The following is a 230686-nucleotide window of genomic DNA, read 5'->3' on the forward strand; positions in this document are numbered from 1 at the left end:
GCCTGCTCGCCGCCTCGCGCGACTCGCCGCCCGGTGCGGCGCCGAGACACGTCCGAGGTATCGGCCGCCCGCCAGGGCACGGTGACGACAGAACCGCCCAGGGCGCGAGGACGGCGGCGCGCCACCTGGCGCAGCGCGCGGCGCGCCACGCGCCGGGCCCGGCGTGGCATGCCGAGCCCGAGCTCGCCCGCCACGACCTCGGCTCGCACGAGGACGTGACGCCGCAGGAGAGCATCCGGGGCGAAAGCCCGCCGTGGAGGCTCTCCGTGCGCGCGGCAGATGCGCGCGAGCGCACCATCGGCCGTCTGGAGCGCATGCGCCCGCGCGCAAAGGAGTACGCAAAGGACTAACGAGACCTTCAATGCAGCACGGCTGCGCGTGCGTAGCGCGCGCGTGCATCGATTGCGCGACGCATCCTCCTCTCCGCTGGCCTGACCTCTGCAGACACCGGCGACCCAGGTGGCACAGGGTAGGCGTCGGGGGGGAGCGGCCATGACAATGCGCATCGGGGCGATGGCGGTGGGCTCAGCGGTTCTCGCGCTGGGCTGTATGGACCTGGATCAGCAAGAGCCGCCACGCGAAGGCGTGGCCGCGCTGCAGATACAGAGCGGCGCGCGGCCGGAGACGGCGCGCTTCATCGAGGGTGGATCGATTCCGTACGTGCTCGGCTTCTCGCCCGAGACCGGGCAGATCCTCGGCGGCTCGCACGCGCTCCTCATCCCGCTGACCGGGACGCGGGAGGCCATCGACGGCGCGAATCTGCCCACGAGCCTTCATCCGGAGCTCAGGGGGTCGTACGTGGCGCTGAACTCGAGCCTGCTGCAAGGGCAGTCCTCGGGCCCCTTCGCCTCGCAGTGGTGGCCGCAAAACAGAAACGGCATCGCGGACCGGTGGAACTCCGCTGTCAAGGACTACGGCGATCTGACGTCCGATCCAGACAATCTCTCGCCGACCGAGAAGTACGATCTCCTGTTCTACGCGGGACAGGGCCGGTCGCTCGATGCGCCCGCGGGCCCAATCACCTTGGGGGTGGGCCGGGCTGACGGGCTGCGCGCTCCCCGGGCGACGCGCGTCGCGGGGCCGACGACGTACTGGGAGCTGAAGAACCACGGCCTGTATCAAGGGGTGACCCCGGAGTACTGGTGGGGACACTGCAACGGCTGGGCGGCCTACGTCGTCGCCGAGGACGGCGGACCGCCCCAGCGCGACATCCGCGTGAAGCTCTCGGGCGGCAAGGTGACCACGTGCGCTTCGGTGGAGACGGGGTGCATCCTGTTCCGCACCGCCGATATCGAGGCGCTCATGACCGAGCTGTACCACAGCGACTCGGCCACGGTGTCCGGGCGGCGCTGCGAGGCGCGGGAGGACCTCGTCCAGCGCGATCAGTACGGGAGGCCCGTCGATCCGGCGTGCCGCGACCTGAACCCGGCGACGATGCACATCGCCATGACCGGCCTCCTCGGGCTGGGCGCAAGCTCCATCAGCTCGACGTCGAGCGCTCGGGCGCGGCGCGCGTTCGTCGTCGACTACACCTGGCACCGCGAGGTGTGGAGCTACCCGGTCACGTCGTTCAGCATCGACACGATGGCGGAGGTGAGCGCGCAGGAGGCAGCGCGGCTCGTCTGTAACGGCGGGTTCCAGGGGGCGGATTGCTACAATTACCGGTTCAACCCGTACGCGAGGCGCTTCGTCCGGGTCAGCGGGCGCTACGGGATGGTCTCGGACGAGGTGAGCGCCGAGCAGCTCCTCCAGCCCCCCGCGCAGCGCAACATCCCGGTCATGAACGTGGAGCTCCACTACGTGCTCGAGCTCGACGATCGGCTGACGGTGATCGGCGGCGAGTGGATCAGGAACCCCTCCCTCGTCAACGGCATCAACGGCAAGCAGTTGCACCCCGACTACCTCTGGCTCCCGGTGAGGGCGCAGGGCCCAGGGGAAGACGCCGACGATCTTGGCGGCTCCACGGACAACCCGTACATCGCGTACTCGCGCGCGAAGGCGCTGCTGAATCTGTCGCGCGCTGCCGTGACGGGGAGCAGGCCGTCGGAGAACTCGGAGTGATCGGAGCGACCGCGCGCCGACGGCCTCGGTGACGAGGCGCCGGCCATCGCTTTGCCGGCGCCGCGCGGCCGCGGGCCGGTCTACGATGGCGCCGCCATGGTGCACCTGGACGAGACGTTCGCCGCGGCGCTCCGCCGCGCGGACGTGCGGTGGCTCGCGGAGCACGTCGACGAGGCGCGCTGCAGCAAGGAGATGCTCCGCCAGCTCGTCGAGCACGAGGACGAGCGCGTGCGGTACCTCGGGCTCACGCGGATGGCCCAGGCCGCCCGGCGCGAGGGCAGCGCAGGGCGGCGAGAGCTCGCGGCGCTGCTCCCGCGCACGCTGGAGAGGACGCCGGAGATCGCGCTGCTCCTCGCCGGGCTCTACCGCGAGCTCTGGCCCTCCCTCCCGGATCAGCGCCTCCCGTCGTGGCGCGAGGCCTCGCTCCCCGCCGCCGTCCGCGTCGCGTGGCTCCGGACCGAGATCCTCACGCGGCCGGAGGCCGTCCGCGGCGAGCCCGCCGGCGAGCTCCTCTACCAGGCGCTCCACGCGCTCGATCCGGCCGAGATCCCCGCGCCCGAGGCGCTCCTCCCCGAGCTCGCGGCGCGCCGCGATCCGGTCCTCGCGGCCGCGGCGCTCGACCTCACCCGGCGCTGCCTGCACGCGGCGCTGCTCGCGCCCGAGCAGGCGCGCGCGGTGCTCGCCGCGCTGCTCGACGCGGCGGCGCCCGCGATCGTCGCAGGCGCGCTGCGCGAGCTCGCCGCGCCCTGGGCCGTCCTCGCCGGCGCGCCGCTGCCCGGCGCGCGCCTGGAGCAGTTCCTCGGCGGCGCCCCCGAGGTGGCCGCCGCCGCGCTGGAGACGGCGGCGCGCCACGGCGAGGGCGCCGCGCTCCGCGCGTTCGTCTCCCGCGAGGACGCGCCGCCGCGGCTCCGGCAGCGGGCGCTCACGCTCCTCGGAGAGCACGCGACCCGCGAGGACGTCGGCGCCATCCTGAGCGTCGCGGCGGGCGATCCGCTGCTGCTCGGCCCGAGCGCGATCGCCTGCCTGCGCGCGCTGCACCGGCGCGGGCACTTCCCCGCCCCGGAGCACGCGGCGGCCCTGCTCGATCTCGCCCTCGCCGATCCCACGATCACCGCGGAGGACGTCGCGGCGATCGCCTTCACCTGCAGGCGCGCGCTCCTGTCGGCGCTCACCGCGGCGCCGGGCGGCGACGCGAGCTGGCCGCGCCGCGCCGAGATCATCGTCGCCATGGCGCGGCAGGGCGCGGCGGATCTCCCGCTCGGCGACGCGCTCGCCGAGAAGCTCCGCGACGCGCGCTCGCCCGCCCCCCTCCTGCGCGCGCTGGGCGCCCTGCGCCACGCGGCCGCGGAGGACGACGTGCTCGCCGCCCTGCCGCGCGCGCCCGCCGCGGCCCTGGAGGCGCTCGCCGCGATCGGCGGCCCACGCACGGCGGACGCGCTCCGGGCCGCGCTGGGCCTCGACGGCGCAGGCGCGGCCATGGCGCCGCACCTCCGAGGCGAGCGCCACCGCGCCGCGGCGCTGCTCTGGCACCTGACGGAGGATCCGGCGGACCGGCGCGCGCTCGTCGCCCGCCTGAACCCCCGGGACCTGCCGGCCGAGATCGCCGCCGACCTCGCCGGGGCCGACGCGGCGGAGCTCGCGGTGCTCCAGCGCGCGGTGAAGCGGTGCACGCCAGCGGACGCGCTCAGGGCGCTCGCGCGCGCGGGCGACGCGAGCGCCCTGCCGGCGATCGCCGATCTGCTGCTCCGGATCGCGGCGGACCACGCCGCGGCGTGGGCCCCCGGCGGGCCAGCCGAGCCGCCCGATCGCGACCTCGACCGGGGCCCCGCGCGGCCCGCGGAGCCGGCGATCCCGGACGATGTCGCGGAGTCGATCCGCGGCCTCGGGCGACGGCTCCACCAGCGCCGGAAGATCCGGCCTGCCTGCCTCCTCGACGCCGGGAGCGAGAGCGCTGCCGGCGACGCGCTGCTCGCGAGCCTCGCCCTCGACCTCCTCGACCGACCCGGCGTGTCCGCGGGCGAGCGCGCGCTCCTCGTCGACCTGCTGCGCTCGGCGCGCGGTCAGGCCGCGCGCTCGCGCGTCCCGCGCTTGCTCCGGCACCGCGATCCCCGCGTGCGCAAGCGCGTCATCGCGCTGCTCGCCGAGGACGGCGCCGAGGCGCTCTCGGCCAGCCTGACGCTCCTCACGGGCGCGGGCGACGTGCAGACGGCGAGGCAGGCGCTGCGCGCGCTCGGGGGCATGGGGGCGCGGTGGGCCTGCCCCGCCATCGCCGCGTGCCTCGATCACCCGAACATGAGCATCAAGAAGACGGCGGCCGAGGCCCTGGCGCGGGCGGGCGGGCCCGAGGCCGTGCCGAAGCTCGTCTTCTGGCTCGGCCGCCACGACAACCCGGGGCTGCGGGCTGCGCTCGAGGCCGCGCTGCGGGTGATCGTCGGGCCGGCCAGCGAGGCGACGATCCTCGCCGCCGCAGGGGCCGCGGAGGACGAGCGCGCCCGCGACCGGCTGCTCGACGCCCTGAGCGGCAAGCTGTCGGCTCGGGCGATCCGGAGCGGGCTCCGCCAGGGATCGGCGGCGGCGGCTCGGCTGCTCGAGCGGGTGCTCGATGGCGAGATCGCCCTCGCCTCCGGGACCGCCGACGAGCTCGCCGCGGAGATCGAGGCGCACGGCCTCCCCGCCCGCGATCGAGGGCGGCCGGGCGCCCCGCCTCCCCCAGGCGCCGCGGACGCGCTCGCTGCCGCGCTCGCCCGCGACGGCTGGGACGACGCGACGGCGCGGCGCCTGCTCGAGCGGCAGACGGCGCTGACGCAACGGTGGCTCGCCGCCCTGCGGAAGCTCGCGCCGGAGTGGCTCCGCCTGGCAGCGGACGAGCCGGCGCTGCGCGACGCGGCGCTCCGGCTGATCGTCCGCGCATCGACCGCCCCCTGGTCGCCCGCCGAGGCGCGCCTGTACGCCCGGCACGCCGCGGTGCTGCTCGACGGGCTCGCCGAGGCGGCGGCCGATCTGCGCGACGGCCTGCTGCCGCTGCTCGAGGAGGCGGCGCCCGAGCTCGCGCGCGCCGAGGCGCTCGGCGTCGCGGCGCGCGTGCGGGGGCTCGCGCCGGCGCCGGGGGCGCGCCGATCGCCGCTCGCGCTGCTGCGGCGGTGCGGGGCGATCCTCGGGCGCGCCGACGTCGATCAGGCGCTCGCGATGGCGCGCGCCGCCGCCGATCCGTGGACGGCCGAGCCGGCGATCCTGCGCGAGGCGTTCGGGGCGACGGCCGAGGCGGGCGATGGCGAGGATCCCGGGGGCGCGGCCGCCTGGCGGACGGCGCTCCGGGCCGCGGCGCTGGAGCCGGCGGCGCTCGCGGCGCTCCGGGAGCGGCCGCGCGGCGGCCTCGGCTCGCGCGCGCAGCTCGCCGCGCTGATCGAGGTGTTCCCGACCGCGGCCGAGCCGGCGCGACCGGCGCTGCTCGACTGGATGGAGTCGCTCCAGCCGATCGGCGCGCCGCCCTGGACCCTCGCCGAGCAGGCGGCCGCGCCGAGCGGCGATGCGCGGGTGCCCCGGCCGTCCGATCTCGACCAGCCGCGCTCGGCCGCGCTCCGCGAGCGCCTGCTGTCGATGCTGGCCGCGCCCGCGCCCGAGCTCCGGAGCAAGGCCGCCGTCGCGCTCCTCTCGTGGCCGGAGCCCGACGCCCGCGCCGCCGCGCTGGAGGCCTACCTGCGCGGCGACATGGACGGCGTGGACCGCCCGGGGCTGCCCTCCCTGGCGCCCTCGCTGCTCGATCTCTCCGAGGAAGAGCTCCGGGGCGACCCGGCCGACGAGGCACGCCGGGAGCGCGCGGCGCGCCTCGCGGACCTGCTGACGCCGCCGGAGGCGGAGCGCCTGTTCCCGCAGCTGCTCTCGTGGTGGGAGTCGGGCGCGCCGGCGACGCGCGCGGCGGCGGCCCAGGCGATCCGCCGCGTCGCGCCCGACGCGCGGGCGGCTCACCTGGTCGATCGCCTCCGGCAGGGGGCGTGGGGCTACCTCGATCTGGTCGCGGGCGAGCGGCTGCTCCGGACGCCGGAGCTCGAGGCCGTTGTGGAGCGCCTCCGCGCCGAGGGGCGCGCCGATCTGGCCGGGCGGCTCTCGCTCGACGACGGCCCGCTCCGGCCGCCCGGTGGGGGACGCGCGGCCGAGGACACGCGGGCGCTGGAGGCGCTGCGCGCGCGCCCGGAGCCACAGGCGCCCGAGGCGAGCGGCCGAGGTCCGGCGCGGCAGGAGCTCGTGCGGCTCGCGCGCGCAGGGGACGCGGAGCAGGCGCGCCGGGCGCTCTCGGCGCTGACCGGGGCGCCCGACGGGGAGCTCGCGGCGCTGCTCGTGGAGCTGCTCGGCGATCGGCGCCCCCGGGTGCGGCTCCACGCGCACCGGCTCCTCCGCGACGCGGTCGATCGCGCCGCCTACCTGCGCGCGACGTGCGCGCTCCTCTCGGATCCGCTGCCGGACGTGGTCCGCTCGGCGATCCGGATCCTCTGCTTTGCGCCGTGGCCGCCGGCGATCCCCGCGATCGTGGGCCTGCTCCTGCACCCGCACGCCGTCGTCCGCCGCGCGGCCGCGGAGGGGCTCGGGCACGTGGGCGCGCCGGCGATCCCGGCGCTCAAGGACGCGCTGGGCCGCGCTCGGCCGGACAGGCGCGAGGTCTATGCAGAGGTGATGAGGCGGATCGAGGGGCGGTGATCGCGCGGGGCGCCGCTCCTCAGTTGACGCGCGGCCCCGGCGCATCCCCGGGCGCCGCTCGCGGCCCGAGCTCCCCTGCCCCGGGCGCTTCCGGCGGCGACAGCACGCCGCGGTCGGGCTCGCCAAGGACGCACGCCTCCTTCCCCTCGACGACCCTGCAGCGGTAGTCGGCCGGGCATTTCCCCCCGCACGGCTGCCGCACACACATCCCCGTGGCTGCGTCGCACGCCGTCCCGGTTGGACACGCCGCGTAGCACGTGTCGTACAACGCGCGGTTTGCGACGGTCGACCCGGCCGCACCGGCGAGGGCGGCCGCGGCGTCCACATAGCCGGTGCCGGTAACCCCGGTGCCGGCGTTCTCGTCCCGGTCACCATCGGCACCAGGTGATGTCCGCACCGCCCTCGCGCCGAGCAGGAACTCCGGGGGTCCCTTCCGCGAGGTGAAGCACCCTGCCAGGAATCCAACCGAGCAGCAGGAGATCAGAAGGACGGTAATTCGCATAGAAGCGAGATCCTCCATACACACCGAAACGATTCCACGACAACGCAGGAGCACACTCCGGTACCATCGACGCGATGCAGGGGAGGGAAACGAGGTGAGTGAACCTGTGCACCTAGCGCCGTGGCCCACACCGCTCCGCTGGGAGGTACCGCCCAGGAGCTGGAGCGCCGGGAAAGCGTCGAGCCTGACCGTCACAGCAGGCGGCGAGACCGACCTGTTCCTCGATCCGGAGCGCATCCGGGGCGCGCTGAACGCGCCGCGCTTGCTCGGGACGCCGCACGGGGACTTCCTCGCCAGCGCGCGGGTGACGGTGGGCTTCTCGGCGGTGCGCGACGCCGGCGTGCTGCTCCTCTGGGCGCACGAGCGCTCGTGGGCGAAGCTCTGCTTCGAGCTCTCGGCGGAGGGCGCCCCGACGGTCGTCTCCGTGGTGACCCGCGGCCTGTCGGACGACCGCCGATCCTTCGAGGTCGACGCGGATCACGTCTGGCTGCGCGTCTCGCGGCTCGGGCGGGTGTGCACGTTCCACGCCTCCACCGACGGGACGACATGGCACCTCGTCCGCAGCTTCTCGCTGGGCAGCACGGCAGAGCTCGCCGTCGGCTTCTCGGCCCAGTCGCCCGCAGGCGACGGCTGCACCGCGGTCTTCGACGACATCCGCTTCGCGCCGCGCCGCCTCGGCGACCTCCGGAGCGGAGACGCCGTGTACGGCGACGCGCTGGCGCGCGCCGGTCAGATGCCGCCGCTCACCGGGCTCGCCTTGCCGCTCCCGCACGTGCTGTGAAGCGCGGGCCGCGCGATGGCGCGCGGCCTCGTCCTGCGCGCTCTCCCGCGACGCCCGTGAGCGCGCAGGATCCGGCGTGAGTCCCTGGCCAGGATCTCCACATCCTGGTCGCTCGACTTCGTGTCCCTGGCGGCGTTCTCCATGTCCTGTCGCCAGGCTCCGTGTCCCTGGCGATCGTATCGATCTCCGATGTCGGCCGTTTCCCTGTCCCTCGTGACGTTCTCCGTTTCCCTTTCGCGCGATTTTGCCCCGGGAGCGGAGATGTCTAGATATCTGAAGTGACACCAGTGACGCTGTAGCGCCGGGTGACAGACGCCCCGAGCATAGCTCTTGCTCGTTAATCCGACGAGGCTCGCGAACGGTGACCACCGGGGCTCCACCCGTAACGAGTCTCCGTCGTAGAAAGAGAGGAAGTATGAGCAATCGTCGCAATCTCCAGAACTGGCTCGGCATGGCGCTGGTGACAGGGCTCGTCTGCGTCTCCGGCGCTGCGTGCGTGGGATCCATGGATCCGTCGATCGACAGCGAAGAAGCCGGCGAGACCGAGCAAGCGATCGTGAACGGCTTCGTGGCAGGGACCAGGCTCGATTGCACGATGTCGGGCCCCACCCCGACGGGGAGGCGGTGGGCATATCTGATCGTCGGCAATGACCAGTCCACCTGTTACCGGACTCCCAACATCCATCGCCCGGACCTGGCGCCGGAGACCGCCATCCACTGCCACTCTCTCGGCAGGAGCATCGGATGTGATTACATCCAGGACCTCTAGGTCCCATCCCATCAGGCGGCCGCGCGCGGCGGGGCGGCTCGGCTGAGCATGACCATCGCCGCGGTCCTCGTCTGCGCCCGCGCGCCGGGCGCCCTCCTCGGGCGGGCGTTCCACTGATCTCCCGGGCTGTTTCCCTCACTCGCCGGACCCGGTAGGCTCGGGGCCGATGCTTGAAGAGAACACCCCTCAGGGGCCGCCGGCCGGCGAGAGCGCGCGCCGGGTCGGCGCGCTGTTCCAGCCCTTCTCGCAGGGTTATGCAGACGACCCCGCGCGCGCGTTCTATCAGGCGGCCCACCGGGAGGCGCCGGTCGCTTACAGCGAGGCGTTCTCCGCCTACCTCGTCACGGGCCACGCCGAGCTCACGCAGGTGCTCCGCGAGCCGGTCGCGTTCTCGTCCGCGCACATCCTCGACCTGCCGCCGGATCTGCCGCCGGAGGTGATCGCCGAGCTCAAGCAGGGCGTCTACGAGATGCCGCCGGCGCTCTTCAACAACGACCCTCCCGGGCACACGCGCGCGCGGGCGCTGTTCTCCAAGGGGTTCACGCCGGCGAGGGTCGCCTCCCTCGAGCCGGCCATCGCCCGGGCCGCGGACGCGCTGGTGAGCGCCATGGACCCCGGCAGCGGCCCAGTCGATCTGATGCAGGCGCTCGCCTTCCCGCTCCCCTTGCAGATGAGCGCCGCCCTCGTCGGGATACCGCTCGAGGACGCGCCCCTGCTCAGGGCCTGCCAGGATGAGCGGTTCACGCTCTACGATCCGACGGCCGACACGGCGCGCAAGGTGGAGGCGGCGCGGCGGTTCGTCTCCTACGAGCGCTACCTGACCGCCCTCATCGAGCGGCGCCGCGCCGAGCCCGCCGACGACCTCATCACCGCCCTGCTCGGCGCCCGCGTCGACGGCGAGGCGCCGCTGTCGGTCGACGAGATGATCTCGCATATCATCGTCCTGTTCTTCGCCGGCTACGAGACCGTCGCGAGCCTGATCGGCTCGCTCGTGCTCCGCCTGCTCGAGGCGCCCGCGCTCTGGGACGCCATCGGCGGCGACGCGGCGCTGCTCCAGGCGGCGATCGAGGAGACGCTGCGGATCGACGCGCCGGTGCAGATGGAGCCGCGGCGCGCGACGGCGCCCGCGGTCGTCGGCGGCGTTGAGATCCCCGCGGGCGCCACGGCGTTCGCCTTCTTCGGGGCCGCCAACCACGACCCCACGGTCTTCCCGAGCCCGGAGCGGTTCGACGTGACCCGCCCCGTCGCCACCCCGCGGGGGCGGCACCTCGGCTTCGGCTGGGGGGTCCACACGTGCATCGGCGCTCCCCTCGCGCGCATCGAGGTGAGGTGCGCCGTGCAGGCGCTGCGCGCGGCGTTCCCCGGGCTGCGCCTCGCCGCCGCGGCGCGGCCGAGCTACGCGCCCAGCCTGTTCTTCCGCAAGCCCACGGCCGTGCCGGTGACGCTCGGCGTGGCGTGACCGCGTCCCGGGGATCAGGAAACATCCTGCTCCCGTGCCGAGGGACGGCACATCGCAGGAGGCAAAGCACCATGGGCAGAGATCTTCGCGCGCGCATCATGCACATCGTGGGAGCCGGCATGTTCACCGGCCTGTCGTTGGCTGTCGGCTGTCTCGATGGCGCCGTGGAGGGCGCGGAGACAGGTACGGGCGCGGGCGGTCAGGGCGGCGCCGGCGGTCAGGGCGGCGCCGGCGGTCAGGGCGGCGCCGGCGGTCAGGGCGGCGCCGGTGCGCAGAGCAGCACGGCGGGTCAGGGCGGCGCCGGCGGTCAGAGCAGCGTCCAGACGAGGTGCTTCTCGCCGGAAGAGATCCAGCAAAACGCCGGCGACGGGGGCGGCGGGGCCGGCGGCGCGGGAGGGAGCGCCGAGGCCTGCCCGAGCGACTACCATCCGAACCCCGTGTCCTGCGTGAGCTACGAGAATGGCCGGCTGGAGGACGGCCAGTGCTGCTACGACGTCGACGACCCGGGCATCGGCGCCTGCGGCCGCCCGTTCCTCGTGGACGGCGAGCCGCGCCTGGCCGGCGTCGAGGCGCGCGCCGACTGGGTGCTCGATCCCGCGGCGGACGACGTGACAGCGCTCGATCCCGCGACGCGCGCCGCCCTCGCGGAGGCGTGGCTCGCCGACGCGCGCCTGGAGCACGCCTCGATCGCGTCCTTCGCGCGCTTCACGCTCGATCTGCTCGCCCTCGGCGCGCCGCCCGCCCTGATCGACGCCGCGCACCGCGCCCTGTCGGACGAGCTGCAGCACGCCAGGGCGTGCTTCACGCTCGCGAGCCGCTACGCCGGCCGGCCGCTCGGCCCGGGGCCGATGGCCATGGACGGCGCGCTCGGCGCGCCCACACTCGCCGGCGCCGCGGCCAGCGCGGTGCGCGAGGGCTGCGTGGGCGAGACGCTCGCCGCGCTCCTGGCCAGCGCGCAGCGGGACCGCGCGCGCGACCCCGAGGCGCGCCGTTGCCTCGACAGGATCGCGGCCGACGAGGCCGCTCACGCCGAGCTCGCGTGGGCGTTCGTGCGCTGGGCCGTGGCGCGCGGCGGCGAGCCGGTGCGCGCGGCGGTGGCGCGCGCGTTCGACGAGGCGCTCGCCGTGCGAGGCGCGCACCTCGGCGAGCGCGCCGGGATCGACGCCGCCGCATGGCGCGACCACGGCCGGCTCACCGAGGCGGAGCGGGCGCGCTGCCACCTGGACACCGTGCGCGACGTGATCGCGCCGTGCGCAGAGGCGCTGTTGTCCGCGCCCCTCTGCGCTCCCTCGCCCGACGCCAGCCCCGGCGCCGCGGCGTCGCCCTCGTGAGAGGATCCAAGAAAGCATCCCTGCCCCTGGCCCGGTCCGCGTCCGTCGAGATCAGGCGATATCAGTCGGGATCCGTGGACATCAGTCGACGTCGGGCGACGTCAGTCGACGTTGAGCCGCGCCGCCATGGCGCGCTCATGGCCCAGCAGTTTCAAGCAGTTGTCGACAGATGGCGGCAGCAAAAAAACATCGCTGAGCGTGTCGATCTCGGGCCCGCCCGTTCGTCGTGACGGTAGAACCAGGGCGCATCCGGTCAGTACTGTCCGGACGACCTGCTTCGAACGAGCTCGACCCAGGAGAGGAGATACGACATGCGATCCATGATCACCACGGAACCGGCGACCAACGACGCGAAGGCAGCGCAAGAGCGGCCGGATCAGGCGCCGCCGCGCTCCGATCGCCGGACGAGGAGCGCGGTCGTGAGGCACGTCTCGATGGCAGCGTGCCTGTTCGTCGCCGCGTGTGGTGGCGCGGAGGACTCCAGCGATCCGGAGCCGACCGCGTGGAAGGACATGAACTTCGAGGAGCGCGTCACGTACATGAACAGCGACGTCCTGCCGCGGATGAAGGAGGTGTTCGTGGCGTACGACCCGGCGTTCGAGACCATGGACTGCGCGACGTGCCACGGCGCCGACGGGCCCACGCGCGCCTACGCCATGCCGAGCCCGGCGATCGCCGTGTTACCCGACACCGAGGAGGGGTTCCTCGAGTACGTGCAAGACCCGGAGCACCCCGAGCGCGCGGAGTGGAGCACCTTCATGTTCGAGAAGGTCGTGCCCGAGATGGCCAGCCTGCTCCAGCGCGTCCAGTACGACCCCACGACCGGCAATGGCGACTTCTCGTGCAACAACTGCCACACGCTGGGGTCGGTCGAGCCGTGAGGCCGCCCGAGGGGGGGACGAGCGGCGCTGATCTCGGCCCCCTCGCGCCCGTCGGCGCACCTCCGCTCTCCGGTCCGCGTCCTTGGAGATTGGTGCCTTCGCCTTGATTTCGTCCCATCCGGCGCCCTGATCCGTCAGGTTCGATCGGATCATCCTGCCCGGCCAGAGCACCCCGCTGCTGCCGAGCCGACAGCCACGGCAGCGCCGCGGGGCCCGCACGCTCGACGGCGAAAGCTCGATCGCCGGGCGCCCGGCCCGGTATATCTCGATCCAGAGGAGGTCTCCCATGTCCGATCCGACCGAGATCGCAGAGTGCAACGCGCAGTTCCTGGCCGCCTGGATCCACTTCAACCGCTGCCTCCCCGGTCACCGGATCGAGCACGCGGACGGCGTCTCCGTCATCCTCTCGGGCACGGGCATGGCCCTGCTCAACATCGCCACGCTCTCCTCGCCGGCCGGCAACCTCACGGATCTGGAGCGCCGCGCGCGCATCGGCGCCGAGCTCGCCCGGACCGGCGGCGTTCCCTGGTTCTTCGCGCTGTCCGACAGCTGGGCGCCCGGCGGTGACGCGGAAGCGGCCGCCGAGCTCCTGGCCTCGCTCGGCTTCCAACCTGCGGTGTCGATCATGGGCATGGTGGCCGACGCGCTCCCCACCCCGCGGCGGGAGATCGCCGGCCTGGAGCTCAGGCGCGTGAGCGACGCCGAGACGCGCGCGGCCGTCGCCGATCTCAACTCCATCGCCTACGGCCTCCCGCTCCCCACCGGGCGCGCCGCCCTGGCCCACGAGGCGCTGTGGGACGAACGGGCGTTCGGGCGGGTCGGCTACGTGGGCGATCAGCCGGTGTGCTGCGCGGCGACGTTCATGGTGGCGGGGATCCGGTACGTGGGCTTCGTGGCCACCGCGGCCGAACACCGGCGCAAAGGCTACGCCGAGGCGGTGATGCGCTGCTGTCTCGACGACGCGCTGAGCGCCACCGGCGCCCAGAAGACCGTCCTCCACGCGACGGACCTGGGGCGGCCCGTGTACGACGCGATGGGCTACCACGCGGTCACGCGCTTCGCCTTCTACACGCCGCCGCCGGACTACCTGCCGCCCCAGGCCTGATCCCGCGCGCCCCGCCTACCACCCGCACGTCTTGCCGCGGTTCTGCTGGTCGAGCCAGTCCTTGAGCGGCCCGAAGTAGTCGAGCATCGGCGCCGCATCCATCCGCCGCGATCCCGTCACCACCTCGAGCGCCTCCGGCCACGGACGGCTCCGCCCCATCTCCAGCATCCGCCGGAGGCGCTCGCCGGCCTTGTCGCTGCCGTAGATCGTGCAGCGGTGGAGCGGCCCCTTGTACCCCGCTGCGTCGCAGAGCGCGCGGTGGAACTGGAACTGGAGGATATGGGCGAAGAAGTACCGGATATACGGGACGCTCGCCGCCACATGGTACTTCGCGCCAGGATCGAAGTCCGACTCGGAGCGAGGCACCGGCGGCACGACACCCTGGTACCTCCTCCGGATCTCCCAATAGGCCTTGTTGTATCCCGCCGGCTGGATGTCCCCCGAGAACACCCCCCAGCGCCACCGGTCGACCGAGACGGCGAACGGCAGGAAGGCGATCTTGCCGAGGGCCTCGCGGAGGAGGAGCGAGAGATCGCTGGAGGCGGGGGGCAGCTGGTCCACGAGCCCGATCCGCTGGAGGTACTCCGGACTGACGGAGAGCCCGATCGTGTCGCCGATGGCCTCGTGAAACGCGGGGTTGGGGCTGTCGCGGTACAGGAGCGGCAGGTGGTTGTACGCCCGCTGGTAGAAGCTGTGGCCGAGCTCGTGGTGGATGGTCTGGAAGTCGCCGGCCGTGATCTCGATGCACATCTTGATGCGCAGATCCTCCTCGTCGTCGATGTTCCACGCGCTCGCGTGGCAGACGACGTCGCGATCCGCCGGCTTGACGAAGAGCGACCGCTCCCAGAAGGTCGCCGGGAGCGGCTCGAACCCGAGCGAGACGAAGAAGCGCTCGCCCGTCTTCACCATCTCGATCGGCGTGTACCCCTTCGCCTGCAGCGCGGCGTCGAGATCGTAGATCGGCGCGGCGCCCTCGGGCTTCACGAGATCGTAGATGTTGCCCCACTCCTGCGCCCACATGTTGCCGAGCAGATCCGCCCGGATCGGGCCCTTGCCGGGCACGACGTCCTCGCCGTACTTCGCGGCGAGCCGGCCCCGCGCGTAGCAGTGGAGCGCGTCGTAGAGCGGCTTGACCTGCCCCCAGAGGCGATCGACCTCCCGCGACAGCACGCCGGGCCGCATCTCGAATTTCGAGCGCCACGCGTCGCCTGTGTCCTTGAACCGGAGCTCGCGGGCGCCCTCGTTCGCCAGCTGGACGAGCCGCGTGAAGTCGCCGCGCATGGGGGCAGAGACCGTGTGCCAGCCGACCCACGCCCGCTTCAGCTCCTCGGGGTCGCGGCTCTTCGCGAGGGTCCTGCTCAGGTCCTCGAGATTGAGGCACTCGCCGCTCGCGGGGCAGTACTTGCCCGCTCCGTACATGGCCTCCAGCCTCGACGCGATGGTCGCGACCTCCTTCGTCTTCGCGGGATCGGCGGGTGCGTAGAGCGTGAGGGACGTTCGCAGGAGCTCGAGCCGGCGGCGGACGTCATAGGGCAGATCGAGCTCGAGGAAGCGGGCGGCCCGCTTCGCGTAATCGGCCTGCACCCCGAGCAGCTTCGCGCTCGCCGCGGCCGCGAGGATCTCGGTGTCGACGGTGATGTACGTCGCCGCCACCCACGCCGCGCGGTTGTTGTAAGTGCTGAGCTCGTGCAGCTCCGCCTCGGCCGCATCGATGAACCGCGCGGCCTCCTCCGCCGCCGGGTCGGTGACGGGCTGCGGCGGCGTGGGCGGGGCGGGATCGGAGCAGGCCGCCGTGAGCGCGAGCAGGCTGCAGGGCAACGCGACGACGAACATCGGAATGCGCACCATTTCTCGCCGCTCCTCGATCGCGGACAGCTCCGGCGTGAGACCGTCCCTCCACCCCGGACGCGCAGAGGGCGCGGGGTGCGCTTCGGCGCCGCGATCCTGGTTGGGCTCCTAAGGCCGCTCGCCGGCTCCAGCAATCCTCTCGGGCGCTCGGCGGCGAGCGCCAAGAGGCGGCAAAGTCCGCTCGATCCAGGTCCTCGCGCCAGCCTGGAGGTGGCCCCTCGTCGCGAGATCGCTCAAGATCCGCCCGGAGATGGGCAACCGCCCACGAAAGGGAGGAAGCGAGCATGGCCGTCCAGCTCAATCACACCATCATCCCGGCGCGGGACAAGACGACGTCCGCTACCTTTTTGACCGAGATCCTGGGCCTCGCGGCGCCTGTGCCGTTCGGGCACTTCTTGACGGTGCGGCTCGACAACGACATCACGCTCGACTTCATCGACACCCCCGGCGAGATCCGCTCCCAGCACCTCGCCTTCCTGGTCAGCGAGGCCGAGTTCGACGAGATCTTCGGTCGAATCCGCGAACGCCAGATCCCGTACTGGGCCGATCCCAGAGCGCAGCACCCCGGGGAGATCAACCACCATGACGGCGGGCGTGGCGTGTACTTCCCCGATCCCGACGGGCACTTCCTCGAGATCCTCACCCGCCCTTACGGCAGCGGCGGCGGATGAGGGCAAGGCGACGAGCCGCGCCTTCTGGGACGGCGGCACACCCCGGTCTTCGTGGGGATCCCCCGGGTCGCGCGACGCCTGGCCGCGGGCTGCCGGCGCGCGAGGTCGCGCGCCGGGCGCGTGGTATCGCCGTCGCCATTTCCTCCCGCGCGTTTCCTGTCTAGCGTTGCGTCGATGCTTCGCACGTCCACCTTCCTCGTCACCCTCGCCATCGCCGGCTGCGGCGGCGCCCCGAAGCCGCCGCCGCAGCCCCCACGACCCGCGCCGATCGCGGCCGAGCCCGAGCCGGAGCCCGAGCCGCCGCTCGACGACGCGCCGATGCTCGACGTGGTCGCCGCACAGCCGACCGAGATCCTGCTGGACGGCAAGCCCATCGGGACGACGCCGATCTCGGGGCGCAAGGTGGCGCCCGGGTCGCATGAGGTGACGTTCGTGGACCCGGAGCGCGGCAACCGGACCATGATGGTGACGCTCGAGCCCGGCGACGCGAAGACGGTGCAGTCGGACCCGCCACCCTCCCTGGTGGAGGCGAGCGGCGGCGCGGCGGGCGACAAGCAGGGCGAGAAAAAGTAGCGTCAGGCATCCCGCGAGGAGCCGAGGCGTGCAAAGCTGCGCCGGCTTGACAAGGAGGTCTCCGTGACGAGGTTATTCGAGCCCTTTCGCTTGAAGGACGTGACGCTGCGCAACCGCGTGGTCGTCTCTCCCATGTGCCAGTACTCCTCCAGGAACGGGTACGCCACCGACTGGCACCTTGTTCATCTGGGTTCGATGGCGAGGGGCGGAGTCGGCCTGGCGATCGCCGAGGCGACGGCGGTGTCCCCGGAAGGCCGCATCAGCCCCGGAGACGCCGGTCTGTGGGAGGACGGGCAGATCGAGCCTCTCCAGCGGATCGTCGCGTTCATCAAGGAGCAGGGCGCTGTCGCGGGGATCCAGCTCGCGCACGCGGGGAGGAAGGCGAGCGCCAACCGGCCCTGGGAGGGCGACGATCACCTCACGCAGGACGAGGGCGCCTGGGAGACGCTGGCGCCCTCGGCGAAGGCGTTCGGAGCGAACCTCCCCAAGGTGCCGCGGGAGATGTCGAAGGCCGACATCGAGCGCGTGAAGGGCGATTTCGTCGCCGCCGCGCGGCGGGCACGCGAGGCGGGCTATCAGTGGCTCGAGCTGCACTTCGCGCACGGCTATCTGGCGCACAGCTTCTACTCGCCGCTCGCCAATGCGCGCACCGACGAGTACGGGGGGTCGTTCGACAACCGGATCCGCTTCCTGGTCGAGACGTTCGACGCGGTGCGAAGCGTCTGGCCGGAGCGCTTGCCGCTGACGGTCCGCCTCTCGATCACGGACTGGGTGGACGGCGGCGTCACGGTCGAGGAGTCGATCGAGCTGACGAGGCGGCTCAAGGCCTCCGGCCTCGATCTTCTCGACGCGAGCCACGGGTTCGCCGTGCCCGACCTCTCGAAGATCCCCTGGGGCCCTGGCTTCTTGCTCCCGCACGCCGGGCGCATCCGGAAGGAAGCGGAGCTGCCGGTCGCCGCGGGGTGGTTCATCAATGAGCCCGAGCAGGCCGAAGCAGCCTTGAAGGAGGGCCAGGCGGACCTCATCGTGCTGGCGCACGCCCTCCTGGACGACCCGCACTGGGCCTATCACGCCGCCAAGAAGCTGGGCGTGGAGCAGCCGAGCCGCGTCCTCCCGCCGCCCTACGGGCACTGGCTCAAGCGCTGAACAGGGGACGCTGGCCGTCCCCTCGTCGCGAGGTGCTCTGGGTCGACGCGGAGGAAGGCGAGCCGATGAGCTGAGCTTCACGGGGATCCCAGGACCTGCGCCCGCACGCGCTGCCCGCGGCGGCACCGCGATCGCCGGCGCGCCGCGCCGATGTGGCGGCGGTGCGCCAGCCGTCCCCTCGCCTGTCGCCAGCCGACGGTCGCCGCGCTAAGGTGCGTGCCATGGGCGATGCCGCCGCCGGCCGACGCACGAGCGCCGCCGAGTACCTGGCGTGGGAGCGCGAGCAGCCCGCGAAGCACGAGTACCACCTCGGTGAGGTCTTCGCGATGGCCGGCGGCAGCCCGCGGCACAACTTCCTGTCGACCGCCGCGGGCGCAGAGCTCCGCGCGGCCGTGCGCGGCAGGGGGTGCCACGTGCTCTCGTCCGATCAACGGATCTCGGCCAAACAGGGAGCGCGCTACGTTTACGCGGATGCCGTCGTCGTGTGCGGCGGCGTACAGACCGAGCCAGGCGCCGGCGACGTCCTCTCGAACCCAACTGCCATCGTGGAGGTGCTCTCGCGCAGCACCGAAGCCTTCGATCGGGGCGAGAAGTGGGAGGGGTACCAGCGCCTCCCCTGCCTGACGGACTACCTGCTCGTCTCACCGTGGCACGTGCGTATCGAGCACTATCGACGCGAGGGGGACGGCTCCTGGCGGTATCGCGTGCTCGAGCGAGGCGATGCGATCCTCCTGGCGAACGGCGCCGAGATCTCGGTCGACGCCATCTACGACGGTGCCTTCGAGCTAGAAGCCGACTGACCTTCGCAGAGTTTCACCGCGGGCGGCCGGATGTGGCAGCATGGGGCCGGAGGAGACCCTACCTTGCGCCTCGGGATCGATTTCGGAACCACACGGACCGTGGTCGCGTGCTGCGATCGCGGGAACTACCCTGTCGTCAGCTTCCAGGACGCGGCGGGGGACACCGTGGATTTCTACCCCTCCGTGGCCGCCGAGCGGCGGGGGGAGCTCCGGTTCGGCTTCGACGCCCTCGCGGTCGCCTCGGACCCCGAATGGACCGTGCTCCGGTCGTTCAAGCGCGTGCTCTCCGGCCCGCACGCGTCGCCCGACGTCGAGGTCGAGATCGGCGGGACGAAGCTCCGGGTGCTCGATCTCTTGACCCTGTTCCTGCGGTCGCTCCGCGACGCCGTGCTGAACCGGTCGAACCGGCCCAAGAAAGACGACGACGGGCGCCTCATCTCGGTCGTGGCGACCCCGGCCAACGCGCACGGGTCGCAGCGCTTCGTGACGCTCGACGCGTTCCGCCGCGCCGGCTTCGAGGTCATCGCGCTCCTGAACGAGCCGTCGGCCGCCGGCTTCGAGTACACCCACCGCCACCGCAGCACCATCACGTCGAAGCGCGAGCACATCGTCGTCTACGACCTCGGCGGCGGGACGTTCGACGCGTCGCTCGTCCACATGACCGGGCGCAGCCACGACGCGGTGACGACAGCGGGCCTGAACCACCTCGGCGGCGACGACTTCGACGCCGCGCTGGCCTCGATGGCGCTCGACGCCGGCAAGATCGAGCGCGAGGGCCTGCCGGCGCGCGCGCTCGCGGCGCTCGCGGACCAGTGCCGCGAGGCCAAGGAGCGGCTCAACCCGAACTCCCGGCGCATCGTGATCGACCTGGAGGCCTGCCTGGGCGACCTCTCGCCCGCCCGCGAGGTGACGATCGCGACCTCCGACTACTACGACCGGTGCGTGCCCCTCGTGGAGTCGACCATCGCGGCGATGCAGCCGGTGATCGCGCGCCTCGACGCCGGCGCGGGCGAGGCGCTCGCGGACATCGCGGGGATCTACGTGGTCGGCGGCGCGAGCTCGCTGCCCATCGTCGCGCGGACGCTGCGCGAGCGCTTCGGGCGCCGCGTCCATCGCTCCCCCTACCCCTCGGCGGCGATCGCGATCGGCCTGGCCATCGCCGTCGACGAGGACGCGGGCTTCGAGCTCTCCGACCGGCTCTCGCGCCATTTCGGGGTGTTCCGGGAGGGCAGCGGCGGGGACGAGGTGGTCTTCGACCCGATCTTCGACCGGGAGGCGCGCATCCCGTCGAGCCACGAGGCGCCGGTGGTCTCGCGGCGCGTGTACCGGGCGGCGCACAACGTCGGCCGCTACCGGTTCGTCGAGTGCGCGGCGCTCGACCGGCTCGGCGTGCCCCACGGCGACATCACGGCGTTCAACGAGGTCGTGTTCCCCTTCGACCGGCGGCTCCGCGACCGCGCCGCCGAGCTCGGCGGGGTGACCGTCGAGCGCATGGGCAACGAGGGGCCGCTGATCGAGGAGCAGTACGCGATCACCTCGCACGGGATCGTCGAGGTGACGATCACGGACGTGGAGGCAGGGTACCGGCGCGTCTACCAGGTCGGGGCGTGAGGGCATACGCGATGCCCGAATCGAGCGTGGACCGCACCAGGAGCCCGCCCAGATCCGCCCCGAGCTCGACGAGCGTCCGCGCGATGGCGGGCTGGATCCCGGTCAGGAGCACCTGCGCGCCCAGCAGGTTCACCGCGCGCGCCGTCCGCACAAGCGCGCTCGCGACCTGGGCGTCGATGGTCGGCACGCCCGTAACGTCGAGGATCACCATCGAGGCCTGGTGGGCGACGATGCCTGCCAGCAGGATCTCGAGCACCTGCTGAGCCCGCGGCGCATCGATGTTGCCGATGAGCGGCATCACCACCACGCCGCGCGCGATCGGCAGCAGCGGCGTGGAGAGGGCGCGCAGCCTGGCCTCCTGCAGGTGGATGATCTCGTCCTGAAGCCGCTGAGCCTCGGCCTCGGCCGCACGGCTTTCGGTGACCTCCACGGAGATGCCGCACACCGCATGCAGCCTGCCTCGTGAATCCAGCAGCGGGAACCTGTTCGTCACGAAGGAATGGACGCGGCCCTCGAGCAGGAGCTGCTCCTCTTTGACGAGCGGCGCCTCCGTCGCGATGACCTGCCGCTCCGACTGCGCAAAAGCCTCGGCGAGCTCCGAGGGCATGACGTCGCGATCGGCGCGCCCGAGCACCGCGTCGCGGGAGAGGCCCATGAGCCGCTCGAAGTGCCTGTTGACGAGCGCATAGCGGCCGTTCAGATCCTTGACGTACACGGCGCTGGGCGCGTGCTCCACGAGTGCGGTGACGAATGCCGTGCTGTCCTGGTACGCCTGTTGGGCGCGCATCCTGTCGGTCACGTCGAGGTTGATCCCGATCACGTAGCGCGCGTCGCCCACGTCGGCCGCCGACATCCTGGTCTCGGTCCAGACGGTGCGGTCCTCGGTGCGCTCGAGGCCGGCGTCGGCCGTGTTGTACGCGGTCGGCGCCATGATCACGCCTCCGCCGCTCCGGATCACCTGATCGAAGTGGGCAGTGTATCCGCCCGCCATGGCGACAGGGTCCTCGTACATATTATGCTTGCCGACCATGGCATCCTTCGACGGCACGGCCAGTATCTCGCGGTTCCGCCGGTTGATGTCCACAAGTACGCCGTCGGCGCCGTAGAGGGCCGACGGGACCGGCAGGTGCTCGAAGACGCCCTGATACAGCGCCGCCTGCGCCTCCGCGGCCTGGGCGCGCTGCTCCAGCGCCTTGACCTCGCAGCGGAGCCGCTCCAGCTCCGCCTGCAGTCCATCGATGTCCATGCCCCGCGGGATCATCGGATCTGCCCTTTCAGCTCGCCAGTGGCCATCGCGCTCAGGTCGTGTACATTCACTATTACACGCCGGACACTTACATATTCCGTCCAGCATTGCCAAGCCGATTTGCTGGGCTCGGCTTTCAGCGATTGGGCGCGTTGTGGCGCACACACCTGCGCGGGACCTGCGCTCTGGGTCGCGTCAGGCCGCGTTGGGTCGCGTTCATGAGCGGGGAAGCGGAGGGCGCGCTACGGGGCGAGCCGGCGCAGCACCTCGAGCACGATCGGCAGGCTCGCCAGCGCCCCGAGCGTCGTCACGACCGCCGTGGCCGCCGCGAACTGACCGTCGCAGCCGTACCGCGCGGCGACGATCACGGACACCATGGAGGTCGGCATGGCGGACTGAAGCACCGCCACCTCGGAAGAGGGCCGCTTCAGGCCGAGCGCGACAGCGGCGCCGAGCGCTATCGCGGGCGACAGGAGCAGCTTCACGGCGGCGATCGCCGCGAGCGGCCGCACGCGGCCGCGGAGCGAGGCGAGGTCGAGGCTGAGGCCCAGCGCGAGGAACACGAGCGTCGGGGTCGCGCTCCCCAGCGCGCCGAGCGCGTGCTCCAGCCACACCGGCAGCGGGATCGGCGCCGCGTGGAGCGTGAGGCCGACGGCGATCGACAGCACGTTGGGGTGCAGGAGCACCGCGAGCAGGCCCCGCCCGTCCCCGCCGCCGCCCCCGCCCATGCGCGCGGCGAGCGCGACGCCGAAGGTCCACAGGAGGAGCGCCGTGACGATGCTGTCGACGAGGATCGCCGTCCCCGCCGCGCCGCCCGCGTCGCCGTAGAGGGCCAGCACGATGGGCACGCCGAGGAAGCCGGTGTTGGAGAAGCTGCCGACGAGGCCGGCGGCGCCCTGCGCGGCGCGCGGGAGCCCGAGCGCCCGCGCCACCGCGACCCCCGCGAGCGCGCACGCGAAGAGCGCGACGGCCGACGCGGCGACCGCGCCCCACGCGCCGTGGCCGATGCCCGAGCGGCGGAGCACGCTGACGATCAGCGCGGGCGTTGTGACGTCGATGACCAGCCGGTGCAGCACGGCGGCGTCCGCCTGGCCGGCCCGGCCCAGCGCCCGCAGCAGCACGCCGACCCCGAGCACCGCGAAGAGGGCCAAGAGCTGCGAGATCAGGTCGCCCGACGGCACGGCCGGCTTTTAGCTCGGCGGCGGGCGGCGTCCAGCGCTCTCGCCGATCATGCGGTGGGCGGCGGAACGGGAGCTCGAGAGATCGCGCCGGGAGCGCCGAGGAATGTTGCTTCCCGGCGTTCCCGGCGGTCTCTCGCTTCTTCAGGTGGTCAGGGCACGAGGTCCTGCACGGCCTGCACCACCGCCTGGGCGTTCATGCCCAGCCGGTCCATCACGATGTCGCCGGGGGCGCTCGTGCCGAAGCGGTCGATCCCGAGGGCGATCCCCTTGGTGCCGACCCACCGGTGCCAGCCGAAGGTGACGCCCGCCTCGATGGACACGCGCCGCGTGCACGCTGCGGGCAGCACGGCCTCGCGGTAGGCGTGATCCTGGCGCGCGAACCGCTCCACACAGGGCATCGAGACGACGCGGACGCCGGGCCCGATCCGCTTCGCGGCCTCGACCGCGTGCTGCACCTCGCTGCCCGTCGCGATCAGGATGGTCTCGAGCGCCGCCGCCTCCTTGACAAGGACATAGGCGCCGCGCCGGACGCCCTCGCGCTTGGCGGCGGCGTCCCCCGGGAGCAGCGGGACGGCCTGGCGCGTGAGCGCGAGGACCGTCGGGCCGTCGTTGCGCTCCAGCGCGGAGATCCAGGCGCCGGCCGTCTCCTCGGCGTCCGCCGGCCGGATGACGTCCAGATCGACGATGACGCGCAGCCCGGCGACGGTCTCGACGGGCTGGTGCGTCGGCCCGTCCTCGCCCACGCCCACCGAGTCGTGCGTGAAGATGTAGACGACCGGCAGGTGCGACAGCGCGGCCAGGCGGATGCTCGGCCGCAGGTAGTCCGCGAACACGAGGAACGTCGCGCCGCTCGGGCGCAGGCCGCCGTGGTACGCGATGCCGTTCATGATCGCGCCCATGCCGTGCTCGCGGATGCCGGCGCGGATGTTCCGGCCGGCGGGGTGCTCCGGATCGAAGTCGGTGCTCGACGCGATGTAGTTGAACGTCGAGCCGTAGAGGTCGGCGCTCGACCCGATGAGCGCGGGCACCGCCTCGGCGACGGCCTGCAGCACGGTCTCGCCGGCCTTGCGCGTGGCGACCTTGGTGCCGGCGGCGAAGGCGGGGACGCGCGCGTCGATGTCCGCCGGGAGCTTCTTCGCGAGGCCGTCGTCGAGCTGGCGGGCGAGCTCCGGGTTCTTCGCGCGCCAGGCCTGGAAGGTCGCCTCCCACGCCCCGCGCACCTTGGCGAGCTCTTCCTTGCGCGTCGCGAAGAACTGCTTCACCTCCTCGCTGACGTAGAAGTGCTCCGCGGGCAGCCCCAGGTTCTTGCGGGCCTGATCGACGAACTTGGCGCCGCCCTCGCCGTGCGCCTTCTGCGTGCCGGCGACCTCCGGGATCCCCTTGCCGATGAGGGTGTGGGCGACGACGAACTTCGGCTTTCCGCTCTTCGACGCCCGCGCCTGGCCGAGCACCCGGTGGACGGCCTCCAGATCGTTGCCCTGCTCGATGTGGAGCACCTCGAAGCCATAGGCCTCGAAGCGCTTGGCCGTGTCCTCGCTCTGCGTCTTGATGGCCATCGCGTCGAGGGTGACGTCGTTGGCGTCGTAGATGAGGATCAGGTTGTCGAGCTTGAAGTGCCCCGCGAAGGAGGCCGCCTCGGCGGCCACGCCCTCCTGGAGGCAGCCGTCGCCGGCGAGGCAGTAGACATTGAGATCGAAGATCGTGTGCTCCGGCGTGTTGTAACGCGCGGCGAGCATCTTGGCGGCCACCGCGTGCCCGACCGCGTTGCCCACGCCCTGGCCGAGCGGGCCCGTCGTCGCCTCGACGCCCTCGGTGTAATGGTACTCCGGGTGGCCGGGCGTCTTCGACTCCCACTGCCGGAAGCGGCGGACGTCGTCGAGGGACACCGGATAGCCCGAGAGGTGCAGCCAGGCGTAGAGGAACATGCTGCCGTGACCGGCGGACAGGACGAAGCGATCGCGGTTCAACCAGTGCGGTTCACTCGGATCGTGGCGGAGGATGTCGCCGTAGAGCGCTGCACCGATCTCGGCGGCCCCTAGCGGTAGGCCGAGGTGACCGGATGAGCAGGCGTGGACGGCGTCCATGGCGAGGCCGCGGGCGATCGAGGCCGCGGCGGCGAGCTTGGCGAAATCAGGCATGGCGCGCACTCTAACCTACTTCGTCGCGAAGCGCGCCCCTTCGCGAGGCCCCCTCACCCGCCGCCCGGCGCCTGGACCGCTCCGAGCGCGCCTCGGTGCCCGCTTGACTGTCCAGGGTTCGTGGGATGCGCCGGGGCCGGGGGACGGGCGCCGGGCCGACATGCCGCCGTTCGCCGCCGCCCTGAGGTACTGGCGGACGCGATGGCACCAAGGCGGCCTCCGCCCCCACGCCGGGTTCACCTTCACCACAAAGCTCGTTCCGGCGGGGATTGGCCCACCGCCGAGATCCGGATTTCCCAGGCTGCGGCCCACGACCACGGCATTGTCCTCTGGGGTCGACGGCGACATCCTTTGCCTCTCCGCCATCCTCCGAGTCGTCCGGTTCGGATGGCCGGTAGAGGAGCCCTCGCCAGAGCACGGTGCCAGCGCTGCTGCGGGAGGTTCATCGCGGCAAGAGAGAAACCGCCAAGTGGCCTTCCGGCGGAAGGACGCCCTGGGTACCCGGAAGTTGAAGGACAAGGATGAGAAGGAGCGCCTTCACCAGCCATGCCGCCTGCGCCGTGAACCCGGGCGTGTCCCCCTCCTCGTTCTCCGTCCCAATCCCTGCCTGCTGATACCTCCAGCGGTGTCCACGGAAGCGGCGGAGGTTCAACGGCCGCTCGGCGCACGGCCGTGCCGGCCTGGGCTTCGCCGGAGAGCCGACATGGCCCGCCTGGATCGAGGTGGGGCCCCCCTCCTCTTCCGCCCACAAAACACGTGCTAATTCCGACCGTCCCGTGGTACGAGACGAGGGAGTCCGGGGGGATCCTTCGCTGTGGCAGGGCCACACAGCTCACAGTGCATGCGTCCGCTCGCTCGCCGTCCCGTTGGACATGCCGACCGGGGGCGGAAGGCTGGTTGGGGTGTACTGAGACCTGCAGAAACCTATGCAAGAGAAAGAAACTCCGCCCTCTGGGCTCATCCTCATCGTGGACGACAGCGCAGACAACCTGAACGTCCTGTCGAGCGCGCTCATGTCGGATGGTTTGGAGGTCGCCGTCGCGTGCGACGGTGAGGAGGCGATCGAGCTGGCCAGCCGGGCCCAGCCCGATCTCATCTTGCTCGACGCGTTGATGCCCGGTCTCAGCGGGTTCGAGGCGTGCCGGCGAATCAAGGCCGATCCGGCGACGCAGAGCATCCCCGTCATCTTCATGACGGCGCTCGCTGAAGCGAAGTTCCGGATCCAGGGCTTTCGCCTGGGGGCCGTCGACTACGTAACCAAGCCGTTCGAGAAGACCGAGCTCCTGGCGCGGGTGCACACCCAGATCTCGCTCCGGCGCGCAACGCGGGCTCTCGAGGAGCGGAATGCGAGGCTCTCGCAGGAGATCCGGGAGCGCGCCAGGGCCGAGGAGGCGCTGGCGGAGGCCGTGCAGATGCTGCGTGACGCGAACACGCAGCTCTCGCAGCAACTCGCGCAGAGCGAGCGCGCCGAGGCGGCCAGAGCGGCGCTGCAGGAGCAGGTCATCGCGGCCCAGCGGGAGCGGCTCCTCGAGCTCTCCGCTCCGCTGATTCCGATCATCGATGGCATCCTCGTGATGCCCCTCGTCGGCACGGTGGACGTCGAGCGCGCCAGGCAAGCGGTCGAGACAGCGCTGCGCGGGGCGAGCGAGCGCGGGGCGGACCACCTCATCATTGACATCACCGGCGTCAAAGCGGTAGACGCGACTGTCGCGCGCATGCTCGTGCAAGCGGCGATGGGGCTCTCGCTGCTCGGCACGCGGACGGTCGTGACCGGAATCCGCGCCGAGGTGGCGCACACGTTCGTGGGGCTCGACCTGCACCGCGATCGCCTCGTGACGAAGGCCACCCTGCAGTCGGGCGTCGAGCATGCGCTGCGCACGCGCGGTCGTGGCCAGCCCAGGCGCGAGCTCTGAGCGCGAGAGAATTCCGTTGTTGCCCGGCGTCTCCGCCGGACCCGAAGAGGAGCTGAACCGGGATGGATCTGAGAGACTACGCAGTGGGGGAGGTCATGCACGAAGGGGCCGAGACCCGCGTGTGCCGCGCGGTCCATCGTCCCTCGGGCGATAGGGTGGTGCTCAAGTTTCCCGTGGCGGCCGCGCCGAGCTCCCGCGTGATGGGGCGCATCGTGCATGAGCACCACATCCTGAAACAGCTCGGGGAGGTATCAGGGATAGCGCGGGCGCGGGAGATCTTGCAGCGGGGCGGCACGGTCGCGCTGGTGCTCGAAGACCCGGGCTTCCGGTCGCTGGATGGCGTGCTGGCCGAGCGCGGGCGCCTGCCGGTGGAGGCGGGGCTCCGGCTGGGAGCGCTCCTCGCCCGGGTCCTCGAGGCCGTGCACGCGGCAGGCGTGACACACAAGGACATCAAACCCCAGAACGTGCTGGTCGACGCGGCGTATACGCAGGTCAAGCTGCTCGACTTCGGCATCGCCTCGTCGCTGCCGCTGGAGGCGACCACGGCGAGCATCCCTGAAGGGCTCGAGGGGACGCTGGCGTACATGTCGCCCGAGCAGACGGGCCGCACGGCGCGAGCGCTCGATCCCCGCACCGACCTCTACTCGCTCGGAGTGACGCTCTTCGAGGCGCTCTCGGGGCGGCTGCCGTTCACCGAGCGCGACCCGCTCTCGCTCGTGCACGCTCACCTGGCCAAGGAGCCGCCGAGCCTCGACGAGGTCGCCCCCGAGGTGCCTCCGGGCGTCGCGGCGATCGCGTCAAGGCTCCTCGCGAAGAACCCTGACCGGCGGTATCAGACGGCCAAGGGGGCAGCCGAGGACCTGGAGCGAGCCCTTCGCATGTGGCTCGAGCGCGGCGCGGTGGAGCGCTTCCCCCTCGGGGACAAGGATTTCTCGCAGAGGCTGCGGCTGCCGGACGTCCTCGTCGGGCGGGAGCACGAGCGCGATCTCCTGGGCGCAGCCTTCGCCCGCGCCGCCGAGGGCGCCGCGGAGCTCGTGCTCATCGGCGGCCCGTCCGGCATCGGCAAGACAGCGCTCGTGCGCACGGTGTACCAGGATATCGCGCAAGCGGGGCGCGGGCTCTTGATCTCGGGCAAGCACGACCCGATGGCGCGGTCGATGCCGTACGCGGCCATGGCGCAGGCGTTCGGGGCGCTGATGCAGCAGTGGCTGGCGAGCCCGAAGCCGGTGCTCGCGGCGTGGCAGGAGCGAATCAAGGCCGAGGTGGGAGAAAACGCCCGGCTCATCGCGGACGTGGTCCCCGAGCTTGAGCTGGTGATGGGCAAGCTCGCGCCGGTGCCGCCGGTGCAGGGCGATCTGGTGCTCGCCCGCCAGAAGCTGACGTGGCTGAATTTCGTGCGGGCGGTGGCGACGCCAAACGCGCCGCTCGCGATGTTCCTCGACGACATGCAGTGGGCCGACAGCGCCACGCTGGAGATCCTGAGGACGCTGCTGACCGACGCAGAGCGACGAGAGCTCCTCGTGATCGCCGCGTACCGCGACAACGAGACGCCGTCCGAGCACCCGCTCTGGAAGCTCGTGGAGGCGGTGGAGAAGAGCGGCGCGACGGTGTCGACAATGACGGTGAGCCCCCTGTCGGAAGAGCAGGTGCAGGCGTGGGCGGCGCGGACGCTGAGCAGCGAGGCGGCGCGGGTGGCGCCGCTGTCACGGGTGCTGTGGCAAAAGACGCGAGGCAACCCCTTCTTTGTCGAGCAGCTGCTGCTCTCCCTGCACCGCCAGGGCAAGGTGGTCAGGGATCTGGAGAGCGGCGCCTGGCGCTGGGACCAGAAGGAGCTGGAGCAGGCCCAGGTCACGGACAACGTCGTGGCCCTCTTGACGGGCAAGTTGCTCGAGATGCCCGAAGCGACACAGCAGCTCCTGGGGCTCGCGGCCTGCGCGGGGCACGCTTTCCACCTCCACGACCTGGAGCGGCTCAGCGGGTGGGAGCGCGCCCGGGTGACCGGCGCGCTGTGGCCCGCCCTGCGGGAGGAGCTGGTGGTGCCGGCCGATGGAGCCTACCGGACCGCGCAGGCGCTGGGGCAGGTCGGAGAAGGAGCGCTCGACGCGGAATACCGCTTCTTGCACGACCGCGTGCAGCAGGCGAGCTACGAGCGGGTCGCGCCGGAGCAGCGGGCGCTGGCACACATGGAGATCGGCCGGCGGCTCTGGGCGCTGCATCGGACGGAGGGCGGCACACCGCAGCAGCTCCTGGAGCTGGTGCGGCACCTGAACCTGGGCTCTTCGCGGGCGAGCTCGGTAGAGGAACGCGTGGCGCTGGCGCGGCTCAACCTCGAGGCCGCGCGCGCCGCGAAGGCGGCGAGCTCGCATCGGCTCCTGGCGAGCCTCGCGGAGACCGGGCAGACCTTGCTGGGCGACGGCGCGTGGCAGACCGAGCCCGAGCTGACCGCGCAGCTCGCGCTGGAGCGGCTCGAGGCGGCCTTTCTGCTGCGGGAGTTCGATGACGTCGAGACGCGGTCCGTAGGGCTGCTCGCGACGCCTCTTCCGGCGCCGATGAGGCTTTCGGTACAGGAGCTCCGCGTCCGCGCCTGCCAGGTGGCAGGTGAGTTCACGCGAGGGGTAGAGCAGGGGCTCACGGCGCTCGCGGAGCAGGGTATCGTTCTTCCCGACACGGACGAGGCGCGCCTCACCGCCTTGCTCGAGGAGTCCGTCGAGCTGGATCGATGGTTCGAGGGCGACCCGGACGCGTTCGATCGGATGCCCTCCGATCCGTCGGTGGAGCAGGTGCTCATCGACGCGCTGATGATGCAGCTGATGGTGTGTGCTGGGATCGGCGGTCAGCCGATGCTGTCCACGCTCGCGATGGTTCGCGGCGTCCAGAGGGTGCGACAGCGGGGCATGATCACGCCTATTTCTCCTTTCAACATCGTTTGCTTCGCGAACGCGTGGTCGATCACCACCGGGATGTACCGCCGATCCGCATCCTGGGTCTGGCCTGGCGTGCGCGCGGCGGAGCGTGTCGCGTCCCCGTTGCTGCCAGAGTGTCTGTGTTACCAGGCGATGTACATGGGCTACACCCTCCCCGCGGATGAAATGGGGCCCGTCCTCGAAAGGAGCGTCACAACGGGCCTGAAGCTCGGCTCGTTCCAGGGCACGAGCTGGGGGCTGGTGGACGACTTGAGCTTCTACCGCGCATGGCGTGGTCAGCCGGTCGGACAGATCGAGGCGCACCGGACGGCTCATTGGGCCCTGATGCAGCGCGCAGGAGATGCTCTCGGGAAACACTATTACGAGATGTTCGCGTCATGGTGTGGCCTGCTGATGTCCAGCGGTAACGCGGCGTTGCTCCTCTCCGATGAGCCGCTTTCGCGAGGGTCGCGCTCCCTCCTGGCCGAGGGAGACGGGATGACGGCCGCGCATGCTCGCGTCCTCGAGGCGCACCTGTTCCTCGTTGCCGGCGCGTTCACGCGCGCGCTCTCGCGCGCCCGGGAGGCCGCTCAATTCCGGCAGATCCTCTTCGGCTTTCCCCCTGTGACAGACATCCCGCTCTGGCTCGCGCTTGCAGCGGCGAAGTGCTGGAACGAGACCACGGATCCGGAAGAGCAGGCGAGGCTCCGCGAGCATATCGAGCACGGCCTCGAGCGGTTGAGGTACTTCGCCGAGGGGTGCGCGGACAACTTCCTCCACAAGCTGCGCCTCATCGAGGCCGAGCACGCCCGCGTGCAGGGCAAGACCGACGAGGCCATGGCCAGGTACGACGAGGCCATCGAGCTGGCTCGCCGGCAGCGTTTTTTCCACATCGAAGCCCTCGCTGCCCAGCTCTGCGCCGAGTTCCACGTCGAGGCGGGCAGGAGCCGTATCGCAGCGCTGTACCTGCGCGAGGCCAGGGACGCCTATGTTCGCTGGGACGCGCACGCCGTGGTGGCCCACCTGGAGGCGAGGTGGCCCGCCCTGCTCCGGGCGCCTGCCCAGCCCGCGGCGGCCGATCGCCGCCGCACGACGGGCGTCGCCACGCTGACCACCACGGGCGCCGAGAACGGCGCGCAGCTCGACGTGAACACCGCGGTGCGCGCGGCGCAGGCGCTGTCGAGCGAGCTCGACCCGGAGCGGGTCGTCGGCCGGCTGATGGAGCTCGTGCTGGAGAGCGCCGGCGCGCAGCGCGGCGTCCTGCTGCTGGGCGAAGGCGAGGAGCTCTCGGTCGTGGCGCGGCTCTCGGTGGAGGGAGGCCGCATCGAGACGGGCCTGTCCGAGCCGCTCTCGCAGAGCAGCGAGGTGGCCAGGACGGTGGCGCACTACGTGGCGCGCACGAACGAGCCGGTCGTTGTCGACGACGCCAGGGCCGACGGGCGCTTCGCGGCCGATCCGTACCTGGCCTCGCGCTCCGTGCTCTCGCTCCTGGCGCTTCCCCTGTCGCATCGAGGGCGCCTCGTGGGCGTGCTCTACCTCGAGCACCGGGAGGCGCCTGGGGCGTTCCCCGAGCGGCGGGTGGAGCTCCTGTCGGTGGTCGCCGCGCAGGCCGCCATCGCCGTGGAGAACGCCCTCCTCTACCGGGACCTGGAGGCCAAGATCAAGGAGCGCACCATCGAGCTCCGCATCGCCAAGGAAGCGGCGGAGCGCGCCAGCCAGGCCAAGAGCGACTTTCTCTCCAGCATGAGCCACGAGCTGCGAACGCCGCTCAACGGGATCATGGGGTATTGCCAGATCCTGGAGCGAACGCCCGATATCCCGCAGGCGTGGCGGGATGGCCTGCACGTCATCCAGAGGTCGAGCGAGCATCTGCTCTCGCTCATCAACGACCTCTTGCATCTGGCCAAGATCGAGGCGGGCAAGGTGGACTCCGTGCTGACGGAGTTCCGGTTGCCTGCGCTCGTGCGGACGGTGGTCGATCTGTGCCGGGTGCGCGCCGAAGCGAAGGGGATAGCGTTCTCCCATGATCTGCGCGGCCCCGCGCTTCAGTCCGTCCGTGCCGACGAGAAGCGGCTGATGCAGGTGCTCTTGAACCTCCTCGGCAATGCCATCAAGTTCACCGAGCGCGGGGGCGTCTCCCTTGGTGTCGAGGTGCTGGAGGAGACAGTCGCTGCAGGGCGGATGGTGCGCTTCCGCATCGAGGACACGGGTCCTGGGATCGCCCCCGAGCACCTGTCGCGCATCTTCGAGCCGTTCGAGCAGGTGGGGGAGCAGAGCGCGAAGAGCGAGGGCACAGGGCTCGGCCTCGCCATCACGAAGAAGCTCGTGCAGCAGCTGGGTGGGGCGGTCGAGGTGCAGAGCGAGGTCGGTGAGGGCAGCGTCTTCACCGTGACGCTTCCGCTCGCCGAGGCGCAACAGACGATGAGCCCCGGCGAGGACAGGGGGTGGAGCACGATCATCGGTTATCAGGGGGAGCGCCGCACGATACTCATCGTGGACGACAACCCCGACAACCGCGCCGTTGTGCGCGGGCTCCTCGGCCCGCTGGGCTTCGAGCTGTGCGAGGCGGACGGCGGTGAGGCGGCGCTGCGCATGGCGGCGCAGCGCGCGCCGGCGCTCATCCTGATGGACGTGTACATGAAGGACGTGGACGGCTACGAGACCGCGCGCCGTCTCAGGCTCGTGCCAGAGCTCCGGCAGGTGGCGATCGTGGTCTCGTCGGCGAGCGTCTCCGAGGCCGAGCAGCAGAAGTGCGCCCTCGCCGGCTGCGATGACTTCCTGCCCAAGCCCGTCGTGGCGAGCGCGCTCCTGGACAAGATATCGCGGTTGCTGGGCATCGCGTGGCTCAGGCGCGAAGAGGCGCCTGCTCGGGACGCGCCGGCGAAGGAGCTCCCCGACGGCGGACACCTCGCGCCGCCTCCGGCAGAAGAGCTGGAGATGTTGTCGGCGCTCGCGAAGAAGGGGCTCATCCACAGGATCCTGGAAGAGGCGGAGCGCATAAGGCAGCACGACGCGCGGTTCAGGCCCTGGATCGATCAGCTCACGACGCTCGCCCGCGGCTATCAGACCCGGAAGCTGCGGGACTTCGTCGGTGCGTACGGCCCAGGCGGCGCGCACGGCGGCAATGGCCGCGCGGATCCGCAGGAACCGACGTAGAACGCGCAATGGTGCTCGGCGCGCTCGCGTGCGTCAGGGGGCCATGACCGCGACGAAGCCGTCCCGGCCCGCGGCGGTGAGCGGGCCGGCGCCGAAGTCGGCTGTGCCCGTGAAGTCGCCGACGAGCGCGATGCGGTCGGCGCGGTAGGTCGTCAAGCCTCGTATCGTGGCGGGTGTGCCCGTGAACGTGCGGCGCCAGAGCTCCGCGCCGGAGGCATCGAGCTTGACGAGTGACTGCTCTCCCAGGACGAGGATGTTGCCGGCGGAGTCCGTGACCACGGCGTCGCTCGGAGCCTCTCGGTGCCAGAGATAGTCGCCGAGCGGGCTCAACTTCACCACGAAGTGCGTTCCGGCGGCAACTGGCCCACCGCCGAGATCCAGATTTCCCAGGCTGCGGCCCACGACCACGACGACGCCCGAGCGTGAGGAGCTCCAGCGGCTGGAGATGGGGATGGAGCGTGGGAGCCGAAAAAAGCGGAGGCCTCCTCGCGAAGGAAAGCAAGTGAGGCCAGCTGACATGCGACCTCAGACCCAGGCGGAAAGCGCCCATCTCATGCGTACTCATGCGTACGTAGATGGAATGGATGACCTGTGTGGCTCAGCCTACCCTCTCCACCGCACCCTGCCCCCCTCTCCGCTTCCGCCTACAAAAGGTATGTTAAGGCTGAACAGCCCGTGGTACGAACGGAAAAAAAGAAGCCGGAATGTTTCCTGTGATGGGGCCGCCGGCTCACAGTGTACGCATTTGCTCGCTTGCCGTCCGTTGGGGCGCCCCGACCGGGCGCACGAGGCTCGCTCGATCGTGCTGAGCCGGCAGAGACCCATGCAAGACCAAGAAGCTCCGCTCTCTGGCCTCGTCCTCATCGTGGACGACAGCGCGGACAACCTGGCCGTGCTGTCGCACGCGCTCATGTCGGATGGCCTCGAGGTCGCGGTCGCACGCGACGGTGAGGAGGCGATCGAGCTGGTCAGCCGGGCCCAGCCGGACCTCGTCTTGCTCGACGCGCTGATGCCCGGCCTCAGCGGGTTCGAGACGTGCCGGCGGCTCAAGGCCGATCCGGCGACGCAGAGCATCCCCGTCATCTTCATGACAGCGCTCGCTGAAGCGAAGTTCCGGCTCCAGGGCTTTCGCCTGGGGGCCGTCGACTACGTGACAAAGCCGTTCGAGAAGACCGAGCTCCTGGCGCGGGTACACACCCAGATCTCGCTCCGGCGCGCAACGCGGGCTCTCGAGGAGCGGAATACGAGGCTCTCGGAGGAGATCCGGGAGCGCGCCAAGGCGGAGGAGGCGCTGGCGGAGGCCGTGCAGATGCTGCGTGACGCGAACACGCAGCTCTCGCAGCAACTCGCGCAGAGCGAGCGCGCCGAGGCGGCCAGAGCGGCGCTGCAGGAGCAGGTCATCGCGGCCCAGCGGGAGCGGCTCCTCGAGCTCTCCGCTCCGCTGATTCCGATCATCGATGGCGTCCTCGTGATGCCCCTCATCGGCACGGTGGACGTCGAGCGCGCCGGACAGGCGGTCGAGACAGCGCTGCGCGGAGCGAGCGAGCGCAGGGCGGACCATCTCATCATCGACATCACCGGCGTGAAAGAAGTAGACGAGACGGTTGCGCGCATGCTCGTGCAAGCCGCGATGGGGCTCTCGCTGCTCGGCACGCGGACGGTCGTCACGGGCATCCGCGCAGAGGTAGCGCAAACGCTCGTGGCGCTCGACCTGCACCTCGATCAGCTCGTGACGAAGGCCACCCTCCAGTCGGGCGTGGAGCACGCGCTGCGGACACGCGACCGCCGCCAGCACAGGCCCGAGCGCTGAAGTACCGCAGAATTCCGTTGTTGCCCGGCGTCTCCGCCGGACCCGAGGAGGAGCTGAACCGGGATGGATCCGAGAGACTACGTTGTGGGGGAGGTCATGCACGAAGGGGTCGAGACCCGCGTGTGCCGCGCGGTCCATCGTCCCTCCGGCGACAGGGTGGTGCTCAAGCTCCCCGTGGCGGCCGCGCCGAGCTCGCGCGTGACGGGGCGCATCCTGCATGAGCATCACATCCTGACACAGCTGAGAGAGGTGTCGGGGGTGGCACGGGCGCGGGAGCTCCTGCCGCTGGGCGGCACGGCCGCGCTGGTGATCGAGGACCCGGGCTTCCGGTCGCTGGATCTTGAGCTCGCCGAGCGCGGGCGCCTGCCGGTGGAAACAGGGCTGAGGCTGGGAGCGCTCCTCGCTCGAGCCCTCGAGGCCGTTCACGCGGCCGGCATAACACACAAGGATATCAAACCACAGAACGTGCTGGTCGACGCGGCGTATACGCAGGTCAAGCTGCTCGACTTCGGCATCGCCTCGTCGCTGCCGCTGGAGGCGACGGCGGCGAGCATCCCCGAAGGGCTCGAGGGGACACTGGCGTACATGTCGCCCGAGCAGACGGGCCGCACGGCGCGAGCGCTCGATCCCCGCACCGACCTCTACTCGCTCGGAGTGACGCTCTTCGAGGCGCTCTCTGGGCGGCTGCCGTTCACCGAGCGCGACCCGCTCTCGCTCGTGCACGCTCACCTGGCCAAGGAGCCACCGAGCCTCGACGAGGTCGCCCCCGAGGTGCCTCCGGGCCTCGCGGCGATCGTGTCCAGGCTCCTCGCGAAGAACCCTGACCGGCGGTACCAGACGGCCAAGGGGGCAGCGGAAGACCTGGAGCGAGCGCTGCGCATGTGGCGCGAGCGCGGCGCGGTGAAGCGCTTCGCGCTCGGGGACAAGGATTTCTCGCAGAGGCTGCGGCTGCCGGACGTCCTCGTCGGGCGGGAGCACGAGCGCGATCTCCTGGGCGCAGCCTTCGCCCGCGCCGCCGAGGGCGCCGCGGAGCTCGTGCTCATCGGCGGCCCGTCCGGCATCGGCAAGACAGCGCTCGTGCGCACCGTCTACCGGGACATCGCGCGTGCGGGGCGCGGGCTCCTGATCTCGGGCAAGCACGACCAGCTCGCGCGGTCGACGCCCTACGCGGCCATGGCGCAGGCGTTCGGGGCGCTGATGCAGCAGTGGCTGGCGAGCCCGAAGCCGGTGCTCACGGCGTGGCAGGAGCGAATCAGGGCCGACGTGGGGGACAACGCCCGGCTCATCGCCGACGTGGTGCCGGAGCTCGACCTGATCATGGGCAAGCTCGCGCCGGTGCCGCCGGTGCACGGCGAGCAGGTGCTCGCCCGCCAGAGGCTGACCTGGCTGAACTTCGTGCGGGCGGTCACGACGCCGAACGCGCCGCTCGTGATGTTCCTCGACGACATGCAGTGGGCCGACAGCGCCACGCTGGAGATCCTGAGGACGCTGCTGACCGACGCAGAGCGACGAGAGCTCCTCGTGATCGCCGCGTACCGCGACAACGAGACGCCCCCCGAGCACCCGCTGTGGAGGCTCGTGACGTCGGTCGAGGAGAGCGGGGCGAGGGTGTCGAGGATGTCTGTGCACCCGCTGTCGGCGGAGCACGTGCAGGCATGGGCGGCGCGGGCGCTGAACAGCGAGGCGGCGCGGGTGGAGCCGCTCTCGCGTATCCTGTGGCAAAAGACGCGAGGAAACCCGTTCTTCATGGAGCAGCTGCTGCTGTCGCTGCACCGGCAGAGCAAGGTGGCGCGGGACCAGGAGAGCGGCGCGTGGCGCTGGGGCCAGAAGGAGATCGAGCAGGCGCAGGTGACCGACAACGTCGTCGCCCTCCTGACGGACAAGCTGCTCGAGATGCCCGAAGCGACACAGCAGCTCCTGGGGCTCGCGGCGTGCGCGGGGCACGCTTTCCACCTCCACGACCTGGAGCGGCTCAGCGGATGGGAGCGCGCCCGGGTGACCGGCGCGCTGTGGCCCGCCCTGCGGGAGGAGCTTGTGGTGCCGGCCGATGGAGCCTACCGGACCGCGCAGGCGCTGGGAGAGGCCGGAGCCGGAATCGGAATCGGAACCGGAACCGGAACCGGAACCGGAGAAGAAGCGCTCGACGCTGAATACCGCTTCTTGCACGACCGCGTGCAGCAGGCGAGCTACGAGCGGGCCCCGCCGGCGCAGCGCGTCCTGGCGCACCTGGAGATCGGCCGGCGGCTGTGGGCGCGGCACCGGACGCAGGGGGGCACACCGCAAGAGCTCCTGGAGCTGGTGCGGCACCTCAACCTGGGCTCGGCGCGGATGGACTCCGCAGGTGAGCGCGAGGCGCTGGCGCGGCTGAACCTCGAGGCCGCGCGCGCCGCGAAGGCGGCGAGCTCGTACCGGCTCCTCCTGAGCCTCGCCGAGACAGCGCAGGACTTGCTGGGCGATGACGCCTGGCGCAAGGACGCGCCGCTGTGCGCGGAGCTCGCGCTCGAGCAGATCGAGGGGGCCTTTCTGCTGCGGGAGTTCGACGACGTCGAGGCGCGGTGCGCGCGGCTGCTCGCCAGGCCGCTGCCGGCGCTCACCAGGCTCTCGGCGCAGGAGCTCCGCGTCCGCAGCGCCCAGGCGGCGGGCCAGTTCGCGCGAGGGGTCGAGCTCGGGCTCGCCGCGCTCACGGAGCAGGACATCGCATTTCCGGGCGCGGACGAGGCGCGCCGCGCCGCGCTCGTCGAGGAGTCCGCCGAGCTGGATCGATGGTTCGAGCGCGACCCGGACGCGTTCGATCGGATGCCGCTCGATCCGTCCCCGGAGCAGGTGCTCATCGATGCGCTGACGATGCACCTCATGGTGTGTGCGGCGATCGGCGGTCAGCCGATGCTGTCCGGGCTCGTGATCGCCCGGGCCGTGCTGAGGGTGCGAGAGCGGCGCGCGCTCACGCCGGTCTCTCCCTTCATCATCGTTTGCTTCGCGAACGTGTGGTCGCTCAGCACGGGCATGTATCGTCGCGCTGCGAGCTGGGTCGGCCCCGGAGTGCGCGCGGCCGAGCGCGTCGCGTCGCCCTTTCTGGCAGAGTGTCTGTCCTTCCAGGGGCAGTACACGGCCTACTCCCGCCCCGCGGATGAAATGGCGCCCATCTTCGAGCGAACCTGCGCGACCGGCCTGAAGGTCGGCTCGTTCCAGGGGACGAGCTGGGGGCTGGAAGGCGACCTGTTCTATTATCGAGTTTGGCGTGGCCAGCCGCTCGGGCAGCTCGAGGCGCACCGGGCGGCGCGCTGGGGGTTGATGCAGCGCGCGGGGACCGCGCTCGGGACGCACTATTTCGAGGCGATCGCGTCGTGGTGCGACCTCTTGACGACCGCCGACGGCGCAGGGAGGCTCCTGTCGGGCGAGCCGCTCTCGCGAGGATCGCGCTCCCTCCTGGCGGACGGAGACGGGATGGCAGCCGAGCTGGCTCGCATCCTCGAGGCGCACCTGTTCCTCGTCGCCGGCGCGTACCCGATGGCCCTCTCGCGGGCACGGGAGGCCGAGCAGTTCCGCGTGTCCATCTTCGGCTTTCCCCCGGTCACGGACATACCGCTCTGGCTCGCGCTCGCGGCCGCGAGGTGCTGGCCGAAGGCCGCGGACGCGGCGGAGCGGGCCGAGCTCCGCGAGGAGATCGAGCAAGGCCTCGCGCGGCTGAGGTACTTCGCCGAGGGGAGCGCGGACAACTTCCTCCACAAGCTGCGCCTGATCGAGGCCGAGCACGCCCGCGTGCAGGGCAAGACCGACGAGGCCATGGCCAGGTACGACGAGGCCATCGAGCTCGCGCGCGAGCAGCGATCCTTTCACATCGAAGCCCTGGCGGCTCAGCTCTGCGCCGAGTTTCACCTCGAGGCGGGCAGGCGCCGTATCGCGGCGCTGTACCTGCGCGAGGCCAGGGACGCTTATGTTCGCTGGGAAGCGCACGCCGTGGTGGCCCACCTGGAGGCGAGATGGCCCGCCCTGCTCCGGGCGCCTGCCCAGCCCGCGGCGGCCGATCGCCGCCGCACGACGGGCGTCGCCACGCTGACCACCACGGGGGTCACCGGCGGCGCGCAGCTCGACGTGAACACCGCGGTGCGCGCGGCGCGGGCGCTGTCGAGCGAGCTCGACCCGGAGCGGGTCGTCGGCCGGCTGATGGAGCTCGTGCTGGAGAGCGCCGGCGCGCAGCGCGGCGTCCTGCTGCTGGGCGAAGGCGAGGAGCTCTCGGTCGTGGCGCGGCTCTCGGTGGAGGGAGGCCGCATCGAGACGGGCCTGTCCGAGCCGCTCTCGCAGAGCAGCGAGGTGGCGAGGACGGTGGCGCACTACGTGGCGCGCACGAACGAGCCGGTCGTTGTCGACGACGCCAGGTCGGACGCGCGCTTCGCGGCCGATCCGTACCTGGCCGCGCAACCGGTGCTCTCGCTCCTGGCGCTTCCCCTGTCGCATCGAGGGCGCCTCGTGGGCGTGCTCTACCTCGAGCATCGCGAGGTGCCTGCGGCGTTCCCCGAGCAGCGGGTCGAGCTCCTGTCGGTGGTCGCCGCGCAGGCCGCCATCGCCGTGGAGAACGCCCTCCTCTACCGGGACCTGGAGGCCAGGATCAAGGAACGCACCGTCGAGCTCCGCATCGCCAAGGAAGCAGCGGAGCGCGCCAGCCAGGCCAAGAGCGACTTTCTCTCCAGCATGAGCCACGAGCTGCGAACGCCGCTCAACGGGATCATGGGGTATTGCCAGATCCTGGAGCGAACGCCCGACGTCCCGCCGGCGTGGCGGGAGGGCCTGCGGGTCATCCAGAAGTCGAGCCAGCACCTGCTCTCGCTCATCAATGACCTCTTGCACCTGGCCAAGATCGAGGCGGGCAAGATGGACTCCGTCCTGACGGAGTTCCGGTTGCCTGCGCTCGTGCGGACGGTGGTCGACCTGTGCCGGGTGCGCGCCGAAGCGAAGGGGATAGCGTTCTCGCACGAGCTGCGCGGCCCTGCGCTTCAGGCCGTCTGTGCCGACGAGAAGCGGCTGATGCAGGTGCTCTTGAACCTCCTCGGCAATGCCATCAAGTTCACCGAGCGGGGAAGCGTCTCCCTCCGTGTCGAGGTGCCGGAGGAGACAGTCCCTGCAGGGCGGATGGTGCGGTTCCGGGTCGAGGATACGGGTCCCGGGATCGCCCCCGAGCACCTGTCGCGCATCTTCGAGCCCTTCGAGCAGGTGGGGGAGCAGAGCGCGAAGAGCGAGGGCACAGGGCTCGGCCTCGCCATCACGAAGAAGCTCGTGCAACAGCTGGGTGGTGCGATCGAGGTGCAAAGCGAGGTCGGCGAGGGCAGTGTCTTCACCGTGACGCTCGCGCTCGCCGAGGCGCAGCTCGCGACGAGCCCAGGCGAAGCCAGGGGGTGGGACACGATCGTGGGCTATCCCGGGGAGCGGCGCACGATACTCATCGTGGACGACAACCCCGACAACCGCGCGGTGGTGCGCGGGCTCCTCGGCCCGCTCGGCTTCGAGCTGTGCGAGGCGGACGGCGGTGAGGCGGCGCTGCGCATGGCCGCGCAGCGCGCGCCGGCGCTCATCCTGCTGGACGTGTACATGAAGGACATGGACGGCTACGAGACCGCGCGTCGCCTCAGGCTCGTGCCAGAGCTCCGGCAGGTGCCGATCGTGGTCTCGTCGGCGAGCGTCTCCGAGGCCGAGCGGCAGCGGTGCGCCAGCGCCGGCTGCGATGACTTCTTGCCCAAGCCGATCGTGGCGAGCGCGCTCCTGGACAAGATATCGCGGTTGCTGGGCATCGAGTGGCTTCGCCGCGATGAAGCCCCCGCTCGCGATGCGCCGGGGAAGCAGCCCGAAGGCGACGGCCACCTCGCGCCGCCTCCGGCCGAAGAGCTGGCGCTCCTGTCGGCGCTCGCGAAGAAGGGGCTCGTCCACAAGATCGTGGAGGAGGCGGAGCGGATGGCGCAGCACGATCCGCGGCTCAGACCTTGGATCGAGCAGCTCACGACGCTGGCACGCAGCTACCAGACTCGGAGGCTGCGGGACTTCGTCGGCGCGTACGGCCCAGGCGGCGCGGGCGGCGCCCACGACCGCGCGGATCCGCAGGAATCGACGTAGCGAGCGGCCCTGGTCGGGGGGGACGATGCCAGGATGGCGGGAGAGAGCCGCCGGGTCGCGGTCGTTACCCCGACCTGGCGCGGGTCGCCCGTTCGAGCAGCCGCTCCACCGTCGCGGTCTGCAGGTCGCGCGTCTGGGCCGTGAGCGAATAGAGCATCGCCTCGCGGAAGAGGCGCTGCGCGGCGTTGTCGAGGAGGTTGGCGCTGCCGCCGGTCGCAGCGACCGCCGCGTGCGCGGCCCTGACGCCCAGATCGATGCACCAGGCGCGAACGCGGACCGCGTGCTCGGCATGGCCCTCCACCTCTGGCCGGTCCGCCCATGCATCGACCTCGGCGCGGGCGGCCTCCCTCTCGTCCTCGAACGCCCGCGCGGCGTCCGCCAGGCGCGCGCTGCCGCGGCGCTCCGCCAGGTCCGCGAGCAGGGCCGCGGCGGCGCCGGCCGCGCCCAGGGAGAGCGCCGACGGCGTGAGCGCGCCCGCGACGTCGCGGGCGGCCTGCTGCTCGCGCGTCAGGGTGACGATCACCTGCTCGGGGCCGACGCGCAGATCGCGCAGCGCCAGCGACACCGTGGCGGAGGCGTTCATCGCGCTCAGGCGGAGCGGCGCCGATGCCTCGATGGCGTCCCCCGCCTGCAGCGGTGTCAGGACATACATCAAGCGTCCATCGGGGAGCGCGCCGGCGATGACCGCATCGTCGGCGATCCCATGGCCGGTCAACCAGGGCACGGTGCCGTCGAAGCGGAACCGGTCGCCGTCGGGCTCGACCCTGACCATCGGCGGGCCCGGGCGGCGGACGTGCGAGAAGCCCACGGTGCAAAAGCGCTCTCCGGAGGCGAAACGAGGCAGGGCGCGCTCCTTGAGCGCCTCGTTGTCGCCGCGCGCGATGAGCGGGCACGCGGCGGCGTGCTGCATGTAGACGAACGCCGTCACCCCGCAGGCGCCGGCGAGGATCTCCAGGACCTCGCGCGCGACCCGCGGCGGGGCGCCGTGGCCGCCGTGGCATGCAGGCGTCGCGATCCCGAGGAGACCCGCGTCCGCGAGGGCGAGGATGTGCTCTCGGGGAACCGTCGCGGCCTGATCCGTGGCGTTCGCCGAAGGGGCGAGCACGAGCGTCGCGAGCCGGCGGGCGCGCTCGATCAGCGCGGCGGAGCCGTCCGCGGCGGGCGGCGTGGGCGATCCGGAGGACATGCGAAGGAGTGTAGGCCGCGGCGGCGACGCGACCCAGCGACCCGACCCAGCACGGCGCCAGCGGCAGTCGGCGGAGCGGCTCAGCCCAGCCGCGGCGGCGCTACCGGCTCGCTGCCGGTCGACGGACCGCGATCGAGGTGGCGCCGCCCGGCGCACTCGTCCGAGGCGAGCTGTTCCTCGATCCGCGGCCGAGCGTCACCGGGCTCGGCTCTACCGAGGCGTCATTGCCCGAAACGGTCGTTCGCCTGGGCGAGGTCGTTCACGCCATCGCTCCCCTGCCGGAGCGACCGCGCGGAGGAGAAGTTGCGCGGATCGCTGTCGAAGAACGTGCCGCCGCTGGTGAGCGCGAAGACCATGCCTTCGTGGCCGACATCGGCTGTCAGGCTCTTTCCGGGCGCGGAGACCGCGAGATCCGCCCTTCCATCGTTGTTGTAGTCACCCGCGCGGAGCACCTCGCCGAAGTGATCGCCGTTCCCGTAGAACTCGTCGCATATCGGAGCGAAGAGGAAGGCCCCCAGGGAGCTCTCCTGAGTCCAGTGCCTGCGGGAGAGGATGGATAGCCCGCCGGAGATGCCGTAGAGGATATACGCCGCGCCATTCCCCGAGTACCCTGCTCCCGACTCGTACGGCGCGCCGATCACCAGATCGTCCCCGTGCTGCCCGTCGAGGTTGCCGGTGGCGAGCGCGCTACCGAACCCGATCAGCTCGTTCCCGGGGTTCCCCAGGAAGGACGGGAAGAAGCGCTGGCTGCCGAGGGTCGACAGCCCGTCGCTCGTGCCATAGACCACGCTCACGGATCCCTGGGGGGCGTCATATCCGCCGAGCACCGGCACGAAGTCCTCGGGCGCGCCGACGGCGAGATCCGCGAACCCGTCGGCGTCGAAGTCTCCGGCGGCGAGCGCGGCGCCGAACTCGTCGCCTTCGTTCGACGGCCCCGGCAGCTCGTGGTCCTGTCGGAGGATGTAGAGGTCCCTCGCCGCGAAGCCGGACGCTGTGCCGTAGACGAACGTGACGAGGCCTCGCGAGTACCAGTCGCTCCCGATCGCGAGGTCGTCGTAACCATCGCCGTCGAAATCGGCGGCGGCGAGCGTCGAGCCTGCGAGGAAGAGGGAGGGACAGATGCTCCCCTGGGGCGCAAGGCAGCGCCGGAGGGTGCCCGCCTTCCCGTACCCCAGCCCTTTGGGCGTGGCCGAGCCATAGATGATGTTGACGCCACCGGTGGGGTAATCTTCCCCGGGCGCGCCGACGGCGAGATCGTCGATGCCATCGCCGTTGAAGTCCCCCGACGCGAGCGTGGCGCCGAACCTGTCTGCCTCCTCCGCGGTCCCGGCCACGCCGGTGGAGTCCTGGGTGATGAGCTGCGCTTTCGCGTTGCCATCCATGCCGCCCGGCCGGAGCCCTGCCGCGAGGAAGCCTTGGGCCGGGAGACCGTAGATGATCGCCACCGCTCCTGCCGCCTGCAGTCCGTCGACATCGCGGGACGGGACGCCGATGGCCAGGTCGGTCCACCCGTCGGCGTTGAAGTCGCCCCAGGCGACCGCCTTGCCGAAGTTGTCCCCCGCCTCCGGCGCGACGCCCGCGATCCCGAACGAGCCGGCAGCGAACGACTGATCCGTGCGTCCGGTGCCCCCGGCGCCGGTCGCGGAGACCCCCTGGCTCGATCCATAGATCACGTGGACCACGCCTGCGTCCTGCGCGGCGCTCACGTCTTCGGCGTGAGCCGACACGACGAGATCGGCATACCCATCATGGTTGAAGTCGGGCTCTGCCGCCTGCGCCGCCGCGCTCGACCAGAGCACGCCGGCCGTCACGAGGAGCGCCGCGGCGCCGCGCCGAGGCAGCGCATCCGGAGCCATGGGACGACGGAGGCTCGGCGTCGCAGGCGCAGGCGAAAGAGGCGAAGGGACGAGGGGAAAGGCGCGCTCGGTCATCGTGAGGTCTCCAGGTAGATCGCGGCGTGTGTCGCGCGCTGGCCGCGCGCCTCCACGTGCGAGCAGCGGCCAAGCAAGCGCCGCGCCGCTGGGTCCCGCGGGCCTCCAGGTGGGGAGACTGCGCGGCCGGCGCCTCGGCCCCCTGCCCTCGCGGCCACGGAGAGTCGCCCTGGATCAGCAGGGGTCCGAGGGCGCGAGCAATCTGCGGCGTGCGGCGAGGGTATCAAACGAAGGTATGGCTCTCGGGCGGCGGCGCGCGCCTCCATCCGCTGGAGGCTGCAGCCTCCTTCCAAGGGCGCCGATGCAGCCTGCAGTCACCGGTTCCCGGCCGTCCAACGATGCTCCTGGACGCGATGGCCGCCGAGACGGTGCACTCGCTTATCGAGAACCACATGCTGCCGGGGGGGGGCGCGTCTGGCCTCGAGTAGCCACGGCTCGGCTTACCGCTAGTATACCGCGTTGGCCGCAACCTGCTCGACTTGAGACGGCGAGGGTGTCGGTGGGACACCGGTCGCCTTGGCAGCTTCCTGCGCTTGCCGTTTGGCGGCCGTCTGCCGATACTCCTTAGCCTCGGGAATGCTAATAAACTAGATCTCACCATGAAATTTTCGAACGATGAGCGTGAGCTCCTCAAGATCGATCTTAAAGAACTCCTTTCGCTCGTTCACAAGATTGACCCGTCGATGGTGGAACTCGCGATGAAGCGCGCTCTCCAAGGCAGGAGCATCATCCGACCTAATCATCGCGTGAACGTCAAACTCGAAGGGAACGGAGGCGTCCCCAAGCTCCTTGATTCGATCCATCGGCTGCAACCGTCGCGTCATACCAATCTTATAGACATGTTCACCGAAGGATCCAATATTGGAAATAATGTAAACATTGCCACTGCGCGTCATTTGAGCCTGTGAGATTGCTCGCTCTTTACTCACCTTCGCCTCCGCGAGCCGCTTCTGAAGCTCTTCGATCTGGCTCAGGAGCTTCTGCTGCTTCGCACCGGCTGCCCTCTGGACCTCCTCTTCCGCCTTTCTGAGCGCTTCGGCGTACCGCTGCTCTTCCCTCTCGGCCTCCTGCTTCGCCTTCTCCATCTCACGGATCGCGATCTCTTCCTCTCGCATCTGCTCCTTGATGCGTCGCTGCTCCTCTTTCTCAGCCTGCACCTTCTCCTCGTACTCGTGCGACAGGTAGAGCTCTTGAAGCTTGAGGTCGAGGTACGCTTTGGTGATCTCACATTGCTGCACACTCGCGAGACTGTTGATCGCCTCCCATGCCTTGGCGATACGCGCCTCCATCACGTTGACGTTCTTGTAGTTGACCTTGGCCACAGCGGCGTCGCATTCACCGTTAAATGCACGCAGCATCAACTTGAGAGTCTGATTGTTTTGCTTACGCCCCTCTGCAACGCTGCCGTTGACGGTCCACTCCGTCCGTGCCACCGCGGCCTTCTTGCTCTTCAGCATATCCTTCTGAAGGTCACGGATCTCCTCCAGCCGAGCCTGGTAGCGCTCCGAGGTCGAGAAGGTGTAGCGAGGCCTGTAGAACCCGAAGGACTGAAGATCGGCGGCTTCATCGAGCGCGGCGAGTTCGGCACGCCGCCGGCCAATCTCCGCCTGAAGGCCGGCGAGCTCGATTTCTCCTTGCTGCCGCTGAACATGCAGGCCGTGGACGGCCTGGTTCAATTCGGTTCGGGTGTTGGTAATCTCCGCCTGCGCCTGCGCACGCTCCGCCGCCATCTGCGCCAGCACGCGCTGCCGTTCCGCATCAGCGTCGACGACTGGACGGAACCGATCCAGCAGTGCGGAGTGTGTTGCTGACAAGGAGCGGAGTCGAAGAACGACCAGAACCAGGCCGACGACCGCGGCAACGAGGAGAAGTCCCAGCAGCGCTTCCATGTTGACGACACCTCCGAAGATATGGCTCGTGGAAGCCCCACATGCGGCTCTCCATGCCCCACCGCAGAGTGTAGCGACCCAACCCCGCGAGTAGAAGCGCCTCTCGAGGCTCGTTGGCCGGCATTCTCAGGCAAGGGATGCGTAGGCGCGCAGCGCACCCACAATCGTGTGGTTCTCGCCCCTGGCGGGACACGTTCACATACCTTGTCCGAGAAAGACAGACAATAGAGCGGGATATGGTACACGCTGGAGTGGTTTCTCGTCTGATGGAGCGCCGGAATCGTCGCTCCGTGAACGCGGGCGGCAGCGGCATGGTGCGTGGTGCGCCGCGTTCGCTCTCGCTGTCGGCGCTGCGGCGTGCGGCAGCGACGACGCCGATGGATCGAGCCCGGGTGACGCGGGCGGCGGGGGCACCACGAGCAGCGGAGGTGCCAGGAACAGCGGTGGTACCACGAGCAGCAGCAGCGGAGGCGCGGGTACATCCAGCGGCGGCAACAGTACGAGCGGTCAGGGCAGCGGCTCGGTCTCGGCGAGGAGCGGTGGCAGCGGTGGATCCGGTGGCAGCGCGAGCGTCAACGAGCCATCGAGCTGCGCGCCCGGCGGACCAGGGCTCTCGACGTGCGGCCCGGACGGTATCGAGAGCTGCTGCACCACCCTTCTGGTCACGGGCGGCACGTTCTACCGAACGTACAGCAACAACGGCAGCGGAGCGACCAACACGAGAGATCCCGCGACGGTGAGCTCATTTCGCCTGGATAAATACGAGATGACCGTGGGCCGCTTCCGACAGTATGTCAATTACCTGGTCGCCGGCGGCTCTCCGCCCGCTGCGGGCAGCGGCAAACACATGCATTTGAACGACGGCCAGGGCGTGGCCGATAGCGCGAAGCGCGGAAGCTTCGAGTCCGGGTGGAACTCTAGCACTACTGCGGAAAGTTGCCCCGGATCGGCAGAAAAACCGCCATGGCGCCAAGGTCGCCAAGGGCGAAGAAGGAGTGCCGTCCCGGCATTTTTCCCTCTCATGTCCCTGGTTTCTTGGCGCCCTTGGCGCCATGGCGGTTCGCTTCCCCCTCCGACTTCCCGCAGTAGTGCTAGCTGGAACAGGTACATTCCGACGGGCCAGGGCGCGGCAGCCACGTGGACCAAGAACCTGACCCCCACCGTGTACGGCACCTGGACGGCGAACGCCGGCGACAACGAGATGCTGCCGCTCACGTTCATGAACTGGTACGAGGCCCACGCCTTCTGCATCTGGGACGGCGGCTTTCTACCGACCGAGGCCGAATGGAAATACGCAACCGCCGGTGGAGACGAGCAGCGCATGTATCCCTGGGGCTCGATGGATCCCGGATCTGGCAACCAGTACGCGATCTACGATTGCTACTATCCGAGCGGCAGGCGGGGCACTTGTACGGGCGTCGTGAACGTGCCGGACGTCGGGAGCACGCCGCGCGGCGTCGGGCGCTATGGACAGTGGGATCTCTCGGGCAGCGTGTGGGAGTGGAACCTCGACGTCTACGCGAACTACGTGAGCCCCTGCGAGGACTGCGCAAACCTCACCGGCGCCACGAACCGGGTGCTGCCTGGAGGCGGCTTCCACACGGGGCTGATGCCGTATCTCCTGTCGTCGAATCGCTCGGCGGTCTCCTACGATCCGGCGAACTATCGCGGCGACTACGGCGTCGGCGTGCGCTGCGCGCGCACGCCGTAGCGCCGAGCCGTCGCCGAGGGCGGCCCTCGCGCGACCGGACGCGAGCGAGCTGAGCTCGAGCGCGCGGTGCCACCGCGCGCCGGCGTGCGGCAGCGACGGACGCTGCGCTGGCCGGGCAGGACGAACACGAGGCACCCTGGCGGGGACGCCACAGAAGGGCGGATTTCGAAATGATCACCACCCAGGATCGTCAAGCTGTCGAGCGGCTACGCGGACGCGTCGAGGTGCGCCGCGAACCTTGCTGCGAGGTGGATCCTCCGGCAGGCTTCCGACATGACGTCCCTCGCCTTCGCGATGCCGGCGGAGATCGTCGACCCGAGCGTCGTCGCTCCGCCGGGCGATCTGTACAGCAACGAGCCCCCGATGGAGACCTACCAGCACCTCGTCCAGATGATCGTGCTGCTCGAGAGCCTGGAGCTCTTCTGGAAGGACCGGGCCGACTTCTTCGCCGCGGGGAACCTGACCATCTACTTCAGCCCCAGGCAGCTCAAGGCCGAGCACTTCCGGGGCCCGGATTTCTTCGTCGTGCTCGGCACCGAGCGGAGGCCACGCAAGAGCTGGGTCGTCTGGGAAGAGGACGGCCGGTATCCGAACGTGATCGTGGAGGTGCTCTCGGAGAGCACCGAGGGCACCGATCGCGGCCTCAAGAAGCAGATTTACCAGGACGTCTTCCGGACGCCGGACTACTTCTGGTTCCATCCAGACACGCTCGAGTTCTCGGGCTTCCACCTCGTCGATGGGCAGTACGAGCCGCTCTCCCCCGATGCTTCCGGACGCCTCTGGAGCGCTCAGCTCGAGCTCTTCCTTGGCGTCGAGGAGGGACAGCTCCGCTTCTTCACCCCCGAGGGAGAGCTCGTGCCGGCTGGCAAGGAGCTCGCGAAACGGGCCGAGTCCGCCGAGCAGCGCGCCGAGTCCGCAGAGCAGCGCGCCGAGTCCGCCGAGCAGCAGGCAATGCGGCTGGCAGCGAGGCTCCGGGAGCTCGGCGTCGATCCCGACACCCTGAAGTAGCGTTCGGCGCCCGCGCTCCTCTCGCTCCTCCTGTGCAGAACACGATGAAGCTCTATTTCAGCCCTGGCGCCTGCTCGCTCTCGCCGCACATCGCGCTGCGCGAGGCCGGCCTCCAGTTCGAGCTCGAGCAGGTCCACCTCGGCACGAAGAAGACCCGGTCGGGCGCCGACTTCACCTTGATCAACCCCAAGGGCTACGTGCCCGCGCTCGAGATCGAGGGCGGCGAGGTGCTCACCGAGGGGCCGGTGATCGTCCAGTACATCGCCGATCGGAGGCCCGAGTCCGGGCTCGCGCCCCCGGCCGGCACCCTGGACCGCTACCGGCTGCAGGAGTGGCTGAGCTTCATCAGCACCGAGCTGCACAAGCAGTTCTCGCCGCTCTTCAGGCCGCGGGCGCCGGACGAGCAGAAGAGCGCGGCGAGGGCGCTGCTCGGCCGGCGCTTCGCCTACGTGGCGCACCGCCTCGAGGGCGCGACGTACCTCCTCGGCGAGCGGTTCACGGTGGCGGACGCGTACCTCTATACCGTGACGACGTGGACGAGGTTCGCGGGCGTCGATCTCGGCGGATGGCCCGTCCTCGGCCGCTACAGGGAGCGCGTCGGCGCCCGCCCTGCGGTGCAGGCCGCCATCGAGGCCGAGCGGAGGCGGTAGGCCTGCTTCGAGTCCCCGGGGGGACGCGCCTTGACACCACGATCACGCGCGGCTTTGCATGACGGCATGCTGCGGGCGATCGCCGACGAGGTGTGGGCGTACGAGAGGGACTTCCGGCTGCCGTTCGGCGATCTTCCGGCGCGCACGACGGTCGTGAGGCGGGCCGACGGCGGGCTCGTCATCCACTCGCCGCTGGCGTTCGATGACGACACCGCCCGGGAGATCGACGCGCTCGGCGAGGTGCGCGCCCTCGTCGCCCCGAGCTGCCTCCACCACGTCTTCTTGAGGGCCGCGACCGAGCGCTGGCCGCGCGCGAGCGTGCTCGGGACGCCCGGGCTCGAGAAGAAGCTCTCCGGCCTCCGCTTCACCCCCCTGCCCCGATCCGGCGTGGCGCCGGAGATCGGCGACGATCTCGGCGTACGCCTCGTCGAAGGCGTGCCGTACATCGCGGAGCACGTCTTCCTGCACGCGCGGTCGCGGACGCTCATCGTGACGGATCTCCTCTTCAACGTGCATGAGGCCCGCAGCTTCGCCATGAAGGTCTTCCTCTGGGTGGGCGGCGTGTGGAGGAAGACCGCCCAGGACCACGTGTGGCGCGTGCTCATGAGGGACCGCGCCGCGGCGGCGCGCAGCGTCGCCGACGTCCTCGCGTGGGAGTTCGAGCGCGTCGTCGTCGCCCACGGCGACGTCATCGAGGGCGAGGCGAAGGACCGGACGCGCCGCGCGCTCGCGTGGATCGGCGCCGGGGCTGACCGGCTCCTGCCGGCGAGATGAGGGCTCTCAGGCGGCCGCCTGCGCGCGGCGCAGCCCGATGACCTGCGCCTCCGCGAAGAGCGCGACGGCGAGCGCCTGCGCCGCGACGAACGCGTAGCCGATCGCCGTCGGCTCGAACCAGCCGAGCGCGAGGAGGAGCGCGCTGTCGACGACCCAGAGCGCGTTCGCGACGACGACGGCGACGACGGCCCCCCGCGCCGGGCGCTCGCGCGTGCCCGTGCATGGCGATGAGCAGCGCCGGGAGCGCTACCGGTGCATCGCGATGTCGTTGCGGGGAAAGGGCTTGATGCGTCGGGTCTGCCGCCCGGTGGACGGGATGGTCTTGGTCCGCCCGGGGGATCGTGCGGGGCGCACGGAGGGCTTCTTCTTCGTTGTCGACCGCGAGGCCTCGCTGGCGGGCGCGCTCTCGGGCTGCGCCGCAGCGGCCTGGACCGGCTCCTGGAGCTCCGGCGCGAGCAGCGGCCGGGGTGCGTCCACGACGCTGGCGAGGAGCGTCGACTCGGTCGAGCTCGCCAGCCCGGCGCGGGGGGCAACGGCGGCCAGCGCGGCGCTGTCGGCGGCGGGCGCGGCGAGCCGGACGCCGAAGAACAGGCTGGCGCCGGCCAGCACGGCGCCGATCGCGGCGGCCGCCGCGAGCCGCGCGGATGGCCTCTTGCGCTTCTTTCGGCTCGACCCCGCGCCCAGGACCGCCGTCGTGCCATCTCCGCCCTCGTCCTCGCAGAGATCCGCCTCCACGACCGGTATCGACGGGGACGTCATGACAGGGTTGCGCCGGGTGACCACGCCGTCCTGCGAGCTCACGGGCGGCGCCTCGACAACGCTCTCCACAGCCGCGTCCCCGGCCGCCGGAGCCGGCGTCTCGGTGCCCCACTTGCGCGACGACAGCGCGCGCTCCAGCGCCTCTGCCATCTCCTTCGCCGACCCGAAGCGCGCGCTCGGATCCTGCTGCAGGGCCCTCGCCACCCACTCGTCGACGGCGGCCGGCACGTCGATCCGGTGCGCGCTGGGGGGCGTGAACCGCCCCCTGTGCACGGCGAGCGTGAGCGCCGCGAGCGTCTCTCCGGAGAACGGGGTCCGCCCCGTCATGGCATGGTAGGCGACGACGCCGAGCGACCAGAGATCCGCACGGAAATCGAGATCCCTCGGGCTGACGAGCTGCTCCGGGCTCATGTACAGCGGCGTCCCGACCACGTTCCCCGTCGAGGTGACCCGCAGGTCCCGGACCCGCTTGGCGATACCGAAGTCAAGCACCTTGACGAAGGTCTCCCCGTCCACCTGGGTCAGGAACAGGTTGTCCGGCTTGATGTCGCGGTGGACGATGCCGAGGCGGTGCGCCTGCCCGAGCGCCTTGGCCGCCTGCGTCACGATACGCGCCACCTCGCCGAGCGGCAGCCGGCCCTGGCGGCTGATACGGGTCCTCAGGTCGTCGCCGCGGAGGAGCTCCATCGCGATGTACGGCATGCCCTCGGCCGTCAATCCGTGATCGAGGACCTGCGCGACGTGCGGGCTCGTGATCTGCGCCGCTGCGACCGCCTCTCGCCGGAACCGCTCGACGTAGCCCGGGTCATCCGCGTACTCGGGCGACATGAACTTCACGGCCACCTGAGCCTTCAGCGGAAGCCTATCCGCAACCCAGATGCTCCCCATCCCGCCGCGCCGGAGGATGCGCACGAGCCTCAGCGAAGGCGTCACCATCTGTCCGGTGTGCAGGGGCATACCTCTGCTACTCCTTCTCGCACAGGCCGGAGCCGGTGGTTCCGTCAGCTCCAGCCGACAACTCGCCCGAATGGCGTAAATAGATCACTACGACGCCTTCATTGCCTCTGCAAGAGAAACAAAGTGCTCTCCGCCACGTCAGTCGAACCTGAGTCGCGCCTGAGTCCCGCCTGGGCGCGTGTCGCGCACCCGCGCACATTGAAGCCAACCCGTCTCTTACATCTCTTACATCCCCCAGGAGCGCAGGGGCCACGGAGCACTCCCGTGCGATACGGCCGCATGGACGGACACCCGCCGTGCGCCGGTGTCGGCGCATGAGCGCATGCCGAGCGCCAGGTTCCTCCGCCCGGTCGAAAGCACCCGTCCTCGCGCGCGGTGACGCTGAACAACGGAGTTGAAGGTAGGCCACCTGATGAACAGGTGGGGAGCCCGGGAACAAGCGTGCCTGTCGTGCGGCCATGGCTCGTGATCCACTGCGGCTTCATCCATGAGCTCACCTCGCCACGCCAGATGAGCCCCCGGGGAGAGAGGCTCAACACCTCTTGACTTCGAAAAAAGTCTTTCATTTTACCTCCACAACCACCGTCCGGACAGCACGGAGGGTGGCGCTCGTGTCTCCATCCAGCGCGGGAATCACGAGGACGGGGCAAGACCCATTGGGGTGCCGGCGTCGTCCGACGTCGGAGGGCGGGCCTGTCCGGAGCTCCGCCCGCGCGCTGCGCTCGCGCTTCCCCGGATCACGCGCCGCGACAGACGGGTTGTCTTCTGGAGGAGGATTGAAGCCTCTCGTCTTGTGGATGCCGGCTCACTGAAAGAGTTCACCCAGCCGAGGACGGCCTGGACACCCGCGGAGCTGGCGCGTACGCCGGCGGAGGAAATCCACCCGCGCCGAGGCTGAAGCTGAGGCGTAGGGGTGCGATAAAAAATGAAGCGCGGGTGTCATCGATGGTTGCGTCTACGCGCGCAGGCGTAGAATCGCCGGAACCATGAGCCGATCCCCCTCCGACAAGGACGCGCACAAGAAGGCAACGGTCAGCCCCGTGCCGTCGCGAGGGACCCCGCCGGAGACGATCCCGTCGCGCGCCAGCGCCAGCAGCAGCGCCCTGCCGTCAGCGCCGCCTCCGACACGCAACAGCGCCGGCAGCGGCAGCGCCCTGCCGCCGGCGCCCGCATCGAACCGCGGGGGCAGCACCCTCCCGCCTCCTCAGCAGCACGCGCCGCCGCCGGCGCGCGGCAGCCACTTCCCGGCCGACGCGCGCGTTCGGCGAGATCGGCCGAGCGTCCCGCTCTCTCCTCACGGCGTCTATGCGTCGCAGGAGGCGCGCGGCTGGCGAGAGCGGCCGACCGCCGCGGCCGCGGCCGCGGCGCGCAGCGGCTACACCTTGCAGGATCCGTTCGACCGGTGGGACCCGCCCGAGGGCGCCCCCGCGGCGCCCGCGACCCAGCCGCCCGAGCCGCCGAGCTCGCGTGTCCCGGAGGGGTCGCGCCACGACGACGCCGGCCGTGGCCACGCGCCGGCGTCGTCGCCGGCCAGGCGCACGGCGACCGGCGGGCTGCCCGCGCATCAGCCCGCGCCGCCGGCCAGGTCGACCGTGGGGCGCGAGCCGCAGCGGCTCCACGAGCCGCACGGCGGAGGCCACGACCCGTACACGCCCATCAACCAGATCCTCGGCTACACGCGCCTGCTCGTGGCGTCGCTGCAGGGCAAGGTCGCGCCGCAGCACATCGAGGACATCCGCAACATCGAGCTCGCGTCGCGCAAGCTGCTCACCATCGTGCAGGCGATGGAGAACGGCGACGAGGACGCGCCGTCGAGCGTGAAGGTCAGCATCCCCTCCCCGCACGAGGAGCCCGCGGTCCACGCCGAGATCGAGGGCAGCGGGCGCGGCACCATCCTCGTGGTCGACGACAGCCGAGGCAACCGCGACGTCCTCTGCCGGGTGCTGCAGAACAACGGCTACCGCACCGCCTCCGCCGAGGACGGACCTCGCGCGCTCGGGCTCGCCGCGCGCGAGCGCTTCGACGCCGTGCTGCTCGACGTGAACATGCCCGGGATCAGCGGCCTCGGCGTGCTCTCCGCGCTGCGCCAGAGCCGGTCGCAGGCCGAGCTCCCCGTGATCATGGTGACGACGCGCGGCGCGAGCGAGGACGTCGTCGAGTCGCTCAAGCTCGGCGCCAACGACCACGTGACGAAGCCGATCGACTTCGACATCCTGCTCGGGCGGCTCGACACGCAGCTCACGCTGAAGCGCTCGCGCGAGCAGCTCTCGCAGCTCGCGGCGGAGCTGTCGGTCAAGAGCGAGTTCATCCGCAAGACGTTCGGCCGCTACCTGAGCGACGACGTGGTGAACCGGCTGCTCTCCTCGCCCGAGGCCCAGCTCCTCGGCGGCGAGGAGCGCGAGGTGACCATCATGATGACGGACCTCCGCAGCTTCACGACGATGACCGAGAACATGCCGCCCGACGTCGTCATGCGGCTCCTGAACGGCTACCTCGGCGAGATGGCGCGCATCATCGTCGCGCGCGGCGGCACGATCATCGAGTTCATCGGCGACGCGATCCTCGCGCTCTTCGGCGCCCCGTTCCCGGCGGGCGACGACACCCGCCGCGCGGTCGCCTGCGCGCTGGAGATGCAGATCGCGATGGACGCGGTGAACGAGAAGAACAGCGCCGAGGGCCTGCCGACGCTGCAGATGGGCATCGCGCTCAACACCGGCCCGGTCGTCGTCGGCAACATCGGCTCCGAGGCGCGCACGAAATACGGCGTTGTCGGCGCCCAGGTGAACCTGACGTCCCGCATCGAGTCGTGCACGGTGGGCCGCCAGATCCTCATCGCGGACACCACGCGCCGCGCCGCCGGCGCGGGGCTCCTGCTCGGCCAGAGCCACGCGCTGGCCGTCAAGGGGTTCTCGAACCGCGTGCTTGTCCACGAGGTGCTGGGCCTCGACAACCCCGAGCGGCTCTACCTGCCCGAGCGGCGGGTCGAGATCCTCTCGCTCTCGTCGCCGCTGCCGGTCGTGTGCGCGCGCCTCGCGGGAAAGCGGGTGGAGGGCGAGCCGCAGTCCGCCTTCATCCTCGGGCTCTCGCCCTTCGGCGCCGTGCTGCGGATCCATCCCCGGCCCGCGCCCTTCACGAACCTCCAGATCCACCCGTCCGGCGCGCTCGCCGAGCAGCTCGGCGGGGAGCTGCATGCGAAGGTGATCGAGCTCGACGCGCGCGCCGACGACGTCGTGCGCATCCACTTCACGTCGTCGCCGCCGGGGCTCGCGGCGTTCGTCCAGAAGCTGCACCGCGCCGAGGCGTAGCGGCTCGCGGCACAGGCAGGCTCGCGTCTGGGTGGTTGGGACGCCGCCGAGCCGCCCGGCCCCCGGAGAGGGTGTCCGTCGCGTGGGACATGGGACGAACTCGAGCCCTCCCCTGGTCCCGGGGAGCGGACGGCGGGCCAACTCACGGTCTCATGGAAAAGAGCGAGAAGGTGATCTCCGGGGCGCGCTGCGGGAGCCTGATCGTCAACAGGCATTTCGTTCACCTCGAACCCGTGCTCCCGGAGGAGCCGTATCGGCCGGGCGAACGGCTCTCCTCGGCTCCGAGGACATCGACCTGCGTGTAGCCCACGGCGACGCGCTCCTGGGAGAGCACCTTTGCTTCGAACAGGCGCCTCGCCTACGCTCCGCCCTCGCAGCGCAACACGGCCCCTTCACGCGGCCCCACACACCGAGGTAATAGACGCACATGCGTTCCCTGACCGTCGCGGGCCCTGCGGGCGCGCTCCACATCGTCGATCATCCGGCCACGGGCGCTCCTGCCGCCGCGGGCGCGGGTCCCTCGAGCGAGGCGCCGCCGGTCGTGCTCGTGCACGGCATGGTCGGTCACGCCGGCTTCTGGGAGGCGCCGCTCGCGCACGTCGCCGGCCGGCGGCGCGCGGTGGCCATCGATCTCCGGGGGCACGGCGCGTCGGAGCCCCCGCCCGACGCGGACTACGCTCCCTCCGCGTGCGCGGCCGACGTGCTCGCGGTCCTCGACGCCCTGGCGCTCCCCCGCGTGGCGCTCGTCGGCCACAGCTACGGCGCGCTCGTGGCGCTCGCCGTCGCGGCCGACCATCCGGAGCGGGTCGCGCGCCTCCTGCTCGCAGACCCGCCCCGGGATTTCACGCAGATCCCGGCGGAGGTCCAGGCCCAGCACTTCCCGCCCTACCTCGCCGCCCTCGCGGCGGACGGCTGGCGTGACACCGCCGTTGCCACCTTCAGCGAGGCGCTCGCGGGCAGCACGCCCGCGACCCGGGAGACGGTGCTGGCGCGCGTCGCCGCCACGCCGCACGACCGGATGCTCGGCATGTCCCGGCATTTGCTGGAGTTCGAGGCGGTGAACGCGCTGGACCGCTACCTCACCGCCCCGGGCGCCCGCGCCCACGCCATCCTCGCCCCCTCGAACGCATGGCCGCAGAGCCTGCACACGCTGAGGCCCGCGCTCACGGCGGTCGTGCTGCCGGAGACCAGCCACTGGCTGATGCTCGACGCGCCGGCGGCGTTCGCCGCCGAGCTCGAGGCATGGCTCGACGCCGCCTGAGCCCGGAATACCGCGCTCCCGCTCTCCGGCTCAGCCCCGCCCTGGCTTCCCCGCGGCGAGCTCGCCGAACCGCTCCAGGTAACCGCCGAACCGGTCCAGCACCTCCCGCTCGGTGAGCCCGAACTCGTCGAGGGCGTAGCGATGGACCCCGCAGCGGTGCTGCGGGTGCTCGCGCATCCACCCCTCGATCCGCGCGGCGGCAGCGCCGTCGAACCCGAGGCCGAAGCGCTCGTGGATGCGCCGCACCAGCCCGGCGGGATCCGCGGTCAGCTCCTCGTAGCTCGCGTCGAAGAACCGCGCCGGATCGAGCCGCGCGCGGGCCTCGAGGAAGCGGTCCATCATGGCGCCGAGCAGCTCGAGGGCCCCCAGGCCGACCGCGCGCGGATCGACCCGCCGCTGGTGCATCGCGCGCGCGGCCGCGACGAGGCTGCAGAACGACGGCACGACCCGGAGCGGATCCCGGTGCGTCATCACGATGCACGCGTCCGGATACACCTGCAGGAGCGCGGCGATCGACGGCAGGTGGAAGGGAGACTTGAGCACCCAGCGCCCCTCGGGGCGCCCCCATTGCAAGACCTGCAGCTGGCGGCGGTGATGCTGGTAGTCCGGGACGAGGTCCTGCGCGAGCGCCCACCTCCGGTACGACGGCGTCTCGGCGCGGACACAGGGGAGAAGGGTGTTCTGCATCAGGAACACGCACTCTTCCGGGCCGTCCGCGGAGAGCTCGTGGATGGTGGCAAAGATCGGACAGACGGCGTGCGCGAAGCGGACGCGGCGCCTCGCCGCCGCGCGCCGGGGGTCGCGTGCCTCGTGCTCGGGACGGACCGGCGGCGACGGCGCCTGGAGCCGCCAGAAGCGCGGCGCGTGCGCGTCCGGGTGCAGGATCATCAGGTTGTGCAGCAGCGTCGTGCCGGTCCGCGGATAACCGACGATGAAGACCGGGCGCGGCGTGCGCTGCTCGGCGATGCGCGGCTCGCTCCGCACGTCCTCCCGCAGCAGCAGGCGATTCGCGATCTGCCGCTCGATCTCGTCGCCGAAGCCGAGCCTCCCGAGAAGGGCCAGATCGGCCTCGTCCTCGAGCGAGGCGGAGAGGACCCGCAGCCCCTCCCAGAACCAGCCCTCGCCGGGATCGGTCAGGCCCGTATGCCGCCGGGCGCGCTCGAACAGGACATCGACGTCCAGGGGAGCGAGCGCGCGCAGGGCCGAGCGCCCCATCCGCGCCCCCACCGCGTTGAGCGCGCGGAACGGCATCGACACGCGGTACGGAGGAGGGGTCGATCCGGTGGGTCCGTGCATGCGCCGCCCTCAGGGTAGGCGCGCGCGGCACGGAGGGATAGCGCCGAACGGGCGGGCGTACGCGGGCCACGCGGCGGCTGCGCCACGAGCGCATCCGATCCTTTTCGGCCGGGCGCTCCGGGCCCACACTGCCGCCATGCACGACGACAGCGCCCCCCGGCACTCCGCGCTCACCGAGAAAACGCTGGCTCACTACGACGATCACGCCCTTTCGTTCTGGGAGGGCACGCGCGATCACGACGTCTCGCAGAACCGCGCCGCGCTGCTCGCGGCCCTGGAGGGGGCGGGCCCGTTCACGATCCTCGATCTCGGCTGTGGCCCCGGGCGCGACCTCGCGGCGTTCCGGGCCGCGGGGCACACCCCGGTCGGCCTCGACGGCTCCGCGCGGTTCGTCGAGATGGCGCGGCGGCACGCGGGCTGCGAGGTGCTCCACCAGGACTTCCTGCACCTCGACCTCGAGGCCGGGCGCTTCGACGGGATATTCGCCAACGCGTCGCTGTTCCACGTGCCGAGCAAGGAGCTGCCGCGCGTGCTCCGCGAGCTCCACGCCGCGCTCCGCCCGCGCGGCGTCCTCTTCAGCTCGAACCCGCGCGGCGACGATCGGGAGGGGTGGTCGGGCGATCGGTACGGCTGTACCTGGTCGCTAGAGCGGTGGCGGGAGCACGTGACCGCCGCCGGGTTCGAGGAGATCGAGCACTACTATCGACCGGCGGGCCGGCCGCGCGAGGAGCAGCCGTGGCTGGCGACGGTGTGGCGCAAGCGCTGAACCGTCGGCGAGAGCAGCTCACAATCCATCGCCCCGAAGCGGGCGGAGACGCGCGGGGTGCCCGCGGTCAGTGCGCCCTGATCACCTGCGGGCGCGCGGGCGTGCGGGCGGCGGGGGCGCGGGAGGCGGGCCCGCGGATGACCGCCGGGCCCAGCGCGACGATCACGAGGGCCAGCGCGACGACGAGGGCGAGGCCGCCGCGCAGGGTGAGGCGATCGGAGACAAGGCCGATGGCCGGAGGCCCGACGAGAAAGCCGCCGTACGACAGGGTGGCGAGCGTCGCCAGCGCCTTGCCGGGCGCGACGCCGGGGGCGCTCGCCCCGGCGCGGAAGACCAGCGGCACCACGACGGACAGTCCGGCGCCCACGCACCCGAACCCCAGCAGCATGGCGATGGGGGCGTTGGCGACCAGCGCCGCGCCAAGCCCGGCTGCGACCACGACCCCGGCCGCGCGCACGACCCGATCGGCGCCGAACCGCTGCGTCAGCCCGTCCCCCGAGAACCGCCCGACGAGCATCGCCAGCGAGAACGCAGCGTAGCCGGTCGCCGCGAAGGCCGCGGTGGTGTGGAGCTCGTCGCGGAGGTAGACGGCCGACCAGTTGGCCATCGCGCCCTCACCCACGGACGAGCAGAACGCGACGAGGCCGAGCAGGAGGAGCCCTGTCGAGCGTGCGGTCCCGGGGACGGCCGCGGTCGCGGGCTCGAGGCGCGCGTCGGCCGAGAGCGCCCTGCCCTCGCGCGCGACGGCCGCGGCGAGGACGGCGGCGACGGCGGCGAGGTGCGCCGCGGGCGGCAGCGCCCGGTCGGCAGCGAGCGCGCCAAGGGCCGCCCCGATCAGCCCGCCGAGGCTGAACATGCCGTGGACGGAGGCGAGGATGGGCCGACCGGAGCGCCGCTCGACCTCGACGGCCTGCGCGTTCATCGCGACATCCATGAGGCCGTTGCACACGCCGAGCAGCAGCAGGGCCGCGACGAGCGCCGCGAAGGAAGGGGCGAGCGCGGGCAGGGGCAGCGCCGCGCACAGGAGCAGGGCCGAGACCCGGGTGATGCGCCGGCTCCCGAAGCGGGCCACGAGCGGCCCGGCGGCGCGGAAGGCGAGCAGCGCGCCGCAGGCGAGGCCGAGCAGGGCGAGGCCGAGCAGGCCGTCGCGCAGCCCGAGCCGCTCGCGGACCGCAGGGACACGCGCGGCCCAGGACGCGAAGGCGATGCCGTTCGCCACGAACATGACCGAGACGGCGCGGCGGGCGCGCGCGACGTCGTCGACGACCGAGAGGGAGGCGCCCATCACGGCACCCCCCGCGCAGGACCAGGCGAGCCGCTGGCGCACAGCCGCGGCCCGGGGAAGGCCGTCCGGAGGACGGCGTTGAAAGTTGGAGGCTCCCCGGAAGGTTCGTGCATTTTCGTGAACATCAGGGAAAGATCATGGGGCCGGATTGGTCCGGAGCAAGCAACTTCGTGCATAAACAGGAACAACCGTGCAAAACAACGCAGACACCTCCGGCCTGATGGTGGCCGAGCGGCGCCAGCATATTCTCGCGGTACTGGAACGTGACGGGAAGGTGGTGGCGGCGGAGCTGAGCCGTGCCTTCGGGGTCTCGGAGGACACGATCCGGCGCGATCTGCGCGAGATGGCGAACGAGGGGCTCTTGCAGCGGGTTCACGGCGGCGGCCTGCCCGTCTCGCGGGTGAACCCGAGCTTCCCTGCGCGCGAGCGGGAGCGGCCGAAGGCCAAGGAAGAGCTCGCGCGGGCCGCGGCGACGTTGATCAAGCGGGGTCAGGTCGTGTTCATCGACAGCGGGACGACCAACGTGGCCGTGGCGCGCCACCTCCCGCGCGATCTCGAGGCGACGGTCGTGACCAACAGCCCTCCTGTCGCCATCGCGCTCTCGGAGCACCCGCGGGTGGAGGTGGTCCTGCTGGGCGGGCGCGTGCGCAAGGATCCGCTGGCCGCCGCCGACGGGGTGACCATCGCGGGGGTGCGCCAGATCCGGGCGGACCTCTGCTACCTCGGGGTGTGCACGCTCGATCCCACGTTCGGCGTCACCACGCTGGATCTGGACGAGTCGTACGTGAAGCGGGCGATGGTGGAGGCGTCGGCCGAGGTCGTCGCGCTGGTGACCGCGGACAAGCTCGGCACGGTGTCGCCGTACGTGGTCGCGCCGCTGAGCGAGCTCACGTGGCTCTTCACCGAGCGCGGCGTGTCGAAGGAGGCGCTCGCGCCCTACCGGGCCGCGGGCGTCACCATCACGCAGGATCTCGAGGTGGAGCCGGCCTGAACCAGCCGGTCAGAGAGCCTGCCACGACGTCCAGGAGGCGCAGGCTCGCGCTGGCCATGCCGATCTCGAGGTGCCTGGACGCCCTCGCCTATTTCACGACGACCTTCGCCGTCGTGAACTTGACTGTCCCGCTGTTGTTCTGGGACTCGACCAGCAGCTTGACCTCGTGCAGGTTCCCCAGGGGAAGGCCGAGCGCTTCCCATTTGGTGAAGTGTTCGGAAATGGAGATGGTGCCGCACGTGCGAGCCGTCCGCCGGATGCTGAAATATTGATCGAACGTCTCGCTATTCCCCGTGATGGCCGGCTTGTTCACGCGGGTCTTCTTCCACACGTCATAGGTCTCGCCATCGGCGGTGAGCGTGCCGACCTCGTCCCGCGGCGTCCCGTCGGAAGAAAACCCTGCCGGCTTCACGCTGCCCCAATCGTCGAGGATGTAGAACTCGCGCAGCGGGTTGACCGTCCAGCCGTAGATGCCGATGTACGTCAAGCCGCCGTTCTCCTCCGTCTTGGTATGCGCGAACTCCGCCGAGAAGGTGCCGATCTGGGCGTGCTTCCGGGTCTGGTTATAGTCGAGCCCGACGCGCGCAAGGAAATCCTCGACGTTGTTCCATTTCGCGCTGAACGCGGCGTCGACGCCGTGCACGGTCATGCAGCCCGTCCCGCTTCCCTCCGCCCAGAGCTCATAACCGTAACCATTGCCCGCATTGCCTCGGCTGTTCGAGCAATACTCCTTGCCTCCGGTCAGGGGTGTCGCCGGCGGGCAGGTGGGCGCGCCGCTGCCCGTGGACCCGCCTTCGCCGGTGGACCCGCCGCCGTCGCCGGGGGAGCCACCTCCACCCGTCGCTCCGCCAGCACCAGGGAGCCCGCTGCTGCTGCTGCTGCTGCTGCTGGTCGCGCCGCCGCTCCCCGTGACGCCTCCCGTAGAGGAAGCAGCGTCCGCGCCTCCGGTGCCCGGTTGACCACCGCCTCCGCTCCCGACGGTGGATCCTGCGATCGATCCGCCGCTCCCGTCGTCGTCCTTCCCCTCCCCGGAGCCGGAACAGCCCGTGAAAGCCACGGCAGCGAGGCAAGCGGCAAGAGTACCCAGCGACCAACGGGACGGAGCGAGAAGCTTCATGGCTGGAGCATGCCAGGGGTTGCACAGGGTGATCAAGAGAGGCGAACCGCTGAAAGCGCAGCTCGTCGTCGGATCGCCGCATCGGGCAGAAGTTTCCAGACCCGCGCGAACATCGCGTTCCATGCGCTGCGCGACGCGGGAGGGCTGAAGGTCGACGGCGTGCCCTCCACGAAGCAGCCATCGTGGCGCGGTGACATGCCGCAGCCGAGGTGGGCCTGTGTCCGAAGAGAGAGATCTCCCCTCTAGGGCACCGTGTCTCGACGGGAAACCGACGAGGAGCGGAAGTTGGCTATCTTCGCGTCGACCTCGGCGGACGACAGGATCGCGTCCTCGGCGAAATAGACCCAGTCGACATCCTCATGGTATGTCCGCGAGCTGCCCTTTGCCGCATCGAGCTCATCGTACCAGAGGTTGAAGAAGATGAATTGGTCCACCTCTGGAGCGTACATGGAACCGTGCGTCGCGCGATGCACCCCATCGATGTAATAGCTGATGGACGTGCTGGTGACCTGGAGAACGAGCGTGTGAAAACCGTTGAAGTTCGCGGAGACCGAGCTCGAGATATTCACGTCCGACGTCTCCCACGAAGTCAGCCACATCGTGCTCGTGTTGCCCTGGCCCCAGCCGCCGTTGGGCATGTACTCGAAATCCTGCTCCGAGTAGTCCGGGTCGCCGTCGGCCCATTCGGTCAAGGTGAAGAAGGTCTCGACGGGCTTGTCGGCGTAAAAACGCGTGCCGGACAGCGGGGTGTCGTTGAATTTGACCCTTGCAGCGTAGGTGCCGAAGCGGAACTTCTGGGCGTTGGTGATCACCTCGGCCTGCGAGGTGGTCGCTCCGGTGCCGCTCGTGCTCGCCTTGAGGCGCATCAGCTTGTTCGTGGAGCTCTGCGGGTCAGCGACCAGTGAAACGTTGGATTCCAGCCACGCCGCGTCGCTCACCCCCGGCGCCCCCGACCAGCTCCGCAGCGACCACCAGCTCGTGAAGCTGGCGTCGCTGGTCCCGTTGTAGCTGAAATCGTCGAAGAACTCGGCCGTGACCGCGCTGCCGGCCCGGGTCGTCGCGCTCGCCTGATTGGAGGCGGCAGACGCGCCGCCCCCATTCAGGGCCGTGACCTTGTAATAGTAGGTGGTCGACGCAGCCAGGCCGGTGCTGTCATAGCTGGTAGAGGTCACGCCGCTGGCGATCTGGTTTCCCGTGCCAGGCGTGAAACCCGACGTTGTCGATCGGTAGACGGCATAGCTCGTCGCACCGCGACTCGCCGCCCAGCTCAGGGAGATCGCGCTCGCGCTCGACGCCGTGGCCGTCAGGGAGATCGGCGCCGGAGGCGGCGACACGCTGCCGCTCGGCGGCGTACCGCTGCGCAGGCCGCCCGTGGGCGCGGAGCCGGCGTCGTGCACGGTGATACGGCTGAAGTTGGAGAAGGTCGTCTGGGTTCCGTACGAGTAATCGTCGGTCTCGACGACGTTCGTGTCGAACTCGATCCCGAGGTCGATCGGCTGGGTCGTCGCCCCCGCAGCCAGGCTCCCGGCGGCGCTGGTGAAGCCGATCTGCACGTAACGATCGGCGCCCGTAGAGGCCACCGTCCCCGTCGTCAGCGTGATTCGGCTGCAGCCCGGGCCCCACCACCAGCACGCCGGGGTCACCGTCCTCGCGCCGTTCTTCGTGAACCAGTAGCGCAGGACGATGCTGCTCAGCGGTATCGGGGCAGCGGTGTTGTTGCGGATCTTTATCCCGGCCTCGATGATGGTGTCGTTCGGCGCGGCGGCGTCATAGTTGCTGTACTGAACGGTGAAGTCGGTCGTCCCGGCGGAGCTGCCGCCCGGGTGACCGCAGGTCGAGAGCGCGACGAAGATGCCCAAGCACGCAAGGCGGAGGGCACGGGCCCGCAAGAAATCGGCCATCCCTTCGAGGAGCGTCACACGTGTGCGCCGGCCAGTCCGTCTCGTCTGCTCGACAGCATGTAGATATCTCGAGTTCATGATTGTCAATCGTGCTCCCTTCACGCCCGCATCGCGCGACATCGCCGAGCCGCGCGGTCTGGGTGTTTCAAAGTGCTTACCGGCCGATCCGCCGTCGCCCGGTCTGGGCGAGACAGCCGCCTTCAAGCACGGCACGTGCCAGCGCTGATCAGCGCTGAATCGGGCTTCGAAGCGATGGTTCAACGGATCATTACCGGGAGTGCGTACGAGGGCGATCCCGGCGATCCCTTTGGGTGCCATCGGCCTCGCGTGACGTCGGCGCGGAGGCCTGCTGAGATGGCAGCATGCCTCCGCTGAGCGACGACGATGCCGCCTCCACCGAACTCCTGCCCGGGCCGGTGCGCCCCGCCGCGGCCGGGGCCGAGAGCTTCGCCCTCTCCGTCATGGCGGGCCCGGACGAGGGCCGCCGGTTCACGGTGGCGCCGGGGCTGCCCTCGCGCGTGCTCGCCGGCACGAGCCCCGCCTGCGACATCTCCCTCACCGATCGGCTCGTTTCGCGCCGCCACGCCGCCTTCGAGCTCGCCGGCGCCCGGCTCCGCGTCACCGACCTCGGATCGACGAACGGCACCTTCGTCCAGGGGATCCGCGTCGGCGACGCGTACCTCCAGGGCAGCGAGCTCGTCCGGATCGGCGAGACCGTGCTCCGCGTCGAGGCGCTCGGCGTCATGCAGGCGGCCGAGCTGTCGCCCGCCGTGCAGTTCGGCAGGCTCCTCGGCGCCAGCGAGGAGATGCGGCGGCTCTATCCGCTATGCGAGCGCATCGCGGCGTCGAGCGTCCCCGTCGTCATCGAGGGCGAGACAGGGACCGGCAAGGAGGTGCTCGCGGAGGCGCTCCACGAGCAGGGGCCGCGGGCGGCCGGGCCGTTCGTGGTCTTCGACTGCACCGCGGTGCCGCCGACGCTCGTGGAGTCGGCGCTCTTCGGGCACGAGCGCGGCGCCTTCACCGGCGCGAACGAGACACGCCGCGGCGTCTTCGAGGAGGCGCACGGCGGCACCCTGCTGCTCGACGAGATCGGCGATCTCGACCTCAGCCTGCAGGCCAAGCTGCTGCGCGCGATCCAGCGATCGGAGGTGCAGCGCGTCGGCTCGAACCGCTGGATCCGCGTGGACATCCGGGTGCTCGCGGCGACGCGGCGCGATCTCGAGCGGGAGATCCAGGCGGGTCGGTTCCGGGACGATCTGTTTTTCCGGCTCGCGGTGGCCCGGATCGAGCTGCCGCCGCTGCGCAAGCGGCGGGGCGACGTCACGGTGCTCGCGCACCACTTCTTCCGGCAGCTCGCGGGGCGCGGCGCGCTCTTCCCGCAGGGGTTCGGCGAGCGGCTGGAAGACTACGACTGGCCGGGCAACGTGCGCGAGCTCTACAACGCCGTGGCGCGGCGCGTGGCGCTCGGAGAGGCCGCGCCGATCGAGATCACCCGGGCCGGACTGGCCTCCCCGGACGCGCCGGCCCCGGCCTCCACACCTGCAGGCGCGCGCGGAGGCACGGAGCCCGGGACATCCGGCGACGTCATCGAGGAGATCCTCGCGCTGAACCTGCCCCTCCCGCGCGCGCGGGAGCGGGTCGTCGAGCACTTCGAGCGGCGCTACGTTGAGCGCGTCCTCGCGCAGCACGGGGGCAACGTCAGCAACGCGGCGGCCGCGTCGGGCATCGCGCGGCGGTACTTCCAGATCCTGCGCGCCCGGCGCTCCACCTGACGCCCGCGGGGCCGGCGCGCGGGTCGATAGGCGCGCGACAGGCCCCGGGCTAGCTCCAGGCGGCCCGAGAGCGCCGGATCGCCGGGGGTGATCCAGGAGTTCCCACGCTCGCGATCGAGGCGATCGCGGTGCGATCTCCCCGATCGCCCACGCGCGCCCCCGGCTTGCCGGGCGCGATCGCCGCGCTTCGGCTCCAGGAAGAGGTCAGCGACGGGCTGCCCCGACGCCGCGCGCCCATCGTCGGGGCCATGATCACGACTGGTACATCGCTTGCTCTTCCCTGAAGCAGCAGCGCAGTTGCATCGGGCCACGACGACCCGGCCGCGCTCGGTACCACGATGTCCCCATCAACGGGTGGTGATCGAGGTCGAGCCCAGCGGCGAGTCACGGCCCAGCGGCGCCGGATCGCAGCATGGCAATGCTGCGTTCGGCGAGACCACCATCGGCGATCGTTCATCTCTCGTCGAAGAAAGGCCACCATGTCTCTCCATCTTTCCAAGATTGCTCCCAAGCTTTCACTTCTCCTCGTCGCCTTCACCGCGAGCGGGCTCGGATGCCTTGCTTCCAGCTCGCCGGAGGAGCTCGAGGTGGATCAGAACGAATCCGCCGCGTGCGCAGACTTTCCGGAGTGGCAGAAGGATCAGCCGTATGTCGCGGGGGACATCGTGAATTACGAGGGGTCGGCCTACATTGCCAAGTACGACAATCCCGGCTTCATCCCGACCGTCAGCACGTACTTCTGGGAGCCGTACTCCGGCTGCAGCGACAGCTCCGAGCCCGCCGAGGGGTCCAGCTCCGAGCCCACCGAGGGCTCCAGCTCCGAGCCCACCGAGGGGTCCAGCTCCGAGCCCACCGAGGGCTCGTGCAGCTATCCGCAATGGCAAAAGGATCAGCCGTATGCCGCGGGGGACATCGTGAATTACGAGGGGTCAGCCTACATCGCCAAGTACGACAATCCCGGCTACATCCCGACCGTCAGCACGTACTTCTGGGAGCCGTACTCCTGCGGCGGCAGCCCCGGCGACGACGGCAGACCCCGCGCGGGCTTTGGGCTCCCCGAAAAGGTCGTCGCTGGCTACTACCCCAACTGGACGGAAGCGCCCGTCCGCATCCGGGACATCAACAGCAATTACAACGTGATCTATCTCTTTGCCGCGAGGCCCTTCGGAGGATCGCCCGGCACCACGGGCGCCGTCTACTGGGAGCCGCCGGGTGATGGCAAGGGAGCAGCGACGAACCTGAAGGCCGACATCGAGTACGCACGGACGACCCAGGATCGCAGGATCATCCTCTCCGTCGGCGGCGAAAACAATGGCATGAGCTTCCCGACGCGCGCGAAGTCGGAGAAGTTCGTCGACAGCGTGATCGGGATCTACGACAACCTGGGTGGGTTCGACGGCCTCGACTGGAACACCTTCGAGGCCAATCAGGCCCCCGACACCTCCGAGATGATCTGGATCAGCCAGGAGCTGAAGCGGCGCATCCCCGGCTTCGTCATCACCGCGCCTCCGGCCCCTTGGAACAGCCGCGACAAGACGTTTTGCAAGGAGATGGTGGACGCCGGCGCCATGGACTACGCGGCCCCGCAGTACTACGATGGCCCCGACCTCGCCGAGCAGTCTTACATCGTGAACAGCGTGAACGAGTGGGTCTCGCTGCTAGGTCCGACGCACGTCGTCGTGGGGTTCGGGCTCGCGGACCGGCAATACTACATGTCGATCGACGAGGCGATCCCCACGTGGAATCAAGTCGAGAGCAACCACCCGGGGCTCCGCGGCGTGTTCGACTGGGAGATCCACGTCGACGAGAGCAAGGGGTGGCAGTTCGCCAACGGCGTGGGACCTCTCGTCACGGACTGAAGCGGGATCGCGTGGAGCGCGCAGCGATTCCGCCCGCCGATCGCGGACAGCGCGCGCTCCCCTCGATTGAAGGAGATCTGCGCCTATCGGTAGAAGGCGACGTCGTCGATCCAGATGTCGAACGCCTGCTCCTTGTCGAAGAAGAACTCGATGGCCCAGAGCCGCTCCAGGGCGGGCGCCAGCAGCTGTTTACCGTAGGGCTCCTGCTTGAGGCACTCCACCGGAATCTTGAAGTGCTTCCAGTCGCTCTCCAGAAAGACGGGCTTGTGGAAGTGATTGTTGCATTCCCCCTCGTCTTCGTTGCAGATGCCCCCCAGGTGATAGGTCTGCTGATCGATGAACATCACCTTCATTTTCCTGGTGGAGCCCTCCTCGGCGCGGGCCCAGAACGTGAGCCCACGGTACTCGGACGCGTCGTAGTAGGCCTCGTCGTCCAGATGGAAGCCGACGCCGGCTCCCCAGAGGAGGAAGCCGTCATCGGCGCTCGTGTGCACGGCCCTGGTGCTGGCGCCGCGCGGAGGGTCGAGGGTGCTCACGAGGTCCGCCGGGTCCGCAGGATCCTGCGTTCCTTCCGGTGACTCGTCGTTGTCCTCGAACCAGAACCCTGCCCAAGGGTTCGACCCGTTCCCTCCGGAGATCCGGGTGTCTCCGTCTTCCATGTCGTCGATCATCGACAGGGCGAGGCTCTCCCCGGGCAGCACCGCGAGGATCTCGCATGGATCTCCCTCGCCGCCGCCGCCGCTCCCGGCCGCTGAGCCCGCTGCGCCACCGCCTCCGGAGCTCTGGTCCTCGGGCTCGTAGACCTTGTCGAAGCCGAAGAGCTGCGCACATCCGAGCCCGAGCAGCGCCATGGCACATCCGCCGGCGCACCGAACGAAAGCCAGCATCGTCTTCATTTTCATGTGAAATTTCGAGAGGTTTTGGTCGCGGAGGATATCAGGGTGGCCGCCGAAATGGAATGATGCCCTCATCGAGTCATACGGCTGTAACCGATCAGTCAGCGAGCGACCACCGGCCATTCCGCCGCGCGATGGCGCAGACCGACGGAGCGTGTCCTAGATCTTTACTGGAACACTGAAAAAAGCGCTTCGATCCCTCAGTTCCTGAGTGCAGGCGTCGCGTACGCTGGTGTATAAGTGCGCCTGCTGGTGGAACCCATGTCGCTGAGTCTGGACGACGGGATGCTGTTTGCTGGCAGGTACCGCGTGGTGCGCGGAATCGCCAGCGGCGCGATGGGCGCGGTCTACGAGGTTCTGCACATCGAGACGGAGCGCCGGCGGGCGCTCAAAGTGATGCACTCGCACCTCGCCGGCAACCCCGACTTCCAGGCCCGGTTCAAGCTGGAGGCGCGCGTCGCCGCGCGCATCGAGAGCGACCACATCGTCGAGGTGTTCGACGCCGGGATCGACGCCGAGACCGGCAAGCCGTTCCTCGTGATGGAGCTGCTCCGCGGCACGCTGCTCGACGAGCGCGTCCGCCGCGCCGGGCGCCTACCGCCGGAAGAGGCCGTCGCCTTCCTGCGCCAGACCGCCATCGCCCTCGACAAGACACACGCCGCCGGGGTCGTCCACCGCGACCTCAAGCCTGCCAACCTCTTCCTGGCCGAGACCGACGACGGGGCGCCCCGGATCAAGGTGCTCGACTTCGGCATTGCCAAGCTCGTCGTCGAGACGGCGGCGGACTCGGCGGCGACCGCGGTCCTCGGCACGCCGCTCTACATGGCGCCCGAGCAATTCAGCGGCGAGTCGGTCTCGCGGGCCGCGGACATCTTCGCCCTCGGCATGATCGCGTACACGCTCCTCGTCGGCAAGGCGTACTGGCTGAACGACAGGCGGAAGTACGACAGCGCGCTCGCTTTCGCGACCCTCGCCGTGAACGGCCCGCAGGAGCCCGCGTCCGCGCGCGCGGACGCCGAGGGGGTGAAGCTGCCTCCGGGCTTCGACGCGTGGTTCGCCAAGGTGACGGCCCGCGCCCCCGAGGCGCGCTTCGCCACCGCTTCGGCCGCGGTCGAGGCGCTCGCCGAGGTCTTCGACCTGCCCGCCGCGCCGGTGCGATCATCGCGCCTGCTCCCCGCGGAGACCCCGAGTGGACATGAACCCCTGAGCTCCCGCTCCTTGTCGCTGCCGAGCGACGTCCAGCTCCCGACCGCGACCGTGGTGACCGCGCTGCCCCCCACGAAGCCATGGAGCCGAGCCGCGATCACCGCCGCGGTGCTCGTCCTCCTCGGCGGCGGCGCCTTCGCCTTCGCCTCGCTGAGCCGCGGCGCGCTCCCCGCCGACAGGAGCGCGGAGCCCGCGCAGACCGCGGGGGACGCGCGCTCGCCCGCCTCCGCGCCCCCGGAAGTCCGTCCGACGCCGCCTCTCCCCGACGCCTCGGCGACAGCCACGGCGCCGGACGTCGCGACGCCGGCTCCCGAGGCCTCCGTGCCGCTGGGAAAGGGCAGCCGCGCGCTCGCCACCGCGACGGGGGCGGCGCGCGCGTCGCCGCCGCCGGCGCTCGGCTCACGGCGCAGGCTCGCGCCAGCCGCGTCGGCCGCGGAGCCGAGCCCTGAGCTGCTGTACAAGCCGGACTGAGCACGATGGCAGGGCGGACACTCCTTTGCCAGGAGCGAGCGGGAACGATGGTATCTGGCGGCTCACGCATGCGCTTCTCTTGGTTCCGGTCCACCTGCCTTGGCGTGCTGGGCGTCGCCGTCGCGGCGCCGGCCAGCGCGCAGGCGCTCGCCGTCGCGGAGTCCCACTTCGACCGCGGGCGCGCCGACATGCTGGCTGGCCGGTACGAGACCGGCTGCCCTGCCCTCGCCGAAAGCCAGCGTCTCGATCCGCGCCCGGGGCGGCTGTTCACGCTCGCCGAGTGCGAGGCCAAATGGGGGCGTATCGCGACCGCGGTCGCTCGCTACAACGACTATCTCGCGATGGTTGATCGCATGAGTGAGGCCGAGCGGGACAAGCAGGCGGCGAGACGCAAGATCGCGCTCGGGCAGCGCAGCGCGCTCGCGCCGCTCGTGCCGCAGCTCACGCTGTCGCTGCCGCCGGGCGCGCCGGCGGGGACGCGCGTGCAGTGCGACGGCATGGCGCTGGAGCAACCCTCGCTCGGCGTCGCGCTCCCCGTCGATCCCGGAGAGCACGTCGCGACGACGCAGACGCCGGGAGGGGCCGTGACCGAGACGCGATTCACGATCGACCGGTCGGAGTCGAAGGCGATCGTGCTCGAGGTGAAGTCCCCGGCGGCCGCCAAGCCGCCGCCCGCCAAGCCGCCGGCGCCGGTGCCCGCGCCGGATCAGGGGCCCAGCGGCCTGCGGGTGGTCACCTATGTGGCGGGCGGGCTCGGCGTGGCCGGGCTGATCGTCGGATCGGTGACCGGGTGGATGGCGCTCGACGCGAGCGGCGTCGCGGCCGACAACTGCAGGGACGTGAGCCCCGACCGGGCGCGATGCAAGCCCGACGGGCTCGACGCTGGCAACCGCGCGAAGCAGCTCGGGCTGGTGAGCACGGTCGGCTTCGGCGCCGGCGTGGCGCTCACCGGCGCGTCGGCGCTGCTCTTCCTGCTGGAGCCATCCCCGCGCCGCCAGCCGGCGCCCGAGGTGAGCTGGGAGCTGACGGCGGGCCAGGCCGGAGGGGGCGTCGTGGTGCGTGGCCGCTGGTGACGCGGCTCGCGCGCGCCGCCGCCGGCCCGTGAGCCAGCGCAACGGTTCGGCCCCGGGGAGCCGTCCTGCCAGGGATATGTCTCGCGAGCGAAGAGAGATTTGACGCAAAGACGCCAAGAACGCAAAGGCGCAAACCTGCACAAATTTGTTCTTTCTTGCGCCTTTGCGCCTTTGCGCCTTTGCGTTGAATTCTCTCTCTGGATCCCCGGCCGGACTCCGCGTGGGTGGAACTGGCGCGACGCTCTCACCAAGGTGAGCTCACGACGCTCCAGGGCACTACCCCGCACGGACAAGCACGAGGGAGTCGGACAGGATCCAGAGCCCGAGGCCGATCAACACGAACGGCAGCGCCGCACGGCCGAAACGCCGGATGCGCGTGCCCAGGACCGGGTGGTTGACAACGCGGTGCCCGAGCGCGCAGAAGGCGCCTGTCATGACCGCGAACACGGCCGCATGAAGCGGGATGTGCGCAGGAGAGCTGGAGAACAGCGGGATATAAACGCCGAGGTTGTCCCCGCCGTTCGCGACGGTCACGCTCGCCACGGCGATCACCTTGAAGCGCGACGCGCTGCCATGGGGCTCACGCGCGCTCTCCGCTGCGCCTGCTTCGTCCGCTCCGCTCGCCACGCCTGCTTCCCTGGCCCTGGAGCCCCGCCAGAGCGCCCAGAGGCCTCTCAGGCCGAGCGCCAGGGGAGCCAGGCCGAGCAGGCCGATCCATCCGTCCGGCACGCGGACCGCGAGCAGCGCACACGCGACGCTCGCGATCACGAGCGCCGCCATGCCGAGGAACTGGCCGGCCACCACCTGAGCTGGGGTAAAGCCTGGATCCGCGAAGAAGGCCGAGAGAAGGAGGAGGTCATCGATGTTCGTGGACACGAACACGACAACGCTCACCCCGAGAATCGGAAGGATCTGCTCCATGGCGCGCCCGCGGACGTACCACCCCCCGCGGCTCGCGTCTGCTCGGGGGGGCGCCGGCGCCGCGGGCACCGCTCCGAGCCGGCCGACGCCGGAGCTCACCCGGGGCTGCCGGGGTAGACCGTAATCACCGGAGCGGCGGCGCGTCTGCGCAGGCGACAGGAGACGAGCCACGAGCTCGTGTAAGGAGAAGCCATGGCGACGATTCCCCAGCCCGTGCAGCCGACCAGCGCGAAGGCCACGCCCGCCGCGCAGGGCGCCCGGACGGAGCTTCCGGTGCAGGGCATGACCTGCGCGGCGTGCGTGCGCCGCGTCGAGAAGGCGCTGCGCGCCGCGCCCGGCGTCCAGGATGCGGCCGTGAACCTGGTGACCCGGCGCGCGACGATCACCTACGACGCGCAGGCGACAACGCCTGCCGCGCTCGCCAGCGCCATCGTGGAGGCGGGGTACGAGGTGCCCGAGGTCCCCCCGGGGGCCAGCGTCCCTGAAGCCGCGCCGATCACCGGCGTTCCCGCAGCCCCGCAGGCCGACGGCGTCCCCGCAAGCCCGACGAGCGCCGGCGCCCGCGCGGACGCCACGGCGCCGGAGCGCCCGGCAGCGACGGCGGACGCACCACCGCAGCGCCCGCAGCCGAGCGCGGCCGAGCGCGCCGCCGCCATGGACGCGGCCGAACAGAAGGAGCAGCGGGCGCTCCGGCGCGACGTCGCGATCGCCGCGCTGCTCACCGCGCCGCTGCTCGCCGTGGCCATGTCCCACGGCGCGATCCCGGCGCTCGAAGGCGCTCCCGCGCGCTGGCTCTCGCTCGCGCTCGCGACGATCGTGGTGTTCGGGCCGGGGCGCCGGTTCTTTCGCCTCGCCTGGAGCGCGCTCCGGCACCGCGCCGCGGACATGAACACCCTCGTGAGCCTGGGGACCGGCGCCGCCTGGCTCTACTCGACCGCCGCGGTCGTGGTCCCCGGCCTGTTCCCGCACGCCGAGCACGGCCACGCGCCGCCCGTCTACTTCGAGGCCGCGGCCGCGATCGTCACCTTCGTGCTGCTCGGCAAGCTCCTCGAGACGCGCGCGCGGAAGCGGCTGGCCGACGCGGTGCGCGGGCTCGTGGCGCTCCAGCCGAAGACAGCGCGGCGCGTCCGCGGCGACGCCGAGGACGAGGTGCCCGCCTCGTCGCTCGCCCCGGGCGACCTCGTGCGGGTGCGGCCCGGCGAGCGCATCGCGACCGACGGCGAGGTGGTCGACGGCGCGTCCGCGGTCGACGAGGCGATGCTCACCGGCGAGAGCATGCCCGTCGACAAGACGGCGGGCTCGGCCGTGCTCGGCGGGACGCTCAACCAGAGCGGCGCCCTCGTCTTCCGCGTCACGAAGACCGGCGCCGACACGGCGCTCGCGCGCATCGTCGAGGCCGTCGAGCAGGCGCAGGGGTCGCGCGCGCCGATCGCGCGCCTCGCCGACGTGGTGAGCGGTGTCTTCGTGCCCGTCGTCCTCGGCGTCGCGTCGCTCGCCTTCGCCGCGTGGCTCGCGATCGACCCGACCGCCGCGGGGCTCGCCACGGCGGTCGAGCGGTTCGTCGCCGTGCTCGTGATCGCCTGCCCGTGCGCGCTCGGGCTGGCCACGCCGGCCGCCGTGGCCGTCGGGACAGGGCGCGGCGCGGAGCTCGGCGTCCTCGTCAAGGGCGGCGCGGCGCTCGAGGCGGCGAGCCGCGTCGACACGGTGCTGCTCGACAAGACCGGGACCCTGACCTCGGGTCGGCCCGAGCTCACGGACGTCGTGGACCTCGCGGGCCACGGCGAGGCGGCGCTCCTCGGCCTCGTGGCGGCCGCCGAGCGCGAGAGCGAGCACCCGGTGGCGCGGGCGATCGTCGAGGGCGCCCGCGGCCGCGGGGTCGGCATGGCGCCGGCCTCGGCGTTCCGCGCGGAGATCGGCCACGGCATCGAGGCGCGCGTCTCGGGGCGCCTCGTGCGCATCGGGACCGCGGCGTGGCTCCAGCGGGCGGGCACCGACACGGCCGCGCTGGAGGCCGAGGCCGATCGCCTGGCCGCGCTGGGCCGCACGCCGTCGTTCGTGGCCGTCGACGGGCAGCTCGCGGGCCTCGTGGCGGTCGCCGATCGGCCCACCGAGGAGGCGCGCCGCGCCGTCGCGGCCATGGCCGAGCTCGGCGTCGACGTGGCGATGGTGACCGGCGATCGGGCGGGCGCCGCGCGCGCCGTCGCCGATGAGCTCGGCATCCGCGCCGTGTTCGCGGAGGTGAGACCCGAGGACAAGGCGAGGATCGTCCGCGAGCAGCGGGCCGCCGGCCGCAGGGTGGCCATGGTCGGCGACGGCATCAACGACGCGCCCGCGCTCGCCGGCGCAGATGTGGGGATCGCCCTGGGCAGCGGCACGGACATCGCCGTCGCGTCCGCGGACGTGGCGCTGATCCGCGGCGGGATCGCGGGCCTGCCCGTGGCGCTCGGGCTCGCCCGCGCCACGCTGCGGACGATCCGGCAAAACCTGTTCTGGGCGTTCATCTACAACGTGATCGGCGTTCCGATCGCGGCGGGCCTCCTCTACCCGTTCACCGGATGGCTCCTGTCGCCCGTCCTCGCGAGCGCAGCGATGTCGCTGTCGAGCGTGTCGGTGCTCGCCAACTCCCTCCGGCTACGCGCGTTCGGCCGGCCGTAGACCGGCACGCGCGGGCCCGCTGGCGGACACAGCAGGAGCGGCGCGTTCCTGTCACCTTTGCGGCCCAGCGCGGTGAAGCAAAAAGCCGACGAGCAGCGCGCTCGTCGCGCTGTTATCCCGAGCAGCCGGCTCGTCGCGCCGGCGAAGCGCTCGGCCCGCGCGCCAGGGGTCGCTCCGCTTCACGCCCGCTCGCAGGGCGGCTACCCGGTGAGTGAATGATCGGAGCCACGGATGCACCGAAGCGTTCAAATTACGGAGGATCCATGAGAGCTTATCGCCATCATATTGGCACAGCCATTGCTTTGCCCTGTCCCTCTCGGCCCACGCCGCCGATGCCGCGGTCACCGTCGGGCTCATCGAGCCGACCAATGCGATCATCGCGGGCAGCACGATCCCGGTGCACGTAACGGCGTCGTCCCCCGAGGACATCTACTATGTCGAGGCGGAGCTCGAAGGGCTCACCATCGAGCTCACGCCGACGGAAGGCGGTCATTTCCAGGGAGCGTTCGACCTCGGCGAGCTCGCGGGCGAGCTCGCCTATGGGCCTCACGTCGTGACGGTCCACGCGTACAACACGTTTGGCGAGGTGGCGAGCGCGCAGGGCACGGTGCACCGGCACGCGCCTCTGACGCTCGGATGGAACGCGCTCGCGCACGACACCCTCACAGACGGCTGGCGCTTCGCCGCGAAGTGCATCCCGACGCCGCCGTACGCGTGCCAGAGCCTCCGGGCGACGTTCCGCAGCGCCGAAGGACAGGTCACCCTTTCGGCGGGCAACCCACAGCCCGTGCCGGGGCACCTCTACCTCAAGGAAGAGCAGGCCTGGTATGGCTACCAGATCCCCTCGGGCAGAGCGTACACGCTCACCATCGAGGCCAGCGACGGCGTGGGCCCCACCGTCACGAAGACCATCGGCCCCATCTACGTCGAGCGGAGCCCGAGGCTCACCGCCGTCCAGCGCGCGCCAGGCACCATCCTCGATTTCGACGCCGCGCGGATCCTCTTCCGGGACCCGTACCAGCGCCTCGGGATCTTCGACCGCGCCACGCAGCAGGTGACGTGGGTCGCGACCATCCCGCAAGGGGATCTGCCGATCAGCGAGGTCTACGGGGCGCTCACGCCGTCCGGGTCCGTGCACCAGTCGACGACGGGCCACATCCTCGCCTGGGTCAACGGCGCCCGGCGCACCGTCACCAGCGGGGCGCGCCTCGACGCGGTGAACGGCGACAACATCGTGTGGACGACGAACGGCGACGACTGGGCCGTCGCTACCTCGCTATCGGCGGGGACGAACAGGACCCTCTGGCGCGTCGACGGGAGCAGGTCGCCGTTCCAGGCCGACATCACGCCTTCCGGCGGCGTCTATTTCGGCACCTACGAGGACGCTGCCATCGTCGGGCCGAGCAGGGTGCGCCTCGGCGATCATGCGGGCAACCTGCAGCGGCCGATCACCGACGGGACGAACGTCGCCGGCCGGTGGTGGGACGGCATGACGAGCTCGAGCTACCTGTACACGGCGGAGGGAGAGGAGGTGTTCCTTGGCGACTCGATCACAGGCACCTCGGCCGGGCTGCTGGTTCACGCGGGCCACGCCGCCTTCCTGAGGAGCGACGGCGCCGTCAACCAGGTCTGGCTGCGGACCCCCGACGGCGAGCAGCATCAGATCAGCGATTTCACGACGTCGAGCCAGTTCGATCAGGTGAAGCTCCGGGTCGGCCACGACGGCATCAGCGACACGGGCGAGGTCCTCTTCCTGAACGGCGGCAAGCGCTATCTCGGCCGGGCGGGGGGCGCGCCCGAGAGCATTGGCACGACGCTCGGACACGGTCGCTGGCTCGACGGGAGCTGGTATGTGACCATCGGCAACACGATCTTCCAGGTCTCGAGCACGCAGGGCGCCGTCGCGCAGCTCGCCGCGCCGGGCAACGCGGAGTTCGCGCCGGAAGAGGGCCTGGGCGGCGAGCGCGAGGTGCTGTCCACCTCCTTCGCCGTGGACGAGGTGCTCGATGAGCCGGTGTGGGCTCGGGATCTGCACGAGCCCGACGCGCTGCCGGCGTCGGCCGACGCGGCCACGGACGGCGGCTTCGCGCCGGCCGCGGCCGGGTGCAGCACCTCTGGCCCGGCGGGCTCCGCGGGCAGCGCCGCCGCGCTCGCGGCGGCGGCCGCGGGCCTCGTGCTCGGGCGGCGGCGGCGCGCGCGGTCGTAGCGGCGCCGCGCGCCTCCCTCCCGGCCCGGTCGGCCTCGATCGGGCCCGGATGCCGCGCTCATCGGCGCCGGCCTCGTCGCGGCCCCGGCAGGAGGCTGCTCCGCCCGTCATCCACCCATCACTCGGCGACGACGATCTGCCATCGCTGCTCCTCGCCGCTGCCGCCCGCCCGCTGCTCGATCGCGGCGGCGTCCGCGGTGGAGCCCTGGTAGACCCCGATCAGCTTGCCGCTCTTCTTGTTCCTGATCTGGAAATCACCGCCGCCCAGATCGATGAACAGCCACGCCTGGTTGTCGCCGTCGTGGTTCTCCCATTGCACCAGCGCGACCCCGTCGCTCGTCGACTCGTCAGGGACATCGAGCACCTTGCCGCTCTTGACGTTGGTCAGCCGGAAGTAGCCCGCTCCATTGTAGTTGAAGCTCCACTTCTGGCTGTCTCCGCCCCTGTCCGCGTTCTGGACGACGTCCGCCCCGTCCTCGCCCGACGCGCCGACGACATCCATCACCTTGCCGCTCTTCTTGTTGACGAGCTTGAAATTGTTCGTCGTTCCGGCGACGGCGCCGGCCGACGTGTCGATGGTCAGCGTGTTGTTCCAGCGCATGCTCATGCTGGTGTCCGACGGGAAGGAGACCGGCTGCCAGACGTACGTCGAGTTGTTGACCGGTCCGCTCCAGGCCCCTGCCCACCGGTCTCCCATGTACAGGTAGGCCGTCCCGGAGCTGCCCTGGACCGGGAGCACGTAGGTCGACTGGGAGTGGTAGGTCGTGCCGTCACCGACGTTGGTCATCGCCGACCAGCCCCTGTCGAGAGCGCGGGACGTCGCGTATTTCGCCTGGTTGGGCGACCAGCCCGTGGCGCCGGAGGTCAGCAGGAAATAGGTGCCGTTCCGCTTGAACAGCGCCGGCGCCTCCCGGTGCCCGCCGGGGAAGAGCGTGGCGGAGAGGCGGGCGATGGACAGGTAGTCGGGGGCCAGCTCGTAGAGGTTGAGATCGTAGTTCTCGTTCGTGGCGGAGATGAAATAGGCCTTGGCGTCGTCGTCGACGAAGAGCCCGCAGTCGCGGGACATGTACCCCGGCTTGCCGTGATCGGTCACCCCGCTGCCGGCGAGCGGCCGGAAGCTGCCGTGATACGTGTAGTCGCCGTCCACGGTGCTCGAGCTCGCGACCGCGGCGCGGGCCTCGCCGTAGTTCACCCCGTTCTCCCAGTGCATCCACATCACGAATCTGTCCGTGGACGCGTTGTAGACGACCTTCGGACGCTCGATGTTGGCCGGATCGAGGTCCTTGTCCGAGTCCATCGTCAAGACATGGTTCCTGAACTCCCAGCGCCGCAGATCCGTCGAGCGGTAGCAGGAGACGGCATAGAACGTCCCGTCCGGGTTCCGGTTCTCCCCGAACCAGTAGTAATGGTCGCCCACCCGGATCACCCCTCCCCCGTGCGCCTGGATGGGTTTACCCGAGGTGTCGGCCCACTGGATCCCGTTGACCAGGGGGCCGACCGCCGGCGGCAGCTCCGGTCCCCCACCCTCGCCAGGCGCCCCGCCGCCGCCGGACGACGAACCGACAGACGCGCCGGAGGTGCCGGGCGCCCCGCCCGCCGAAGCGCTGGAGGTGCCGGGCGCTCCGCCGCCGCTGGAGGACGCGCCGATCGACGCGCCGGGCGCCCCGCCGCCGCCGGAGGACGCGCCGACCGACGCGCCGACCCCGGAAGCGCCGCCGCCCTCCGATGAGCCCTGAGGGGGCGCTTCGGAGCCGGAAGCGCAGGAGGCGACGCCGAGCCCCACGACCAGCAGGCCCATCACCGGAGACAAGGAACCGAGACGCATGACGCCCTCCAGAAAGAGCGAGATCTCGGTGCCTTCAACCGGACGAGTCAAGTCCTTCTAGCGCGCAGCGACCTGGGTGATTTGATCCGCTCCCGTGCGATCGGCCAGCCTGCGCCCCGGGGAGATCTCGGCAGCGCGCTCGTGGCCCGATCAGGCCCGCGCCGCGGGAGTCGCCGCCGCTCCGCGCGGGGCGGCGATCTTGTACCTGTCGCGGGCCCAGGCGGCGATGTCGGCGACCTGCCGCGCGACGGGGGTCGCCGACCAGCCGAAGGTCTCGCGGAAGCGCGTATCGTCGATGACATAGGGCACGTCCCACTGGTACGCCATCTCGACCGCCTCCCGCAGGAAGGGCGAGAACAGGCCCAGCGCGCGCAGCAGGATGCGCGGGACCCGCGCCACCTCGACCGTGACGCCAAGGGCGCGCCCGAGGCGCTGCGCGAGCGCCCGCGTGCTCTCGGCCGGCGCCGTCGGCAGGTGCCAGACATGGCCCATCGCCTCCTCCCGCTCGCCCAGCGTCACGAGGCCCCGCGCCACGTCCTCCACGTAGGTATACGAGTGAGGCATCTCGGGATCACCCATGCACTCAACGGCTTTTCCGGCGAGCGCGCGCGAATAGAAACGGTCGCCCCAGGCAGACAGCGGCACGTCGGCGCCGAAGAAGTCGCTGGCGCGCCCGATGGCCACGCGCGCGTCGCCGCGGCGCTGCGCCGAGAGGCGCATCTCCTCGAGCTCGACGCGCAGCGCGCCCTTCCTGCTGCAAGGACGGCGCGGCGAGTCCTCCCGCATGGCCCCGTCGGGCACGCCGTACATGTACAGGCAGTCGAGGGCCACGAGCTTCGCGCCCGCCTTGCTCGCGCCGTGCACCGCGCCGCGCGCGATGGGCAAGAGCTGCGTGGGCCAGAGGTGGTAGGGCGGGTTCATGCAATCGTAGACCACGCTGGCGCCGCGCGTGGCCTCCTCGGCAAAGGCGAGATCGGTGATGTCGCCGCACACCGACGTGAGCCCCGGCCGCTCCGGAGCGCGGCGGGTGCGCTGCACCAGGCGCACACGATGGCCCTGCGCCAGCAAGAGAGCCGCGACCCGCGGGCCGATCTGGCCGGCGCCGAGCACGACGTGGAGGCGAGACGAGGAGTTCGGGACGAGCGGTGCGTTGTTCATGGGGGCCAAGATGGCCCTTGCAAGCACGCAAGACAACGCCAATAAATGCAACATATCGCGGCAAAAATGCAAGACCTGCGCGGGACCCCGGGCTTCGAGGAGCCCATGTCCGCCGGGCCGGGCTCGGCTAGCTCCGCGCGTCGAAAATCCTTACGGATCACGACGGTTCGCCCCCGCAAATTCGTCCTTGGGCGACGACGTACTAGCCTTGCCAGGGTGGATCCGTCCGACCCCGTGGCCCGGTACCTGCCAACCCTCGGGCGTGCCCGCGCCGAGGGGCTCGCGCTGCCGCCCGGCGCGCCGGCCGAGGAGCGCCGCGTGGCAGCGCTGGTGGTGCTCGCGTCGATCGTGCGCCGTGAAGGCTGGACCGAGGTCGTCGACCTCAGCGTGGAGGACGCGCTGCAGATCGCGCCGGGAGAGCCGCCGCTCCCCGAGGCCTTCGAGGCGCGTGCCCACCGGCGCCTGGTCGAGCATCTCGGCCTCCGGCCCTGCACCGCGTGCGCCGGCGCCAGCGCGAGTCCCGTCGTCTGCGCGTCCTGCATGGGCGACGGTCATGTGCGGCGGGCGCGCATCCGCCACGTGCAGGACCGCCCGATCGAGGTGCGCGAGCTCTACGCGCCACGCGAGATGTCCTTCGTGCCGGCGCTGTTCTCGTTCGAGAGCGGCCTGAAGCGCGCGCTGGGCGCCGCGGATCCCCCCGAGCCGCTGCGCTGCCTCGACCTCCGCCCCCGGGCGGTGCGCACCGCCTACCGAGGCGGCGGCGACCGGGCGGTCGAGCCGGATTTTCATGGCCACCATTTTGCCGGCACGATCGAGAGCGCGGTGGCCACCCTCGGCGCGTTCGCCGCGGGCGGCCGGATCGTGGCGCAGGCGGTGCGCGCTTACGCGTGGCCGCTGCTCTGGCTGCGCTACGACCCCGGCGAGCCCGCGCGCGAGGTGGTCGTCTTCCCCGATCTCACCGGCGCGCTCCAGGCCTTCTCGGGCGCCATCCCGGGCGAGCTCGGCGGCCCGCCGCTGCCGCGGCAGCACGCGCGGGGGTAGGCGAAGCTCTCGTCGACGTCCGCTCGCTCCGGCGCATCGTACAAGAACCGCGGAGCTACGCGCACCACCTCGGGTGGCGCGCCGCGAGGCCGGGCGGCACGGACCGCGACCCCACGTTCCGGTTCCGCGCCGTGACGGCCGGATAATGACCACCGCGTGACGCTCCCCGCGCCCGCGCTCTCCCGTGCGCGGGACGAAGGCTAGAAGTCCGGCCATCCATCCATTGATGGCCGGACTTCTGGTGGGCGGGACTCAGGTGAGCCCGGGGAGCGCGCCGGTGCTGTACTGGGGGTCGCCGAAGGTCCTGTCGTCGGTGCCCATCGCGTTCGCGATCGTGACGAGAAGATCGTTGTGCTGGCGGGCAGAGCCGCCGTTCGCCAGGTAGTCCACGAAGCGGCCGGTCTTGAAGACCCCGCCCGCGCTGCCGGCGAGCAAGAACGGGATGTTCGTGAGCGCGTGCTGCCTCGACTCGCCGATCTCGGTGACCCACAGGACGACGGTGTTGTCGAGGAGCGTGCGATCCCCCTCCGCGTACGAGTCGAGCTTCCCGAGCAGGTAGGCGAGCTGCTCCGCGAACCACGTGTGGATCTTCATGTACTTCTCGTCACCCGCCGCGTTCCACTCGTGGGAGATGGCATGGTGATTCTGCGTGAGACCGAGGAACGGGTAGAGGTGCTCGCTCTCGGCGTACGACCACTGGATCGTGGCGACCCGGGTGAGGTCGCACGCGAGCGCCGCGGCCATCATGTCCATCTGGAGCTTGCCGATGGCGGGCATGTTGTCGTCCTTCGAGAGGTCGATGCGGTCGCCCAGCGCCGGGGCCTGGCAGCTCGTGCTCGGGGTGCCGCCGCCGCCGGTCGAGGAGCCGCCGCCGGCCAGGCGCGCCTCGATGTCCCGGATCGACTGCAGGTGCGAGTCGAGCTTGAGGCGATCTTCCTTGCCGATGCGAGGCCGCACGTCGGCGATGTCCTCGCGGAGGAGATCGAACACGGTCCGCCGCTGCGCGCGGAGCCGATCGAGCGCGGTAGAGCCGCCCGGGTCCTGGCCCTGGCCAGGCACCGAGGCCCCGAAGAGCTGCTGGAACGTGTCGTAAGGGTCCTCGCGGGGGGGGATGGGCTGGTCCGGCCCGGCGTAGCTGAGCCGGCCGCGCACCTCCGCGTCACGGACCTGGACGCCGAGCTCCAGGGTCTTGAACAGCGTCTGGGGCTGCAGCTTGTTCGCGATGTGCTGATCGAGCGAGATCCCCGACGACCAGCCGGCGTTGGTGGACATGAAGCTCTTGAAGTTGCCCTTGAGCAGCGCCCGCCCCGTCAGCAGCCCCCCGATGCCCCGAGCGTGCTCGGAGCCGACGTTGGAGTTGACAACGACGTTCATGTTGACCCCGCGCATCGGGATAATCTTCGACTTGAACGGCGAGAGCGGCTGGAGCAGCGGGCTCAGCGTGAAGTTGTTCTCCGTGCCCGTGGGCATCCATTTCGACTCCATGGTGCCGTTCGGCGTATAGAACACCACGAAGCGCTTGGGCGCCGTGGCCTCTTGCCCGCGGGCCAGCTCGGAGTTCAGCAGCGGGATCGTCGCCGTCGCCGCCAGCGCGCCCTGGAGCATCCGCCGTCGAGAGATCATTCGCGGTGTCATGTCACTCCTCCTCTGCGATCGCGCTGCGGTACAGGAACGCGTCGGTCTGCGTCGTCGCCACGATGAGCTCCACGAGGTCGCCCTCCGAGCCGTGGAACCCTGCGCGCAGCCCGTCGAGCGAGCATTCGTCGTCGACGTTCTCGAAGCGGCCCGCCGTGTAGCGGAACCATTGCGTCGCGAGGCACTCGCGGACCTGCGCGCTCCCGGCGAGCTTCTCCGCCAGCTGGCGAACGCCGACGAACGAGCCGTCCATGTCATCGGACAGGACCATCTCGCCGGAGACGTCGATGACCTGCCCGCCCTCCTGGGTGCGGTACGCACCCACGGCGTCGAAGTTCTCGAACGCGAAGCCGATCGGATCCATCAGCTGATGGCAGCCGGCGCACCTGGCATTGGAGGCGTGCTGGTTGAACCGCTCACGCGCTGTGACGCCCTCCTCGCCGGTGGGCGGCGTGAGGTCGACATCGTCAGGAGGAGGCGGCGGATCCTGGCACATGAACTTCGAGCGGATGGCCTTGCCGCGCAGCACCGGAGAGGTCTGATCGGGGTGCGCGTGGACGGCCAGGAACGCGGGCTGCGTGAGCACCCCCGCGCGCTGGTCCGGCGGGAGCTCCACGAGCTGGGGTGTGGTCGAGCCGGGCGGGACCGTCACGCCGTAGAGCTCGGCGACGGACTCGGTGGCAAAGCCGACGGGCAGCGTGAGCAGGCTCGAGAGCTTGTGGTCCCCGGACCAGAGCACGTGCTCGACGAACGCGGGAGTCTCCGCGCGGATCCCCGCGACGAGCTCGTCGTCGTACCCGGGGAACTGGCTCTCCTCCTTGACGATGGTCTCGAGCTTCCCGAGGTTGAGCCATTGCTTGTAGAACTCCGTGATGGCCCGGCGCGCCCGCGGGTGCTCCAGCATCTGGCGGGTTCGCTCGGCGAGCTGCTCGCGGGTATCGAGCAGGCCGGCCTCGGCGGCGTCGAGCAGCTCGTCGTCGGGGCCGGACGCCCAGACGAGGTACGACAGGCGCGACGCCATCTCGTACGGGTCGAGGCGCACCCGCGACGAGGAGGCATCGAGATCGTGACGCAGCTCCAGACGGAACAGGAACTTCGGTGATTGCAGCGCGGCCCGGATGACGACCTCGATGCCCTCACGGAACGACCCGTCGGTGCGCCCCGCGGCGTAGGCGCGCATCAGCCGGTCGACGTCCGACGTCTCGAGCGGTCGACGGTACGCGCGACGGCCGAAGTCCTGGACGAATTGCCGCGCGCACGCCTCTTCCTGGGCGACTTGCCCCTCGACCGCGGCCGGATCACACGGCACGAGCTTCGATAGATCGCCCCCGACGGCCTCGGTCGCGAGCGCCTCGGCAGCCAGGAGGTACTTCTCCGCGTGAAGCGCAGACACGGTCAGCACCGTCGCGTTGTTGTTGAAGCCGCCGGCGATCTCATCCGGGGGGAATTGATCGGCAGGGGTGAGGGACGTTCCGAGGAGATCTCGGACCGTGTTGTTGTATTCGAATCGCGTCAAACGCCGCTGGGGCGCGAGGATCCGCTCGGCGCCGCACACCGGGGGATCGCCTCCTTGTCCGGACGTCGAGCCGTCCTCCCCGGAGCTGGAGCCGGTGTCCGCCGCTCCGATCTGCCCGTTACCGCACCCGGCCGCGGCCGTCAGCGCGAGCGTCGCTACGAGCGCGTGACCGGCTCGCCAGCGACGATATCCTAAGTCAGCCATACCGTGACCTCCTACCGTCGGTCACAACCTACGGTGAAGCTTCGCCAGACGTCAAGCGCTGCTCCCATCAATCCACAGCGCCAGACGCCCACGTTCAATGGCCGGACAGCGGTCAACAACGGACCATCCGCCGGCGAAGTCTGATGCTGCCCGAAGACTCCACTCCCGTCATATTATGGTTCGACTGGCCGTCACTTGACGCGGCACGCGCCGCGTCAGCCCAGCAGAACCGGGCAAACTACGACCTGGGCAGCGAGGCGAGAGCGCGAGTCTGTCGCACCTCTCCAGGCCACCCACGCCGCGCACACGAACAGTCATCGGAAGAATTCCCGCTCCGGCCCGTATTGATCACGAATCGCCGAAAGCTCTCCAATTTTGACCAGCGACGTCACGCGCGCCTCGCGCCGATGTCGCCGAACGGCTCGCGCTCGAACGGGGCGGAGAGGCCGGCGTCGATCAGCACGTCGCCGCGCGCGCGATGGCGGACGAGGTGCGCGTAGATCGGCAGCGGTTCGTGCTCGCGGGCGCGATCGAACGCGACGTGGTCGCTGCGGAGCAACATCGAGCGCGCTCCGCCGACCTCGCCCGTCTCCACCTGCTCGAGACGCGGAGCGTGACCCAGGCGGCGCGGCGCCTCGGCACGACGCAGCCCAGCATGAGCCGCTCGCTCGCGCGGCTCCGGGAGGTCTTCGGCGATCCCTTGTTCGTGTCCACCGGCCGGGCCCTCGAGCCGACGCCCATGGGAGGTCGACCTGGCGCTCGTCCCGCGGGTGGACATCGACGGGCTGGAGCAGTTCGTGTTCCGCCCCATCGTCGACGACGAACACGTGATCGTGGCGCGGCGTGGGCACCCGCTCGCGCGCGGGCGCGCGACGCTCGAGCGGTACCTCGGGTGCGGCCACGTCGTCGTGGGCACCTCGCTGCCGGGGCTCTCGCCTGTGCAGCGGGCGATCGCGCGGCTCGAACGATCGCGGGACGTGCAGGCGCGCGTGCCGTCGCTGCTGCTCGCGCTCTCGCTGGCAGCGGAGACCGATCTCGTCGCTACCCTGCCCGCGCGCATCGTCCGCGCCTCGGGGCTCCCGCTCACGACGCGACCCGTCCCCTTCGAGGTCGAGCCTTTCACGCTCCACATCGTGTTTCATCCACGCTGGACGACCGACCCGCGCCATCGCAGCATCCGGGAGAGCCTGATCTCCAGCTCCACCGCGAGAGGCCGCCCCAGGGCGTCCACATGAGCCTCCAACGTTCGTGTGGATCGCGTTGCGGGCCCGATTCGACCGGAGCACGCGATCGCGCCGCTCAGGCGCTCCACGGCCTCCGTGCAGGCTCGACTCCGCACCTGCTATGCTGGCGCATGGGTCAACGCGTGGTCGCGGTGTTCGGCTGGCTCCTCGCCCTCCTCATCGTTCCGTCCGGCTGCCATCCCCCGCCAACACAGGCTCCTGCCGCGCTGCCCGCGCGCGCGACTCCGACCCATCACGCGACGCCGACCGCGCGCGATCCGTCGGCCGTGATTGACCCGGACGATGATGCCGGTATCGCCGCGGCGCTCGCCGGCGACGGGCTCGATGGATGGATGCACGGCGCGGCGGCTGCGTCCGGTCTCTTCGTATTCACCTACCGGCTCCCGCACGATTTCTTCCGTTACGCTGACTTTCCGATGATCCCGGGCTCGCCGGAGGTCGCGCGGGAGCTCGCCGGGCTAAAGCGGCATGACCGGCTGCGCGTGTTCGGCAGCCTCGAGAAAAAGGGCCCTCAGCGCCATGTCCGCGTGCGCCGCATCGAGGTGCTCACGCGGTTTTCCTCGGGCGTGGACGCGCCACCGTATGCACACGACACGACCACGCACGCGGCGCTCGTCGGGGGGCGCGAGCTCGTGGGTCGTGTGCATGGCGTGGACGCCGAGGGCAAGATCCTCGTTGTCGAGCTCGCGGACAAGGTGGTGCCGGTCTTCGTGACCCGCCCGGAGCACGTCCGGGACCTGTGGCGCAATGACAAGATCCGGCTGCACTACGTGATCGCCGAGCACCCCGATCGCCCGATCCACCTGCGGCTCGATCCGGCCGTCTCGAGGCCCATCGAGGTGCTGGAGCGCGTGCAGGCAGGTCATGGCCAGCCGATCGAGCTGGAGGGCGATCTCGTGCTCTTCCCGAGGAGCCCGCAGATAAAATTCGACATCTGGGCGCTGCGCGTCGTCGACGGGGATCGGGTGGAGCGCGAGTATACGCTCGTCAATTTCAGCGATCCGGAGCTCTTCAAGGCGATCCGCGAGAAGCTCGCGCGGGGCTGGGCGGCGCACCCCGGCGCGCCGGTGGACGCACGCAACAAGCTCATCAAACCAGGCCTGCGCGTGCGCGCGAGGGGCGTGCTCAACGTGATCTCGCCGGCGCAGGCCAACCCGCAGATCTTGTTGTCGTCGGAGGGGGCGGTCGAGGTGCTCGGAGCCCCGGGACGGGGATCGCCGCCTCCCGTCGACCCATGAGGCGTCCCCGGGTCCCGCCGGTCCGTCCTGTGCATCAACCTGTACATTGGCCAGGCCCGCCCGCCTGAAAGGCTCCATCACGGCGGTAGAAGGCAATCGCGCCTCCATTTTCTGCTTGCCCACGGTTTCCTCAGACTACACTATCTGCCGGGGGTGGGGTACCCGCACGCGCCGCCCCTGGAGCGTCATCCTTCCGTATCTCGAGCGAGCGCCCCCTCCGGCTCGGGCCGCTCGCGGCGTTCGTCCGTCAGAGCCCAGGACGCTCCACGCGACCGCTTCGCTGCCCCGTGTCCCGACAGCCATGCTCTCGATCGGAGGTGCGCCCGTGAAACCAGCGTTCGTCCTACCGCTCGTCATCGTATCGTCGTGCCTCGCCTCCGCCGCTGCCGCCGCCGAGCAGGCGTGCGGGTACTCCAGCGCCGGCTGGAACGCGCCGAATGGCGCGGCGGTGTTCAGCGCCGGCTCGGGGCCGATCGGAGACGTCCTTAACGCCGTCGGCGAGTTCCGGACGCACTCGATGCTGTCACACGGACCCGGACGGTGGGTGACGCATGCCACCATGAAGCAGCCACGCGAGAACTCCTGGCCCGAGGTGTGCAGCACGCCCATCGTATCGAGCGATCTGATCGATGGTTATCCCGGGCTCGCGCAGGTCAACCAGGGTGGGATCTACCGCTTCCTCTACGGGAGCGGCGGGAGCGGCCCGGCCGCGCTGACCTACCAGGTCGGCGACCCCAAGCGGGCCGCGTCGATCGGCGAAACCATCTGGTGGGAGGTGCCCTACTACGCCGAGCGCTCGAGCATCGACGAAGGGGTCGAGATCGCTCGGCTGAGCGTTCGCGGCGACCGGGTGCACTACTCGTTCTTCCAGTACCGCAACACCGAGGGCACGCCCACCGGCGGGGCGGCGTGGAACAACGGTATGGTTTGCTCGTCATTCCTGGCCTACGCGCACCATCTCGACGGCCAGGGCGCCATCCCGCCGTACACGTACAGCCACGCCAAGCTCGCCAGCGCGGCCAACGCCCTTCACGGCGGGGTGACGGACAGCTGCGAGAACAGCCTGGGGTTCTGGGGCTCGATCGGCACATCGATCGTCTGCCTCTCGGACGTCTGCGAGAAGGCCGCCAATCAGGTCGCGAACTGCATGGCCTCGCACGCATGCGACACCGGCAGCGGCAGCGTGTGGAGAGGAGTCCGAGACGACCCGAAGACCGTCGCCGTGTCCATCAGCCCCGACCGCATCGGCGGCTGGAGCGGGCACCCCTGGGGGACGCAGGCCGGCGCGACCGTCTGGTCCGCCGATACGAACCACAACGTCCAGTGGAACTCCGGAGGCAACGTCTACGGGTGCTGGTACTGACGGACGTTCGAGCACAGTGACGTGAGGAGCTCCGGCCATGACGATCAGGATCGGCGAGCATCGGTCAAAGGCGCAATGGGTCGGCGTGGTGGTGCTCGCCGCCGCGCTGTGGATCCTTGTCTGGTCGGTCCGCCCTGCCAAGGCGCCCGAGCCCGTGCAGGCAGCGCCGAAGGCGAGCGCGCCGGAGGCCCCGCCGCGCGCCGGACGCGCGCCGAGCGCCGCCGCGGCGAGCGCCGCCGCGGCGAGGGCGCCCGCGGAGGACCCGGCGCCCCTCATCGACGAGATCGAGGTCGAGAAGCCGGAAGTGTGCGCCGGCGAGGAGAACCTCATCACCGTGCGATCGCATACCACGAACGGGACAGATGAATACCTCCACGGCGTCGTTGGAACGCGCGCAGGATCGCGGGTGCCGCTCCGCATCTGGCCCGAGATGGACGGGTCGTACGAGATGCCCACCATCTCCGTGTTCGGGCGGAACAACGTGGTGACTCAGATCGAGGTCCCGAGATACAAGGTCAACGCCTGCAAGCCGGAGCGGATCGTCGTCATCACCCACAGGCTCCTGCCGAGCACCCCGGGTGAATTCGAGCTCACGGCGCAGATCGTCGACGTCGGGCTCAAGGACAACCCCGACGCGAGGCCGTTCGAGCCCGCGAGTTATACCTGGGTGTTCGACGACGGCGGCTCGGAGAAGACGAAGGCGCCGTTCGTGACCCACAGCTACGAGCGCCGCCCGCAAACCGCGCTCGTCTCCGAGTTTCTGATCCGGGTGGAGGTCCAGGGCGAAGCGGGCGAGAAGCTCACCGGCCGCGCCCTGCTCCAGATCCCGAACATGATGTTTCAGGACCTCGCGGAGCGGGGGGTCGTGACCATCGCGGCGACGCCGACGCCCCGCTTTCCCCGGCAGGACGCCGACGGCGTGGTCCGGCAGACCTTCCGCCTCTGGCATCACCGCGACGCGCCGGTCCGGATCGGTACGGTCACGGCGGTGCGGCACTTCGCGGGGGCGTCGAGCGCCTCACCCCTCGACAAGGCCTCGCTCGGCCTTGTCGAGATCCCACCCGGGCAAGGGGTCGATGTGGAGGTGAGGCTCGACACGGCGCGTGAACCGGATGTCTTCACCGTCACGTACATGCTCGAGGGGGAGACGGCGGAGGGACACGCGGCGCGCGGGACGTTCTCGCTGATGAAGCCGCCGCCCGCGCCGACCAAGGAGTCGAGCACACCGGTCACGGAGCCCGTCCTCCTCGCCAAGATCAAGCGGGCGCGAGAGCTCCTCGCGCAGGAGTTCGTCACCGACGAGGACATCTGGCGGCTGGAGCGAGAGGGGAAGATGGCGGATCTCGACGTCTCGCCGCCGCGGACGCCAGCGCCTTAGCCCGATCAGCGTGCCTCGGCCCGCCGCGCGCCGTCGGCCGCGGCGGCGTCGGCGCGGTTCATCCGCTGGATGCAGAGCTTGAGGCCGGCGCGGAGGTTGCCCATCGTGATGATCCCCGACAGGTCGACCCCCAGCGCGATCATCGTCTGCGCCACGTTCGAGCGGATCCCCGTGATCACGCCCTCCGCGCCGAGGAGCCGTATCGCGCGGACCATGTCGATGAGGTAGCTCGCCGTCTTCGTGTCGACGGCGTCGACCCCGGTCAGATCGAGTATCGCGAAGCGCGCCCCCTTGGTCGAGATCGCGTCGAGGAGGCTGTCCATCACCTCGGAGGTCCTCACGCTGTCGACGACGCCGACCATCGGGAGCGTCAGCACGCGATCCCAGACCTCGATGATGGGCGTCGACAGCGCGCGAATCACCTGCTGCTGGGCCTGGATCATGTCGAGCCTCGCCTGGAGCTCGGCCTCCTTGCGCTTCACGTCCGTGATGTCGAACGTCACGGACACCGCGCCGTTCTGCGCGCCGCTCTCGTCGAAGATGGGGAGCAGCCAGGATCGCCAGGCGACGCCGTGGGCCTCGGCCTGATTGTCCACCACCTCTCCCGCCAGCACGCGCCGCATCCCGTCCGCGGCCGCCTGGTTGGACCCGTAGAGGTCGAAGACGTTCTTGCCGATGAGCGCCCCAGGCTTCACGCCCGAGTTCTCGAGCCCCTTGCCGTCATGATGGGTGAAGACCCCATCGCGATCATACTTGCACGCGGCGATCGGGACGTGATCGAGGATGGCGCGCAGGATGATCGAGTCGTCCCGCGACGCTTCCGCCAGGCGGCCCCGGTCGGTCACGTCCTGCCCGATGAAGAGCCTGCGCACCACCTGGCCGTCGGCGCCGCGCATCGGCTCGTGCACCCACGCACACGCGACGACGCGCCCGTCCTTCCGCCGGTGCTCGGCGGAGAGCGGCGCGCCGCCCTGCCCATCGCAGAGGCGTCGCCAGAGGTCGTCGTCGGCGCTGCGGAGCGCCGTGTCCGCGAGGCGGCAGCCAATCACCTCTTCCCCGGTATAACCCAGCAGCCGCTCCGCCCCGGCGCTCCACGCGGCGATCTCGAGAGACCCGACGTCGCCGGTGCACTCCACGGCGATGAACGGTCCGTTGAGGACCGCGTTCATGTAACTCGTCGCGGTCTCGAGCTCGTCCGGGCCGGCCACCTGGTCCATGCACCGCACTCTACCGGGCACGTCCTCGGCATGTCGAGAAAAACGGCCGCGCCCGGCGGTCAGCTCCCTCGCCTCATCGTGGCCTCGATGAGCCCGTGCGGCTCGTCGACCGGGACGAATATCTCGTTGTCGTTGGTGTGCCCGAAGGGTGCGAGATCGACGAGCAGGCAGTGCTTGTTGGGGAGCGAGAGGCTCACCTCGTCGATGGCAGGACAGGCGGCGAGCACCGCCTCCCCCAGGTCATGAATGGTGTGCTGCACCGAGAGGCTGTGTCGCTCTGCGAACGTCTCGAGCAGGGCGCGGCGGGCGCGCTCCCACGTCGCCGTCGGCGCCGGGTCGCGGCCGGCCGTGCGCCAGCGGGCCACCATGAGCGTCGAGAGGATGCGGTCCCCTGTCTCCTTGAGCGTCGTGTACTCGTCGCGCGGGAAACCCGAGAACGCCGAGCCGGTGGTCTTGAGGACGAGGAGATCCGCGACGCCGGACGTGATCTCGACACCGCCGGGAGCCGCGGAGATCTCCGCGGTCCGCCGCTCCCCTGCCGCGCGGAGGAAGGCGTGAGGGTGCGGCGCGCCGCCCGCGTCGATGCGAGACCAGACGTTCTCCGCGATAGCGACCCTCGCCCGCAGGGTGTGCGGCTTGCCGAGGAAGTGTTCGGCGAGCAGGACGCCGAAATCCTCGATCGGCTCGACCGGGTGGCCCTTGGCGAGCGCGTACACGGTGTTCTTCATCGTGTCCGTGGGCAGCACCTTGCTGTTGTCACCCTTCGTGTACGCGTCGTCGAACTCGCCCTCCAGCTGGACATCGACCTGGACGTCGGTCAGCTCGTGCCGCGCGCCCGCGCGGCGGACCTTCACGAGCCGCACCCTCGATTTGCCGTAGGCGTTCCGCACCAAGGAGATTGACATCGTTCTTCAGCTCCCGCGCCGGGCGACGACGCTCTTTTGATGACGCGGGAGAGACGGTAGCTTGAAGCGCGACGCCGGCTCAAGCCTGGCGGGTCCCCCGCCCTCGCCCCGCGGCGCCCGACGACGCTCCGGCGGCGGCCGCGCGGCCGGGCACCGCAGCGTCGCCGGGCGGGCCCGTGTGATATCGCGCGTGCGGCGACGAAGGCGCGTCACCAGATACGCGGGCATGGTGACCGCAGAGCGTGACAGGGCGGCCGACGAGCTCGTCGCTCGCCGTGAATCGTTGAGGGACGCCGCGCTCGCCCGCCTCGAGGCAGCGTCCGTCGCGCCGCGCGCCTTCGGAGCGCGCGGCGAGCGCGAGGCGCTCTCGCGCTGCCACGTGGACCTCGCGGCGCACATCGACGCCCTCGCGGCGGCGCTCCGCGCGGAGGGCGCCCAGCAGCTCTGCGAGTACTGCGCGTTCACGGCGGTGTTCCTCGAGGCGCTCGGGGTGCCCCGGCGCGCGCTCGGCGTCGCGCTCGACGCGCTGAGCGAGAGCATCGGCGAGCAGCTCGATCCGGCGCTCTCTTCGGTGGCGCAGGAGGCGCTGGCCGCGGGCCGGGAGCGCCTCTGCGCCTCGCCCCTCGTGACGCCGGCCGCGCTGGCGGCCATCCCCGAGCCCCCGTGCGCCCCCGGCGAGGCCGGCTCGGCGGCGGAGGCCATCGAGCGCTCGGCGGCGCGCATCGCGCCGATGAGCGTCGCGCTCAGCTTCATGCGGCGCCCGGCGGACGCGCTCGCCGCCGGCGCGAAGCGCGCCCTCTGCCTCGACGACGCCAGGCGCCACGTCGCGCAGCTCGCCGCGGCGGTCGACAACGGGTCGCCGGAGCTCTTCAGCGCCTATGCGGAGTGGGCACAGACGCTGCTGGTACAGCACCGCCTCGACCCCGCCGAGCTCGTGGGCTACCTCCGCGCGCTCGGCGACGTCCTCGCGCTCACGCTGCCGGAGCGCCTCGCCGAGGCGCCGCGGCGGTACCTGGCGGCGGCGCTCGAGCGGCTCACCTCGATGCACGCCGGGAATCCCAGCTTCGTCCGCCCGGAGGCGCCGCTCGGCGCCGTCGCGTGCAGCTACCTCGACGCGCTGCTCGAGCGGGACCGGAGGCGAGCGACGCGGGCCATCTGGGAGGCGCTCGACGCTGGCGCGCCGATCAAGGACATCTATGCTCACGTGCTGCTGCCGTGCCAGTACGAGCTGGGCCGGCGCTGGCAGCTCCGTGAGCTCAGCATCGCCGGGGAGCACTACGGCACGGCGGTCACGCAGATGATCCTGGGCCAGCTCTATCCGCTCGTCGCCAGCGCCGATCGCGCCGGCCGCCGCCTCGTGGCCACCGCCGTCGACGGGAACCTCCACGAGATCGGCGCGCGCTTCGTGGCCGATTTCTTCGAAATGGCCGGGTGGGACACCTTTTATCTCGGGGCCAGCACGCCCGCCGAGCACGTGATCCAGGAGGTCGTCCAGCGGAAGGCCGACGTCCTCGCGGTCTCGGCCGCGCTCAGCGATCAGCTCGCGAGCGTCCGCCAGGTGATCACCGCGGCGCGCGGCGACGACCGGTGCAGGGGCGTCATCGTCCTGGTCGGCGGACGGCCGTTTTGCCTCGTCGATGACCTCTGGAGGCAGGTCGGGGCCGACGGCTCGGCGCCGAGCGCAGAGCGAGCCGTCCGCACGGCGGAGCAGCTCCTCGCGGCGCGGAGCGCATGACCCCGCTCCGCGCCTTCAGACGCCGGCCACGCGGGGTGCGTTTCGCATAGCGAGCTCCGCGCCGGCCTGCCAAAGACAGATGGCCTCCGCCGCGAGCGAGGGAGAGGCTTTGATTCGGATGATTCCGATGATTCCGATGGAACCGCGCAGCACGCAAAGCGCAGGAGAAAACGGAGGAGCGCCGCTGGTGGCCCCGCCGCCGGGACACGAGCTCGACGGTCCGGTCGCGGAGCTCGCCGCCGCTTTCCTCATGGCCTCGACCGCGCTCGCGATCGGCGTGTTCGCGCCGGACGGCGCGCCGAGGCTCACCAACCACGGCATGCGCCGGCTGCTCGGGGGGACGGGCGAGCCGGGTCGCGCCGAGGCTCGCCTCGTCAGCCCGAGCTTCGCGCAGCTCGCCGCGGCCGGGCACGGCGCCGGGGAGCCGATCTACCGCGGCATGCTGCACTTCGGGGATCTCCAGTCCGTCGCGCACAGCCTCCGGGGAGAGGTCTGGCGGCTCGGCCACGATCTGCTGCTCCTCGCCGAGTTCGACGTGATCGAGCTCGAGCGCGTCGTCGCCGAGGTGTCCGCGCTCAACTCGCGGATCACGAGCCTCCAGCGGCGGCTCGTGTCCGAGCAGAAGGAGCTCGAGCGATCGCTCGAGCAGCTGCGCGCCACGCAATCGATGCTCGTCCACTCCGAGAAGATGAACGCGCTCGGCAAGCTCGCCGCCGGCGTGGCCCACGAGATCAACAACCCGCTCGCCTTCGTCCGCAGCAACGTGCACACCCTGGCAGAGTCGCTCGATCGGCTGTTCGCCGCTTACGAGGCGCTCGAGCGGGCCGCCGTCAGCGCAGGCTCGGACGACGCGAAGGGCCTCGCCGAGGCGCTCCGCGCCGAGGTCGAGCCCGACTTTCTGCGCGAGGATACGGGGGATCTCGTGAAAGGCACGCTGGGCGGCCTCGCGCGCGTGCAGAAGATCGTCGAGGACCTCAGGACCTTCACGCGGATCGACCGGGCGGAGGAGGAGCGCTGCGACCTGAAAGAGTGCCTGGAGAGCACCCTCGCGATCGCGGGCCCGACGCTGAAGGACGGCGGCGTCCACGTGACGGTCGAGTGGGCCGAGCTGCCGATGCTGCGCTGCAAGCCGGCGGAGCTCAGCCAGGTGTTCCTGAACCTCCTCATCAACGCGGCCCAGGCGGTCGAGTGCCGGGGCCGGGGGAACGGTCGCATCGTGATCCGCGAGCGCGATGAAGCGCGCCGGGTCGCCCTGGAGTTCGAGGACAACGGCGCCGGGATGACCCCTGATGTCCTCGGCCGGATCTTCGATCCGTTCTTCACGACCAAGCCTGTCGGGCAGGGCACGGGGCTGGGCCTCACCATCTCGCACAAGATCATCGTGGATCAGCACGGCGGCACGATCACCGTCCGATCGACCCCCGGGGTGGGCAGCACCTTCACGATCACGCTGCCGAAGGAGCCCGACCTATGACGCGCGCCTCCGGCGAGCGGCGCGCGCTGCTCCTCGTCGACGACGAGCCCGAGACGCTGAAGGCGCTCCGCCGCGAGCTCCGGCGCGACTACGATGTCCTCATCGCGGAGAGCGCCGAGCAGGGCCACGCGATCTTGCGCGGGCGGCCCATCCCTGTCGTCCTCAGCGACCAGCGGATGCCGGGCACGACGGGCACGGAGTTCTACGCCAGAGTCAAGGCTGAGTTCCCGGAGACCGTCCGCCTCCTCATGACCGCCTACGCGGACACGAGCGCCGCCATCCAGGCCATCAACGAGGGCGGCGTGTACCGGTTCATCTCCAAGCCATGGGATCCGCCGGAGCTCGCCGGCGTCGTGAGCGACGCGTTCGCGCAGCACGAGCGCATCAGCCGCTGCCAGCGGCTCCTCTCGAGCCTCAAGACGAGCGCCGACGCCCTCCACCTCGAGAACCAGCAGCTCGCCGAGGTGGCCCAGAGGACCCATGAGCTCATGGGCATCGCCGCGCACGATCTGCGCAATCCGATCGCGGCGATCCAGTGGTTCTCGAAGATGCAGCTGGCCGGCGTCGGCGTGGGGCCCGAGGACACGCAGCGCTACGCCGTGAAGATCCAGGACAACGCCGAGTTCGCGCTGCAGCTGCTCGAGGACCTGCTCGACATCACGACGCTGGAGCACGAAAGCGGCGGGCTTCGCCTGCAGGAGGCCGACCTGCGAGGCATCCTCATGGCGGCGGTCTCCCTGAACGAGCACGGCGCCGGCCGGAAGGGGATCGCGGTGGACGTCGACGTGCCCGCGGATCTCCCGCTCGTCTGCTGCGACGTCGCGCGGATCGAGCAGGTCCTGAGCAACCTGCTCAGCAACGCGTTCAAGTTCTCTCATCCGGGCACGACGGTGACGGTGCGCGCGCGGAGGCTCGGTCAGGCGATCGAGGTGATGATCGAGGATCAGGGCCTGGGAATTCGCCCGGACGAGATAAGCGGCCTGTTCCGCAAGTTCCGGAGGACGAGCACCCGGTCGACCGGCGGCGAGAAGAGCACGGGGCTCGGCCTGTCGATCTGCAAGAACCTCGTCGAGCGCCACGGCGGCGCGATCCGCGTGGAGAGCGAGCTCGGCCGGGGAACGCGGGTGTTCTTCACGGTCCCGACGAAGGCCGGGCGCGCCTGCAAGCCCGAGCGCCCCACGGCGTAGGCTCGCCCGCGCGCCGCGCTTCGCTGACCGCTCACCAGCTCACGGTGTCGTTGAGCGTGAGCGTCCCGCCGGACGCGGGCGTGCTCATCGTGCGGTTGCCTCCGCCCGGGAGGTTCTCCCAGGTCACGGTGCCGTCGGCGTTCTTGCGATAGTACTTGTACTGGAGCGCGCTGCTGGCCGGCAGGTTCACGCGGTTCGTCCACACGGGGTAACCGCGCGGATCGACAGGGACGCCGAGATCGGTGTTCCAGCTGCCGAGCGCCGCGGTGTTGCCAGTGACGTACATGTGCTGTCCGACCACGGTGGTCGCGGTGACGTTGACCGTGACGCCTGCCTCGCCGGAGCCGGGCGGCACCCCACACGCGTTGTAGCGGCCGCAGACCACCGAGGGGACATCGACGACCCTGCCCGCCCGGATCGACGCCACCAGGCTGATGTACTCTCCCATCGCCCAGTTCAAGGGGCTCATCGACCGCGTCGGGGTGCCCGCCGCGACGTTCGCCGGCTTCTGGACGGACCAGCCGGTGACGTCCGTCGTCTCGCTCCATACCTGCTCCGGGATGAAGCCCTGCGGCGTCGAGATCGCCTTCACCGCGGTCAGGTAGGGGTTGCCGTCGGCGCCCACACCCGTGCTGGCGATCGTGAACATGCCGCGCTCGGCCGTGAAGATGGGCCACAGCCGGCCCCGGCCGCCGTTGCCGTCGAAGTTGCCGCCGTCGTTCTTCTCGCCGTATCCATCGTAGTTGTAGCGGAACCACGCGTCGCCCTTGCCGGCGATGGTCCGCTTCAGGATGGCGTCGTACTCGGGCAGCGTCGCTACGATCGAGGGATCGTCGGCCCGCTTCACCCCCATCCGCACGAGCTCGAGGAACCCGCCATCGACGATGTACCGCTGATCGTGCGTGCCGCCGCCGTTGCCGATCGTGAAGCTGACCGCCGTGTCCGGCCCGGACACCGGGTTGTACACCTGCGGCCCGCTGCCCGTGTTGCCCCGCGCAGAGGGGTTGATGCGGATGTAATACCGGCCGTCGCCGTGATACCCCGTTGTCGTGAACGTCCAGCGGTCGACGCTCTGCTGCCAGTAGTCCGCCGCGGCCATGTAGCGCGCCGCGCTGGTGGTGTCCCCGTTCGCGCGGGCGATCGTCGCGGCGCAGACGAGGCCCGCGATCTCCGCCGCGATGGTCGACGGCGAGTACCCGGCGTTCTCCTCCCACCGCTCCTGCTGGGTCCATGGGCCGGTGTTGACGATGAAGTCGGCGGTCCTCTTGATCTTCTTCCACAGCGGGTTGTAGACGGAAGGTCCGAGCCGCCACGCGAGGACGATCGGCATCGCCTGCTCATCCATCTGCGTGCCTTGCCAGTACTGCCAGCCGCTGACCCAGGCGTTCTGCGGGAAGCGGCCGACGCGGCTGTAGCCCTGCGGGCAGCCCGGCGCGTCGTACTCGGCGGCGCCGCAGTCGCTCGACTGCTGCAGGGTATTGAACAGGTAGTTGACGACCGAGGTCCCGGTCGCGGTGTCGCCGGCCGTCACCAGCGCGCTGGCGAACTTGAACAGATCGCGCGCCCAGACCAGGTGGTAGCCGCCGTTGTTGCCGTCGCCGTTGGTCTCGCCCCAGGGCGTGCCCATCCCCGCGATCATGGCGCCGTTCGACTTGTCCTGGATCGCCTTGAGCGACATCGCCGCGAGGTAATACTGGTCGTCGGCGGTGGCGCTCTGGCTGCTGAGCCCGGCCGCGTAGGTCTTCCACCCGTTGTCGTAGGTGGTTTGCAGCGTGCTCAGGTTGCTGCCGAGCGTCGCGTTCGCGGTGGAGGCCGCCTCGGTCTCGGTCGCGCCGAAGCCGAGCACGACGTCGAACGAGACGCTGGTGACGGCGCTGGTCCCGAGGTCGATCCAGCCCATCTGCGCCACGTTGCCCCCGCTCGCCAGGTCGTTTCGCCAGGTCATGGTCCTGTCGACGTTCCCGCCGAGGAGGTCGGTCCAGCCGTCCGACTCTCCGACGAAGCCGCTCGACACCATCGGCGCGCCGCTCACCACCTTCCATGGGCGCGACGCGGCGAGCGCCGAGGCGCGGCTGTTCTCCGAGGCGACGAGCAGCGTGCGCCCCCCTGCATCCACGGTCCTCGACGTGTCGCCGGCCCCGGAGTTGTCCATCGCCGGGTTGTGGAGCAGGTAGAGGTTGAACTGGGTGACGTTCCTGCCGCCCAGGGCGTCGAACTGGACGCGCTGGATCAACGCGTTGCGCCCCGGATCGGTGAAGACGGTCCTGGTGATCCGCCAGTTGTGGGCGCTGTTCGTTGTCGTCGCCTGCCAGCGCATGGACCGCTTGTCCGGCTGGGTCACGGTGAAGCTCTGCTGCTTCTCCTCGTCGACGAAGGTCTTCGCCGTGTCCCCCACAAGGAACTGCAGATCGACGGTGTTCACCGTGTCGAGCACCGGATAGAACACCTCGGACACGATGCCGCGATGACCGGTGAAGTAGACCCTCGAGGCCGCGGTCGTCGATGTGCCGAGGAAGGACTTCTCCGCAGGTCCCCACACAGAGGGTACCCCGACCCCCTTGGCAGCAATGCCGGCGCCGAGCGCCTTCAGGGCCTCTACCTTCCGCGGTGCCCTGCCGGCGGTGTTGAACGGGAACGGGACGGCGGACTCCCCGGCCATCGGCTCCTCTGCATCCGTGTCGAGCGCGCAGCCCGCGAGCCCGAGTGTCAGGCAAACAATTGCAATGTCACAAGAAATGCGCTTCAGCATCACGCCATTCCCCTTCGCTCGGGTGGCCGTCGCGTGAAGACCGCTCCACGGCTACCGTAAGCCAGCGACTTGATTGATGTTTTTACGTCGAACTGGCGGATCGCGGCCCGTGCCCCCTGCGCTCACTTCGCTCCGGCTCCGCGTGGGACGCCAGCAATGCTGTAGCGTAGCACGCGATCTTCACGCGCTCGCGCGCACCTGCGCGCCGCCATGCCGAGCTCCTGGCAAGGACAGCGACGCTGCGCTCTATGCGCCGTGCCGGCCGCCGTGCCGGCGCGGATCCACCAGCACCGAGACCATCGAGCGATAGAGCGATCGACGCAGACAGCGCAGCTCCCGTCGCGGGCTCGACGGAGCGCGGCGTCGACCTCGCCGCCGCGAGCTCATCAGCTCACGCGCCAACCACCTTGCGCCTCGCCGCCGCGTAGCGCCTGACCACCTCGTCCGCGATGACGCCGATCAGGATGACGGCGCCGATGACCGCGAACTCGATCTGGGTCGGGACGCCCAGCATGTTGATGGCGTTGCGCAGCACCTGCATGAGGGCGGTGCCCAGGATGACGCCCAGCACCGCGCCCTCGCCGCCGCGCAAGCTGAAGCCGCCCAGCACGGCCGCGGCGATCGCGTACAGCTCGTAGAAATTGCCGAAATCGACAGGCTGCGCCGAGTTGACCTCCAGCGCGAACAGCATGCCCCCGAAGCAGGCGAGCACCGAGCAGAGGACATACGCGAGGATCGTCATCCTGTCGGTATCGACCCCGCTGTAGCGGGCCGCCTGCTCGTTGCGGCCCAGCGCCATCAGATAGCGACCATAGACGGTGCGGTTCAGGAAGATCGACGCCGCCACCGCGATCGCGAGGAACAAGAGGAACGGCATCGGGATGTCGATCCACGTGATCAGCCCGAGCCGCGTCTTCACGCCGGTGAACGGGTGCACCGCGTAGGGGCTGAAGCGCCCCTCGGAGATCCACGAGAGGAACGGCACGGGGACCGACAGCGGGCTGCCGACCGACAGGTAGCGCAGCGACTCGAACCCGACGCCGAACCCCTGCGTCTGATCGCCGGAGATCCCGCGCGCGGTGCCCCGGTAGAGCAGGAGCCCGCAGAGCGTCACGACGAACGGCTGGAGCCGGAGCTTCGTGATGAGCAGCCCGTGCGCGAGCCCGATGCAGAGGGAGATGCCGAGCAGCACGGGCACCGCCAGCGAGGGCGGCCAGTGCTGCACCGAGAGGAGCCACGGCAGCATGCAGCCGGCGAGCGCCACGACCGACCCGATCGACAGGTCGATACCGCCCGTGATGATCACGAAGCCCGCCCCGATGCTGAGGATGCCGAACAGCGCCGTCCTCCGGATCAGGTTCTCGAGGTTCTCCGCGAGGAGGAACCTCCCGTTCAGGAGCGCGGTGCCGAGCGACACAGCGAGGAGGAGCCAGAAGACGCCGACCACCTTCCGCCGCGTGCCGTGCACGAGCGGCGCGGCCGGCGCGGCGCCGCGCGCCCGGAGGTCATGTGTCGTCGTCACAGACATGCTCTCTGGCCTCGATGGGTCCTATCATGCCGCGTCACGCCGCGGCGTCGCTGCCGGTCGCGAGCTGCATGATCGCCTCCTCGCTCAGCTCGGCGCGGCCGAGCTCGCCGGCGATGCGCCCCTCGTGCATCACCAGCGCACGGTCGGACATGCCTATCACCTCTTCCATGTCGCTGGAGACGAACAGGGTGGCCATGCCGCTCGCTGCCAATCGCTCCATCAGCTGGTATATCTCGTGCTTGGCGCCGACGTCAATGCCGCGGGTCGGCTCGTCCAGGAGCAGCACGCGCGGCGACATCGAGAGCCATTTTGCGATGACGACCTTCTGCTGGTTGCCGCCGGACAGGTGCTGCACCGGCTGCACGTCGGTCGGCGTCCGCACGCCGAGCTCCCGGATCATCCGCGCCGACATCCGGCGCTCGCCCGCGCGGTCGAGGACGCCGTAGCGCTGCGCCGTGCCGAGGCTCGGCAGGCTCACGTTCGCCCGGATCGCCATCTCCAGGATGATGCCCTGTTGCTGGCGGTCCTCCGGGACCAGGCCTATCCCGGCGGCGATCGCTTCTCGCGGGGCGCGCGGCGTGATCGCCCGCCCGGCCACGCGGACGGCGCCTCCGGCCGCCGGCGTGACGCCGAACAGCGTCCGGAGCAGCGACGTGCGCCCCGCGCCGAGGAGCCCGGCCACGCCGACGATCTCCCCGCCGCGCACCGTGAAGGAGAGCGCTCGCTCGGGGTGCCTCGACGTCCGGAGGCCGGAGACCTCGAGCACCGGCTCGCCGGGCGGGTTCGGGACGTGCGGATAGAACTGGGAGAGATCGCGGCCCACCATCAATCGCACGATGCGCTCGTGGCTCAGTTCCACCCCGCGCGCGAGCTCGCCCGCGTTCTCGCCGTCGCGCAGCACGAGCACGCGATCGCAGAGCGCCCTCACCTCGCCGAGGCGGTGAGAGATGTACACGACGCTGATCCCGCCGGCGCGGAGCTCCCTCACCACCTGGAAGAGCGCCTCCGCCTCGTGCGGGCACAGGCACGACGTGGGCTCATCCATGATGAGCACCCGCGCGTTCGCGGAGAGCGCCTTCGCGATCTCGACGAGGTGCCGCTGCCCGAGCGACAGGCCGCCGACGAGCGCGCGCGGCGAGCACGCGAGGCCGACGCGCGCCATGATCGCCCGCGCCTCCCGCTCCATCCTGCCCTCGTCGATGAAGCCGCCCCGCCGCGGCTCCCGGCCGAGATAGATGTTGGCCGCGACATCGAGGTTGTCCGCCAGGTTGAGCTCCTGGTGGATGAGCGCGATCCCGCGGGAGAGCGCCTCCCTGACGGAGCCGAACGCGACAGGCCGCCCGTCGAAGAGCAGCTCGCCGGCGTCGGGCGCCTCGACCCCGGCGAGGATCTTCATGAGGGTGCTCTTGCCGGCGCCGTTCTCGCCGACGATGCCGAGCACCTCGCCCCGGCCGAGCGCGAGGTGCACGCCGCTGAGCGCGAGCACGCCGGGGAAGCGCTTGGTCAGGCCGCGCGCCTCGAGCAGCGGCGTCGCGTCCGGTTCAGGCGAGGAGGCTGTCATTCGCGTCAGCGCGTCGAGCGTCGCCGGGCTCGGCTCGGGCGCGCGCGCCGCGCGGGCGCCGCGCTGCCCGGCGCCGGCTTCACTGCTGTTTGCCCGCCTTCTGCTTCAGATCGGCCCAGAACTCGTCCAGGTTGCTCTTGCGGATCTGCCGGGCCGGCAGGGAGATGAACTTGTCCTGCGGCACGACGGAGTTATCCCCCCGCACGAGCGCCGCGAGCACGCGTACCGACTCCTTGCCGTACATGTACGGATTCTGCACCACCGTGCCGACCACCTCGCCGTCCTGGATCGCGCGCAGCGTCGCGTCCTGCTCGTCGAAGCCGACGACATGGATCGAGCTCATCTTCCCCGCCTGCTTCACCGCCTCGAGCAGGGCCGGCGTGTGGTACGCGTTCAGGCCGATCAGGCCCACGAGGTCCGGGTGCGCCGACATCATGTCCTCGGCGTTGCTCTTCGCCTTGGCGGCGTCGATCTGGTCGGTCAGGGTCGCGACGATGGTGTATTTCGCCCCCTTCAGCTCCTGGTTGAGCGGGTCGTTCCCGGCGCTGTTGTCCTGGCGATCGAGCAGCTCGTCGAGCACGCCTTGACGGCGCTTGCGGGCGTTGTCGCCCTCGAGCCGCCCGACCAGGATGGCCACCTTGCCGCCGCCGGGGATCGCCTCCTTCACGAGCTGCCCCGCCATCCGGCCAGCGACGTAGTTGTCGATGCCGATGTACACGATGCGATCGCTCTTCGGAGCGTCCGAGTCCTGCGTGATGAGCTTCGTCTTCGCGGCCGCCTTGTTGAGCAGCGGGACCTGGTTCTCCGCGTCGATCGGGCTGATCGCGATGCCGTCGACGCCGCGGATCAGCAGGTCCTCGACCCGGTGCAGCTGGTCGTTCACGTCGCTCGGCATCACGACGCTCACCTCGACGTTGTGCTCCTTCGCGCCGTCGATGACGCCCTTCTCGGCGATGGTCCAGAACGGGGCGACGCCGTTGGTGATGTAGGCGAGCTTCGGCTTGCCCCCCGCCGCCGGCGCGCCGCCGTTGTCGCAGCCCAGGGCCGTGAGCCCCGCCGCCATGCAGACCCCGACCACGAACCGACCGATGCTCTTCAACATGCGCTCTCCCCTCCACCCGTCCACCCGACAAGAGCCGACTCGCGCGACGGGCCCATACGCCTCGTTCCGCCGCGCGGGCCACGATAAAGCAGGACCCCCCGGTCAACTGGCCGACTCATGATGCGCGATCCGCTCCGGACGTGTCTACACGATTCGACGCGCAGATCGCCGCGCGCCGCTCGCCCCCCTAGGGCCGCGTGCCCGGCGCGCTCATGCCGCCCGATCGGCCGACGGCGTAGGCGATCCCGCTCTGCAGCGTCCCGCGGATCACGATGCGGGACATGTCGATGTCGAGCCGGAGGAGCGCCTGCGCGACCTCGCCGCGGATGCCCGTCAGCACCGCCTGGACCCCGAGCAGCCGGAGGGCGTTCGCCGCCTTGAGCAGGGCGTTCGCCACGCGCTGATCGACCCCCTTGATCCCCGTGACATCGATGATGACGGTGCGGGTGCCGCTCCTCGTCGCGCCGTCGAGCAGGGTCTCGAGCACGTCGTGCGCGCGCTCCTCGTCCAGCGTGCCGATGAGCGGCATGACCATGACGTCGTTCGTGATGGGCACGAGCGGGGTCGACAGCTCGGAGATCTTCGCCCGCTGGAACCGGATCACCTCCTCTTGCAGCTCGGCCCGGGCCGCCTCGGCGCGCTCGCGCTCGCCGAGCTCGTGCAGCAGGCGCAGGTTGGCGTCCCGGAGCTCGGCGCTCTGCGCGGAGAGGCGCACGTTGGCCAGAGACAGCTCCTCCGTCCGCTCCTTCACCTCCTGCTCCAGCCGCTCGTTGGCCTCACGGAGCTCGGCGCTTACGGCCGTGAGGTCCGAGTAGAGCAGCGCGTTCTCGACCGCCACCGCCGCCTGCGAGGACAGGAGCCGCAAGAGCTCGATGCGATCGGCGGTGAACGCGTGCTCCGCGAGGTGGTTCTCCAGGTACAATACCCCGCTCAGCCGGCCCTGGTGCAGGAGCGGCAAGCCCAGGATCGATTTCGGCCGGCGCGCGATCACGTGCGGATCGCCGGCGAGGCGCGGGTCGTCGTCCGCGCGCCCGATCACGAGCGCCTCGCGCGAGCGCGCCACGTAATGCACGACCGAGCGGGCCAGATCGAGGCGCGCCTCCAGGGGCATCGAGAGACCCAGGCTCACCGTATCGGGGCCGACAGCGATCATCGCCTCGACCGTCAGCACCTCGCCGCGCGAGAGGATGAGGAACCCCCGGCTCGCCCCGGCGCTCTTGATCACGCTGCGCAGGACCTGCTCGATCACCTTGTCGAGCACGATCGCGCTCGAGATGGCCTGGGCGGTGCTGAGGACCGTGGCGAGATCGAAGCTCTCCCCCGCGACGAGGCCCTGGAGCGCGGTGCCGGTCGGCGAGAGCGGCAGAGGCTCGCCCAGGGCCGTGGGGTCGGCAGGCGCGAGCTCCTCGCGCAGCGCCCTGGCCTTCTCGGTCGCTCCCCAGCGCTCGTACAGGTAAACCGCCCTGCGCAGGTGGATGTGCGCGAACTCGACCCTGCCCTGGGCGAGCCAGAACCTGCCGTAAAGCTCGTTGCCGAGCGCCTGGTTGTTGATGTAGTCGGCCTGCCGCGCGGCCTCGATGCCCCGCTCGTAGAGGTCCATCGCCTCGGCCCTCCGCCCCTCGACGCGGGCCTGCTCGGCGAGCAGGAGCAGGTATTTGTGAAGCACGTTGTCCGGCCCGGCGTCGGCCCAGCGCTTCATCCGCCCGAGCAGCCGCAAGAGGTGCGCCTCGTGCTCCCGCCGCGCCGCGCCCTCGGCGCTCTCCCACGCGGCGATCCGCATGAGGCCCGCGTAGAACGTCGCCTCGGGCACCTTGGCGTGCGTCGGCAAGGCGCCCTCGATCACGGCGAGCTTCGGCATCAGATCGGCGAAGCTCGCCCTGTCGCCGAACAGGTAGGCATTCCGGATCTTGGCGTAAAGCAGCCACCCCATGTGGTAGGGCGAGCCGCCGTGCTTCGCCGCGTAGGACGCCTCGTCGAACCCGTCGTCGTCGAAGCTGAGCCGCCCCCTCGTCAGCCCTTGCAGGCACCGGAGCGGCTGGATCACGCCCGCGAGGAGGATATCGATGATGTCATGGCTGCGGGCGCGCCGCAGGAACGCGAGGTGCGTCTCGGTGAGCTGCGAGAGCTCCGTGAGGTTCATCCCGTAGGTGAGCCGGTCCGAGCCGCTCTGGCTGATCATGTACCCCATGGCCGTCCAGTCGCCGGCCTGGAGCCCCAGGTCGTAGACCCGGTCGTAATAGGGATCTGCCTTCCGCAGGGGCTGCGTCCAGCTGTGCACGTCCGCGGAGAAGATGTGGTAGGTCTTGGCCCGGAGCACGAGGTTGTCGAGCTGGTCTGCGAGCTCGACGGCCATCTTGCCGAACCGGTACGCCGTCTCGTACTCGCCGAGCAGCGGGCCGACGACCATGCCGTACGCGACGTATCCGAACGCGGACATGTCGCTGTTCCCGTGCTGCAGTGAGAGCGTCACCATCTTGACGATGGCGAGGTTCGCGAGCGTCTGGTCGCTCGAGTTGTAGGCCCCGAAGAACAGGTTCACGAGCAGCTCCAGCGTCACGGGGTGCTCGGGGCTCGTCGTCCTCGGGGCGCGGGCGAGCTCCTCGATGCTGCGCGCGCCGAGGAGGACGGGCACCGCCCGGAGCTCCTGCTCCAGAAGCGCGGCGACCTCCTCCCGGGCCTCGGGGATCGGGCAGCCGAGGAGCCGGAGGCCGGCCTTCTGGACGAGGGTCGCCTCGTGATTGCGCCACTGGAGCAGGTACTGGTTCGCCTGGACGAGGAGGACAGCGACCTTGTCCATGGCCGTCCGGGCGCGGGCGAGCGCCGCGGCACAGAGCCGCTCGGCCTCCTCGAAGGCGCCGCACAGCGACTCGACCTCGGCGCGCTCCCTGTGGAGCGCGAGCGCGAGCTCGTAGTGGTCGTCGAAGCCGCCGCGCGGCAGAAACCCGAGCCCCGCTCGGAAATAGCCGGCCGCCGCCTCGTAGGCGGTGGCGGCCTTGGCCCGCCTGCCGGCGGCGAGGTTCAGCTCGGCGGCCGTGGCCTGCTCCGCGGCCGAGGTCACGATGGGCGCCGCGATGTTGATGTGGTTGACGATGTCGAAGAGCGCCTCGTCCCGCGCGGCGCCCTCGCAGCTGGCGAGCATGAGCCGCGCGATCCTGAGGTGGACCTCGCGCTTGCGATCCTCGCTGATGAGCGAGTACGCCGCGTGCTGGACGCGATCGTGCAGGAAGCGGTAGGTGACGCGCCAGTCGACGCCGGTCTGCGCCTCGTCGTCGGTCGCGTCGGTCGCGTGCGCGAGGCGGTAGTCGGCGTCCACGGGCGCGATCAGGCCCTCTTGCAGGATCTTCCACAGCGCGGCCACGGTCTCGTGCGCCGGCCGCTCGCTGATGACCGCGAGGGTGCGCAGGTCGAACTCGTGCCCGATGCAGGCCGCGAGGCGGAGGACGCGGACGAGCTCGGGCTCGAGCTCCTCGATCTTGCGCGCCATGAAGTCGACGACGTTGTCGGTGACCGTGCGCCGCCGGATGCCGTCGAGATCCCACGTCCAGGCGCCCTTCTCGAAGCGGAGCAGGCCCTCCGCGTGGAGCGAGCCCAGGAACTGCCGCACGAAGAACGGGTTGCTCTGGGTCCGGTCGAACACGACGCGGGCGAGCGGCTCGACGTCGGCGCGGGCCGCGGAGAGCGTGTCCGAGAGCAGCGCGATCACGTCGGCGAGGGCGAGCGGCCTCAGCGTGAGCTCGCGGAGCGGCGCGCCCGCCTTCTCGATCTCGTCGAGCGCGACGCGGAGCGGGTGGGCCGCGTACACCTCGTTGTCGCGGAAGGCGCCGAGGAGGAGCAGGTGGCCGCGCTCTGGATCCGCGGCCAGGACCTGGAGCAGCTTGAGCGAGGCCGGGTCGGCCCACTGCAGGTCGTCCAGGAAGAGGACGAGGGGGTGCTCGGCGGTCGCGAAGACGCGGACGAACGCCTTGAAGATCGCGTGAAAGCGGCCCTGCGCCTCCGCCGGCGGCAGCTGCTGGACGGGGGGCTGCTGGCCGATGATCCACTCGAGCTCCGGGATGAGGTCGACGAGGAGCTGGCCGGTGCTCCCGACCGCGCGGGAGAGCGCCGCGCTCCAGCGCGCGAGCTGCTCCGGTCGCTCGGTGAGGATGTGCCGGAGGAGCTCCCGGAAGGCGCGCGCGAGCGATGCGTACGGCGCCCCGCGGTTCAGCTGCTCGAACTTGCCCGCGGTGAAGTAGCCGCCTCGCTGGGCGATGGCCCTGTGCATCTCGTTCACCAGGGCCGACTTGCCCATGCCCGAGTACCCCGACACGAGCAGGAGCTCGCCCTCCCCGCCGGCGGCGCGCTCGAAGGCGGCGAGCAGCGCGCGCTCCTCCTCGGCGCGGCCGTAGAGCTTCTGCGGGATGCGCAGCGTGTCGGGGATGTCGCGCAGGCCGAGCGCGAAGGGCGCGACGGCGCCGGAGCTCGAGAGCTGGCGGAGGCACGCGTCGAGGTCGGCGAAGAGCCCGAAGGCGCTCTGGTACCGGTCCTCCGCGTTCTTCTCGAGGAGCTTCATCACGATCCGGGACACCGCGTCGGGCACGCCCGGGACTTGCTCGGGCGGCGGCACCGGCGTCCGCGCGATGTGACCATGGATGAGATCGAGCGGGTCGCTGCCGGTGAACGGCAGGACGCCGGTGAGCATCTGATAGAGGGTCACGCCGAACGAGTAGAGGTCGGTGCGGCGGTCGATCACGCGGTTCATCCGGCCGGTCTGCTCCGGCGACATGTACGCGAGCGTCCCCTCGAGCGCCTCGGGGCTGATCGCCTGCTGCGTCTCCTGCGGGAGGAGCGTCGCGATGCCGAAGCCGACGAAATGGACCTCCAGCGTGTCCGGGTCGACGAGCAGGTTGTGCGGCTTGATGTCCTTGTGGATCACCTTGCGGCGGTGGAACTCGTCGAGGACCCGGGCCGCCGAGCGGGCGATCGTCAACGCCGCCTTGAGCTCCAGCGGGCCGGCGCGCAGGAGGTCGTGCAGCGTCGTCCTGCTCGGCCGCTCGAGCACGAGCGCGAGGCCGTTCCTGTGCTTCTCGAGACCATACGCCTTGACGACACCCTCGACGTCGAGCGCGCAGAGCACGTTGTACTCGTGCCGGAGCGCCGCGAGCTCACGCGCGCTCGGGAACTCGCTCTTCAGGACCTTGAAGACAGCAGGCTTGCGCTCTTCACCCCAGGTTCCTTCGAACACCTCGATGCTCGAGTCGACGTAGATCGGCTGGCTCACGGAACAGGTCGCGGAGAGCATCTCACCTCGCCGGGGCGCAGCGCTGGCCCGCCGCCGCTGCTGCTCGCGTCGAGCAGACAGGACGGACGGTGTTCTCGCACAAGCGCACCATGGGCGGATTATGTCTAGATCGCTGCCCCCGAGTCACCACCGAAATAGGAACATCGATTCGTTCAGGGTGATATTTTTCAGTATTTGTGCGCTAGACATCCAACTTGGACGGAGTCTGGCGTTCACGCCCGTCACCGAGCGCGGCAGTGCGGCGCGCTAGCGCGGCGCTTCATGCGATGTGGGCTGGCTCTCGGAGGGCTGGAGGGGGTCGATCACGCGGCGCGCCGGGAGGGCGCGTCACAGGCGCAGGTCATTGCGGCACCTCGACGGTGGGACAACCGAACTCGACACGGACGCTCTCCGCGCCCATGGACTTCACCTGCGCACACGTGGCGCCCTTGATCACGATGGTGGGCGGGGTCGTCGAATCGTCGTAGTCCCAGCCGTCGTCGCCCGGCTTCGGAAGCACCTCATCGTCGATGAAGACGTTCACCTTCGCGCGGTCCGGCGGCTCGGTCTGCAGCGAGAGCTCGCAGGTCCTCACGAGATCCCTCGTGATGCGGGTCAGCGTATCGCCGAGGCTCGCCGCGTCCACCACCTCGAAATAACGGGGCGAGGTCTCCGACGTGGCCGTGTCGCCCTCGACGGCGAGCTGGTCCAGCACATTGGCGTAGGCCGTCGCGCCGGGGATGCCGACGATGAAGGTCTTGATACCGGCCGCGCGCAGGTCCTTCACCCGCTGCACCGTGCGCACGTCGTCCAGGCACACGTCCGTCAAGCCGGCGACGCAGCAGTTCGGCACGCCCGAAGGGCAGTCCCCATCCATGTTCGTCGTGCAGGTCGCGGCCTCGCAGGTCATGGCCGGATCCTGGTTGCAGTTGGGACCGCCGTCGGTCGCCAGGAGGACGTACTTGTCGCCTTCGAGGGCGCCGCCGGCTCCCACGGTCAGGTACCCGAGGGCGCGCGCGAGGGCGTCCGCGGTCGGCGTCGCGCCGCCGGGGTCCGTGCCTTCCAGGAGGGTCTTGATCGCGGGGACGGAGGTCGCGCCCGGCGCCACGGCCACGCTCAGGTCCTCCCCCGCCGGCATGCCGCAGTGCTCGTCGGAGGGAAAGAGCTGGAGCCCGACGGACATCCTGTCCTGGATCACGTCGAGCGCGGTGCCGAGGGCGCCCTTCATCATCGTCCAGCGGTCGCTCCCTTCCCAGTCCTTGGTCATGCTGTCGGAGCGATCGAGCACGATCACGAGGTGAACCTGCCGCGGCTGAGCTTCGACCTGCTGGCCGCCGCAGTCGCCGCCGCCCTCCCCCCCGCCCGAGCTGGCGCTCGGCCCGGTCGCGATGAGACCGCCTCCGAGGGAGGGATCCCCGCCCGTTCCACCGAAGTCCGTTCCACCGGCGCCGCCGTCTCCGGAGCCCCCGCTGCCCGCGCCGGTCCCGCCGTCCGACACCGAACATCCCGACGCGAGCGCCCAGCCCAGGCACCCGAGCGATGCCAGGACCAAGGAGCGGGCGTAGATCCCGCGGTTCTTGCCGATCATAGCCATTCTCCTCGACACGAGTGAATCACGAGTGAATCACGAGTGAATCACGAGTACATCGACACGGGTCAACGCGCCCGCACGCGGCGTCAGCCCGGAGGAATGCGGCAGATGCCGTTGTAACACTGCACGGTTCCGGCGTTGCAGCAGTCGGACGTCGCGCCGCAGAGCTGCCCGTACTCGGCGCATCGCGGCGGGGTGCCGCCCGCCCCGTCCGAGCCACCGCCGCCGCCTGCTCCGCCTGCGCCGCCCGTTCCGCCGGTCGCGCTCGAGCTCCCGGTCGCGCTCGAGCTCCCGGTCGCGCCTGACGGGGAGTCTGTCGTGCACGTGCCCGACAGGGAGCCCGGCTCGTACTCGCACGTCGTTCCGACGCAGCAGTCGCCGTTGTTCGTGCAGGGTCCGCCCGCCGTGACACACTGGGGCGTCGTCCCTCCTGGCGTGTCGTAACACTGGAGCTTCCCCGTTTCGCTGTTCCGCACGCAGGGAGCGCCGTCGCAGCAGTCGTCAGCGGAGGCGCAGTCCTCGCCTGCCTGGCGGCAGGCCGTGAGCGCATTGCACCGGGGCACGCCGAGGGCGTCGAGGCGGCAGTTGCTGGCGTTCCCCAGGTAGTTGCAGCAGTTGTTGGGAGCGCTGGTGGACGTATCCGAGCAATAGCTGTCCTTGAAGTGACAGACGCCGCCCTGGGGCGTGCAGCCCATCGGGTTGCGGCAGCGGCCGATCTCCCCGTCCGGATCCCCCGATTTGTCGCAGACGACGTTGCCCGCGCCCGGCAGAGCGGCCGTGGGATCGCCGCCGCAGCAGTCCTCGTTGCGCCGGCACAGGGCGCCGTTCACGCGGCAGCCGCTCGGCGGCTGGCAGACGGCGATCCCGGTGGGGCCGTACGGCGCGCAGACGCGGCTGCAGCAGAAGCCGCAGCTGTCGCAGACCGCGCCGTCGATGCCGCCGCTGTTGCAGCGGCTCGACGTCGACGGCTCCGCGCCGCAGTAGCCCGCGGGATCGGATGCGTTCCGCTTCACACACACGCCGGTACAGCAGTCGCTGTCGCCCTTGCAGACGTCGTTGCGCTGAACACAGAACGAGGAATAGAGGACGCAGCGGTTGTCTCGCCCGCAGAGCTGGGAGCAACACTGGCTGTCCTCGGTGCACGGGTTGCCGCCCGTCTGGCACGCGGTGGCGCCGTTGACGTCGCTGCACGTCCCGCCGACGCACATGCCGCTGCAGCACGCGGCGCCGCCTGCCGTGCAGCCGGATCCGTCGGGGAGGCAGGCGGTCGCGCTGCACCTGCCCGAAGCGCAGTTGAGAGTACAGCACTCCGAGGATTCCTCGCAAGCGGCACCTGTCCCGAGGCAGACGCTGAGCGGCGAGGCGCAGGTGCTCGTCGCGCTTTCGCAGATGCCGGAACAGCAATCTCCGGAGCGCGCGCACGTGGCCCCGAAGGGCTCGCAGCTCGGCACCTCGACCCCCGTGTCAGGGCCGCCCGCGCCGCCGACGCCGTCGGCGCCGCCACCGCCCGTACCGCTGGCGAGCGCGCCGCCCGCGCCGCCGGTGCCTGCGCCACCAACGCCTGTGCCCGCGCCCGCCCCGCCTTCTCCGGAGCTGGCCGTCGCGCCGGCGCCGCCCGTTCCCGTCATCCCGCCGCCGCCAGCGTTGGCCCCTCCGGAGCCACCGGCGGAGGAGCTGCCCCCGGCCGCGCCGCTGGAGGGCCCTGACGTGGTGGCGACGCCACCTTCGCCTCCCGAGCCGGTGCCCTCGGACGAGCCGCAGGCAGAAGAGAGCCATACGATGCCGACAGCCGCGAAGATTCGAGATACGCGCATGCACTTTCCTCGCTTGATCGCTTGCCGCAACCGACGCAGTCGGAGAAAGGATACATTCGCGCAACTCCAGCTAGTCCGTATGGCTTTTGTTTCAGGGCATGCCCCTCTCCCTCCATTTTTGTCGGAGGTGGTGAGCCTCGTGAGCGCTGCGCGCACAGGTGCGCGCAGCGTAAAGCTCGCGCTCGCCTGGCCGCGATGAGCTCTGCCCCGAACGGTCAGCAAGACCGCAATCCGCGCTTTGGTGAGGTTCGTCGCAAAGAGCCTTCGGCCGAGGAAGCGACGTTGTGCAGTCCTCGCGAGGAGAGGACATGCAGGCTGTTTGCAGAGGCACGTTCATGGGGGCAGCCCGGCGACGGCCGTCCGCTCGCTTCTCCCCCGCTCTACGCTGATGTCCTCGTCCCCTTCCAGAGCGCGCTCCAGAACCGCCCCGTCTTCACGGCGCCTTCCGGAACGGACGCTCGGGCGCTCTCCTCGGCGGGCATCTCCTTGTGGGCCTGGCCCTCGAGGAAGGTGATGAGCCGCTCTCGGAGAGGATAGTACATCGGGTCCTCCAGCACCTCCTGACGGTCCCGCGGGTGCGGGAACGGGACCTCCAGGATCTCGCCGACCCGCGCCCCCGGACCGTTCGTCATCATCGCGATGCGGTCCGACAGGAACAGGGCCTCGTCGACGTCGTGCGTGACCATCAGCGCCGTCTTCTGGTCCTCTGCCCACAGGTTCATGAGCACCTCCTGGAGCTCGAACCGGGTGAGCGAGTCGAGCATGCCGAAGGGCTCGTCCAGGAGGAGCATCTTGGGCGACAGGGCGAAGGCGCGCGCCAGCCCGACCCGCTGCTGCATCCCCGACGAAAGCTCGCGCGGCTTCTTGTGCATGGACTCCTCGAGCCCCACGAGCCCGAGGTAGTGCGTCGCGATCTCGATGCAGTCGCTCCTGCTCTTCTGCCGGTGGACCTGCTCGACCCCGAGCAGGACGTTCTCGAGCGCCGTCATCCAGTGCAGGAGGCAGGGCGACTGGAACACGACCCCGCGGTCCGGGCCCGGACCCTGGATCTGCCTGCCCGCTAGCACGATAGCCCCGCTCGTGATCTCGGAGAGGCCCGCGACCATCGACAGCACGGTGGACTTGCCGCACCCGGAGTGGCCGATGAGGGACAGGAACTCTCCCTTCCTCAGGTTCAGATCGAAGTTCCTGACGACGACCGAGGGGCCCTTCGGCGTGGGAAAGGTCTTCGTGACGTTCCAGATCTCGAGGTACTTCTTCATGCGACCGCCTCCGCGCTCCGCGCTGCATCGGGCGCGCTCTCGCCCGCCTTGGGCCCGGCGCCCGGGCCGAGCAGGTAGCTGATCACCGCGCCGCGGATCTCCTTGAACCGCGGATCGTGGTTGAGGGCCTTGCGATCCCGAGGGCGCTCGAGATCGACGGTGATCCCTGGCCCCAGCGTGGCCCGGGGGCCCTTGCTGAGCGGGAGGATCCTGTCGGCGAGGAGGATGCCCTCGTCGACGTCGTTCGTGATGAGGAGCACGGTCTTCCGGGTGGCGCGCCAGATCCGCGCGATCTCGTCCTGGAGCGTCGCGCGCGTGAGCGCGTCCAGCGCGCCGAACGGCTCGTCCATCAAGAGGACCTCCGGATCCATGGCGAGCGCCCGCGCCACCGAGACCCGCTGGCGCATGCCGCCGGAGAGCTGCGCCGGCTTCTTCTCGCGGGCCTCGGTGAGCTTCACCATGGCGATGTAGCGCTCGGTGTGCTCCCGCTTCTTGTCTGCGGACCAGGAGCCGAAGATCTGGTCCACGGCCAGGTAGACGTTCTCGTAGACCGTGAGCCAGGGCAGGAGAGAATAGTTCTGGAAGATGACGCCCCGGTCGGGGCCCGGCCCCTCGACGACCTTCCCGTTCAGCTTCACCTCCCCGGTGTCCGGCCTGAGGAGCCCGGCGATGAGCGACATGAGCGTCGTCTTGCCGGCGCCCGAATAACCGACCACGGCGACGAACTCCCCCTTCTCGATCTCCAGGTGGATGTCCCTGAGCACCTCGGTGCGGGTGGCCCCGCCGCCATAACTCTTCCCGACGTTGCAGAGCTCGACGAGCGGCATGGACGTCACGCTCCCGCCAGCTTGAGCCGACGCTCGACGAGGCTCATCAGGGCGTCGAGGAGGAAGCCGACGACGCCGATGGTGATGATGCACAGGATGATGTGCTCGTAGATGAGGCTGTTGTACTCCTGCCAGAGGAAGCCGCCGACCCCGGGCGAGCCTGTCAGCATCTCCACGGCGACGATGACAAGCCAGGCGATGCCCAGGCTGAGCCGGAAGCCCGTGAACATGTAGGGGAGCGCCGCGGGGAGCTGCACCTTGAACAGCGTCTTCGTGCGCGACAGCCGGAGCACCCGGGCGACGTTCATGTAGTCCTGCGGGATCGATCGCACCCCGAGCGCGGTGTTCAGGACCGTCGGCCACATCGAGCACATCGCGATGGTGAAGACGCCCGCAGGGTCGGGCTTCTGGAAGAGCACGAGGCCGAGCGGGAGCCACGCGAGCGGCGAGACCGGGCGGAGGATCTGGATGATGGGATCGAAGCTCGACCTGAACAGCCTCGACGCGCCCAGGAAGAAGCCGATAGGTGTCCCGAGGAGGATCGCCAGCGTGTAGCCCTTGGCGACCCGCTGGAGCGAGTACCAGGTGAAGCGGAGGATGCCCTGGTCGAGCTCTCCCCGCTTCTCGAACGGCTCGAAGATGTAAGGCCTGCTCACCTCCCATGTCTTGAGCGGAGAGGGCAGCGCCTGGGTCCACAGGCTGCTCGCGGCGGCCCACAGCCCGATCACGCACGCCACCCCGAAGAGGGGCAGGATCATGTGGTCGACTCGAATCCTCGGAGAGATCGCCTTCGCCTCGCTCATGCAGCACTCCTCTTCCGCATCCGATTCCGCGTCCGATTCCGATTCCGATTCCGATTCGGCCGCCGCGCCTCCCGCCGGCGCGGCGGTGTGGGTTCATCCCTTCAGGGCGTGGACCGGGAACGACGTCGCGTACTTCTCCGGGTCCTTCGGATCGAACGTCACGCCGTCGAACAGCGTCTCGGGCGCGTCGCTCCGGCCGCCGTGCGCGACCCCGAGCTCCTTCATCGCCTCCTCGTAGAGATCGGGGCGCATGACCTGCTTGACGACGCCCTCGTAGTCCGGCTTCCCCTCCACCATGCCCCACCGGCGGAACTGGCTGAGCCACCAGAGCGCGTACTTGGGCTGCGGGTAGTTGCAGCCCCGCTCGCTGAAGATCATGTAGTCCTTGTCCTCTTTCTTGCGCCCGTCGCCGTAGTCGTAGTGCCCCTGCAGCCGGCCGAGGATGAGCTCCGGCGGGCAGTTGATGTACGTGGGCCTCGACACGATGTCCGCCTGCTCGGAGCGGTTGTCGAGCTTGTCCAGCCAGACGCTCGCCTCGTGGAGCGCCTTGATCACCGCCTTCACCGTCTTCGGGTTCTTGTCGGCGAACTCCGCGGTGAACGCGCACACCTTCTCGGGGTGGTCCCTCCAGAGCTCCTGCGTTGTGACGGCCGTGTAGCCGATCTGGTCGGCGATCGCCCTGGCGCCCCACGGCTCGCCGACGCAGAAGCCGTCCATCTTGCCCACCTTCATGTTGGCGACCATCTGGGCGGGCGGGATGGTCACGAGCGCGACGTCCTTGTCCGGGTGGACGCCGCCCGCGCCCAGGTAATAACGGGTCCACATCGCGTGCGTTCCAGGCGGGAACGTCATCGCGAAGGTCATGGGCGTTCCCTTCTCCTTCGCCTCCTCGATGAACGGCTTGAGGGCCTTGGGATCTCCGGCCACCTTGCCCCGGAGGTCGCTCTTCATCGTGATCGCCTGGCCGTTGCGGTTGAGCAGCCACGGGATGACCATGGGCATCTTCGGCGATCCGAGGAGCCCCATCGTCGAGGCGAGGGGCATGCCGAAGAGCATGTGCGTCGCCTGGAGATCCCCGTTCGTGAGCGAGTCGCGGATGGCGGCCCAGCTCGCGCCCTTCACGATGGTCGCGTTGATGCCGTACTTCTTGAAGAACCCCTTCTCGTGGGCGATCACGAGAGGAGAGCAGTCGGTCAGCGCGATGATGCCGAAGCGCAGATCGGACACCTCGGGCTTGGCGGCGTCCGGGATGAGGGGCGCGGCGTTCGCCTCGGGCTTCGCCGACGCTTCGGACCGCGATTCGCACGCGGGGAGGAGCGCGGCTCCCCCGAGCGCAAGCGCTCCGCCGAGGAAACGCCGGCGGCCCGGGGGCGCGGCGCTCGGGGCCTCACGAGAAGATTCTCGTCTCTTCATTCCAAAGATCCTTTGCCTGGATGGCCTCAGCCAACCACGGGCCCATGATTTGCCAAGGACGATGCATGGGCGCGTGTTTCTATGAAGTTTCTGTAGGATATTTTCTTCATTCACTTCGCGTTGTTGCGTTCGTCACGTTGGTTGAGTTGGTTGCGTTCGTCACGTCGCCTTGGTCTTCGTCTTCAGTTTCAATGCCTGCGGGGCAGCGGCGCGCCCGTGCGCGTGGTCGGGGGGCGTCGCGAACGGACCGGTTGCTTGCCAGGCCCGGGGTGAGGCTGTAGCGTCCGCGCGGCGCAGGAGGAGCGCCACGCCGCTCCGGCGGGTGCGACGCGGCAGGCAGCAGGTAGAGGGAGCGAGGATGACGAGCGGGTCCGCGACGTGGGTGGGAGCGGCGGCATGCCTTCTGGCGTGCGGGTGTACGGCCCTCGCCGGGCTCGATAGGCCCTACCACCTGGAGGCGGGCGGGGGCGCCGGAGGTGGAGGTGGGGGTGGCGGGGGCGCCGGCGGGCAAGACTGCGCCGAGGAGGCGAGCGCAGGGTGCGTCTATGACCGGTGCAGCACAGTCCCCGAGAGCGCCCCGAGCGGCGCCTACGCGCTCGATCCCGACGGGCCCGGCCCACAGGAGCAGATCGAGGTCTACTGCGGTGAGCCGGTGGACGGCGATCGCTGGGCGCTCGTCTTCAACAGCATCGGGTCAGCGGAGGGCGCGACGCTCCCGTTCTGGAAGATCCTGTACGACGATCGGCTCACCGCCAAGGGGACGCCGTCGCTCGACGACAACCATTACCAGCCGTCGCTGTACATCACGGGCCGTGAATTCCGCGACGAGATCGAGGACATCGCAGGGACCGTCGCCGAGGTGATGCGCGCGACCGCCGAGGGCATCGACACCGAGGACATGCACCTCCTCACGCCGATCCGGGTCGGCGGCGATGAGCACCTCTTTTCGTGGCAATTCGCCACCGGGTGGTCGTCGCCGGATTTCGACGCAGACACCAAGGACGACGGCAATTGCGCGGGCGCCTATGCGGGCGTCACGCAGCACTACGGGAGCTGCTTCGTCTACAACCTCGGCGCGGACGACGATGATCCGATCGAGGACGAGGGCTGGGGCCCGCACGTCAGCACTCCGGACGCGACGTCGTACGGGCTCTCCGACGACGGGAGCGGTTATACGCGCGTGCAGCGGATCTCCCGCTGGACGCGCTGGTGATCGCGCCGCGCCGGTTCAGCGCGCCGACGGCGCTCGGGAGCGACATCCGCGTTGAGCACGATTCATGACGCGGCTTCGCCCTTGACGTTCAATCATGGATTCGGCGACCTTTGCGTGACCTACGCTACAGGAGCCTTCATGCGCCATCGCTTTCCCATCATCGCGACGTTGACCGCTGTTTCCCTCCTGCTCGGCGGGAGCGCCCGCGCCGACGACGGAGAGGACGAGGTCACGCTCAAGAACGGCGGCACGATCCGGGGCACCGTCGTCTCCTCCGAGCCCGGAGAGAGCGTGAAGATCATCGAGCTGGGCGCGAAGGAGGTGCGCGTCGTCCCGTGGGCCCAGGTGTCGGACGTGGAGCGCGGGAAGTTCGCGCCGAAGAGCGCGCCGCAGCCCGGGCCTGCGGGGCCGGGCTATGGCGCCGCACCACCTCCGAAGCCGATCCCGGCCCCCGAGCCGGCGCTCGGCGCGCCCGGCGTGGTGAGGCTGCATGTCGAGAGCCCGCAGCCCGTGCGGGTGGTCACGGAAGGCGCCACGACCTACGGCGCTGTTCGAGGCTACGGTTTTGCCATCCAGGAGATCAAGCACGTCTGCGCCTCACCGTGCGACAAGGTGATCGACGGCACCGATGGGCGCCGGTTCTCGCTCGCGTCGGAGGAGGTGCCGCCGCCGGATCCGTTCACGTTCGCGCAGATGACGGGCGACGTCACCCTTCACGTGGACCCCGGCAGCTACGGGCGCCGCACCGCCGCATCCTGGCTGAACATTCTGGGCCTTACCGCCGCGGTCACGGGCGGCACCCTGTGGTTTGTGAGCAGCATCGGCACGGACGTCGACTCGGACTCCTCGAACGACGACGGGGGCGGGGCTCTCAAGACCGTGGGCATCGTCTCGCTCATCGGCGGCGGCGCAGCGCTCGCCGGCGGCATCGTGCTGTGGGCGACGTCGGGCACGTCGGTCACGCTCGAGCAGCGCGGTGAGAAGCCGGCTGGCAAGGCGGCGCAGGTCAAGCCGCGCTACTGGCTGGGCGAGTTCTGATGCGCCGGCGCGGACTCCACGGGCTCCTCGCGCTCTGGCTCGGCGCGGGCTGCAACGGCGCGGCGCCCGCCGGCCCGCCGCGCAGCCCCGGAGAGCCCGCGGCGTCGGCGCCCCGGAGGACGTTCACGCTCGGCGATCGCGCCATCGAGGAGGTCGTGCGCGCGGTGAGCGCCGCGCGGCAGCTGTCGCCGACGAGGCCGGTCGCCGTCGAGCGGCTCGACAAGGCGCGCTTCGTGGAGCGCCTGCTGGGCAACCGAGACGAGGAGCCTTCCTCGGAGGGGTCGCTCAGCTCGGAGGCCGCGTTCCTGCTCGGCTTCAACTTCCTGCCGCAGCCCGGGCAGCGCGGCGGGCTCTCCACCGTCGACGAGGTGCTGAAGGAGCAGGTCGTCGGTTTCTACAGCCGCACGGCCGACAAGGTCTTCATCCCCGACGTGGCCCTCGCGTCCGAGGACGACCTGCTCGAGCAGCGCGCCGTCCTCGCGCACGAGGTGCAGCACGCGCTCCAGGCGCAGCATTTCCCCGACATGCCCGAGGCGAAGAGCTCGGACGAGGCCATCGCGCAGCTCGCGCTCGTCGAGGGCGACGCCATGGTGGCCATGGGGGCCTGGCTCGGCGCCGAGGCCGGCGCGCCGGTGGGGCGCACGCTGCGGCGGATCGTCGAGGTGACGAGGCGCATCCCGCTCGCGAGCGTCACGCGCGGCGAGGCGAGCACCAAGCTCGACAAGGCGCTCGATCTGACGAAGAAGCGCCTCGAGTTCCCCTACCGCGACGGGATGCTGCTGGTCACCGACGTGTACCGCGCCGGCGGCTTCCCGCTCGTCGACAGGATGTACACGCGCCTCCCGCGCAGCACCGAGCAGGTGCTGCACCCCGAGAAGTACCTGGCAGGCGAGCCCCCGCGGCCGTTCGCCGATCCCCGGCCGCCGCCGGGCTACGCGCTGTCTGCCGCCGACACGCTCGGCGAGCTCGACACGCGCATCCTCCTCGAGCGCTGCGTCGCCGCGGAGGTCGCCGAGCGCGCGGCCGCCGGCTGGGCGGGCGATCGCTTCGGCGTGTTCGCCGGGCCGGATCGGCGCCTCGCGACGGCGTGGATCAGCGCGTGGGACACCGAGAAGGACGCGGAGGAGCTCGAGGCGACGCTCGGCCAGAGCGCGGCCTGCTGGCACGAGAACGCGCTCGGGGTCGAGCGAGGCGACTACACGATCGGCGCCAACATCGCCGTCCGCCGTCAGGGCAAGCTCGTCGCGTTCGTGCGCGGCCTCCCCGAGGGCGTCGGAGCTGCGCTCGCGTCGCACCTCTTCACGCTCGCCGGGCCGGAGCCGAAGCCGACGCCGCTCACCGATCGCCCGATCCCGCCGCGCGTCCGCCTCCCCGAGCCGACCCCAGGCCGACTCGAAGGCGACGTGTACCGCAACGGCTGGCTCGACGTCGTCGGCCGCGTGCCGCAGGGCATGCTCGGCCACGTGGGCGGCGGCGTCGAGCTCGTGGTCGAGCGGCCCGACGCGCTCGTGCGCGGCGGCATGTCGGTGTCCACGCGCATCACCAGCGACGCCGAGAACGAGAAGACCTTCGGCGAAGTGCAGGCGTCGTTCGTCCGCGATGTCGCCGAGCTCTCGATGCGGGTCGAGGCGCTCGGCGGCGGCCCGGTGACGACGGCGCTCGGCGCGGGCGTCGAGCGGGCGTGGCGGGTCGCCGGCACGTCGATGGAGCTCCGGCTCGTGCTCGTCCCGATCTGCGCCGGTACGGGGTCGATCGTGTTCGTTCAGGCGTATGGCGATCCCTACGCGCGCAGCGTGCTCGACGGATGGATGGACAGCTTCCGCTGGACCAACGGGCGCAACCTCACCGCGTGCGATTTTCTCGATCCGAAGTAGCCGCCGCGTGACCGCGTCCTCCGGGGGACGGCGGCGGGCTCGACGACCTCACGCTGCCCGACGCCCGCCTGCCGCTCAGCCCCCCGCCCTCCCCGATCCGGGTGATGTTCGAGCGCCACGGTGGCAGACTTCGACGACGCATGAGCGACCGTCCGACCATCATCGAAGTGCCGCCTCGCTTTCGCGTGATCACCGATCCGCGGGACGCGGTTGTCGACGAGCGCACCATCGTCCTCGGCCCGAGCCGCGCGTTCGGCGACGGCCGGCACGAGAGCACGCGGATGTGCCTCCAGGCGCTCGCGTCGTTCGCGCCACGCAGCGGCTTCCGCCTCTTCGACGTGGGGAGCGGGACGGGGATCCTCTCGATCGGCGCCGCGAAGCTGGGCGGCGAGGCGATCGGGGTCGACATCGACGCCGCCGCGAACGCGATCGCGGCGGACAACGCACGGCGGAGCGCGGTGGAAGCGCGCGTGAGCTTCTCGGCGACGTGGCCGGACGGGACGTTCGACATCGTCGTGGCCAACATCCTCCGCGACGTCCTCACGGCGCTCGCCCCTCGGATCGTGGCTCGCCTGGCTCCCCGCGGGACGTTGATCCTCTCGGGGCTCGTGTCCACCGACGTTCCGGAGATCGTGGCGCGCTACGCGCAGCTCCTCGCCGAGCGTCGGCCGGAGATCTTCGAGCGGGGCGCGTGGCGCACGCTCGTGTGGCGCGGCCGTTGACCCGGGGCGCGAGGGCGCGCGAACATCCGGCGATCCCTTGCCGCCCCTCCCTGCGACACGCCGCCTCGCCGCGCTCCTCGCGCTCGCCGCGAGCGCCTGCTCCCGCGGCCCCACCCCCGGCACGGACGCGGGGCCTGGCCCAGCCAGCAGCGCGAGCGCCTCGGCCAGCGGCGCGGGCGCTCCGGCCGCTCCCCTGCCCCCGTCCGCGTCCGCGCCGCTGCCCGCGCCGGCCCGCGAGGGCGGCGCCCTGTCCCGCGCCGCGCGCGAGGACGCGCTCTATGTGGCCGACGAGGACCACGGCGTCGTGCGCGTCGTGCCGCTGCCGCTCGACCCTGCGCGGCCCGGCGCAGGGGTCCCCGCGCCGGGCAGGCCCGCGCAGGTGCTCGCGCTCGGCGGGCGCGGCGAGCACGAAGCGCGCGTCCTCGCCACCGTCCGCGATCCGGGGCTGCTGCTGATCTTCCGGCCGGATCCTGCGGCCGGCCTCGTCGAGGTGGGCCGCGTGCCGCTGCCCGCCGACGCGTGGGGCATCGCGGTCACGCCCGACGAGAAGACCGCGATCGTGACCTCGGCGTGGACCCACAAGGTCTCGGCCGTCGACCTCGAGGCCAGGCAGACGCGGTGGACCGTCGACGTGGCGCGCGAGCCGCGGGGCGTGGCGGTGCTGCCCGACGGCAGCGCCGCGTACGTGAGCCACCTCGTCGGCGCCGATCTCACGAGGATCGACGATCTCGGCGGGGCGCCGAAGGTCCGGCGCGTCGCCCTGCCCGCCTCGCCGCTGCGCGCGCCGTCGGGCGAGCGGCTCGCCGCGTCGCTGGGGTATGCGCTCTCGCTCTCCGAGGACGGGCGGCGCCTGTTCGCGGCGCGGCACGCGCTCGGCGCCATGGGCCACGCCGCGTGGTTCGGCGCCGCGACGGTGGACGTGCTGATCACCGGCCGGGACGAGCCGCTCGCCCCGCCGCACCACGGCAACCTGCCGGTGCTCCGGTCGGCGTTCGCGGAGCAGGTGATCACCCCGGAGAGCGTGATCACCCTGCCCGGCGCGGGCGTCACGCCCGTCACCCAGCCGCGCGCCATGGCGTACCGCAAGCGCGCGCGCACGCTGCTCGTCGCGGGCGAGGGCGACGATCTCGTGCTCGAGGTGGACGCGACCGCGGTGGATCCGACGCTCGCGATCGCAAGGAGCTACCCGGTCGGCGGCCGCTACGATCCGCACATCCGCGTGGCCGGCACGTGCGGCGCGCCGACCGGCCTCGCGCTCTCCGCGGACGAGGCGACGGCGTGGGTCTTCTGCCGCTCGACCGGCGACGTGGCGGCGATCCGGCTGCACGACGCGGCGGCGGGCTCGACCGTCGCGCCCGTGGGATCGGCCGGCCCCGCGCCGGCGTCAGCCGCCGCGGGCGTGGCGGAAGGGCCGTCGGCGCTCGTCCACCTCGCCGATGATCCGCTCGGCCCGGAGGTCGCGAAGGGCCGCCGGCTCTTCTACAACGCGCTCGACGCCACGGTGAGCGGCAACCTCGGCTGCGCGGGATGCCACCCCGACGGGCGCGACGACGGGTACGTCTGGCGCGAGGCCAGCTTCAGCACGGCCGACGGCGAGCACGCGAACTTCGTCGGGCGGCCGGAGAACATCCCCGAGGTCGCCAAGAAGCGAGGGGTTCCGCGGCGCACCCCGATGCTCGCCGGCAACGTGGGCGCGGCCGGGCCGTACGGCTGGCACGGCGAGAGCGAGGACCTCGTCGGCAGGCTGCAGACGGGCATGGGGCTGCACCGCTGGGGCGGGCTGCCGATCGACCACACGCCGACCAGCCTCGCGGCGCGGGCGACCTATCTCGCGATGTTCCTCCGCCGGGGCCTGGTCACGCCGCCAAGCGCCGAAAGGGCGCCGGACGAGCGCGTGAAGCGCGGCCGGGAGATCTTCCACAGCGACGAGGCGAAGTGCTCCCGCTGCCACGTCCCCACGAGCGATTACACCGATCGCACGGCGTACCCGATGCCGAAGCGACCGCCGCCGCCGGGCTACGACGAGGATCCGCGCCCCGAGTACAAGACGCCATCGCTGCGCTTCGTCGGAGGCCGGCCGCCCTACCTTCACGACGGGCGCGCCGGCACGCTGGCGGAGCTCATCGAGCAGAACGCCGACTGGATGGGCAAGACAAGCCACCTGTCGCCCGAGGACAGGGCGGCGCTCGTGGCGTTCCTGGGGACGTTATGAGGCCGCGCTCCGTGCTGCTCGCCTTGATGGGCGCCGGCGTGGCCTCCGTCCTGGCCGCGGCGTCCGGGGCGCCCGGCGCGCAGCCAGGCGGCGCGCCCAGGGCCGCGGCCAGCGCCGCGGCCAGCGCCGCGGCCGACGCCAGCACCGCGAAGGCCGCGGCGAGCGCCACGACCGACGCCGGTGCGCCCGAGGCCGCGGCGAGCGCCACGACCGACGCCGGTGCGCCCGAGGCCGCGGCGAGCGCCGCGACCGATGCCGGCGACGAGCTGCCCCTCGACGCCGCGCCCTTCCCGCCCGAGCCGTCCAGGCAGCCCACGGCCGCCGAGTGGAAGGCGGCGCCCCGCGTCCGCCTCTCCCGCGCCGGCCCCGCGGCCGCGGGCTGCCGCGCGTACAGGGCGAGGGAGTGGCTGCGCATCCGCTGCCCGGAGCTCACCGTCTCGGCCATCTCGCTGCTCGGCGGAAAGACCGAGGGCGTGGCCTTCTGGATCGATCCGCCCCGCGGCGGCAGCGAGCTCCCGCGCGGGGGCGAGGTGATGTTCCCGATCCGCCGCGGCGATCGGCGGGTGATCCAGATCCTGACGTTCGGCCCGGGCTACGACGGGCCGTTCACCTTGTTGCCGGCGATCGTCATCCAGGAGCAATGGCTGGAAGACGAGCCGGCGCCGACCGTGACCGCCTCCTGAGACACCATGCGATCCCACACCACGCTCCGCGCCATCTCCTCGCTGTTCCTCCTTGCCGCTGCGAGCGGCGTCCTCGTCGTCGCGTGCGGCGCCGCCCCCGCGGCTCCCGGCGGCCCGCCCGCCGATCAGGCGTCCGCCGCGCAGCCCACGGCCACGAGCCCCGCCCCGACGGGCGCGGCGCTCGCCCCGGCGTCACCCCAGCCCGAGCCGACGGCGACCTCGGCGCAGGCGAACGCCGGGCAGCCCGGCGCCGAGCGGACCGCCGCGCCCGCCGAGGCGGCGAAGCCATCGGACGGCTGCCCCGACGGCATGGCCCGGGTCCCGGGCGGCAGCTTCGTGATGGGCCCGCTCAAGGTGAAGGCCACGGTGGGTGACCTCTGCGTCGACAGGACCGAGGTCACCGCGGAGGCCTTCGCGGCGTGTGTCAAGGATGGCAAGTGCACGGATACACTGGCCAATTGCGCCAAGGAGGCGTCGACCTACGGCGTGGCCGGCAAGGAGAAGCAGCCGATGGTCTGCGTCGACTTCTCGCAGGCCCAGGCCTACTGCGCGGCGCAGGGCAAGCGGTTGCCGCGCGACGACGAGTGGGAGTGGGCGGCCCGCGGCGGCGAGGAAGCGCGGCCGTATCCGTGGGGCGAGGAGGCGCCGAAGGACCAGCTCTGCTGGTCCGGCGGCGGCACCGTCCGCAAGACCGCGTGCGACGTGGGGAGCTTCCCCGCCGGCGCGAGCCCGCAGGGCATCCAGGACCTGGCGGGCAACGTCTTCGAGTGGACAACCAACGCCAACGACGGCAAGGGCAAGATGCGCATCGCCCGCGGCGGCAGCTGGCGCGACGGCATCGCGCCGCTCGTCAGGACCGCGCGGCCGGGCGGCTTCGAGGCGACCTACCGCTGCGGGTTCCTCGGCATCCGCTGCGTCGTCGAGCCGGCGGCCCAGGCGACCAAGTAAGCTGCGCCGCTCCGGCCGAGCGCCAGACGGGGATCGGCCGGGAATGCCATCCCTGACACCGGACCCGTCACTCAGCGGTTGCAGAGGTTGGAGAGCTCGCGCCCTGCTTCGCCATTTCCTGGCACGGCGCGGCGGCGGCGTCACAGGCGTCCATCGCGTCTTCGGCGTCGACGGTGATGACGTGATGGTCCGCTGCGCTGCACTCGCACTGCCACCCCAACGCCGGATCTTCCTGCTTGCAGCTGATGTTCAACGGCGCGTGCAACACGACATCCAGCCCTCCCAGGCTGGAGGGCTGCTGGCAATCGAGCTCGGCATAGCAGACGCCGCCGCTCGCATTCCGGTGAACCTGGCTGCAGGTGGCATCGTGAAAGACCGTCTCGGGATGAAGTGACTTGCATGGCTCTGCGAGGTCGGTACAGATCTCCGAGCCGGACGCATTGCTGGGAATGTCGAAATACACATCGCTCCAGTTGTCCCAGCACCTGCATCCCCAGGCCCCGTCTCCGGTGTCCCTGCCGCAGTTGATGATGTAGCCGGCCGCCGCGGTTTGTGTGACACCGTCCCCGAGGTCTGCCGAGTAAATGCAGGACGTATTGACGACGCAGGAATCCTCGGCTCGCCCCTGGTCGCTCGGCGTACAGCTCGGAGATTCGGTGAAGGGCGACGCGTCGTCTCGGGAGGCACATACGGCGAGGGCTTGCTCGCAGCCCGCTTCCAGGTCGTTCTCCGCGAGGTGGTACGATGTATAACGGGCCTCGGCCGAAGATGTGCAGTTCATCCCACCAGCGCTGCTGGCGGTGCAGAAAGATTGCTGTTCGTCGTATGCAAAAGCGCTGATCGCTCCCACCATCAGCGGAACCTCACACCTGCGGTCGGTCTGGCAAACGCCGTCGAAGACCTGCGTGCTCGGCGCGGCGCACAGGGGCTCGCCGTAGACGATGTTCCCCACCTTGCACGCCTCGAGGATCGGGCCACATACCCCGGCAGACAAGCTCGGAAGCGAGAAGCCAAGCCCGCCAAAGCTGTCTTGACAAAAACAGCTGGCAACCCCGCCGATCATCCCGCAGTTCGCCGTGATCGTGTTACCGGTGCACACCTGGCGCGCCGAACAAAAATCGTCCCCCTCCTGCACCGTGGCGGGTGAACACGTCCCCGGATCGTGCACACCTGGCGACCGGTCGGGTTGCAACGGCGCTATCGGAGCATCCGTCTCTATCGGACCATCCTCCATCGGACCACCCGCCTGCCCCTCCGTATCGATCGGGGGCGGGTCAGCCTCATCGCTCGACTCGCTCGTATCTGTCTCACCCTTCTGTGGAGGGGTGGGAGTCGTCTCTTCCTCTGGAGCCGCGTCTTCGCCGGACTCGTCATACCCGCCCACGAGGTCGGCCCCTTCGGTCGCAGGATGCCCACGTTCGATGAAACAGCCGGTGCAAAGACTGAGCGCGAGGACCCCAAGGCAGCGAAGAGGCAGGCGCATGGTGGGATCCAGAGAATACAAGAGCGATCGGAGAGTCAAGCTCGTCGTAGCGGCCGTCTACCGTACAGCCACGCTACACACGTTGGTTAACGTAGAACCTCCTTCCACGATCGACCTGCCTTCTGAAAAAGTGGCGCCGTATCAAAATATTATCCATGAATCGACGATGAGGCAGCCATCAGCTCAGGGCTTGAGCGCTCTCTTTGCGCGGCTGGTCGGGCGTCGTTCCGCTTGTGGTTGAGCGCCTCGTCGCATCCGCAGGCGCGAGCTGTGGCTCGATCGACGATCCGCATTCAAATGCCTCAAAATCTGCTGCCAGCGCGCCCCACGCGAGCAGGTGATGGTCAAATTTGAACATGAAGGCGGTAAGGCGGGAAGAAAACATGAATAATCTTCCCGCCTTACCGCCTTCATGTGGACTCTCTCTGGCCAAAGTTGACCACTACCCGCGAGCGCAGCTGGCAGCTCGATGCGCTGACGGTTTGACGCAGCGCGCGGCCGTCACCCGCGATCGTCGGCCGCCATGGAGCGCAGGACGCGCTCGGAGGCTTCGGCGTGCTCGAGCAGCAGCGCCGCAAAACCGCGCTGAAGCTCGATCTTGCGGCGCATCCACGCCTGGAACGCGCCGCGGTCGAAGCGCGCGAGGTCGTGGGGGGCGGCGGGCAAATCGTCCGCGGCCCGCATCGTCTCCGCGGCGCGGCCCGCCGCCTCGCCGATCTCGCGGTAGCCGGCGGCCACCCGGCGCATCGCGTCGTGTTCGAGGCGGGCCTCGGGCGTTGCGCTGCCCACCCAGCGCGCGTGGGCTTCCAGGTTGTCGGCCACGTGCAGGAACAGCTCAGCCAGCCGCTCGGGAACCACCGCGTTGTTCGCCAGATCGCGTCCACAGGGCTCGTCCATCGGTACCTCCTGTCCATTCGCCCCAACGCGCGAGGCGTCGGGTCGTGACCGCGGTCGTGACCGCAGGCCGCAGTCGAGGAGCGGGCGGTCGGGCGTGTGGTATCCATGGCGGCCGCAGTGTCGTCGTCCCCCGCGCCCGCCACGATGGCGGGTTGCCCGACCCGGAGCCCTGCCGATGACCGACGTCCACCACGCCGAGGCCACCGCCTTCTTCGACGATTTCGTCGCCGCGTTCGCGCACTTCGACGGGCCGCTGATCGCCCGCCGCTACCACGTGCCGTACCTCGCGATGCACGCCGCCGGCCTGCACGACCTGCTGACGAGCGCGGAGGCCGTCGGGGCCTACTTCCAGCGCATCGTCGACCAGTACCGCGGCGACGGCTGCACGGCCTGCCGCCACCGCGGGCTCCAGGTGGTCACGATGGGGGGCGAGGCGCTGCTCGCCACCGTGTCGTGGGACCTGCTGGACGCGTCAGGCGGCGTGCTGTCGACCTGGCGCGAGAGCTACAACCTGCTGCGCACGCCGCAGGGGCTGCGCATCTTCGCGTCGACGGACCACTGATTCAGAGGAGCTCCGCCGTCGCCTGGCGGGGGTGGCATCCATCTGAAATTCAGACTCCTCGTGGCGGCCGTGCGCTCACGGCGCGGAAGCGCAAGAAGGGGACCGCCTGAGCGCGAGCGGCCAACGAAGCCGAGCGCGCGACGGTCCTCGAGAGGATCGCCGGCGCCGGACCTCTGCCGATCAGATGTTGCACTCCACGAAGCCCTGCGTGTTCGTGGAGACGTTCATCTCCCACCTGGACTGGGTGGCGTCGTACTGGACGACCACGCCGGTGGAGACGCCGCCGCGGAGAATGCCGCCGATCCCCTTGAGCCAGCACGTCTTGCCCGTCACCGCGGGGCCGAGGTTCACCGACCCTGCCTGGATGCCGTGGTAAGCCTCGCCGAGGTAGTCCGTCACCTGTACGCAGCTCGCGTAGCCGGCGACCTTCCCCTGCCCGTGGAGGTACCAAGAGTTGCCGTCTTTCTCCACGCCGATGTAGTCCGACGCGTCGGCGAAGTTGTCGCCGCCCTCGTAGTTGATGACCTGCGTCAGGAAGCAGCGTCGGTTGTTGCTGGTGGACGCGAGGTACACCCTGGGGTTGGTCGTTGTGTAGCTGTTGTTGGAGTAACCGACTTGCGTGATCATGGTGCCGGGGTTGGCGAGCCCGCCGTAGGCACGAACCGACACACCCGAGTCGGCGTGCGCGAACACGCGCGCCGTGCCGAGCCAGCTGTACATCGCGACGTTGCCGCCGTCCCGGAGGTTTCCGGTCACGCCCATGAGGTAGGCCGCGTTCCCGCTCCAGGTGCCGAGGTTCTGGAAGGCGTTGCCCGACGTCGCGGTGGCGCTGCTGTACCCGAACGCGGAAAACGCCTGCTCGGCGGTGCCGATCGCCTCGTCCTCGCCCCCGGCGACGTCGCCGTTGCCCTGATCCGGGCTCTCGACCTCGACGTTGCACCCCAGGAGGGCGACGACCGAAGCGACCGACAGCACCCGAAAACAAGCGCGAACTAGTTGCATGTGCATAGGATGTTCCCCTTCTCGAACGCAGCGGGCCGAGGCGGCGCGCTGCGACGGCAATGCTACGTGGACAACTGTGGTACCAGGCTGGACCATGTTCGAATTTCTGAAACCGGCGCGCTTGGTCGACATCGTGGGCACGGAGCTCATCGTGGGCGTCGGGATCCACGCCTTGCGCGCGCGCGGTCCCGTGCGGGTGGTCGTCGACCGCGCCGGAGGTATGGCCACCCGAGGTCGTGCATCGCAGTCTGCTCCCCGAGCAGCACACCGCGGTGCACGTCGCGCCCGAGCTCTATGGCGTCTTGCGCGATCGAGAGAAAGGAGACCTGCGCTTCAGCTTTCCTCGCGAGAAATACGATGAAGCCCTCCGGATCTGGCGCAGCGTCGCCATCGCCGTCGCGGACACCGAGATGCGGCGGTCGACGAGCCCGTCGCTGCGCGACCTGACAGGCCCGCAGCTCTCCGCATCCTCGCTCTTGTTGCTACCGTGGCTCGGCCTCGAGCTCACGCGACGCGCCCGCGGAAATCCCATCGTGCAACTCTTCAACGATCAGCTGTGCTGTATCGACGACGAGGATCCGGACTGGCGCGATGCTCTGGCAGCGGAGGGCACGCGCCTTTCAAGCAGCCCCGACGGTCTTGTTCAGAGCCCGCCCTTGACCTTTCGCGACGGCGCGTGGGTGGCCGCCGAGTGATTGCTTTGGGCGCCCCGGCAGGACCTCGCCCCCGCGCGCTGCGCACGGCGTGACGTGTCGTGCGCCGATGGGTGACCGGCTGTCAACTCGGCGAGGGGTAGGCGCGCGTCGCGGTGGGTGCGCGGCGGCGCGCTCAGAACATGGCGCGGGGGTTCGGCGCGTCGGCCGGGATGTCCTGCAGCACGTCCCAGTGCTCGCAGAAGCGCCCGTCGGCGACGCGGAAGATGTCGACCACCGCGACTCCGCGCGGCCGCCTCGGGTTCACGAGCTTGTAGTGCACCACGGCGTACTCGGCGTCGGCGATCATGCGCTGGATCTCGACCTGCGCGCCGTGAAGCGGCGTCTCGCCGTCGCGGAAATAGGCGATGAAGGCCTCGCAGCCGTTCATCCCGGGCGCGGCGCGCGCGCCGGGGTTGTGGTCGACGAAGTCGGCGGTCAACAGCGCGCGGACGGCGTCCCAGTGCTTGCCGACCACGGCGTCGTAGAGATCGAGCAGCATCCGCTTGTTTCGTTCGGGGTTCATACGGAGGGGGCGTGCCTTTCTGCACCGGGGAGCATGGTCGCTCGCCGATGCGTGCTCACCCTCGCAGCGGGGCGCGCGGCGGGCTTGAATCTGCGCGCCAATCGTCGGCCGCAGCGCGCGCGCACCGCGCCGTGGGCGCGTGCTAGCGCGTGCGCGCGACCGCGCGGTACGCGCTCGGCGGCATGCCCGACGCGGCGCGGAACTCGCGCGCCAGGTGGGCCGCGTCGCTGAACCCGTACGCGTGCGCGATCTCGGTGAGCGGCCGAAGCGAGCCGGCGATCGCGACGGTGACGTCGCGCATGCGCACGCGGCGCGCGAGCGCCGAGGCAGTGGTGCCGTGTGCCGCGAGCCGGCGTTGCAGCGTGCGGACCGACTGGCGCGTGGCGTGCGCGAGTCCCTGCGGCGTCCACGGCGCGTGCAGCTCGCGCGCGATCGCCGCGAGGGTGGCGGCGCCCGGGTCGTCCGCGGCGCTCGGCGGGTGCAACGTCTGGCGCGCGGACGGCGCCGGCGCGGTCCGGCGGGACCACGCGAGGCGGAGCGCGACCGGCGGCTCGGCAAGCGACGCGGGCCCGAGCCAGTGGGCGTCGCAGGCGAGCTCGCGCCACGGTCCGCGCGCGGCGCGCCCCGCGACGACGAGCTCGCCGTGGCCCATCCGGCGCAGCAACGCGGCGAGCACCCCGGTGATCATCACGGTCTGGCTCGCGGGGGCGAGCGCGCCGGCGTACGGCTGCGCCGCGAGCTGCAGCGCGCCGGCGCCGTCGAGCGCGAACCGCGTCTGGTGGCGCACGCCCCAAGCGCGCTCGAGCGATGCGCGAGCTGCGCCACGCTCGCGGCGCTCTCGAGCAGGTAGAGCGTCGGCGAGAAGGTCAGCGCGTCGAGCCCGTCGCCCAGCGCGAAGACGGCGCCGAGCCCACCGACGCGTGCGCGCTCCGCGACGAGCGCCCGCAGCGGCGCCGCGGGGCTGAGGGCCTGCAGGGCGGGGTCGGGCGCGCGCGCGACGTGCGCGTCGCGCTGCGCGAGGTGGAGCAGCTGCAGGCTGACGTTCTGCGACTGAGCAGCAGCGGCGGCGAGGTCCCGGCGCAGTCCCGCAAACGCCTATTCGGTAGGCGGAGTTCGTCATTGCTGCGCGCTCGGGTACATAAATCCTGCGTTTCCCGACACTTGGCGGCGAAAAAAAGATCGCCCGGCGTGTCGATCGCGCGTCCCCTCGTTCGTCGTGACGGTAGAGCCAGGGCTCAGCCGGTCGGGCGCCCGCACGACGAGAGAAGGAGACACGACGATGCGCTTCATCATCACCGCAGCACCGGGGACCAGCGAGACAGCAGCGCCGGGGAACAGCGACGCGAACGCAGAGGCGGAGGGGGCACCGGGCGAGGAGCTCTTCGCCGCCTACATGAAGTACAACGAGGAGCTGATGAAGGCCGGCGTGCTGATCGCGTCCGAGGGCCTCAACCCCGGTGGGGCCCGCGCGCGCGTCGGCATCTCCGGGGGCAAGCGCGTCGTGCTCGACGGGCCCTTCGTCGAGACGAAGGAGCTGGTAGGCGGCTTCTACCTGATCGAGGTGAGCTCGAAGGAAGAGGCGATCGCGTGGGCGCTGCGGTGCCCCGTCGGGCTCGGCACCGCCGAGGTGCTCACGATCCAGCAGATGACGGATGCCTCCGACATCCCGCCGCGGTTCATGGAGATCATCGCGGACGTCGCGCCTACATGGAGCGCGTCGTTCTCGAGGCAGCGGTAGGCCGAGCCGACCTGCGTCACGCTCCCTGCGGCCAGGAGGCTCGACGCTGGCGCCGGGGGCCCGCGACGCGCGACGCCGTGGCGTCCGCTCAGGCGGCGGGCAGGAGAGGGCGCGCCCCGACAAGGCTCACCGGCCCGCGTCGAACTGGACGTCCACGCTTTCTCCCTGGGACCCCTCTCCCGGCCCTGACACGGTGGCATGGGCTTCCAGGGGGCTCGGGGCGCTCCCATCCCGTGCGAAGAACTGCAGCACCGGCTGCACCTCGTTGATCTGGTCGAGCGTGGACCTGGTGCGCAACGCCTGCGCGGCGACCTCCCTGTCCATCGACGCCTTCACACCGGCGATCTTGGACTCCAGCAGCGTGATCTGGTGGTTTCCTTCGGCGAGCACCCGCTGCGTGTGCTCCTCGCCGGTGCGCGTGAACGCCCGCAGCGCCTCGATCTGCTTCGACGCTGCGGCCACGATCTCCTGAGTCGAGACGTCGAAGGCCCTGAATGCCGCTTCAACGATGTCCCGCTTCACCGGAACGGGGGTTTCGTTCGGCAGCGTCCTCAGGAGCTCCTGCGCCTTCAGGATCTTGCTCCGCTGCTCCGGGGTCACGCCGGCAGCCAGCAGGATGGCCGCGAAATCGACCTCAGAAGGCGGCGCGATGACGTCCTCCTCCGGTGCCGGCGGCGGCGAGGGCAGCGACGAAGCGTCGGACCGCCGGCTGAACGGCGACTTGAAGAAATCGGAAAAGCTCAAATTCACCCGCTTTCTGAGTACAGCGCCATCCTACATGGTTCCGGCCGGCTGCGCAGTGATTCCCGGAAGCCGGCCCTGGCGTCGTGTGCCAGCGGGCGTGGGGCCGGGAGCGTGGACGGGAGGTTCCCGGGGGGGGGGTGGTGCGATCCTGACCGCGCATGACGTGGCTGGAGTGCGCGGCTCGGATCAGCGCGTCCTCCGGGACCTCCGCCTGGTGCGGGATCCCATCCGTGAACACCTGACCGTCGATCTCGTAATACAGTCGATACTGCACCTTGCGCGCGTCCGGCCGTGGCGACACCGACCCTGGCGTCGCCGTGGGTCCCTGGTAGATCTTGCCGGCAAATCCATACTGCTGGATCGGTCCCCAGCCGGTATATGCCAGCGTGAGCGTCTCGGCGTGGATGAGCGCGTCATCGCCGTCGAACACATGGAAGTCGATCCATGCGTTGGCGCCCCACGCCGTGTGGCTGACCGACGCGACGAGGTCGAGGTGGACCTGGATGTCCTTCCCGATGCTCGGCCCGCCCGCGGGCCTCGGGAACGCGTTCACCTTCGCGATCGTCGCGGATCGTACGTTCGTTACATCGGGTCGCGGCTGCGCCCCTGCGCGGTAGACGACCGGCTGCGCCGCGGCGGGCTGCTCGCCTCGCCCGGAAAACGGCCCGGCTTCGCCCCGGGCACACGGAGGATCGAGATCCCGTCGCGACACGCTCGGTCCGAGCACAAGCCACGTTGACGCCGGATAGACGAACCTGCCGGCGTGGTCGGTCGCGAAGCCGCATAACGTGCGGCGCGCGGCCCCGGTCGCCCGCGCAAGTGCTCAGTCCGCGAGCGCCCGCTCGACGGCCTGCGCGTAGCCATGGGCGTGAGCGGGATGAGGGCGCGGATCGGCCCCACATCGCCGACGAGGTCGGCGTCCAGGCCCAGCAGCAGGTCGGCGAAGGCGCCGCGGGGCAGGCCAGCCAGGCGCTCGAAGAGCCCGGCGAACGGCGCCGGCAGCCAGGGCAGGAGATGCAGCTTCCACGGCGGGCGCCGGCCGAGCACGCGGGCCGCCACGTCGACCATCTCGTCGGTGGTGAACGCCTCGTCGCCGCCCACGTCGAAGGCCCGGCCGAAGGTGCGCGGCTCGTCGAGGCTGCGCACGAGGTAATGGACGAGATCGTCGAGCGCGATGTTCTGCATGCGGTTCCGGCCGCCGCCGAGGATCAGCGCAACGCGCCGCCGCGCGTTGGCCAGCGTGGTGTCGAAGTCGAAGCCGCCGCGTCCGACGATCTGCCCCGGCCGGAGGATGGTCACGTCGCGCCCGCTGCCGAGCAGCATCTGCTCGGCCTTCCAGCGACCGCGCGCCCAGATCGAGCGCGTGTCGGGCGTGATGCCCAGGAAGGTCACGTAGAGCACGCGCCGCACGCCGTGGATCCGGCAGGCTGCCACCACGTTCTCCAGGCCGCGCAGCTCGGTGTCCACGAAGGTCTCGCCGGGCGCGGCGCCCTTCTGCGGCGAGAGCGTGTGCACGCAGTTGAACACGGCCTCGCAGCCGCGAACCGCTTCCTCGATGGAGGCGCGGTGCGGATTTCACGCCATCGTGATCACCCAGATCGCCGCATCGTAATCGCTCGGATCAGCGCCTCGTGATCACCAGGATCACCCTCGCGAGGCGGCGAAGAGGGCGTGTCGGATTTTTTGTCCCGCCGCGCGAGTTGACATCATCGCGCTCATGCGATCGACCCCCTCCGGAAAAAGCGACGCTAACTCCTCACCTGGTCGTCACCGTGGTCCTTTCCCTCGGGGCCTATCCTCATGCGTCCCGCTCCGGGTGAAAAGCTGCCTCGGTCACGGGAAGGTTCGCTGGCCGAACGACTGTGGAGGCGCGCCGGCCACGTCATGTCAGCGATCGCAACCTGCGCCGACCGGCTCGAAGGTGATGCGATCGAAGATGGAGACGTAGTCGGAGGACCGCACGCCCGTGTAGGCGATCATGCCGACCTGAAGCGTCGCCGGCAGATCGGCGCGGGTGATGGGCGCGACCGACGTCGGCCACCCCGTGTCGCCTGGGTGGCGGTAGTAGATCGTGAAGGTCGCGCCGGTCCGGCAGAGCCGCAGCTCGGCGTCGGCGGTGAAGGCCGTCTCGCCGTACGTGCTCCTGCTGTTGGTGGTGCTCTTGTGCTCGACGGCGAGCTGGTTCATCTCGGCGTAGCCGACCACGCCCAGCACGTAGTTCTCGGAGCTCCCGCTCGGGTTCCGGCCCATGAGGCCGCCGACGTCGGCGAACTGGTTCGGCGTCTGGTCGCGGTTCGACGCCCGCCGGGCGTGGACGGTGGCGGTGACCTTGAAGTCGCCGGTCACAAGCTTGTAGACAAGCACGCCCTGGCTCGCCTGGTACCACAGCGCCCCGCCGTGCGGCGTGAGCGAGAGCGCGCCGCCGCTCACCACAACGTCCGCGAGGTCGGGCCGCAGCACGGTCCAGTCCGGCGAGAGCGCGCTGCCTTCGAACTCGTCGCCGGCCGGGAACGCGCCGCCCGTGCCGCCGGTCGGCGCCGCGCCCGCCGTGCCGGCGCCGCCAGCTCCCACTGCGCCGCCCGCGCCGCCGTCCCCCGCCCCCGCCCCTCCGGCTGCCTCGCCCGTGCCGCCCATCGCGGCCGCGCTGCCTCCGGCTTCAGATCCGCCGACCGTCGCCGAGGCGTCTGCCGCGGGCCCGCCACCCGTCCCCGGCGCGCCTGCGGTCGCGGAACCGCCGCCGGTGGCGGCCGCGCCTCCCGTGCCCGAGGCCTCCCCGCCTGCGCTGCAACCGGCGGCGGCAATCAGCGCGGCCGCCAGCGACCCGAGGAACCGGGCAAGTCGCCGTCCGGCTGCGTTCATGGGCCCATCGTCTCCGACGCCGCGGAGAAAGACAACGGCGCCGCGCGCGCGGGCGCCCCCTCAGCGGGGACTGCAGAGGGTCCGCCGCTGTGCGCGTCTCATACAGTCATGCTGTAGCTGACAGGACATTCTTTATCTGCGATCGACCACCTCCGGGCGAAGGCGATGCGCGCCGGGACGCTGTTGACCGCGGTCGGCCCGAGGCGCAGGGCCTAGGTCGCGGCAGTGGCGCGTGCGCTGAGGCCATGCTGATGTTGCCGTCGAGCGTTCGGGCGATCGACACGGATTCACAACGGAGGCATTGGATGAACAGCACTCGATGGGTGTTCTTTCAGAACGGCGGATCGCGCGGACGCAGTGGTGCGCTGCTCGCCGCAGCATGCCTCACGGCATGCTCCTCGGTCGTCATTCCGGATCAGCGCAGCGGGGGCACAGGCGGCGACGGCGGCGCGACCAGCACCGGAGGCGCGGAGACGGCCACGGGCGCCGGAGGCGCAGGAGCGACCACGGGCACCGGAGACGCGGGAACGACCACGGGCACCGGAGGAACAGGCACGCCGGACGATCTACCCTGGAGCAAGACGATCGCGGGTTCCGGAGCGGAGAGTCCCCGCGCCGTGGCGGCAGATTCAAAAGGGAACGTCTTCTTGTCGGCCGAGATCCACGAGTCGACCGATCTCGGCTGCGGCCCCTTGACCGCAGGGTCAGGGCCCCTCGACGCCCTGGAACTCGGCGCCTTCGTCGCCAAGCTCGACGCGTCGGGTACCTGCCTCTGGAACGTCGCCTTGCCGAACACGGCGAGCGGCATCGCAAAGTACTCGACCCTCGCCGCCGACGCGCAGGGCAATCTGCTCGCCGCAGGCCTGGCCCGTGGCACCGTCGACCTCGGCGCGGGTCCCATGGCGGGCGCGACGGAGGGCCAGGATATCCTGGTCGCGAAGGTTGACCCCGATGGCCGCCTCCTCTGGGCGAAGCGCTTCGGCAACGATGCCGTTCAGCTCGCGCCCCACATCGCGGTCGACCGGGCCGGGAACGCGGTCGTCACCGGCGGCGCGAGGGGCTCCATTCCCATCGGCGACGAGCCGATCGTGAGCGCCGGCGGCGTCGATGCCTTCGTGCTGAAGCTCGATCCCGCCGGCGAGGTGCTCTGGGGGAAGCTCTTCGGAGATCACGACTACCAGGCCTGCAGGGGCGTCGCGCTGGACAGGCAGGGCAATGTGCTCGTCATGGGCGATTTCGGCGGGACCATTGACTTCGGTGGTGGCCCCCTCGTCAGCGCGGGGGACCGAGACATCTTCGTGGCGAAGCTCGACCCCGACGGCACCCCGCGCTGGAGCAAGCGCTTCGGCGGTGCGCTCAATCAGACCGGCATCGACATCGATACCGATGAAAATGGGGATCTGCACGTCCTCGCGGCGCTCGACGGCACGGTGGACTTCGGCGGAGGCGCCCTCACCGCGAGCTCTGGTATCGCTGTCGCGAAGCTCGATCCCGATGGACAGCACATCTGGAGCAGGCAATTCGGCGCCGGCATGAGCGTGGTCCATCACCAGCTCGCGGTGGACGATCAGGGCAGCACCGTGCTGACGGGCTGCTTCGACGGCACGATCGACTTCGGCAACGGGCCTATCGGCAGCGGCGACGGCGCGGTGGAAGAGGCTTTCGTCGCCAAGCTCGACCCCCGTGGGGACGCGCTCTGGAGCCGATACTTCAGCGGCGCCGGAGCGCAGTTCGGATGGGATATCGACACAGACCCCGGGGACAACGTCTTCGTTCTCGGCGGATTCGAGGGCACGGTCGATCTCGGAGACGGCCCGATCTCCGCCCAGATGCGGGATGTCTTCCTTCTGAAGCTCTCGCCCTGATCTGTGCCTTCATGAGAAAGCCCTCGGGCTTTCAAGCTGATCGGGTGCGCTACGCGCCAAGGGCGACGATCGCGCTGCGAAGTACGATGTCGAGCAGCTCCTCGAGATCTGCGCCGAGGATCGCGAGCGGTGGAGCCAAAGACATCTTGTCGGTGCCCGCGTACCAGTACTCCGCAGCGGCGCGCAGCCACCGCTCGGCGTTCACGACTGAAGCGCTGGAGCGGCGCAAGAGCCGCGCGATCGTACGATAGGACACACAAATAGGTGCGCAGGCGGGTCGCCGAGGCCGCGCAGCAGGACCGCCGGGGCCGCGCAGGAGGGCGCCGAGGCCGCGCAGCAGCGCCACCGGCGCCGCGCATCTGCGGACGCGAGCGCGCGCTGGCACTTCGAGCGGGCCAGGGGAAGGCCGGGATCAGTCACCTCCACCGTCGGGCGTCGCCGGCCCAGACGGGCGCGACGGCGGCGGCGAAGATACCAACGCCGGAGCGGGCTCTGAGGTGCGTTCTGGTGAGTTGTCAACAGCAAAGCGCGCCGACCGAGGCTCCTCGACTCGCTCGCAAGGCCCCATGAACCCTGGCGGCAAACGACGGCATTGCGGTTTCGGGTGACATTTTCTCACGAAGAGGGCAAAAACTTGAAGCTTCCCGCTGATTGACGCTGCGCAGTGAGCGTGAGTACCGTGACCGCATGCGTTTGATGGCACATGCGTGCTCGGTTCTTCTCACGCTCGGGGCCGCAACAGGCGTCACGAGCTCGGCCAGCGCGAACGGGATCCAGCCGAAGACGAATCCGAGCGGCAGTGCGGCGGTGAAGGACCATGTTCGCCGTGGTCAGAGAGCGCGCGCAGCGGGACAGTGGACCGAGGCACACGCTGCCTACAAGGCGGCCTTCGAGGCCGCAGACCCGGCGACCAGCACCGAGAGAGAGCGCGCGGAGCTCGCCGGCGAGCTCGGCCTTTGCGAGGTCGCGCTTCACAGGTACCGCGATGCGGCCGAGCACCTTGCCAGGAGCCTGGACCAGCGCGAAGCGCTGCCGGCAGCGCTCCAGCGGCGATTCGAGGCGGGCCTGCGCGAGGCAGCGAAGCACGTCGCGACGCTCGTCCTCGCGGTCGATCCGCCCGACGCCGAGGTGCTCATCGACGGCAAGCCCATCGGTCGGACCGCGCGGACCTACACCCTGTTCTTGGAGCCGGGCCAACACATGGTGCGGGGGCGTGCACCGGGCTGTAAGGACGCGCTGCATACGTTGCGCGCCGTGGCGGGCGCGGAGCACGAGTTCACGATGCCGTTGCCGTGTGCGGAGGCGAGCAGCGCCAAGGAGGCGAGCAGCGCCAAGGAGACCGCGTCGATGACGCCGACCTCCGTGCGCGCTTCGCCCACTCCGCGCGCGCAGGCCGCCAGCCCGTGGGCTTCCTGGCCAGGGACGCTGCGTATCACGGGCATCGCCGTCACGACGGGCGCCCTTCTCGGGGGCGGCATCTTCATGGTCAGGGCCAGCAAGCTCGATGGGGACCTGAGCGAGCGGCGCGACGGGCTGACGCGTGGTGTGACGTCGAGCTCGTCCATGTGCTGGCAAGCGCCGCAGAACTCCCCGTGCGCTGACCTTGTCCGGCTGCGCGATGCGCGCAACCTGTCCGCCGGCGTGGGGACTGGCCTGGTCATCGCGGGGGGTGTGATCGGGGCACTGACCGCTGCGTCGTTCTTCACCGACTTCTCCTTCCTGGGGCGCACGCCGACGCAGGGTCGGGTTCACGTCGCGCCCGTGGCGACCGGGCGAGAGACCGGCGTGAGCATCGGGGGGCAGTGGTGAAGACATCGGGGGTAGAGGAGATGCGTTCGAAGAAAGGACGGCGCGCGGCGGCGTCCGTCGTCGCTGTCGCGCTCTGCGCGTGCGGCACGGGCATGCTGACGGGGTGCGCTTACACCGATCTTTGCGGGGAGGTGGCGGCGTGCGCCCCCGATCCGGAGCCTCCGCCCGGTCTGTGCGACGGAGAGCCCGGCACGGCGCCAGCGCTCGACGAATGCGGGGTGTTCGTCAGCGAGCAGGGCGACGACACGGGCCCCGGCACGAAGGGCGCGCCAGTCAAGACGCTCCAGCACGCGATCGGGCTCGCCGAGCACGGGCGAGGCCACAGCGAAACAGCGACCCGGCGCGTGTACGCGTGCGGTGGGGTGTTCGAGGAGAAGATCACGCTGCCCTCGGGGGTCGACCTCTGGGGCGGGCGCCGGTGTGACGGCGGCGGTTGGTCGTATGAGGGATCGTTCGGCGGACCGGATCACCCGACGATCATCGCGCCGCCGGTGGGGATCCCGCTGCGGGTGATCACGGGAGAAGAAGAGGGCGCGACGTCCACGGTCTTCGGCGTGCACCTCGAGGCGGCGGATGCGTCCGCGGACGACGGCAAGTCGTCGATCGCGATGATCCTGAGCACCGGGGCCAGGGCGATCGTGCGGGAGAGCAAGATCCTCGCGGGTGATGGCAAGAATGGGGATCCGGGCGAGGACGCGCCGAGCTTCCGCGCGAGCTCCGGCGTGGTGGGGAACAACGGCGTGGACGCCTGCACCGCGGACGTGGCGCCGGGCGCCCTTCCCGTCGTGACCATGTGCGGCGATGGCATCGAGTCGAGGGGTGGCTACGGGGGCGACGGCGGGCTCGAGACGGGTGGCGACGGTGCTTCAGGGCTGCCGAAACCAGTAGGGGATCCGCCCAACCTCGGCCTGAGTGGCTCCGGCGCGTCCAGCATGCCGTGCACGCCAGGAGAGAACGGAGCCAACGGCGCCGATGCAGAGCGCGCTGCCGGAGCGGTGGGTGCTGGCCTTCTGGACGTCTACGGATGGGTCGGCGTCCGCGGTAAAAACGGGGAGAAGGGGGGTGTCGGTCAGGGCGGCGGCGGGGGTGGCGGCGGCAAAGGGCGCGACGACATGACCGCGTGTCCGACTGGTCGGCCCCAGGGCGGTGCGGCCGGCGGCTCGGGGGGCAGCGGCGGCTGCGGGGGCAAAGGGGGCCAGGGAGGCGACTACGGGGGCGCGAGCATCGCGATCGTGGCACTGCAGGGGAGCGCCATCACCGTCGAGGCCGGCAGCACGGTCCTCGGGGCCAAGGGCGGCGATGGCGGGGTCGGCGGAACGGGCCAGTGGGGAGGCTCAGGCTTTGCCGGCGGCAACGGTGGACGCGCTAGTCTGACCGCCACGGCGCCCGGATGCCGCGGCGGAGGCGGCGGCGACGGCGGTCGCGGGGGCGATGCCGGCGGCGGTCTCGGTGGCCACTCGCTCGGCATCGGCTCCGTGGGCGCCTCCGTCGCCATCTCGGAGCTTGCGAAGGTCTTGCCCGGGGAAGCCGGCGCCGGAGGGCTCGGCGGCAACGCAACCCCTGGAAGCATGCTCGGCCAGGGGGACGATGGGATTACGCGGTTCTGGTACCCGTTCGATACGCCAGATCCGGAACCGGCTCGATGAACCGCCCTGTGCTTGCGGCACACGTGAGGACACGCCCATGAGGAAAACCACCGCTGCAACCTTCCTCCTCCTGTCGTCGCCGTGGGCGACCGGCTGCGGAACCGTGCCCGACGTGCACGACCCTGGCGTGACGCCTTGTGAAGGCGCCTCGTGCGAGGGCGAGCCGCCCCCGGAGTCGGTCTGCGTCGAGCACGTCGCCGCCGACATCCTCGACGACGGCTGCGGCGTGTTCGTCGCCGGCCCCTACGGTTTTGGCGACGACGGGAACCCCGGCACGAAGGCGAAGCCGGTGTCCACCGTCGAGCGCGGCATCGAGCTCGCGCGCAAGGGACGAGGGCGCGTGTTCATCTGCAACGACGGATTCAGGGTGCGTGACGTCAGGGTGCCCTCCGGCGTGGATCTCCTCGGGGGCTTCGACTGCCGGAAATGGGTCCGCAGCGATCTACCCAAGCGGTCCTCGTTTTATCACGAGCGGGTCTTCACTCCCATGGTGACCGTCGAGCCCGCGGGCCCGGAAGACCGGGGGGCTGCGGACGGGGTGACGACGCTCGCCGACCTCTACGTCCAGAGCTGGACCCAGGTCGGCGTGCTCATTCAGTCGAGCACGGTGGTCGAGATCCTGCGGTGCGAGATCTCCACCAACGGAGGAGACGGAGGCAGCCATGGCGAGCAGTGGCCGACCAACCAACCGGCCGCACCGGATGGCAATTTCGGTGAGGACGCGTGCTCGGCGACCGTCGTCGCCGGCGGCGCTGCGGTCGTGAACCGGTGCGAGAACGGGCTCATCAGCGTTGGCGGCAAGGGAGGGGATGGACTGCCCGACAGCGCCGAGGATGGAGGCGACGGGGAGCCCGCCTACTCTTCGCCCGCGCGCGGCGGTATCGGGGAGCGGGACGACATGAGTTGCTCCCTCGGATCCGTTGGGGGCCCGGGGGCTCCGGGAACCCAGGGCGCACCGGGCAAGGGCATCGGGCGCCTCACCGAGACAGGATGGGAGGGCGACACGGGCGGCGAGGGCACCTGGGGCACGCCGGGCCAGGGCGGAGGCGGCGGTGGCGGTCGCTGGGGTGGAATCCCCCTGTGCGGCGTGGCCTCCAAGGGAGGCCCAGGAGGAGGCTCGGGTGGGGCCGGCGGTTGCGGAGGCCGAGGAGGCCGCGGGGGAGCGAACGGACATCCGTCCATCGGCGTCCTCGCCCTTCACGCCCGGGTGACCGTGCGCGACACCAAGATCACGTCGGACTTTGGCGGCAGCGGCGGCGACGGCGGGAAACCCCAGCGCAGCGGCCGAGGCGGCCGAGGCGTTCGGGGCGGAGCGCTGGGGGATGGGTTCTACTCCTGTCTCGGCGGCCAAGGCGGCGAGGGAGGACCCGGCGGCTACGGCGGCCCAGGGCGTGGCGGCGACTCGATCGGCATCGCCTACCTCGACGAGGACCGGCTCACGCTCGAGGGCGTCACCATCGAGACCGGACAGCCGGGCAAGGGCGGCACCAGCTGGAACCACGATGGCAGCATGACGGTGGGAGAGAGCGGCGAGGCTCACGCGACGCTTCGGTTTCCTGAATAGCTGGATTGAAGCTTCCCGCGGCGAGCTATCCGGCTCGGCCCAGGGCGCGTCACCGCGGACCAGGACAGCCAGACGCCCGCAAAGCGGACTCCGGCACGGCCGCTGCGGTCCAGAGGCGCCTCGACGCCGAAGGCGGCGCGATGCGAGCTCGGACTCTCGCGCCGCAGACGTCAAGGCGGAAGGAGGAGCGGGGTCATGGTGCCGCCGTAATCCCTGACCTTGCCTCCGGCGAGCTGCCGAATGAAGCCGGCCGCACTCTCGATGGTGTTCAGCCAGTCAGCGCCCTTGAGACGTACGTGATCATCGGTCTTGAACCCGAGCACGTCCACGGCCACAGACCACAGTCCGTCGGGATCCTCGCGGAGGTCGCCAACGCGGATCGTGATGGTCCGCGGCGCCCCTCCGTCCGAGGGCGTGAACATGGACGTAACCTCTATTATCGCGTTCATCCACCCTCTCTCTCTTTACGGCACAATCGGCGGTTCAAGCGTGCCGCCCTCATCTTCCGCTCGACCGCGGAGGTACTTGGACGCAAATTGAGCAGCTAGCTCCACAGCATGGAGTGGGTCCGCACCAGCCAACGGTCGGTCAAATGCGATCTCCGCTCCCCATACGATCGTTACGCCGATGTCCCAAGGCGCGGGGTCGTCGGCATCGCGCGCCGGCCTGACATCGGACAATCGCACAGCAACATCCCGAGAAGCATCACCATGAAATCGATATTTCAACTCGATCATGACCACCCGTAATCTCTGTCGTGTTCTCGACCACGGCACCGAGCGCGGTGACCCCTCCGATACGCAGCATCCACCGGCCGCAAATCTCCTCGCCTCTTCAGGGGGTCGCAGAGGAAGGCCCGAACCCGAGGTCATCCTCGCCAAGCCATTTTAACCTGGCTCCGGCGGGGGGAAGTGTGGCGAGGATTGGCGGCACGATCCAGCATGCAGCAAGAAATGCCTGGAGTTCGTCGACACCGTAAAAGTGGCGAGAGTACGGCTCGTCGAACCCACTGATCTCAAGTAGCACACGGAAGTCTCCGCCCGGAAGGGGATCGGGCTCTGGAAGCCCGATGCGAACAACGATGTCGTGGACGTCGCTCGAGCCTGGCAGCGTCATTTCGAGGGTGCGCACCAGCGCCCTTGTTGTCGCATGAGAACTCATTGTTCAGCCCTAGCCCTTTTTTCACAATTCCTGAGGTAGCGACGGATACAGGCGCCATGTAGCGCGACGCTGGCGCGCTCCGAGCTCACCAGCGCCCCCGTCGATCCCGCGGCCGCCCCCCGGCATGCTCGACCACGCCGACGGCGACCTCGATCCGGCCTCGTGCTCGCGAACCTCACCCCGGCCATGCTGAAGAGCCCGCCGGCCACATGGCCGAGCTCGACCACCGCCCCGAGCGCGCGGCGCCGAGCATTGGTGTCCACCATCGCGTCCACTCGCTCAAGTTCCCCATGTCGTGTTCCAAATGGGTGGGTCGAGGGTTCCGCCGCCCGCGTTCTCGACCTTGTCGTTGACCCTCCGAGCGATGAATTGGGCACCATCCACGATCGCCTGTGTCCAGTCTACCTGTTTCAGCCGAACCCTGTCATCATCCTTGAACCCGAGAATCTCCACGCCAACAGACCACGAAGCGCCATCGGAATCGAGCCGCACATCACTGATTCGAAGCGTGATGGTCCGCTTCGGACTACCGTCCACTGGGGTAAATATCGTGGTCAGCTCAAGCATTGGACCTCACTTGCAGCTATCCTCGCATCTGCGAAGACACTTGGAATATTCGGCATTACACTTCGCGCGACACGTTGACGTAGGATCGCGTTTTGTGCAGTCCTCATGACAACCATCGTGAATTGCATCACAGTTCAGCTTGCAGCGCTCCTTGCAATCCCCATTCGCGCCATTCACCCACCGGCACGGGCCGCACGACTGCGCTCCCGAGCCGAGGTGCACCCCGTTGGCGTACTCACATCGCTCCTTGGCTTCGTCCAGGCTCACATGATGGCCCTGGTAGAGCGAGGTGCAGGCACCGGCTTCCCCCCAGTTCTTGCACTGAGTCGAGCCAGCCTTCCATGTGACCGTGCACTCGGCGAGCTGTGAGCCGCCGCTGCACGGATCCTCGTCATAGCCGGTATGGTTCTGCGGCTGGAGAGGTACATACCCGAAGCCGCCGACCCCGCCCGTAGGGGTGATGATGCTCCCGCCGGCCCCCTCCGTTCCATCGCCCCGGACGTAGCACTCTCCCATGTCGAAGTTACACCCCGTGAGACCGAGCACCAGAAGAACGATCCGCCTGCTCATTTTCATTTGGACTCTCCCCCGAACCTCCAGATAGGCCCAGCCGTGACCATCAGGACCATGCCGCCGGGAAGGACGCGACTGTTCCCGCCAGCCCAGTCCAGGTTGACGCTCGTGGACGCCCCCAGACGCCCGGCGAAGTACCAATCGGACTGGGCGCGGGCGCCTGGAGCGACCCCCATCACGCGGTCGCAGATCACGGCGCCGCACACCCGCATCAGGTAGACCGACAGCGAGGGACCGAGGCTGACATAGCCCGTCTTCGTGGCGTACCCGAGCGTGATCGCCGTCCGATCGTAGACCCCGATGCCTGCCCCTGGGACGATGCTGAGCACGTTGTGGACCTCGATCCGGAAGTCGCTCGCTCTGCGCCACAGCCACCCGACGAAGGGGCTCACGGCGAGCTCGGGCTCGGTCCCGACCTGGATCCCGCCGACGCTCACGCCGCCGCTGAACTCGAGCGCCAGCGCCGGCGCGGGAGCGACGATGAGGGCACAAGCGCAGAAGAGGCCGAGCTTGCCGTGGAAGCGCATCGACATGGTGCAGGCTCCTCGCCGAACGGCGGCGACACGCGGTGCGGATGCACTCGCCATTCTTCCGAGTGTGGTCTGGGCGTCAAATAGAAACTCGGCGAGTGCATCCAAAGGACATGAGTCGCTCCGTTCCGGGCATTCGCCCGTGCGCACACGGTTCCGCGGTAAGAGCGCACCGCCTCGAGAGAGAGCGTCTTGTCAGCGAACATGCGCGCGAGCAGCGGAGAGAATTGACTGTCCATCCCAGAACCCGTTGCGCTCTCTCGATCTCTCGCGCGGTCCAGCGGACCGCCGGGCTCGCGGGCGGCCGCTGCCCCGTCCGGCGCTCGCGCCTTGCCTTCCGGCCCGGCGCAGCGCACCTTCGCGCCCAGCGACCATGCCCAGCGACGATCCCTACGTGATGCCCGCCTACGTCAAGCTCCTCGTCACCGACGCGGAGCGCTCCGCCTCGTTTTACGAGCTCATCGGCTTCACCCGCGTCCACCAGGATCCGGTGTTCGTCCACCTGCGCTGGGCGCGCTATGCCGATCTCTTCCTCGTCGCGACGCCGCCGGGGGTCTCGCTCGCCGGGCAGCACGGCCTCGGCGTCATCGTCTGCTTCAGCGCCGCCGGCGACCGCGGCATCGAGACCATCGCCGCGCGCGCCGCGGCGGCCGGCGCCGCCGTCGACGGGCCGCGGGACCAGCCGTGGCACACACGGGAGATCGTCGTCACCGACCCCGACGGCTACCGCCTCTGCTTCGTCGAGCCGAGCACGCCTCTGCAGAGCTGACGGCCCGCCCACAGAGACGAAGAGGAAGACGAAGACGAACGACGTCAATCGGCACGAGCCCGTCGCTCCATCTCCTTCGCCCGGCGCCGGCGTCTCCCAGGGGCGGCGCCGGGCGCGCTCGTGTATCATCCCACCGGCATGTCGCCGGAGCCGTCGCAGCCCAGGCCCATCGGGCGGTATCTGCTGTACAGCCCGATCGCGTCCGGCGGGATGGCGTCCGTGCACCTCGGCCGGCTCGTCGGCGACGCGGGATTCTCGCGCACCGTGGCCATCAAGCGGCTGCACCCCGCGCTCGCCGAGGCGCCCGAGATCGCCGAGAGCCTGCGCGACGAGGCCCGCATCGTCGCGCGCATCCAGCACCCCAACGTCGTCGCCATGGTCGACCTCCTCGTCGCCGAGGACGAGGCGTTCCTGGTCATGGAGTACGTGCGGGGCGAGTCGCTGGCGCGGCTGCTCCGGGCGGCGCGCGCGGGCGGCGCGCCGGCGCCGGTCCCCATCGTCGCGAGCATCGCGTGCGGCGCGCTTCACGGCCTGCACACGGCCCACGAGGCGCGCAGCGAGTCGGGCGAGCCGCTCGGCATCGTGCACCGGGACGTCTCGCCCGAGAACGTGCTCGTCGGCGTCGACGGGACGGCGCGGCTGCTCGACTTCGGCATCGCCAAGGCGCGCGGTCGGCTCAGCACCACCCGCGGCGGGCAGATCAAGGGCAAGCTCGCGTACATGGCGCCAGAGCAGCTCCTCTGCGCCGACGTGACCCGGCGGACCGACGTGTTCGCGGCGGGCGCGGTCCTCTGGGAGGCGCTCGCAGGCCGCCGGCTCTTCGACGGAGGGGACGAGGGCGATCTCATCCGGGCCGTGCTCGAGGAGCCGATCCTGCCCCCGAGCTCGCACGCGGCGCACGTGCCGCCTGCGCTCGACGCCATCGTCCTCCGTGCCCTCGAGCGGAACCCGGAGGGCCGCTACCCGACCGCCCGCGAGCTCGCGGTCGCCATCGAGGACGCCGTCCCGCTCGCGTCGCCGCGCGCCGTGGGCGAGTGGGTGGAGGCGCTCGCCGGCGACGCGCTCGCGCGGCGGGCGGCGCGCGTCGCCGCCATCGAGAGCGCGTCGGCGGGGATCCCGGGCGGCCCGGCGACGGCCAGCTCGGGCGCGGCCGCGCGGGGTGGGTCGGGCGCGCCCGGCGACGGGGCAGGAGACGAAGGCGAGCCCACGCCGCCGGGCGGCCCGGCGCGGGGGCTGGCGGAGACCGTGCCCTCGATCCCGTCGAGGGCCCTCGATCAGGGGACGCCGGCGGCCGAGCCCCCGCCCGGATCGGTGACGTCCAGCGGGATCTCGCTGGGGCTGCCTGCGACCGACGGCGCGCGGCGTGATGGTCCGCCCCCCACGGCGAGGAAGCGCGCGCGCCCGCTGCTCGCGCTGCTCGGCGCGCTGCTCCTCGGCGGCGCGGCCGCGCTCGCGGCGCAGTCGTGGCGCCGCGCCCCTCCCGGCCCGGAGGACGCCGCGCGCGCGGTCCAAGCGCCCGCGGCGCAGCCGGCCGGCGCCTCGACGGCGAGCGCGGCGAGCGCCGTCGCAGCGAGCCCATCGAGTACCGCCGCGGCCGACCCGGCGAGCGCCGCTGCGGCTGACCTGGCGAGCGCCGCCACGGCCGACCCGGCGAACGCCGCCGCGGCCGACCCGGCGGGCACCGTCGCGGCCGACCCGGCGAGCGCCGCCACGGCCGACCCGGCAAGCACCGCCGCGGCCGACCCGGCGAGCGCCGCCGCGCCAGCGCCCGCACAGCGCCCGGCGCGCCCTGCAGCCGGCGCGCGCGCGCCGGCCCCCGCGACACGCGCGACCCGCGCCGACGCCCAGCGCTGCTCCCCGCCCTATACCGTGGACAAGGCCGGCATACGCCGGCTCAAGCCTGAGTGCCTGTGAACCGATGAAGCCTCCGTGTCCCGCCCGCGCCCGGCTCGCGCTCTCGCTCGCCGCCGCCGCGGCGCTCTCGCTCACCGGCGCCCGCGCCGACGCCGCGCCGCCCAAGCAGGCGTGCGCGGACGCCTACGAGCGCGCGCAGGGCCTCCGCCGCGACGGCCGGCTGATCGAGGCGCGCGCCGCGCTTGTCGTCTGCTCGCAGCCGACGTGCCCGGCGGCCGCCGTGGCCGACTGCGGGCCGTGGCTCGCCGAGGTCGAGCAGAGCCTGCCCTCCGTGGTCGTCGCCGCGAGGGACGCGCACGGGCGAGAGCGCCTCGACGTGCGCGTGCTCGTGGACGGGCGCCCCCTCGCCGCGGCGCTCGACGGCAAGGCGCTGCCTGTCGACCCGGGTCCGCACACCTTCCGCTTCGAGCCCGCGACGGGCCCCGCGGTCGAGGAGCGCGTGCTGATCCGCGAGGGCGAGAAGAACCGCCCGCTCACCGTGACCCTCGGCGCATCCTCGGCCGGCGCGCCAGCCTCGCCTCGTCCGCTCGCCCCGCGCGCCGCGCCTCCTGCGGAGCCCTCGGTCCCGGGCCTCGTGTGGGCCTCCGGCGCGGTCGGCGTCGCCGGGCTCGCGGTGTTCGCCGTCGCCGGCGCCCTCTCGCTGAGCGCCGAGGCCGACCTGCGCGCCACGTGCGCCCCGCGCTGCGCGGAGGACGAGGTGCGCGCCATCCGGATCCAGCACGCGGTCGCTGACATCGGCCTCGGCGTGGGCGTCGTCGCGCTGGGCGCCGCTGCGTGGCTCTACATGACCCGGCCGACCGCGGCGCAGCCCCCGAAGGCCGGCGCGACGGCGCTCTGGCCGTTCATCGCCGGCAACGCCGCGGGCGTCGCGGGGGCCTTCTGATGCGCGCATCGGCCCGCGCCTGCGGCGGCGCCGCGGCCCTCGCGGCGGCGCTGCTCTCGGCGTGCTCGCTCCTGCGCCCGCTGCACGGCCTCACCTGCGAGCCCGGGGCCGGCAACGCGTCGTGCCTGTACGGCCAGCCCTGCGACGCCAGCGCCGACTGCACGACGGCCGCGTGCACCGAGGGCGTCTGCCAGTGCCCCGCCGGCATGGTGACGATCGAGAGCTCGTTCTGCATCGATCGGACCGAGGTGTCGAACGCCGCCTACCGCGCCTTCCTCGCCACGCAGCCGGACGTCGCGGCGCAGGCGCCGTTCTGCTCGTTCAACAGCACGTTCGATTTCGACGACACCGGGCCCGACGCGCCCCTCGTGTGCACGACGCGCCGCAAGGAGGACGAGCACCCCGCCACCTGCGTCGACTGGTGCGACGCGCGCGCCTTCTGCACGAGCCAGGGCAAGCGCCTCTGCGGCGAGCGCCACGGCGGCCCGCTGCCGTTCCGCGGTGACATGGCGCAGGGCGAGTGGTTCGACGCGTGCAGCAAGCACGGCGCGCTCGTTCACTCCACCGGCGAGTTCGACGCTCTCCACTGCAACGGTGACAGCACCGAGACGGTGCCGGTCGGCGACGACACAAGCCTGGCGTGCGAGGGCGGCTATCTCGGCCTGCAGCACATGAGCGGAAACGTCCGCGAGTGGGAAGACGCGTGCTCCGACGACGTCGGCTCCGGCGATCTCTGCAGGACCCGGGGCGGGGCGTTCGACAGCGAGGGAACGCTCGAAGAGCTCCGGTGCGACGCGCGCGACGAGCGCGAGCGCGCCGACACCGATCACACGATCGGGTTCCGCTGCTGCAGCGGCTAGCGCCGCGACGGCGCCGGCGGCCGCGGGCTCTGCCGAGATCGCTCGCGCGCGGTGGTTGCATCCCGAGGCGCCCCGGAGGCGCTCCTGCGAAGCGCTGTTGGCAGGCAGCAGGCTTCGCGACGGGAGGTGGCGCCGCCGCTCACTTCACGCAGGTGCGCTTGTCCTGGTAATCGCAGCTCGGCACGCCGGCATTCACCGCCGTCTCGGTGAAGCCAGGGTAGCAGATCGGGTCGCACGTCGCGTAAGCGCCGCTCGGGTACGGCACCGCACCGCACGAGATCCGATCGTAGATCCCGGCGCAGTAGCTCGGCCCGCTCTGCGAGCCGCTCACGTACCAGCCGGGCGGACAGGCGACGGAGGCGCCCCAATGGGCGAAGGACGCCCGCGTGGCCCACGGGATGAGCTCGCAGCGGTAGGCCTCGCCGTTCGCGCAGCCGAGCGCGCTGCCCTGGCTCAGCGACACGGAGTGCGTGTACTCACCGCTGACGCACGCCGCGCACTGCCACCCGGTCAGCGCTTGCGCCCCCGCCGTGCTCGGCTCGGCCAGCGCTGCGTCCTCCCCATCCGCCGTGCCGAGACAGCCGGCGACTCCCGTCAAGGCCACGACCAGCCCGAGCCCAGACACCCCCATCGTCCACCGCGAAAAGCTCTCCATGCTCGTCCTCCGATGCGATCCCCCGCCATCAACGACGTGATCCATGGAGAGGACACCGCAAGAGCGCAAGGGACGCAAGGGACGCAAGGGACGCAAGGGAGAGCGATATCCACCTGCTGGAGGCGAGCTGGGAAGCTTGCGAGAGCTCGCTGCGCGTGCTCCCTCGGCGACATCTTCCCTGACGTATGGGAGGAACCCCGGAGGCGACCAAGAAATTTCCCCTGCAGGAAGACTCCCATTCGCCACTCGAGGGCGAGGAATCAAAGCGGCACGAAGTGTGCTCCGACGGGGGACGATGCCCCACTCCTCACCTCTTCGAAGTCTCCGGAAAAACTCTGAAATCGCTCTGGCCCTCGGCCTCGGCCGAGGAGATCGCGACCTTGGACGCGTGTCAGAGTGTGCCAAAGGCGGCCTTGGTCAGATCCCGATGGCGCAAGTACGCCGCTTCATCGCTCTCGCGTTGCCCTTCGTTCTCCTCGCGTGCGGGACGACGGTCGAACCGGCGGCGAGCGCGGAGAGCGCGTCCGGCGGAGATGCGTCAGCCGGGGGCGCGGGCGCCGGTGGAACGGCGTCGGGTGGAGCGAATGGCGGAGCTGGCGCGGGTGGCGCGGCGAGCGGCGGCGCGAACGGGAGCGGCGGAGCGCAGCCCGACCCCGATGGGATCGGTGAGGAATTCCTTCTGAGCTTCCCGCGGCGCAACGCCTTTGGCCTCGGTCAACCGCTCGCAGCGACCCCAGATGGCTCGGTCATCACGGTCGGAGCTCGAGCTCCCGCCGAGCTCCTCCCCGAGTCGATCGACGAACCCTTTCTTGCAGAGTACTCGGCGACCGGAGAAGTCCTCCACGCGCTCGCGCTGCCCGGAGCCGCTGAGCCAGAGTTGATGGCGATCGACGCGGAAGGATCGATCTTCCTCGTCGGCCAGCTCTACATGGACATGACCTTCGGCGAGCTCACTCTCACGGCCATCGAGGACGGGTTTTATCTGGTCAAGGTGAACCCCGATTTTTCGATCGCCCTTGCGGCCGGCGTCACTCTCGAAGGCAGCTCTCCTCTGAGCGCGATCGCGGTTGACGCGGACGGCGACGTCGTCGTTGGCCTCGGCGTGTACAACGACGACGCATCCGTGCAAAAACCTCAGATCATGAAATTCTCCGGGTCGACCCTCGAAGCGATCTGGAGCACGACGTTCGAGCACGACATCAGCCAGGGATACACGATTGCCCTCACGTTCAACCGTGACGGTGAGATCCTCGCCGGCGGCGCGTTCACTGGAACACTCACGATCGGAGAGACAGAGCTCAAAAAGGCTGGAGGGCAGGACGATCCAGCTGTCTACAACGGCTGGCTCGCCTGGCTCGACCCGGAGAGCGGCGATCCTCTGCGCGCGCTCCGCTTTGGCGGGGCGAGCTTCGACTATGTGAAAGACCTGAAGTCGACCGCCTCTGGACGCCTCCTCCTCCTCGCCTCACAAACGTCGACATCGACATTCCTCGATCATACGGACACCTTCGACGAGGAGAGATCGGAGTCGATCCTCTATGATTTCGAGGACGGTGAGACAGTGCATTGGGCGAGCCGGCTCGGCGGACCAGACTATTACGGCAACGCGCTGGCCCTCGGCGGCGATGGCCAAAGCTACGTGGCCGGTCGCTTCGGCTGGCTCGGCACGGAAGAAGATGCAAAAGGAGGGCGCCTCACGCGCTTCGCTGCAGACGGAGCGAAGGGCGAGAGTGTCGAGTTCGCGACCGGTAACCCGAACGGTCTGACGCACGTCGCCGTCGATACGAAAGGCGGCGTTTGGGTCAGCGGGGCGTGGGAGACGGCCTTCGATTTTTCGGGAAAGAGCTACGCTCCGCCGACGGACGGCGGACAGTTCGTCCTCCGGAAGAAGGGATTCTAGACGAACGCGCGCTCCCCGAGGCTCATCGCCTGATGTCGTACTTGTCCAGCTTGTAGAGCAGCGCGCGCCGCGAGATGCCGAGTCGCTTCGCCGCGCGCGTCTGGTTGTTCCCCTCGGCGGCGAGCGCGTCCTCGATGCTCCGCTTCTCCAGCTCGGCGAGGCGCGCCGGCATCGTCCCGCCGTCGGCGGACGGCGGCGCCCCCGTGCTCGCCGGGGGCGCGCCCGTGCTCGCGGGGGGCGCAACGCCCTCGGCGCCCTCCACCACCGAGGCCGGAAGGTGCTCGAGCTCGATGACGCCGCCCTCGGCCAGCACGACGGCGTGCTCCACCGCGTTGCGCAGCTCGCGCAGGTTGCCGGGCCACGCGTGGGCCTCGAGCGCCTGCATCGCCGCGGGCGCGACGCGCGGCGCCCGCTCCCCCATGCGCCCGGCGACCTGCTGCGCGAAGCGGTGCGCGAGCAGCGCGATCTCGGCGCGCCGCTCGCGCAGCGGCGGGACGCGGAGCACGAACGTGCTGATGCGATAGTAGAGATCCTGCCGGAACCTCCCGGCCGCCACCTCGGCCTGGAGGTCCCGGTGCGTCGCGCACACGACCCGCACGTCGAGCTCGATCTCCTGCGTGCCGCCGATCCGGGCCACGCGCCGGCTCTCGAGCACGCGCAACAGCTTGGCCTGCATGGCGAGGGGCATCTCGCCGATCTCGTCGAGCAGCAGCGTGCCGCCCTGCGCCGCCTCGAAGTAGCCGATCTTGCGGCGATCCGCCCCGGTGAAGGCGGCCTTCTCGTGCCCGAAGAGCTCGCTCTCGAGCAGCGCCTCGGGCAGCGCCGCGCAGCTGAGCCTCACGAACGGGCCCCCGGCGCGCGGGCTGGCGCGGTGGAGCTGCTCGGAGACGACCTCTTTCCCCGAGCCCGTCTCGCCAAGCACGAGCACCGTGGTCTGCGCGCGCGCGAGGCGCTGCACCACCTGGAAGACCTTCACCATGGCCTCGTCCGCGACGACGAACCCGGCGCCGGCGCCGGAGGACGGGCCCTCCAGCGCCTCCGGCGGCGCCGCTTCGACGGGCGCCGGCGCCGCGATCGCGACGACGATCTCGGCCGGGCCGATGCGGATCACGTCGCCGCCGGCGAGGGCCCGCTCCGCCCCGCGCACGACGGCGCCGTTCACCGACGTGCCATTGCGGCTCCCGAGGTCGACGAGCGCGAGGGTCTGGCCCCGCCGCGCGACGCGCGCGTGGTTGCGCGAGACGCGGGCGTCGTCGAGGCAGACCGTGGACTCCGGCGCGCGGCCGACCGCGACCACATCGCCGTCGGTGAGATCGATCACCCGCGCCGCGCCGTCACCGGCGCGGACGATCAGGGAGGCCTGACCCTGCGGCGTCCGCTCGCTGGGCGCGCTCTCCGCGGCGTCGAGCTCGGTCGCGACCTCGGCCGCGGTACGCGCCGGCTCCGCGCTCGGCGGAGAAGCTGCCTGTCGTCGAGGGTCTCGCTCCGCCATGCCGTTCGAAGGTTGCGCAAGTGTACGACGCTTGCGCAACCCGCGGCAACGGCAGCGCGCGCCACCGCGCGGAAGACGCGGAGCGCGCGCTGGTCCCCGCCTTGCAGTGCCTCTGCCGCGCGCACGGACCAGCCCCTCTACGGCGCGCGGAGAGGCTGCGGGAACGTGCGGGAACCGCCATCGCCCGGAGCCATCGCGGGGACCGGAGCGTCTGGAGACGCATCGCGCCGACGTGCACCTGGCTTCACGAACGACCAACACGACAGGAGACGAGCATGACTTATCCCATCCGACCGGCGTCCTCTCTCGCGATCGGCGGCGCCCTGCGCCATGCCCTCGTGAGCCTGGCCGCGACGCTCGCCGCCGCAGGGTGCGGCGCAGATGCGAGTTCCGACGCGGAGATCGCCTCGGCGGCGAGCGGCGATGCTGTCACCGGCGCCCTCACGATGACCTGCTCCAAGCTGACGGTGAGCCGGGGCAGCATCGGCGCCGGGCAGACGGCCGCCGCGCTCGCGACGGGGGAACTCACGGGCCAGCAGGACGTGTGGAGCAAGTACGTCGAGTTCGCGCCCAACACGAGCGCGACGTGCGAGTACACGCTCCCCTCGGGCACCTCGGCGGCGCAGCTCGCGTCCCTCGCGCTGAGCGTGAATTACCGCGGCCCGGCGAAATCGGAGATGCGCTGGACCTTCGAGGCGTGGGACGCGGCCGCCCGCGCCTGGGTCGCGGTCGGCGACAACGCGTTTGCGCGCGACTGGTCCTGGACGAACGCGAGCCTTGGCCTTCCGGGGTCGCTCGGGCGCTTCGTGGCGGGCGGTACCCTCAAGATCCGGTACGCGACGAGCAGCTCCGCCGACAGCTCGATGCTCGACAAGCTCGTCCTCACAGGCACAACGAGTGGAGGCTCCGGCGGCAGCGGCGGCTCCGGCGGCAGCGGTGGCTCCGGCGGCTCGGGCGGTGCCGGCGGCAGCGGTGGCGCCGGCGGCAGCGGCGGTGCCGGCGGTGCGGGTGGCAGCGGTGGCGCCGGCGGCTCGGGCGGCGCCGGCGGTGCGGGTGGCAGCGGCGGCGCCGGCGGCAGCGGTGGCGCCGGCGGCTCGGGCGGCGCCGGCGGCTCCACCGGCACCGGTGGCTCCACTGGCGGCATCTGGGTCCCCGCGCCGGGGACGACGTGGCAATGGCAGCTCACGGGCACCATCGACACGAGCCTCGATGTCGCCATGTACGACATCGATCTCTTCGACGCCCCGCAGGCGAAGATCGACACGCTGCGCGCGGCCGGGAAGAAGGTGATCTGCTACTTCAGCGCGGGGAGCAGCGAGGACTGGCGCGACGACGCGTCGAAGTTCCCCGCCGCGGCGCTCGGCAACCCGCTCGACGGCTGGCCGGGGGAGCGGTGGCTCGACACCCGCAACGCCGGCGTGCGTGACGTCATGAAGGCCCGGCTGGACCTGGCGGTGCAGAGGCACTGCGACGGCGTGGAGCCCGACAACGTCGACGGCTACACCAACAGCCCCGGCTTCCCGCTGACGGCGGCGACGCAGCTCGATTACAACCGCTTCCTCGCCGCCGAGGCGCACGCGCGCGGGCTGTCCATCGGGCTGAAGAACGATCTCGATCAGGTGAAGGACCTGGTGGGGAGCTTCGACTGGGCCCTGAACGAGGAGTGCCACGAGTACGGCGAGTGCGAGATGCTCACCCCGTTCATCCGCGCCGGCAAGGCGGTGTTCCACGCGGAGTACGTCGACGCCTCGAAGGCAAACGCCGTCTGCGCCGCCACGAAGCCGCTCGGGCTCTCGACCTTGATCAAGAAGCTCGACCTCGACGCCTGGCGCGTCGCCTGCCCCTGATCCACGCGCCGGCGCAGGGGCGCCGGCCGCGCCCCCGCGATCAGCGCCCCTCGCCGGCTCAGCCCCTCACTCCCCCGCCACCTCGAAGGTCTGCGCTCCGGAGAAGCTCTGCTGCTCCGGCTGGTAGTACGGGTGCACCTCGGCGCCGCCGTCCTCCGCCCTGACAGGCATGGTCGCTTGCAGCCGGTAAACGAAGGTGGCCGCGCGCTCGGCGGGGATCTCCTTCACGTAGAGGATCAGCTGCTTGCCCGTGATCTCGAACTTCGAGAGCTGGCCCGCCGCGATGTACTCCTGGAGATCCTCGGTCAGGAGCTGGAAGCCGGGCGGCAGCCCCACGGTCACGAGGGCCATGTTCTGCACCGAGTCCGTCTTGTTCTGGACGCTCAGCGACGCCGTCACGATGTCGTCCACGTACAGCTGAGTCTTGTCGTACGTCACGCTGACCGCGAGCGGGCCTCCCGCGTCGCTCGGGACCGCGCTCCACGGCAGGTTGTGGCGGCTCACCAGGTTGTAGCTGAGCTTCCCCTCCCCCGAGAACGCGATCGAGACGTCGTGCGCGCCCGCGGTCGCGAGGTGCGTGAGGTCGACCGTCGTCATGACGTCGGCCTGGTCCTCGCGCAGGGAGACCGTGCCCGCCGCCGCGCCGTCGACCGCGACGGTCACCGTCCCCGTCGCGCCCTCCGTCCCCTTGCTCGCGGCGAGGAGCAGGGTGCGCAGGCTCCAGATCGTCGCCTGGGTGGAGCCGAAGTTGCCGTTCGGGTCCTTCGACTGGGTCAGGAACTTCACGCCGCCGTCGGCGCTCGGCCGGTGGGCGCCCGCGGAGAGCAGCGCGTGGGCCGCGAGCGCGGTGGTCGTGACCCTGGCGTCGTTCCCGGACTCGTAGAACGAGGTCTGCGTGCCGCCGTCATCCCAGTAAAATGCGTCTCCTTCCGCGGTCTTGCGCTGGTCCAGCGCGTCGAGCACGCTGTCGGTCAGCGCGCCGGAGGGGTCGGCCACGGCGAGCGCGTTGGCCGCGATCGCCAGCGTGTACAGGTCGTCGGTCGCCGGCTTCAGCGAGCGGCCCAGGTAGGCGAGCCCCGTCCCGATCTCGGGCCCCGTGTACCCCGCGCTCGCGAGCGCCCAGAGCACGAAGGCGCTGTTGCGCAGCGTGCCCGTGTGGAAGCTGAAGAACTCGGTCTGGTCGCCTTCCCACGTGCCGTCCGCCTTCTGCTGGCCAGCGAGCCAGTTGACGGTCCGGGCGAGCATCGCCTCGTCCACGGTGTGGACCTTGATCATGTCGGCGAACTCCATGACGCCGAACGCGGTGACCGACAGGTACGGATGCCCGTCCTGCTCGCCGAACCACGAGAAGCCGCCGCCCGAGTGCTCGAACGTGAGCAATCGCTGGTACCCGGCCGAGATCAGCGACTCGGCCTTCATCTGGATCTCCGGGGTGATCTGGCCTGTCTGCTTCATGTACTGCGTGACGAGCACGTTGGGCCAGGTCGTCGAGGTGGTCTGCTCGAAGCAGCCATTCGGGACCTGGAGCATGCTGTCCATGCCGCTCACGACCTGCGACAGGAACGCGGGGTAGATCTCGAGATAGAGCTGGTTCGAGCCGGGGACCGCGCCGGCGGGGAACGACAGCGCGTGATCGGCGCTGCCCGCCGCGAGCATGCCAGACGCGCTCTCCGCGAAGGGCTTCCCGTCCGGGACCACGCGCACGGTGCGGGCCACGGCGTCGGCGCCCGCGCTGCCTCGCGCGGTGACCGTGAGCGAGTTGACGCCCACCGTGTTCACCTTCACCGGGAACCGGACGCCGCGCACCTCGCCCGCCGCGAGGGACACCGTCGTCGACGTCGCGTCGAGCGGGGTGTACCAGCTCCCCGGCTCGAGGGTGAGATCGACCGTCTGCGGCGTCTCCAGGTAGTTGTAGACGGCGATCGGGAACTCGACCTCATCGCCGCGCGTGAGCGTCGCCGGGAAGCTCACGTCGACGAAGAAGTCCTGGAACACCTTGAAGCCGCTCTGGATGCCGCCGAGCTTGCCGTCCGTGGAGTTCGCCAGCGCCGAGAGCCGCCACTCGGTGATGCTGTCCGCGAGCGGGATGCTCAGGGTGGCCGTGCCGTCGGGGCTCGTGATCACGCTCGGGTTGACGTAGAGGGTCTCCGGGAACTCGCGCCGGACGCGCGGCCCGCCCCCGTTGTCGCCGCCGGGCTCCTCGGTGGGATTCCCGGCCGAGCCGCCGCCCGCCCCGGTTCCTCCGGTCGCGGCGCCGTTGGCCCAGCCGCCGTCCGCGTCGCCGGGGATGCCCCCTTCATTCCACTCTTGCGGGGGCACCGGGACCCCGAGATCGCCGAACGTGAACGCGAACGTCGCGTCGTCCTGGCTCTGCTCCACCTCGTCGGGCCCCGACGATTGCAGCGTGAACCCGCTCCAGCTGGAGGCCACCCGGTACGCGTTGCCCCACACGTCGAAGGCGCGCAGGCGCTCGGCGACCCGGCTCCCGAGCAGCTCGACGTAGATGCCCTGCCCGTTGCAGCTGAACTGGGTGCTGTCGCAGCCGAGCGCCTTCAGCTCCTGCGCGGCGGCCGCGGTGGCCTCCGCGAGCCAGGGCTTCATCACGCCCTTCTGGCGCTCGTTGAACCGAGCGAGCTCCTCCGGCACCTTCGCCAGCACGGCGGGCCACGTGCGCGCCTGGAGGCCGGTGAGCGACGTGCCCGCGAGCGCGGCGAGCGAGGCCTGGGTCTTCACCTGCGCGGCCTCGGCCTGCTCGGGGTCCTCGCTCGCGGTCGCGTTGAACAGCAGGTCCTGGAGGTTCGCCGCGGGGCCGTGGATCTCGTAGCTCGGCTTCGCGAACTCGTCCTCCAGCTCGAAGTAGGTGCGGAGCAGCCCGGGCTGGGCGTCGACAAGCGCGAAGACGGCCTGATCGACCACCTGGACGCCGAGCGCGGCGACCTTCGGGTTCCCCGCGTCGTCCTTGACCGACAGCCGCAGCGTCGCCGTCTCCCCCGGCGCATACAGGGGCTTGTCGGCCTCGACCTGGACGCTGAGCGCGGAGTCGCCCCGCGCGAACACGGTGCGGCCGGAGCGGACCAGATTGCCATCGTCGTCGACAAGGTACGCCTCGACACGGTTGCTGCCGAGCAGGCCGGCGTCGACGGGCATGCTGAAATGGGCGCGCCCGCCCTCGAGCTCGAGAGAGCGCATGTCCACGGCCTGACCGTCGTTCAGCCAGTCGACATAGACGCTGCCGGCCTCCTCGCTCGACTCGATGGTGACCTCGACCGTCTCGCCGGTCTCGTAGACGGCCCGGTCGGTGCGCACGAGCAGGTGCTCACCGCCCGTCTGCGTGCCGAACGAGAACTTCCGCGTGACCGCCCGCGCCCCCACCGTCGCCCGCACCTCGAACGCGCCGTCCGCCGTGGCGACCGGCGGGGTGAAGCTCACAACGGCCTGGCCGAAGGCGTCGGTGCGCGCGGTGAGCTGCGTGCGGTCCGGCGCGGTGATGACCGCCTCCGTGTCGGGGAGCGGCGCCCCGAGCGGGTCGGTGACGAAGAGAAGGAGGGTGTTGGGGATCCCCGGGACGAGCTCGCGCGCCTCGGGCACGAGCACGATCGAGGCCGCGTCGGCGGCGACCTTGACCGGGATCGCCTTCGTGACCTCCTGCCCCGCCGTGTCCGCGACGGTGACGGTCAGCGTCACGGCCGCGTCGCCCTGCTCCAGCGGCAGGCCCGCGAGGCTCGGCGGGAGCGTCAGGCTGAACCCGTAATGGCCTTCGGCGTCGAGCTCGCCCACGATGCGCTGGAACGTCGTCTGACCGACGTCCAGCGACGCCGCCTCGATGGTCACGCTGCCGCCGGCGACGTTCTTGCCGAAGAAATAGCGCGCGTCGATGGTGCCGGTCAGCGTGTCACCCGCTGTGTACCACGGCCTGTCGGTCCTCACGGCGACCTCGAACTTGGGCAGCGCGTACTGCCCCACGGTCACGACCTTCTCCGTCGTGGTCTCCCCGCTCACGAGGCGCACCTTGAACTCGCCGGTGTTGACGATGGAGCCAATCCGGAACGTCGTCGCGGCGACGCCGTAGGCGTCGGTCACGATGGGCTTCTTGAAGATCTTGTTGCCCTTGCCGTCCTCCACCTCGAACGTGATCGCCTCGCGGACGAGCGGCGCGTTGTTCCCCCGCTCGAGCGCGAGCGCGCGCAGGTGGATCGTCTGGCCGGGCTTGTAGAGCGGCTTGTCGGTGGTGAGGAGCAGCTTCGGGCCCGGGCCCTCGACGGTGATGTTCGCTGTGAGGGCCGCGTTCACGCCGAAGCCGAGCGCCTGCGCGGAGACGGGGTGCGCGCCGAGCGCGCCGGGCTCCACCTCGAACACCGCGGCGCCGAGCGCGTCGGTCGTCCCGCGGAGCGGCCGCGCCCCCTCGCCCACCGCGAGCTCGACGCCCACGTTGGGCACCGGCTGATGGGAGAAAGCGTCGGTCGCGCGCACGCGGTAGCTCGCGGTGCGCCCGCGCACCACGCGCGCCGGCCCCTCGAGCTGCACGTCGTAGGGCGGGATGACGCGCAGGAGGCTCCGCGTGACGAGCAGCCCCTCGTCCGACCCGTCGTCGACGCGGACGAGGTACCGCGCGAGGCCCGGCTGCGCGCTCACGGCCGGCGCCGGGAGGCGCGCCTCCGCGGTGGTCGCCGTCCCGCCCGCGATCTCCAGGTCGACCTCGGTCGTGCCTTGTTCCCTGTCCGCGTCGAGATCGACGAGCGTGACGCGCAGGTGGCCGCTCGTCGCGCCGGCGGTCAGGTTGCGCACCGGGATCTGGAGGCGCAGATCGCTCCCGTCGATCACGCCCAGCAGCCTCGCTTCGTCGACCTCGAGCGTGCCGTTCCGCGGTTGATCCGGGCGACCAAGCGACGTTGGCGGGGCCTCATCGGAGGAGCACCCCGCCGCGAACGCGCTCGCCAGCGCCAGCGCGGCGAGCAGGTGGGGAGAGCTCCAGCGTCGGCGGAGAGCATCGAAGCGTACACGCATAAGTCCAAATCCTCCCGAGCGGCGCTGGCACATCCCCAGCGGCCGGCGCGTAGGTTGCATCCGCCGTACCAAGACGAACCACCGCCATCGAGCAGCAAATCCGCGGGAATAGACGCGAACGGTGCGCGGGAGGTGCGCCACCTTGTGCCAAGGTTCTAGCCCACCCGCGCCTCCACCGCGTGCGGGTGTCCGTTCCCCATGGGGGAATGGCGACGCCTCCGTGACTCGATGACTCGGCAACTCGATGGCTCGACGCGCCGAGGACCGCCGACCCCCCGCGATGGCGAGGCCGCGCGGCGTACCCCGCGATGGCGAGGCCGCGCGGCGTGCCCGGCCCATGGGATGGGGTCGACCGGTCACGAGGGTCCGCGCCGCGCTCCCCTGGACATCGGGATCCGACCGTCTCAGGTACCCGCGCGAGCGCAAGGCGTTTCGCCGCCGAGGAGGGGATCATGCAGATCGACTTCGAGATGCCCGTGATGGCCGACGGCGGCGTCGATGCGGGCGTGCTCGACCGCGTCCTTGTCGACCGGGAGCGGGGGGTGCTGACCCACGTGGTGCTCCGTTCTCCGCTGGCCAGCGAGGAGCTGCTGATCTCGATGGATCTCGTGCAGGGCACGGCGGACGGGCACCTCCGCTTGCGGCCCGGCCGGGACGAGCTCCTGGCGCTGCCTCGGTACTACGAGGGGCGGACGACGGCGCTGCCGCCGGGGCGCGTCGATACCTCGCTCGTGCCGCAGCCGCCCGAGCGGAGGCAGGAGCTGGAGGAGGCGCTCGGGGTCACGGACGATACGGTCGAGCTCGGCCCCGACACGCGGGTGATGACCGCCGACGAGGCCGAGGCGCAGCTCGTTGGCATCGGCGCGAACGATCCTGGCAACGACATCTCGCGGATCCGCGTGCGCGGCCCCGCGGGCGCCGAGGCCGACTTCCCCGCATCCTGGATCGACGTGATGCGCGAGGACGTGGTGGCGCTGAAGGTGACCCGGGACGATATCTTGCGCTCCCGTCCGGCGCCCAGACGCCGGGACGGAAACGTCGCGAGCCTCGAGGGGCTCTCGGGCATGGGCGGACGCGACGGCGACACGCCCGAAGAGGTGTTCGGAGCGAATTTCGTCGATGAGCTGCGCGGCAAGGGCGGGATGCTCCTCCGCGTGCCCGGCGCCGGCAGCCCCGCCGAGGCCGAGAGCAACCGCGTGGCGGCGCCCGTGGCGGACGCCGGCCCGGAGCGGCGGTCCTCCTCGCGATGAGCTCGTGAGCCAGGCACGGCGGCTCTCCGGAGAGCGGGAGTCTCCGAGAGCGAGAGGTGGAGTTGAGATAATCGCCCCGCCGGAAACTTGACACCGATGCTCACGCGTGCTCGTCTCCGCCCCAGGATGGACCCTCACCACATTCCGCCGAGCCCGGGCACGCGCACGGCCAGCGTCCTCGATCCGACCGCGGTGGCGGAGACGTTCCGCAGCGAGATCCGGGCGGAGCTCGCGGCGCTGCCCGAGCCGCTGGTCCTGGTCGGTGTGCTCGCGGCGGATCACGGGCCGTCGTACACGTACGCGGAGTACACGCGCAAGGCGTGCGAGGACGTGGGGATCCGCTTCGAGATCCGCCACGCGACGCGGCTCGACGCCGAGGACGCCATCCGCGCGGCGAACGAGGACGCGCGGGTGCACGGGATGATGGTGTATTACCCGATCTTCGGCACGGAGCAGGACGTGTACCTGCGGGACAGCGTCGATCCCGCGAAGGACATCGAGGGGCTCCACACGTTCTGGGCACGTTGCCTGTACCAGAACCAGCGCTTCCTGGACGAGGCGAAGACCAGGAAGGCGATCCTGCCGTGTACGCCGCTGGCCATCCTCAAGCTGGTCGAGGCGGCCGGCTTCTTCGGCGAGGGGGAGCGGCCGCTCGAGGGCCGGCGCGTGTGCATCTTCAACAGGAGCGAGGTCGTCGGGAGGCCGCTCGCGAGCATGATGGCGCACGACGGAGCCCACGTGACCTCGTTCGACATCGATGGTCCGTTGCTCTTCGTGCCCAGCTCCTCGGGCGACTCGCACGAGGTGCGCGAGACGACGGTGGACCGGGCGACCGCGCTGCGGCAGGCCGACATCGTGGTGACCGGCGTGCCCTCGCGGAGCTTCCCGGTCGTGCAGGGCGCCGAGATCCGCGAGGGCGCCCTCTGCATCAACTTCTCCACCTTCAAGAACTTCAGCGACGATATCCACAGCAAGGCGAGCGTGTTCGTGCCCCGCGTCGGCCCCATGACGGTGACGATGGCGATCCGGAACAGCCTGCGGCTCTACAAGAACACCCACCCGGACGGGTGAACCCCGCGCGCGGGGCATGGACGCGCTCGGGCGCTCGGGGCCGACATCGCCGCCCTCGCCAGCGTCAGCCTCCGGTCCACGCCCGCGCGTGCTCGCGCGCCCAGGCCTCGAAGGTCGTCGGTGTCCGCCCCGTCACGCGTTCGACGGTGTCGGTCTGCACGGCGCCGTTGCCCGCGCGGATGCGCTCGATGAGCTCGCCGACGGCCGCGGCGAGCGACGGGGGGGTCCCGGCCTCGATCATCTTCCGCCTGGCGGCGTCGACCGAGACGTCCACGCGCCGCAGCGGCGTGCCGAGGACGCGCGCGAGGATCTCCACCTGATCCGGCGTACTGAGGAGCTCGGGGCCCGTCACTTCCAGCGCCTGTCCCAGGAGCTCTCCGGTGAGCATCGCGCGCGCGGCGACCGCGGCGATGTCGCGCGGCGCGACGGGCGCGGTCTTGCCGTCCCCGTGCGGGTTGTAGACCGTGCGCTCGGCGCGTATGGACCGGGCCCACTGGAAGGTGTTCGACATGAACGTGCCTGGGCGGACGAACGTCCAGCGGAGCCCCGACGCCTTGACGAGGTGTTCCCGCTCGGCATGTCGGTGGGCTAGCTGCACCGTCGGCGCGCCGGCGCTGAGGCTCGACAGGAGGACGATGCGGGGCGCGCCGCTCGCCTGCGCTGCGGCGAGGAAGCCTCGAACGTGATCGACGCCACCGGCATCCGCGACCGGCAGCAGGAACGCCGCCGTCACGCCCTCGAGCGCCGGCGCGATCGTGTCCTGTCGGCCGAGGTCTCCCACGGCCTTCTCGACCCTGGCTCCCCAGTGGGCCACCTTGCGCTCATCGCGCGTGAAGACTCGGACCTTCTCTCCGGCGGAGAGGAGCTGTTCGACGACTTCCTTCCCGACGTTCCCTGTAGCACCCGTGACCAAGTACATGCGTGTCTCCTTCCAGGTGGACTCCTCGGATCAACCCGTTCGCCGCGCGTGAGCCGCCGCGTTTCCATCGCGCCGAGCCGCCCGTCCGGGAGAGAACCTACGACTGTTCCACGGCCTTGATTAGTGTTGACCTGCAGGAAGAACAGTTCGATAGCTGGAACAATTCGATGTTGCCTGACCTCAACGAGATCGCGGTCTTCACCAGGGTCGTCCAGGCGGGCAGCTTCACGCGGGCTGCGCGCGAGCTCGGGATGCCGAAGTCGACGGTGAGCCGGAAGGTGTCCGAGCTCGAGGCGCGGCTCGGCGCGCAGCTGCTCCGGCGGACCACGCGCAAGCTCAGCCTCACGGACGTCGGCGCCGTGTACTACGAGCGCTGCGCGCGCATCGTGGCCGACGTCGACGACGCGGGCCGGGCCGTGACGCAGATGCAGGACGGGCCGCGCGGGCTCCTGCGGATCACGGCGCCGCTGCACTTCGGGTGGATCGGCGGCGTGGTCGCGGAGTACCTGCGCGATCACCCCGAGGCGAGCGTGGAGGTGGTCTGTACGGATCGCATCGTCGACCTCGTCGCGGAGGGGTTCGACGCGGCGCTGCGGATCGGCGCGCCCAGCGACACCTCGCTCGTCGCGCGCCGCCTCGGGGCGCTCCCGCGCTGCCTCGTGGCGGCCCCCGGGTACATCGCGCGCCGCGGCGCCCCGCGCGCGCCGGAGGACCTCGCGGCCCACGACGTCCTCGTGTCCGCGGGGGCGCGCGCGGGGGAGCCGCCCGGCGCGCGGTGGGTGCTCCACCGCGGCGCGCGGCGCGCGGAGGTGCGCGTGACGCCGCGGGCGACGGCGAACAACCTCGAGGTGCTCCACCGGATCGTGCTCGCGGGCGTGGGCATCGGGATGCTGCCCGCCATGCGCTGCGAGCTGGACGTGCGCGAGGGGCGCCTCTCGCGCGTGCTCGACGGGTGGAGCCCGGCCGACGTGCCGCTCCACGCCGTTTATCCAGGCACGCGGCACCTGTCTCCGAAGGTCAAGGTGTTCCTCGACCTCGTGCGAGAGCGCATGAGCCCTGCGCTGCGCAACCGGCAGGAGGACGGAGCGGGCGCTGCTCGGAGCAGCGCATGAGGAGGCTCACATGTGATCGGTGGGATCGTCCCGAGGGATCCGGGGCCTCGGGGGCAGCGGCGCCCGTTTTCTGGCGGACGATGACACCGCCGGCGGCGTGTGCACGGGCGCGGACGCGCTGGTCGGGGCCTCGGGGGCTGCTGTCGCGCCCGGCGCGGCCGTCGCGCCGTGGGAGGGCGGCGGAGGCTCCGGTGACGCGGTTGACGGCGCGGCGGCGGGCAGCGCGGGCGCGGAGGCAGGCGAGGCCGCCGGGTCGGGCCGCGACGCCGGTTCGCCGTCCGGCGCGGAGGCGCGAAGGACCGCATACGTGACGAGCCCCAGGACGAGCGCGCTCGCGCCCAGGGCCAGCGAGATCCAGGCGCGGCGGCTGTCGCCTTTCCGCGGGGCGAGGGTGTTTCCTGCCGACGTCAACGTGCTGATGGACCCATGGAACGCCGGCGCGGCGCCCTCCGAGGCGCCACCGCTCGGAGAGCCGTGGAAGGGGGACCCTGCCTGGTTCCGCAGCGTGGGCATTGACTCGCTGGAGGCGGCGCCCATCGTGCCTGGGCTCGGTCCCATCATTCCAGGGCTCGCGGCATCTGGACGCGCCTCAATCGCATCTGGACCCGCCCCAATCGCATCTGGACCCGCCCCTGACGCGTCTGGACGCGCCCCTATCGCATCTGGGCTCGCCGCCGGCGCGCCGCCGGGGACGGCGAGCAGCGGAGGCGGGCCCTCCGCGGGAACCGACGGCTGGAGAGGTCGGGTCTCCGACCCCGCCGCGGAGGCCGCCGCGCCGAACGCCTCGGCGAGCTCGCTCGCGCCCTGGAACCGATGCGCCGGGTCGCGCGCGAGCGCCCGCGCGAAGAACCCATCCACCGCGGGTCCGAGCTCCGGCACGACGCTGGATGCGAGGGGGACGTCCTCCGTGCAGATCGCCACGAACACCTCGCCGATCTCCTCACCCGGGAACGGGAGACGGCCGGTGAGGCAGCGATAGGCGATCACGCCGACGGACCAGAGATCGCTGCGCCAGTCGAGGGTCTTGCTGCGGCGCACCTGCTCAGGGCTCATGTAGTAGGGCGAGCCGACGAGCGTGCCTGTCTTCGTCTCGTTGCCGGCCAGCAGCGTGCCCTGGGCCTTGGCGATCCCGAAGTCGAGGACCTTGACGAGCTCGTCCTCGTCCTGCCGCGAGAGGAAGAGGTTCGCGGGCTTGAGGTCGCGGTGGACGATCCCCGCCTCGTGCGCGCGACGCAGGGCCTTGCACACCTGCGTGACGACGCCGAGCGTGGCCGCGGTGGAGAGGCGCCCCTCCCGCGAGAGCCGCGTCTCGAGATCCTCGCCGTCGAGGAGCTCCATCACGAGGAAAGGCGTGTCGCCCTCGAGACCATAGTCGTGCACGTGCACGACGTTCGGTATCTTGAGCTGCGCCGCGGCCCTCGCCTCGCGCTCGAAGCGCGCCCGCGCGGCGGACGAGGCAGCGTACTCGGGCGCCATGAGCTTGACCGCGACCGTGGCGTCGAGCTGGAGGTGCCGGGCCACCCAGATCGCCCCCATCCCGCCCCGCGCGAGCATCCGCTCGAGGCGGTATCTACCGGCGACGACGCTGCCTTCTGCGAGCGAATTCATGAGCCTCGGCCTCTCGCTGGGAACGCGCGCCCCGGGGGCTCATCGTCGAGCAGCCGGGGCGCCTCGCGCCCAACGAAGCAAACGAACGGGCCCACCGCAACAGGATCCGACCCGGACCGCGCGCCGCTCGCTTGCGGCTCGACCGGATCGCCGCGCGCCGCCTACTTGCGCCTTGGCCGTGCCGCCGAGCTCGCGGCGTCGCGCGCCGCGGGGGCGCCTCGCCCGGCGGCCTGCGGCGCGCGGAGATCGCTCGCGCGCGCCCGCCGCGCGGGAGGGCTGCCCTGCGACGTCAGCGCCTCCAGGGCGGCGCGCAGCTCGGCGCGCACGTGCGGGCCGAGGAGCTTCTCCGCCATGGCGCTCAGGCGTCCCGCGAACGCGGCCATGATGCAGCCCGCGCGCTGGTCGTCGCGCTCCGGCGCCCCCGAGCGCCGGTAGTGCCGCGCGTAGTCGCCCGTGATCGCCCCGAGATCGCCGCCGACGTGGACCGCCTGCCTCATGAAGAGCCGCGCGGCGCGCTCGTTGGTGATCGACGGCATCTGCGCCAGGGTCAGGGCCACCTCGGTCCTGCCCACGGCGAGCAGCATGGAGACCACCCGCTGGCGCGCGAGCTCGACGAGCCTGGGCGCGAGCGTGTGCTCGTCGAAGACGTGGACGTTCGCCGGCACGAGCGCTTCGCCTTCCGTGCCGAGCTCGCTCAGGAACGCGTTCAGCACCGGCGAGCGCGTCGGCGCGGCGCACACGTACTCTCGCGCGCTACCCGTGTTCGACCTGCCGCCCGGCAGGAGCGGGCCAGCGGCGGGCTTCGCGCGCGGCCCGGGTCGCGCTGACCGCACCCCTCGTGACCGCTCGAAGTGCCGCTCCGCGCTCCCCGCGCGCTCGTTCTCCGCGGCAGCGTCCGTCGCGCCGAGCAGCGCGGCCAGCCCCGCCGCGTGGGCGGCGGTGATGTGCGGAGGAGGTTGCTTGCTGGACATTCGAGCAGATCCTCTCGTTCGAGGGCTGCTCGAGCGCTTATCACGCCGCACGAACGGTTGTACAGCGCTGAACGCCGGTTCCCGGGCGGGCGTACGCGGCCATGGGGTCGTGGAGGCGGCGCCCCCTTGCGCGCGGCCGGCGACACGCGCCTCAGCCTCAGGGCTCGCTCAGCACCTCCGCGAGCGTCGGCGCAGTGAGCACGCGCTCGGACCATCGATCGAGCACCGCGATGTCGGCGGCGTTGATCCGCGCCACGGCGTCGTCGGGCAGCGCGCCGAACCGGGCGCCGAGCACTTTCAGCAGCATGTGGCAGCGCCCCTCCCGCAACCCCTCCCGCAATCCCTGCTGTCTGCCGCGCTCCATCAGTTGATCGGCTGCCGACACGATCTCCTCCTTCCAGGGCTCTCCCGCCGCGGCCAGGAGCCGCTGCAGGACCTCGTCCGCCTCGTCGCGCTCGTTCGTCGCCAGAATGTACCGCCATATCGCCCGCAGCGCCTCCACCCCGTTCGGCGCGCGCCGCACCTCGTTCACCAGGTCGAGCCACTTCCCCAGCTGCCGGAGCAGCTCGTCCGGCTCCCGCCCGTGCCGTAGGCACCACAGCACCAGCCGCGAGAACGCGCTCATCGCCCGCGCCTTCAGCGCGTCGTCTCCCTCCTGGCTGATGTCGTCCAGCACGAACCGGAACCGCGGCACATGGTCGGCCATCACGGCCCGCGCGCCCTCGTCGAGATCGAGCAGGTCCTCGAACGACGTCGCCGCGGTCCATCCCGTCTCGCTGTGGTGCAGCACCACCGGCAAGATCGCCGGCAGGCGCTTCGACCCCGGGTGCTCCGCGAGGTGGTGCTCCCAGATCCGCACCATGTACCGGAGCAGCCGGAACGCCATCAGCGGCTCCACCGTGCTCTGGTGCTCGAATAGGAGATACAGGAGCACGCGGGCTTCGCCCATCGACGCCGAGAAGAGCAGATCGCTCTGTCGCTCCTTCAACGCCTCATCCACGAAGCTCCCGGGGCGCAGCCGCAGCGCCGCGAAGTCGATCCGCGCCGAGAGAGTGGGCGGCAGCGCTTGCCGCAGCTCCCCCGCCGCGTGCTCAACCTGGGGAAAAGCTGCCTTGAACAGCGCATCATGCGCGTTGATCTGCATGGGTCGGGCAGCACCATGACTCATGCGCGGGTCACAGACACCATTTCTTCGCCAAGCTCTTTTGCGAATGAATCAGAACGGCTCTCCGTAATTCATGCTCGCGCGACGCACCGTCCTTCGTGAGCATCCTGTCGCACACGACCTCGATCGACTTGTCGATCTCGGCGACGGAGAGCCGGGCCACCAGCGAGCGGACCGGCGCGCTGCCGCGGCCCGAACGTGGCCTCGCAGACGAACGTGAACATCCACGCGCCCGGCGGCTGCCAGAGGAGCGCGGCCACGGGGAGCGGGCCGACGGCAAGGACCTCCATCAAGCCGAGATGCCAATTTTACGTACACGACAGCAATTCCCGGGACGCGGCGAGCTTTCAGCGGAGTGGGCGGGGCCGCCCTCCCGATGGTTGAAGATTATTCAATGAAAACTTAGTCTTGCCGCCCTTCCGCTTGGCAGGACCGCGCGGAGCGCGGCGAAGGAGGCGGCCGGCAAGGAGTGGGTTCCATGACCTCGACCTCGCACAAGTGGCAGTTCTGGATCGATCGCGGAGGCACGTTCACGGACGTCGTGGCCCGGCGGCCCGACGGCTCGCTCACCACCGCCAAGCTCCTGTCGGAGAACCCAGAGCAGTACGCCGACGCGGCGGTCGAGGGGATCCGCCGCCTGCTCGGCCTCGCGCCCGGTCAGGTCATCTCTGCCGCCGAGGTCGAGTGCGTGAAGATGGGCACCACGGTGGCCACGAACGCGCTGCTCGAGCGCAAGGGGGACCGCACCGTGCTGGTCACGACGCGCGGCTTCCGCGACGCGCTGCGCATCGGCTACCAGAACCGCCCTCGCCTGTTCGATCGTCATATCGCGCTGCACGACCTGCTCTACGAGCGCGTTGTCGAGGCCCGCGAGCGCGTCGGCGCGCGCGGCGAGGTGGCCCTGCCGCTCGACGGCGAGGCGCTGCGCGGCCCGCTCTCGGAGGCGTTCGAGGCCGGCATCCGCGCCTGCGCCATCGTCTTCATGCACGGCTACAGGTTCGCCGCGCACGAGCGACGGGCGGCCGAGATCGCGCGCGAGGTCGGCTTCACCCAGGTCTCCGCGTCGCACGAGGTGAGCCCGCTGATGAAGCTCGTCTCGCGCGGCGACACAACGGTGGTCGACGCGTACCTGTCGCCCATCCTGCGGCGCTACGTCGAGCAGGTGGCCAGCCAGATGCCCGGCGTGCCGCTCTACTTCATGCAGTCGAGCGGCGGGCTGACGCTGGCCGGCCGCTTCCAGGGCAAGGACGCGATCCTGAGCGGCCCGGCGGGCGGCATCGTCGGCATGGTGCGCACCGCGCTCGCGGGCGGGCACGAGAAGGTGATCGGCTTCGACATGGGCGGCACCTCGACCGACGTGTCGCACTACGCCGGCGAGCTCGAGCGCGCCTTCGAGACGCAGGTGGCCGGCGTCCGGATGCGCGCGCCGATGATGAGCATCCACACCGTGGCCGCGGGAGGCGGCTCGCTCCTCGGCTTCGACGGCGCGCGGCTGCGCGTGGGGCCGGAGTCGGCCGGCGCGAACCCGGGGCCGGCGTGCTACCGCCGCGGCGGGCGGCTGGCCGTCACCGACGCGAACGTGATGCTCGGCAAGATCCAGCCGGAGTTCTTCCCGCACGTGTTCGGCCCGGGCGCCGACGCGCCGCTCGACCGCGAGGTCGTCGAGCAGCGCTTCCGGGCCATGGCGGCCGACGTGCAGCGCGACACGTCGCGCCCGATCACGCCGGAGCAGCTGGCCGAGGGCTTCCTGCAGATCGCCGTCGCGAACATGGCCAACGCGGTGAAGAAAATCTCGGTGGCCCGCGGGCACGACGTCACCCAGTACACCCTGCAATGCTTCGGCGGCGCCGGCGGCCAGCACGCGTGCGCGGTGGCCGACGCGCTCGGCATGCGCCGCGTCTTCGTCCACCCGCTCGCCGGGGTCCTGTCCGCCTACGGCATGGGCCTCTCGGACCAGAGCGCGATCCGCGAGGCGGCCGTGGAGCGGCGCCTCGACGAGGCGGGGCTCTCCGCGGCGCGCGAGGCGCTCGCGCGCATCGGCCGCGACGCGGAGGCCGAGCTCGTGGGGCAAGGGTTCTCGCCGGAGCGGGTGCGGCTCGTCCGGCGCGTCCACGTGCGCTACGAGGGCACCGACACCGCCCTCGTCGTGCCCGACGGCAGCGCGGAGGCGATCCGCGCCGCCTTCGACGGGGCCTATCGCAGGCGGTTCGCGTTCCTGATGCCGGACAGGGCGCTCGTCGTGGAGAGCGTCTCCGTGGAGGCGATCGGGCCGGGCGAGGCCGCCGAGGAGCGGCCCGCGGAGGCGCGCCCGCACCGCCCCGAGGCCGACGCCCGGGTGAGGATGTACGCCGAGGGGGCGCTCCACGACGCGGCGCTGTACCGGCGCGAGCGGCTCGGGCGCGGCGCGGTGATCGACGGGCCGGCCATCGTGGCCGAGGCCAACGCGACGACCGTCGTCGAGCCGGGATGGCGGGCCGAGATCACCGCGCTCGGCCACATGGTGCTCACCCGGGTGGCGCCGCGCCCGGAGCGGCGCGCGGTGGGCACCGAGGTCGACCCGGTGATGCTGGAGGTGTTCAACAACCTGTTCATGAACATCGCCGAGCAGATGGGCCTGCGGCTCCAGAACACCGCCCACTCGGTCAACATCAAGGAGCGGCTCGATTTCTCGTGCGCGCTGTTCGACGCGGAGGGCAGCCTCATCGCGAACGCGCCGCACATGCCGGTGCACCTCGGCTCGATGGGCGAGTCGATCAAGACCGTGATCGCGCGGAACCCGGGGATGAAGCCGGGGGACGTGTTCGCGCTCAACGATCCCTACCGCGGCGGCACCCACCTGCCGGACGTGACGGTGGTCACGCCGGTGTGGGACGAGGGCGACGAGGCGGGGCCTCGCGTGCTGTTCTACGTGGCGTCGCGCGGCCATCACGCGGACATCGGCGGCATCACGCCGGGCTCGATGCCGCCGTTCTCCAGGACGATCGAGGAGGAGGGCGTCCTGCTCGACAACGTGAAGCTGGTCGAGGCCGGGCGGCTCCGCGAGGCGGAGCTCCTGGCGTTGCTCGGCGGAGGGCCGTACCCGGCGCGCAATCCGCAGCAGAACCTGGCCGACCTGCGCGCGCAGATCGCGGCGAACGAGAAGGGCGCGCAGGAGCTCGCCGCGATGGTGGCGCAGTTCGGCCTCCCGACGGTGCAGGCCTACATGAAGCACGTGCAGGACAACGCCGAGGAGAGCGTGCGACTCGCGATCGCGCGGCTCGACCCGGCGCTCCTCCACGACGGGCGCTTCTCGCTGCCGCTCGACAACGGCGCGACGATCGAGGTGGCCATCCGCATCGACCGGGAGCGCCGCGCCGCGGTCGTGGACTTCACCGGCACGTCCGGGCAGATGGAAAACAACTTCAACGCGCCCCGCGCTGTGACGATGGCCGCCGTGCTCTACGTCTTCCGCACGCTCGTGGACGACGACATCCCGCTCAACGCGGGCTGCCTGAAGCCGATCGAGGTCGTCATCCCCGAGGGCTCGATGCTGAGCCCGCGCCCCCCGGCCGCGGTGGTGGCCGGCAACGTCGAGGTGTCGACCTGCGTCACGAACGCGCTGTACGGGGCCCTCGGCGTGCTCGCGAGCAGCCAGCCGACGATGAACAACTTCACGTTCGGCAACGAGCGGCTCCAGTACTACGAGACGATCTCGGGCGGCTCGGGGGCGGGCATCGAGATCGGCGGGAGCGGCGGCGGTGGCGCGCGCGCCGAGCGCGGGTTTGCGGGCACGAGCGTCGTGCAGACGCACATGACGAACTCGCGCTTGACGGATCCGGAGGTGCTGGAGCACCGCTTCCCGGTGCGGCTGGATCGCTACGAGATCCGCGAGGGCTCCGGCGGGGCCGGGCGCTTTCCTGGCGGGAACGGCGGCACGCGCGCCGTGCGCTTCCTGGAGCCGATGACGGCATCGATCCTGTCAAACGGGCGCTCGACGGCCGCGTTCGGCCTGGCGGGCGGGCGGGCGGGCGCGCCCGGGCGCAACCTGGTGGTGCGCGCGGACGGCTCGGTCGAGGTGCTGGGGCACATCGGATCGGTCGAGATGGGGAGCGGCGATGTGTTCGTGATCGAGACGCCGGGGGGCGGCGGGTACGGAGCGCCGGAGGCAGGGTGAGGAGGCGGCGGGCGATCGCTCTTTCGATTAGTTCTGCCCACCAGGAGTCTGACCAGGGATCCAGAGAGAGATTTCAACGCAAAGGCGCAAAGGCGCAAAGGCGCGAACCTGAAGAAGAGTCTTTTTCTTTTTTGCGTCTTTGCGTCTTTGCGTCTTTGCGTCTTTGCGTCTTTGCGTCTTTGCGTTAAAATCTCTCTTCATTCGCAAACGAGCGCACTGGCAGGATTTCTGACTCGCAGTACCAGCCGCCGCTCACGCGTCGACGGGCGCGGGCTCGGGGTTCCGATCGACGGCCAGCGCCGCGAGCCGCAGCCCAAACGCCTCGTACCGATCGCGCGCCACCTGCGGCATGCCGAGCGCCTCGAGACACGCGCCTTCGCGCTCGGGCCAGGGCAGCGCGTGGTAGATGCGCCGGGCGCGACCCACGAGGTCGCGCCGCCCGGCGCCGCGCCCGACGCGCAGGAGCACCTCGGCTTGCACGAGGACGCTGCCCGATCGAGCGAAGGCTGCCTCGAGCGCCTCCTCGGCATCGGCAACCGCTGCGCCGCGTTGGACCGCGTACCAGAGCCGGAGACCGGCGATCCACGCTGCCTCGCCGGGGAGGTGGTGAGCCACCGCCGCGCGGGTGGCGTCGTCCAGCAACGCATCGAGCCGCTCGACCGAACCGGACCGAACTTCACCAGCGTCTTGTCGCCGCTGGCACGCGCGTAGAGCTGCGCGGCGATCAGGAACAAGAGCTCGTGTGACGCGAGGCTCGGCTGATGCTCCGGCTCGATGTCGAACGCGACGACGTAAAAGCGCCGCTGGATGTCGGGATCGGCGAGGAGCCGTTTGAGCTGGGTGCTCTTGCCGCTGCCGATATGCCCCGACAGGAAGAAGCGGTCCCGCTCGTTCGACTTGAGGAGCTGGCCCCGCAGCCGCGCGAGCGGGAGCAGCTGGCGCCCCTTGCCGACCGGGATAAGGGTCTGCACGTAGACCGGGGCATCGGGACCGAGCGCCTTGAGTTCGAGGGCTTGGTAGGCGTCGTCGAGGGTCGTGGCAGGCACGGTGCCGACACTTTAGCCTCCGCGGGACGGGAAGTGATATGTCACGGCCGGGGGGGGTCGGCGTCCGCGACGGACCCCCGGCCGTGGCCGGCGTCCCCGCCTCCCCTGCCCGCTCACCCGTTCATCCGACGGCGGGCGCCTTGGCGGCGGGTCCGGGCGAGAGCTTGCACGTGGCCTCCCACAGACCATTCAGATACACGAGCCCCAGCGCGCGGTCGTACAGCCCATATCCCGGCTTGCCGGTCTCACCCCAGATCATGCGGCCGTGATCCGGGCGCACATAGCCGTCGAAGCCGACGTCATGGTAGGCCTTCACGATGGCGGCCATGTCGAGCGACCCCTCACAGGACAGGTGGGCAGATTCGAAGAAGGTGCCGTCCTCCTGGACCGCCACGTTGCGCAGGTGCCCGAACGGAATGCGGCCCATGCCGCCGAACTCGCGCACCAGCGATACGATGTTGTTGCACAGATCGGCGCCCAGCGAGCCGGAGCACAGCGTGATGCCGTTGGCGGGAGAGTCGACGGTCTTCACCAGGCGCATCAGGTCGTCGCGGTTCTTGACGATGCGCGGCAGGCCGAAGATCGGCCGGGGCGGGTCGTCCGGGTGCATGGCCATCCGGACGCCGGCCTCCTCGGCGACCGGGATGATGCGCCGGAGGAAGTACTCCAGGTGCGCCCACAGGGCCTCTTCGCGGACGTTCCTGTACTCGTCGAGGACGGCGCGGAGCTGCTCCGGCTTGTAGCTCGAGTCCCAGCCGGGCAGCGAGATGCCTTGTTCCGGGTCGATCTCGGCCACCGCCGCCGCGTCGAAGGCCAGGGTCAGCGAGCCGTCGGGCAGCTCTCTGGCCATCTCGGTGCGGGTCCAGTCGAAGACCGGCATGAAGTTGTAGCAGATCACCTTCACGCCGGCGGCCGCGCAGTTGCGGATGTTCTGGCAGAAATTCTCGATCAGCCGCTCGCGGGTCGGCTTGCCGAGCTTGATGTCCTCGTGCACCGGCACGCTCTCCACCACCTCGAACCGGAGGCCGACGCCCTCGACGCGCGCCCTGAGCGCCTGCAGCCGCTCGACCGGCCACACCTCGCCCACAGGCACATCGTAAATAGCCGAGACGATGCCGTAGATGCCCGGGATCTGACGGATGTACTCGAGCTTCACAGGGTCGTTCTCGCCGTACCAGCGAAAGGTCATCTTCATCGTTCCGGTCCTTCCAGCGTCACGGGTCATCCCGTGCAGAGCTCAGGGTTCGATGCGCCGCGCGGCCGGCTCAGTTCGGAGGGTTCCAGCCGCCGAGCACGGTCGCTGGATCGCGCATCATCGCCGCTTGCTGCGCGGAGATCTGCGTGGATCCGGCGACACGCCCGCTGGTGTCGATGAGGCGTCCATCCGCGTCCCGGCTCTGGTACTCCCAGAAGCGGAGGGTGCGCGGCGCGGCCCCGCCCGTGATCGTCCACCCCGCCCGCGAGATGTGGCTGCCGAGCGTGCAGTTGACGTACGCGACGTGGCTCGCCGGATACTGGCTCACGTCGATCCTCGCCAGCGTGCTCCCCGTGATGCCTGCGTCGCTGGTGATGCGCGAGTCGACGAAGACATAGCCGTAGCCGGCGTCGCCGTTGCGCGCTTGCACGATGTAGCCGGATCGACCCACCGTCTTGATCTCGCACCGGTTGAAATACGCCGCGCCCGTGCCCCACACGAAGTCGACGTTGCCCGAGATCGTGCAGTTGTCCGCGTAGAGGCGCCCGGACCAGAGCAGCGTGTCCTGGAGGCTCAGGATGTCGGCGTCGCGCACGACGCACCTGTCGCAGTCCTGGAGCCGCAGCGCCTCCGCCTGGGAGCCGCCCTGCGGCGTCAGGTTGTGGATGGTGAGGTTCTCGATGATGAGGTCGCTCACCTTGTCTGCGCCGACGAGCGCGCGCCCCCTTGTGCTCGGGTTCAGGTTGTTGTTGTTCGTACCCGAGAGGACCGTGCCTTTGCGATCGGCCCCGCGCAGCGTGATCTTGTGTTTGCCCTCGAAGTAGACGACCCCGTGGTGGGTCCCGCGCTGAACGGTGATGAGCACGCTGTCCCTGTTGTTCGCCGGGACCGCGTCGAGCGCGCCTTGCACGGAGCAGAAGTCGCCGGAGCCGTCGAGCGCGACATCGAGCGACGAGACGCTCGACGGGCCTGCGCCCGCCGTGTCGAAGCGCCACGCCGTCGCGTCCGCGATCGCGAACGAGCCGCCCCCCGGGGGGACGATGGCGCCGGGGTCGACCGTGACGTAATAGGACTGGCCGTAGTCGAGCGCGCGCGACGGCAAGGACACGACAGCATCGTTGCCGTCCACGTACACCGGGCGAGGTACGTTGAACGTCCGGCCGCCGATCGTGGCGCTCACGGTCATCGAGGCCATGTCGACCGTCGCGACCGCCGCGCCCGGCCGGGCGGCGTTGAACACGCGAACGGCGCCCGCGCTGCCCAGCTTCGGCGCGCCGGGGAACGTGATGCGGAGCGGCGGATCCGGGCACAGCCCCCGGGCGCCCGGCGCGGGGAACAGCGCGCTCACGCCGTCAGGGAGATCGACCGGGGCCGCGCCGCCGCCGCCCTGGCTCGCGCCGGTGCCTTCGCCGCCGCCGGCCGCGCCGGCGCCGCCCGCTCCCGCTCCGCCCGATGCGGCGCTGCTGGTCGACCCGCCGCCGCCCGACGCCGCGCTGCTGGCCGACCCGCCGCCGGTCGATCCGCCGCTGGTCGAAGCGCCGGACGTCGAGGCGCCGGTCGTCGAGGCGCCGCTGGACGCCTCGGCGCTTGTATCGTCCGCCGTCCCAGCGCCCTCGCAGGCGATCGAACACAGACCGAGGAGCCCGAAGAGAAAAAGTCGAGAGCGGATCATGTCGCCGCGCAGGGTATCAAGGCGCTGCGCGGCCTGGCAATCCGAGCTCAGGGCACGGAACGTGCCCCTGCTCTGTTCGCAGAGAGTCCGCATGCACCGAGGCCGGCCGTGTGGCACGACGGCCATCGTCGTTCCCGTGCAACGGCCCCTGGCGCGTTCGCCCCATCCACCCTCGAGGAGCTTCATGGCTGACTCCGTACCCATGACCGACCGTGCCCACGATGTCCTTCGTCAGGAGCCTCAGAGCCTCGACCCCATCTTCAGGCCGCGGAATGTCGCGGTCATCGGCGCGACCGAGAACAGCGGCGCCGTCGGCCGCACGCTCCTCTGGAACCTGATCAGCAACCCGTTCGGCGGCACCGTCTATCCGGTGAACCCGAAGCGGCAGAGCGTCCTCGGCATCAAGGCCTATCCGAGCATCGCGGCCGTGCCGGCGAAGGTGGATCTCGCGGTCCTCGTCACGCCCGCCTCGAGCGTGCCGGGCCTCATCGGCGAGTGCGTGGACGCCGGCGTCCCCGGCGCGATCATCATCTCGGCGGGGTTCAAGGAGATGGGCCCCCCGGGCGTCCTGCTCGAGCAGCAGATCATGGAGCGCGCCCGCGGGAAGATGCGCATCATCGGCCCGAACTGCCTGGGCGTCATGAACCCGATCGGCGGGCTCAACGCGACGTTCGCGAAGGGGCAGGCGCGGCCGGGCAAGGTCGCGTTCATCAGCCAGTCCGGCGCGCTCTGCACGGCGGTGCTCGACTGGAGCCTCAAGGAGCAGGTCGGCTTCAGCGCGTTCGTCAGCGTCGGCTCGATGCTCGACGTCGGCTGGGGCGACCTGATCGACCACCTCGGCAACGATCCCAAGACGAGCAGCATCCTCATCTACATGGAGTCGATCGGCGACCCGCGCGACGCGCGAGCGTTCCTGTCGGCCGCCCGCGAGGTGGCGCTCACCAAGCCGATCATCGTGATCAAGCCAGGCCGCAGCGAGGCGGCGGCGAAGGCAGCCGCCTCGCACACCGGCTCGCTCACCGGCTCGGACGAGGTGCTCGACGCGGCGTTCCGGCGCGTGGGCGTGCTGCGCGTCAACGACATCGCGGACCTGTTCTCCATGGCCGAGACGCTGGCCAAGCAGCCCCGGCCCCACGGCAACCGGCTGTGCATCGTCACCAACGCCGGCGGCCCGGGCGTGCTGGCGGCGGACGCGCTCGTCGCGAACGGCGGCGAGCTGGCGCCGCTCTCGCCGGAGACCCTTGGCGAGCTGAGCGGCTTCCTCCCCGCCGCGTGGAGCCGCAACAACCCGGTCGACGTGCTCGGCGACGCCGGCGAAGACCGCTACGCGAAGGCCCTGGAGATCTGCGCGAAGGACCCGAACAACGACGGCGTGCTCGTCATCCTCACGCCGCAGGACATGACCGAGCCGACCCAGACCGCCGAGGCGCTGCGCAAGCACGCGCACGTCGACGGCAAGCCCGTCCTCGCCAGCTGGATGGGCGGCGTGGAGGTGGAGGCGGGCAAAGCCATCTTGAACCGCGCCGGGGTCCCGACGTTCGAGTACCCCGACACCGCCGCTCGCTCGTTCTGCTCGATGTTCCGTTACGCGTACGCCCTCCGCGCCCTGTACGAGACGCCGAGCACGGACGAGCGGGCGCTGAACGTCGATCGCGAGAGGGCCAGGGAGCTCATCGCCGGCGTCCGCGCGTCGGGGCGGACGCTCCTGGATGAGGTGGAGTCGAAGCAGCTCATGGCCGCGTACGGCATCCCGACGGTGCCGACGGCCGTCGCGAGGAGCGCGGACGAGGCCGTGGCGACGGCCAGGCAGATGGGGTATCCGGCCGTGCTCAAGCTGTACAGCGCGACGATCACCCACAAGACCGACGTGGGCGGCGTGAAGCTCGCTCTGCGCGACGACGACGCCGTACGCAGGGCGTTCGAGGAGATCCAGGAGAGCGTCTCGCGCCTGGCCGGCGCGCAGCACTTCCAGGGCGTGACGGTCCAGCCGATGATCTCGCTGAAGGACGCCTACGAGATCATCCTCGGCAGCTCGATCGATCCGCAGTTCGGTCCGGTGCTCCTGTTCGGGGCCGGCGGGCAGCTCGTCGAGATCTTCAAGGACCGCTCGCTCGGCCTGCCGCCGCTCAACGCGACGCTGGCCCGGCGGATGATGGAGCAGACGAGGATCTACCGCGCGCTCCAGGGCGTGCGCGGCCGCAAGCCGGTGGACCTCACGATGCTCGAGCACCTGCTCGTGAGGTTCTCGCAGCTCGTGATCGAGCAGCGGTGGATAAGCGAGATCGACATCAACCCGCTCTCCGTGAACGCGGAGGGGGCCATCGCCCTCGACGCCCGTGTCGTCCTGCACCCGCCCGACACGCCGGAGTCCGCGCTCCCCAGGTCGGCGATCCGCGAGTATCCCACCCAGTATGTGACGGAGCTCAAGAGCAAGGACGGGCAGGCGTCGTTCACGATTCGGCCCATCCGCCCCGAGGACGAGCCGCAGATGGTCGAGTTCCACAAGAAGCTGTCCGAGCGGACCGTGCGGCTCCGGTATTTCTACCCGATGCAGCTCGACCTGCGCACCGCGCACGAGCGGCTGACGCGCGTCTGCTTCGCGGACTACGACCGCGAGATGGCGCTCGTGGTCGAGAAGCCGCCCGCGGGCGGCGCGCAGCGGCAGATCATCGGCGTAGGCCGGCTGAGCAAGCTGCCAGGCACGCGCGACGCGGAGTTCGCCCTGCTGATCAGCGACGAGCACCAGAGGCAGGGGCTCGGTTCCCGGCTGCTCGCCCTCCTCGTCCAGATCGGCCGCGACGAGGGGCTCTCCCGCATCAGCGCCGACATCCTGGCCGAGAACGTGGAGATGCAGCGCGTGGCGCAGAAGCTCGGCTTCCGGGTGACGCGCGACATCGGGGACTCGACCGCGAGGGCAGAGCTGACGCTGTAGGCGCGATAGGTCCTGTGCGACAGCCGCGCTGCTGGAGCCCCCGTGGGAACGTAGGGGAGCGGCGCGGCCGGGCACGCACGTGGCGCTTCCCGCCGCGTACGAGACATGCGCATGCTCGGGGAGCAGCCATGGATACCCACCGTCTGAAGACCCTGTTCGAGCGGCTCAGGCAGCAGCACCCCGTGAACGCAGGCGAGATCGACGCGGTCGAGCGATGGCTCCACGACGCGCCGCTCATCCGTCGCTACCGTATCAACCCCCACGTGGTCGCGGCGGACACCGCGCTCGACGCGCACGCGGTCATCCGCGTCCTGCTGCACGGCACCCAGACTGGCCTCTTCGACATGCACTGGGACGTCCACTGCAGCCATTGCAACATGCTGGCCGAGGCGATCGACGACCTCGCCACGGCCACCGCCGTCTCGTTCTGCCCGATGTGCGAGTACTCCTTCGACGTCGACATCGCGGCGCGCGTCGAGGTGACGTTCTCGCTCAACCGGTCCATCGAGGACCTCGGCTTCCCCCCCGTTTGCCAGCCGCCGTCGGCGCTCCACCCCCGCTATGGCATGACCGCCGCGCTCGGCGAGACCGCGGCGGCGACCGAGGTGCTCCCCGCGGGCCGCTACCGCTACTTCTGCCCCTTGACCCGCGCCAAGGGCATCCTTCGCGTCGAGGGTGAGCCCACGGACGAGGTGCAGGCCGTCGCGATCTCGCAGCTCGCGGGACCCCGCTATGACGTGACAGAGCTCGCGGTGCGGCCCGGACCGCTCACGATCGCGCTCACCAACGTCGGCTGGCCGCAGTGCGGCTTCATCGTTCATCACGATGTCCTGAAGGACGAGCTCGATCCGGCCAGCCTGCCGCGGCGGCTCAGCGGGCTCGAGCTGCTCCATGTGCCGGAGTACCGGCGCTACTTCGGCGGCATGGTGCTGTCGGCGCGGGAGCGGCTGACGGTCCGGTCGGTCCTCGTCGTCTTCACCGATCTGTGCGGCTCCACGCGGCTGTACGAGCGGATCGGCGACGCCCCCGCGTACAACCTGGTGCGCGATCACTTCGACATCGTGATTGGCGCCGTCGAAGCTCAGGGCGGCGCGGTGGTCAAGACCATCGGCGACGCGGTCATGGCCACTTTCCTTGACGAGCCGTCCGCGGTGACGGCGCTGAGCGCAGCCATGCGCGGCATGCTCGGCCGCAACGCCGGCCGGCCCGAGGGCGAGCGCCTCGTGCTCCGGGCGGGCATGCACCGCGGCCCGGCGCTGCTCGTCAACCTGAACCAGCGCCTCGACTACTTCGGCCGCACCGTGAACACGGCGGCGCGCATGCTCGGCGTCTCGGCAGGCGGCGAGCTCACCGTCTCTGCGCCGCTCGCCGCCGACGCCGAGCTCGTCGGCCTGCTCACCGATGAGGGCTGGACGCCGCCGCGCGCCTCGCACGTCGACCTGAAGGGGATCGAGGGGACCCGCACCGTGCATTCGGCGGGTTTTCCCGGCATGGCTGCGCGCTGACCCGCGCGCGTCTCCGACGAACCGGACCCGCTGGCGAGCGCACGACCAGCGGCGCGCTCCGCGCCGGCCTGACGGCCCCCGTGGTCGCGTCCTGCGAGACGCCCGTGAAGCCGCCCATGAAGACCATGTGAATCGTGCCAATAGAAGGCCAGGTAAACTGCCTCGACGAACCCGTGAGCTCTCGACTGAATCAGACCGGGCAGGTTGCACGCGGCGGCCTCGAAACCTCGCTCCGACCGGACCTGAAACGACTCTTCGAGCGTGATGGAGGGTCGTCCGCTTTCGCAACGCTTCACGTCCGAGACAGCGAATGTGATCATGGCGTCATCCTTCTTCGTCAATCACCAGCGGCCTCTCTGATGTCTGCCGTCATGCTCGCCCCAGGTCGCGGTGCCCTCCGAACGCTCGGCTGAGCCGCGGCGAGAGGCGCCGGCGGATCTATCCGGGAGTCAGCGCGTGTGCCGGCTACGTTCCAGTCGCAAGTGCCCTCGTTCAGCGATCCTCTCGAAGCAAGAGTCGAAGGGGATGAACAGGCCCCAGCGATCACGGCCGCCGCGCGCCGCGGCTTCCAGAAGCACTCGTTCCTCCAGATCCGGCGCGCGCACTCCCTTCCAGAGCTTGTCGGCCAGGGCGATGATGAGCTCCTCCAGTGTAGAGGCCATCTGCTGCCAGCGCGCGTGCGACAGGCACACTCTCGCGAGCGCCGGCGTGACGGAAGCCGCGAGGAGCATTCGCTCGCCTGCGGGTTCGTGCTCGCTGCCCGGCCCCGTGAGCTCTCGATGGTGCTCGATCTTGCCGGCGTCATGGAGCACCACGCCAACCCGCACGAAGTCCTCGTCGATCGGGATGCCCTGCTCGCGGAAGAGGACGATGAGCAGATCGGCCGCTTCCCCGACGAGCTCGACGTGCCGCAGCAAGTGAGGCGGAGCGCCCAGGGTAGCGAGCAGCGATCTGGCGTCATCGCGGGAGGCGGGAAACATGAGACGTCTTGCCCTTCACGCGCCTGGATGACCTCTCGTGATGGCCATTCATCCAATGCTTTACTTCCCGAATTGCCACCACGTTTTGCCCGGAGGCTGCTGTTCCGCCCGCTCGCCCGGCCTCTCACCGTCCTCCTCTCTGACGTCCTTGTGCTGGACGACCTGGACACCGTGGAAGCGGCCCTCGAGCCTCGGGTGCTGTCGCCAAACTGCCGTCATGTCCCGGAACCTCTCCTCCGTTGCGCTCCTGCCAGCCGCGCCCTCCGTGCCCCTCACTCCACGAACACGCTCACCTCGACACCAGCCGCCTTCGCCAGCCCGACGAGGTGTCCCGACCCGCGGCTCTTGTCGACCGCCGGATGAAACACCAGCACCCGCACTACCCCGCTCGCAAGCATCCGCTCGTTGAGCCCCTTCCGGGCACCACGCTTGTACTTCGCATAGTCCGCCTTGTTCTTCGCCATCGGCTCCACGTCGAGCCCCAGCTCGGCTGCGACGCGCCCGGCGAGGGCGTCCGCGCCCGGCGAGTCGCCGTGGATCACGGTCGCCCCTGCCGGGAGCTTCGCCAGCTCGCGCCGGATCGCATCCAGGTTGGTCCACGCCACAGCGCCGGCGACGATCACACGCGTCATTCCGCCATCCTACCCTCGAAGCGCGCGGAGCGGGAACATCAGCATGTGCACACCCCCGGCTGGTCCTCCCGGCGGCAGCACCCGCCCGCCGAACCATCCGCGCGGGCAGGTCGACGTCGATGCGGTCGACCTGCCCGCGTTCGGGCTCGCCGACGATGTGCTGCCGTTCAGCGGCGACGTGCACGCGCACCGCAAGCACCAGCTGCTCTACGCGAGCCCGGGCGTCCTGCACCTCGAGGTCGGCAGCGCCCACTGGATCCTGCCGCCGCAGCGCGCGGCGTTCATCGCGGCCCACTTCATGCATTGCGCGCACGCCGCGGGGCCCGTCGCGCTGCGGACGGTGTGCCTGTCGCCGCGGCTCACCCAGGTGCCGCGGCCTTCCGGCGACCCGCAGGGCGAGGAGCGCGTCGACTGCCGCGTCTTCGCGGTGACGCCGCTCGCACGAGATCGTGCGCGCCAGCGGCGATCAGACCGTCGTGCGCAACCGCTGTAGGCCGCCTCGGCGCCAGTCGGACCGGCCTCGACCGCGCCCGGCCGACACGAAGATCGCCCTTACAGAAGCGGCATAGCCCTGTAGTATCGTCCCCATGGGGGCGGCTCATGGGACAGGGGTGCGACGGCCGGGCGGCGCACTCGACAGCCCAGCGGCGACGGTGCTGGACGGGGCCACCCTGAACGCCATTTCATCGAGCGACGGGCTCATGTCTCTCCACGGTCCAAGACCGACCGCACATATCTCCATCGGAATCTCGACGACCTCGTCACCGAGGCTCTCCCCGGCCCCGTACCGCCTGAACGTCGAGGGGAGCCCTCTCAGAGCAGGAGAACGTTGATGGCAGACTCGCTCAACCCGTACCAGGATTTCGCCGCCTGCCACCCGAAGCTGCGGGAAGCGGTGTCTGAGGTCGTTGCCTACTGGGAGCCCGATTCGGCGCCTGTGACGGTCGTCTTCGGCAGCATCGGTCGTGCGCTTGTCCAGCTTGAATCCGACCTCGATGACATCACGCTTGATGAAGTTTCGCGGCTCGTGGAGCGTTCGCTGTCAGGAAGTGGCCCAGAGGCAGATGCGGTCGCGACGGGGCTCCTGGAGGCAATCTGCGCCCGCAGCGTCGATGCCCCTGCCGCCGTTGCGCGCGTCGCCTCTCATCTGGGACCCGATGCGCGTGCTTACATTCGGGCCTGGGATGCATTCACCGGAACGACGACTCCGGGTGTCACGTAATCGTGCAGGTGGTCATGAATGGCGGGGGACCGCGCAGCGCCGCCGGCGTCACCGCTTCACGCCACGAGCTCGCCTGTCGACGGCGCTCGTGGTAACGCTGCTCCGCATGGCGAAGGCCGCGCGAACGGCGACGAAGAGCGGGACGCGCTCCCCGCAGGGGCGCCGTCGCGTCCGCGTGTACACGGCGTGGCACCCGGTGCTCGTCGCGCTCCTCGAGCACGTGCTGCCCGCGGGCTGGTATCAGTGCATCTCGGAGTTTCAGCTCGCGCGCGAGCCGCTCCGCGTCGACCTCGTCATCCTTCGGCGCCGGCGGCGCGGCGCCCCGCCCAGGCCGAGCCTTCTCACCAGCGTCGTGGGCGGGCTGGCCGAGCACACCCTGGTGCACTTCAAGGGGCCGACCGACGAGCTCGAACGCGACGACGCCCGCATGCTCCTCGCTTACGCGCTGCAGTACCTCGTCGTTGCAGAGATTGAGGACCCCGCCTCCGTCGCCCTCCGCGTGCTCGCGCCCCGCCTGACCCCGCGCTTCGTCGCGGCGCTCAGGTCGCTCGACTGCGCGCTCACGCCCACGGGACCGGGCACACACGAGGGTCGGCTCTGCGTCTTTCCGCTGCGGGTGGTGGAGACGGTACCGGCGAACGCTCGCGAGGGCGACCATCTGCTGTACACTGTGACGCCTGGGATGGTCGCCGACCCCGGCGGGATCCCGGCGCTCTCCCCGGCGGAGATCGCGGTGTTCTGGGCGCTCCTGGAGCATGTCGAGCAGCTTCGACGTCCGCTCCCGGGGCAGAGGAAGCGGCACATGAAGGACGAAAAACGGGTGGTCGAGAGCTTCGAGAAGGTGCTCACGCGCCTCGTCGCGCGGGTGCCGCCCAAGCAGCGGCTCGCCGGGCTCGCCCCCGAGCAGCGGCTCGCCGGGCTCGCCCCCGAGCAGCGGCTCGCCGGGCTCGCCCCCGAGCAGCGGCTCGCCGGGCTCGCCCCCGAGCAGCGGCTCGCCGGGCTCGCCCCCGAGCAGCGGCTCGCCGGGCTCGCCCCCGAGCAGCGGCTCGCCGGGCTCGCCCCCGAGCAGCGGCTCGCTGGGCTCGCCCCCGAGCAGCGGCTCGCTGGGCTCACCGAGGCGCAGGCGGTGCTCGCCCTGCCGGACGCGATGCTCCGCGCGTTGTCCGCGGAGTACATCGCGACGCTGCCTCGCGAAACGCAGGCGGCGATCCAAAAGCGCCTCGGGGCGGCCTCCCGGCGACGCCCGGCGCGTCGGCGAAAACCGCGCAGCCCTTCGAGATGACGCCTCGACGCCGGAATCGGCGACGGCCGAAGCGTGGTTCGTTCTTTCAGACCAGGCGCCGACCGTGCCATGAGCGATAGAGACGCCCACAAGCAATTCATCCTCGAAGGCGACCTGAAGGCCTGATGTGGCGGCTCTCGTGGCCGGCCGTGCTGGCCATGGTCCTTGGTCCTGTACGGGCTCAACTCGTTCCTGGACGCCGTGTTCGTGGGCCAGCTGATGAACGAGAGCGCCCTGGCCGGCGTCGGGGTCGCCCATCCCCTGTCGCAGATCACGCTGGGGCTGGGCAGCCTGATCGGGACCGGCGCCGGCACGGCGCTCAGCATCTACCTGGGCGCGGACGACCGGGGCAAGCTCCACGGCCTCCTGGGGAGCGTGAACGGGCTGTCGCTCCTCGTCAGCTTGCCGTACACCGTGCTCGCTTATTGGTTTGCAGAGCCGCTCGTGCGCGCGATGGGCGGCAGCGGGGAGATCCTCGCGCACGGCACCGCGTACCTCCAGGCGACGGCCCTCGGCGCGCTGTTCTGGGTGCACGGCCTCACGTTGAACATGACCGTTCGCGGCGAAGGCAAGATGAAGACGGCGGCCTGGATGATCTCCCTCGGCCTGGGGGTGGACGTCGCCCTGAAGCCGCTGTTCATCCACACGTTCGGCTGGGGCGTGCACGGCGCGGCCTGGGCCACCAACGCGGCCATGTTCGTCTACTCGGCCATCGGGCTCCTGTACTACGCGAGGGGCCGCGCCTCGTTCGACACCGCCTGGCGCGCGATCCGCATCGACCCGTCGATCCGGCGGCAGATCGTCTCTCTGGGCATGCCGGCGATGATCGTGTGCATCATGGGCGTCGTCCAGAACCTCGTGGTCTACGGGGCGGTGTCGACCTATGGCACGGAGCGCGACGTCGCCTTCTTCGCCGCCTGCAACCGCATCTCCCTGTTCCTGATGACGCCGCTGTTCGGCGTGATGCGGGCCTTGCAGCCCGTGGAGGGGATCAGCTACGGGGCGCGGCGCTACGGCAGGGTGAAGTGAGCGGGGTGTTCTGGGCGAACGCCGCGATCGACATCGCGATCTTCGTGCTCGTGATCCCCCTGATCGGCCGGGAGTTCCGGAGGCTCGACGGGCAGGGCGCGGAGGCGAGCGCCCCGCTGAGCGAGGCGACCGCCGGGTGAGCCGCGCCCGCGCGCCGGACGCGCGCCGCTATGCCGCCGGGTCGGCCACGCGGCCCACGAACAGGATCGCGCTCGTCGCGTTGTCCCGGATGAAGAAGAAGAACGGACGATCGAAGCGGATGGCCGCGGGCTCGGGCGGCCCGCTCTCGTCGAGGGCCACCGCGGTCGCCGCCGCGGCCTCCGTGCCCGCCTCGTTCACGGAGACGAACGCCTTGTGGACAACGGCGGAGATTGAAAGGCTCCGCTGCCCGTCGATCCCCGAGAAATCCGCGGCGCCGAAGGCGGCGGTCATCCCCAGCTCCTCGAGGGGCGGGATGAGGTCGAACGTCGACTCCACCCTGAAACTCGGCAGCCCGATGGTGACATTCCGCGGCTCCAGCGAGCCCAGGACGCCGTCGAGGCGCGCGCCGTCGAGGCCCTCCTCGAACGCCTCGATGTCGGACGGCAGCACGAGCACCATCGACACCTCGTCCCCGTAATAGGGCATCTCCAGCGCCGCGTAGCCGTCGCCCTCGCCATAACGGACCTCCGCCGTGCCGGCCATCATCGACACGGAGATCGAGGAGCCGTCCGCCAGCGTGAAGTCGGCTATGTCCGACGCCTCCTCGTCGAAGGGGAACTTCCACGCCGCGCTGAAATAGATGGAGTTCGTCAGCACGAGCCGCGTCGAGGCACTGACGGCGCCTTCCGGCACGATGTCCTTGATCCGGCCCCAGGTGCGCTCGGCCACCCAGCCATTGATGATCTCCCGGGCCTCGCTCGGCTGGGCGAAGTCGACGAGGTTCATCCCGGCCCCATAGTTCTCCGCGAGCACGTCGAGGAACGAGGGCAGGAACGGATGCCCGGCCTGCCCCCAGAGCGCGTTGGCGATGTTGAGCCGGAACCCCTCGCCGTCCTGACCCTCGGCGATCTCGCCGCGGCTCTCGAGCGCCAGATCCAGCGCGTTGAACGCCGGGTGCAGCCGCTCCTGGGGCAGCGTGAAGCGCAGCGCGCTCGCCATCTCCGCCTCCGTCTCGCTGCGCGCGCCCGCGTACGCCATCGCCAGCGCGCTCGCCACGCTGTACGGCGAATAGAAGACGTTGCGCCCCGGATCGCTGCCGAGCTTCGCATAGAGGTCGAGCGCGAACGCCGTGTTGCCGTCGGCGAGCGCCTTGCGATCGGCGTCCGGCACCGAGGGGGCCAGGATCCGCTGCTTCTCGGAGGCGACGACGCACCCCGGTGTCTCCGGATCGCTGCATCCGGATGGAAAGGGCTCAGGCCCCGGCTGCTCGGAGTCGCAGCCGGCGAGGATCATGGACAAGGGGATCAGGACTGAAAAAATTTGATAATAGCGCATGCCCTTGACACAGCACGGCTTGTGCCAAGGCCACGGCGCCGTCCAGTCTGGCGGTACCGACAGCTCCCCGCGGTCGCGACGATCATCGAAACAGCGGCCGCGATCGGCGAGGCAAGGCTGGCCCACTGTGGCACATGGCGCTTTTGTGTTCACCCACGCCAGGATCCGGTCCAGCGGGTTCGGCGGCGCGTGGCTCGACCCTCCTGTGAGGCTACGACGCGACCCTCACTGCTCGAGGTAGAGGGCGACCTCCGCTGTCCGTCCCTTGGCGTGGGCGATGAGCGTGGCGAGTCCGTTCTCGAAGTCCTCGGGCGTCGTGAGGTGCGTGTGCCCCTCGATCTCGCCCTCCGGCCCGACCACATACGGCGCGATCAGGTCGTGCGCCGCCTTGAACCACGCCTCGGAGGCGGCCGCCTCGTACTCCTTGGTGGCGGCCTGCGCCACGTAGCCGCGGTAGACCCCGAGATAGACCGGATCGTCGAGCAGGAACCGGACGAGCGGCCATTGCTCGGTCACCTCGGCCATCGAGAGGGGCAGCGCCGTCAGCCCGATGGTCACGCCCGCGTCGGCGTCCGAGAACGCGAAGGTGTGATCCCAGGGGATCCACGTGAACTGCCCGCCCTTGTTCGGGTCCGCGTAGAGATAGTAGTTGTGCGGCAGGCGGCCGTACACGTCCCAGTCCTCGACCACCGCGTTCAGCGCGAACCAGTGCAGGAAGCCGTCGACGTCGAGGCGCGCCTCGAGCCCCGCGCGCCAGGCGGCGGCGTCGGTCCTGTCGGCGTGCAGCGCGTCGAACAGCGCCCGCGCGTCCGAGAGATCGGTGTCGTCCTCGTTGTTCTCCTTGACGATGGAGTCAGGATCCCACGTCTCCCACCGCGCGCCGGTGCCATCGGGCTTGTAGAGGTTGCCCTTGTGGCCGCCGAAATGGGTGTCGAGGAACGCCTCGTCCGACGGGAGCTCGATGCCGGTGTACAGCCCGAAGTAGACGGGCCCTTCCCCGTGATCGATGAAGACCCGGTAGAACGCGGTCGCGGGCGCGGGGATCCCCGCCTTGGCGAAGATGTCGGTGCCGATCTTCTCGCGCAGGAGCGAGGGATCCAGGTACCCGCTCGCGAACGACATCGAGTCGAACCCGTAGAAGCGCTGATTCTTGGTCTCGGGATACTCGTCCTCGAATCGGTCGAAGTTGAGGCGCAGCGGCAGCTTCCAGTTGCCCGCGTTCCAGGGCAAGAGCAGGCTCGAGTTGCCCTTGAAGCGGATGCCGACGTGCTTCCACTGCCGATCCTCGGTGGCCACGTCGCACTCGACGTAGGCAGGCGTGCGCGGGAGCAGCTCGACGCTGCTGGCGAGCCCCGGATCGCCGCCCCCAGGGCCGGGCGGCATGCAGGCCAGCTCGCCCTCGATGTCGGTGCACGCCCCCTCGGTGGCGGTCCCGAAGATGTCGATCGTGCAGGCGGCGTCCGCCGCCAGCCCCTCGCAGGCGGCGATCCAGTCCGGCGGCGGCACGAATTCCCCGGGCTCCTGCGGGGTCGGCTGGCAGGTCAGGCCGCCGGGGAGCTCCGTGCACGCTCCCTCGGCGGGAGCCCCGAAGAGGTCTATCGTGCAGGCGTCGCCGGCCACGAGACCATCACAGGCCGTGACCCACTCCGGAGGCGGCGCGAATGGACCGCCCTGCGAGCCGAACTCGCCGACCATGTCCGTCATGTCGTCGACCATCTGCTGCCACTGCTCGGGCGTGATGGTGATGTCGATGCGGGGAACCCGGTCCTGCGGGAACGCGGCGGCGTAATCCGGCGGCTCCGTGGGGACGCCGCCCGCCTCGCCGTCGCCGCCTGCGCCGTCGCCGCCCGAGCCCTGCCCTCCGGTGCTGCTGCTCGCGCCGGCGCCCGCCCCGGTCGCGCCGGGGTCGTCGGACGAGCCGCAGCCCACGAGAGGCGCGGCCGCCAGCGTGGCGACAGGCAACAGGCAACGAAGAATTCTCAAGGTCATCGATCGCTCCTCAGCTCGCGTTTCGGGGCGATATTATGTCAATTCTGCATCGATCGTGTGACGAAACCTCGCGCCGGAAGCGTGCGGCATGCCGTCATCGGCCAGATCGGCCCGAGGCGCCGGGCTGGCGTGCGGTGGAACCTTCCACATCGCTCGCGGTGGAACTTTCCATTCATGATGCAGGGGAGACTTCCACGTGGGAGGAGGGCGGCGCAGGCGCGCCGCGCGCCCTCCCGCGACGATCGCGCAGGCCCCTCCGCTCCCCGAGGAGAGCAAGGCAGGTTGACATCGACGCGGGAGGGCGGCGAGAGCTATCGAGTCGACGCCGCGGGAGGACGCGGCACATCAGGCCCCCCGCGGCGCGCGCTCACGAGGGCGCGCCGCACTTGCCGCGCGACGCGACCGACACGCCTGCCGCGTTCGCGAAGCATGCATTGCTGTACGTCTTGCCGTCGCAGCCGCAAACGGGATTGTACACCTGGGTGCACGCCTGCGGGATGGGCGCGCACACGCCCGTCTGGTCGGCCGCGCCGCACTGCGCCTTGATGTCGTAGTCACAGAAGAAGCCGCGCTCGCACGCGATCCCGGCGAAGCCGCCGCAGACGCCGCCCTGGTGCTCGCCGCCTCCCCTCACCTCACTCGACTCGGAGTCGATCGATTCGGGCGCATCGTCCGCCACCTCCACCTGACAGCCGGCGGCGAGCGGGGCCATGGCGAGCGCGAGCCAGACGACGGATGCAATGCGACTGCCCTTGAACCAAGCCTGAACGTTCATGATGTTTCCTCCAATGTCGCCTCGCCGCTCCCGGCAAAGCGATGACCGTGCGCGAGCCCCTCTCCTGGAGAGAAAGGGCGCCTTGCGCCGAGCGCGAGCGCGGCGCGTGATCCCTGTCATCCCCCTGCCGATCGGTCCGCGAGAATGAGAGTCAACTCGACGCGACCTACGTGCGATGAGACCTCGAGCCGACGGTCGCAGCGCTGCGGGGGGCACAGTCTCCTTGGCAGGAGTCGGGCCACACGTCGGGCGGCGCGGTCTCCACGGCGGGCACGCCCGGCTGCGTCGTCGGGGCCGCCCGGATCGGGCGAAAGCTGCGCAAGGTGAGCGAGGGCTGGCGCAACCTGCCCCCGCAGCGTGGTGCCAGGCGACCGTGAGGCGAGCGCTCTCCCGGCGAGCGCTCGTCGCTCAGCAGGCCGGCGAGCGGCGCGCGCTCGCGTCGCCCCTCAGCCCAGGAGCCCCCGCTCGCCCAGCCACAGCGTCGCGCCGGCGCGGCTATAGATGCCGAGCTTGTCGTAGGCGTGGGCGATGTGATGCTGCACGGTCTTCTGGGAGATGTGAAGGACGACGGCGATCTCGCGGTTGGTCTTGCCGACCCCGACCAGCCGCAGCACCTCCAGCTCGCGCGCCGTGAGCGCCCTTCGTGATCGGACGAGCCGAGCGCACCCGCCGCCGGCGCGCTCTCCGCTCGGAGGAGCGCTCGGAACGGGATCGGTGGCGAGCAGATAGTTGTACGTCGTGCCGCGCCCCCCGGCGAGGCGATGGGTCCAGATCGGGTTGGCGCAATAGAGCTCCAGCATCTCCTTCGTGTACCCGATCACGAAGTGCTCGAAATACGGGTGCCAGGCCGGAAGGTCGTGAACTCGAAATTCGACGCCGGCGTCCCGCAGCGCCGCTTCGGAGCGGCTGTCGGTCTCGGAAAAATAACGATGCCAGAGGGTGGGAATGGCCGTGACCAGCGAGGACATCCCCGGATCTCGGACGAAGCGCTTCAGCGGGCCATCGACGAGCGCCCAGCGCGCCGACTCGGCCCCGAGCTCGAAGAGGGCGTCCTTGCGGTCCGGATAGAAGCGCCGCACGAGCTCGTCGTGGAACGTGAGGAACTCGGGCAGCGGAACCAGGCTGCTGGCCGTGATCGGCTGCCTGAACCACGGGTGGCTCAGCGCCATGTCTCGAAAGAGGGCGCGCCACGCTTCCGAGCCGAATCTCCGGCTCACCAAGGTTTTCCGCGTCAGGATTGTGGTTCCGCTGACCTTCATGGGAAGCTCGTTGACGCCTCCCGCTGGACGACGAAGCCGCTCGGGAGGCAGGCTCCCAAAGTATCACTCGCCACCTCGAACGATCAAGGCGTCGGCCACCAACGCGCGAGTTCGCGTGTCACGCCGCAGCTACGATCACGCGGTATTCGCACACCAGCAGCAGATTCTTCTGATGGCGCTGCAGGCCGGCAGACCGCGCTGTGGATGCGCAGCGTCATCGCATCCCACAGCGGATCGTATCTCGATGTCAGCGGAGTCGTTCGAATGTCAGCGAAGTCGTTCGAATGTCGAGGCGGGTGTGAGCAGGACGGCGAGAGGATCGAGGGACGCCGTGCACGGGAATGGGGGGACGCGCCGCGTCGAGCACGCAGAGGGCGCGTCAGGAAGAGGCTACGGCATGGTGTGCCGCTTCAGGACCGGCCAGCCGACCGCGGCGTTGCCGTAGTCGTGGCCCCCTCCCTGCTTCGTGCAGAGGGCCACTTCGACGCCGCCCTCGCAGTTCGAGAAGGTCGAGCAGCCCTTGCTGTCTTCGGCCGATGGCGAGCCCGTGCACTTGTTGATCTGGCCCCACTTCTCGAGGGTCGATTTCGCCCCGAGGAACGTGATGGGCATGCCGCTCACCACCGCGGAGTGTCCACCGGCGTAAGGCACGATCGGATCCCCGGTGCTGCGGAACGAGATCACGGTGATCGGGCGCGACGGCTTGCAATCGGCGATGTTCTCCTGCAGGAGATCGAAGGCGGCGGGCGCCACGGCGGCGAACGTATCGGCCGCGTGGCAAGCGAGGTAGTGGGACATTCCACCTCCCATCGAGAAGCCGACCGCGTAGATGCGCTTGGAGTCGATGCAGGCGGTCTCCTGGATCTCGGCCACCATCGCCTTGACGAAGGCGACGTCGTCGGTGTTCTTCACGCAGCAGGGCCCCACGTTCCAGGCGCCGCCAGACGGGCCGGCCAGCCCTGACGGGAAGGCCATGATGACCCCCTCCGGGTCGGTCTGCGCCGGATACGGCGAGCCCGATCGCTCCGACGGGCCGGAGCCGCCGAGGGGGTGGAGGTCCACCACGAGGGGCACCGGCTTGCTGCCGTCGTACGCGGCAGGGACATGCAGGACATAGCTGCGGTTCGAGCCGCCGACGGTGATCGTCTTGTTCGTGTCGCCGGCCCTCAGCGCGGGCGACGGGCAGGTGACGGGCTCGCCGCCACCCGCGCCGCTCGTGCTGGCGGCACTCGCGCTGCTCGTGCTGGCGCCGCCACCCGCGCCGCTCGTGCTGGCGCCGCCCCCCGCGCCGCTCGTGCTGGCGCCGCCCCCCGCGCCGCTCGCGCTGGCATCGCCCCCCGCGCCGCTCGTGCTGGCGCCCTCGCTGCCGGTGCTGGTGCCGCTGGCCGGGCCCGTCGTGCCCGCCGACACGCTCCCGCTGCCCGAGGTGCCGCTCGTGCCGGCGCCGGCGGCGGGGCCGCCGCCGTCGCCGTCGGTCCCATCGCTTTCGCCACCGCAGCCCCAGAGGGAGAGGCCGAGCGCTCCCAACACCAGAATCAGCTTCGGTAAACTCGTTCGTCCGTACGTCATTGGTCAGCACCTCTGTCCGGTGGGTTCAAGACCGCCATCCGGTGCTCGGGCCACGTCCTCGGAAGCGCGCGACAGCGCCGTCCTTGTCTTCCCGGCTCGCCGTCCGTCGTCATGTCACCCGATGCACGTGACTGTCATATCCGAGGTCGCTCGCTCGAGGCATGGGCATACGTGCCTATGCCTCGACGCCGCAGCCGCTCGCCGTCCGGGGAGCATCTCCAGGCGTTCCTGGGAGGCGCGGAGCGCGCCGGTCTTCCCGGATGGGCGCCGGAGGCCCAGGCACGGTCGATGATACGTCGACGTGTTCCGTGGAGATCGTGCCCACGGAGAGGGGCTGTGCGCGGCGCGTCGCGACGCGCCGACAGCAGGCGGTGCTGGCGTTCGTCGTCGCGTGCCTGGCCGCCGTCCTCCTCTCCCCGGTCCACCTGACGCGGCGTCACCCGGGCGCCCTCGTCGTGTCCATCGAATTCGACGACACGCTGGCGGATCAGCTCTCCGTGCGCTCCATCCTCGCCGAGCACGGGATGCATGCCACGTTCTTCGTGAACAGCGGTGTGCTCGACCGCCCAGGCTACCTGACGGTCGCGCAGCTCCGCGCGCTCGCGTCCGACGGCCACGAGATCGGCGGCCACACCATGAATCACGTGCGGCTGCCCGGGCTCGAGGTCAGCGAGCAGCGCCGGCAGATCTGCGATGATCGCCGCGCCCTCCTCGCGCTGGGCTTCGCCGTGAGCGACTTCGCCTACCCCTGGGGCGCTCACGACAGCGTCAGCGTCGAGCTGGTGCGCTCCTGCGGTTACGACAGCGGAAGGCGCGCGGGCGGGCTCGCGTTCGCCTCATGCATCCTGTGCCCACGGACGGAGTCCATCCCTCCCCCCGACCCGACCGCCACCCGCGCGCCCGGCTCCCTCACCCGCGACCAGGGCGTCCCCACGATCAAGGAGCTCATCCGCGGCGCGCAGCAGGACGGCGGATGGATACAGCTCATCTTCCACCATGTCTGTGACGCCTGCGGCAAGTACAGCATCTCCAGACAGGACTTCTCCACCCTCCTCGACTGGCTCGCGGAGGAGCGCGACGCGGGCCGCGTCGTCGTCCTGACGGTGCGCCAGGTGATCCACGGCGAGGTGCCTCGCTAGGCTGCCCGTGGCGTGGACGAGGCCCCCCCGAGGCGGATCCATCACGGAGCGGAGGAGCCGCGCGCGTCCCCTCGGGCGGCGCCTCCGGCGCTGCTCATCGGCAGGCGGAAGAGCATCGCGTCGTCGTGCTGGCGCAGGGTCAGGACGAACTCCGCGTGCGCCCACCCGAGGGGCGCAGCCGCGCCGGTCGGCTGGCCGGCGCCGGACCCGCGATCGAAGACCTGCTCCGGCAACATCTGGGACGCGGTCGCGAAGCGCCCCATCGCCTCGAGGTAGGGGCGCATCCTCTTGCGCGCCGCCGCCGGCGAGCTGGACTTCGCGAGCGCCTTCGCGAGCTCGTACTCGGCTCTTTCGCCCGTGAGCATCGGCCATACCATCCCTCTCGTCCGCTCGCCCGTGCGCGGGTCGAAGCCATACCCGTCGCCGACATAGCGATAGAACCCGGGGCCGACCCCAGGGACCTCGACGCGCAGCGCGGCGTCGCAGGCCGCCAGCGAGTCGGCGATGCTCGCCGCGAGCGCCGGGCGCACCCCGAGGACGACGAGCCTGAGGAAGCCGCAATCAACGACGTCGCGCTCCAGCCAGGACCGGCCACGCAAGACGTAGCGTCGCTCGTCGTTCGGGTCCCTCGGGGCGTCCGGGCTGCCGGTCGCGTCGACGCGCACGAAATACCGCCCCTTGCCGGTGCCCCCCTGGGTGGTGAACGTCCAGCCGTCGATCTGCCGGGCCCAGCGCTCGGCCGTCTCTCTGTACCGGGCCTCGCGCTCGGGGTCACCCATCGCGCCCGCGATGTCCGCGGCATGGACGAGCGCGGCGCAGACGAAGGCCAGGGTCGACGGCGACATGCCCGAGACCTCCTCCCATCGATCGAGCGGGGTCCATGGGCCGAAGGCGACAAGGAAATCGGCGGCGCGGCGCGCGAGCTCCCAGCACGCGTCGGCCGCGACGAGCCGGTCTTTGACCACGTGGAAACAGACGTCGATCGGCTGCGCGACCTGATCGAGCTCCAGGCCTCTCCAGTACGGTTCTCCGTCGGACCAGGTGTTCTGGTAAAATGAACCCTCCTTCGAGACATGGAGAGAGCCGAAATCCCACGTGCCGTCCGACGCGGAGAGCTGGACACGTTTCATGAACTGCACCGCGGCCACGGGCGAGCGCGTGTCGCCCGCGGCGAGCAGCGCGAGCGCGATCTGGCTGAGATCGCGCGGCCACACGAGGTGGTAACCCCCCGTGATCCTGTCCGAGGTCCTCGGCGAGCTCGCGCTCGCCCGGTCGAGCCTGACGTCGCCCCAGGGCACGGACGGCGACGCGATGAAGGCACCGGGGTGCGCCCTGTCCTCGAGGGACTTCATCACCGCCACGGAGCTCCGGTAGAGGCGCGCGAGGTCGGGAGAAGCGCCCCCGAGCGGACGGAGGGACGCTTGATAGGCGCGCCACTGCGCGCGGTACCTGTCGAGGAGCGCGCCGGGGTCCTCGCGGAGCGACGCCTGAGCCGCGCGGTGGGCCTCGTCGATGTCGCGTCCGAAGCCGAGCGCCAGCGTGAGCTCATGGACGCCTGGCGACAGCGGGAGATCCAGCTCGCCGGTCAGCACGACGTCCCCGTCCTTCGCGTCGCGGCAGTGGGTGGTCAGCGTGCGGTGGTTCTGCAGGTCCCGATAGCCGTCGCTCTCGGCGCCCGAGAAGCCGGCTGTGGCGTCGCGCCAGGGGACAGAGGCCACGAGGGCCTGGGCGAAGGGGCCTTGCCAGGCGAAGAGCCCTGCCCCCGGCGTGCCTCCGGTGCTCGCCATCGCGCTGTCGCCGAGCGGCGTGTTCCCCGCGCTGGGGTTGTGAAGGACGAAGAACCTGAGCCCTCGGACTTTCCTGGTGATCTTCAGCCGCTGCAGGACCACGTCGCGATCGGGATCGGCGAAGACGATCTTCTCGATCCTGAACCTCCCGCCCGGATCTTCCGTGATCACCCGGAATGCCGGCACGCCGGGCTCGATCCAGCGGACGCTCCGCCGTGCGTCTCGCCGCTCCTCGAAGAGGCCTCTGCCGGCCGCCGTGACGAGCAGCTGGCTGTCCCGCGTCTGCGGGGTATCGTTCGTCGGCCAGAACACCTCGGTCAGGATGCCGCTCGCTCCGGTGAACCAGACGTTGCTGATCGGGGCCGTGTCGGAGCGCGCCGAGTACTTCAGGTCCTCGTCGTAGCTCTCGTAGGCGGCGCCGAAGAGATCCTTGGAGCCTCGAGACCAGCTCCCCGCGGACGAGGATCCAGGCGCCGCGCCGGTGGGCGTTGCGGCGCTCGCCACGCCGGCGAGCGGGAGCGAGGCGCCAAGGGCCGCGACCAGCAGCGTTCTTCCGAGATTTCGCATGGACCGGCTCCGACCAGCGAGGAGCGCGCAGCGCGTCGGTCTGGAAGCGTGCAACGCCCGGTCCATTGACGCCCAACCCACGGCCCTCAAGGCATGGCCGACGCTCCTCCGCTGGGGTGATCGGCCAAGCGCCGCGCGGTGTGCGGCTCCTGCGCGCACCGGCGTGAGCACCGAGGTTCCCCTCGGGACAATTCGCGACGGACGCCCAACGGAAGGAAGCTTTGCATGAAACAGCTGTTCAGAGACGTACGCCAACGGGCTGACCGATTTCTCGCTGCTCGGCGATCTGCCGTCGATCATCGGGCGCGCCGGCGGCCTGAAGACGCGCATCCTCGCGAGCGGGCCGAAGAGCAACCTGTACATCGCCGCGCCCGCGGACTCGCCGATCCAGAGCATCAAGGATCTCAAGGGCAAGCGCTTCGCCGTGTTCAAGGGCACCTGCTTGCAGCTCTCGGCGGCGCGCATCCTGGAGGCCAACGGGCTCAGCGAGCGCGACACCCGCGCCATCAACATGGACAACGCGACCACCAAGGCGGCGCTGGCGACCAAGGACGTCGACGCGGCCATCGGCGGCCCTGACCTGCTCGCCCAGCGCGATCAAGGCATCGTCCGCATCATCTATTCGACCAAGGGCGACCCCCGCTACACCTGCAACAGCACCATCATCGGCTCCGAGGACTTCATCCGAAAGTACCCGGAGATCACCAAGCGCGTGGTGCGGCAGTACGTCCTGGCAGCGAAATGGCTCGCGGATCAGGACAAGGACCTGAGCGCGGCATACCGCATCTGGTCGCGCTCAGGCGTCCCGTTCGCGGCCTTCAAGGAGGACTGGGCCGGCGAATCGGCGCGAGACAGGGACAGCCCGCTCGTGGACGCGTACGTGATCGCTCGCTACAAGGCGAGCATCGCCGATGCCAGGCGCCTGGGCCTGATCCGCACGACGTTCGACTTCGAGCCCTGGGTCGACCGCAGCTTCCTCGATCAAGTCCTGAAAGAGGAGAAGCTCGAAGGTTTCTGGAAGCCCCGCGCGCTGCCCTGACGCAGCCAGGAGCTCGAGGCGGAGCTGCCGGATGAGGCGACCCGAGCTTCTGCCGCCAGCTGTCGTGCGCGGCGCTGGCGGCGCTCGGCGAGCCTGGTACCCTGGCGCTCCGCTATGATGGTCAACGAAGATGTGGTGGTGATCGTGCGCGGGCTCGAGGTGGTCGTGGAGCGCGCCGGCGGGCTGTTCCTCGGCCGGCGCGATACCCTCGGGGCGTTCGCCGATCCACCGGTGTTCCTCGGCAGGTTCGAGGGTCGCGGCTGGTACGCGGCGCGAGCTCGGCCCGGCGTCGAGCTTCCGGCCGAGCTCGCGTTCGCCTCGGTCCGCTCCCTCTTCTCCGAGCTGCCCGAGCCCACGCTGCACATCCTGGGGCGCGCGCTCGCTGGTGTCGAGTTCGACGAGACGCACCGCCACTGCGGGCGCTGCGGAACAGCCACCCAGCAGGACGCCGCGGCCTCCGACGGGCGCGAACCCAGCGTCGGTGAGCAGACGCGGCGCTGCCCGAGCTGTGGGTTGAGCGTGCACCCGCGGATCGCGCCCGCCGTGATCGTGCTGGTGGAGCGCGACGATCACGTGCTCTTGGCGCGCAGCGCGCGCTTTCCGCCCGGGCGCTTCAGCGCGGTGGCAGGCTTCGTGGAGATCGGCGAGTCGCTCGAGCAAGCGGCTGCGCGAGAAGTCAGCGAGGAGGTCGGCGTTCAGATCCGTGATTTGAAGTATTTCGGCAGCCAGCCGTGGCCGTTCGGCCGCTCGCTGATGATCGGCTTCTCGGCCACGTATGCCGGCGGCGCGCTCACGCCGGACGGCCACGAGATCGTCGAAGCCGACTGGTTCTCGCGCGAGAAGCTGCCCGACCTCCCGCCCAAGGTGAGCATCGCGCGCCGATTGATCGACGCCTTCGTCCAGCGCTCCGCGCCCCTGTCTTGAGCGACGGCCGCCTCGCCGGCGAACGTGGCCCGCACAAAAGGCCGTCCCCCCGTCGACCGACGTTGCCTATCTCGCGGCCTGCTCGTTCGCGTAGGGGTTGAGCTCGTTCGTGTAGACGCGGCTCAGGGAGATCTCGCCCGGCTTGAGCTCCCCGCTCTTGACCATCCAGTCGATCCAGACCTGGAAGTCGCGCTCCGCGATCAGGCCGCCCTTGCCGGCGACGCCGTAGCTGCGCCAGAACTTGATGGCCGAGTCCTCCTCGTTCCGACCGCGCTTCTTCATCAGCGCGATGCAGCGCGCCACCACCGTCTCGCGCGGGGTGTCCCGGGCCCACTCGATGGCCTTGGCCGTCGCCTCGACGAAGCGCCGCGCGGTCCTGGGGTTTTGCTTGATGAAGCTCGTCTTCATCACGTAGCTGCCCGCGGTGAACTTCCCGTAGAGCTCATAGTCCGAGAACAGCGAGCGAATGCCGCCGCGCTCGAGCGCGCGATCGCGGTAGATGTCGCCGAGCGTCGCCACGTCGACCTGCTTCTCGCGGAGCAGCTGCTCGCCGTTCACCGGGGGAACGACGAGCAGCGTGACGCGCCGGGCCTCCTCCGGCGCGAGCTGGCCCCGCGACAGAAACTCCTTGACCATGAACTCGCTGTGAGCGCCGAGCGTGTTCATGGAGATCGTCTTGTCCAAGAGATCGCGCGCCGTGCGCAGAGGGCTGTCGTTCAGCACGAAGAAGCCGCTCTGACGTTGCTCGTCGACACCGTAGTAGCCGGCGACGGCGATGATGGGCGCCTTGGCCGCGATCAGCTTGACGATGGCGCCGTTGAAGGCGCCGCCGAAGTCGGTGTCGCCCGTGACCACGGCCTGCACGCTCTGCGGGCCGCTCACCGTGCTGCCGATGAAATTCAGGCGGATCGGCGCGAGGTAACCGAGATCTTCCGCGAGCTCGATCGGCGACACCGTGCCGTTGTTGCCCTGATAGCGGAGCTCGAGCGTCTCGAACTCGCCCTCCGATCCGGCGGCGGAGGCACGCGGAGCGTCGTCGCGCGAGCAGCCCACCGCGCCGCACGACACCAGCAGGGCGAAGAGGTGGACGGCGCGCAACGCGGCGCGGAGCAGGTCAGCAGGGAGGGGGCGCGGAGCAGTCATATCCGTTATATTAGACTACCATCCGTTGTAGTACAAGCCTCTCCTCTTGCCGAGGAACCGGCGCACGCGTCAGAACGCGCGGCCCTCGACGTGCCTGGCACAGGTTTTTCTTGAACGCCGTCGTGCATCAAACCGCGCGCCTTTCTCGGGATCTTCCCACGCGCGGCCCTGGCACTCTTTGGCACAGGAGCGAATCCAATGACAGACCTTCGACCTACGTGGCTTCATCTCGGCGCCGTGTTCTCGCTCGCGCTCGCCCTTTCCGGCGCGCTCGCGGGCTGCGGACCGCTCGGCTGGACGACCTGTGAGTACGACGGCGTCGACTACAGCCCCGGCGACGAATTTCGTGACAAGGAGGGGTGCAACAGCTGCTTCTGCTCGGAGGACGGGAACGTCTCCTGCACCGATATGGCGTGCATCGCCGAGTGCACGTGGGGAGGGGTCACGCACGCGCAGGGCGAGTCGTTCCCTGCCGGGGACGGGTGCAACAGCTGCTTCTGCATGGAGGACGGGAACGTCGCCTGCACGCTGATCGAGTGCACCGGCGGCTGCATCTACGACGGGCTCGCGTACCCGCCCGGTGAGTCCTTCCCGGCGTCCGACGGTTGCAACACCTGCACCTGCGATCCCTCGGGCTCCGGGAGCGTCGGCTGTACCAAGATCGGGTGTCACGGCTGCGAACGAGACGGCATCGGTTACGCGGCGGGGGCGCCGGTCCCACCGGACGACGGCTGCAACACCTGCACGTGCAACGCGGACGGCCAAATCGTATGCACGGACGTGGCTTGCCCGGAAGGCTGCACGTATGGAGGCGTGGCGTACAGGCCGGGCGACCGGTTCCCTGCCCTCGACGGCTGCAACACCTGCACGTGCGGCGGGGATGGCAGCGTCGCATGCACGGAGAAGGGCTGTCTGGAGGCCTGCACCTACGGAGGTGTGGGGTACGAGCAGGGCGACAGCTTCCCCTCCCTTGACGGCTGCAACACCTGCACCTGCACCGCCGGCGGGGGCGTGGCGTGCACCGAGCGGTATTGCGGATGCGACCCGTCGAGCGAGTGGTGGCGCCAGTACGTGAGCACCAGCCCGGAGGAGTGCGCGCTCATCGACTTCGCCTGCACCGGAGGCCTGACCCACGTCTCCAACGAGTGCGGCTGCGGCTGCGAGCAGGACCCGAGCTGCCCGTCCTCGTTCAACTGCATGCCCCCTCAGGCGTGCGATGTGGACGAGATCAAGAAGCGCTGCCCGTACTCCACGATCGCATTCTGAGCGGATACGTCGCGCTCGCCCCGCGGGCTGCGTGGCGACCGAGCTGGTGGGGGCCGCCGGGAACGAGCCGCGGCGCGGGACGGCTCCGGGTCGGCGGCGATGACCTCGAGGCGCTCGAGGCGCATGCGCTCGGAGTGCGCGCCCACGCGCGCACCCGGTCTCGAGATCGCGGACGACATCGAGGGTCTCCTTCCAGTAACGCTGATGGCCTGTCGGGCGCGGAGCGGGCTACGACCGCTCCACGGCGCTCCGCAGCAGCGCCACGGCGGCCTCTCGCAGGATCGGCCCGTCCACGCGCACGGCGGGCGAGGCGTTCGCCAGCACCTCGTGGCAGCGCACCGGCAGCGCTGGCCCGCCGAGCGCCGCGATGATGTCCGGCGTGCTGGCTGCGTAGACGATGCGGCTCACCCCCGCCCAGAACAACGCCCCCGAGCACATGGCGCAAGGCTCCCCGCTGGCGTACACGGTGCCGCCCTCGAGCGCCTCCGGGCCGTGCGCCGCCGTCGCTTCGCGGATCAACACCACTTCGGCGTGAGCGGTGCAGTCGCCCTGCCCTGCGTTGGCCGTGCGCCGCTGGTTGAAGCTCACCTGGAGCACCTGGCCGCCTTGTACGAGCACCGCGCCGAACGGCATGTTGCCTGCGCGCAGGCCGTCGCTCGAGGCGTCCACGGCGAGCTGCATGAAGCCGGCGTCCAGGGGGTCGTCTACGGGATGGGTCATGGTAAACCGACCTCACCGCTCACCGAGATCGAGCGCGATATCACGCCTGCGGGCGCGCGGCGTGCAGGCGTCACCCGGATACGGAGCTGACCGACCGGGCGTGCCATGCCGCCCATCATGAGGTCGAGCCATGCGCGCGGCCGGCGAAGCACCTCGATCCGGAAGTCGCGCAGAAGCACGGTGAGCGCGATCCCCAACATCGTATAGGCGAGCGTCCGGCCAGGGCAGAGGTGATGGCCGAGCCCAAACGCGCCAAACCGTCGATCCTTGACCGCGGGGCTCTGGAAGGCGTCGGTCTTCATGTCGCAATACCGCTCGGGCTCGTAGCGAGCGGGATCGTGGTAGAAGGACGAGTCGCCGTTGACAAGCCCCATCGACATCCCGATGAGGCTGCCGGCCGGGATCAGGTGGCCGCCCAGCTCCACCGGCCTCCGCGAGAGCCGCCAGAGGCCGCCATTGCCATGGAGACGCAGCGACTCGTTGATCGAGCGGAGCAACACCGGCATGCGGCAGAGCGCGCCGAGATCGAGGGCTTGCCCGTCCTGGAGGACGCGAGATTGCTCCTCGAGCACCGCCGCGAGCGCCCGCGGGTGCTCCAGCAGCTCCGACAGGCTCGCGGCGAGGCTCATGGCCGTGTTCGTGTGCGCGCCGAGCACCGCGCCCATCACGGCGAGCGCGGCATTGCGGAGCTGCTCGGGCGTCGCGGCCGTGGGCTCGTCTCCCAGGGCGCTCGTGATCACCGCATGGAGATAACCTTCCGGGTCAGCGCTGCGCTCGGCCGCCACGCGCCGCACCTCGCTCGTGAAGATCGAGATGATGCGCTCCCGCGCCTGCTTGCGGCGCTTCGCCGAGGGCGTCTCGATGGGCAGGAAGAAGCCCGTGAGGTTCAGCTCGCTCTCGAGGATGTGGAACTGGCGCGCGAGCTCGTCGCACAGCGGCTCTGAGATGGTGTCGCCGCACACGAACCGGCAAGCCATGTGCAGCACGAGGTCGTTGGCGAGCGCGAGCGCGTCGATCTCACCGCCAGCGAGCCGGTCACGCAGGAACCGCGCCGTGAAATCCGCGAGAGGGCCGCTCTGGCGACGCACGGACGCGCCGGAGAGCGCGCGAAGCACGTGGGGCTGGACCTCGACGAAGAGGTCTTCGCCGAGGATCTTGCCGGCGAGCCGCCGGTACGCGTCCACGAGGCTCAGCTCTTCGCCCGCGTCGATGAAGCGCTCTGCGGCGTCCTTGCCGCCGACGAACGTGAGCGGGAGCCCGAACAGCGATAGGGTAAATACATCACCGAGCGCCTCGTGGCCTGCGCGCTGGAGCTCGGTCGGGTCGGCCAGCAGCGCGATCGCCGTGCCGATGCCCGGCACGATCGCCCCCAGCCGCGGCGGCCCCGCCCCGTTGGACCGAGCCTCGGCACGGACGAGCGCCCGCACGATCTTCCGCCGGGTGCGGCCGGTGAGCGACTGGGGAGCGCTGCTATCCACCTGCGATCGAGATGTGTTTTGCATGGAATGGTGACTCCAACGCTCGCATAGGAGCGAGCGTCACGACCGCTGTTGAGGGAAGAGCCGATTGCCACGCTCGCCGACGGGCGCCATGTGTCGGCTGCCCTGGATGATCCTCCGCCGTGTCGTGCCACCCGCCCCCCTCACGGCATCGCGTCTGTCTTCGTCCGATTTATCCGTCGTCAACGATCGAACAGCGCGAGACGGGGCGGCAGCGGCTGGGCCTGTGGATGCCCTCATGATCGCTGCTTCAGCTCATCCTCTCGCACTGCGCATGCGGTGTCAACGGCAGAGGTCGATCGCCCGCGGCGTCCTGCGGGGTGCGGGGTTCGCGGCGGCCCTACCCAGACGCGCGAACCGAGCTTCACCGATTGCCGTGGTGCCTATACCTATACGTTCAACACCGCATTGTCGGACACGCGCTGCGCGGGCCCGGGGCTCGTGGTCTTCGCGGACTCGGAAGTGGAGGCGCTGGGATGCGCCGCCGCGAGGGCCGTGCTCCAGGGGGTTCATGAAGAGGCGCATCGGTGGCCGGCGCTCGACGCCGACCGCCACCTCGAGGATGCCCGGAAGGCCCTCCCCGCTCCCTTCGCCTCCATGGCGTGAGCGGGTGCCGGGAGGCGCGGCAGCGGAATTCGACCGGACGCTTGTTCCCGCGCGCCTGGCGAGTCCGCTCGGCGGGGCCTGACCCGAGAGCGCGCTCGACGTTGCCGAAGACATGCCGGCGCGGCGCGCGCGGATGGCCTTCGGGATCCGGCTCCTTGCGCACGTAGGCGAGGCCACCGGTTGCCAAGACCGGCCCAGCTTGCTTGCAAGCTCTCGACTGCCGGAGCGTTCGTGCTATTAAGGCGCCCCCCATGAACGCCTCTGACGCGATCAAGGAGCGGGTGGACCGCTTTATAAAGGACATCCTGAGCCTGGTCGAACGAGTTCAGGAGGAGCACCGCGCCGCAGCGCACCGGACTGTGACGACGATGCTGGCCGACCTGGGACGGCCAGCGGCGAACGCCTCCTCGGAGCGCCGTCCGAAGCCCCGGAAGGGGCCGAAGCCCCGGAAGGGGCCCGCGCACGCCCAAAGGAGCGTGGCGAGGCCTACGAGGAGCGGGAAGCAGGGCGCGCTCTCGGCAGCGTCAAGCTCCTCGACGACGGCACCGTCCACGAGGAGCGGGAAGCAGGGCGCGCTCTCGGCAGCGTCAAGCTCCTCGACGACGGCACCGTCCACGAGGAGCGGGAAGCAGGGCGCGCTCTCGGCAGCGTCAAGCTCCTCGACGGCGGCACGGTCCACGAGGAGGACCTCAGCACCGGCATCCGGCGCGGACCGAACCACGGCTGGCACGATGACCGCGACGGGAGACTCCACGAGCGATCGGGAGGCCGTGGTGCTCGAAACCGTTCGATCCCTCGTGCGAGGGACGGCGACGGAGATCGCCACGCGCAGCGGGCTACCGAACGGGAGCGTGTACGTCACGCTTCGCGCGCTCGTGGCTCGCGGCCGCGTGGCGAGAGCCGGGACAGCGAGGGGCGCCGAGTACAGCCTCGTCTCGTCCGGCGGGATCCGGCCCTTCAAGCGCGTGAAACCTGCGACGCCCACCAGCCCTGCGGAGCTGGAACAGACCGCCGACACCGCGCTCGCGGAGTAGAAGATTCCGCTCACGCACGAGATCGTCGCGGTGCGTTGCAATCAGGTTGAGAGCCAGAGAGCATCAACAGGAAGGCGGGAAGGCGGGAAGAGAAGCCCACGAATTCTCCCTGACCTCCTCATGCCCTTTGGTCCGGAGGCGCACCGCGTTTTCGGCTCGGCGCCCGTCGCCCACAGGGAAGCAGACCACCCGGGCGCCGCGCAGCTCATGGATTCGTGAAGTCGTAGCATCCCTGCAGAGAACCAGCGGCTGGAGCCATGCTCGCCCCCGCGCCGAGCCGGGACAGATCCGTCATCACGTACACTGCGTCCCGGGGAAAAGGGAAGGCGGAGTCTTCACGTTTGCTGTAGGAGCCGCCTCCGACACAGTAGACCGCCGGGGTGCCGAGGCGCTCTCCCGGGATCACGAGATAACCGCTGACGATCTCGTTCCCGTCGACCTCGACATGGAGCACTCCGCCACGATCGAAATAGACATGGCCGCCATGCGCATCCGGGCCATACGAGAACTCGCTCGAGTTCTGGCCGTCGCCGTTCGGCGCTCCCTCGATTGGCCCCGAGAGCACATCTGCTTCGAAGTCGTAGACGATCTCACCGGCGATGGGCTCACCGGGGCACGCGCCAAGCTTGACCAGCGATGCCATGGAGAACCTGTAGCCGGCTTCGTCCCGGATCACAGTCGAGCCGCCGGCATCATGGAACCACGTATCAGGGCTCGACCCCTCGGAGGGCATCCGGATCAACCCAGCGGCGCTCAGCTCGACGCCCTCTCGCAGCATTTCCCGTCCGAACAGGTGCAGCTCACCACCAGCGCCGAAATCGAAGCGCAGGCTCTCCACGCGTCCAGCATTCCCCGCCCCCTTCGCCGCTGTCGCGTGAGTTATTTCACACGCCACGCATTGGACGGAGCCCGCAGTGACATGGCCCCCATGCGCGCTCCCCCGGAGCCTCACCTCATTGGATCTCGGGTCCCCCGTGCGCGACGAGAAGCGCTAACGACACCCGGCTCCGGGCGACGACGGACTCGACCGTGCTCCCGAGGTAGAGCTGACCGAGAGGCCCATGATCGTGGCCCCCGAGCACGAGCAGATCGTACGGAGCGCGCGCGAGCTCCTGCGCAATCTCGGCCTGGAGGGACTCTCGCTCGATCTCGACGCGCTCTGGAGCGAGGTGGAGCTGCTCGGTCCTGAATCCGGAGAAGAAGCGCTCGGAGACCCGGAGGCCCAGTAGCGTTGCCGCACTTCGTGCGGCATCTGCCTGAACCTTCGGCCGACGCTCAACGCGTCGCAAGTGCTTGAAATAATGAATGAATTGCGTCCCCAGCGGGATTCGAACCCGCGTAGCAGCCTTGAAAGGGCTGAGTCCTGGGCCGGGCTAGACGATGGGGACCGGCGATTCGGCGCGGGACCCTACCGTCCGTCGTCGAGCAATGCAAGCCCAACTCGCGTCGCCCGTTGGGGTTTCCGCCGTCGGGCCCGCTCCCGCCCCGCGACCCCCCGCAGCCGCGGCGCGCGCCGCCCCCGAACCGCCCCCCGAACCGCTGGACGACCGCCCTGAACCGGGCGACCATCCCCCACCCCACCTCACCCGATCCACCGAACGCCGCACAGGCCGAGCTCTCCCCATGCTGCCGTCCCCGCGCCTCGAGCCTGCCGTTCCGATGTCCCAGGGAGGACCGTGCCCCGGCGCCGGCGCCTGACGCGCGCCGCGCTGCTCGCCTTCTGCCCGCTCCCGGCGCTCGTCCCAGCCGCGTTCTCGCGCCCTGCGCTCGCGCAGCGCCCTTCCGCGCAGCCCTCGGCCGCGCCCCCTTCCCCTTCTCCTCTTCCCGCTTCTTCGCCTTCTTCTTCGCCTTCCTCTCCCCCTTCGCCTCCTCCCTCTCCACCGCCTCCCCCCTCGCCCACCGCGCCGCCTCCCCTCGAGGTCGTCGTCACCGGCACCCGCACCCCGGAGAGCAGCCAGCGCGCCACCGTGCGCACGCGCGTCGTCACCCGCGACGAGGCCGAGCGCCGCGGCGCCACCAACGTCGGTGAGGCGCTCGACGGCGAGCTCGGCGTCCAGGTCAACCCGAGCGCCTACGGCGCGCTCGGCAACCCGAGCGCCATCCAGATCCAGGGCTTCGACCTCGACCGCGTCCTCGTCCTCGAGGACGGCGAGCGCGTCATCGGCGACGCCGGCGGCGCCATCGACCTCTCGTCCCTCCCGCTCGGCGACGTCTCCCGCATCGAGCTCGTCACCGGGCCGACCAGCTCGCTCTACGGCACCAGCGCCATCGGCGGCGTCGTCAACGTCCTCTCCGCGCCCCCCGAGCACCCCGGCTTCAGCGGCCGCGCCCGCCTCGAAGGCCGGAGCCGCGCCGGGCTCGTCCTCCAGGGATCGGGCGCCTACAGGGGCGAGCGCGCCTGGGTGAGCGCCGACGCCTCGTTCCAGCGAGAGGACAGCCTCTCCCTCGTCGAGCCCGCCGAGAACATCGCCCATCCCGAGGCCGGCGCCGACGCCCCCACCGCCCTGCCCGAGCGCGCCCAGACGCTCCTCGGCCTGCGCGCAGGCGCCGCGCTCGGCAGGGGCATCGACCTGCGGCTCCGCGCGCGCTGGATCCACGACGAGCAGGACGGCGTCGAGCAGAAAGAACGGCCCGTCCTGGGAGTCTACCTCTACGACCTCCCCGAGGTGACCGACCGCATCACCCTGCACCTCGCCGAGACGCTCGACCTCGGCGGCGGCTCCAGCCTGCGCCTCGCCGCAGGCCAGCAATGGGCCTTCCGATCGAGCGGCCGCGACCAGCGCGGCTCGCCCTACAAAGAACTGCGCGAGCGCTCGGGCACCCTCCAGAGCTACGAGGCGATCGCCACCGTCGCCGACGGGAAGCGCACCTGGGTCGCCGGGGCGCGCGCCGAGGTGGAGACGCTCGACCAGGTGATCGAGATCACCGACGTGACCACCTCCGGCACCGAGGAGATCCCACCGAACGACGAGGTGCCCAGCACCCGGCTCGGCAGCGCCGCGCTCTACGGCCAGCTCGGGTGGAAGCTCACCGACGAGCTCACCGTCATGCCCGGCGTCCGCGGCGAGCTCCGCGTCCGCTACGGCGGCGTCGTCGCCCCACGCCTCGCCCTCGCGTACCGGCCCTCGCCGTCGCTCACGCTGCGCGTCTCCGGCGGGCGGGGATTCCGCGCCCCCAGCGCGAAGGAGCTCGGCTTCTCGTTCGACCACTCGAGCCTCGGCTACATCCTCGAGGGCAACCCGGAGCTCGCCCCCGAGACGTCCTGGGGCGTGAACGGCGATGTCACATGGATCCCCCGAGAGGGGATCACGGCGCGGGCCGGCGCCTTCTCGAACTGGGTCGACAACCTGATCGACGTCGACCCGAAGCCCGTCAGCTCCTCCGACGGCGTCGATACGTACACCTACACGAACATCGCCGAGGCGCGCACCGCTGGCCTCGATCTCTCGGCCACGCTCCAGGCCACACCGTGGCTCCGCGTCGAGGCCGGCTACGCCTACCTCTGGACACGCGACGACACGGCCGATCCCGGACAGCCGCTCTCCGGCAAACCGCCGCACACGGCGCAGGCGTCGCTCCGCGCCGATCTGCCGCTCCGGATCGAGCTCGTCACCCGTCTCCGGACCATCAGCGGCGCGTTCGTCGAGAGAGACCCGCGCGCCGGGGAAGACCTGTACGCGCCCGGGTTCACGACGCTCGACGCGCGGCTCGCGCGGCCGCTCTGGCCTTCATCACAAGCGTATCTCGGCGTCAGGAACCTGCTTGGCGCGCAAAAGGACCCTGAGCGCCGCGGCGATCACCGGCCCCTCGAGGGGCGCACATTTTACGTCGGCGTCCGCGCCGATCTACCGTGGGAGGACTCATGACAAGAGGATCGGTCGCGGCGGCGCTTCTCCTGCTCACCCCGGCGTGCGGCGACGGCGGAGACCCCGGGACCACGGACGACGGCGCGCTCCTCGAGGTCGACGTGCCGGCCACAGGCCGCGTCTTCCTCCGCCTCGCCACGCCGGAGATCGCGCTCCCGGAAGGCGACGGCGCGGCGTCCACCGACTGGGATCTCGCGCTCTCGGGTTACGACGTCTTCACCAACAGCGGCCTCAGCGGCCCCGGCGAAGGCGGGGCGCTGCCGATCGGCCTCGAGGACTACAGAGCGGGTGAGCTGCCGAGCACCCCCTTCCTGCTCACGGACGACTCCGGCGGCGCCTTCTCGCGCTGGTACGCCTACGACGGCGAGGAGCACGTCGCCTTCAGCCGCTACCACGTCCACGCGATCGAGCACGAGGGCAGGTACTGGAAGCTCCAGATCTTCTCCTTCTACGGGGAGGTGGACGGGGCGCCGGTCACGGCGCTGTATCAGCTCCGCTACGCCGAGGTGCTCCCCGACGGCTCCGGCCCGACCGTCGACATCCAGGATCTCGACGCGACCGCGGGCGGCATCGACGCACCCGAGACCGAGCCGAGCGCTTGCCTCGACCTCGCGGGCAACCGGCAGCTGATGCTCACGCCCGAAGAGGCGCGCGCGTCGACGGATTGGAACCTCTGCTTCCGAAGGTCGCTCGTCAGCGTCAACGGCGAGCTCGGCGGCCCCGGGACCACGCGCGCCGCCGACCTCCAGGCAGAGGCGTCGGACTCCGAGGATCTCGCCGAGATCAAGGGACGCACCGCCGCGTCGGAGCAGGCGCGGTTCGACGCGGCCGACCACGCGGCCCTCTCCGATCCCGCCGTCCCGTACCGCGGCGACCACATCGCGACCGCCTTCACGGGGCGGTGGCTCGAGCCCGGCGCGACGCCCCCCGCGCCGGCCAAGGACGCCGCGTGGCTCGTCCAGGGCGCGGACGGCGTATCGCGCTTCGTGATCGTCATCGAGCGCTTCGAGGGCGCGACGGAAGCATCTCCAGGTCGGGTGAGAATGCGCGTCAAGCAAGTGCAATGAGCGCCGCTCACGGCATCGCACACCCCGCCGAGGTCACGAGCGTGCGCAGCGCGTGACACCGCGCGAGAGCCCGCGCATACTGCGCGCGCGGTGAGGGAGGGCCCTTACCGACGCAGGAGCATGCTTATGTCAACGTTGCTTGCACCGGCATCGAGCGTCCTCGATCCGTCTCGCGTGGACGGGAAGCCGGGCGGCGAGCGCCGGGCAACGCAGGTTCGGGGAGGCGCTCTCCTCGCCGCGGGCGCGCTCGCGGCCCTCGTCGCGGGCGCCTGCGGCGGCAGGGTGGTGGTCGACGGGTTCGAGCCGCCGCCCGACGGCTCCAACGGCTCCGGCGGCTCCTGGAGCTCCGGAGACACCGCGAGCTCCGCGCCGCAAGGCTCCTCCGGGGCCGGTCAAGGCGGCAGCATCGGCGAGGGGGGGGCCCCACCGATTCCGCCCCTCGTCAAGGAAGAGCACAACAACGTCGACATCGACGGCGCCGTCCCGGTGACCATCGAGCCGGGCACCCTGGGCTTCACGGCCGTCGCCGAGATCATGGCGTCATCGCCGAGCTTCGAGCCCATCGGGATCGAGAGCATCCGCGGCCCCGACGGCAGGCTGCTGGCGGCCGACTACACAATCCCAGGCACGATGGCCGCCTTCTTCAACCAGGGCATCGGCGCGGCGGCCGTCCCGCAGACCGGCGCGGACGCATCCGCGCCGCTCGCGCCGGGCGTCTACTGGATCAAGCTCGGCAACGGCGGAGTCGGCCCCCTGGTAGAGCCGGTGCGCCTCTCGGTGTGGCACCGCCGGACGCTCGACGGGCGCTTTCACGGCGGGAAGATCGACATCAACGCCTTCATCGCCGGAGAGGCGGTCTCCGAGCAGTACATGCGGCGCGCGCTGCTCGCCGCGTACGAGGGGTACGTGGGCCTCGGCGTGGGCAGCATCAACATCCGCCACCTGGGCTCGGAGTGGGAGTTCATCGACGACGAGCTCCTCCCCGGCCTGCTCGAGCAGACGGCCGGCGCCCCCGGCCGTCCGGCCCTCAACGTGATCGCGGTGACGGCGTTCGGGGGGAGCATCGTGCAGGCGTCCGGCGTGACGCCCGCCGTGCCCTCGGTCGCTGTCGAGCACGGCACCCACCTGAGCGGCATCGTTGTCACGCTCTACGAGGAGCCCTCGGTCGACAGCTTCATCCTGCGCCATGAGCTCGGCCATCTCGCCGGGCTGTTCCATACGACCGAGCTCGACGCTGACTTCGGCGACCCGCTGGACGACACCCCGCAGTGCGACAACGTGAGGTCGCTGGAAGACCGCTGCCCGGATTTCGGGAATCTCATGTTCCCGACGGGGGGCGATTTCTCGGGCACGATAACACCGCAACAGACGGCGATCGTGCGGGCGAGCGCGCTCTACCGCGGGATCGTCGAGCAGGGCGGCGGGGCGGCCGTCCCGCTCCCGGGCGACGCGGACACGCCGGCGAGCGGAGCGCCCATCGCGCCGCCGACTCCGGGCGAGGGTGCTCGCCCGTTTGCACCCGACCACCTCGCCTCCACCGCCGCGCTCCCGCCGCACGCGGCGGCGCTGCTCGCGGGGCACTTCTGCGGCCAGAGCGCGGCCCGGGGCGCGGATTTCGACGAGCTGCTCCGCGAGGCCGGCGCCGACGCCGATCGGCTGCTCGCGGTCGGCCGCGATCCCGGCGCGCCGGCGTACGTGAGGGCGCGCGCCCTCACCGCGGCGGGCCGCGCCGCCGCGCGTTCCTCCGCCTCGGCGCGGGTGATCGCGGAGCTCCAGGCCCTCGCCGCGGACCCGCGCCTCCCGCGCCGCGCGCGGCTCGGCGCCGTCGAGGGGGTCGCGTCCGCCTCGCCCGCCGCCGCCCGCGCGCTCGCCGCGCGCCTGACCGCCGACGCCGACGGGGTCGTCGAGCGGATGGCGACCCGCGCCGCCGCGCGGTGAGGCCGCGCTCGCCGCGGCCGGCGTTATCCCGCCCTGGACCTCGCGGCCATGGAGATCACGCCCGTGCCTGCGACGGCGCGCGCGAAGTCCAGCCCCGTCAGCACGCCGCGGAGCCGCCGCCCCTGCACCACGAGCACGCGCCGCGCCTGCGCCGCGTGCGCGGCGGCCGCGGCGCGGTGGAGCGGCGTCCGGACGTCGAGGCAGACCATGGCCGGGCTCATCACGTCCTCGACCGGTGAATCGGACAGCACGCCGTGCGCGAGCAGCGCCTCGGTCTGGGTGAACATCCCCACCGGCCACCCGCCGGGATCGACCACCACGAGCCCGCTCACCTGCGCCGTCGTCAGCCGGTCGGCGGCGAGCGCGAGCGGCGCGTCGAGCGGGATCGTGTACGCGGGCGCCGACATGAGCCCGCCGATCGCCGTCGGGTCCCGCGCCTCGACCAGGGAGAGCAGGAGATCCTTGGTGCTGAACACGCCGGTCAAGGCCTCCTCCTCGCGGACGAACACGCGATGGATACGGTGCTTCAGCAGCACGCTCGCCGCCTGCGCGACCAGCGTCGCGCGCCCGACGGTGATGATGCCCGGGCGCAGCACGGCCCGCGCCGGGACATCGGGCAAGGTGAGCAGCATTCCTCGGCTGTTCGTCTTCGTCTCGAACCTGCCGAGCCGGAGCAGGTCGGTGCGCGACAGCACGCCGATCGCGCGCGACGCCGCGTCCAGGATCGGAACGCAGGAGATCGCGCGCTCGCCCAGCGTGCGGTGCACCTCTGGCAGCGGCGTCATGTCGGACGCCGCGATGACTTCACAGGTCATGTAACGCGAGACGGGTGTCGCAAAAGACATCATGGCGAGCATTCCTCGAGGACGCCGGCGCTCCGGCGCGCTCCAGAGGGAGCAAGAAGCGATCCGCCATGCGATGAGGGCTCCCAGGCCAGGCGCAAGCGCAGGCACCGCGCCTCGGCGCGCGATCTGCGCCGAGGTGTGCAACGGACTGGGCAGCGGCCGATCCGCCAGACCCAGGTGCGCCCGCCAGGAGGCGATGTCCTAAAATGCGACAGGTGGGGGGCCCCGGAACGTGGCCGTCGGACGCACGGCCGTCGCCGATCCGGAGCCCCCCAGGGCTCCTGGCCTCCAGGACCTTCGCGCCTGCCGCGAGCTCGCGGAGCCCAGGGTCCCTGTGACTCTTCCCGGGCGACCCGTCAGACGACCCGCTGCTTGGGCGCCGGGCGGGCACGGGGTCCCTCGTGTTCCGAGGGCCCGCCGTGCGCCGGTCCAGCGCCCGCGCTCGCCGCGGATGGACTCCGGGACAGTGGGCTAGAACCTGCCGCAGCCGCCGCCGCCCCAGCCGGGCCCGACGCCGCCCCAGCCGGGCCTGCCGCACGGCGGCTTGAAGCCGCCCCAGGGGCTGTTCCAGCCGCAAGGCCTGTTCCCGACGTTGCCCCAGTTGTTCCAGCCCGGGTTACCCCAGTTGTTCCAGCCCGGGAAGCCGCCGTTGCCGCAGCCCGGGACGCCCCAGCTCCCGTTGGCAAAGCCCGGGTTGTTCCAGCCCCAGTTCGGATCGGTGAAGCCCCCGGGGGCGCCGTTGCAGCTCCGCGCCCAGCTGGCGTCGCCGCACAGCGCCTGGGAGGCCTCCTCCACCGTCACGGCCTCGTCCGCATCACTCTCGTCGACGTCCGCCTCGCCCGCGCCCACCGCGCACCCGGTGGCCAGCGCCGCCATCGACATCGCGACGCACATCAACCTGGTATTCAACAGCTCGACCATTTCTCCTCCTTGCCCTGCCCGCGACGTCTGCAAGACCGCCGCGCCAGTCGGGTTGCGGAGAGAGCAGCGCTCATGCCCGAGAGCTGGTGTGCAGAGCCTGCCGCCCGAGGACGCGCGCTGCGGGCGCGAGGCAACGACAAACCGACATTCCTAAACAGCGCACGACCCCTCGGTGATCCGGCGTGTCGCCCCGCGCCGGATCACTGCGCAGAGACGGCGCTTCCAGGCGCGCCCGGCGCCCCTCGCGCAACGCGGCGGCTCCGGCAATAACACGCCTTTCGCGCGCTGCGGACTTCTCGGCGCAGCGCGCGTCGGCGAGGTGTCTCCGACGATGTCGAGCCTCCGCGCCGACAACATGAGACAAGGAGCGATACCACCGCAGATGCGTTCGCCGTCCTCGGGCGATCCGCGCCGCACCGCTCGGCGCGCTCAGCCCATCTCCTCTGCGCTCATGTACGCAAGAGTGCTCAAAAAGGACGCTCCGGGCATCCCGCGTCGCGCGCGTCAGGGGTCTTATCGAGTCGAGTCGGCCCCCTCCTCCGCCGGGCGAGCGCGGCGGCGGCGCGGGGCCGCTCAGGGCGCGGCGATCCAGGTCTCCCAGGCTCTCGAGAAGTCGTCGGCGTGGATCTCGTGGCCGCGCCCCGGGTGCACGACGAGCTCGTGCTCCCAGCCGTGCTGGGTCAGCACGTCGGCGAGGTTCTCGGCGCTCGCGATGGTGGAGGCGAGCTCGAGCTCACCGACGGCGATGAAGATCGGCGGCCTCTCCTCGGAGAACAGGTGCTCCTCGATGACCATGCGCCCCGCGCCGACGAGCGCCGCGCCGTCGACGGCGACGAGGCCTTCCAGCGCCACGTAGCTCGCGAAATAGCCGCCGTTGGAGAAGCCCATGACATAACGCCCGCCGAACGTCCCGCCGAGGATCCGCTCCATCAGCGCCTCTGCGCGCATCCACTCTTCGAGCAGGGCGGGCGCCGCGGCGTCGACGGTCTCGCGGCGCGTCGGCCAGCAGGAGTAGGTCGCCACGGACGGATCCCAGGTGCAGAGTCCAGGTCTCCCGCGCGGGAACACGGCGACGGCGCCGAGCGCCTCGGCGGCCTCCGCGGCGGTTGCCTGGAGGTCCACGGGCAGCGAGTCGGGCGCCATGGCCCCGTGCAGCACATAAAGGATCGGCGCGCCGCGGAGCGCGGTCTCCGGCACATGGAAGCAGGTGTGGTCGTCCAGGCCGATCCACCCTGCCGAGCACCAGTCCGTCTCGACCGGCTCCCAGCTCAGCGCGCCGCCATCGCCGCCGCTGCCCCCGCCGCCCTGCCCTCCCGCGTTCCCTTGCTCGCCCGCGTTCCCTTGCTCGCTCGCGCCCGACGCGCCGCTGCTCGCCGCGATCGGGTCCGGGGCAGCGCCGCCCCCGCCGCCCTCGATGCTCGATCCACGCTGGGCCTCGCTGGCAGCGCGCTCGCACGCGACCAGCGCGAGCACCGCCATGCTTGCCACCCTTGCCGCGCGGTCTGCCCTGTCCATTGCGCGCTCCTCGGTCAAGATGCCCTGTCGGTCGTGGCGCGGCAACGCTCGCGCGGCGCCTGCGCCGCGAGGACTCCCGCCCCGCCGCCGAAGCGACCCGCCCGGCGCGCCTGCCCCCGGGTGAGGGCGCAGGCCACCTGCCCTTGCCCTCCCGACGATGCCGCAGTACCGACCCAGCCATGACCCCACTTACTGGCCTCCCCGGCCCCTTCCTCGAGGCCGTCCAGCGTGAGTTCCCCGCGGATTTCCTCTCGACGGACGCTGCCGATCTCGCGACGTTCGGCCGCGACTGGACCAAGGTCCACGAGCCCAGGCCCTCGGCCCTCGCGCTCCCGCGCTCGACCGACGAGGTCTCGCGGCTGCTCCGCCTCTGCTCCGAGCACCGCGTCCCGGTCGTGCCCTCCGGCGGCCGCACGGGGCTCGCGGCCGGCGCCGTGGCGGCCAGGGGCGAGCTCGTCGTGTCGCTCGACCGGATGCGCAAGATGGGGCCTGTCGACGTCCTCGGCGCGACCGTGCGCGTCGAGGCCGGCGCGGTGACCGAGGCGGTGCACCAGCACGTCGCGCCGCACGGCCTCACCTGGCCTGTCGACTTCGCCTCGAAGGGGTCGAGCCAGGTCGGCGGCAACATCGCGACGAACGCCGGCGGCGTGAAGGTCATCCGCTATGGCCTCACGCGCCAGTGGGTGCTCGGGCTCACCGTCGTCACCGCGAGCGGAACCGTGCTCGAGCTGAACGGCGCGCTCGAGAAGAACAACACGGGGATCGACCTGCGCCAGCTGTTCATCGGCAGCGAGGGCACGCTCGGCATCATCACCGAGGCGACGCTCAAGCTCACGCGGGTCCCCGAGGCGCTCAACGTGTTCCTGTTCGCGGTGCCCGACCTCGCCGGCGTGCTCGCGCTGTTCCGCGAGGCCCGGACGGGGCCGTTCGTGGTGATGGCCTACGAGTTCTTCACCGAGAAGTGCCAGGCGCGCCTGCGCCGCCACAGGAACGTGCGTGTGCCGCTCTCCGCGCCGTCGGACTACTACGTGCTCATCGAGGTCGAGCGCGGCGAGCCCGAGGCGCTCGAGGCGTGGATCACCTCGCTGTTCGAGCGCGGGCTGGTCACCGACGGCACGCTCGCGCAGCACGGCGCGCAGGCCGCCGAGCTCTGGGCGCTCCGCGAAGGGATCAGCGAGAGCCTGTCGGCGACCGGGCTGCCGCACAAGAACGACGTGTCCCTCCCCATCCAGGAGCTCGAGGGCTTCTGCTCCGAGCTCGAGAGCCTCTTCGAGGCCCGCTATCCAGGGTGGGAGATCGCGCTCTTCGGCCACATCGGCGACGGCAACCTCCACATCAACGTGATGAAGCCCGACGACCTCACCCGCGAGGAGTTCCTGAAGCGCACCCACGAGGCGGATCACGCCATCTTCTCGCTCGTGAAGAAGTACCACGGCAGCATCTCCGCCGAGCACGGCATCGGCCTGCTCAAGAAGGATTACCTGCCCTACTCGCGCTCGACCGAGGAGCTCGCGATCATGCGGTCGATCAAGCGGGCGCTCGATCCGCTGAACCTCATGAACCCGGGCAAGATCATCGACGTCTGAGCGCCTCCCGCTCGCCCCATCGCTTCGCTCGCCACGACCACGCACCACGATGTAGCCACCAGCGATTCAACCCGTGACCGCGCGGCAGAGCGCCGGCGGCCGTTCGACGGAATCAGCGCAAGGAGAGACGATGACCCTCGACGAATCCAAGCTCTCGCACCGGTTCACCGAGCACGGCGGCGTGCGCCTCCACTACGTCGAGGCGGGCGCCGGGCCGCTCGTCGTGCTCCTCCACGGCTTTCCCGAGATCTGGTACTCGTGGCGCCACCAGATACCCGCGCTGGTCGAGGCGGGTTACCGCGTGATCGCGCCCGACATGCGCGGCTACAACCTCTCGGACAAGCCCGAGGGCGTCGCCGCGTACGCGATCGCCGAGCTCACCGCGGACGTGGCCGCGCTCATCCAGGCTTCGGGCGCGGAGCGCGCCGCCGCGGTGGTCGGCCACGACTGGGGCGGCGGCGTCGCCTGGGGGTTCGCGGCGCGGTATCCGGCGCTCCTCGAGCGGCTGGTCGTCCTCAACTGCCCGCACCCCGAGCGGCTGTTCACCGGGTTCCGCACGGCCCGGCAGCTCCGCAAGAGCTGGTACATGTTCTTCTTCCAGCTCCCGAAGCTCCCGGAGCTCGCCGCGCAGCGGGACGATTTTGCGTGGCTCCGCGCGGCGGTGAAGGACGATCCGCGGCGCCCGGGCGCTGTGAGCGACGAGGATCTCGCCCATTACGTGAAGGCGTGGTCGCAGCCCGGCGCGCTCACGGCGATGATCAACTACTACCGGGCCCTCTTCCGCCCGGGCAGCCTTGGCGAGCTCGGCAGGCCGCCCCGCATCGACATCCCGGTGCAGGTGATCTGGGGCGAGCACGATCGCTATCTCGGCTCCGAGCTCGCCGCGCCGGATCCGAAGCTGGTCCCGAACGCCCGAGTCGCCCGCATCCCCGACGCGAGCCACTTCGTGCACTACGACAGGCCCGAGAAGGTCAATCAGCTCCTCCTCGAGTTCCTGCGCTGACGCCCTCGCTGAAGCGCGATCGCGCCGCGCGGGACCGCTCGCGTGAATGAAACCGCCGGCGAGGCACGTTCCCTGACGCACGTACCCGTTTGACACGGCGGAGCTACCGATCGAACCTGGCGGGCGCTTATGCTCCGCCGCATCCCCGATCGCAACATCTGGCTCGTCTTTGGCTCGATCTTCCTCCTCGGTCTCGCGTACGGCATCGCCATCTCGCTCACGGCGGTCTTCCTCGATGCGCGCGGGTTCACCAAGACCGACATCGGCCTGCTCGCGTCGTGCTTCGCGCTCGGCATCGTCCTGCTCTCGCTGCCGATGGACACGCTCATCCGCCGGTTCTCGGCGAAGACCACGCTGGTGCTCGCGCTGGTCGGGTACGCGGCGGCGGTCGGCGCCTTCCCCTTCCTGCCGACCTTCGCCGCCATCGCCGCGGTGCGTTTCCTCGACGGGGCCTGCTCGGTCGGCATCTGGGTGAGCTGCGAGACGATCCTGCTCGCCCGGTCGGACAAGGACAACAAGGCGTTCGTCACGAGCCTCTATGCCGTCTCGATGGCGCTCGGCTACGTCCTCGGGCCGCTCTGCGCGCCGCACATCGTCGCGCTCTCCTCGATGCCCTCGGCGTTCCTCCTCTCGTGCGTGATCTCGCTGAGCTCGGCCGTCCTCGTGCTCGCGCGCCTCGATCGCGACCTGCCGGGCATGTCCGAGGCCCACGGGAAGGCCGGCGCGGCGAGCGGGGCGGAGCCCTCGGCGTCCTCCGCCTCGATCCTCTCGCGCATCAAGACCGCGTGCTTCGCGACCTTCGCCTACGGCTATTTCCAGGCGTCGGTCGTGCTGTTCCTCCCGCTCTACCTGATGGCGGAGAAGGGGGTCACGCGCGATCAGACGATCCAGATCCCCGCCTACTTCGCGGTGGGCATGCTCCTCTTCACCAACGTCTTTGGCCGGATCGGCGACCGCCGCGGCCACCTCCTGCTCATGCGCGCGCTCGGCACGATCGGCACGCTGATGATCCTCGGCTTCGTGTACCTCGATCGTTACGACGCGATGTGCGTGGCCGTGTTCGTCGCGGGGGCGACGCTCGCGTCGATATCGCCGCTCAGCCTGGCGCTCCAGGGCGTCGTCACCGCGCCGCGCGACTACAGCCGCGCGAACTCGCTCTACAACGTCTTCTACGCCGCCGGGATGCTCCTCGGCCCCCCGGCGTCGAGCGCCATTTACCAGGCCGCGGGCGGCATCGCGATGATCTACCACCTCGCGGCGCTGTGGGCCGCGTTCGTCGTGTTCACCGTCGTCTTCGCGGGCGACGACCCGGCCGCGCGGCGCAGCGCCGGAGAGCGCGTCAGCGTCCCGGTCTGGAATGAATAGCGCTCTCCCCACCGCGCGGCGATCGACGTAGAGACAGCCCCGCTCGCCGCGCAGACTCGCCAGCTCGCGGCGGCATACGACGAGGCGCCCGATCGCGGATCCTCGCCGGGCTCAGAGATCGCAGCCGCACGACCGCCGGACGATCAGCTCTGTCGGCAGCTCGATCCGCCGCTCGGCCTTGCCCGTCTGGATGAGGTCCACCAGCGCCTGCACCGCGCGGTAGCCCACCCCGTCCGTCGGCGCCCGCACGGTCGTGAGCGCGGGCTCGAGGTGGCGCGCCGACGGCGCGTCGTCGAAGCCGACGACCGAGATCTCCACGGGCACGCGCTTGCCCGCGGCGCGCAGCGCCTCCATCGCGCCGGCCGCGGCGTGGTCGCACCACGCGAAGATCGCGTCGAGGTCGGCCCCCTCGCGCACCCACGCGAGCGTCGCGGCCCGCGCCTCCCGCGCGTCGAAGCCGCGGCGCATCAGGCGCGGATCCACGGCGATGCCGTGCTCGGCCAGCGCCTCCCGGTACCCCTCCGCGCGCGTCGTCGAGTCCTCGCTCTCCGGGACGCCGTGGAGGAAGGCGATCCGGCGCCGGGCGTGCGCCTCGATCAGGTGCCCCACGATGGCGCGCGCGCCGGAGGCGTTCTTGATGATCACGCTGGGCAGCGGGGCGTCCGCGGGCGACGACTGGTACATGAGCACCGCCGGACAGTTCTGGTGGACCAGCTGCTGGAGATCGGCCTCGTGGACGTAGTGGCCGAAGATCAGCACCCCGTCCGTGTTGTGCCGCCCGACGAGGCGCCGCGCCGGCGCCTCCGGCCTCACGGAGAGCAGCACGTCGTAGCCCGCCTCGGCCGCCGAGGCGGCGATGGCCCGCACGAGGCTGGAGATGAACTCGGTGCTGATGTTCGGCAGGAGCAGGCCGAGGACGCCCGTCTTCCCCTGCGCGAGGCTCCTGGCGGCGGTGTTGGGCACGTAGCCGAGCTCGTCGATCACGGCCAGCACGCGCTCCCGGGTCTCCGCGCTGTACTTGCCCCTGCCATTCACCACGCGGCTGACGGTCGCGGGCGAGACGCGAGCGCGCTTGGCGACCTCCTCGATCCGGATCTGCGGCCGCGGCCCCGACTGGATCGTGAACGGCGGCGACAAGGCGGGGCACCTCCCGGGGCCGGGGACTCCGTCCGGGGCGCGGCGGCGCCCCGGACCGACGCGGCTTCAGTAGAGCACGCGGGTGCGGAGGCTGGTCTCCAGCGCCCCGATGCGCCGGCTCACCTCGGCGGACACGTCCTGCGACAGGTCCATGATCAGGTAACCGATGTTGGCGTCGGTCGACAGGACCTGGCTGTCGATGTTGGCGTTCACGTCCGACACGATGCGGTTCACGTCGCGGAGCACGCCGGGCACGTTGCGGTGGACGTTGAGGATGCGGTGCGTGGCCTTGAGCGGCGGGAGCTCGACGTTCGGGAAGTTCACCGCGCCCGTCGTCGCCCCGGTGGTCACGAACTGCGTCAGCGCGCGCGACACCTCGCGGCCGATCGCCTCCTGCGCCTCCTCGGTCGAGCCGCCGATGTGCGGCGTCAGGATCACGTTCGGGAGCTTCTGCAGCTCGGTCAGGAAGCCGTCAGAGTTCGACTCCGGCTCCTCCGGGTAGACGTCGATCGCCGCGCCCGCGAGGTGGCCGCTCTTCAGCGCCTCGGCCAGCGCCGGGATCACGACGACCGAGCCGCGGCTCGCGTTGAGCAGGTACGCGCCCTTGCGCATGTGCGCGAGCTCGGCGGCGCCGATCATGTTGTGCGTCTCCGACGTGGCCGGCACGTGGAGCGAGACGAAATCCGACTCGGCGAGCAGCGCCTCCAGCGTCGGCAGCGCGCGGTTGTTGCCCATCGGGAGCTTCTGGGCGATGTCGTAGTAGACAACGCGCATCCCCATCGCCTCGGCGAGCACGCCGAGCTGCTGGCCGATGTGGCCGTAGCCGATGAGGCCGATGGTCTTGCCGCGGATCTCGTAGCAGGCCTTCGAGACCTTCTTCCAGGTGCCCGCGTGCACCTCGCGCGACCTGTCCCCGAGCTGCCGGGCCAGCATGATGGCCTCGCCGATGATCATCTCGGCGACGCTGCGCGTGTTGCTGAACGGCGCGTTGAACACCGGCACCCCGCGCCGGTTCGCCGCGTCGAGGTCGACCTGGTTCGTGCCGATGCAGAAGCACCCGATGGAGAGCAGCTTGTCCGCCTTCTCCAGCACGCGCGCGGTGACGTGCGTCTTGCTCCGGATGCCGAGCATGTCCACGCCAGCGAGCGCGGCGATGAGCTCGTCTTCCTTCAGCGCGGAGCTCCGCGTCTCGATCTCGAACGATCGCGACCGGAACAGCTCGTGCGCGCTCTGGTGGATGTTCTCGAGCAGGAGCACCTTGACGGGCTCCTTCGCGACAGGGGGGGTCGTCTGGAATTTCGTTGCTGAGGGCGTCATGGGCTTCATCCGTCAAGGCCACCTCTACCGCAACTTCGCCCTTTTGCATCCCAGGATCCGCTCCGGCGCCGACGCGCTCCGCGCGTCTGTTCCGCGCATTCGTTGCGCGCGGCAGACTGCCGCGCCGCCGCGCAGGCCGACGGCGCGCCGCAGGGGAGACGCCTTGCCGATAGCAAGCTAGATTGCGCCGCATGCGCTACCGCAGCCACGCTCGACTCCCTGCCGTCCTCGTCGTCGCCGCGCTCGCCGCCTCCGCCGGATGCAAGGGGAAGCCCGGCCCCAGCGGCCCGTCGCCCAACGCGACGAAGGTCCCCGACGCGCCGGCGACGTCGGCGACGATCGACACGACGCCGCCGCCCGTCCCGCCCTCGAAGGGCGCGCTCATCGAGGACGAGCGCAACTCGATCGCCGTGTTCCGCGACGTCGCGCCCTCGACGGTGTTCGTGACGCAGCAGCGGCTCGTGGTGGACCGCTTCGGGGGTACCGCCGTCGAGGTGCCCGCGGGCTCGGGCTCGGGCTTCGTCTGGGACGCCGACGGACACATCGTCACGAACTACCACGTCGTGGCCGGCGCGCAGTCGCTCGTCGTCCGGCTCCAGGGCGAGAAGACGTTCCCCGCGAAGCTCGTCGGCGTCGAGCCGCGCAAGGACATCGCGGTCATCAAGATCGACGCCCCCAAGGACATGCTGAAGCCGATCCAGGTCGCGCCCCTGCGCGAGCCGCTCGAGGTCGGGCAGAAGGCGATCGCGATCGGCAACCCGTTCGGCCTCGATCACACGCTGACGACCGGCATCATCAGCGCGCTCGGACGCCAGGTCCAGGGCGTGGGCGAGGTGACCATCCGCGACATGATCCAGACGGACGCCGCGATCAACCCCGGCAACTCCGGCGGCCCGCTGCTCGACTCGAGCGGGCACCTCATCGGGATGAACACGATGATCTTCTCGAAGAGCGGCAGCTCCGCCGGCATCGGCTTCGCCGTGCCGTCGACGACGATCGCGCGGATCGTCCCGCAGATCATCCGGACCGGAAAGGCCGAGCAGGTCGGCCTCGGCATCCAGCTCGATCAGTCCCGCCGCCTCGAGCGGCGCAACGGCATCCGCGGCCTCATCATCATGACCGTCGTCCCGGGCGGCCCCGCCGACAAGGCGGGCATCCGCGGCCTCTCCGAGGGCGACCGCGGGCTCGTCCTTGGCGACGTGATCGTCGGGATCGACGGCACGCCCGTCACGGACTACGACGGGCTGTACCAGGCGCTCGACGGCAAGAAGCCGGGCGACAAGGTGAAGGTCGACGTGCTCCGCGGCCCCAACGGAGAGAAGGCCACCATCGAGGTCGCGGTCGAGCTCCTCGGCTGACCCGCCCCGTCTCCGCCCCCGAGTTATCCAGGCCTCGGCGGAGCTCGCCCGCTGCGAGCGAGCTCCTCTCTCAGGCAACGATTGCGTCGACCAGCCCGCCTTCGAGGCTCTCGTCGCCGAAGTCATCGAGCGGGCCGCCCTGGCCGTTCGTGCAGCCGACGGCCGCGCCGATCGTGTTGAGCAGCTTGTTGTTGGTGACCCGCTGGTCGATGAACTGGCCGGTCTTCAGGTAACCCGCGGCGCCGCCGGCGAGGATGTACGGGACCCTGGAGTAGGAGTGGTACTTGTCGGCATTGTCGTTGAGCCACACGGCCACGCCGCGATCGAGGAGCGTCCCGGAGCCGAGATCGTAGGACGAGAGCCTGTCGAGCAGGTGCTTGAAGATCCGCGCGTGGATACGGTCGATCTGGTGGTGCAGCTCCTGCGCGCCCTCGATCGGCGGGCCGACCTCGCCGTCGCCGTCGATGCGGTGAGAGATCTTGTGGTAGCTCTTCTGCCGCACGCCGTGGATCGTGTACTCGGTCCCGTCGTTGCCGTCGCCGACCTGCAGCGTCGCCGCGCGCGTCGCGCCGCACGCCATCGCGAGCGCGATGATGTCCATCTGCATGCGGGCGACGGTCTCCACGTTGTTGTAGCTGCCGACGTCCGGGGAGATCGCCTCCATCTCCGCGACCTGCTCCGGCGGGAGCGCGCAGGCGAGCCCGACCTCGAGGTCGCGGATGCTGTCGAAGTGGAGCTGCAGCCGCTCGCGGTCGCCCTGGCTGAGGTCCGTCCGGCGCATCAGCGCCTGCATCTGCTCCCGGACCAGGTCGTTCACGCTGGCGCGGCGCGCGGCCAGCGCCTCCGCGGCCGCGGCGTCCACCTCGGCGAGCCCGAAGAGCTTCTGGTACGCCTTGTACGGGTCGCGCTCGGCGGCGCGCAGCTGCTTCGGCCCGCGGTACGAGAGGACCTCGTTGATGTAACCGGCCTTCCTGCCCGCGTAGAGCGTCAGCGGCTCGACGCCCGCCGGGTTGAGCTCGGTCGCGATGCGGTTGTCGATCGACTCGCCCATCGCCAGCGACTCGTTGCCCGCCGGATCCTCCGACACCTGCGCGGCCGTCAGGCACTGGTTGCCGCCGCCGGAGTGGCCGCAGCCGTTGCCCGGGAACGCGAAGCGGACGCCGCGCACCAGGATCAGACGGCTCGCGTAGTCCTTGAGCTCGCTGACCGCCCGATCGGCGTCCGCGGCCATCGACTCGGCGGTCAGCGGGCCCGGCGCGCTTGGCCAGAACATCTCCGGCTCATCGCCGACCTGCTGCGCGACGCCGTTGGCCTGGCGCATGAAGATCGCGAAGGGCGGCGCGTCCGCCGCGCCGGCCGCGGCGCGGCGCGGCGCGAACGTCTCCAGGAACGGGAGCGCCACCGTGACGCCGAACAGGCCTCGAAGCACACGTCGTCGGGTGATCATGGCGCCTCCGCGGGAACGCGAGCGAGGAAGGGAGTGGAGGAGACGATCCGGACGATGAGCTCCTTGGTCGAGGCGCCGCCGCGCGACGCCTCGCCGAGCTCCTCGACGAGCGCCCGGTCCTCCGCGCGCGCGGCGCGGCCGTGGGTGAACTCGAGCCAGCGCTCCGCGTAGCACCCGTGCGCCTCGCTGCTCTCGGCGAGGAGCTGGCTGAACTCGACCGCATCCGCGTAGCTCCTCGGCTGGCCGTCGAGCGTGTACACGTCGGCCGAGTTGACGGGCGCGCCGTTGTCGGTCGTGCGGTACTTGCCGATCGCGTCGTAATGCTCGAAGGCGAACCCGGCGGGGTTGATGAGCGCCCCGTGGCACGACGCGCCGCACGTCCCCTTGCCCGTGTGCGCCTCGACGCGCTCGCGGTTGGTCGCGAGCTCGCCCGGCGGCAGCGAGGTCGCGTCGTCGGGCGGCGGCGGCAGCGTGGCGCAGAGGATCCTGAGGTTCACGAAGACGCCGCGGTGGATCGAGTCCGGCTGCCGCGCCGTCGCCTTGGCCGCGAGGAAGCCGAGGCGCGTGAGCAGCCCCGAGCGCTCCCCCTCGTCGAGCTCCACGCGCTTGAACTCGTCCGAGAAGTCACCCTCGACGCCGTAGACGGCTGCGAGGTGCTCGTTCACGAACGCGGTGCGCGCGGTGAGCAGGTCGGTGAGCCCGCCCTCCTCGTCGAAGACGACGTGATCCACGAAGAGCTCCGCCTCGCGCTGCATGTCGTCGCCCATCTCGGGGACGAACTCGGGGTAGAGCGCCTGATCCTTGTTGAGGTCGTGGTACTGCTCGTAGTCGTAGAGCTGCCGGTGGAACGCGCCGACGACCTCGCGGGCGCGCTGGTCGTCGAGCATCCCCCCGGCGTAGGCGCGGACGGCCTCGCGGGTCGAGAGCTCACCCGCCTTCGCCGCCTCGAGGAGCGCGTCGGAGGGCATCGTGTTCCACAGGGTATAGGCGAGCCTTGTCGCGATCTCGTGTCCGCCGAGCGGGATGAGCCCGCCCTCCGCCGGCCCGGCGCCGATCTCGACGCGGTAGATGAAATGGGGGGACTGCAGAAACGCCTCGATCGCCGCGCGGACGCCCGCGGCGAACGGCTCCTCGCCCTCGAAGAGCTCCTGGCCGCGGTGGAACAGCGCCACGTACGCGTCCCGCTCCTCGTCCGTGAGCGGGCGCCGGAACGCCCGCTCGCCGAACCGCTCGACGAACGCCTGCGCCCGCGCCTCCGGGGCGTCCGGCAGGTCCGCGGGCGCGATCCGACCGAGCTTGCCCGGGTCGGCGGTCACCATCGCCGCGAGCTCCTCGGCGGCGCGCTGGTAATCGCCCCAGAGGCCCGGCGTCACAAGGAGCGCAGCCTCGTTGTTGTCGAACACGCCGCCGAGCGGGTCGCTCGTGAACGACGCCGAGAGGCCGGGCCTGTCGTCGAGGCGCAGGAGGTCGCGCACCGTGTTCTCCCACTGCGCGTGGGTCAGCCGCGGAAACATGCTGCGCTCGGCGACCTCGGGCCCAGTCGGCCCGCCGGGAATGACGCCATCCCCGTCGCCCTCCCGCGGATCACCCACCGCGCCCGTACACCCCGAGATCAGGAGCGCAGCGACGCTCAGCTGCGCGCCGAGAAGCCGCCGCCACCGCGGGAAGGCGGTCAATCGACAAGCCAGTGACATCATCGAGCTCTCCTGACGAGCAGATCGATTGTGTACGCAGGAGACTCACCTCGGCCGGCACCGCGACGAGGTGGTCAATCGATAAGACAGTGAGGTCGCCGACCTCTCCTGAAGAAAGGCTCCGAACAAATCCGGACTGCACCAGGCAGCCGACGGTGGGCGCAGCGCCGGATGCCACGAGGCGCCCTGCTGAAGCAGGGCGACGCGGAGCAACGACGCGACGCGCCGACCATCGGCTGCCTGGCGACAAGAGGTTTCGTTCGCTCTAAGCCAAGCTGCGAGATCCAGTTATGTAGGAAATACACTTTACTAACAACCCAAAAAAATTTGGTTCATGGGCAGGTGCGCGACGATCGCCCTGGAGCAGACAAATCCAACGGCACCCAAAACTCCCCTTGCTCGTGTGTGTGATCTCCCATGCATGCGGGCCATGGCAGGAGATCTCGATGGCTGGCCACTCCTGCCGAGGCGGTGCGGTGTCGCCGCCGCGGGGAGTTCGCAGTTGCTGCCGAGCCGCGGGTTCAGCAAGCATCTCCTCGATGCGCCCCTCTCTGCTCCGCCGCTGCTACGCCTGGTCTGCGCTGGCGCTCGCGTCGCTCGTCTCGCTCGCCGCGTGCGAGCGACGGGCAGCCCCGCCCGGGGGCGGCGCTGCTGGCACCGAGCAGCAGGCGCCTCCCGCCGCGCCGGCCGCGAGCGCGGCGGTCCCCGCCGCCGCTGTCGAGTACCTCGAAGAGATCACGGGCGGCGCGGACCGGAACGAGGCGCTCCCCCTCGTCGTCGCGATTCACGGGCTCGGCGACAGGCCCGAGTCGTTCACGGGCCTGCTGTCGGGCGCCGACGTCAAGGCGCGCCTCATCGTGCCGCGCGGGCTCACGCCGTACGGCGGCGGCTACTCGTGGTTTCCGCTCCAGCAGGCGCTCGCGAGCGACGAGGTGGGCCAGGGCATCTTGCGCGCGGCCGCCGCGCTCGCGGCCACGATCGAGCGGATCGCCGCCGAGCGGCCGACGCGGGGAAAGGCCATCGTGACCGGCTTTTCCCAGGGCGGCGCGCTCACGTTCGCGCTCGCTCTTCACCACCCGCGCGTGGTCGGCGCCGCCTTCCCCATGGGCGGCTGGGTCCCCCCGGCGATGCTGCCCGGCGCAGCCGCGGCGGCTCCAGCGCTCGTCGCGCTGCACGGCGAGGACGACCGGCGCGTCCCGATCGGCCCGACGCGCGACGCGATCGCGGCGCTCGACGGGCGCGGCGTCAAGGCGAGGCTGGTGAGCTACCCTGGCGTCGGCCACACGGTGAGCGGCGAGATGCGGCGCGACCTCCTGCAGCTCATCCGCGGCGCCGCCGCCGAGATGCGCTGACGGCCGTCAGGACACGGCCACGGACCTCGCCCTCGCCCGCCCGGATGCGCTGTTTCCAGGGGCCCTACACGGCGCGCGCGACCTACCCTACGTCGTGGGCCCGAATGAAACCGGATCCTTCCGATCGCTTGGCGCGGTGGCTCAGCCACCCTCGCTTCTTCACGGCTGTCTCGCTCCTCGCGCTCGCCCTGGCGCTGCCCACGGTGGCGATCGCCTTCTATGCCGATGACTACATCCTGTTCTGCTACCTCGCGAAGCTAATCCCTGGCTCGCCTCCCTGGTACGATCTCTACAACTTCTTCCCCGGGGTTCCGGAGGAGACACGGGCTGCCGTCTCCATCTCCGGGCTGCCGTGGTGGACCGATCCGGAGCTCAGGCTCCACCTTGTCCGCCCCCTGGCGAGCGCGCTGTTCACGCTGGAGCGCGCGGTCTTCGGCGACACCCCGCTCGGGTACCACCTTGTCTCGATCGGGCTCTACGTCGCCCTGGTCGCCGCCGTCGGCAGGCTGTTCCTGCGGGTGCTCCCGGGCGCGACCGCGGCGCTCGCCACGCTGATCTTCGCGATCAGCGGGAATCACGTTCACCCGGTCGGCTGGATCGCGTGCCAGCACCTGCTGCTCGCGGCGCTCCCGGTGGTGCTCGGGCTCCTCGCCTATCTCCGCTACCGCGAGGAAGGGTGGCGGCCCGGGCTGTACCTGGGCCCGCTCGGGCTCGGGATCGGGCTCCTCGGCGGCGAGGCGGCGCTCGGCGGGGCGGCGTACTGGATCGCCTATCAGCTCGCCGGTCCCGTGCCGCCGGGCCGCGCAGATGGCCTTCGCGCACGGGCGGCCGGCGTGCTCCCGGCGCTCGGCCTCCTCGTGTACTTCGCCGCGTACAAGGCGTTCGGCGGCGGCGCCGCGCACACGGGCGGGTATATCGACCCGCTCAACAGCCCCCTCGCCTTCGTGGCCGCCGCGGCGGAGCGGCTGCCCATCCTGATCGGCGGCGCCCTCGTGGCCGTGCCCGCGGATCTCTCCGTCCCGCTCCCCAAGCTCCCCTTCATCGCGGTCGGGCTCGCGGCGGCCGCGGGCGTCGCCCTCCTCTACCGCGCTTGCCTCCCTGCGGTCCCCGAGCGCGAGCGGGCCGCCTTGCGCTGGCTCGTCCCCGGGGCGCTCCTCGCGTTCTTCACGAGCCTCGGGGGCTTCCCCGGGTCGCGCCTGCTGCTGATGCCGGGCCTCGGGATCGCGCCGCTCCTCGCCGTCGTCGTCCTGCGCGGGCTGCGCCGCGCCCCCTCGCCCGGGGCCGCGTCATGGCCCCGCCGCGCCGGCGCCGGGTTCCTCGCCGCCGTGCACCTCGGGGTCGCGCCGCTCCTGTTCCTCGCCGCCACGTCGTCGAGCATCGATATCGCGCGCAAGGTCGAGGACATCGCCCGCAGCGCCGAGATCGAGGCGCCGCCCCGCAAGCGGGTCTTCATCGCCGCCGCCTCGGATCCGATGGCGTCCTTGTACCCTCAGGCGATCCGGGCCCTGGAGTCGCCCGATTCGTTCTCCTGCTGGTCGATCCTCTCGATGAACAAGGGCACGCACCGCCTCACGCGCACAGGCCCGTCGTCGTTCTCCCTGGGGCGCATCGACGGGACGATGCTGACCGGGGCGTTCGAGACCCTCTACCGCGCGCCGTCCGCGCCGATCGCGGCGGGCTACGAGGTCCGCCAGTGCGGCGCCGCGATCCGGGTCGTCGAGGTCGCGGACGGGAGGCCCACGCGGCTCGAGGTCGACCTGGGCGCGCCGCTCGAGGATCCGGGGCTCGTCATCCTGGCGTGGCGCGACGGGAGGCTCCGCCGCGTCGCGCCGCCCGCTGTCGGCGAGGCGGTGGAGTTCCCGTGGTCGCCGGGCCCGATCGGGTTCTTCTGATCTCTTCCATCGGGCGCCAAGAACGCCAAGAACAGCGGTTTCCGCCCCGCTCTCCACCAAGCAGAGCCGCAGCAGAGCGGCGGTCACTCGCACAGGAGACGGGCCCAGATCGGCGTTTTCGGCGCGCAAGCGCACTCCCGTGCGCTGAGCACCGAAAACGTCGAGGTGGGCCCGTATCCGAAGCGAGTGACCGTCGCTCTAGAGGGGCATGGGCAGCGGCGCGCCTTCGCGACCGACGTAGGCGACGGTCACGAGCTCGCCTTCCCGAGGGTCGTTGACAGGCAAGGTGAAGAATCCGCCTCTCCAGAGCGCCTCCTGCGGGTTCATGAAGGCGCTCCGGACGAACTGCTCGTATTGCTCGAAGTCCTGGTGCACCGTCTCGACACGGCACATCGAGCTCCGGCACTCGATCGAGCGGAGCGACGAGGTGTCCGGGAGCGCCGCGCTCAGCTTCTCCCGGGCCGCCTCGCGCGCCTCGGCGCTCCACCGAGCGTCGGTCCCCTGCTGCGTGAACGTGTCCTCCAGGCGCTCGCGCACCGCGGCCAGCGCGGCCGCGCGCTGCTCGACCGTCGGGGCGCCCTCGCTCGCGTCGCCCGGGGGCTCCGGCGCGGGTGACGCGGGCGCTTCCGCCGGCGGAGCCGCGGGGGCCGGCGCGGCAGCCTCGATCCGCCGCTCGGGGCGGGGCGCGGCGCCGGCGGGGGCCGGGCCGCTCTTCGTCGCCTCGATGGCGCGCGAGAGCGCGCCCATGTCCTCGCGCATGCGCGCCATCTCCGCCTCGTCCCGCCGCCTGTCGACGGCGAGCGTCGCGACGGCGCCGGCCGCCGTGAGCGCGACCAGAACCTGCCAGATCCTCTTCATGACTCCCTCCGTCGAACGGTGAGCCGGGCCGGAACCGTGGGAGCGCGCGCCGCGCTCCCACGGTAGCCGCCGACCCTCTCAGTAAACGAGCTGGACCACCTGCGCGCCCGGACCGACCGTGCACGCGGCATACGGCGAGGTGTCGGGATAAAAAAAGGTGTCCGGCAACTTGATGTTCTCGAACCACCCCGTCGTCGTGAGGTCGACCCCCCCGCCGGACCAGCCGCCGCCCGTGGCCTTGTCGAAGACGTACGTCGCGCAGCTCATCGTGGTGGTCCAAGTCGGCTTCTTCGCGGTCACGGTGACCCTCGCCCAGTTGTTGAAGGGGCCGGGATCCATCACGAGGGGGAGGATGACGACCGAGTTGCCGCAGCGGCGCCCGCCGACGAGGCCGTCGTTGATGAGGCTCCCGTAGCTCTCGTTGAAGCAGCTGGCCTCGGCGGCGTCCCTGGCGCGGCCGATGAATGCGGCGGTGTTCCTGGCCGAGGCGTCCGGCGCCACGCCGACCGTGGCGAGGGCGGAGGCGACGGCGAGCATCGAGACCTTGAGGATGGGCTTCATGGGATTCTCCATTCGGGCGCTCGGTAGACAGACGCGCTGCAGGCGATGCGCCCCATCGCCGCGCGTTCGAGATGTCGTCGTCCATGGACCGTTGACCGTGGACCGTTGTCTGCGGACCGCTGGTCCGCTGACATTCACCGTTGAGCATCGCGCGTGCCAGCCGCGTCCCGCGCGGATCGCCCGGTCGCGGAGCGCCGTTGTCGCGCGCCCGTCGCACTTCCCTGCGCCGGCGTGGCCTGGGCGGCGACAGCGCCGCCGCGCGGGGCGCGACGCCGCCGTGGTATCGTGGCGCCATGGCGAGCGGACCCCCGAAGAGAGCAGCCCAGAGCGGCGGCGATACGCTGACCCACCCGGGCGCCCGCCCGGACGACAGCGCGGGCATGGTCCGCCGGTTCCGCATCGAGCTCGTCGAGGGCCCGGCCAAGGGTGCTGTCTGGGACTCCTCCGCCGATCGATGCTCGATCGGGTCGAGCGAGGGCAACGACCTCGTGGTCGTCGACGCCACCGTCTCCCGGTTTCACTGCGAGATCCGCATCGACGACGCCGGGGCGCGCGTGCGCGATCTCCGCAGCCACAACGGCACGGTCGTCGACGGGGTGCACGTGATCGAGGCCTTGCTGCGCACCGGCAGCCTCATCCGGCTC

General features: G+C 70.8%; 169 protein-coding genes, 1 tRNA gene and 2 pseudogenes (1 of these 172 cut by a window edge). 88 read left to right on the forward strand and 84 right to left on the reverse strand.

Annotated features, from left to right (window positions below; translation table 11 throughout):
• Positions 1 to 492 precede the first annotated feature (492 nt).
• Both WMF45_RS22340 and WMF45_RS22345 read left to right on the forward strand, forming a co-directional pair.
• A complete protein-coding gene (locus WMF45_RS22340) occupies positions 493 to 2061 on the forward strand; it encodes a hypothetical protein (protein ID WP_437718872.1) in 1569 nt (522 codons plus the stop codon).
• A 96-nt stretch (positions 2062 to 2157) separates the two neighbouring features.
• Entirely contained in the window at positions 2158 to 6753 is a 4596-nt protein-coding gene (locus tag WMF45_RS22345; protein WP_437718873.1) for a HEAT repeat domain-containing protein, read from the forward strand.
• Between the two features lie 19 nt (positions 6754 to 6772).
• Here the strand turns inward: WMF45_RS22345 and WMF45_RS22350 are convergent, their stop codons facing one another.
• Positions 6773 to 7255 carry a hypothetical protein gene (locus WMF45_RS22350; protein WP_437718874.1) on the reverse strand — a complete coding sequence of 161 codons (483 nt, stop codon included), beginning with the start codon at positions 7253 to 7255 and terminating at the stop codon, positions 6773 to 6775.
• A gap of 106 nt (positions 7256 to 7361) precedes the next feature.
• Here WMF45_RS22350 and WMF45_RS22355 point away from each other — a divergent pair, with 106 nt between their 5' ends.
• The 6 genes from WMF45_RS22355 (at position 7362) to WMF45_RS22380 (ending at position 13581) form a co-directional block, all read left to right on the forward strand.
• Positions 7362 to 8036 carry a DUF1349 domain-containing protein gene (locus WMF45_RS22355; RefSeq protein ID WP_437718875.1) on the forward strand — a complete coding sequence of 225 codons (675 nt, stop codon included), beginning with the start codon at positions 7362 to 7364 and terminating at the stop codon, positions 8034 to 8036.
• A gap of 415 nt (positions 8037 to 8451) precedes the next feature.
• On the forward strand, positions 8452 to 8805 hold the full coding sequence (locus WMF45_RS22360) for a hypothetical protein (protein ID WP_437554560.1): 354 nt from the start codon (positions 8452 to 8454) through the stop codon (positions 8803 to 8805).
• Positions 8806 to 8971: 166 nt separating this feature from the next.
• The gene (locus WMF45_RS22365; RefSeq protein WP_437718876.1) at positions 8972 to 10264 is read left to right on the forward strand and encodes a cytochrome P450; all 1293 of its coding nucleotides are present in this window, start codon (positions 8972 to 8974) and stop codon (positions 10262 to 10264) included.
• Positions 10265 to 10335: 71 nt separating this feature from the next.
• The gene (locus WMF45_RS22370; protein WP_437718877.1) at positions 10336 to 11595 is read left to right on the forward strand and encodes a ferritin-like domain-containing protein; all 1260 of its coding nucleotides are present in this window, start codon (positions 10336 to 10338) and stop codon (positions 11593 to 11595) included.
• Positions 11596 to 11906: 311 nt separating this feature from the next.
• A complete protein-coding gene (locus tag WMF45_RS22375; RefSeq protein WP_437718878.1) occupies positions 11907 to 12476 on the forward strand; it encodes a hypothetical protein in 570 nt (189 codons plus the stop codon).
• A gap of 286 nt (positions 12477 to 12762) precedes the next feature.
• A complete protein-coding gene (locus WMF45_RS22380) occupies positions 12763 to 13581 on the forward strand; it encodes a GNAT family N-acetyltransferase (RefSeq protein WP_437718879.1) in 819 nt (272 codons plus the stop codon).
• 15 nt (positions 13582 to 13596) lie between these two features.
• On the opposite strand, the gene WMF45_RS22385 is transcribed toward WMF45_RS22380, so the two are convergent.
• Positions 13597 to 15429, reverse strand: coding sequence for a M2 family metallopeptidase (locus WMF45_RS22385; RefSeq protein WP_437718880.1), 1833 nt, complete (start codon positions 15427 to 15429; stop codon positions 13597 to 13599).
• Positions 15430 to 15713: 284 nt separating this feature from the next.
• On the opposite strand from WMF45_RS22385, the gene WMF45_RS22390 reads away from it, so the two are divergent.
• The 5 genes from WMF45_RS22390 to WMF45_RS22410 all read left to right on the forward strand — a co-directional run bounded on the left by WMF45_RS22390 (position 15714) and on the right by WMF45_RS22410 (position 20230).
• Entirely contained in the window at positions 15714 to 16100 is a 387-nt protein-coding gene (locus tag WMF45_RS22390; protein WP_437718881.1) for a VOC family protein, read from the forward strand.
• Between the two features lie 174 nt (positions 16101 to 16274).
• A complete protein-coding gene (locus WMF45_RS22395; RefSeq protein WP_437718882.1) occupies positions 16275 to 16673 on the forward strand; it encodes a PEGA domain-containing protein in 399 nt (132 codons plus the stop codon).
• Positions 16674 to 16736: 63 nt separating this feature from the next.
• Positions 16737 to 17819, forward strand: a complete 1083-nt coding sequence (locus tag WMF45_RS22400) for an NADH:flavin oxidoreductase/NADH oxidase (RefSeq protein WP_437718883.1) — start codon at positions 16737 to 16739, stop codon at positions 17817 to 17819.
• Between the two features lie 221 nt (positions 17820 to 18040).
• A complete protein-coding gene (locus WMF45_RS22405) occupies positions 18041 to 18619 on the forward strand; it encodes a Uma2 family endonuclease (RefSeq protein WP_437718884.1) in 579 nt (192 codons plus the stop codon).
• A 63-nt stretch (positions 18620 to 18682) separates the two neighbouring features.
• Positions 18683 to 20230, forward strand: a complete 1548-nt coding sequence (locus WMF45_RS22410; RefSeq protein WP_437718885.1) for an Hsp70 family protein — start codon at positions 18683 to 18685, stop codon at positions 20228 to 20230.
• Here the strand turns inward: WMF45_RS22410 and WMF45_RS22415 are convergent.
• From WMF45_RS22415 to tkt, 3 genes are all read right to left on the reverse strand, one after another.
• The gene (locus tag WMF45_RS22415) at positions 20181 to 21584 is read right to left on the reverse strand and encodes a PAS domain-containing protein (protein ID WP_437719564.1); all 1404 of its coding nucleotides are present in this window, start codon (positions 21582 to 21584) and stop codon (positions 20181 to 20183) included. The two genes, WMF45_RS22410 and WMF45_RS22415, sit on opposite strands and share 50 nt — an antisense overlap.
• 134 nt (positions 21585 to 21718) lie before the next feature.
• Positions 21719 to 22657, reverse strand: a complete 939-nt coding sequence (locus tag WMF45_RS22420; protein ID WP_437718886.1) for an AEC family transporter — start codon at positions 22655 to 22657, stop codon at positions 21719 to 21721.
• Between the two features lie 149 nt (positions 22658 to 22806).
• Entirely contained in the window at positions 22807 to 24795 is a 1989-nt protein-coding gene (tkt, locus tag WMF45_RS22425) for a transketolase (RefSeq protein WP_437718887.1), read from the reverse strand.
• A 926-nt stretch (positions 24796 to 25721) separates the two neighbouring features.
• Between tkt and WMF45_RS22430 the strand changes: the two genes are divergently transcribed.
• Both WMF45_RS22430 and WMF45_RS22435 read left to right on the forward strand, forming a co-directional pair.
• Positions 25722 to 26708 carry a response regulator gene (locus tag WMF45_RS22430; RefSeq protein ID WP_437554585.1) on the forward strand — a complete coding sequence of 329 codons (987 nt, stop codon included), beginning with the start codon at positions 25722 to 25724 and terminating at the stop codon, positions 26706 to 26708.
• Positions 26709 to 26770: 62 nt separating this feature from the next.
• Positions 26771 to 32767, forward strand: a complete 5997-nt coding sequence (locus WMF45_RS22435) for an AAA family ATPase (RefSeq protein ID WP_437718888.1) — start codon at positions 26771 to 26773, stop codon at positions 32765 to 32767.
• A 33-nt stretch (positions 32768 to 32800) separates the two neighbouring features.
• Here the strand turns inward: WMF45_RS22435 and WMF45_RS22440 are convergent, their stop codons facing one another.
• Complete coding sequence (locus WMF45_RS22440) at positions 32801 to 33106, reverse strand: hypothetical protein (RefSeq protein WP_437718889.1); 306 nt, start codon at positions 33104 to 33106, stop codon at positions 32801 to 32803.
• Between the two features lie 484 nt (positions 33107 to 33590).
• On the opposite strand from WMF45_RS22440, the gene WMF45_RS22445 reads away from it, so the two are divergent.
• Together WMF45_RS22445 and WMF45_RS22450 are read left to right on the forward strand one after the other, a co-directional pair.
• The gene (locus WMF45_RS22445) at positions 33591 to 34577 is read left to right on the forward strand and encodes a response regulator (protein WP_437718890.1); all 987 of its coding nucleotides are present in this window, start codon (positions 33591 to 33593) and stop codon (positions 34575 to 34577) included.
• A 63-nt stretch (positions 34578 to 34640) separates the two neighbouring features.
• Complete coding sequence (locus WMF45_RS22450; RefSeq protein WP_437718891.1) at positions 34641 to 40679, forward strand: AAA family ATPase; 6039 nt, start codon at positions 34641 to 34643, stop codon at positions 40677 to 40679.
• A 64-nt stretch (positions 40680 to 40743) separates the two neighbouring features.
• Here the strand turns inward: WMF45_RS22450 and WMF45_RS22455 are convergent, their stop codons facing one another.
• From WMF45_RS22455 to WMF45_RS22470, 4 genes are all read right to left on the reverse strand, one after another.
• Positions 40744 to 41865, reverse strand: a complete 1122-nt coding sequence (locus WMF45_RS22455) for an acyl-CoA dehydrogenase family protein (protein ID WP_437718892.1) — start codon at positions 41863 to 41865, stop codon at positions 40744 to 40746.
• Positions 41866 to 42086: 221 nt separating this feature from the next.
• Positions 42087 to 43721 (reverse strand): hypothetical protein, encoded by a 1635-nt coding sequence (locus WMF45_RS22460; protein ID WP_437718893.1) that lies wholly within the window; start codon positions 43719 to 43721, stop codon positions 42087 to 42089.
• Between the two features lie 662 nt (positions 43722 to 44383).
• Positions 44384 to 45685, reverse strand: a complete 1302-nt coding sequence (locus WMF45_RS22465; protein WP_437718894.1) for a DUF4041 domain-containing protein — start codon at positions 45683 to 45685, stop codon at positions 44384 to 44386.
• 507 nt (positions 45686 to 46192) lie between these two features.
• The gene (locus tag WMF45_RS22470; protein WP_437719700.1) at positions 46193 to 46351 is read right to left on the reverse strand and encodes a hypothetical protein; all 159 of its coding nucleotides are present in this window, start codon (positions 46349 to 46351) and stop codon (positions 46193 to 46195) included.
• Here WMF45_RS22470 and WMF45_RS22475 point away from each other — a divergent pair.
• From WMF45_RS22475 to WMF45_RS22490, 4 genes are all read left to right on the forward strand, one after another.
• Entirely contained in the window at positions 46344 to 47396 is a 1053-nt protein-coding gene (locus WMF45_RS22475; RefSeq protein ID WP_437719565.1) for a formylglycine-generating enzyme family protein, read from the forward strand. The two genes, WMF45_RS22470 and WMF45_RS22475, sit on opposite strands and share 8 nt — an antisense overlap.
• A gap of 273 nt (positions 47397 to 47669) precedes the next feature.
• Positions 47670 to 48404, forward strand: a complete 735-nt coding sequence (locus WMF45_RS22480; protein WP_437718895.1) for a Uma2 family endonuclease — start codon at positions 47670 to 47672, stop codon at positions 48402 to 48404.
• A 44-nt stretch (positions 48405 to 48448) separates the two neighbouring features.
• The gene (gene gstA / locus WMF45_RS22485) at positions 48449 to 49054 is read left to right on the forward strand and encodes a glutathione transferase GstA (RefSeq protein WP_437719566.1); all 606 of its coding nucleotides are present in this window, start codon (positions 48449 to 48451) and stop codon (positions 49052 to 49054) included.
• A gap of 66 nt (positions 49055 to 49120) precedes the next feature.
• The gene (locus WMF45_RS22490) at positions 49121 to 49828 is read left to right on the forward strand and encodes a DUF4336 domain-containing protein (RefSeq protein ID WP_437718896.1); all 708 of its coding nucleotides are present in this window, start codon (positions 49121 to 49123) and stop codon (positions 49826 to 49828) included.
• 246 nt (positions 49829 to 50074) lie between these two features.
• Here WMF45_RS22490 and WMF45_RS22495 read toward each other — a convergent pair whose 3' ends face one another.
• Positions 50075 to 51544: a protein kinase domain-containing protein gene (locus WMF45_RS22495; protein WP_437718897.1), complete on the reverse strand. Its 1470-nt coding sequence runs from the start codon at positions 51542 to 51544 to the stop codon at positions 50075 to 50077.
• 986 nt (positions 51545 to 52530) lie between these two features.
• On the opposite strand from WMF45_RS22495, the gene WMF45_RS22500 reads away from it, so the two are divergent.
• Both WMF45_RS22500 and WMF45_RS22505 read left to right on the forward strand, forming a co-directional pair.
• Entirely contained in the window at positions 52531 to 54849 is a 2319-nt protein-coding gene (locus tag WMF45_RS22500; protein ID WP_437718898.1) for an adenylate/guanylate cyclase domain-containing protein, read from the forward strand.
• A gap of 427 nt (positions 54850 to 55276) precedes the next feature.
• On the forward strand, positions 55277 to 56110 hold the full coding sequence (locus WMF45_RS22505) for an alpha/beta fold hydrolase (protein ID WP_437718899.1): 834 nt from the start codon (positions 55277 to 55279) through the stop codon (positions 56108 to 56110).
• A gap of 30 nt (positions 56111 to 56140) precedes the next feature.
• On the opposite strand, the gene WMF45_RS22510 is transcribed toward WMF45_RS22505, so the two are convergent.
• Positions 56141 to 57406, reverse strand: a complete 1266-nt coding sequence (locus WMF45_RS22510; protein WP_437718900.1) for a sulfotransferase family protein — start codon at positions 57404 to 57406, stop codon at positions 56141 to 56143.
• 136 nt (positions 57407 to 57542) lie between these two features.
• Here WMF45_RS22510 and WMF45_RS22515 point away from each other — a divergent pair, with 136 nt between their 5' ends.
• A complete protein-coding gene (locus tag WMF45_RS22515; protein WP_437718901.1) occupies positions 57543 to 58172 on the forward strand; it encodes a class I SAM-dependent methyltransferase in 630 nt (209 codons plus the stop codon).
• Positions 58173 to 58239: 67 nt separating this feature from the next.
• Here the strand turns inward: WMF45_RS22515 and WMF45_RS22520 are convergent, their stop codons facing one another.
• The gene (locus WMF45_RS22520; RefSeq protein ID WP_437718902.1) at positions 58240 to 59457 is read right to left on the reverse strand and encodes an MFS transporter; all 1218 of its coding nucleotides are present in this window, start codon (positions 59455 to 59457) and stop codon (positions 58240 to 58242) included.
• A gap of 190 nt (positions 59458 to 59647) precedes the next feature.
• Between WMF45_RS22520 and WMF45_RS22525 the strand changes: the two genes are divergently transcribed.
• Positions 59648 to 60448 carry a DeoR/GlpR family DNA-binding transcription regulator gene (locus WMF45_RS22525; protein ID WP_437718903.1) on the forward strand — a complete coding sequence of 267 codons (801 nt, stop codon included), beginning with the start codon at positions 59648 to 59650 and terminating at the stop codon, positions 60446 to 60448.
• Between the two features lie 88 nt (positions 60449 to 60536).
• Here WMF45_RS22525 and WMF45_RS22530 read toward each other — a convergent pair whose 3' ends face one another.
• Together WMF45_RS22530 and WMF45_RS22535 are read right to left on the reverse strand one after the other, a co-directional pair.
• Positions 60537 to 61505: a glycoside hydrolase family 11 protein gene (locus WMF45_RS22530; RefSeq protein ID WP_437718904.1), complete on the reverse strand. Its 969-nt coding sequence runs from the start codon at positions 61503 to 61505 to the stop codon at positions 60537 to 60539.
• A gap of 302 nt (positions 61506 to 61807) precedes the next feature.
• A complete protein-coding gene (locus tag WMF45_RS22535) occupies positions 61808 to 63784 on the reverse strand; it encodes a cellulose binding domain-containing protein (protein ID WP_437718905.1) in 1977 nt (658 codons plus the stop codon).
• A 44-nt stretch (positions 63785 to 63828) separates the two neighbouring features.
• Between WMF45_RS22535 and WMF45_RS22540 the strand changes: the two genes are divergently transcribed.
• Positions 63829 to 65238, forward strand: coding sequence for a sigma 54-interacting transcriptional regulator (locus WMF45_RS22540; RefSeq protein WP_437718906.1), 1410 nt, complete (start codon positions 63829 to 63831; stop codon positions 65236 to 65238).
• Between the two features lie 479 nt (positions 65239 to 65717).
• Positions 65718 to 67097 (forward strand): glycosyl hydrolase family 18 protein, encoded by a 1380-nt coding sequence (locus WMF45_RS22545; protein WP_437718907.1) that lies wholly within the window; start codon positions 65718 to 65720, stop codon positions 67095 to 67097.
• Positions 67098 to 67180: 83 nt separating this feature from the next.
• Here the strand turns inward: WMF45_RS22545 and WMF45_RS22550 are convergent, their stop codons facing one another.
• Positions 67181 to 67984: a hypothetical protein gene (locus WMF45_RS22550; RefSeq protein WP_437718908.1), complete on the reverse strand. Its 804-nt coding sequence runs from the start codon at positions 67982 to 67984 to the stop codon at positions 67181 to 67183.
• 270 nt (positions 67985 to 68254) lie between these two features.
• Between WMF45_RS22550 and WMF45_RS22555 the strand changes: the two genes are divergently transcribed.
• Both WMF45_RS22555 and WMF45_RS22560 read left to right on the forward strand, forming a co-directional pair.
• The gene (locus WMF45_RS22555) at positions 68255 to 69670 is read left to right on the forward strand and encodes a protein kinase domain-containing protein (protein WP_437718909.1); all 1416 of its coding nucleotides are present in this window, start codon (positions 68255 to 68257) and stop codon (positions 69668 to 69670) included.
• Between the two features lie 68 nt (positions 69671 to 69738).
• The gene (locus WMF45_RS22560; RefSeq protein ID WP_437718910.1) at positions 69739 to 70743 is read left to right on the forward strand and encodes a hypothetical protein; all 1005 of its coding nucleotides are present in this window, start codon (positions 69739 to 69741) and stop codon (positions 70741 to 70743) included.
• A 276-nt stretch (positions 70744 to 71019) separates the two neighbouring features.
• On the opposite strand, the gene WMF45_RS22565 is transcribed toward WMF45_RS22560, so the two are convergent.
• Positions 71020 to 71664, reverse strand: coding sequence for a cadmium resistance transporter (locus WMF45_RS22565; RefSeq protein WP_437718911.1), 645 nt, complete (start codon positions 71662 to 71664; stop codon positions 71020 to 71022).
• A 192-nt stretch (positions 71665 to 71856) separates the two neighbouring features.
• On the opposite strand from WMF45_RS22565, the gene WMF45_RS22570 reads away from it, so the two are divergent.
• Entirely contained in the window at positions 71857 to 74319 is a 2463-nt protein-coding gene (locus WMF45_RS22570) for a heavy metal translocating P-type ATPase (RefSeq protein WP_437718912.1), read from the forward strand.
• Positions 74320 to 74716: 397 nt separating this feature from the next.
• Complete coding sequence (locus WMF45_RS22575; protein ID WP_437718913.1) at positions 74717 to 76525, forward strand: hypothetical protein; 1809 nt, start codon at positions 74717 to 74719, stop codon at positions 76523 to 76525.
• Between the two features lie 118 nt (positions 76526 to 76643).
• Here the strand turns inward: WMF45_RS22575 and WMF45_RS22580 are convergent, their stop codons facing one another.
• Together WMF45_RS22580 and WMF45_RS22585 are read right to left on the reverse strand one after the other, a co-directional pair.
• The gene (locus WMF45_RS22580; RefSeq protein WP_437718914.1) at positions 76644 to 78350 is read right to left on the reverse strand and encodes an RICIN domain-containing protein; all 1707 of its coding nucleotides are present in this window, start codon (positions 78348 to 78350) and stop codon (positions 76644 to 76646) included.
• Between the two features lie 150 nt (positions 78351 to 78500).
• Positions 78501 to 79508 (reverse strand): NAD-dependent epimerase/dehydratase family protein, encoded by a 1008-nt coding sequence (locus tag WMF45_RS22585; protein ID WP_437718915.1) that lies wholly within the window; start codon positions 79506 to 79508, stop codon positions 78501 to 78503.
• 216 nt (positions 79509 to 79724) lie between these two features.
• Here WMF45_RS22585 and WMF45_RS22590 point away from each other — a divergent pair, with 216 nt between their 5' ends.
• Entirely contained in the window at positions 79725 to 80549 is an 825-nt protein-coding gene (locus WMF45_RS22590; protein WP_437718916.1) for a hypothetical protein, read from the forward strand.
• A 252-nt stretch (positions 80550 to 80801) separates the two neighbouring features.
• Here the strand turns inward: WMF45_RS22590 and WMF45_RS22595 are convergent, their stop codons facing one another.
• From WMF45_RS22595 to WMF45_RS22605, 3 genes are all read right to left on the reverse strand, one after another.
• Positions 80802 to 82184 carry a DUF1552 domain-containing protein gene (locus tag WMF45_RS22595; protein ID WP_437718917.1) on the reverse strand — a complete coding sequence of 461 codons (1383 nt, stop codon included), beginning with the start codon at positions 82182 to 82184 and terminating at the stop codon, positions 80802 to 80804.
• A 1-nt stretch (position 82185) separates the two neighbouring features.
• Positions 82186 to 83904, reverse strand: a complete 1719-nt coding sequence (locus WMF45_RS22600) for a DUF1592 domain-containing protein (protein ID WP_437718918.1) — start codon at positions 83902 to 83904, stop codon at positions 82186 to 82188.
• 388 nt (positions 83905 to 84292) lie between these two features.
• Positions 84293 to 84466: a hypothetical protein gene (locus tag WMF45_RS22605; protein WP_437719701.1), complete on the reverse strand. Its 174-nt coding sequence runs from the start codon at positions 84464 to 84466 to the stop codon at positions 84293 to 84295.
• Here WMF45_RS22605 and WMF45_RS22610 point away from each other — a divergent pair.
• From WMF45_RS22610 to WMF45_RS22630, 5 genes and pseudogenes are all read left to right on the forward strand, one after another.
• A pseudogene (locus WMF45_RS22610) lies at positions 84383 to 84637 on the forward strand (helix-turn-helix domain-containing protein); the annotation flags it as partial. The gene WMF45_RS22605 and the pseudogene WMF45_RS22610 overlap by 84 nt on opposite strands.
• Before the next feature lie 19 nt (positions 84638 to 84656).
• Positions 84657 to 85139 carry a LysR substrate-binding domain-containing protein gene (locus tag WMF45_RS22615; RefSeq protein ID WP_437719567.1) on the forward strand — a complete coding sequence of 161 codons (483 nt, stop codon included), beginning with the start codon at positions 84657 to 84659 and terminating at the stop codon, positions 85137 to 85139.
• Between the two features lie 131 nt (positions 85140 to 85270).
• A complete protein-coding gene (locus WMF45_RS22620; RefSeq protein ID WP_437719702.1) occupies positions 85271 to 86386 on the forward strand; it encodes a hypothetical protein in 1116 nt (371 codons plus the stop codon).
• Positions 86387 to 86711: 325 nt separating this feature from the next.
• Entirely contained in the window at positions 86712 to 87749 is a 1038-nt protein-coding gene (locus WMF45_RS22625; RefSeq protein ID WP_437718919.1) for a hypothetical protein, read from the forward strand.
• A gap of 37 nt (positions 87750 to 87786) precedes the next feature.
• The gene (locus WMF45_RS22630; protein ID WP_437718920.1) at positions 87787 to 89127 is read left to right on the forward strand and encodes a hypothetical protein; all 1341 of its coding nucleotides are present in this window, start codon (positions 87787 to 87789) and stop codon (positions 89125 to 89127) included.
• Between the two features lie 5 nt (positions 89128 to 89132).
• On the opposite strand, the gene WMF45_RS22635 is transcribed toward WMF45_RS22630, so the two are convergent.
• Both WMF45_RS22635 and pucL read right to left on the reverse strand, forming a co-directional pair.
• The gene (locus tag WMF45_RS22635) at positions 89133 to 90344 is read right to left on the reverse strand and encodes a PAS domain S-box protein (RefSeq protein WP_437718921.1); all 1212 of its coding nucleotides are present in this window, start codon (positions 90342 to 90344) and stop codon (positions 89133 to 89135) included.
• A gap of 59 nt (positions 90345 to 90403) precedes the next feature.
• Positions 90404 to 91249, reverse strand: a complete 846-nt coding sequence (pucL, locus tag WMF45_RS22640; RefSeq protein WP_437718922.1) for a factor-independent urate hydroxylase — start codon at positions 91247 to 91249, stop codon at positions 90404 to 90406.
• Between the two features lie 226 nt (positions 91250 to 91475).
• Between pucL and WMF45_RS22645 the strand changes: the two genes are divergently transcribed.
• From WMF45_RS22645 to WMF45_RS22655, 3 genes are all read left to right on the forward strand, one after another.
• Positions 91476 to 92984 carry a cobalamin-dependent protein gene (locus WMF45_RS22645; RefSeq protein ID WP_437718923.1) on the forward strand — a complete coding sequence of 503 codons (1509 nt, stop codon included), beginning with the start codon at positions 91476 to 91478 and terminating at the stop codon, positions 92982 to 92984.
• Positions 92985 to 93171: 187 nt separating this feature from the next.
• The gene (locus tag WMF45_RS22650) at positions 93172 to 94458 is read left to right on the forward strand and encodes a sensor histidine kinase (RefSeq protein ID WP_437718924.1); all 1287 of its coding nucleotides are present in this window, start codon (positions 93172 to 93174) and stop codon (positions 94456 to 94458) included.
• Positions 94455 to 95645, forward strand: coding sequence for an ATP-binding protein (locus tag WMF45_RS22655; RefSeq protein ID WP_437718925.1), 1191 nt, complete (start codon positions 94455 to 94457; stop codon positions 95643 to 95645). Before WMF45_RS22650 ends, WMF45_RS22655 begins: the two co-directional genes overlap by 4 nt.
• Before the next feature lie 31 nt (positions 95646 to 95676).
• Here the strand turns inward: WMF45_RS22655 and WMF45_RS22660 are convergent, their stop codons facing one another.
• The 11 genes from WMF45_RS22660 to WMF45_RS22710 form a co-directional block, all read right to left on the reverse strand.
• A complete protein-coding gene (locus tag WMF45_RS22660) occupies positions 95677 to 98304 on the reverse strand; it encodes a glycoside hydrolase family 15 protein (protein ID WP_437719568.1) in 2628 nt (875 codons plus the stop codon).
• A gap of 481 nt (positions 98305 to 98785) precedes the next feature.
• The gene (locus WMF45_RS22665) at positions 98786 to 99922 is read right to left on the reverse strand and encodes an ABC transporter permease (RefSeq protein ID WP_437718926.1); all 1137 of its coding nucleotides are present in this window, start codon (positions 99920 to 99922) and stop codon (positions 98786 to 98788) included.
• Positions 99923 to 99956: 34 nt separating this feature from the next.
• Entirely contained in the window at positions 99957 to 101483 is a 1527-nt protein-coding gene (locus tag WMF45_RS22670) for a sugar ABC transporter ATP-binding protein (RefSeq protein WP_437718927.1), read from the reverse strand.
• A gap of 79 nt (positions 101484 to 101562) precedes the next feature.
• Complete coding sequence (locus tag WMF45_RS22675) at positions 101563 to 102585, reverse strand: sugar-binding protein (protein ID WP_437718928.1); 1023 nt, start codon at positions 102583 to 102585, stop codon at positions 101563 to 101565.
• Positions 102586 to 102772: 187 nt separating this feature from the next.
• Positions 102773 to 107842, reverse strand: coding sequence for an AAA family ATPase (locus tag WMF45_RS22680; RefSeq protein ID WP_437718929.1), 5070 nt, complete (start codon positions 107840 to 107842; stop codon positions 102773 to 102775).
• Positions 107843 to 108203: 361 nt separating this feature from the next.
• Positions 108204 to 109430, reverse strand: a complete 1227-nt coding sequence (locus WMF45_RS22685) for a vWA domain-containing protein (protein ID WP_437718930.1) — start codon at positions 109428 to 109430, stop codon at positions 108204 to 108206.
• An 89-nt stretch (positions 109431 to 109519) separates the two neighbouring features.
• Positions 109520 to 111247: a hypothetical protein gene (locus WMF45_RS22690; RefSeq protein WP_437718931.1), complete on the reverse strand. Its 1728-nt coding sequence runs from the start codon at positions 111245 to 111247 to the stop codon at positions 109520 to 109522.
• A gap of 380 nt (positions 111248 to 111627) precedes the next feature.
• Entirely contained in the window at positions 111628 to 112509 is an 882-nt protein-coding gene (locus WMF45_RS22695; protein WP_437718932.1) for an ABC transporter ATP-binding protein, read from the reverse strand.
• Positions 112506 to 113336 carry an ABC transporter ATP-binding protein gene (locus WMF45_RS22700; RefSeq protein ID WP_437718933.1) on the reverse strand — a complete coding sequence of 277 codons (831 nt, stop codon included), beginning with the start codon at positions 113334 to 113336 and terminating at the stop codon, positions 112506 to 112508. The genes WMF45_RS22695 and WMF45_RS22700 overlap by 4 nt, the downstream gene beginning before the upstream one ends.
• 5 nt (positions 113337 to 113341) lie before the next feature.
• Positions 113342 to 114139, reverse strand: a complete 798-nt coding sequence (ntrB, locus tag WMF45_RS22705) for a nitrate ABC transporter permease (protein ID WP_437718934.1) — start codon at positions 114137 to 114139, stop codon at positions 113342 to 113344.
• Positions 114140 to 114232: 93 nt separating this feature from the next.
• Positions 114233 to 115552: a CmpA/NrtA family ABC transporter substrate-binding protein gene (locus tag WMF45_RS22710; RefSeq protein ID WP_437718935.1), complete on the reverse strand. Its 1320-nt coding sequence runs from the start codon at positions 115550 to 115552 to the stop codon at positions 114233 to 114235.
• Between the two features lie 358 nt (positions 115553 to 115910).
• Here WMF45_RS22710 and WMF45_RS22715 point away from each other — a divergent pair, with 358 nt between their 5' ends.
• The 7 genes from WMF45_RS22715 (at position 115911) to WMF45_RS22745 (ending at position 124242) form a co-directional block, all read left to right on the forward strand.
• Positions 115911 to 116765 carry a fibrinogen-like YCDxxxxGGGW domain-containing protein gene (locus WMF45_RS22715; RefSeq protein WP_437718936.1) on the forward strand — a complete coding sequence of 285 codons (855 nt, stop codon included), beginning with the start codon at positions 115911 to 115913 and terminating at the stop codon, positions 116763 to 116765.
• Positions 116766 to 116903: 138 nt separating this feature from the next.
• Entirely contained in the window at positions 116904 to 117803 is a 900-nt protein-coding gene (locus WMF45_RS22720) for a hypothetical protein (RefSeq protein WP_437718937.1), read from the forward strand.
• The gene (locus WMF45_RS22725) at positions 117803 to 119677 is read left to right on the forward strand and encodes a hypothetical protein (protein WP_437718938.1); all 1875 of its coding nucleotides are present in this window, start codon (positions 117803 to 117805) and stop codon (positions 119675 to 119677) included. Before WMF45_RS22720 ends, WMF45_RS22725 begins: the two co-directional genes overlap by 1 nt.
• Positions 119678 to 119817: 140 nt before the next feature.
• Positions 119818 to 120399, forward strand: coding sequence for a 50S ribosomal protein L11 methyltransferase (locus tag WMF45_RS22730; RefSeq protein ID WP_437718939.1), 582 nt, complete (start codon positions 119818 to 119820; stop codon positions 120397 to 120399).
• Between the two features lie 37 nt (positions 120400 to 120436).
• On the forward strand, positions 120437 to 122611 hold the full coding sequence (locus WMF45_RS22735; RefSeq protein ID WP_437718940.1) for a hypothetical protein: 2175 nt from the start codon (positions 120437 to 120439) through the stop codon (positions 122609 to 122611).
• On the forward strand, positions 122608 to 123294 hold the full coding sequence (locus tag WMF45_RS22740) for a hypothetical protein (protein WP_437718941.1): 687 nt from the start codon (positions 122608 to 122610) through the stop codon (positions 123292 to 123294). The genes WMF45_RS22735 and WMF45_RS22740 overlap by 4 nt, the downstream gene beginning before the upstream one ends.
• Positions 123295 to 123300: 6 nt before the next feature.
• Positions 123301 to 124242 carry an SUMF1/EgtB/PvdO family nonheme iron enzyme gene (locus WMF45_RS22745; protein ID WP_437718942.1) on the forward strand — a complete coding sequence of 314 codons (942 nt, stop codon included), beginning with the start codon at positions 123301 to 123303 and terminating at the stop codon, positions 124240 to 124242.
• 67 nt (positions 124243 to 124309) lie between these two features.
• On the opposite strand, the gene WMF45_RS22750 is transcribed toward WMF45_RS22745, so the two are convergent.
• The 3 genes from WMF45_RS22750 to WMF45_RS22760 form a co-directional block, all read right to left on the reverse strand.
• Positions 124310 to 125725, reverse strand: coding sequence for a hypothetical protein (locus WMF45_RS22750; RefSeq protein ID WP_437718943.1), 1416 nt, complete (start codon positions 125723 to 125725; stop codon positions 124310 to 124312).
• A gap of 178 nt (positions 125726 to 125903) precedes the next feature.
• Positions 125904 to 126110, reverse strand: coding sequence for a hypothetical protein (locus WMF45_RS22755; protein ID WP_437718944.1), 207 nt, complete (start codon positions 126108 to 126110; stop codon positions 125904 to 125906).
• A 116-nt stretch (positions 126111 to 126226) separates the two neighbouring features.
• A complete protein-coding gene (locus tag WMF45_RS22760; RefSeq protein WP_437718945.1) occupies positions 126227 to 126622 on the reverse strand; it encodes a hypothetical protein in 396 nt (131 codons plus the stop codon).
• A gap of 175 nt (positions 126623 to 126797) precedes the next feature.
• Between WMF45_RS22760 and WMF45_RS22765 the strand changes: the two genes are divergently transcribed.
• Positions 126798 to 127184 carry a hypothetical protein gene (locus WMF45_RS22765; protein WP_437554706.1) on the forward strand — a complete coding sequence of 129 codons (387 nt, stop codon included), beginning with the start codon at positions 126798 to 126800 and terminating at the stop codon, positions 127182 to 127184.
• A 180-nt stretch (positions 127185 to 127364) separates the two neighbouring features.
• Here WMF45_RS22765 and WMF45_RS22770 read toward each other — a convergent pair whose 3' ends face one another.
• Positions 127365 to 128186 (reverse strand): hypothetical protein, encoded by an 822-nt coding sequence (locus WMF45_RS22770; RefSeq protein ID WP_437718946.1) that lies wholly within the window; start codon positions 128184 to 128186, stop codon positions 127365 to 127367.
• Positions 128187 to 128422: 236 nt separating this feature from the next.
• On the opposite strand from WMF45_RS22770, the gene WMF45_RS22775 reads away from it, so the two are divergent.
• Entirely contained in the window at positions 128423 to 128881 is a 459-nt protein-coding gene (locus tag WMF45_RS22775) for a hypothetical protein (RefSeq protein ID WP_437718947.1), read from the forward strand.
• A gap of 133 nt (positions 128882 to 129014) precedes the next feature.
• On the opposite strand, the gene WMF45_RS22780 is transcribed toward WMF45_RS22775, so the two are convergent.
• Positions 129015 to 129404, reverse strand: a complete 390-nt coding sequence (locus WMF45_RS22780; protein WP_437718948.1) for a nuclear transport factor 2 family protein — start codon at positions 129402 to 129404, stop codon at positions 129015 to 129017.
• A 142-nt stretch (positions 129405 to 129546) separates the two neighbouring features.
• Positions 129547 to 130191 carry a helix-turn-helix transcriptional regulator gene (locus tag WMF45_RS22785; protein ID WP_437718949.1) on the reverse strand — a complete coding sequence of 215 codons (645 nt, stop codon included), beginning with the start codon at positions 130189 to 130191 and terminating at the stop codon, positions 129547 to 129549.
• Positions 130192 to 130683: 492 nt separating this feature from the next.
• Here WMF45_RS22785 and WMF45_RS22790 point away from each other — a divergent pair, with 492 nt between their 5' ends.
• Complete coding sequence (locus WMF45_RS22790) at positions 130684 to 131142, forward strand: YciI family protein (protein WP_437718950.1); 459 nt, start codon at positions 130684 to 130686, stop codon at positions 131140 to 131142.
• 126 nt (positions 131143 to 131268) lie between these two features.
• Here the strand turns inward: WMF45_RS22790 and WMF45_RS22795 are convergent, their stop codons facing one another.
• The 4 genes from WMF45_RS22795 to WMF45_RS22810 all read right to left on the reverse strand — a co-directional run bounded on the left by WMF45_RS22795 (position 131269) and on the right by WMF45_RS22810 (position 134745).
• The gene (locus WMF45_RS22795; RefSeq protein ID WP_437718951.1) at positions 131269 to 131886 is read right to left on the reverse strand and encodes a hypothetical protein; all 618 of its coding nucleotides are present in this window, start codon (positions 131884 to 131886) and stop codon (positions 131269 to 131271) included.
• Complete coding sequence (locus WMF45_RS22800; RefSeq protein ID WP_437718952.1) at positions 131777 to 132439, reverse strand: hypothetical protein; 663 nt, start codon at positions 132437 to 132439, stop codon at positions 131777 to 131779. The genes WMF45_RS22795 and WMF45_RS22800 overlap by 110 nt, the downstream gene beginning before the upstream one ends.
• A 29-nt stretch (positions 132440 to 132468) precedes the next feature.
• A complete protein-coding gene (locus tag WMF45_RS22805) occupies positions 132469 to 133443 on the reverse strand; it encodes an SDR family oxidoreductase (RefSeq protein WP_437719569.1) in 975 nt (324 codons plus the stop codon).
• A 330-nt stretch (positions 133444 to 133773) separates the two neighbouring features.
• Positions 133774 to 134745: a hypothetical protein gene (locus WMF45_RS22810; protein WP_437718953.1), complete on the reverse strand. Its 972-nt coding sequence runs from the start codon at positions 134743 to 134745 to the stop codon at positions 133774 to 133776.
• Positions 134746 to 135050: 305 nt separating this feature from the next.
• Here WMF45_RS22810 and WMF45_RS22815 point away from each other — a divergent pair, with 305 nt between their 5' ends.
• A complete protein-coding gene (locus WMF45_RS22815; RefSeq protein WP_437718954.1) occupies positions 135051 to 136610 on the forward strand; it encodes a hypothetical protein in 1560 nt (519 codons plus the stop codon).
• A 49-nt stretch (positions 136611 to 136659) separates the two neighbouring features.
• Here the strand turns inward: WMF45_RS22815 and WMF45_RS22820 are convergent, their stop codons facing one another.
• Positions 136660 to 136815, reverse strand: a complete 156-nt coding sequence (locus WMF45_RS22820; RefSeq protein ID WP_437718955.1) for a hypothetical protein — start codon at positions 136813 to 136815, stop codon at positions 136660 to 136662.
• Positions 136816 to 137297: 482 nt separating this feature from the next.
• On the opposite strand from WMF45_RS22820, the gene WMF45_RS22825 reads away from it, so the two are divergent.
• From WMF45_RS22825 to WMF45_RS22835, 3 genes are read left to right on the forward strand one after another with little or no spacing between them, the layout of a single operon-like run.
• Entirely contained in the window at positions 137298 to 138419 is a 1122-nt protein-coding gene (locus tag WMF45_RS22825) for a PEGA domain-containing protein (RefSeq protein WP_437718956.1), read from the forward strand.
• Between the two features lie 20 nt (positions 138420 to 138439).
• Positions 138440 to 140065: a hypothetical protein gene (locus WMF45_RS22830; RefSeq protein ID WP_437718957.1), complete on the forward strand. Its 1626-nt coding sequence runs from the start codon at positions 138440 to 138442 to the stop codon at positions 140063 to 140065.
• Between the two features lie 37 nt (positions 140066 to 140102).
• Positions 140103 to 141629, forward strand: a complete 1527-nt coding sequence (locus tag WMF45_RS22835; protein ID WP_437718958.1) for a hypothetical protein — start codon at positions 140103 to 140105, stop codon at positions 141627 to 141629.
• Between the two features lie 170 nt (positions 141630 to 141799).
• On the opposite strand, the gene WMF45_RS22840 is transcribed toward WMF45_RS22835, so the two are convergent.
• The 5 genes from WMF45_RS22840 to WMF45_RS22860 form a co-directional block, all read right to left on the reverse strand.
• Entirely contained in the window at positions 141800 to 142078 is a 279-nt protein-coding gene (locus WMF45_RS22840) for a hypothetical protein (RefSeq protein ID WP_437718959.1), read from the reverse strand.
• A gap of 15 nt (positions 142079 to 142093) precedes the next feature.
• Complete coding sequence (locus WMF45_RS22845) at positions 142094 to 142366, reverse strand: hypothetical protein (protein ID WP_437718960.1); 273 nt, start codon at positions 142364 to 142366, stop codon at positions 142094 to 142096.
• 97 nt (positions 142367 to 142463) lie between these two features.
• Positions 142464 to 142790, reverse strand: coding sequence for a DUF6968 family protein (locus tag WMF45_RS22850; RefSeq protein ID WP_437718961.1), 327 nt, complete (start codon positions 142788 to 142790; stop codon positions 142464 to 142466).
• Between the two features lie 279 nt (positions 142791 to 143069).
• Entirely contained in the window at positions 143070 to 143357 is a 288-nt protein-coding gene (locus WMF45_RS22855; RefSeq protein WP_437718962.1) for a hypothetical protein, read from the reverse strand.
• A gap of 572 nt (positions 143358 to 143929) precedes the next feature.
• Complete coding sequence (locus WMF45_RS22860; RefSeq protein ID WP_437718963.1) at positions 143930 to 144463, reverse strand: hypothetical protein; 534 nt, start codon at positions 144461 to 144463, stop codon at positions 143930 to 143932.
• A 370-nt stretch (positions 144464 to 144833) separates the two neighbouring features.
• On the opposite strand from WMF45_RS22860, the gene WMF45_RS22865 reads away from it, so the two are divergent.
• The 4 genes from WMF45_RS22865 (at position 144834) to WMF45_RS22880 (ending at position 148886) form a co-directional block, all read left to right on the forward strand.
• Entirely contained in the window at positions 144834 to 145229 is a 396-nt protein-coding gene (locus WMF45_RS22865; protein WP_437718964.1) for a VOC family protein, read from the forward strand.
• A gap of 120 nt (positions 145230 to 145349) precedes the next feature.
• A complete protein-coding gene (locus tag WMF45_RS22870; protein WP_437718965.1) occupies positions 145350 to 147143 on the forward strand; it encodes a serine/threonine-protein kinase in 1794 nt (597 codons plus the stop codon).
• A gap of 4 nt (positions 147144 to 147147) precedes the next feature.
• Complete coding sequence (locus WMF45_RS22875) at positions 147148 to 148026, forward strand: hypothetical protein (RefSeq protein ID WP_437718966.1); 879 nt, start codon at positions 147148 to 147150, stop codon at positions 148024 to 148026.
• Complete coding sequence (locus WMF45_RS22880; protein WP_437718967.1) at positions 148026 to 148886, forward strand: formylglycine-generating enzyme family protein; 861 nt, start codon at positions 148026 to 148028, stop codon at positions 148884 to 148886. The genes WMF45_RS22875 and WMF45_RS22880 overlap by 1 nt, the downstream gene beginning before the upstream one ends.
• 139 nt (positions 148887 to 149025) lie before the next feature.
• On the opposite strand, the gene WMF45_RS22885 is transcribed toward WMF45_RS22880, so the two are convergent.
• A complete protein-coding gene (locus WMF45_RS22885; protein WP_437718968.1) occupies positions 149026 to 149541 on the reverse strand; it encodes a hypothetical protein in 516 nt (171 codons plus the stop codon).
• A 295-nt stretch (positions 149542 to 149836) separates the two neighbouring features.
• Between WMF45_RS22885 and WMF45_RS22890 the strand changes: the two genes are divergently transcribed.
• Complete coding sequence (locus WMF45_RS22890; RefSeq protein WP_437718969.1) at positions 149837 to 151441, forward strand: hypothetical protein; 1605 nt, start codon at positions 149837 to 149839, stop codon at positions 151439 to 151441.
• A gap of 22 nt (positions 151442 to 151463) precedes the next feature.
• Here WMF45_RS22890 and WMF45_RS22895 read toward each other — a convergent pair whose 3' ends face one another.
• Entirely contained in the window at positions 151464 to 152933 is a 1470-nt protein-coding gene (locus WMF45_RS22895; RefSeq protein WP_437718970.1) for a sigma 54-interacting transcriptional regulator, read from the reverse strand.
• 275 nt (positions 152934 to 153208) lie between these two features.
• Here WMF45_RS22895 and WMF45_RS22900 point away from each other — a divergent pair, with 275 nt between their 5' ends.
• Positions 153209 to 154780 carry an endo alpha-1,4 polygalactosaminidase gene (locus tag WMF45_RS22900; protein WP_437718971.1) on the forward strand — a complete coding sequence of 524 codons (1572 nt, stop codon included), beginning with the start codon at positions 153209 to 153211 and terminating at the stop codon, positions 154778 to 154780.
• 66 nt (positions 154781 to 154846) lie between these two features.
• Here WMF45_RS22900 and WMF45_RS22905 read toward each other — a convergent pair whose 3' ends face one another.
• Positions 154847 to 159784 (reverse strand): MG2 domain-containing protein, encoded by a 4938-nt coding sequence (locus tag WMF45_RS22905; protein WP_437718972.1) that lies wholly within the window; start codon positions 159782 to 159784, stop codon positions 154847 to 154849.
• A 452-nt stretch (positions 159785 to 160236) separates the two neighbouring features.
• Between WMF45_RS22905 and WMF45_RS22910 the strand changes: the two genes are divergently transcribed.
• Positions 160237 to 161034, forward strand: coding sequence for a hypothetical protein (locus WMF45_RS22910; RefSeq protein WP_437718973.1), 798 nt, complete (start codon positions 160237 to 160239; stop codon positions 161032 to 161034).
• Between the two features lie 126 nt (positions 161035 to 161160).
• Complete coding sequence (locus WMF45_RS22915) at positions 161161 to 162105, forward strand: bifunctional methylenetetrahydrofolate dehydrogenase/methenyltetrahydrofolate cyclohydrolase (RefSeq protein WP_437718974.1); 945 nt, start codon at positions 161161 to 161163, stop codon at positions 162103 to 162105.
• 64 nt (positions 162106 to 162169) lie between these two features.
• Here the strand turns inward: WMF45_RS22915 and WMF45_RS22920 are convergent, their stop codons facing one another.
• Positions 162170 to 163024 carry an SDR family oxidoreductase gene (locus WMF45_RS22920; protein ID WP_437718975.1) on the reverse strand — a complete coding sequence of 285 codons (855 nt, stop codon included), beginning with the start codon at positions 163022 to 163024 and terminating at the stop codon, positions 162170 to 162172.
• Between the two features lie 167 nt (positions 163025 to 163191).
• Here WMF45_RS22920 and WMF45_RS22925 point away from each other — a divergent pair, with 167 nt between their 5' ends.
• Positions 163192 to 164136, forward strand: coding sequence for a LysR family transcriptional regulator (locus tag WMF45_RS22925; RefSeq protein ID WP_437718976.1), 945 nt, complete (start codon positions 163192 to 163194; stop codon positions 164134 to 164136).
• A gap of 6 nt (positions 164137 to 164142) precedes the next feature.
• Here WMF45_RS22925 and WMF45_RS22930 read toward each other — a convergent pair whose 3' ends face one another.
• The 3 genes from WMF45_RS22930 to WMF45_RS22940 all read right to left on the reverse strand — a co-directional run bounded on the left by WMF45_RS22930 (position 164143) and on the right by WMF45_RS22940 (position 167859).
• Positions 164143 to 165744: a protein kinase domain-containing protein gene (locus WMF45_RS22930; RefSeq protein ID WP_437718977.1), complete on the reverse strand. Its 1602-nt coding sequence runs from the start codon at positions 165742 to 165744 to the stop codon at positions 164143 to 164145.
• 161 nt (positions 165745 to 165905) lie between these two features.
• Positions 165906 to 166715: a hypothetical protein gene (locus tag WMF45_RS22935; protein WP_437718978.1), complete on the reverse strand. Its 810-nt coding sequence runs from the start codon at positions 166713 to 166715 to the stop codon at positions 165906 to 165908.
• 157 nt (positions 166716 to 166872) lie between these two features.
• Positions 166873 to 167859: an Rpn family recombination-promoting nuclease/putative transposase gene (locus WMF45_RS22940; protein WP_437718979.1), complete on the reverse strand. Its 987-nt coding sequence runs from the start codon at positions 167857 to 167859 to the stop codon at positions 166873 to 166875.
• A 119-nt stretch (positions 167860 to 167978) separates the two neighbouring features.
• Here WMF45_RS22940 and WMF45_RS22945 point away from each other — a divergent pair, with 119 nt between their 5' ends.
• The gene (locus WMF45_RS22945; RefSeq protein WP_437718980.1) at positions 167979 to 168278 is read left to right on the forward strand and encodes a hypothetical protein; all 300 of its coding nucleotides are present in this window, start codon (positions 167979 to 167981) and stop codon (positions 168276 to 168278) included.
• Between the two features lie 80 nt (positions 168279 to 168358).
• A complete protein-coding gene (locus tag WMF45_RS22950) occupies positions 168359 to 172033 on the forward strand; it encodes a hydantoinase B/oxoprolinase family protein (protein WP_437718981.1) in 3675 nt (1224 codons plus the stop codon).
• Positions 172034 to 172285: 252 nt separating this feature from the next.
• Here the strand turns inward: WMF45_RS22950 and WMF45_RS22955 are convergent, their stop codons facing one another.
• The 3 genes from WMF45_RS22955 to WMF45_RS22965 all read right to left on the reverse strand — a co-directional run bounded on the left by WMF45_RS22955 (position 172286) and on the right by WMF45_RS22965 (position 175946).
• Entirely contained in the window at positions 172286 to 172675 is a 390-nt protein-coding gene (locus tag WMF45_RS22955; protein WP_437718982.1) for a hypothetical protein, read from the reverse strand.
• A 525-nt stretch (positions 172676 to 173200) separates the two neighbouring features.
• Positions 173201 to 174274 (reverse strand): mannonate dehydratase, encoded by a 1074-nt coding sequence (gene uxuA, locus WMF45_RS22960; protein WP_437718983.1) that lies wholly within the window; start codon positions 174272 to 174274, stop codon positions 173201 to 173203.
• 70 nt (positions 174275 to 174344) lie between these two features.
• Complete coding sequence (locus tag WMF45_RS22965) at positions 174345 to 175946, reverse strand: pectinesterase family protein (RefSeq protein WP_437718984.1); 1602 nt, start codon at positions 175944 to 175946, stop codon at positions 174345 to 174347.
• 184 nt (positions 175947 to 176130) lie between these two features.
• Between WMF45_RS22965 and WMF45_RS22970 the strand changes: the two genes are divergently transcribed.
• Positions 176131 to 178878 (forward strand): bifunctional acetate--CoA ligase family protein/GNAT family N-acetyltransferase, encoded by a 2748-nt coding sequence (locus WMF45_RS22970; protein ID WP_437718985.1) that lies wholly within the window; start codon positions 176131 to 176133, stop codon positions 178876 to 178878.
• A 128-nt stretch (positions 178879 to 179006) separates the two neighbouring features.
• Positions 179007 to 180383 carry a DUF5939 domain-containing protein gene (locus WMF45_RS22975; protein ID WP_437718986.1) on the forward strand — a complete coding sequence of 459 codons (1377 nt, stop codon included), beginning with the start codon at positions 179007 to 179009 and terminating at the stop codon, positions 180381 to 180383.
• Positions 180384 to 180832: 449 nt separating this feature from the next.
• Here the strand turns inward: WMF45_RS22975 and WMF45_RS22980 are convergent, their stop codons facing one another.
• Together WMF45_RS22980 and WMF45_RS22985 are read right to left on the reverse strand one after the other, a co-directional pair.
• The gene (locus tag WMF45_RS22980; RefSeq protein WP_437718987.1) at positions 180833 to 181363 is read right to left on the reverse strand and encodes an HD domain-containing protein; all 531 of its coding nucleotides are present in this window, start codon (positions 181361 to 181363) and stop codon (positions 180833 to 180835) included.
• Positions 181364 to 181635: 272 nt separating this feature from the next.
• On the reverse strand, positions 181636 to 181995 hold the full coding sequence (locus tag WMF45_RS22985) for an SLOG family protein (RefSeq protein ID WP_437718988.1): 360 nt from the start codon (positions 181993 to 181995) through the stop codon (positions 181636 to 181638).
• Positions 181996 to 182038: 43 nt separating this feature from the next.
• Between WMF45_RS22985 and WMF45_RS22990 the strand changes: the two genes are divergently transcribed.
• The 5 genes from WMF45_RS22990 to WMF45_RS23010 all read left to right on the forward strand — a co-directional run bounded on the left by WMF45_RS22990 (position 182039) and on the right by WMF45_RS23010 (position 185668).
• On the forward strand, positions 182039 to 182488 hold the full coding sequence (locus tag WMF45_RS22990) for a hypothetical protein (RefSeq protein WP_437718989.1): 450 nt from the start codon (positions 182039 to 182041) through the stop codon (positions 182486 to 182488).
• Positions 182489 to 182827: 339 nt separating this feature from the next.
• Positions 182828 to 183217: a hypothetical protein gene (locus WMF45_RS22995; protein WP_437718990.1), complete on the forward strand. Its 390-nt coding sequence runs from the start codon at positions 182828 to 182830 to the stop codon at positions 183215 to 183217.
• Positions 183218 to 183323: 106 nt separating this feature from the next.
• A complete protein-coding gene (locus WMF45_RS23000) occupies positions 183324 to 184499 on the forward strand; it encodes a hypothetical protein (RefSeq protein ID WP_437718991.1) in 1176 nt (391 codons plus the stop codon).
• 165 nt (positions 184500 to 184664) lie between these two features.
• A complete protein-coding gene (locus tag WMF45_RS23005) occupies positions 184665 to 185528 on the forward strand; it encodes an MATE family efflux transporter (protein WP_437718992.1) in 864 nt (287 codons plus the stop codon).
• Complete coding sequence (locus WMF45_RS23010) at positions 185525 to 185668, forward strand: hypothetical protein (protein ID WP_437718993.1); 144 nt, start codon at positions 185525 to 185527, stop codon at positions 185666 to 185668. The genes WMF45_RS23005 and WMF45_RS23010 overlap by 4 nt, the downstream gene beginning before the upstream one ends.
• A 28-nt stretch (positions 185669 to 185696) precedes the next feature.
• Here WMF45_RS23010 and WMF45_RS23015 read toward each other — a convergent pair whose 3' ends face one another.
• From WMF45_RS23015 to WMF45_RS23035, 5 genes are all read right to left on the reverse strand, one after another.
• Positions 185697 to 186962 carry a serpin family protein gene (locus WMF45_RS23015; RefSeq protein WP_437718994.1) on the reverse strand — a complete coding sequence of 422 codons (1266 nt, stop codon included), beginning with the start codon at positions 186960 to 186962 and terminating at the stop codon, positions 185697 to 185699.
• A 267-nt stretch (positions 186963 to 187229) separates the two neighbouring features.
• Positions 187230 to 188993, reverse strand: coding sequence for a CotH kinase family protein (locus WMF45_RS23020; RefSeq protein ID WP_437718995.1), 1764 nt, complete (start codon positions 188991 to 188993; stop codon positions 187230 to 187232).
• 367 nt (positions 188994 to 189360) lie between these two features.
• The gene (locus WMF45_RS23025) at positions 189361 to 189768 is read right to left on the reverse strand and encodes a Kazal-type serine protease inhibitor family protein (RefSeq protein ID WP_437718996.1); all 408 of its coding nucleotides are present in this window, start codon (positions 189766 to 189768) and stop codon (positions 189361 to 189363) included.
• A 446-nt stretch (positions 189769 to 190214) separates the two neighbouring features.
• Positions 190215 to 190985 (reverse strand): response regulator transcription factor, encoded by a 771-nt coding sequence (locus WMF45_RS23030; protein WP_437718997.1) that lies wholly within the window; start codon positions 190983 to 190985, stop codon positions 190215 to 190217.
• Between the two features lie 432 nt (positions 190986 to 191417).
• Positions 191418 to 192596 (reverse strand): alpha/beta hydrolase family esterase, encoded by a 1179-nt coding sequence (locus WMF45_RS23035; RefSeq protein ID WP_437718998.1) that lies wholly within the window; start codon positions 192594 to 192596, stop codon positions 191418 to 191420.
• A 317-nt stretch (positions 192597 to 192913) separates the two neighbouring features.
• Here WMF45_RS23035 and WMF45_RS23040 point away from each other — a divergent pair, with 317 nt between their 5' ends.
• Entirely contained in the window at positions 192914 to 193735 is an 822-nt protein-coding gene (locus tag WMF45_RS23040) for a polysaccharide deacetylase family protein (RefSeq protein ID WP_437718999.1), read from the forward strand.
• 41 nt (positions 193736 to 193776) lie between these two features.
• Here WMF45_RS23040 and WMF45_RS23045 read toward each other — a convergent pair whose 3' ends face one another.
• Complete coding sequence (locus WMF45_RS23045) at positions 193777 to 196089, reverse strand: glycoside hydrolase family 15 protein (protein WP_437719000.1); 2313 nt, start codon at positions 196087 to 196089, stop codon at positions 193777 to 193779.
• Between the two features lie 253 nt (positions 196090 to 196342).
• Here WMF45_RS23045 and WMF45_RS23050 point away from each other — a divergent pair.
• Both WMF45_RS23050 and nudC read left to right on the forward strand, forming a co-directional pair.
• Positions 196343 to 197128, forward strand: a pseudogene (locus WMF45_RS23050) (ABC transporter substrate-binding protein); the annotation flags it as partial.
• 114 nt (positions 197129 to 197242) lie between these two features.
• The gene (gene nudC, locus WMF45_RS23055; RefSeq protein ID WP_437719001.1) at positions 197243 to 198052 is read left to right on the forward strand and encodes an NAD(+) diphosphatase; all 810 of its coding nucleotides are present in this window, start codon (positions 197243 to 197245) and stop codon (positions 198050 to 198052) included.
• Between the two features lie 66 nt (positions 198053 to 198118).
• Here nudC and WMF45_RS23060 read toward each other — a convergent pair whose 3' ends face one another.
• Positions 198119 to 199195: an ABC transporter substrate-binding protein gene (locus tag WMF45_RS23060; protein WP_437719002.1), complete on the reverse strand. Its 1077-nt coding sequence runs from the start codon at positions 199193 to 199195 to the stop codon at positions 198119 to 198121.
• A gap of 198 nt (positions 199196 to 199393) precedes the next feature.
• Between WMF45_RS23060 and WMF45_RS23065 the strand changes: the two genes are divergently transcribed.
• Positions 199394 to 200461, forward strand: a complete 1068-nt coding sequence (locus WMF45_RS23065) for a hypothetical protein (protein ID WP_437719003.1) — start codon at positions 199394 to 199396, stop codon at positions 200459 to 200461.
• Positions 200462 to 200689: 228 nt separating this feature from the next.
• Here the strand turns inward: WMF45_RS23065 and WMF45_RS23070 are convergent, their stop codons facing one another.
• A complete protein-coding gene (locus WMF45_RS23070) occupies positions 200690 to 201181 on the reverse strand; it encodes a nucleoside deaminase (RefSeq protein WP_437719004.1) in 492 nt (163 codons plus the stop codon).
• Positions 201178 to 202683, reverse strand: a complete 1506-nt coding sequence (locus WMF45_RS23075) for a cytochrome P450 (RefSeq protein WP_437719005.1) — start codon at positions 202681 to 202683, stop codon at positions 201178 to 201180. Before WMF45_RS23075 ends, WMF45_RS23070 begins: the two co-directional genes overlap by 4 nt.
• 276 nt (positions 202684 to 202959) lie before the next feature.
• Here WMF45_RS23075 and WMF45_RS23080 point away from each other — a divergent pair, with 276 nt between their 5' ends.
• Positions 202960 to 203286: a hypothetical protein gene (locus WMF45_RS23080; RefSeq protein WP_437719006.1), complete on the forward strand. Its 327-nt coding sequence runs from the start codon at positions 202960 to 202962 to the stop codon at positions 203284 to 203286.
• Between the two features lie 251 nt (positions 203287 to 203537).
• Complete coding sequence (locus tag WMF45_RS23085) at positions 203538 to 204320, forward strand: helix-turn-helix domain-containing protein (protein ID WP_437719007.1); 783 nt, start codon at positions 203538 to 203540, stop codon at positions 204318 to 204320.
• Between the two features lie 205 nt (positions 204321 to 204525).
• Here WMF45_RS23085 and WMF45_RS23090 read toward each other — a convergent pair whose 3' ends face one another.
• From WMF45_RS23090 to WMF45_RS23100, 3 genes are all read right to left on the reverse strand, one after another.
• Positions 204526 to 205158, reverse strand: a complete 633-nt coding sequence (locus tag WMF45_RS23090; RefSeq protein ID WP_437719008.1) for a hypothetical protein — start codon at positions 205156 to 205158, stop codon at positions 204526 to 204528.
• A gap of 115 nt (positions 205159 to 205273) precedes the next feature.
• The gene (locus WMF45_RS23095) at positions 205274 to 205609 is read right to left on the reverse strand and encodes a universal stress protein (RefSeq protein ID WP_437719009.1); all 336 of its coding nucleotides are present in this window, start codon (positions 205607 to 205609) and stop codon (positions 205274 to 205276) included.
• A gap of 24 nt (positions 205610 to 205633) precedes the next feature.
• A tRNA-Glu gene (locus WMF45_RS23100) sits at positions 205634 to 205708 on the reverse strand.
• 579 nt (positions 205709 to 206287) lie between these two features.
• On the opposite strand from WMF45_RS23100, the gene WMF45_RS23105 reads away from it, so the two are divergent.
• The 3 genes from WMF45_RS23105 to WMF45_RS23115 all read left to right on the forward strand — a co-directional run bounded on the left by WMF45_RS23105 (position 206288) and on the right by WMF45_RS23115 (position 211191).
• On the forward strand, positions 206288 to 208186 hold the full coding sequence (locus tag WMF45_RS23105) for a TonB-dependent receptor plug domain-containing protein (RefSeq protein ID WP_437719010.1): 1899 nt from the start codon (positions 206288 to 206290) through the stop codon (positions 208184 to 208186).
• Positions 208183 to 209253 (forward strand): HmuY family protein, encoded by a 1071-nt coding sequence (locus WMF45_RS23110; RefSeq protein WP_437719011.1) that lies wholly within the window; start codon positions 208183 to 208185, stop codon positions 209251 to 209253. Before WMF45_RS23105 ends, WMF45_RS23110 begins: the two co-directional genes overlap by 4 nt.
• Before the next feature lie 126 nt (positions 209254 to 209379).
• A complete protein-coding gene (locus WMF45_RS23115; protein ID WP_437719012.1) occupies positions 209380 to 211191 on the forward strand; it encodes a hypothetical protein in 1812 nt (603 codons plus the stop codon).
• A 23-nt stretch (positions 211192 to 211214) separates the two neighbouring features.
• Here the strand turns inward: WMF45_RS23115 and WMF45_RS23120 are convergent, their stop codons facing one another.
• From WMF45_RS23120 to WMF45_RS23130, 3 genes are all read right to left on the reverse strand, one after another.
• Complete coding sequence (locus tag WMF45_RS23120; protein ID WP_437719013.1) at positions 211215 to 212039, reverse strand: CBS domain-containing protein; 825 nt, start codon at positions 212037 to 212039, stop codon at positions 211215 to 211217.
• A 468-nt stretch (positions 212040 to 212507) separates the two neighbouring features.
• Complete coding sequence (locus WMF45_RS23125) at positions 212508 to 212957, reverse strand: hypothetical protein (RefSeq protein ID WP_437719014.1); 450 nt, start codon at positions 212955 to 212957, stop codon at positions 212508 to 212510.
• A 573-nt stretch (positions 212958 to 213530) separates the two neighbouring features.
• The gene (locus tag WMF45_RS23130; RefSeq protein ID WP_437719015.1) at positions 213531 to 214472 is read right to left on the reverse strand and encodes an alpha/beta hydrolase; all 942 of its coding nucleotides are present in this window, start codon (positions 214470 to 214472) and stop codon (positions 213531 to 213533) included.
• 179 nt (positions 214473 to 214651) lie between these two features.
• Here WMF45_RS23130 and WMF45_RS23135 point away from each other — a divergent pair, with 179 nt between their 5' ends.
• The 3 genes from WMF45_RS23135 (at position 214652) to WMF45_RS23145 (ending at position 218426) form a co-directional block, all read left to right on the forward strand.
• Complete coding sequence (locus WMF45_RS23135) at positions 214652 to 216058, forward strand: FAD-binding oxidoreductase (protein ID WP_437719016.1); 1407 nt, start codon at positions 214652 to 214654, stop codon at positions 216056 to 216058.
• Between the two features lie 130 nt (positions 216059 to 216188).
• Positions 216189 to 217061 carry an alpha/beta fold hydrolase gene (locus WMF45_RS23140; RefSeq protein ID WP_437719017.1) on the forward strand — a complete coding sequence of 291 codons (873 nt, stop codon included), beginning with the start codon at positions 216189 to 216191 and terminating at the stop codon, positions 217059 to 217061.
• 129 nt (positions 217062 to 217190) lie between these two features.
• Positions 217191 to 218426: an MFS transporter gene (locus WMF45_RS23145; RefSeq protein ID WP_437719018.1), complete on the forward strand. Its 1236-nt coding sequence runs from the start codon at positions 217191 to 217193 to the stop codon at positions 218424 to 218426.
• 111 nt (positions 218427 to 218537) lie between these two features.
• Here WMF45_RS23145 and WMF45_RS23150 read toward each other — a convergent pair whose 3' ends face one another.
• Complete coding sequence (locus tag WMF45_RS23150) at positions 218538 to 219563, reverse strand: LacI family DNA-binding transcriptional regulator (RefSeq protein WP_437719019.1); 1026 nt, start codon at positions 219561 to 219563, stop codon at positions 218538 to 218540.
• A gap of 66 nt (positions 219564 to 219629) precedes the next feature.
• Positions 219630 to 220889, reverse strand: coding sequence for a phosphoglycerate dehydrogenase (gene serA, locus WMF45_RS23155; RefSeq protein ID WP_437719020.1), 1260 nt, complete (start codon positions 220887 to 220889; stop codon positions 219630 to 219632).
• A 182-nt stretch (positions 220890 to 221071) separates the two neighbouring features.
• Here serA and WMF45_RS23160 point away from each other — a divergent pair, with 182 nt between their 5' ends.
• Positions 221072 to 222238 (forward strand): S1C family serine protease, encoded by a 1167-nt coding sequence (locus tag WMF45_RS23160; protein WP_437719021.1) that lies wholly within the window; start codon positions 221072 to 221074, stop codon positions 222236 to 222238.
• Between the two features lie 70 nt (positions 222239 to 222308).
• Here the strand turns inward: WMF45_RS23160 and WMF45_RS23165 are convergent, their stop codons facing one another.
• Positions 222309 to 223685, reverse strand: a complete 1377-nt coding sequence (locus WMF45_RS23165) for a DUF1552 domain-containing protein (RefSeq protein WP_437719022.1) — start codon at positions 223683 to 223685, stop codon at positions 222309 to 222311.
• On the reverse strand, positions 223682 to 225382 hold the full coding sequence (locus tag WMF45_RS23170; protein WP_437719023.1) for a DUF1592 domain-containing protein: 1701 nt from the start codon (positions 225380 to 225382) through the stop codon (positions 223682 to 223684). Before WMF45_RS23170 ends, WMF45_RS23165 begins: the two co-directional genes overlap by 4 nt.
• A 536-nt stretch (positions 225383 to 225918) precedes the next feature.
• Here WMF45_RS23170 and WMF45_RS23175 point away from each other — a divergent pair.
• Together WMF45_RS23175 and WMF45_RS23180 are read left to right on the forward strand one after the other, a co-directional pair.
• The gene (locus tag WMF45_RS23175; protein WP_437719024.1) at positions 225919 to 226731 is read left to right on the forward strand and encodes an alpha/beta hydrolase; all 813 of its coding nucleotides are present in this window, start codon (positions 225919 to 225921) and stop codon (positions 226729 to 226731) included.
• A gap of 104 nt (positions 226732 to 226835) precedes the next feature.
• Positions 226836 to 228623 carry a hypothetical protein gene (locus WMF45_RS23180; protein WP_437719025.1) on the forward strand — a complete coding sequence of 596 codons (1788 nt, stop codon included), beginning with the start codon at positions 226836 to 226838 and terminating at the stop codon, positions 228621 to 228623.
• Positions 228624 to 228821: 198 nt separating this feature from the next.
• Here the strand turns inward: WMF45_RS23180 and WMF45_RS23185 are convergent, their stop codons facing one another.
• Positions 228822 to 229481, reverse strand: a complete 660-nt coding sequence (locus tag WMF45_RS23185; protein WP_437719026.1) for a hypothetical protein — start codon at positions 229479 to 229481, stop codon at positions 228822 to 228824.
• Positions 229482 to 229559: 78 nt separating this feature from the next.
• Positions 229560 to 230042: a hypothetical protein gene (locus tag WMF45_RS23190; RefSeq protein ID WP_437719027.1), complete on the reverse strand. Its 483-nt coding sequence runs from the start codon at positions 230040 to 230042 to the stop codon at positions 229560 to 229562.
• 293 nt (positions 230043 to 230335) lie between these two features.
• Between WMF45_RS23190 and WMF45_RS23195 the strand changes: the two genes are divergently transcribed.
• A protein-coding gene (locus tag WMF45_RS23195; RefSeq protein WP_437719028.1) for a sigma 54-interacting transcriptional regulator crosses the window boundary here: on the forward strand, positions 230336 to 230686 show its 5' portion. 1020 nt of this gene lie beyond the right edge of the window; the window shows 351 of its 1371 coding nt (coding positions 1-351); its start codon is at positions 230336 to 230338; its stop codon lies beyond the right edge, outside the window.

This window comes from Sorangium sp. So ce448 (genome assembly GCF_051520915.1).
GTDB lineage: Bacteria > Myxococcota_A > Polyangia > Polyangiales > Polyangiaceae > Sorangium > Sorangium cellulosum_B.

Bases quoted from the DNA above. Each gene is read 5' to 3' on its own strand.
- WMF45_RS22340 (WP_437718872.1), top strand. From the start codon at position 493: ATGACAATGCGCATCGGGGCGATGGCGGTGGGCTCAGCGGTTCTCGCG.
- WMF45_RS22345 (WP_437718873.1), top strand. From the start codon at position 2,158: ATGGTGCACCTGGACGAGACGTTCGCCGCGGCGCTCCGCCGCGCGGAC.
- WMF45_RS22350 (WP_437718874.1), bottom strand. From the start codon at position 7,255: ATGCGAATTACCGTCCTTCTGATCTCCTGCTGCTCGGTTGGATTCCTG.
- WMF45_RS22360 (WP_437554560.1), top strand. From the start codon at position 8,452: ATGAGCAATCGTCGCAATCTCCAGAACTGGCTCGGCATGGCGCTGGTG.
- WMF45_RS22365 (WP_437718876.1), top strand. From the start codon at position 8,972: ATGCTTGAAGAGAACACCCCTCAGGGGCCGCCGGCCGGCGAGAGCGCG.
- WMF45_RS22370 (WP_437718877.1), top strand. From the start codon at position 10,336: ATGGGCAGAGATCTTCGCGCGCGCATCATGCACATCGTGGGAGCCGGC.
- WMF45_RS22375 (WP_437718878.1), top strand. From the start codon at position 11,907: ATGCGATCCATGATCACCACGGAACCGGCGACCAACGACGCGAAGGCA.
- WMF45_RS22380 (WP_437718879.1), top strand. From the start codon at position 12,763: ATGTCCGATCCGACCGAGATCGCAGAGTGCAACGCGCAGTTCCTGGCC.
- WMF45_RS22385 (WP_437718880.1), bottom strand. From the start codon at position 15,429: ATGGTGCGCATTCCGATGTTCGTCGTCGCGTTGCCCTGCAGCCTGCTC.
- WMF45_RS22390 (WP_437718881.1), top strand. From the start codon at position 15,714: ATGGCCGTCCAGCTCAATCACACCATCATCCCGGCGCGGGACAAGACG.
- WMF45_RS22395 (WP_437718882.1), top strand. From the start codon at position 16,275: ATGCTTCGCACGTCCACCTTCCTCGTCACCCTCGCCATCGCCGGCTGC.
- WMF45_RS22405 (WP_437718884.1), top strand. From the start codon at position 18,041: ATGGGCGATGCCGCCGCCGGCCGACGCACGAGCGCCGCCGAGTACCTG.
- WMF45_RS22415 (WP_437719564.1), bottom strand. From the start codon at position 21,584: ATGCTGGACGGAATATGTAAGTGTCCGGCGTGTAATAGTGAATGTACA.
- tkt (WP_437718887.1), bottom strand. From the start codon at position 24,795: ATGCCTGATTTCGCCAAGCTCGCCGCCGCGGCCTCGATCGCCCGCGGC.
- WMF45_RS22430 (WP_437554585.1), top strand. From the start codon at position 25,722: ATGCAAGAGAAAGAAACTCCGCCCTCTGGGCTCATCCTCATCGTGGAC.
- WMF45_RS22435 (WP_437718888.1), top strand. From the start codon at position 26,771: ATGGATCTGAGAGACTACGCAGTGGGGGAGGTCATGCACGAAGGGGCC.
- WMF45_RS22445 (WP_437718890.1), top strand. From the start codon at position 33,591: ATGCAAGACCAAGAAGCTCCGCTCTCTGGCCTCGTCCTCATCGTGGAC.
- WMF45_RS22450 (WP_437718891.1), top strand. From the start codon at position 34,641: ATGGATCCGAGAGACTACGTTGTGGGGGAGGTCATGCACGAAGGGGTC.
- WMF45_RS22455 (WP_437718892.1), bottom strand. From the start codon at position 41,865: ATGTCCTCCGGATCGCCCACGCCGCCCGCCGCGGACGGCTCCGCCGCG.
- WMF45_RS22460 (WP_437718893.1), bottom strand. From the start codon at position 43,721: ATGGCTCCGGATGCGCTGCCTCGGCGCGGCGCCGCGGCGCTCCTCGTG.
- WMF45_RS22465 (WP_437718894.1), bottom strand. From the start codon at position 45,685: ATGGAAGCGCTGCTGGGACTTCTCCTCGTTGCCGCGGTCGTCGGCCTG.
- WMF45_RS22480 (WP_437718895.1), top strand. From the start codon at position 47,670: ATGACGTCCCTCGCCTTCGCGATGCCGGCGGAGATCGTCGACCCGAGC.
- gstA (WP_437719566.1), top strand. From the start codon at position 48,449: ATGAAGCTCTATTTCAGCCCTGGCGCCTGCTCGCTCTCGCCGCACATC.
- WMF45_RS22490 (WP_437718896.1), top strand. From the start codon at position 49,121: ATGCTGCGGGCGATCGCCGACGAGGTGTGGGCGTACGAGAGGGACTTC.
- WMF45_RS22495 (WP_437718897.1), bottom strand. From the start codon at position 51,544: ATGCCCCTGCACACCGGACAGATGGTGACGCCTTCGCTGAGGCTCGTG.
- WMF45_RS22500 (WP_437718898.1), top strand. From the start codon at position 52,531: ATGAGCCGATCCCCCTCCGACAAGGACGCGCACAAGAAGGCAACGGTC.
- WMF45_RS22505 (WP_437718899.1), top strand. From the start codon at position 55,277: ATGCGTTCCCTGACCGTCGCGGGCCCTGCGGGCGCGCTCCACATCGTC.
- WMF45_RS22510 (WP_437718900.1), bottom strand. From the start codon at position 57,406: ATGCACGGACCCACCGGATCGACCCCTCCTCCGTACCGCGTGTCGATG.
- WMF45_RS22515 (WP_437718901.1), top strand. From the start codon at position 57,543: ATGCACGACGACAGCGCCCCCCGGCACTCCGCGCTCACCGAGAAAACG.
- WMF45_RS22520 (WP_437718902.1), bottom strand. From the start codon at position 59,457: ATGGGCGCCTCCCTCTCGGTCGTCGACGACGTCGCGCGCGCCCGCCGC.
- WMF45_RS22535 (WP_437718905.1), bottom strand. From the start codon at position 63,784: ATGGCACCCAAAGGGATCGCCGGGATCGCCCTCGTACGCACTCCCGGT.
- WMF45_RS22540 (WP_437718906.1), top strand. From the start codon at position 63,829: ATGCCTCCGCTGAGCGACGACGATGCCGCCTCCACCGAACTCCTGCCC.
- WMF45_RS22545 (WP_437718907.1), top strand. From the start codon at position 65,718: ATGTCTCTCCATCTTTCCAAGATTGCTCCCAAGCTTTCACTTCTCCTC.
- WMF45_RS22550 (WP_437718908.1), bottom strand. From the start codon at position 67,984: ATGCTGGCTTTCGTTCGGTGCGCCGGCGGATGTGCCATGGCGCTGCTC.
- WMF45_RS22555 (WP_437718909.1), top strand. From the start codon at position 68,255: ATGTCGCTGAGTCTGGACGACGGGATGCTGTTTGCTGGCAGGTACCGC.
- WMF45_RS22560 (WP_437718910.1), top strand. From the start codon at position 69,739: ATGCGCTTCTCTTGGTTCCGGTCCACCTGCCTTGGCGTGCTGGGCGTC.
- WMF45_RS22565 (WP_437718911.1), bottom strand. From the start codon at position 71,664: ATGGAGCAGATCCTTCCGATTCTCGGGGTGAGCGTTGTCGTGTTCGTG.
- WMF45_RS22570 (WP_437718912.1), top strand. From the start codon at position 71,857: ATGGCGACGATTCCCCAGCCCGTGCAGCCGACCAGCGCGAAGGCCACG.
- WMF45_RS22580 (WP_437718914.1), bottom strand. From the start codon at position 78,350: ATGCGTCTCGGTTCCTTGTCTCCGGTGATGGGCCTGCTGGTCGTGGGG.
- WMF45_RS22585 (WP_437718915.1), bottom strand. From the start codon at position 79,508: ATGAACAACGCACCGCTCGTCCCGAACTCCTCGTCTCGCCTCCACGTC.
- WMF45_RS22595 (WP_437718917.1), bottom strand. From the start codon at position 82,184: ATGACACCGCGAATGATCTCTCGACGGCGGATGCTCCAGGGCGCGCTG.
- WMF45_RS22600 (WP_437718918.1), bottom strand. From the start codon at position 83,904: ATGGCTGACTTAGGATATCGTCGCTGGCGAGCCGGTCACGCGCTCGTA.
- WMF45_RS22605 (WP_437719701.1), bottom strand. From the start codon at position 84,466: ATGTTGCTCCGCAGCGACCACGTCGCGTTCGATCGCGCCCGCGAGCAC.
- WMF45_RS22630 (WP_437718920.1), top strand. From the start codon at position 87,787: ATGACGATCAGGATCGGCGAGCATCGGTCAAAGGCGCAATGGGTCGGC.
- WMF45_RS22635 (WP_437718921.1), bottom strand. From the start codon at position 90,344: ATGGACCAGGTGGCCGGCCCGGACGAGCTCGAGACCGCGACGAGTTAC.
- pucL (WP_437718922.1), bottom strand. From the start codon at position 91,249: ATGTCAATCTCCTTGGTGCGGAACGCCTACGGCAAATCGAGGGTGCGG.
- WMF45_RS22645 (WP_437718923.1), top strand. From the start codon at position 91,476: ATGGTGACCGCAGAGCGTGACAGGGCGGCCGACGAGCTCGTCGCTCGC.
- WMF45_RS22655 (WP_437718925.1), top strand. From the start codon at position 94,455: ATGACGCGCGCCTCCGGCGAGCGGCGCGCGCTGCTCCTCGTCGACGAC.
- WMF45_RS22660 (WP_437719568.1), bottom strand. From the start codon at position 98,304: ATGGCCGGGGAGTCCGCCGTCCCGTTCCCGTTCAACACCGCCGGCAGG.
- WMF45_RS22665 (WP_437718926.1), bottom strand. From the start codon at position 99,922: ATGTCTGTGACGACGACACATGACCTCCGGGCGCGCGGCGCCGCGCCG.
- WMF45_RS22670 (WP_437718927.1), bottom strand. From the start codon at position 101,483: ATGACAGCCTCCTCGCCTGAACCGGACGCGACGCCGCTGCTCGAGGCG.
- WMF45_RS22675 (WP_437718928.1), bottom strand. From the start codon at position 102,585: ATGTTGAAGAGCATCGGTCGGTTCGTGGTCGGGGTCTGCATGGCGGCG.
- WMF45_RS22685 (WP_437718930.1), bottom strand. From the start codon at position 109,430: ATGATCGGCAAGAACCGCGGGATCTACGCCCGCTCCTTGGTCCTGGCA.
- WMF45_RS22690 (WP_437718931.1), bottom strand. From the start codon at position 111,247: ATGCGCGTATCTCGAATCTTCGCGGCTGTCGGCATCGTATGGCTCTCT.
- WMF45_RS22695 (WP_437718932.1), bottom strand. From the start codon at position 112,509: ATGAAGAAGTACCTCGAGATCTGGAACGTCACGAAGACCTTTCCCACG.
- WMF45_RS22700 (WP_437718933.1), bottom strand. From the start codon at position 113,336: ATGCCGCTCGTCGAGCTCTGCAACGTCGGGAAGAGTTATGGCGGCGGG.
- ntrB (WP_437718934.1), bottom strand. From the start codon at position 114,139: ATGAGCGAGGCGAAGGCGATCTCTCCGAGGATTCGAGTCGACCACATG.
- WMF45_RS22710 (WP_437718935.1), bottom strand. From the start codon at position 115,552: ATGAAGAGACGAGAATCTTCTCGTGAGGCCCCGAGCGCCGCGCCCCCG.
- WMF45_RS22715 (WP_437718936.1), top strand. From the start codon at position 115,911: ATGACGAGCGGGTCCGCGACGTGGGTGGGAGCGGCGGCATGCCTTCTG.
- WMF45_RS22720 (WP_437718937.1), top strand. From the start codon at position 116,904: ATGCGCCATCGCTTTCCCATCATCGCGACGTTGACCGCTGTTTCCCTC.
- WMF45_RS22725 (WP_437718938.1), top strand. From the start codon at position 117,803: ATGCGCCGGCGCGGACTCCACGGGCTCCTCGCGCTCTGGCTCGGCGCG.
- WMF45_RS22730 (WP_437718939.1), top strand. From the start codon at position 119,818: ATGAGCGACCGTCCGACCATCATCGAAGTGCCGCCTCGCTTTCGCGTG.
- WMF45_RS22740 (WP_437718941.1), top strand. From the start codon at position 122,608: ATGAGGCCGCGCTCCGTGCTGCTCGCCTTGATGGGCGCCGGCGTGGCC.
- WMF45_RS22745 (WP_437718942.1), top strand. From the start codon at position 123,301: ATGCGATCCCACACCACGCTCCGCGCCATCTCCTCGCTGTTCCTCCTT.
- WMF45_RS22750 (WP_437718943.1), bottom strand. From the start codon at position 125,725: ATGCGCCTGCCTCTTCGCTGCCTTGGGGTCCTCGCGCTCAGTCTTTGC.
- WMF45_RS22755 (WP_437718944.1), bottom strand. From the start codon at position 126,110: ATGTTTTCTTCCCGCCTTACCGCCTTCATGTTCAAATTTGACCATCAC.
- WMF45_RS22760 (WP_437718945.1), bottom strand. From the start codon at position 126,622: ATGGACGAGCCCTGTGGACGCGATCTGGCGAACAACGCGGTGGTTCCC.
- WMF45_RS22765 (WP_437554706.1), top strand. From the start codon at position 126,798: ATGACCGACGTCCACCACGCCGAGGCCACCGCCTTCTTCGACGATTTC.
- WMF45_RS22770 (WP_437718946.1), bottom strand. From the start codon at position 128,186: ATGCAACTAGTTCGCGCTTGTTTTCGGGTGCTGTCGGTCGCTTCGGTC.
- WMF45_RS22780 (WP_437718948.1), bottom strand. From the start codon at position 129,404: ATGAACCCCGAACGAAACAAGCGGATGCTGCTCGATCTCTACGACGCC.
- WMF45_RS22790 (WP_437718950.1), top strand. From the start codon at position 130,684: ATGCGCTTCATCATCACCGCAGCACCGGGGACCAGCGAGACAGCAGCG.
- WMF45_RS22810 (WP_437718953.1), bottom strand. From the start codon at position 134,745: ATGAACGCAGCCGGACGGCGACTTGCCCGGTTCCTCGGGTCGCTGGCG.
- WMF45_RS22815 (WP_437718954.1), top strand. From the start codon at position 135,051: ATGAACAGCACTCGATGGGTGTTCTTTCAGAACGGCGGATCGCGCGGA.
- WMF45_RS22825 (WP_437718956.1), top strand. From the start codon at position 137,298: ATGCGTTTGATGGCACATGCGTGCTCGGTTCTTCTCACGCTCGGGGCC.
- WMF45_RS22830 (WP_437718957.1), top strand. From the start codon at position 138,440: ATGCGTTCGAAGAAAGGACGGCGCGCGGCGGCGTCCGTCGTCGCTGTC.
- WMF45_RS22835 (WP_437718958.1), top strand. From the start codon at position 140,103: ATGAGGAAAACCACCGCTGCAACCTTCCTCCTCCTGTCGTCGCCGTGG.
- WMF45_RS22840 (WP_437718959.1), bottom strand. From the start codon at position 142,078: ATGAACGCGATAATAGAGGTTACGTCCATGTTCACGCCCTCGGACGGA.
- WMF45_RS22845 (WP_437718960.1), bottom strand. From the start codon at position 142,366: ATGATCGAGTTGAAATATCGATTTCATGGTGATGCTTCTCGGGATGTT.
- WMF45_RS22850 (WP_437718961.1), bottom strand. From the start codon at position 142,790: ATGAGTTCTCATGCGACAACAAGGGCGCTGGTGCGCACCCTCGAAATG.
- WMF45_RS22855 (WP_437718962.1), bottom strand. From the start codon at position 143,357: ATGCTTGAGCTGACCACGATATTTACCCCAGTGGACGGTAGTCCGAAG.
- WMF45_RS22860 (WP_437718963.1), bottom strand. From the start codon at position 144,463: ATGTCGATGCGCTTCCACGGCAAGCTCGGCCTCTTCTGCGCTTGTGCC.
- WMF45_RS22865 (WP_437718964.1), top strand. From the start codon at position 144,834: ATGCCCAGCGACGATCCCTACGTGATGCCCGCCTACGTCAAGCTCCTC.
- WMF45_RS22875 (WP_437718966.1), top strand. From the start codon at position 147,148: ATGAAGCCTCCGTGTCCCGCCCGCGCCCGGCTCGCGCTCTCGCTCGCC.
- WMF45_RS22880 (WP_437718967.1), top strand. From the start codon at position 148,026: ATGCGCGCATCGGCCCGCGCCTGCGGCGGCGCCGCGGCCCTCGCGGCG.
- WMF45_RS22885 (WP_437718968.1), bottom strand. From the start codon at position 149,541: ATGGAGAGCTTTTCGCGGTGGACGATGGGGGTGTCTGGGCTCGGGCTG.
- WMF45_RS22890 (WP_437718969.1), top strand. From the start codon at position 149,837: ATGCCCCACTCCTCACCTCTTCGAAGTCTCCGGAAAAACTCTGAAATC.
- WMF45_RS22895 (WP_437718970.1), bottom strand. From the start codon at position 152,933: ATGGCGGAGCGAGACCCTCGACGACAGGCAGCTTCTCCGCCGAGCGCG.
- WMF45_RS22900 (WP_437718971.1), top strand. From the start codon at position 153,209: ATGACTTATCCCATCCGACCGGCGTCCTCTCTCGCGATCGGCGGCGCC.
- WMF45_RS22905 (WP_437718972.1), bottom strand. From the start codon at position 159,784: ATGCGTGTACGCTTCGATGCTCTCCGCCGACGCTGGAGCTCTCCCCAC.
- WMF45_RS22910 (WP_437718973.1), top strand. From the start codon at position 160,237: ATGCAGATCGACTTCGAGATGCCCGTGATGGCCGACGGCGGCGTCGAT.
- WMF45_RS22915 (WP_437718974.1), top strand. From the start codon at position 161,161: ATGGACCCTCACCACATTCCGCCGAGCCCGGGCACGCGCACGGCCAGC.
- WMF45_RS22920 (WP_437718975.1), bottom strand. From the start codon at position 163,024: ATGTACTTGGTCACGGGTGCTACAGGGAACGTCGGGAAGGAAGTCGTC.
- WMF45_RS22925 (WP_437718976.1), top strand. From the start codon at position 163,192: ATGTTGCCTGACCTCAACGAGATCGCGGTCTTCACCAGGGTCGTCCAG.
- WMF45_RS22930 (WP_437718977.1), bottom strand. From the start codon at position 165,744: ATGAATTCGCTCGCAGAAGGCAGCGTCGTCGCCGGTAGATACCGCCTC.
- WMF45_RS22935 (WP_437718978.1), bottom strand. From the start codon at position 166,715: ATGTCCAGCAAGCAACCTCCTCCGCACATCACCGCCGCCCACGCGGCG.
- WMF45_RS22940 (WP_437718979.1), bottom strand. From the start codon at position 167,859: ATGCAGATCAACGCGCATGATGCGCTGTTCAAGGCAGCTTTTCCCCAG.
- WMF45_RS22950 (WP_437718981.1), top strand. From the start codon at position 168,359: ATGACCTCGACCTCGCACAAGTGGCAGTTCTGGATCGATCGCGGAGGC.
- uxuA (WP_437718983.1), bottom strand. From the start codon at position 174,274: ATGAAGATGACCTTTCGCTGGTACGGCGAGAACGACCCTGTGAAGCTC.
- WMF45_RS22965 (WP_437718984.1), bottom strand. From the start codon at position 175,946: ATGATCCGCTCTCGACTTTTTCTCTTCGGGCTCCTCGGTCTGTGTTCG.
- WMF45_RS22970 (WP_437718985.1), top strand. From the start codon at position 176,131: ATGGCTGACTCCGTACCCATGACCGACCGTGCCCACGATGTCCTTCGT.
- WMF45_RS22975 (WP_437718986.1), top strand. From the start codon at position 179,007: ATGGATACCCACCGTCTGAAGACCCTGTTCGAGCGGCTCAGGCAGCAG.
- WMF45_RS22980 (WP_437718987.1), bottom strand. From the start codon at position 181,363: ATGTTTCCCGCCTCCCGCGATGACGCCAGATCGCTGCTCGCTACCCTG.
- WMF45_RS22985 (WP_437718988.1), bottom strand. From the start codon at position 181,995: ATGACGCGTGTGATCGTCGCCGGCGCTGTGGCGTGGACCAACCTGGAT.
- WMF45_RS22990 (WP_437718989.1), top strand. From the start codon at position 182,039: ATGTGCACACCCCCGGCTGGTCCTCCCGGCGGCAGCACCCGCCCGCCG.
- WMF45_RS22995 (WP_437718990.1), top strand. From the start codon at position 182,828: ATGGCAGACTCGCTCAACCCGTACCAGGATTTCGCCGCCTGCCACCCG.
- WMF45_RS23000 (WP_437718991.1), top strand. From the start codon at position 183,324: ATGGCGAAGGCCGCGCGAACGGCGACGAAGAGCGGGACGCGCTCCCCG.
- WMF45_RS23015 (WP_437718994.1), bottom strand. From the start codon at position 186,962: ATGATCCTCGCCGGCTGCGACTCCGAGCAGCCGGGGCCTGAGCCCTTT.
- WMF45_RS23020 (WP_437718995.1), bottom strand. From the start codon at position 188,993: ATGACCTTGAGAATTCTTCGTTGCCTGTTGCCTGTCGCCACGCTGGCG.
- WMF45_RS23025 (WP_437718996.1), bottom strand. From the start codon at position 189,768: ATGAACGTTCAGGCTTGGTTCAAGGGCAGTCGCATTGCATCCGTCGTC.
- WMF45_RS23035 (WP_437718998.1), bottom strand. From the start codon at position 192,596: ATGACGTACGGACGAACGAGTTTACCGAAGCTGATTCTGGTGTTGGGA.
- WMF45_RS23045 (WP_437719000.1), bottom strand. From the start codon at position 196,089: ATGCGAAATCTCGGAAGAACGCTGCTGGTCGCGGCCCTTGGCGCCTCG.
- nudC (WP_437719001.1), top strand. From the start codon at position 197,243: ATGATGGTCAACGAAGATGTGGTGGTGATCGTGCGCGGGCTCGAGGTG.
- WMF45_RS23060 (WP_437719002.1), bottom strand. From the start codon at position 199,195: ATGACTGCTCCGCGCCCCCTCCCTGCTGACCTGCTCCGCGCCGCGTTG.
- WMF45_RS23065 (WP_437719003.1), top strand. From the start codon at position 199,394: ATGACAGACCTTCGACCTACGTGGCTTCATCTCGGCGCCGTGTTCTCG.
- WMF45_RS23070 (WP_437719004.1), bottom strand. From the start codon at position 201,181: ATGACCCATCCCGTAGACGACCCCCTGGACGCCGGCTTCATGCAGCTC.
- WMF45_RS23075 (WP_437719005.1), bottom strand. From the start codon at position 202,683: ATGCAAAACACATCTCGATCGCAGGTGGATAGCAGCGCTCCCCAGTCG.
- WMF45_RS23085 (WP_437719007.1), top strand. From the start codon at position 203,538: ATGAACGCCTCTGACGCGATCAAGGAGCGGGTGGACCGCTTTATAAAG.
- WMF45_RS23110 (WP_437719011.1), top strand. From the start codon at position 208,183: ATGACAAGAGGATCGGTCGCGGCGGCGCTTCTCCTGCTCACCCCGGCG.
- WMF45_RS23115 (WP_437719012.1), top strand. From the start codon at position 209,380: ATGTCAACGTTGCTTGCACCGGCATCGAGCGTCCTCGATCCGTCTCGC.
- WMF45_RS23120 (WP_437719013.1), bottom strand. From the start codon at position 212,039: ATGATGTCTTTTGCGACACCCGTCTCGCGTTACATGACCTGTGAAGTC.
- WMF45_RS23125 (WP_437719014.1), bottom strand. From the start codon at position 212,957: ATGGTCGAGCTGTTGAATACCAGGTTGATGTGCGTCGCGATGTCGATG.
- WMF45_RS23130 (WP_437719015.1), bottom strand. From the start codon at position 214,472: ATGGACAGGGCAGACCGCGCGGCAAGGGTGGCAAGCATGGCGGTGCTC.
- WMF45_RS23135 (WP_437719016.1), top strand. From the start codon at position 214,652: ATGACCCCACTTACTGGCCTCCCCGGCCCCTTCCTCGAGGCCGTCCAG.
- WMF45_RS23140 (WP_437719017.1), top strand. From the start codon at position 216,189: ATGACCCTCGACGAATCCAAGCTCTCGCACCGGTTCACCGAGCACGGC.
- WMF45_RS23145 (WP_437719018.1), top strand. From the start codon at position 217,191: ATGCTCCGCCGCATCCCCGATCGCAACATCTGGCTCGTCTTTGGCTCG.
- serA (WP_437719020.1), bottom strand. From the start codon at position 220,889: ATGAAGCCCATGACGCCCTCAGCAACGAAATTCCAGACGACCCCCCCT.
- WMF45_RS23160 (WP_437719021.1), top strand. From the start codon at position 221,072: ATGCGCTACCGCAGCCACGCTCGACTCCCTGCCGTCCTCGTCGTCGCC.
- WMF45_RS23165 (WP_437719022.1), bottom strand. From the start codon at position 223,685: ATGATCACCCGACGACGTGTGCTTCGAGGCCTGTTCGGCGTCACGGTG.
- WMF45_RS23170 (WP_437719023.1), bottom strand. From the start codon at position 225,382: ATGATGTCACTGGCTTGTCGATTGACCGCCTTCCCGCGGTGGCGGCGG.
- WMF45_RS23175 (WP_437719024.1), top strand. From the start codon at position 225,919: ATGCGCCCCTCTCTGCTCCGCCGCTGCTACGCCTGGTCTGCGCTGGCG.
- WMF45_RS23180 (WP_437719025.1), top strand. From the start codon at position 226,836: ATGAAACCGGATCCTTCCGATCGCTTGGCGCGGTGGCTCAGCCACCCT.
- WMF45_RS23185 (WP_437719026.1), bottom strand. From the start codon at position 229,481: ATGAAGAGGATCTGGCAGGTTCTGGTCGCGCTCACGGCGGCCGGCGCC.
- WMF45_RS23190 (WP_437719027.1), bottom strand. From the start codon at position 230,042: ATGAAGCCCATCCTCAAGGTCTCGATGCTCGCCGTCGCCTCCGCCCTC.